We start from the raw sequence: 187,451 nt of genomic DNA, 5'->3' as shown, positions 1-187,451 counted from the left end.
GACTTGCATGTGTTAGGCCTGCCGCCAGCGTTCAATCTGAGCCATGATCAAACTCTTCAATTAAAAGTTCGATTTGCTTAAACACGTTAAGCGGTGCTCAAAGTTTACTTTCGTAATAATTCAACTAAATGAATTACTGCTTGGTCACTCTAAGACTTGATATTTTTTGCCACCGAAGTGGCTGATATCGTCTTGTGAGTGCCCACACAGATTGTCTGATAAATTGTTAAAGAGCAGTGAGTTACGCGCTTTCGCTTGCTAACTCGAGGTGGCGTATATTACGCTTTCCTCATTCAGTGTCAACCGTTTATTTTATCCGGTTGCCGCTGTTTTTAATCTTTCCGACCCGGTCACTTCGTGATGTTGTTCACGTCGTTCCCTGTCGATGGAGCGGCATTATAGGGATCCGAATTTTTTGCACAAGCCTTTTTTTGAATAAAAGGATCGACTGCGTATTTTTCGACCCTTTCGCCGTGATCTCGTCCGATCCGCTGGTTTTGTCACCGTTCTTATCGCCTCTGAATTGGTATTTCCCGCAGCCAGGACTATATTGCCAAGGTTAAAACTCAATTATGAGGTACTTACCTATGTCTCAGGCTTTGCGCCTTTATCAAGGATTAGCGCCAACATTGGGCGAAAGGGTGATGGTGGATCCTTCCAGTGTTGTTATCGGAGATGTCGATCTCGCGGATGATGTCAGTATCTGGCCGCTGGTTGTCATACGCGGTGATGTAAATAGTGTGTCGGTAGGTTGCAGATCGAATGTGCAGGATGGCAGCGTGCTGCATGTGACTCATCAGTCCCGCCAGAATCCTGAAGGGCACCCTCTTATTATTGGCGAAGACGTCACGGTCGGGCATAAAGCAATGCTGCATGGTTGTACGATCGGAAGCCGGGTTCTGGTAGGAATGGGATCCATACTGCTGGATGGAGCGATCATAGAAGATGATGTAATGATTGGCGCAGGAAGTCTGGTTCCCCCAGGAAAGCGGCTCGAAAGCGGCTATCTCTATTTAGGAAGCCCGGTTAAGCAGATCCGCGAACTGACCGCCGATGAACTTGCGGGGCTGACCTACTCTTCAAATAACTATGTCACATGGAAAGATGTCTATCTGGCGAGTAAATAGTTAATGAGCCTGGACAACGTATTCAACAAGGCTGTTCAGGCTCTTTCAGTTATCCCAGTAAATCTTGTTTTAACTGCGCCAGCACAGGCTCTATTTCTGGCATAACACCGTGCCATAAATAGAAAGCATGAGCGGCCTGTCCCACCAGCATTCCCAAACCATCAGCATAATGCGTCACACCGTTGCCTTTGGCCCAGCAAAGAAAAGGTGTCAGACCGGCCTGATAATACATATCGTAAACGCGCGTCTGTGCAGTGAAAACCTGCTCAGAGATTGCCGGGATTTCACCATTAATACCTGATGCCGTCGCATTGATAATCAGATCGAATTTCTCGCTGGCCAGTTCGCTGAACGCAAGAGCCCGGATCTCACCTTTGCTCTCGAATATATGACTGAGATGTTGTGCACGTTCAAAAGTACGGTTGGTAACGACAACGGAGCATCCGTAGGATAAAAGCGGAAGGATCACTCCACGCGCAGCTCCACCAGCGCCTATCAGCAATACCCGATCGCCGGGCTGAATAAGCGCCAGACGTTCCAGATCGCTCAACATTCCTATTCCGTCGGTGTTATCCCCGAGCAATCTTCCGTCTTCAAGTTTTTTGAGAGTATTTACAGCGCCAGACATCGCCGCACGGTCAGTCAGTTCATCTGACTCAGCAAATGCCCGCTCTTTGAAAGGCACAGTAATGTTTGCCCCGTTGGCTCCCTTTTCAAAAAAGGATCGCAGCGTTTCTTCAAAATCTTCATTTGACGCAAGCATCGTTCCATAACTGTGTTCAAGCCCTGTCTGGCTGGCAAACAATGCATGAATACGGGGGGATTTGCTGTGACTGATTGGATTACCGAATACCGCGAAAGATGGCATGACTTTCGTTCCTTAGCCTTGACGAATGAGATCGCCGGTGAGGGCATCCCTGATTTCAGATGGGTTTTCTCTTCCACCCACCTGGCCGTTGAGCACTGGGAAATCCTCACCAAACTGGAGACGGACTTCATCAGCCAATCGGCAAGGTTCCTGACCATTCAGATTCGCGCTGGTAGAAACCAACGGTTTTCCAAATTGCTGGCAGAGCTCTTTAACCCGCGGATGATCGGTTACGCGGACCGCCAGCGACGAGAAGCGCCCTGTCAGCCAGTCAGGCGTTGAGGGTTTTGCAGGCATCACCCAGGTCACCGGTCCAGGCCAAAACGACAAGATATGTTCGAGTTGCTGATGGGTTAATGATGAATCATCAATATAAGGGAGAAGTTGCTGATAGTTATCGGCGATTAAAATCAGCCCTTTATCTTTAGGACGTTTTTTAAGAGCCAAAAGAGACTCAACCGCCTGCTCGCTGTCAGGATCACAACCTAACCCGAATACGGCCTCAGTCGGATAAGCGATAACCTGCTGTTGATGTAATGCTTCAATTACCTTTGCAAGTGAGTTTTCTGCTTCTTTATTCATTTTCTTCGTTATCTTTTATTTCTACGGCTTTGCCGCACAGTTTACTGGCACAAAATAGTTTTATACCCTGCGCCGTTTTCTTTTCCATCAATAAAGGATATTGGCAGTGCACGCACTCGCCGGCAACGGGCTTATTATTGATGGCAAACTGGCAGTCCGGGTAGCGGTCGCAGGCGTGAAAAACCTTACCAAAGCGAGACTTACGCTGCAGCAGATGTCCTTTGCCGCATTGCGGACAACTGAGGCTGGTTTCTTCGGGTTTATCGATGACTTCAATATGGTCGCATTCCGGATACTCGCTGCACCCGATAAACATCCCATAACGTCCCTGGCGAAGCACCAGCGTGGCGCTGCATTTGGGACATAACTGCCCGTCCAGGATTTTCACAATATGTCCGTCGGCCTGTGATTTCAGGGGGCGGATATATTCGCACTGTGGATAGGATGAACAGCTGAGAAAAGGGCCGTGGCGACCACTACGGATCACCAGATCGGCCCCGCATTCCGGACAGGATTCATTTTGCTTTTCAGCAAAAAGTGCTGCTTTTGTCATATGTTACGTTTTACCTGTTATCTCTTAATGCAGATAACCTTCATTAACTTCAAATAACAGCTCTTCCATTTGCTGATATGCACTTTCATATCCGGGAATATTAAAAAGAACCATCAGCACCACCCACTTAAGATCCTCAAGATCGAATTCTTCAGTGTCCAGAGCCATAACACGATCGATTACCATTTCACGGGTATCGAAGTTTAAAACCTTTATCTGTTCCAGGAACAACAAAAAGCCACGACAACTGCTATCTAAACGGCTCGTTTCCTCGTCGGTGTAAACACGTAATGCTGAAGGATCTGAATCCAGCATATAAGATGGGGTTCCACCCTCTTGCATATCCGCAAGTTTTTCAAGCCAATTCAGCGCATTGTGAATATCGGCCCGGTGAAAACCAGCCTCGGTCAAGTCATCCGTTAACCTATCCTCGTCAACATTCATCTCCGCTTCGTTGTGAATGTAAGTTTCAAATAAGTACATTAGTACGTCGAACATGGCTTGCCCTCTTAATTCGGACATAGCCGCCGGATACAGCTGCGATCCATCCTGCTAACTCCAGCTCGAGTAGTTTACCTACCACTTCTGGCACAGGTTGGCCGGCACGTTCGGCGACGACGTCAACAGATGTCACCTCATATTCTACGTTAGCCAACACATCAGCAAATGGCAATTCAACTTCGCATTCTTGTGCACAAATAATCGCCTCTGACGCCTTTGGTGGCTTATCTCGGGGTGCTTTTGACAGTTCGGGGATTCGCAGAGTCGGAAACCAGGTTAAGCCGCTTCCAATATGCTCGGCAATATCATTAGGCTCAGTAACCAGGTAAGCGCCCTGTTGGATAAGCCAGTGAGTTCCTTCTGACGTCGGGCTGCCTAGTGGGCCGGGCAAAGCAAAAACTTCTCGGCCCTGTTCAAGTGCATAACGGGCTGTGATCAACGACCCGCTGCGCAACGTTGCTTCCACAACCAGAACACCCGCGCTGAGACCACTGATAATGCGGTTCCGGCGCGGAAAGTTGGCCGCAAGTGGCGGCGCAGTCACCAGATGCTCAGAAACCAGGGTCCCGCCTTGCTCAAGAATACTGTCGGCTAACATCAAATGACGAGATGGATAACGCTTCATCAGCCCGCTGCCAAGAACGGCGATAGTTTTTCCCTGTGCCTGTAATGTTGCTTTATGACTAATTCCATCAATTCCCATCGCAAGCCCGCTCGTCACGGTAAAACCGCTGCTTACCAGCCCGCCGGCAAAAACCTGTGCATATTGTTCACCGTAATGGGAGTAGTGACGGCTTCCCACCATTGCTATTTGAGGAGATAACAGCAAATCCGGATTACCTTCGACGAACAAAATCAATGGCGGGGACGGAATCTGCGCTAACAAAGGCGGGTAGAGCGCACAGCCAAATGTGACAAGATATCGACTATCCCCTTCCAGCCAGTTTAGCGACGCGGATAGCCATTGCTGATTGATATTCCTGAAATCTTCTATTTGCTCCGCGGTAAGGCCGCACGAGAATAATTCAGAAGGGCCATAATGCCCCTGGCAGAAGAGTGCCCGAATTATGCCTTCGGCATGGGCAGCATCAAGGCGCCTGACGGCTGATAAACGTATCCATACTTCCTGTAATGTCATTATCCTGCCTCTGTTCAATGCCTTTCGACGAAGGATTCAATTGGCAGAGGATGCTGTCAATCGGAGCAGGAAATGTCTAGAATAGAGTCTATATATCTTCAATCAATTGAATAAAGATCCAGAAAAATATGTCCGTATTACAGATATTACATTTCCCAGACGAGCGGCTTCGCATTACTGCAAAACCGGTCAAAGAAGTTAACGCCGAAATTCAGCAGATCGTGGATGATATGTTTGAAACCATGTATGCAGAAGAAGGCATTGGCCTGGCTGCGACTCAGGTAGACATTCATCAACGTATTATCGTTATCGATGTCTCTGAAAATCGCGACGAACGCCTGGTTCTCATCAATCCTGAGCTGCTGGAAAAAAGCGGCGAAACCGGTATTGAAGAAGGCTGCCTGTCGATCCCTGATCAACGTGCGCTGGTGCCGCGCGCTGAGAAAGTGAAAGTCCGCGCTCTGGATCGGGAGGGTAAAACCTTCGAGCTGGAAGCTGATGACTTACTGGCGATTTGCATCCAGCATGAAATGGATCATCTGGTGGGTAAATTATTCGTGGATTACTTGTCACCACTGAAACGTCAGCGTATTCGCCAGAAGATGGAAAAAATGGCCAAGCTGAACGCGCGGGCTGACTAATATTCGAGTAACACAGGACACTGCTTTGCGGATTATATTTGCCGGTACCCCAGACTTCGCAGCGCGTCATCTTGACGCGCTTTTGTCATCAGAACATCAGGTTGTGGGTGTATTTACCCAACCCGACCGCCCGGCCGGCCGTGGTAATAAGCTGACTGCAAGCCCGGTAAAAACGCTGGCACTTGCTCATGATATTCCCGTGTTTCAGCCGAAATCTTTGCGCCCTGAAGAAAACCAGTCACTGGTGTCCGATTTGGAAGCTGATGTGATGGTGGTCGTAGCTTATGGCCTGATTCTCCCTAAAGCTGTGCTGGATATGCCTAAACTGGGCTGCATTAACGTGCACGGTTCCCTGTTGCCACGCTGGCGTGGTGCCGCGCCGATTCAGCGTTCCTTGTGGGCTGGCGATGCTAAAACCGGTATCACTATCATGCAGATGGATGTGGGTCTGGATACCGGCGACATGCTGCATAAAGTGGAATGTGACATTCTTCCAGAAGATACCAGTGCATCCCTGTACAACAAACTGGCTGAGCTCGGCCCGGAAGGTATGCTTGAAACGCTCGGGCTGCTGGCGAACGGCACGGCTCAACCAGAAGTTCAGAACGAAGAACTCGTTACGTACGCTGAAAAGCTGAGCAAAGAGGAGGCACGCTTAGACTGGACGCTTTCCGCAGACCAGCTGGAACGTTGTATACGTGCATTTAATCCGTGGCCTGTCAGTTTCTTTACGATTGACGACCAGCCCGTAAAAGTCTGGTCAGCTGAAAGTTTGCCTGCAAGCCATAGCACCCTGCCCGGCACCATTGTTTCTGCAGATAAAAAGGGGATCCAGGTTGCTACGTCTGACGGCATCCTGAATATCACCCAGTTGCAACCTTCAGGTAAAAAAGCAATGTCCGCACAGGACTTGCTGAACTCTCGTCGTGAATGGTTTATCGAAGGCTCTCGTTTAGCCTGACCCTTCCGACTACGCCCGATATTTCGTCGGGCCTTACCTTTCTGATAATGCTGATCCATTCAGCCATTTGAACAATGAAAACAGCCTATAATCTTCGTAGTATTGCAGCTCAAGCCATCAGTCAGGTTTTAGATAAAGGCCTGTCATTGTCGACGGTCCTTCCCGGTTTGCAGAAAAATATTTCAGAAAAAGATCGCGGATTATTGCAGGAATTATGTTTCGGCACTCTGAGGGTATTGCCTCAGCTCGAATGGTGCCTGCAACAACTCATGGCAAAACCGTTGACGGGAAAGCAACGGACACTGCATTACTTACTGATGGTTGGCCTGTATCAGCTAACTCATACGCGTATTCCCGCTCACGCAGTGTTAGCTGAAACTGTTGATGGCGCTGTGGCACTAAAGCGCCCTCAGCTAAAAGGTCTGATCAACGGCGTTCTCCGGCAGTTCCAGCGTCAGCAGGAAGAATTGCTGCAACGTATGGCCAATAATGACAGCCGCTATCTCCATCCGAGCTGGCTTCTTAATCGTCTTAAGAAAGCCTATCCCGACGCCTGGGAAAGCATTGTTGATGCGAATAATCAAAGGCCGCCTATGTGGCTACGCGTAAACCGCATGCACAATACCCGCGACGATTATCTTCGACTGTTGAATGAAGCGCAGATTGAAGCGGTTCCACATCCTGAATATTCCGATGCACTGCGTCTGATCACGCCTTGTCAGGTCAGTCTGCTCCCAGGATTTTCAGAAGGATGGGTGACGGTTCAGGACGCTTCTGCACAAGGCAGCGTTGATCTGCTGGATCCGCAGGATGGCGAGATGATCCTCGATTTGTGCTGCGCGCCTGGCGGTAAAACGACCCACATACTGGAGGCCGCGCCTAAATCTCATGTGCTGGCTGTGGACGTGGATGAACAACGTCTGAAGCGTGTTCATGAGAATCTGCAGCGTTTAAAACTTAATGCGGAAGTGAAGCAAGGCGATGGACGTGAGCCACAGGCCTGGGCTGGCGAGCGTATCTTTGACCGCATTCTGCTGGATGCACCGTGCTCGGCGACCGGCGTTATCCGCCGGCATCCCGACATAAAGTGGCTACGCAGAGACAGCGATATTACTGAGCTGGCAGGCTTGCAAAAAGAGATCCTGGAAGCCGTCTGGCCACGCCTTAAAAGCAAGGGTGTAATGGTTTACGCAACATGCTCAGTTTTGCCCGAAGAAAATTGCCTGCAAATAGCGGAATTTCTTAAATCTCACCCGGATGCGACGCTAGTTGAGACCGGCACGAGGGAAAAACCAGGCAGACAAAACCTTCCACACGCCGATGACGGCGATGGCTTCTATTACGCTAAACTGATCAAAAGCTGATTGTTTACTATTAATGCTACTTATTCAGGCTGAAATCTTCGAAGCCAAGCAGAGAGTCATATGAAAATAATAATTCTCGGGGCCGGACAGGTTGGTGGAACACTCGCTGAAAATCTGGTGGGTGAAAACAATGACATTACCGTTGTCGATACCAACACCGTCCGGTTACGTCAGCTTCAGGACAAATTTGACCTGCGCGTTGTGCAGGGACATGGCTCTCACCCACGCGTACTCCGCGAAGCCGGAGCTGAAGATGCCGATATGTTGGTGGCGGTGACTAATTCGGACGAAACCAACATGGTGGCATGTCAGATTGCGTATTCGCTTTTCAATACCCCAAACCGCATCGCACGCATTCGCTCCACGGAATATATCCGTGAATCCGAAAAGCTTTTCAGTCCAGAAGCTGTGCCGATTGACCATCTGATTTCGCCTGAGCAACTAGTTACCGATTACATCTACAAATTAATCGAATATCCGGGTGCATTACAGGTTGTGAACTTTGCAGAAGGGAAAGTGAGCATTGCCGCAGTTAAAGCCTATTATGGCGGTCCGCTGGTAGGTAATGCACTCTCTTCAATGCGTGAACACATGCCGCACATCGAAACTCGCGTTGCAGCCATTTTCCGCCAGGACCGCCCGATTCGCCCGCAGGGTTCAACCATTATTGAAGCAGGTGATGAAGTGTTCTTTGTTGCCGCCTCTCAGCACATCCGTGCGGTTATGAGCGAACTTCAACGGCTGGAAAAACCATATAAGCGGATCATGATTGTCGGTGGGGGCAATGTGGGTGCCGGACTGGCACAAAAGCTTGAGAAGAATTACAGCGTAAAACTGATAGAACGCGATCAGCAGCGGGCAGCTGAACTGGCCGAGTTGCTGCAAGACACGATTGTTTTCTACGGCGATGCCTCTGATCAGGAATTGTTAGCAGAAGAACATATTGAACAAGTTGATGTGTTTATTGCGATTACTAATGATGATGAAGCAAACATCATGTCGGCGATGCTTGCAAAACGTATGGGCGCCAAAAAAGCGATGGTTCTCATTCAGCGCAGTGCGTACGTGGATTTGGTGCAAGGCAGCGTGATTGATATTGCGATTTCACCTCAGCAGGCGACGATTTCGGCACTGCTTGGGCACGTCAGAAAAGCAGATATCGTCAGCGTTTCGTCATTACGCCGTGGTGTAGCCGAAGCTATTGAGGCGATTGCACATGGCGATGAGACCACCTCTAAAGTTGTTGGTCGTACGGTAGAGCAAATTAAATTGCCGCCAGGTACGACTATCGGCGCGATCGTCCGTGGGAATGACGTCATCATTGCTAATGGAAATAGCAGAATCCAACAAGGTGATCATGTGGTGATGTTCATTACAGATAAGAAATTTGTCAGGGATGTGGAACGTTTGTTCCAACCTAGCCCGTTCTTCTTATAAATTGATGAATTGCCGAAAATATATGGCGTTAAGCAGGATTCAGTAGAGAACTTTTGTAGCGAAGACGCGACAAATGGTCTTTACTTGGTTGGACACATTTGATGAATTTGCCAAGGAGTATTTTATGAGTTTTATGAAAGAGTTTCGTGAATTTGCCATGCGTGGCAACGTGGTCGACCTTGCCGTCGGTGTAATCATTGGTGCAGCCTTCGGCAAGATAGTGTCATCATTTGTTGCTGATATTATTATGCCACCGCTGGGTTTACTCATTGGTGGAGTCGATTTCAAGCAATTCGCTTTTGTACTCAGAGACGCACAAGGAACGGTACCGGCAGTCGTAATGCATTACGGTGTGTTTATCCAAAATATTTTTGATTTCGTCATTGTTGCTTTGGCAATCTTCTGCGCAATCACTTTGATGAACAAAATGCGCCGTAAACAGGAAGATGTTCCTGCGGCACCACCGAAACCGACTGCGGAAGAAACTTTGCTGGCAGAAATTCGTGATCTGCTTAAAGAGCAGCAAACACCGAGATTGTAACGAAGAAGAAAGTTGCTGTTGCTTTAAGTTTTAGAAGGGCAGTGTTGAATATTCGATTGAACGCTCAACACTGCCCTCCATATAATTCCCTTTTCCATTTTTTTCTTTTCTACGATAACTTCCCTTACCCTTTAGATTCTTTTCAATGCGCTGCTTAAACAGTGGATCATGAAGAAGAGCCTGCAAGGCATTATCCTGAATGGTCCCTTTTTGGTGCTTATACTGAGTCATAACTCCCTCGTTTTTTAGAAATGCAACATGGCTAAATTGCCAGCGCATAATACTGCGTTTAATTTCCAACCGGTAGCTCTTTTCAAAATGCTTGAGCAGATTAGATCACTTTTCCTGCCCCATCTTCAAGCGCTTCTAATATTGAACAACTCTCACTGGTATGCGCAGAACCACAGCAGGCGGCACTCAATCTTTTCAAAGATTCACGCATCCGGGTGAGCTCTTGTAATTTGAGCTCAACCTCAGCCAGACGCTCATCAACAATAGACTTAGATTCCTGACATGTGTGATGAATAGGATCGACCCGAATAGAAAGCAGTTCTTTAATTGCTTCAAGCGTAAACCCGGTAGATTTTGCATACCGAATGAAACGCAACCGTTGTAAGTCGTTTTCATCATATTGACGATAACCGGAGGTAGTCCGTAAACCAGCCGCCATCATTTCCTGTTTTTCATAATAACGAACAGTATCCGTAGAGACCCCTGCCAAAGCAGCTAGCTCACCAATTTTATACATATTCACTCACCTCTAAAATTATCCTTTAGCGCATCTTTGTAGCGCCCATGAAGAAAATCGATATTCATTCCCGCTTGCTGCAAACGCAACTGAAGAATTTTGAGACGCTTTTCAACAGCTGAAAACTGGGGATCATCCCGCGTTAAAACATTAAGTAGATGATCTAATTCGATCGCTTCTTTTCGGTCCTGCAACTCAGGAGGCAAATAACCTGCGTTTTTAAGAATACGATAAGCGGTTCTTAGCTCTTCAGGAATGCCGCTGTCATCATCGAGTATAAGAGGTCGGCCAGCTCCCGGAAGATTATCAAACTCACCATTTTCCCGGGCCTCTTTAATGTGTTTTTCAACCCACTGGTCAATAAGAAACATGATTTTGCCTCAGCCAAACGGTTAGCTTCACAACGTTAAGGCAGCATAGCGCGGATACAAGAGAAATTCAGGATGAATGGTGCCGGAGGTAACGAAATTTAAAGCATCAAAATTTAGACGTAAAAAAACCGGGCAGAGCCCGGCTTTTTCATGCATCTACAGATTATTCAGCAGTTGCTACTTCTGCTTGTGACTCTGCACGATCAACGAGCTCGATGTAAGCCATCGGCGCATTGTCGCCTGCACGGAAACCACACTTCAGAATGCGAGTGTAACCACCGGCACGGCTCGCGAAACGCGGGCCCAGTTCATTAAACAGTTTTGCCACGATCTCGTTATCACGAGTACGGGCGAATGCCAGACGACGATTTGCAACGTTGTCGGTCTTGGCAAGAGTAATCAGCGGCTCAACAACGCGACGCAGCTCTTTCGCTTTCGGCAGGGTCGTCTTGATGATCTCATGACGAACCAAAGAGCCGGCCATGTTACGGAACATAGCCTGTCGGTGGCTGCTGTTACGGTTCAGTTGACGACCACTCTTACGATGGCGCATGACCTTATCCTTCTCAGTAAAACCTTAACCTGTGATCCGGTTACTCGTCAGCAATACTTGCTGGTGGCCAGTTTTCCAGGCGCATGCCCAGAGACAAACCACGGGACGCAAGTACGTCTTTGATCTCAGTAAGAGATTTTTTACCCAGGTTAGGTGTTTTAAGTAACTCAACCTCGGTACGCTGTACCAGATCACCGATGTAGTGGATTGCTTCTGCCTTAAGGCAGTTAGCAGAGCGGACAGTCAATTCCAGATCGTCAACAGGGCGCAGCAGGATTGGATCGAATTCCGGCTTCTCTTCTTTGACTTCCGGTTGACGTACATCACGTAAATCAACGAAAGCTTCAAGTTGTTCAGCAAGAATGGTCGCCGCACGACGGATCGCCTCTTCAGGATCGATCGTACCGTTGGTTTCCATTTCGATAACCAGCTTGTCCAAATCAGTACGCTGTTCTACACGCGCTGCTTCAACATTGTAGGCAATTCGCTCTACAGGGCTGTAGCATGCGTCTACTAACAGACGACCAATTGGGCGCTCATCTTCTTCCGAATGAATTCGGGCAGACGCCGGCACATAACCACGACCGCGCTGAACTTTGATACGCATGCTGATAGCAGCGTTCTCATCGGTCAGGTGGCAGATGACATGTTGCGGCTTGACGATTTCGACATCACCATCATGGGTAATGTCGGCTGCAGTCACAGGGCCAATGCCAGACTTATTCAGGGTAAGAATAACTTCATCTTTCCCTTGAACTCTCACCGCCAGCCCTTTCAGGTTGAGCAGGATCTCCAGGATATCTTCCTGTACGCCTTCTTTGGTGCTGTACTCATGCAGTACACCATCAATCTCAACCTCGGTCACCGCGCAACCCGGCATGGATGAAAGCAGAATACGGCGCAGTGCGTTGCCTAAAGTATGGCCAAAGCCACGTTCTAAAGGCTCAAGGGTCACCTTGGCGTGCGTCGAACTGACTTGCTCGATATCTACCAGGCGCGGTTTTAGAAACTCTGTCACAGAACCCTGCATTGTGTCCTCTCTTTGGTACTAAGCTTTACTTGGAGTAAAGCTCGACGATCAGGTGTTCGTTAATGTCGGAAGACAGATCAGTACGTTCAGGCATACGCTTGAACACACCTTCCATCTTAGCAGCATCAACTTCAAGCCAAGTCGGCTTTTCACGCTGTTCAGCCAACTCCAAAGCGGCCTTCACGCGAGATTGCTTTTTAGCTTTCTCGCGGATGCTGACAACGTCATTCGGAGATACCTGATAAGAAGCGATGTTAACAACGCGACCGTTTACCATGATAGCTTTGTGGCTAACTAACTGGCGCGATTCCGCACGAGTAGCGCCGAAGCCCATACGATAAACAACGTTGTCCAAACGACCTTCAAGCAGTTGCAACAGGTTTGCACCGGTGTTGCCTTTCAGGCGTGCTGCTTCTTTGTAATAGTTACGGAACTGACGCTCCAGAACACCGTAAATACGACGAACTTTTTGCTTTTCACGTAACTGTACACCGTAGTCAGACAAACGCGGTTTACGCGCACCATGCTGACCAGGAGCTTGTTCAATTTTACACTTGGTATCGATCGCGCGAACGCCAGATTTAAGGAATAAATCTGTGCCCTCACGACGGCTAAGCTTGAGCTTAGGACCCAAATATCTTGCCATTTTCTCTCTCCAACAAACCTAAAAAAGCAGCGTTATACGCGGCGCTTTTTCGGCGGACGACAACCGTTATGAGGGATAGGAGTCACATCAGTAATATTAGTGATGCGGAAACCAGCCGCGTTTAATGCGCGGATAGTAGACTCACGACCAGGACCAGGTCCTTTAACCATAACTTCCAGATTCTTGATACCGTATTCTTTCACTGCGTCAGCGCAGCGCTCTGCTGCAACCTGAGCTGCGAACGGAGTGGATTTACGAGAACCACGGAAACCGGAACCACCAGCTGTTGCCCAACCCAAAGCATTACCCTGACGATCGGTAATGGTAACAATGGTGTTGTTGAAAGAAGCATGGATATGAGCCACGCCGTCAGAGACTTGTTTTCTTACACGTTTACGTGTACGAACAGGTGCCTTTGCCATTTATTCAATCACCCCGATTATTTCTTGATCGGTTTACGCGGACCCTTACGGGTACGTGCGTTAGTCTTGGTACGCTGACCGCGTACTGGAAGACCACGACGATGACGCAAACCACGATAAGTCCCAAGGTCCATAAGACGCTTGATGCTCAGGGTGACTTCACGACGCAGATCACCTTCAACAATGAACTTGGCAACTTCGTCACGCAGTTTTTCGATTTGCTCTTCAGACAGCTCACTGATCTTAACATTTTCAGCAATACCGGATGCAGCACAGATAGACTGTGAGCGGGTTTTGCCGATGCCGTAGATCGAAGTTAATGCGATCACGGTATGTTTCTGATCAGGAATGTTAATGCCTGCTATACGGGCCACTATGCACTCCTACTATTTATATACGGCAATACCATTCTGAAAAGCCCGTTTTCAGGATACTCAAATAGTATTGCTGCTTACATACAAAAGATTGGCTGGCTAATCTAGCCAGCTCAACCCAACTTTGCAAGAAAAATATGCGAGATAATCAGCCTTGACGCTGTTTATGCTTCGGTTCTGCGCTGCAGATTACGCGAACGATACCGTTACGCTTAACAATTTTGCAGTTACGACATAATTTCTTGACGGAAGCACGAACTTTCATTTTTACTCTCCGTAACTTCGCAAACGCACCAGATTAGCGGTTATAGCCTTTCAGGTTTGCTTTCTTCAATGCAGACTCGTACTGACTTGACATCATCAGAGTTTGCACTTGAGCCATAAAGTCCATAATGACAACGACTACGATTAGTAGTGAAGTACCACCAAAGTAGAATGGAACTTTCATCGCGTCACGCATGAACTCCGGGATAAGGCAGATGAAAGTAATATACATCGCACCAATTAAGGTTAAGCGAGTCATTACTTTATCGATGTACTTCGCCGTTTGCTCTCCCGGACGAATTCCTGGTACAAATGCACCGGACTTCTTCAGGTTATCTGCTGTCTCACGCGGGTTGAACACCAACGCAGTATAAAAGAAACAGAAGAAGATGATTGCAGTCGCATAGAGTAACACATAAAGCGGTTGTCCAGGCTGCAAATACAGCGAAATCGTAGTCAGCCAGTTCCAACCAGTTCCGCCCCCGAACCATGATGCAATCGTGGCAGGGAACAGAATGATGCTGGAAGCGAAGATTGCTGGGATAACCCCGGCCATATTCACTTTCAACGGTAAGTGCGTGCTCTGTGCTGCATAGACACGACGACCTTGTTGACGCTTGGCGTAGTTAACGACGATACGACGTTGACCACGTTCTACAAACACAACAAAGAAAGTCACTGCAAACACTAAAACTGCAACCAACAGCAACAGGAGGAAGTGCAGGTCGCCTTGCCGAGCTTGTTCGATAGTATGGGCAACTGCTGGCGGAAGACCCGCTACGATACCGGCAAAAATAATGATCGAAATACCGTTACCGATACCTCGTTCAGTAATTTGCTCACCCAGCCACATCAGGAACATTGTCCCGGTAACCAGACTCACAACTGCAGTAAAGTAGAATGCGAAGCCTGGATTCAACACCAGGCCTTGCATACCAGGCATGTTCGGCAAACCGGTAGCAATACCGATAGACTGAAACACTGCCAATACCAGCGTACCGTAGCGGGTATACTGGCTAATCTTACGACGGCCAGCCTCCCCTTCTTTCTTAATTTCCGCTAACGCTGGATGAACCACCGTTAACAACTGGATAATGATCGATGCCGAAATGTACGGCATGATCCCCAGAGCAAAGATTGAAGCACGGCTGAGAGCACCACCAGAGAACATGTTAAACATTTCAATGATAGTGCCTCTTTGCTGCTCGAGCAATTTGGCAAGTACAGTGGCATCAATACCAGGGATCGGAATAAAAGAGCCGATACGGAAAACAATCAGCGCACCGATAACAAACAAAAGTCTGCGCTTCAGTTCGCCTAGTCCACCCTTGGCACTTTGAAAATCTAATCCCGGTTGCTTAGCCATCTGCTACTTATTCCTCAATTTTACCGCCAGCAGCTTCGATAGCAACACGAGCGCCTTTGGTGACACGCAAACCACGCAGAGTTACCGCACGACCAACTTCGCCTGAAAGGATTACTTTCGCGAACTCGATCTGGATACCAACTACGTTAGCGGCTTTCAGCGCGTTCAGGTCGATCACGTCGCCTTCCACCAGAGCCAGTTCAGACAGACGAACTTCTGCCGTGATCATAGCTTTGCGGGAGGTGAAGCCGAATTTCGGCAGACGACGATATAAAGGCATCTGACCACCTTCAAAACCGCGACGTACGCCACCGCCAGAACGTGAGTTCTGACCTTTGTGACCACGACCACCGGTTTTACCCAGGCCAGAACCGATACCACGACCTACACGCCTTGGCGCTTGTTTGGCACCATCAGCCGGAGACAGAGTATTTAAACGCATCTCTTACTCCTCAACCTTAACCATGTAGGAAACCAGGTTGATCATACCGCGTACAGCAGGAGTATCCTCGCGCTCTACGGTGTGACCAATACGACGCAGACCCAGACCAACCAGAGTAGCTTTATGCTTAGGCAGGCGGCCAATAGAACTGCGAGTTTGTGTAACTTTAATAGTCTTTGCCATGGTTAATTACCCCAGAATTTCTTCAACGGATTTACCACGCTTGGCAGCGACCATTTGTGGGGATTTCATATTTGCCAGAGCGTCGATAGTTGCACGAACCACGTTAATCGGGTTTGTAGAACCATAAGCTTTAGCCAATACGTTATGTACCCCTGCAACTTCCAGGACGGCGCGCATTGCACCACCGGCGATGATACCGGTACCTTCGGAAGCCGGCTGCATGAACACACGGGAACCCGTATGAGCACCTTTAACAGGATGCTGCAGGGTGCCGCTATTCAGCGCGACATTCAACATGTTGCGACGGGCTTTTTCCATCGCTTTCTGGATCGCTGCCGGAACTTCGCGTGCTTTGCCGTAGCCAAAACCAACGCGACCGTTACCATCACCAACTACTGTCAGTGCGGTAAAGCTGAAGATACGGCCACCTTTTACGGTTTTAGATACGCGGTTTACCGCGATCAGCTTTTCCTGCAGTTCGCCAGCTTGTTTTTCGATGTGAGCCATCTTAAACCTCTTCCTTAGAACTGAAGGCCAGCTTCACGGGCAGCATCTGCCAGTGCCTGGACTCGACCATGATATTGGAAACCGGAACGGTCAAAGGATACTTTCGTGATCCCTTTTTCCAATGCGCGTTCTGCGATAGCTTTACCTACAGCAGTGGCAGCATCTTTGTTGCCGGTATACTTCAGTTGCTCAGTAATAGTTTTTTCTACAGTAGATGCAGCAACTATGACTTCAGAACCGTTTGGTGCGATGACCTGTGCGTAAATATGACGCGGGGTACGATGTACCACCAGACGAGTCGCACCCAATTCTTTGAGCTTGCGGCGTGCGCGGGTCGCACGACGGATACGAGCAGATTTCTTATCCATAGTGTTACCTTACTTCTTCTTAGCCTCTTTGGTACGCACGACTTCGTCGGCGTAACGGACACCCTTGCCTTTATAAGGCTCAGGACGACGGTAGGCACGTAAATCCGCAGCAACCTGACCGATTACCTGCTTATCAGCGCCTTTCAGCACGATTTCAGTTTGGGTCGGACATTCTGCAGTAATGCCTTCCGGCAGTTGATGATCGACCGGGTGAGAAAAGCCTAAGGCTAAATTCACCACGTTGCCTTTAACAGCAGCACGATAACCAACACCTACCAGTTGAAGCTTTTTAGTGAAGCCGTCGGTAACACCTACAACCATAGAGTTCAACAGTGCACGAGTGGTACCCGCTTGGGCCCAACCATCTACAGCGCCTTCGCGTGGAGCGAAAGTCAGTGTATTTTCTTCCTGTTTTACTACTACAGCGTCATGGATAGTACGTGACAGCTCGCCGTTTTTACCCTTAATCGAAATAACCTGACCGTTGAGTTTAACCTCTACGCCGGCAGGAATGACGACGGGTGCTTTTGCAACACGAGACATTCTTTCCTCCCAATTAAGCTACGTAGCAGATAATCTCGCCACCAAGACCAGCCTGGCGAGCTGCACGATCGGTCATAACACCTTTAGAGGTAGAAATAACAGCAATACCCATACCAGCCATAACTTTAGGCAGCTCATCTTTTTTCTTGTAGATGCGCAGACCTGGACGGCTGATACGTTGAATGCTTTCTACCACTGGGCTTCCCTGGAAGTACTTCAGTACTAATTCCAGTTCAGGTTTGGCGTCGCCTTCGATTTTAAATTCTTCAATGTAGCCTTCTTCCTTCAGCACGTTGGCAATAGCCACTTTCAGCTTGGAGGAAGGCATGGTGACCGCAACTTTGTTCGCGGCTTGACCGTTACGGATACGGGTCAGCATATCCGCGATCGGATCTTGCATGCTCATCTGTCTTTACTCCCGTGATTCAATTGGTGACAATTACCAGCTAGCCTTTTTAAGACCCGGAATTTCACCGCGCATAGCGGCTTCACGGACCTTAATACGGCTCAACCCGAACTTCCGCAGGAAAGCATGCGGACGACCAGTTTGACGGCAGCGGTTACGCTGACGAGACGGGCTGGAATCACGCGGCAGAGACTGCAGCTTAAGAACCGCATCCCAACGATCTTCGTCGGATGAGTTCACACCAGAGATAATAGCTTTCAATTCCTCGCGTTTAGCGCGGTATTTATCAGCCAGTTTTACGCGAACGACTTCGCGTGCTTTCATGGATTGCTTAGCCATTAGTAACCCTGCCTTACTTGCGGAACGGGAAGTTAAAGGCTGTCAGCAATGCACGGCCTTCATCATCGGATTTCGCAGTAGTGGTGATAGTAATATCTAAACCACGAACGCGATCGACTTTATCATAATCGATTTCCGGGAAGATGATCTGTTCACGCACGCCCATGCTGTAGTTACCACGACCATCGAAAGACTTAGCAGACAAGCCGCGGAAGTCACGAATACGTGGAACAGCAATAGAGACCAGACGCTCAAAGAACTCCCACATGCGTTCGCCGCGGAGGGTTACTTTACAGCCGATCGGATAGCCCTGACGGATTTTGAAGCCTGCAACTGATTTGCGTGCTTTGGTGATCAGCGGTTTTTGACCGGAGATTGCTGCCAAGTCAGCTGCTGCGTTATCCAGCAGTTTCTTGTCAGCGATCGCTTCACCAACACCCATGTTCAGGGTGATCTTCTCGACCCGAGGGACTTGCATGACAGAATTGTAACCAAACTCAGCCATGAGTTTTTTTACGACATCGTCTTTGTAGTAATCATGCAGTTTCGCCATCGTACTACTCCAAATTACTTGATAGTTACGCTGTTAGACTTGAAGAAACGTACTTTTTTGCCGTCTTCGAATCTAAAGCCTACACGGTCCGCCTTGCCAGTAGCCGTGTTGAAGAGAGCAACGTTAGAAACCGGAATTGCAGCTTCTTTTTCAACGATGCCACCTGGTTGATTCAGGGCCGGTACAGGCTTCTGATGTTTTTTAACCAGGTTGATACCTTCAACAATGACCTTGCCAGAAGACAGGACATTTTTTACTTTACCGCGCTTACCTTTATCTTTACCGGTAAGCAGGATAACTTCGTCATCACGACGGATTTTCGCTGCCATGGTTCGCTCCTTAGAGTACTTCTGGTGCCAGAGAGATAATTTTCATGAACTTCTCATTACGCAGTTCACGAGTTACCGGCCCAAAAATACGCGTGCCGATTGGCTGCTCGCTGTTATTGTTTAAAATAACGCATGCATTACCATCGAAGCGAATGACAGAACCGTCCGGGCGACGAACACCCTTCTTGGTGCGCACCACTACCGCCTTCAGCACATCGCCTTTCTTCACCTTACCGCGAGGAATTGCTTCCTTGATGGTAATTTTGATGATGTCGCCGACGCCTGCGTAGCGACGGTGCGAGCCACCTAGAACCTTGATACACATTACGCGACGTGCACCGGAGTTGTCGGCCACGGTCAGCATAGTCTGTTCTTGGATCATGTTAGTGCTCCGCTAATGTCAACTACAACTTTAGGACCCAGGATAGGTCGTTAAGAAATCCCCACAATATGAGGGCGCGGCATTATAACACCGGTTCCCGATTATGGGTAGAAAAAATAAACGGCCCACGTACATGAGCCGTTTATCTATTTTTGAGAGGCGCTACTGTATTACAGAATCGCTTTCTCTACAACGCGAACCAAGGTCCAAGACTTAGTCTTAGACAGTGGACGGCATTCGCTGATTTCTACAACGTCGCCGATACCACATTCATTGTTCTCGTCATGTACGTGCAATTTAGTCGTACGCTTGATGAATTTACCGTAGATCGGGTGTTTCACCACACGTTCAATCGCAACAACGATGGATTTTTCCATTTTGTCACTGATTACACGACCCTGCAGAGTACGGATCTTGTCAGTCATTACGCACCCGCCTTTTCAGTCAGTAAAGTCTTCACACGTGCAACATCACGACGCACTTGTTTCAACAGGTGTGTTTGCTGCAACTGGCCACTTGCCGTTTGCATGCGCAGGTTAAACTGCTCACGCAAAAGGTTCAGCAGCTCAGTGTTCAGCTCTTCCACGCTTTTTTCGCGCAGCTCTTGTGCTTTCATTACATCACCGTCTTAGTTACAAAGGTGGTTTTGATAGGCAGTTTGGCTGCTGCCAGCTGGAAGGCTTCACGAGCCAGCTCTTCAGGCACACCGTCCATTTCGTACAGGACTTTACCAGGCTGAATCAAAGCAACCCAATACTCTACGTTGCCTTTACCTTTACCCATACGAACTTCGAGCGGTTTCTCGGTGATCGGTTTGTCCGGGAATACTCGGATCCAGATCTTACCTTGACGCTTAACTGCACGGGTCATCGCACGACGTGCTGCTTCAATTTGACGAGCAGTCAGACGACCACGGCCAACAGCTTTCAGACCGTAAGTGCCGAAGCTCACATCCGTACCTTGCGCAAGACCACGGTTGCGGCCCTTGTGCACCTTACGGAATTTTGTACGCTTTGGTTGTAACATCAGCGACTCTCCTTACTTGCGGCCTTTACGCTGCTGCTTTTTAGGTTGAGCAGCCGGTTCCGGTTGTTCAACTGCAGCCATACCACCCAGGATCTCACCTTTGAAGATCCATACCTTAACGCCGATTACACCATAAGTGGTGTGCGCTTCAGATGTGTTGTAATCGATATCCGCACGCAGAGTATGCAACGGAACACGACCTTCACGGTACCATTCGGTACGCGCGATTTCAGCACCGCCAAGGCGGCCGCTTACTTCAACTTTGATACCTTTAGCGCCAAGACGCATTGCGTTCTGTACAGCACGTTTCATAGCACGACGGAACATAACACGACGTTCCAGCTGTGAAGTGATGCTGTCAGCAACCAATTTTGCGTCCAGTTCCGGTTTACGGACTTCGGCGATGTTAATCTGCGCAGGAACGCCAGCGATATCCGCTACGACCTTACGCAGTTTTTCGACATCTTCACCTTTCTTGCCGATAACGATGCCAGGACGAGCAGTGTGAATAGTCACACGGATGCTCTTCGCTGGACGCTCGATAACGATGCGAGAAACGGAAGCTTTCGCCAGTTCTTTAGTCAAGAATTGGCGAACTTTAAAGTCGCTGTCCAGGTTGTCAGCGAATTCTTTGGTATTCGCATACCAAGTAGAGTTCCAAGGTTTGACAATACCCAGGCGAATACCATTAGGATGTACTTTCTGACCCATTGCTAGTCTCCAGAGTCTCAGCGATCGGACACAACCACAGTGATGTGGCTGGTGCGCTTCAGAATGCGATCTGCACGACCTTTTGCACGAGGCATAATGCGCTTCATGCTTGGGCCTTCGTCTACGAAAATCTTCGTGACTTTCAGATCATCGATGTCAGCGCCATCGTTGTGTTCTGCGTTAGCAATGGCAGACTCCAGTACCTTCTTAACCAGACCAGCAGCTTTCTTGTTGGTGTAGGCCAGAGTTTCCAGAGCTTGCGACACTTTCTTACCGCGAATCAGGTCCGCAACAAGGCGAACCTTCTGAGCAGAAGAACGAGCGTGGCGATGTTTAGCGATAGTTTCCATCTCTTCCTCCTACCTTAGCGCTTTTTAGCTTTTTTATCAGCCGCATGGCCGCGATAAGTACGAGTCGGCGCGAATTCACCCAGTTTGTGACCGACCATTTCATCGGAAACAAATACTGGTACGTGCTGACGACCATTATGGACAGCGATGGTCAAACCGATCATGTTAGGAAAGATCGTTGAACGACGGGACCAAGTGCGCAAAGGCTTCTTGTCACCGCTTTCCACCGCTTTCTCTACCTTCTTCAGCAAGTGCAGGTCAATAAAAGGACCTTTCTTGAGAGAACGTGGCATGGCTTATCCTCTAATTATTTTTTGCTACGGCGACGTACAATGAATTTATCAGTACGCTTGTTGCTACGGGTCTTCTTACCTTTGGTTTGAACGCCCCACGGAGTTACCGGGTGCTTACCAAAGTTACGACCTTCACCACCACCGTGTGGGTGATCGACTGGGTTCATCGCAGTACCGCGAACGGTAGGACGAATACCACGCCAACGTGCAGCACCTGCTTTACCCAGAACACGAAGCATATGTTCAGAGTTACCGACTTCACCTAAGGTGGCGCGGCAATCAACTTGAACTTTACGCATTTCGCCAGAGCGCAGACGCAGAGTTACGTAGGAACCGTCACGAGCAACGATCTGAACGTAGGCACCGGCTGAACGAGCCATCTGGCCGCCTTTACCTGGTTTCATTTCTACGTTGTGAACCGTTGAACCTACTGGGATGTTGCGCATAGGCAGGGCGTTACCTGTCTTGATTGCAGCATCAACGCCAGATTGGATCTGGTCACCCACTTTTAGGCCTTTCGGCGCCAGGATATAACGGCGTTCGCCATCTTTGTACAGAACCAGCGCGATGTTCGCGGAACGGTTCGGATCGTACTCCAGACGCTCAACCACTGCAGCGATACCATCTTTGTTGCGTTTGAAGTCAACCAGACGATAATGCTGTTTGTGGCCACCACCGATATGACGGGTGGTGATACGGCCATTGTTGTTACGGCCACCGCTTTTGCTCAGTTTTTCAAGCAGCGGGGCAAAAGGTTTACCCTTGTGCAGCTCAGGGTTAACCACTTTAACAACGTGGCGACGACCCGGAGATGTAGGTTTACATTTAACAATTGCCATTGTTCTTACTCCTCCGACTTACTCAGCGCCGCTGATGAAGTCCAGATTCTGGCCTTCTTTCAGGGTGACGTAAGCTTTTTTCCAGTCGCTACGACGACCAACACGCTGACCGTGACGTTTAACTTTGCCTTTAACCAGCAAGGTGTTCACATCTTCGACTTCGACTTCAAACAGTTTCGAAACCGCAGCTTTGATTTCTGCTTTAGTCGCGTCTTTGGCAACTTTGAGAACGATGGTGTTGTTCTTTTCCATCGCAGTAGAAGCTTTTTCAGAAACGTGCGGCGCGCGCAGCACTTTCAGCAGACGTTCTTCACGAATCATGCCAGCATCTCCTCAACTTGCTTCACAGCGTCAGCAGTCATAACCACTTTGTCGAAGGCGATCAGGCTTACTGGATCGATACCTGCTACATCGCGAACGTCAACCTTGTACAGGTTACGTGCGGCCAGGAACAGATTCTCGTCGACTTCGCCAGTTACAATCAGCACGTCTTCCAGAGCCATGTCTTTCAGTTTCTGTGCCAGCAGCTTAGTTTTAGGCGCTTCAACAGAGAACGTCTCGACAACGATCAAACGATCTTGACGTACCAGTTCGGACAGGATGCTTTTCAGCGCGCCGCGGTACATCTTTTTATTTACTTTTTGACTGTGGTCCTGTGGCTTGGCAGCGAAGGTTACACCACCGGAACGCCAGATCGGGCTCTTTACAGAACCTGAACGCGCACGGCCAGTACCTTTCTGACGCCAAGGTTTTTTACCGGAACCAGTTACTTCAGCACGGGTCTTCTGAGCACGAGTACCTTGACGGGCACCTGCTGCATAAGCAACAACGACCTGGTGTACCAGCGCTTCATTGAAATCACGCCCGAAGGTAGTTTCGGAAACAGTCAGCGCGCTCTGCGCGTCTTTCACTACTAATTCCATTCCTATCTCCTCGACGTTAAGCCTTAACAGCAGGTTTAACGATCAGGTTGCCACCGGTAGCACCCGGAACAGCACCCTTGACCAGCAGCAGGTTGCGCTCAGCGTCAACACGTACTACGTCCAGGCTTTGAACGGTTACACGCTCGTTACCCAGTTGGCCTGCCATTTTCTTGCCTTTGAACACTTTGCCCGGAGTCTGGTTCTGACCGATAGAACCCGGAACACGGTGAGACAAGGAGTTACCGTGGGTAGCGTCTTGGGTACGGAAATTCCAGCGCTTAACTGTGCCAGCAAAACCTTTACCTTTAGAAGTACCGGTAACATCAACTTTCTTAACGTCTGCGAAAATTTCAACGCTAATGTTTTGACCTGCAGTGAACTCTTCACCTTCTGCAAGGCGGAATTCCCACAGACCGCGGCCAGCTTCAACGCCAGCTTTAGCGAAGTGACCCGCTTCTGGTTTGGTTACACGGTTAGCTTTTTTGCTACCAGTAGTAACCTGCACAGCACGGTAACCATCGTTGTCCAGGTCTTTGACCTGAGTAACGCGGTTTGCTTCAATTTCGATAACGGTTACAGGGATAGAAACGCCATCTTCTGTGAAGATACGAGTCATACCCACTTTCTTACCGACTAAACCAATCATTGTTTCAACCTCTCAATCGCTCAATGACCCTGATTAACCCAGGCTGATCTGCACGTCTACACCAGCAGCCAGATCCAGACGCATCAGAGCATCAACGGTTTTCTCGGTTGGCTCAACGATGTCAACCAGACGCTTGTGAGTGCGAATCTCATACTGATCGCGCGCATCTTTATTGACGTGCGGAGAAATCAGAATGGTAAAGCGCTCTTTGCGGGTCGGCAGCGGGATTGGACCACGAACTTGCGCACCAGTGCGCTTCGCAGTCTCAACGATTTCCGCAGTTGATTGATCGATCAGACGATGATCAAACGCTTTCAGGCGGATACGGATTCTTTGGTTCTGCATGAGACCAGAGCTCCAATTATTTTAAACGTAAATGATTACTCCTCATACCCATTTCGATTGATGGGAGAGTGTAATCGTTCTTAACATAACCCCCATATCGGGAGTATTGTCGACCGACAAGTAAACTTATCAGCCAGCTGATTCTTATCGAATCAGACTTACCAAGATTAGGTAAGCCCGCGCATTATACGTAAACAGGGAGAATAAGCAACAGACATTACCAAATGGAGTGCTTTTATTTTGCACTGCCGTCAACTCGTTCCATCACCCACCTCATCACCTGAGTTTCAGGATCATTTATTGGCGGGCTGTATTACAACTGGGTGAGATATCAACATCCCGTTTCAGTCTTGATTCATAATGAATTCAGTTGGTCATTGCCTCTTCAGGCGCCAATATCATCCGTCATAAAAGATGTTATGACTTTGAATTAGCTAACGGGAGCATTCTTTGTACTATCCAATTTTATATGAAGTCCAGTTTCAGGGAGTCGCCCGCAGTGTAGCTGCTTTCATCGGCTTTTTGGCCGGTATGTTGCTCAATATCGTAGTTACCCGATTTATTCTAAAGTTTGCTTCGATTCCTATGCCCCCGTTCACTCTGCCCGATATATCTTATGCGACAAGCTCTGATGAACCCGATCTATACCTGAAATCTCCATTGCTTAGACAGATGAATTTTCGAAGGGCCAGCCTGTATTACCGGGACCAGCTTTCATACCGATCCCTTTTTGTCACCGGGAGCTGCACGCTCTTGTTTTTAGGTATGTCCTTTCTCTTCGATAATCCTATGGCCTGGCTGATAGTTTGTCTGTTTTCTTGTTTTCTCATCACATTGAGTGTTATCGACGCTTCAACATTCATTTTACCGGATGCCTTAACACAGCCGTTGCTGTGGCTCGGTCTGATGCTGAGTGCACTCGGTCATGGCGTGCCCGTTGAGTCTGCTATTTTCGGCGCAGTTTCAGGCTACCTGTCTCTTTGGTTTCTTTATTGGTGTTTGAGATTTGTGATAAAGAAAGAGGGGATGGGTTTTGGTGATTTTAAACTACTGGCAGCAATAGGCGCCTGGTCAGGCTGGGAAGCATTGCCTGCTGTATGTACACTGGCGGCATTAATCGGAATTTTTTATGCCGTGGTTTGGGGGAGGTTCTTACGACGGGGTAGTTTGATTCCTTTTGGCCCTGCCCTTTCAATATCTGGACTTCTGATTTACATCAGCCAGAGGAGTGACATTGTCTGGCTGATGTAATCGATTCTGCTATTGGGATGCTTCTTTGAGCTGGGACTGGATGTAGTTTTGTAACCCAATACGCCCAATTAATTCGATCTCAGTTTCGAGCCAATCGATATGGTGCTCTTCATCTGCAAGGATGGTGATCATTAAATCCCGGCTGACATAATCATGGACTGAATCAGCGTAAGCAATCCCTTCTCTCAGGTCTTTGGCCCCATCGAGTTCAAGTAATAAATCTGACTTCAGCATCTCCTCAACATCTTCGCCAATATTGAGCTTTCCGAGATCTTGAAGATTTGGGATGCCTTCGAGGAAAAGTATGCGTTCAATGTAAATATCGGCATGTTTCATTTCGTCGATAGACTCATGGTACTCGATACCATTCAGGCGCATTAAGCCCCAGTTTTTGAACATTCGGGCGTGCAGAAAATACTGGTTAATTGCAACCAGCTCATTTCCAAGAAGTTTGTTGAGATGAGCAATGACTTTTTTATCGCCTTTCATAGGTAACTCCTCCGTTCCGGTATCTAAAGCGTAGATCCGACACAGAGTAAGTCAAAAAAAAGGCACACTTTTTAACGAAGTATTTTTACGCGATGTTTTTGAACTCTGGGATTTGTTGTAATTCATCTTCCATTATCTGTCGTGCAGCCCGCACACATTTTCCACACTGAGTTCCTACTGGAACAAAATTTCTGAGCTGCTGGAACGTTTGTGGCTGGTAACGCCTGACGGCCTGTCTGATCGTTTTATCACTGACCGAATTACATAAACACACGTACATATAAACCACACTTCGTCTAAATCTTAGGTTTACTGTAAATGAGAATGGTTATTATTGCAAATCCTGTTTATGCTCTTTATCTCACAAAAATTAGAAAATAAAAAGGGTGCCGAGGCACCCTTTTTTGCTCTTAATTATCAGCGATTAAGCGATAACTTTAGCAACAACACCAGCGCCTACAGTACGGCCGCCTTCACGGATTGCGAAACGCAGACCGTCATCCATCGCGATTGGGTGGATCAAGGTAACAACCATTTTGATGTTGTCGCCTGGCATTACCATTTCAACGCCTTCTGGCAGTTCGATAGTACCGGTCACGTCAGTTGTACGGAAGTAGAACTGTGGACGGTAGCCTTTGAAGAATGGAGTATGACGGCCACCTTCATCTTTGCTCAGAATATAAACTTCAGATTCGAACTGGGTGTGTGGTTTGATTGAGCCTGGTTTTGCCAGAACTTGACCACGTTCGATATCTTCACGTTTGATACCACGCAGCAGAACACCAACGTTCTCGCCTGCACGGCCTTCGTCCAGCAGTTTGCGGAACATTTCAACGCCAGTACAAGTTGATTTCACGGTATCTTTGATACCAACGATTTCAACTTCTTCGCCGACTTTAACGATACCGCGCTCTACACGACCGGTTACAACTGTACCACGACCGGAGATGGAGAATACGTCTTCGATTGGCAGCAGGAATGGCTTGTCAATTGCACGTTCTGGTTCTGGGATGTAAGAATCCAGGAAGCCAGCCAGTTCAATGATTTTTGCTTCGTAGTCTGCATCGCCTTCCAGTGCTTTCAGCGCTGAACCGCGAACAACCGGAGTGTCATCGCCTGGGAAGTCGTACATAGACAGAAGTTCACGAACTTCCATTTCTACCAGTTCCAGCAGCTCTTCGTCATCAACCATGTCACATTTGTTCAGGAACACGATGATGTAAGGAACGCCAACCTGGCGACCCAGCAGGATGTGCTCACGCGTCTGAGGCATAGGGCCGTCAGTTGCAGCAACAACCAGGATCGCGCCGTCCATCTGAGCAGCACCGGTGATCATGTTTTTCACGTAGTCGGCGTGCCCTGGGCAGTCAACGTGCGCGTAGTGACGGCTTGGGGTGTCATATTCAACGTGTGAAGTGTTGATGGTGATACCACGAGCTTTTTCTTCTGGTGCGTTATCGATCTGGTCGAATGCGCGTGCAGAACCGCCGTAGGTTTTAGCCAGAACGGTAGTGATTGCTGCAGTCAGGGTAGTTTTACCGTGGTCAACGTGGCCGATAGTACCAACGTTAACGTGCGGTTTTGTACGTTCAAATTTTTCTTTAGACACGGCTATATTCCTTACTCTTGTGCTCTCCCTTCATAGAGAGAGCACGGGATCATTGTGTTTAAACCAGTGGCTTATTTGCCACGAGCTTCAATAACGGCCAGGGCCACGTTATTTGGCGCATCATCATACTTCAGGAATTCCATGGAGTAAGATGCACGGCCTTTGGTCAGTGAACGCAGCTGAGTTGCATAACCGAACATTTCGGAAAGCGGAACTTCAGCATGAATCACAACGCCAGTAGCGTTAGATTCTTGGCCTTTCAGCATACCACGACGACGGCTAAGGTCACCGATGACGTCACCGGTGTTCTCTTCCGGAGTTTCTACTTCAACCTTCATGATCGGCTCAAGCAGAACTGGTTTCGCTTTCTTAAAGCCATCTTTGAAGGCGATAGAAGCGGCCAGTTTAAACGCCAGCTCGGAGGAGTCGACATCATGGTAAGAACCGAAGTGCAGACGCACGCCCAGATCGACTACCGGATAACCCGCCAGTGGACCAGACTTCAGCTGTTCCTGGATGCCTTTGTCAATCGCGCCGATGAATTCACCAGGAATTACACCGCCTTTGATTTCGTTGACAAACTCGTATCCTTTCGGATTCGTGCCAGGTTCTAATGGGTACATGTCGATCACAACGTGACCATACTGACCACGACCACCAGACTGCTTAGCGTGTTTACCTTCAACATCGGTAACTTTCGCGCGGATAGCTTCACGGTATGCAACCTGCGGCTTACCGACGTTAGCTTCAACGTTAAATTCACGACGCATACGGTCAACCAGGATATCCAGGTGAAGCTCACCCATACCTGCGATGATTGTCTGGCCAGATTCTTCATCAGTCCAAACGCGGAATGATGGGTCTTCTTTTGCCAGACGGCCCAGAGCCAGACCCATTTTTTCCTGGTCAGCTTTGGTTTTTGGTTCTACCGCAACGGAGATTACCGGCTCAGGGAATTCCATGCGTTCCAGGATAATCACATTATCCGGATCACACAGGGTATCACCTGTAGTCACGTCTTTCAGACCGATCGCAGCAGCGATATCGCCCGCACGAACTTCTTTGATTTCTTCACGCTTGTTAGCGTGCATCTGAACGATACGACCCAGACGTTCACGCTGAGATTTCACTGGGTTAAATACAGTGTCACCTGAATTGACGAGACCGGAATAAACACGGAAGAACGTCAAGTTACCCACGAATGGGTCAGTAGCGATTTTGAACGCCAGAGCAGAGAACGGCTCTGAATCGTCAGAATGGCGAACTGCCGGAGTGTCTTTACCGTCGTCCAACAGACCGTTGATAGCTTCAACGTCAGTCGGTGCTGGCAGATACTCAACAACAGCATCCAGCATTGCCTGTACGCCTTTGTTTTTAAACGCAGAACCACAGGTAACCAGGATGATTTCGTTGTTCAGAACGCGCTTACGCAGAGAAGTTTTGATCTCTTCTTCAGTCAGCTCTTCGCCACCAAAGAATTTCTCCATCAGCTCATCAGAGCCTTCAGCTGCGGACTCAACCAGTTTCTGACGCCATTCTTCAGCCAGTTCTTGCATGTTGGCAGGGATTTCTTCGTATTCGAAGGTAACGCCCTGATCAGCTTCGTTCCAGTTGATAGCTTTCATCTTCACCAGGTCAACAACACCGGTGAATTTCTCTTCCGCGCCGATTGCCAATTGCAGTGGCACCGGAGTTGCGCCCAGACGTTTTTCAATCTGGTCAACAACTTTCAGGAAGTTAGCACCCATACGGTCCATTTTGTTAACGAACGCGATACGAGGAACTTTATATTTGTTTGCCTGACGCCATACGGTCTCAGACTGTGGCTGAACACCACCAACAGCACAGTAAACCATTACCGCGCCATCAAGAACACGCATGGAACGTTCAACTTCGATGGTGAAGTCAACGTGCCCTGGGGTGTCGATGATGTTGATGTGGTGTGGTTCGAACTGCTTAGCCATACCTGACCAGAAACAGGTGGTCGCAGCGGACGTGATGGTAATACCACGTTCCTGCTCCTGTTCCATCCAGTCCATGGTGGCTGCGCCATCATGCACTTCACCGATTTTGTGGTTTACACCGGTGTAGAACAGAACACGTTCGGTAGTGGTTGTCTTACCGGCGTCGATGTGAGCACTGATACCAATGTTACGGTAGCGCTCAATGGGTGTTTTACGAGCCATTTGATTCCTCTATAACTAGGACGTTCAAGTTCAGTTAACCCAAGCGGGTTGGCTTCTTGAAGCGCCCGCTTGGTTAGCATAACTACAGCGAAGTGATTACCAGCGGTAGTGGGCGAACGCCTTGTTGGCTTCAGCCATACGGTGAACGTCTTCACGTTTCTTAACTGCAGTACCTTTGTTCTCTGCAGCATCAGAAAGTTCGTTCGCCAGGCGGAGAGCCATGGATTTATCACCGCGTTTACGAGCAGCTTCAACGATCCAACGCATTGCCAGAGCATTACGACGAACCGGACGGACTTCAACTGGAACCTGATAAGTAGAACCACCTACGCGGCGGGACTTAACTTCGACAGTCGGACGAACGTTGTCCAGAGCGACTTCGAAAGCTTCCAGGTGGCCTTTACCGCTACGTTGAGCCAGGGTCTCAAGAGCAGTGTAGACGATTGCTTCTGCAGTAGATTTTTTACCATCTACCATCAGAATGTTTACGAATTTTGCCAGCAGTTCGGATCCGAACTTAGGATCTGGCAGGATTTTACGTTGACCAATGACGCGACGACGTGGCATGGAAATACTCCGTTGTTAATTCAGGATTGTCCAAAACTCTAAGAGTTTATTTTGACAGTAAAGTGAAAATGTTTGGCCTTACTTAACGGAGAACCATTAAGACTTCGGCTTTTTAACGCCGTATTTAGAACGAGATTGCTTACGATCCTTAACGCCTGAACAGTCCAGCGCGCCACGGACGGTGTGATAACGCACACCTGGCAAGTCTTTTACACGACCGCCACGGATCAGGATCACGGAGTGTTCCTGCAGGTTATGACCTTCACCGCCGATGTAGGAGGTAACTTCAAAACCGTTAGTCAAACGCACACGGCAGACTTTACGCAGTGCGGAGTTTGGTTTTTTAGGGGTGGTAGTATATACACGAGTACATACGCCACGTTTCTGCGGGCAAGCTTCCAGCGCTGGAACGTTGCTTTTAGCAACCTTCGTAGAGCGTGGTTTGCGTACCAGCTGATTAATTGTTGCCATTAAAAAGCTCCTGGATTTTGGTTCATAAACTACTTTGTAAACGCGTGATAAATCGCCCCACAAAAAGCATTAGCTAATATGGGGACGCAGAATTTTAGGGCTGACCTAAGAGGGTGTCAAGAAATATACAGCACATCGTTGATTCACCATGCTGTTTGCTGGGTGTGTTTCTCAGTCAGCGCGACGAATCCAGTATAGTCGATCAACGTTATTTTGTGCGAAATTTGACCAACCAATCCTCTGGCCGCCAGATCCTCGCTGAGGACATAGACTGACTGAACATGCTGACTCAGCAGTTCACAGGCTTCACTGTCATGGAGCGCCGCGAGTACTCCATCCTGCATCAGCAAAAGCGCGTCATCCGATGCAATCATCTTAAGAAGCAATGAAAAATCACAATGTTGCGGAGAACTGGAAAGGGTAAAAAGCATGGGATTTCCTGATTTAAAACGTCATCACCACATCGTAACTCGCCAGCCGGTCGCGGATTTCAGCCACAGACAGCGGCTCAACGTCCAGCACCCATTCATGCCCGGCAGATAAACCGCGAGCCTTCAGCGACTCGGTGCAGATAAAGCACTGGTCGACATCATAAAGGGGCAGCACACCGAACGTGGCGATATAATTACGGGCCAGAATTTTTTCAGGCTGCTGTGCAGGCATCAGCTGAAAAACGCCGTCTGCCATAAAAAAGACGCCGATATCTTCGGTAAGCGCTGAGGTGGCAAGCAGCGCATCGAGACCTTCGCGCCCGGCGGAAGAACCATGCGGTCCTTGCGTGAATATAAACGCTACCTTCTTCATTATTGTTCTCTGCAATAGCACATCAGAACTGCACCATACGATCACAGGTCAGCGAAGCTTCAGCAAGGCTGCCCAGGCCGGTCAGATGGAAACCCGGTTGAAGGTTAGTCTGACCGTGCCCCTGATTATGGGCTTCCGTTTCGTCAATCACACCGCGACGCAAAGCCGCAGCAACACAAACATTCAGCGCCACCTGATGATCGGCTGCCATTCTCTGCCAGGATCTCACTAAATCGAATTCATCGGAGGCTGGCGCAGAAAGCAGGTTGCCGTTCAGTACGCCTTCGCGATAGAAAAAAACGCTGTTGAGCTGATGCCCGCTCGCAATGAGCGCCAGTGCGAACTGATAAGCCGCACTGGCTTGCTGAGTTCCATACGCCGGACCGGTTACCAAAAGGCAGTAGCGGAGCTTCAACGTTCGTTCCCCACCAGGTCACCACTTTTAAACTGGCGGATATATAGATATACCGTGTGCTTGGAAATATTCAGACGGTCAGCCACCTGATTAATGGCATCTTTAATATCAAAAATACCTTTTTCATAGAGATTCAGCACAACCTGACGGTTCTTCGCATTGTTAGAAACATTGCGGTCCGCATTCACCTCTTCAATGGTGAATTCCAGCGTCTGAGCGACCAGATCGTCAACCGACGACGCGAAGTTCACCGAAGAAGCGACTTCCTGCGTTTCCGGCGGCATGAAGGTCTGAATGATCTGCGAGAAAGGCACATCAAGATTCATGTTGATGCATAGCAGCCCGATGACACGCTGCTCACGGTTGCGGATGGCGATAGTCACCGACTTCATCAGCACACCGCTTTTAGCACGGGTGAAATAGGCTTTGGAGACATTGCTGTCAGCACCGGTCATGTCATGTAACATGCGCAGCGCGAGATCCGTAATCGGTGAGCCGATTTTGCGGCCGGTATGTTCGCCATTGGCGATGCGAACCGCAGAGCATTTCAGATCTTCCAGTGAATGAAGAACAATTTCGCAGTGCTCACCAATCAGCATAGCAAGCCCGTCCACCACGGCCTCGTATGAAGACAAAATTTCATGGTCGACCTGGCTGAAAGGACGTTGGTCCAGCAAATCCAGATCGCCGGTTTCGCCAGTTATAAGCGAATTAGACATCGAAGCTACCACCCTCTATATCGCGCCTTCCAACGGGAGTCAGAGCGCATTATTCATCGTTCCAGGGTCGTTACTGTATCAAAAGTACAGAAAAAACGGCCTTGCGAGTATATGGATCTGTGACGTTATGCCGGGCAGACAAAAGCGTCAAGTTATCATCATAGAGTAACCGCAATAAAATGAGGGGCTGGTTCAAATAAAAGTTACTGACGAAAAAAAACCGCCGCATTAAGCGACGGTTTCATGCAGCAACTGTGCGGTAGCTTAGTTAGCTTTCGGCGCAGCTTCGGCTTCAGCAGGTTTTTCAGCAGCTTTTGTATCAGCTTTTGGCGCTGCTTTCACGTCCAGCAGTTCAACATCGAACACCAGAGTGGAGTTAGCCGGGATCCCCGGGACGCCAGTTTTGCCGTAAGCCAGTTCTGGTGGGATGACCAGCTTGATTTTGCCGCCTTTCTTGATGTGTTTCAGGCCTTCGGTCCAGCCTGGGATAACACCGTCAAGACGGAAGGACAGTGGCTCGCCACGAGTATAAGAGTTATCGAACTCAGTCCCGTCGGTCAGGGTGCCTTTGTAGTTAACAACAACGGTATCGCTGTCTTTCGGCGCTGCGCCGGTACCTGGTTTCTCTACCTGATACAGCAAACCAGATTCAGTTTTCTTCACGCCTTTTTCTTTGGCGAAATCAGCACGGAATTTGTCGCCTTTGTCAGCGTTAGCTTTAGCGTCCTGCTCCATTTTAGCCTGTGCAGATGCTTTCACACGGCCTTCGAAGGTTTGCAGAGTTTGCTCGATTTCCTGGTCAGACAGTTTGCTTTTGTTTGCAAACGCGTCCTGAACACCGGCGATCAGCTGGTCTTTATCGAGTTTGATGCCCAGTTTTTCTTGTTCTTTCAGTGAATTGTCCATGTAACGGCCCAGAGATGCACCCAGTGCATACGCTGCCTGCTCGTCATCACTTTTGAACTTGGTCTTATCTGTTGCTGCCGGTGCAGCTGCAGCGGCTGGCGCAGGGGCAGCAGCGGCCGGTGCTGTGGCTTCAGCAGCCATAACCTGAGTGGCATTCAGGGCGATCGCCATGGTAGTTGCCAGCAGAGTTACTTTAAACAGTGATTTCATCCATTTCTCCAAGACCAGAAGTGTGTGACCTCTGGTAATAATTACGAAAGTTCGGCGGTTACTATAACTGTCCGTCTCACGACAAAACAATCTCTATACACGCCATTAGCGTCTTATTCCGACCTTTTTTGCATCAATTAGTTTCCTAAAATTATCAGGGCGTACAGATAAAGCGCCGCAGGTCAGGCAATCAGGCGGGTTTACGGGTAGAATCGCCAGTCTACAATACAGAATGAGGTTCCGGTCAGCGCTCAATCTGAGAGGCTTGGGACGCACAATGAGGGAATGATGATGGACTCAAACACCGTTGAACAACGTCTGGAGATGCTGGAAAACAAGCTGGCTTTTCAGGAAATTACTATCGAAGAGCTCAATCTGATCGTCACCCAGCATCAGCTGGAAATGAGCAGATTGCATGATCACCTGCGCCTGCTGACAGACAAGCTTCGCGCCAGTCAGCCGTCAATGATTGCCGATCAGTCGGAAGAAACGCCGCCGCCGCATTATTGATGCTGTTTCCGACGCAACAAAAAGGCGCCCTTCCGGCGCCTTTCGTTTTTATCGCTTTGCAGGCAAAGTGATCAGTGGCAACCACAGCCGCCGTTGCCGCCACAACCGCCTTTTTTACCGTGATCATGGTCGTGGCCGTGGCCACCGCAGCAACCGTCACCGTGTTCATGGTCGTGACCATGATCATGGCCGTGTTCGCCGTGAACGTGGCCGTGAGCCAGTTCTTCTTCAGTCGCTTCGCGGATAGCAACAACTTCAACGTGGAAGTTCAGATCCTGACCCGCCAGCATGTGGTTACCGTCAACCACAACGTGGTCGCCGTCAACTTCAGTGATTTCGACAGGAACCGGGCCCTGATCGGTGTCAGCCAGAAAACGCATGCCAACTTCCAGCTCGTCAACGCCCATGAAGACGTCTTTCGGTACGCGCTGAACCAGGTTTTCGTCGTAGTTTCCGTAAGCGTCGTTTGCGCCTACATGCACATCGAACACATCACCAACAGCATGACCATCAAGTGCAGTTTCCAGACCGGAGATCAGGGAACCATGGCCGTGCAGGTAATCCAACGGTGCGCTCACCGGAGATTCGTCAACCAACACACCGTCTTCTGTACGTACCTGATATGCCACACTGATGACCAGGTCTTTTGCTACTTTCATGATAACTCCTACCGTTGGATACTCAATTTGTTGTCTGCGAACGTTTCGGGAACGATCGCTACTTCGCTTAAGGTTAATTCAGTGACGGCGTCTTTTGGATGAGATCATCCTGAAAAGCACCGCCGGATAAATTTGGCGAAGAGTGTAACGGAAATCCGCGTCTCTGTACTTAACAGCATAAAAAAACGCGAGCGATAACGCTACTTCGGATCGAAAATACCAATCACCTGCTCTTCCGGGCGCAGCTTCTTACTGACCTGCGCGTCGGTCTGCCGCTGGTGGTGTCCGCACTTCACGCACTCCACCACTTCGACCTGATCTTCCTGCCATAAAGCCAGTGTATCCATCGCCTTACATTTCGGACACACCGCACCAGCGATGAAACGTTTACGGGTAGACGCCATGTTAATTCTCCTGAAATTTTCGACATTGCTTCCGGTCATTTTTCATTCAGACGGCACAAAAAATTTTCGTCTGCCGGACTATTCATCATCGTCCCAGCCGTCAAGCTGACGCCGTTCGTTGTGCATTTCGCTCTGGAAGATATCTTCCAGCTCACGCCGCGCTTCTTTCACGCGGGAAATCTGCGCCACGTCGCCGCGGTTTTGCGGCACCAGTTCACGCAGCATCCGCATATCAAGACGGCGGAAATGCTGCTGAGCACGGTAGGCGCTGTGCGGATGCATGCCCAACGTCACCAGCGCCTTTTTCCCTAACTCCAGCGCACTGGAAAACGTCTCGCGGGAGAAGTTCGCCACACCGGCCTGCAACAACTCATGTGCTTCAACACGCCCCCGGGCGCGGGCAAGAATATTCAGATGCGGAAAATGCTGCTGGCAAAGATGCACGATGGTCATCGTATCTTCCGGCTCATCGCAGGTAATCACGATCGACTTCGCTTTTTCCGCGCCAGACGCCCTGAGCAATTCCAGTTCAGTTGCATCGCCGTAATACACTTTGTAGCCATAAGTCCGCATCAGCCCGACGGCGCTGATATCGCGCTCCAGCACGGTAATCCGCATTTTGTTCGCCATAAGCAGACGGCCAATCACCTGCCCGAAACGCCCGAACCCGACAATAATCACCTGCGGTTCATCATCCTGCACAAAGTGTTTTTCATCGCTTTCTTCACCGTCGTTGTAGCGGCGAACCAGAATGCGATCCACCCACTGCATCAGCAGCGGCGTGGTCATCATTGATAACGTCACCACCACCAGCAACAGCGAAAGCTGCGAGGAAGAAATGACTTTCTGCGCCCCCGCAGCCGAGAACAGTACGAAGGCAAACTCCCCGCCCTGACTGAGAACGGCAGAAAACTGCAACCTAACCGACGTCCGCAATCCAAAAATCCGCGAAAGCGCGTAAAGCACAGCGCCTTTGACGGTCACGAGAATAATGACGCCCGCCAGCACCAGCAGAATATGGGTGTAAAGCACGCCGAGATTGAGCGCCATGCCGACGGAAATAAAGAACAGCCCGAGCAGTAAACCCTTAAACGGCTCTATCGCGATTTCCAGTTCGTGCTGATATTCACTTTCGGCCAGTAAAATACCGGCGATGAACGTTCCGAGCGCCATCGAAAAGCCCAGCGTATCCATAAACAGCGCGGAACCGAGGACCACGAGAAGCGCCGCCGCCGTAAAAACTTCGCGGACGCCAGAGGCCACAATCAGCCGGAAGATTGGCCGCAGCAGATAGCGCCCGCCGATCAGCATGCCGCCGAAAGCCAGCACTTTCATGCCGATCATTTCCCAGTTATTGCTGCCTTCAGAACCGCCCGCCAGAATGGGGATCAGCGCCAAAGCAGGGATTACCGCGATATCCTGAAACAGCAGCACGGCAAAACCCAGCTGACCGCCTTCATTACGCGTCATGCCCTTGTCGCGCATCAGCTGCAACGCCATCGCCGTTGATGACATCGCCAGCCCGATGCCGCCGATCACCGCCGCCTGCCAGGAGAATTTCGTCAGCCACAATAAACCGCCGAGCACCAGCGCGGTCAGAATCACCTGCCCGGCGCCGACGCCAAAAATTTGCCGCCGCAGCGCCCACAGTTTTCCCGGATTCAGCTCCAGCCCGATGATAAACATCAGGAACACTACGCCCAGCTCGGAGAAATGCAGAATTTCATCGACGTCGCGGATAAAGCCCAGCCCCCACGGGCCGATGGCGATCCCGGCCAGCAAATAACCGAGCACCGCGCCAATCCCTAAACGCTGGGCAACAGGAACTGCAACCACGGCCGCGAATAAAAACAGCAAGATCGCGGCGGGTAAATTTGAACCGTCCATCAGGCAATCCCTCCGTTCGGCAGCGGGGATTTCAGCCATTCGCCATAAGCTTCGGCGTGGCTTTGCAGCACATCAGGTTTCTGACGGCGCGCCCAGTAAATGATAATCGGCGTCATCCAGTGCATATGGCACATCGCCGACGTCAGCTCGAACGGACGCATAATGTCGGACATCGGGTAACGGTTATATCCGCCCGCTTTATACGCCCCTTCCGGCTCGCCGGTGGTCACAACCGAACGCCAGTATTTTCCGTTCAGCGCATTCCCGCCAGCACCACTGGCAAAACCGCGCGCCAGAACGCGATCCATCCACTCTTTCAGCAGCGCCGGGCAACTGTAGGTATAAAGAGGATGTTGGAAAACAATCACTTTGTGGTCGCGGAGCAATTGCTGCTCGCGATGAATATCAATAAAAAAATCAGGATAGTGAGCGTACAAATCATGCACAGTGACATGTCCGAGCTGCTGGGCTTGTTGCAGTAAAACGCGGTTGGCGACCGAATCGGGTGATTCCGGGTGAGCGTAAAGCAGCAAAACCTTTGGTGGCTGCGACATCAATACCTCCAAAGCGTCGTCAGGGTGCGGTTTTTCCGTTACCATGCTTCGCAAAGACTAAATGGGACGCGATACGTCTTGTTTAAATCATTATCATGACAATTTAACATACTCTCAACACGGCGCTTTATGATTGTTTTCTCCTCCTTACAAATCCGACGCGGCACCAATGTGCTGCTGGACAACGCGTCTGCGACTATCAATCCCGGCCAGAAAGTCGGATTGGTGGGCAAAAATGGCTGCGGTAAATCCACCCTGATTTCCCTGTTAAAAGGTGAAATGAGCGCCGATGCCGGCAACCTGACGTTTCCGTCTAACTGGGCGCTGGCCTGGGTGAATCAGGAAACGCCAGCGCTTGACGAACCGGCGATAGAGTATGTTATCGACGGCGATCGCGAATTTCGTCAGTTAGAATCCGAATTACAGCACGCCAATGAGCGTGATGATGGCCACGCTATCGCCACACTGCACGGCAAGCTCGATGCGATTAATGCCTGGACGATCCCGGCGCGTGCCGCCAGCCTGCTCAGCGGTTTAGGCTTTACCCAGAATCAGTTGCAGCAGCCGGTGAAATCCTTCTCCGGTGGCTGGCGTATGCGCCTGAACCTGGCGCAGGCGCTGATTTGTCGTTCTGATTTACTGCTGCTCGACGAACCGACCAACCACCTGGATTTAGACGCCGTCATCTGGCTGGAAAAATGGCTGAAAGGCTATACCGGGACGCTGGTCCTGATTTCCCATGACCGCGATTTCCTGGATCCGATTGTCGATAAAATCCTGCATATCGAACAGCAATCGCTGAACGAATACACCGGCAACTACTCGTCTTTCGAACGTCAGCGTGCGACCAAACTGTCGCAACAGCAGGCATTGTTTGAAAGTCAGCAGGAAAAAGTGGCGCATCTGCAAAGTTATATCGACCGTTTCCGTGCGCAGGCGACCAAAGCCAAGCAGGCGCAAAGCCGTATCAAAATGCTGGAACGCATGGAACTGATTGCACCGGCACACGTCGACAATCCTTTTCATTTTAGCTTCCGTTCGCCGGAAAGTTTGCCCGATCCGCTGCTGCGTATGGAAAAAGTCAGCGCCGGTTATGGTGACACCACCATTCTGGAGTCGATCAAACTGAATCTGGTGCCGGGATCGCGTATCGGCTTACTGGGCCGTAACGGTGCCGGTAAATCGACGCTGATCAAACTACTGGCCGGTACCATGCCGCCGCTTCAGGGCGATATCGGTCTGGCGAAAGGCGTTAAGCTCGGTTACTTCGCCCAGCATCAGCTGGAGTTTTTACGTGCTGAAGATTCACCGTTGCAACATCTGGTGCGTCTGGCGAACAAAGAAACCGAACAGCAGTTGCGCGATTATCTCGGCGGATTTGGTTTCCACGGCGACAAAGTCACTGATCCGACCGGACGTTTCTCCGGCGGCGAAAAGGCGCGTCTGGTGCTGGCGCTCATCGTCTGGCAGCGCCCTAACCTGCTGCTGCTCGATGAACCGACCAACCACCTGGATCTCGACATGCGGCAGGCGCTGACCGAAGCATTAATCGACTTCGAAGGCGCGATGGTTGTGGTTTCGCATGACCGTCACTTACTGCGTTCGACTACCGACGATTTGTATCTGGTTCACGGCGGCAAAGTGGAACAGTTCGACGGCGATCTGGAGGATTATCAGCAATGGCTGGTGGATATTCAGCGTCAGGAAAGCCAGCAGGATGCACCGGCCAAAGACGGGGGCGTGAACAGCGCGCAGTCGCGTAAAGATCAGAAGCGCCGCGAAGCCGATTTCCGCAACCAGACTCAGCCGCTGCGTAAGCAAATCACCAAACTTGAAGCGCAGATGGAAAAACTCAGCACTGAGCTGGCGACCATTGAAGAGCGTCTGGCCGATTCCGCGATTTATGACAACAGCCGTAAAGTCGAACTGACCGAATGTCTGCAACAGCAGACCAAAGTCAAAGGCGCGCTGGAAGAAACCGAAATGACCTGGCTCGATGCGCAGGAGCAACTGGAAGAAATGTCGAAAGCACTTGATCTCGACTAGTTGTTTTGTAAACCATCATTTATGAAAAAGGAGCCGCGAGGCTCCTTTTTGCATTGCATCTCAGTGCCAGATCAACAATACGCAGGCCGCGGTGAGAATACCCATCGCGATGTTAAAGGTGTACCACGCGCGCTTACTGCGCAGCAGGCGCCCAATCACCGTACCGAATCCGAGCCAGATAATCCCGGAAACCAGATTCACCAGGAACATCCCGAGGCTGATACCGGCAATCGAATGGTTGTATGCCTCGCCCGCCAGACTGAAACTGGCAACCGCGCCAAGTCCCATCAGCCAGGCTTTCGGGTTGAGGAATTGCAACAGCCAGCCCTGATATAAACGGATTGGCTTCGGTGGCGGTGCGCCGGTTTCCAGCGTTTCATAGGCAGACGTGGCAATTTTCCACGCCAGCCACAGCAGATACAGGCTCCCGGCAATTTTGAGGAAAAGGTGTAACGCCGGATAAACCGTAATCAGCCCGCCGACACCGAAGGCCACCAGCAGCAAAATACTTTGCATGCCGAGCATAATGCCCACCATCAGCCAGATTGAGCGGAAAAAACCGAAGTTAGCGCCAGACGTGGTTAACAACATATTGTTCGGGCCTGGGGTGATAGCAGCGACCCATAAAAATCCGAGCATTGAGAAAAATAAACCGAGTTCCATTTAATTTGGGTACTCCGACCCGAAAGATGTGCGATAGCATTGAAGCTAACAGCGTGATATTGATCGCACAAGAGCCTCTTAAGAGAAATTTATTCATCTTATGGTTGAATCCTTTCGTCCCCTGCGCGGGGGCAGTAATCCGCACATCCAGACGCTGTTACCGCGTCTGGTGCGCCGTCATGCAAAGCTCAAACCTCACTGGCAAAGACTGGATACGCCGGACGGCGATTTTCTGGATCTCGCGTGGAGTGAAGATCCGGAAAAGGCGCGGCATAAACCACGCATGATCTTGTTTCACGGGCTGGAAGGCAGTTTTTACAGCCCGTACGCTCACGGATTATTACAGGCGTGGAAAGACAAAGGCTGGCTCGGCGTCGTGATGCATTTTCGCGGATGCAGCGGCGAACCCAATAAACTTCAGCGCATTTATCATTCCGGTGAAACCGAAGATGCCCGCTTTTTCATCCGCTGGCTCAATGAAACTTATGGCGAAGTGCCGACCGGTGCCGTGGGCGTTTCGCTCGGCGGCAATATGCTGGCGTGTTATCTCGGGCAGGAAGGCGAAAATTGCACACTCCAGGCGGCGGTTGTGGTATCTGCACCACTGATGCTGGAGCCTTGCGCCTACCGGCTGGAACAAGGTTCATCAAGGATTTATCAGCGATATTTACTCGACCAGCTCAAAGGTAATGCCTCGCGCAAACTGGCAAAATATCCGGGAACACTGCCCGTCACGCTGTCGCAGTTGAAAGCCATGCGCCGTATCCGTGATTTCGATGATGCCATCACCTCAAAAGCGCACGGTTTTACCGACGCGCTGGATTATTACCGCCGGTGCAGCGGTATGCCGCTGCTGGCGCAGGTCAGAACGCCGTTGCTGATTATCCACGCCAAAGACGATCCGTTTATGACGCCGGACGTCATCCCGAAAGCAGAAGATTTACCGGCTTGCGTGGAATATCAGTTAACAGAACATGGCGGGCATGTCGGCTTTGTTTCCGGCAGCCTGCGACACCCGAAAATGTGGCTGGAACAACGCATTCCGGCCTGGATCGCCCCGTATTTAGAATCAAAGACAAAGGAAGCAATAAAGTGATTATCCCCTGGCAGGAACTGGACGCCGAACTGCTCACCAGTGTGGTGGAGTCTTTCGTATTGCGCGAAGGCACCGATTACGGTGAGCAGGAACGTTCTCTGGAGCAAAAAGTCGATGATGTTAAACGCCAGCTGAAAAGCGGCGAGATTGTGCTGGTCTGGTCAGAATTGCATGAAACGTTAAATATCATGCCCCGGGGCCAGTTCCGCGCCGGGCATGAAGAAATGCCGCAGGACTGGTGATCTCACCCCACTTTCAGCCCAAGCTCACCGGAAATCGCGGCCGCGGTTTCCTTCAGCGGTTTCAGCAGGGCTTCTTCGCCGATCACGCCGAGTTTTGCCGTCGAGAGTGAAATCGAGACGGCGTACGTCACGCGCCGGTGGATATCAAACACAGGCACCGCCAGACAGGATACGCCAAGCTCATTTTCTTCCCTGTCCATCGCCAGGCCCTGTTCGCGGATCTGTGCCAGCTCTTTGTCCATCTCTTTCAGGCTGACAATCGTATTGCGGGTCAGCGGCTGGATCTGTTCGCTGTGACTTTCCCAGTAAGCCGGCACGTAATCCTGATGCCCGTATGCCATGTAGATTTTGCCCATCGCCGAGCAATACAGCGGCATATGCTGGCCAATGTAGGCGCGGGTTCGCAGCATTCCGGTGGTCGGTTCCAGCTTGTAAATCAGAATGGCGTGGTCGTCTTCCCGGCTGGAGAAATTAACGGTTTCGCCAGTCGCGATATTCAGTGCTTCAAGATGGGGCGCGGCGACGTGGATAATATTCAGGGAAGACAGTGACTTCTGGCCGACAGAAATAAATTTGGTGGTTAAGCGATAACTTCCTGCCGCCGGAGCAGGCGTGACATAACCGCAGGATTGCAGCCCCTGAAGTAAACGGTGAACCGTGCTTTTATTCAGTTCCGCCAGTTCAGAAAGATGCGCCAGCGGGCAGCCGTTCGGGTAATTGCTGAGGATTTCGATCAGCTGTAACCCACGGAACAGGCTCTGACTTCCTGCCGGTTTATCTTTGCCCTGTTCGTTCTCTGCGTCTTTCATACCTTGAAGAATTCCCGTTGTGCCGATGGCGTTTCAATCCTGAACCGATGGTATAGCAAACTTCCTTCACACGCGAAATAACTCCTTTTCCCTGCCTGCTTTTTGACTTGCCTAAAATGTGTCCTTCATCACGAACCGGACATGAATTTTTTATCCAACTGATTTTAAAGCGTTTTAAAAATACCCGGATGGATTGTTATCCGTACCGGACAAGAGTAGATTTTTGAAATCATATTCCACATAGTGAAATATAGAGATCTAAAAACAACCAAACATTTAACAATCTCACCGGAGAAAGGTATGAAACTGAGCTTTGAAACGTTGCAAAAGGAGTTCAAAAGGGTGCTTATCGCGCGCCACGTCAAACCTGACGTCGCAGATGAATGCGCCACGATGTTTGCCCAAACCACAGAGTCCGGCGTGTATTCCCACGGCGTAAACCGTTTCCCGCGCTTCATTCAGCAACTGGATCAGGGTGACATTCACCCGGACGCCGTGGCGAAGAAAATCCTGTCGCTGGGCGCCATTGAACAGTGGGATGCGCAGCGCTCAATCGGCAATCTGACGGCGAAAAAAATGATGGATCGCGCCATCTCTCTGGCCTCCGACCACGGCATCGGGCTGGTGGCGTTACGCAATGCCAACCACTGGATGCGCGGCGGAAGTTACGGCTGGCAGGCGGCAGAAAAAGGTTACATCGGGATTTGCTGGACGAACTCCATCGCGGTTATGCCACCGTGGGGCGCAAAAGAATGCCGCATCGGCACGAACCCGCTGATCGTCGCCATCCCCGGCTCGCCGATCACCATGGTGGATATGTCGATGTCGATGTTCTCCTACGGTATGCTGGAAGTGAACCGTCTCGCAGGCCGTGAACTGCCGGTCGACGGCGGCTTCGACGACAACGGCCAGCTGACCCGCGAGCCCGGCGTTATAGAAAAGAACCGGCGCATTTTGCCGATGGGCTACTGGAAAGGTTCCGGTTTATCCATTGTGCTGGACATGATTGCCACTCTGCTTTCCGACGGCGCGTCCGTGGCGGAAGTCACCGAAGACAACTCGGATGAATACGGGATTTCGCAGATTTTCATCGCCATCGAAGTTGACCGCCTGATTGACGGCGCGACCCGCGATGCAAAACTCCGGCGCATTATGGATTACGTCACCACCGCCGAACGCAATAATCCGGACGAAGCCGTGCGCCTGCCGGGCCACGAATTCACCCGCCTGCTGGCAGAAAACCGCCGCAACGGGATCACCGTCGATGACAGCGTTTGGGCGAAAATTCAGGCCTTATAAGGAGCTGGCTCATGATATCCGGACATATCAGCAACCCGTATCCCTGTACGTTTCCCGCAGCGATTGAGAAGGCACTGAATTTTCTACGCACCACGGATTTTCGCGCTCTGGAAACCGGCGTCGTCGAAATTGAAGGCAGGGATATTTATGCGCAGATCCTCGATCTGACGACCAAAGAGAAAACGGAAAATCAGCCCGAAGTTCACCGTCGTTATATTGATATTCAATTTTTAGCCTGGGGCAATGAAATTATTGGTTATGCCGCCGACCGGGGGAATAATCTAATATCTCAGTCATTGCTTGAAGAACGAGACATTATTTTTTATCACGACATGGAAAACGAATCCGAAATTATCATGATACCGGGAACCTACGCCATATTCTTCCCGCAGGATGTTCACCGCCCGGCGTGTATTCATCATACCGTCAGTAATATCCGAAAAATTGTCGTCAAAGTAAAAGTGGATAAACTCGGGTAACCGTCAGGATAAAACAGTTCGGGAAGACAGTTAATTCAATGGGGAAATATCTATGCAAAAGCATGCAGGCTTTATTGTCGGCGCTTATCCTTGCGCGCCCTCTTTTCATCAGCGAAATGAAAATGAAGAAAGCGAATTCTGGCGCAAGCTGGCCGATATTCCGGGGATCCGTGGAATAGAACAACCTTGTCTTGAAACGTTACATCCGTATGGCGATGAATGGTTATTCCGCCATCTGCCTGACGAGTGGGACATCGTGGTGACCGGGGTGATGGAAACCATGCGCAGGCGCGGAACCTTGCCGGGCTTCGGGCTGGCGTCCGAAGACGCTGAACAGCGTCGCGCCTGTGTTGGCTATTACCGCCACATTTTCGAAAAGGTTGAGCAGACCAATACGCGCGTTGGCAGAAACAAAGTGCTGGCCGTGGAGTTGCAGTCCGCGCCGCTGGCTGGCACACAAAATGTCAGTCTTGCCGCGCGCTGTTTTACGGAGTCCCTGAAGGAAATCCTGAGCTGGGACTGGCCGTGCGGGCTGGTTATCGAGCATTGCGATGCGCTGGATAAACCGGCTTCACGCAAAGGTTTTCTGCCGCTGGCGCACGAACTGACGGCGATTGCTGAGGCCAAAGCTTACACCGGGAAAACGGCCGGAGTGTGTATCAACTGGGCGCGTTCCGCCATTGAAGGCCGCAATACGTCCCTGCCGCTGGAACATCTGCAAATCAGCCAGCAGGCCGGTGTTCTTCAGGCGCTGATGTTCTCGGGCACCACCCGCGAAGGTGTTTATGGCGACTGGCAAGATCTGCACGCACCGTTTGCGCCGTTCGCAGGCAGTGAAGCGGAATGTCAGGAAAGCCTGATGACCGTCGATATTGCCGCCGAAATGTTCCGGCACGCACCACCGGAATCCCTGAACTTCTCGGGAATTAAATTACTGGAAATTAATGCCAGCGCCGGCGTGGATCATCGTATTGCTATTTTGCAGGACGGTATTAAGGCCATGAATCTGGCAATCAATAAAAAATAACAATCATAAAATAGCGACATCTTATTTTACACCACATCCCTTTTTTCTGAGGGGAAACCCGCTCGTCTGTTAAACGGGCTCTGTAACTCATTATTAAGGTAATAAGTTATGAATAAGAACTCTGACACTCTGCAAAGCAATCGTTCATTAAAAGAAATACCCAAACAGCGCTGGCTTAGAATTATTCCACCAATCCTGATTGCCTGTATTATCTCTTATATGGACAGGGTAAATATTGCCTTTGCCATGCCGGGCGGAATGGACGCTGAATTAGGCATTACCGCATCAATGGCCGGGCTGGCTGGCGGCATATTCTTCCTCGGGTATTTATTCCTTCAGGTACCAGGCGGGAAAATCGCGGTTCACGGCAGTGGTAAGAAATTCATCGGCTGGTCACTGGTTGCGTGGGTCATTATTTCGATTCTCACCGGCCTGGTCACCAATCAGTATCAGCTGCTCTTCCTGCGCTTCTCGCTGGGCGTTGCAGAAGGCGGCATGCTGCCGGTCGTACTGACGATGATCAGCAACTGGTTCCCCGATGCCGAACGCGGCAGGGCGAACGCGATTGTGATCATGTTCGTGCCCATCGCCGGGATCATCACCGCTCCCCTCTCCGGCTGGATCATCAGCGCACTCGACTGGCGCTGGCTGTTCATCATTGAAGGGTTGCTTTCCGCCGCCGTTCTGGCGATGTGGGTGCTGACCGTTTGTGACCGCCCGCAGGAGGCGCGCTGGATTTCGCCCGAAGAAAAAAACTGGCTGATATCGACGCTGGCCGCCGAACAGAAAGCCATAGCGGGGAAAGAAGTCAGAAACGCCTCGCTCGGCGCGGTGCTGGCCAACCGGACGATGTGGCAGCTTATCGCCCTGAATTTCTTCTATCAGACCGGCATTTACGGCTACACCCTGTGGCTGCCGACCATCCTGAAAGAGCTGACACATTCCACTATGGGCCAGGTCGGCGTCCTCGCGATCCTGCCTTACATCGGCGCCGTGGCGGGCATGCTGCTGTTCTCCTCGCTGTCTGACCGCACCGGCAAACGCAAATTGTACGTGTTCCTGCCCCTCCTCGGCTTTGCAGCCTGCATGTTCCTGTCGGTGATGCTGAAAAACACCGTCTGGCTTTCGTATGCCGCGCTGGTTGGCTGCGGTTTCTTCCTGCAATCCGCCGCCGGTGTTTTCTGGACCATTCCCGCCAAGCTTTTCAGCGCGGAAATGGCCGGTGGCGCACGCGGTGTGATTAACGCGCTGGGCAATCTGGGCGGATTCTGCGGGCCGTATGCCGTCGGTTTGCTCATCACGTTCTACAGCAAAGATGCCGGTGTTTATTGTCTGGCGATCTCGCTCACGCTGGCGGCACTGATGGCATTGCTGTTGCCCGCACGGTGTGACGTTCCGGCGCAATCGGCGAACCAATTACCCGACAGCCGTCCGACAGCAGCCTGAGGAAATACGATGAACGCTTCATCCGGAGAATACTGGTTAGGGATCGACTGCGGCGGCACCTACCTCAAGGCAGGATTGTACGATCACACGGGGCAGGAGTCTGGCGTTTGCCGCCAGTCCCTGCCGGTTCTGAGCGACCATCCCGGCTGGGCCGAGCGTGACATGCCTGCGCTGTGGGCGTCGTGCGTCAGCTGTATTGCCGCGCTGCTGCGCCAGCAAAACGTCAGCGGCAATCAGGTGAAAGGCATCGGCATTTCTGCGCAGGGCAAAGGCTTATTCCTGCTGGATAAAGCCGGAAATCCGCTGGGCCGGGGGATTTTGTCCTCCGACCGCCGCGCCGGTGATGTGGTCAGCGCCTGGCAGCGTGACGGCTTGCATCAGCAAATCTATCCGCTGACCCGTCAGGCGCTGTGGGCCGGGCATCCGGTGTCATTGCTGCGCTGGATAAAACTGCATCAGCCGGAGCGTTATCAGCAAATTGGCACGGTAATGATGGCGCACGATTATCTGCGTTATTGCCTGACCGGCGTGCGCGGTTGCGAAGAAACCAACATCTCCGAATCCAATCTGTACCACATGGCGAATGGCGGTTACGACGCACGGCTGGCTGAAATGTTAGGGATTGCCGATATCAGCGCAGCGCTGCCGCCGGTGGTGGGTTCGGCGGAAATCTGCGGAACCGTGACGCCAGACGTCGCGGCGCTGACCGGATTAACCGCAGGCACGCCGGTGGCTGGCGGATTATTCGATGTGGTCTCTACCGCGCTTTGCGCTGGACTTCACGACGAATTCACCCTGAATGCGGTGATGGGCACGTGGGCGGTCACCAGCGGAATATCAGCGGAAATGGAGGCGCAGGAAAATCATCCGTACGTTTATGGCCGCTACGCTGGCGGCGAAGGCTATCTCATCCACGAAGCCAGCCCGACGTCCTCCGCTAATCTCGAATGGCTCAACCAGCAAACCGGCGGCATGGCGTTTGACGAGATTAACCGCGCCGTCAGCGCCCTGCCGAAAGCCGCAACCGACGTTCTGTTCCTGCCCTTCCTTTATGGCAGCAATCAGGGTGTGGAAATGACCGCCGGATTCTATGGCCTGCAATCACTGCACCATCGCGGCCATTTGTTGCAGGCGGTTTACGAAGGCGTGGTGTTCAGCCATATGACGCACCTTAACCGCATGCTCGAACGCTTTCCGCAGGCGAAAACCCTGCGCGTCACCGGCGGTCCGGCGCGTTCAGAGGTCTGGATGCAGATGCTGGCCGACGTCAGCGGCATGCCGGTGGAACTCCCTCAGATCGAAGAAACCGGCTGTCTGGGCGCGGCGCTGGCGGCGATGGTCGGCACCGGCGTGTATCCCACTTTCGCGCGGGCCCAGCGCCATCTGCATTTTGCCGTGAGGCGCCTGGAACCCGACGTCGGTGCGCAGATGGCCTATCAGAAAAAATCACAACGTTACCAGTTCCTGATCGACGCACTGGGCGGTTTCCACGCCCGATGCGCGGCGGCTGACTCACAGGAAAAAACTCATCATGACTAAACCTCTGCTCCAGCTGGCGCTGGATCATACCGACCTTCCGGCCGCGCTGCGCACCGCGAAGGCGCTGAAAAATCACGTCGACATCATCGAGGCGGGCACCATTTTGTGTCTCTGCGAAGGATTGCAGGCCGTAGAAATGCTGCGTGAACTTTGCCCGTATAAGATTCTGGTGGCCGACCTGAAAGTGGCCGACGCCGGAGAAACACTGGCGCTGGAGGCATTTCAAGCCGGGGCTAACTGGATGACGGTGATTTGCGCCGCACCACTGGCGACGGTTATCAAAGCGCACGACGTGGCGAAAACGTATCAGGGTGAAATCCAGATAGAACTTTTCGGCAACTGGACGATGCAGGATGCGCGCGACTGGCACGCGGCGGGGATCCGTCAGGCGATTTACCACCGCGGACGCGACGCGCAGGCCAGCGGACAAACCTGGGGCCAGCAGGATCTGGATCGCATGAAACAGCTGTCGGATATCGGCCTGCGCCTTTCCGTCACCGGCGGCATCACGCCTGCGGATTTACCACTGTTCCGCGATATCGACGTGCAGGCGTTCATCGCCGGACGCGCGTTATCCGACGCAACGCAACCCGCGCAGGTCGCGCAGGCTTTTCACCAGCAAATCAGCGCAATCTGGGGAGCAACGGCATGAGAAAACATCCGCTGGGCATCTATGAAAAAGCGCTGCCCAAACATCTGAGCTGGCCGGAAAGACTGGCGCTGGCGAAAAGCTGCGGCTTTGATTTTGTTGAAATGTCGGTGGATGAAACCGATGAGCGCCTGTCGCGCCTCGACTGGAGCATCACGCAACGCGTCGCGCTGGTCGAAGCGATGATGGAAATCGGTGTCTCCATTCCGTCGATGTGCCTTTCCGCACACCGCCGTTTTCCGTTCGGCAGCCACGATGAAAGCGTCCGCGAACGTGCACGGGAAGTGATGACCAAAGCCATCAAACTGGCGCGCGACCTAGGGATCCGCACCTTACAGCTGGCCGGTTATGACGTGTATTACGAAGCGTCCGACGCAGGTACCCGCGAACGATTTGCCGAAGGGCTGGCGTGGGCAGTCGAACAGGCCGCCGCCGCGCAGGTCACGCTGGCGGTCGAAATCATGGACACCGAATTCATGAATTCGATAACCAAATGGAAAGCATGGGATGAGCGCCTGAATTCACCGTGGTTCAGCGTGTACCCGGACATCGGCAATCTCAGCGCGTGGGGAAACGACATTCCGTCGGAGCTGGCGCTGGGCATTGACCGCATCGCCGCTATCCACCTGAAAGATACCTACCCGGTCACCGCGACCTCTAAAGGCCAGTTCCGCGATGTGCCGTTCGGCGACGGCTGTGTCGATTTCACCGGCTTTTTCCGCACGCTGGGCGCGCTGAATTATCGCGGCGCATTCCTCATCGAAATGTGGACGGAAACCGCCGCCGAGCCGGTACTGGAAATCATCAAAGCCCGTCAGTGGATTGAAGCCAAAATGCAGGAAGGAGAATTCGCATGTTAGAACAGCTGAAACAGGCCGTACTGGAGGCCAATCTGGCGCTGCCTGCGCATCATCTGGTGACGTTTACCTGGGGCAACGTCAGCGCGGTTGACCGCGAAAAGGGGCGGGTGGTGATCAAACCGTCGGGCGTGGAATATACCGACATGTGCGCCAGCGACATGGTCATCGTCGATCTGCATACCGGCGAGCGCATCGAAGGCGACAAAAATCCGTCGTCGGATACCGCCACGCATCTGGCGCTTTACCGGCAGTTTCCGGAAATCGGCGGCATTGTGCATACGCATTCCCGACACGCGACAATCTGGTCGCAGGCCGGGCTGGATTTACCGGCATGGGGCACCACGCACGCTGATTACTTCTACGGCAATATTCCCTGCACGCGCCGGATGACCGAAGCAGAAATCAACGGCGCGTACGAACTGGAAACCGGCAACGTCATAATCGAAACCTTCCTGGAGCGGGGTCTGGACGCCATGCAGGTTCCGGCGGTTCTGGTGCATTCTCACGGGCCATTCGCCTGGGGGAAAAATGCCACCGACGCCGTGCATAACGCCGTCGTGCTGGAGGAATGCGCCTACATGGGCATATTCTCCCGCCAGCTGACGCCCGCACTTGGCGATATGCAACAGACGCTGATGGACAAGCATTACCTGCGCAAACACGGGAAAAATGCCTATTACGGACAGCTGAAATAACCGGTCGTCGCCTGTCACTTCTCGAATAAATATGGTAACAATAGGCTTAATTATGCGCAGCGATACCGCCAGGTCTTCGACCACAGAAAAGACCGCGGTACGCCTGCCTGCCTCACCTTTATGGAGAACAGCGCATTATGTCAGCCAAACATCCTGTTATTGCAGTGACCGGTTCGAGCGGTGCAGGCACCACCACCACCAGCGTGGCCTTTCGTAAAATATTTCAACAACTTGGCCTGCGTGCCGCGGAGCTGGAAGGGGACAGTTTTCACCATTTCACCCGTCCTGAAATGGATGCGGCGATCCGCAAAGCCCGTGACCTCGGGCGCCACATCAGTTACTTCGGGCCGGAAGCCAATGACTTTGGCCTGCTGGAAAAAAGCTTTATCGAATACGGCAAAACCGGCACAGGCCGTTCGCGCAAATATCTGCATACTTATGATGAAGCCGTTCCCTACAATCAGGTGCCGGGTACCTTTACGCCGTGGCAGGCGCTCCCGGAACCGACCGATATCCTGTTTTACGAAGGCCTGCACGGCGGCGTGGTTGCGGACAAAATTGACGTCGCCGCCCAGGTCGATCTGCTGGTCGGCGTGGTGCCCATCGTTAACCTTGAGTGGATCCAGAAACTGGTGCGCGATACCGGCGAGCGCGGGCATTCCCGTGAGGCGGTGATGGATTCCGTAGTGCGTTCGATGGACGACTACATCAACTACATCACGCCGCAGTTTTCCCGCACGCACATTAACTTCCAGCGCGTGCCGACAATCGACACTTCCAACCCGTTTGCTGCCAAAGCCATTCCGTCACTGGATGAAAGCTTTGTGGTGATCCATTTCCAGGGACTCGATGACATTGATTTCCCGTATCTGCTGGCGATGTTGCAGGGCTCGTTTATCTCGCACATTAAAACACTGGTCGTACCGGGCGGGAAAATGGGACTGGCGATGGAGCTGATTATGGCGCCGCTGGTGCAGCGCCTGATGGAAGGTAAAAAAATCGAGTAACGAACTCAGGCGTCGTTCATCAGCAACTGACGGATAAACCCGACATGCAGTGCGACGCCAATCTGTAACGCCTCTTCATCGAGGCGAAAACGCGGATTATGCACACCGTAAGTCGCGCCAATTTTTTCATTCCCGCTGCCAATAAACAGGAAGCAACCCGGTACTTTTTGCTGATAGGAAGAGAAATCCTCACCACCGAACAGCGGCTGAGTGACTTCGCGCAGCGCCTGTGGCCCCAGCGTTTTTTCGATCACCTGACGCGCAATCGCACAGGCCTCAGGATGGTTATCACCGTTCACATAGCCGCGCGTCCAGCGCAGTTCGTATGTCGCACCGTGCGCCGCCGTAATCCCCGAAATAATCTGTTCCATCAGCAACGGAACCTGCTCGCGCACACTGCTGTGATGGGTGCGCAATGTTCCGGCGAGTTTCACGCGTTCCGGAATGACGTTATAACTCTCCCCGCTCTGGAAGGTGGCGATGGTCAGCACCGGCACCTGAAGCGGATCGATGCGGCGCGCAACGACGTTTTGCAGCGCCGTCACCACTTCCGCGCCAATCACCACCGGATCAATGCACAAATGCGGCATCGAACCGTGTCCGCCTTTGCCGGTAATCGTGATGTCGAAGTTATCGGTGGACGCACAGAACACGCCCTCTTTCAGGCCAACCTCGCCCGTCGGAGAATTCGGCATAACGTGCAGGCCGAAGATTTTCTCCACGCCGTCGAGCACGCCTAAATCCACCAGTTCCTGCGCCCCGCCCGGCGGCAACTCTTCCGCATGCTGGAAGATAAACCGCACCGAGCCGTGCAGCGCGGACTGACATTGCGTCAGCACTTTCGCCGCACCCAATAACATCGAGGTGTGCGCGTCATGGCCACAGGCATGCATGACACCCGGCACCGTCGAACAAAACGGCTCATCGTTTTCTTCCTGAATCGGCAGGGCGTCGATATCCGCCCGCAGCGCATACATCGGCCCCGGATAAGCGCCTTTAAGATCGGCAACCACGCTGTTGGGCGTCAGCCGCGTCAGGGTCAGGCCGCCAAAACTTTCCAGCTGTTCCGCAATGTAATCCGCCGTTTTATGTTCCTGAAATGAGAGCTCAGGATGCGCATGAATATGTCTGCGCCAGCGCAAAACATCCGTTTTGACTTCCGCCAGCATCGCTTCAAAATTAAATGTCATCAGACTTCTCCTCAGTTATGCCATGTCGCGCAACGCTGCGCGCGGTTTCAGGGTCAGCGGCAAAATCGCCAGCCCGGCAACCACCATCGCCAGCGCCAGAAAAACAAATGTCGAAAAATACCCGTGCGTCACGGTGATCAGATAGCCCATCGCAATCGGCGCCACGAATCCGCCGAGCGTTCCGCCGGTATTGATAATCCCCATTGCGGCACCCATCACTTCCGGCGGCAGGCGTTTCATCGGCAGCGTAAACACCGTGACAAATGCCGCCATCAGGAAGATATAGCCGAGGAACAGGAACAGCCCGGCAGTCACCGCCGACCCGGAGGTGTAGACCAGCCAGATGCACAGCGCGCTGAGCAGTGCGCTGCAAAAAATCACTTTCGGCTCTTTGCCCTGCATATAACGGCCGACCAGCCAGCCGGTCGCGAGCGAGGAAATCCAGATCCCCATTCCGCCGGTGGCGACCACCAGCCCGGAAACGTCCAGCGACATTCCGCGCTGTTGAACCAGATATTTAGGCAGCCACGCCATCAGGCCGTAAGACGGAATGTTGATGCAGAAAATCGACACGAACAGCAGCACGACAATCGGATTTTTAAGCAGCTCACGGTAGCCGGTCGCTACGCCGTTACGGGCTTCTGCTTTCGGAGGGTTCGGCACAAAAATGATAATCGCAACGGCAATCGCAAACGCCAGAAGGCCGAGAATAGAGAATGATCCGCGCCAGCCGAGCGTATCGAGTGCGTACACCGCAATCAGCGGCCCGGCTGTCATCGCCAGACCGGCGGATGACAGCAATACGGACTGCGCGAAAGTGCGCTGCCCGACATCAAAATTCGAGACCACCGCTTTGGCGCAGGAACACGGATAACCGGAATGTCCGACGCCGGAGAGAAAGCGAAACGTCACCAGCAAACCGAGGCTGAATCCCAGCAAACCGAAGCAGAGCGCGAACCCGCTGAGCAAAAACAGCGAGATACCAAGTACTTTTTTGTAGCCGAAGCGGTCATTCATCCAGCCAGCGGGGATCTGAAACAGCGAATAGGCCAGGAAGAAAATGCCGGTGATGTAACCCAGCTGCTCTGGTTGCAGGTTAAATTCGCGCTCAATCGGCAGCAGCGCGAACCCCATCACCGTTTTGTCGATATACACCACCGCATAACCGACGAACAGCAGGAAGATCATCAGGGAACGACTTTTCATAGCGGATATCCCTTTTTGTTATCACCGCGTCAGAAGTTCTCACTGTCGGGCGAAAAGTAAAATGCGACATGCATCACGTAATCAACTGAATAACAACGCATTATTTATTCCAAATCTGAAGCTATCAGCTTTACAGGTTTGCCATAAGATGCAATTTTTGGGCGGGTGATGCTTTTTACTGATAGGGCTTTCAAGCGAGGCGACATGCGTTATTTACCGAAATTGCAGCAACTCAAGGTTTTCCAGCAGGTTATCCGCAGCGGCAGTATTCGCGGCGCGGCGCGGGCGATGAATCAGTCGCAGCCCGCGGTCAGCAGAACCTTGCGGGAACTGGAACAAACGCTTGAAACTCAGCTTATCGTGCGCGGCAATCAGGGCATGGCGCTGACGGAAACCGGCCGCGCCTTTGCGCAGCGCATGCAGTTTATTCTCGAAGAACTTGAACGCGCGGCGGATGAGATCCGGCAGATTAATCAGTATTCGCCGGGTTCGGTGGCTATCGGGTTTTCATCACTGCTGGCGCTGACGGTATTTCCGGCCCTCAGTGAAGCGTTCAAAACGCAATTTCCCCAGTCCAAACTGCTGATTAAAGAAGGCCAGCTTTCGACGCTGTTACCGGCGCTGCGTGAAGGGAAACTCGATTTTGCCGTCGGGACCGCCGGGCCGGGTTTTCCGCTGGAGGATTTGGTGCGTGAGCCGCTGTTTAGCGCCCCTTTTGGCGTGATTGCGCGGCAAGGGCATCCGCTGGCAGATGCCACCACGCTCGACGAATTGCAGTGCGCGCGCTGGGTGTTGCCGGAAACGGATATGGGTTACTACCAGCAGATTCAGCTTTCGATGAACGGCTTTAACGCACCAGCCGGGGAAACGCCGGTAAGAACGGATTCGGTAGTGTGCGGGCTGAATATGGTGTTGCAGTCGGATTATCTGACGATTGTGGCGAAGGCCATGCGCGCGCCGTTCGGCTTACAGGACAGGCTTTGCCTGCTCAATATCGATACGCTGCCGGAAGCGGAATATTGCGTGCTCTATTCGCAGAAATCGCCGCTGACGTTTGCCGCGCGGCGATTTCTGGATTTACTGCGAAGTCAGTGCCAGTCGTATCACTGGTCGTGACTTATTCGGCGTTCACTACTTCAAAACTGTGGGTGATTGTCGCGGCTTTGCCCAGCATCAGGGAAACGGAGCAATATTTTTCCGCAGACAGGCTGACTGCGCGTTCCACAATTTTATCCGTCAGGTCTTTGCCGGTGACGATGAAATGCAGGTTGATGTGCGTGAACAGACGCGGTGCTTCCTCGCGGCGCTGAGACGTCAGTTTCACTTCGCAGTCACGCACGTCGTTGCGGCCTTTTTGCAAAATAGACACTACATCAATCGCGCTGCAACCGCCCGCCGACATCAGCAACATTTCCATCGGGCTCGGGGCTTTGTCGCCCGCATTACCATCCATTGTGATCTGATGGCCCGACGCTGACTCACCTAAAAACGTCAGCCCTTCTACCCATTTTACGCGTGCGTGCATGTGCTCTTCTCCCGGTGGATAAATTCGTCAAATTTTCCCCTCAGACTACCCTTTCACCCAAAAACTGGCAACGTAACCCGATCGCCATCATGCTGAAGCGAGACAACAGAAGACAGCATTGCAAACCTGTGTTACAAACAAAGCCGAAACATACTTTCCAGTAAATTGCGGTGACGGTTTTTGCGGTTTAAGAACAGAACCCACGGTGTTAACAGCAATAATCAGGCTGTTTCACTCCGACATCCGCTTGCAGCATTTCTGGGGAGTTATATGCTGAAAGGGCGCTTTTTAAAGTAAGTGCCGTACAGGGAACTCTGAGCCCTGTGATTTTGGGCAGCGATAACAACAGAGGATAATAGCAAATGGTTCTCGGCAAGCCACAAACAGACCCGACTCTCGAATGGTTCCTGTCTCACTGTCATATACATAAGTATCCTTCTAAAAGTACGCTGATTCACCAAGGTGAAAAAGCCGAAACGCTGTACTACATCGTGAAAGGGTCGGTTGCCGTCCTGATTAAAGATGAAGAAGGCAAAGAAATGATACTGTCATACCTTAACCAAGGTGACTTCATCGGCGAGCTGGGACTCTTCGAAGAAGGGCAGGAACGCAGTGCCTGGGTGCGTGCTAAAACTGCCTGCGAAGTGGCTGAAATTTCTTATAAAAAATTCCGCCAGCTGATTCAGGTAAACCCGGATATTCTGATGCGTCTTTCCGCGCAGATGGCAAACCGTCTGCAAGTGACGTCAGAGAAAGTCGGCAACCTTGCCTTCCTCGACGTAACAGGCCGTATCGCGCAAACTTTGCTTAATCTGGCTAAACAGCCTGATGCAATGACCCATCCGGACGGGATGCAAATCAAGATCACCCGTCAGGAAATCGGCCAAATCGTCGGTTGTTCACGTGAAACAGTCGGACGTATTCTCAAAATGCTGGAAGATCAAAGCCTGATCTCCGCACACGGTAAAACGATTGTCGTTTACGGCACACGTTAATCCCTCAGAAATTGGCGCGGCAGCTAACTGTCGCGCCTTTTTTATGGGCTAAGCTTTACGCATGACGCTATGGCGAAGACTGTTCTATCATCCCGAAGTTAACTACGCGCTGCGCCAGACGCTGGTGTTGTGCCTGCCTGTTGGCATTTGCTGGCTTTTTGGCAATCTGCAAATGGGTCTGCTGTTCTCTCTGTGTCCCGCCTGCTGCAATGTCGCGGGTCTGGATACGCCACACAAACGCTTTTTCAAACGTCTGATGGTCGGCGGCACGCTTTTTGCCCTGAGCAGCATTCTGCTGCAAGTGATGCTGGAAAGCTGGCACATTCCCCTGCCGCTCATCATGTTCTCGCTGGCGTTACTGCTGGGCGTGACCGGTGAAATCAGCCCGCTGCATGCGCGTCTGTTGCCCGGTGCGCTGGTGGCGACCATCTTCACGCTGAGCATGGTGGGTCTGCGCCCGATGTGGCAAGCTCCGGCGCTGTTCGCCGCAGGCACCGCCTGGTACGGTATCTTTAACTGGGCGTGGTTTCGTATTTCAAAAGAACAACCGATGCGCGAAACCCTCAGCCAGCTCTATCTGCAACTGGCAGATTACTTCGAGGCGAAATACAGCCTGCTGACGCAACACACCGATCCTGAAACCGCGCTACCGCCACTGCTGGCGCGTCAGCAACAGGTTATCGATCTGATTGCCCTGCTTTATCAGCAACTGCACATGCTGCCGCAACACGGACATCATCATCACCATAAGCGACTGTTCCAGCGTTTTCAGGTCGCACTCGATTTGCAGGAACACATCACGGTGAGCCTGCATCAGCCGGAAGAAGTGCAAAAGCTGGTGGAAGAAAGCCACGCCGAAGCGGTTATACGACGTAATGCGCAGGTGATCTCCGCCCGTCTGCGGGTCATCGCTGATGACATTCTTTATCACCGTTTATCCGGGCGATTTACGATGGCCAACGAACTGGCCGCGCTGGAGAAAATAGCCGCGCGCAATCCGGAGAATCCGGTCGGTCAATTTTGCTATTACCATTTCAGCCGCATTGCGCGTTTATTGCGGACACAACGTCCGCTGTACCGACGCGATCTGATGAACACTCAGCCCCGCTTACCTTTCTGGCCGGCGTTGAAAAGTTATCTTTCCTTTAAATCGGTCGCGCTGCGCAATGCTGCCCGGCTTGGCATCATCCTGGCGATTGGCAGCAGCCTTGGTCTGTTTTTCAATCTGCCCAAGCCCTACTGGATTTTGCTGACCATCATGCTGGTCAGCCAGAACGGCTATAACGCCACGCGCGTACGTATCCAGCACCGTGCGCTGGGGACGCTGGCCGGATTACTGATTGCATCCGGATTGCTGAAGCTGGAATTACCCGAAAGCACCACGTTGCTCTGCATGCTGCTGATTACTTTGTTGTCCTACACGGTTTTACGCAAAAACTACGGGCTGGCAATGGTAGGTATGACAGTGACAGCCGTGTATACCCTGCAACTGCTGGCGATGAATGGCGTACATTTTCTCGTACCACGGCTGATAGATACGCTGATCGGCTGTGCGCTGGCTTTCGGCGGCACCATCTGGTTGTGGCCGCAATGGCAAAGCGGTTTGCTGCGCCAGAATGCGCATCAGGCGCTGGAAACCTATCAGAACGCAATCCGGTTGCTGCTTGAGGAAAATCCGGATGCCGCGAAACTCGCTTACACCCGAATGCAGGTCAATCAGGCGCATAATAAACTGTTCACCTCACTGAATCAGGCAATGCAGGAACCGGGCTTTAACTCGCATTATCTGGCGGATATGCGTCTGTGGGTGACGCACAGTCAGTTTATTGTCGAGCACATCAATGCGATGACTATTCTCGCCCGCGAGCACTACATGCTGCCGGAGAAACTGGCGACGGAGTATTTGCAGACCTGCGAAATCGCGCTGCAAAGCTGTCAGCAGCGGTTGCTTTACGACGGGCCCGGTGGTGAGAACACCTTGTTTAATGCGCCGGAGCTGCATCCGGATATGCCGCTGACCGAAATGGAACGCCACCTGCGGAGGGTGATATCGCATCTGAGTGTGATGCATACTATTTCGTCACTGGCGTGGAAGCAGAGACCACATCATGGGATCTGGTTAACGCGGCGGGCGTGATTTATAACTCCCTCCCCCTGCAAAAGGGAGGGGTGGGGTATTAAGGTCGGCTTAATTGTCTGAGTTGCCCTCAAACCAACACCCCATCCCAGCCTTCCCCTCGTGAAAGGGGAAGGAGCAAAAGTAAAACCTTTCAGCCATTGCAGGATAGAAGTAAAACGTCGATCTCCCCTTCGCAAGGGGGGAGCAGTCAGCCTGTAACTTTTGCCACAGCTTTCTCAAAGCGCCCCATCCCTTCTTCAATATCCGCGAAGTCGATAACCAGTGATGGTGCAAACCGGATCACATTCGGGCCCGCCACCAGCATCATCAACCCGAACTCAGCGGCGGCGGCATGAAACTCTCCGGCGCGGTTTTTGAAGGCATCCGACAGCTCGGCGCCAATCAGCAACCCCTGCCCGCGGAATTCGCTGAAGACAGAATATTTCTGGTTGATGGCATCCAGCGCGCTGATGAATTTCTCGCGGCGTTCATTGATACCGGCCAGCACGTCTGGCGTATTGATAATATCCAGTGCGGCTTCGGCGACGGCACAGGCCAGCGGGTTACCGCCGTAGGTGGTGCCATGTTTGCCCGGTTCCATCACCGATGCAACGTCTTCCGTTGCCAGCATGGCGCTGACAGGGAAACCGCCGCCCAGCGCTTTGGCGGTGGTCAGAATGTCCGGCGTCACGCCGTAATGCATGTAGCTGAACAACTTACCGCTACGCCCCATACCGCTTTGCACTTCATCGAGCACCAGCAGTGCCTGATGTTTGTCGCAAAGTTCACGCAGCCCTTGCAGGAATTCTTTGGTGGCCGGTGTCACCCCGCCTTCGCCCTGAACGGGTTCGACCACAATTGCGCAGGTATGATCGTCGATCACCGCTTTTACCGCGTCCAGATCGTTGAAGGGCACATGTACGATGTCAGCAGGTTTCGGGCCGAAGCCGTCGGAATATTTCGGCTGTCCGCCGACTGAAACAGTAAACAACGTGCGGCCATGGAAAGCGTTATGGAAAGCGATGATCTTACTTTTGTACGGGCTGTGGCGGTGGGAAGCATAATAGCGCGCAAGTTTGAATGCGGCCTCATTAGCTTCAGCGCCGGAGTTGGCAAAAAATACGCGGTCGGCAAAAGTGGCGTCGATCAACTTCTGAGCCAGTCGCAGAGCGGGTTCGTTGGTAAATACGTTACTGACATGCCACAGAGTTTCACCCTGTTCATGCAAGGCTTTAACCAGTGCCGGATGACAATGTCCGAGCGCCGTAACCGCGATACCGCCAGCGAAATCAACGTATTCGGTGCCCTGCTGGTCCCACACGCGGCTGCCTTTGCCCTTCACCGGAATGAATTTCGCAGGTGAATAAACCGGCAAAATCACTTTGTCGAACGTACCCCGATCTACCGCTGATTTTTCTGCCATAACCGTTTTCCCTTACTGAAGTAATATGAAAATATAATCACAAAATATGCATAAAAAATCACGCACAGGCAAACAGAAATCACACCTGATGGGTAAGTAATTTTATCAGCAAGATTAACTGATTAGATTTTAAGGAAATTATCCAGAAGCTGATGCCCCTGTTCACTCAGAATGCTTTCCGGATGAAACTGAACGCCATGCAGCGGTAAGGTTTTGTGCATGATGCCCATAATTTCGTCGCGCTGGCCTTCGCGCTCAGTCCACGCGGTGACGTCAAAGCAATCGGGCAGCGTTTCGGGCGCAATCACCAGGGAATGGTAGCGCGTCACCGTCAGCGGATTATTCAGCCCGGTAAAAACGCTGTTGCCGGTATGGCAGATGGGAGAAGTTTTGCCATGAATGGCCTGGCGGGCGCGGACAATCTTTGCGCCGAATGCCTGCGCCATTGCCTGATGCCCGAGGCAGACGCCGAGAACCGGCAGTTTACCGGCAAAATGGGTGATGGCTTGCAGGGAAATTCCCGCCTGATCGGGCGTACACGGGCCGGGCGAAATCACCAGATGTGACGGGGAAAGCTGTTCGATATCCGCAATCGTCAGTTGATCGTTACGCACCACGCTGACTTTTGCCCCCAGCTCGCAAAAATATTGGTAGAGGTTGTAGGTAAACGAGTCGTAGTTGTCGATCAGCAGCATGGTCAATCCCGGTAAAGTCGAAAAATTTACCGGGTAATTCTACGCATTTTTAACCGCAGGCTTCAGCCTTTTTGTCGATCAAGGTGCGCCGGTCAATGTGCCTCATCGATTTCACTGATCACCTGATTAAAAATCGCCACCAGGTCTGTTTCATCGCCAAAAACCGCCGTTTTGTTGGCGGCCAGCCAGCGCTCACGCCCGACTTTGGCCCACTCAATGTCATAACCGGCGTGGATAACCAGCTGCTCGATGAATATTCTCAGCGCGCGCCCGTTACCTTCCCGGAATGGATGCAACAGGTTCAGGCCGGTGTAATAGTGCGCCAGCCGTTCTGCCAGATTATCGTGCGGCCATCCGACCAGAAACTCTTCTTCTTCGAGTTCCTGCATCAGCGCGTTGCCTTCATTTTCGATGTATTCGAAATGGCAAAACTGCGTATCGTCTTTATAAATATCGATTTCGCGGAACTTGCCCGCCCACGGATAGATGTCCTGGAACAGGGAAAGATGGATAGCGCACAGATGCGGTAAGCCCATGGTGGCCGGGCCGAGCGGCATGGCGGCGGCGCGCAGTGCGGTGAAAGCCAGTTCGGCCTGCAACAGACGATGTTCCTCCCGGATCCCGAGGCTGTTTTTCAGAACGTTGATGCCGGGATAGTAGTAAGGATCGGCACCCGCCACGAGTTTATCGTTCATAGTGCCTCCTCAGCTCGGACAAGCGCTGCGAAATTTGTTCGTTATCCAGCGTGACGGCTTCAACCTGCAAACCATCAAGCAGACTGCTGGCCTGAAAGTTCTCCCGCTGACGTTCGCGAAAGAGTTTTTCCTGCTGTCTGAGGGTCATTTTTTTCGCCATATTTCCTCCCCGGATATGGCCATTCGGGCGCATACCTTGTGAAGGTAAGTATAGACAGAGAAAAAAGGGCACCCGGCTGAGTGCCCCAAACTCGGATTATTCAACAGCGATCGGCTGGCTGATGACGTCAGTTTTATGCTCACCCTGCAACGTTTTCACCCGGTCTTCGAGCTGCTTAACCGCCTGCGCGTCTGGCAACAGCGAGTATTTCAGCTCGAACACGGTGCTCTGGCCGGGTTGCAGTTGTTTCACGCGGCCTTGTTTACGCTCAATCGTCACCGGATAAGCATAGTTGGTGCCCGGTTCAATACCGGTGACATACCCCTGTTTCAGCGTGTCGGTGTTTTTCCACAGCGTCAGCAGCGGAAGCTGATGGGTATCGAACTCGATTGACGCGCCTTTATCACCGGCTTTGTTGACGACGCCCGCGACGGTTTTACCCTGCGCATCCGCCAGCGGCACCATGTTGAAGACCATTTCATCGAAGCCTTTGGTTGGCCCTGCGTAAGTCGGCCAGTCGGTCAGGCCTTTTTTGGCGTAATCGTTGAACGGAGAAATGGATTTTAGTGGTGCAATAAAGCGAGCGCCCTGCTCAAGGATTGGCTGACCAAAGTTGCTGTGATAAATAATCTGGTAGTCGTGCGGATAGTCCGACGAGTTGGTGAGTTCATCGTGAATGGTCCAGGACTGGCTGCCCGGCACGTAGCGCAGCTCAGTCCAGGTTTCCAACCTGGCTTTCTTGAAGGTATCTTCTTTGAGCTGCCCGCGCACGGTGATTTCGTACGGCGCTTTTTCTGCAATCTCCACCACGACTTTCGACGCTGGCGTGTTGCCTGCGCGGCCATGCAGCGTATAAATCATGCCGTCCGCGGTCACCGGATGGCCGGTCCATTCAAAGCCGCAGCGCACCATCATTTCGTTGAAACCTTCCAGCCAGCCTACGCCGTTGCGGCTTTCCAGATTGATGTACGCCGGATTCACCACTTCCTGCACCGGCGAATCCCAGCCCAGCCGGATGTTATCGCCGGTGACATGCAGTAAATCCATGCCGCGCGTCGGGCTCAGGGCGATGGTCAGCCCTTTGCTGGTGATCGTAATGACTTTCGACCCTTCCTGTTTACCGCCGTGCAAAACTTTTTGTTCGATGCTGAAATCTGCACCGGTGATATTCAGCTTTTTGCTGTCAGTTTTCCAGTTTCCCAGTTCAGTACCGGCTTCAGCATCCGTCAGCACGATAGTTTGTGCGGCAGCCTGCCACGAAAAAAGCCCCATGACGATCCCGGTTACGAGTAATTTTTTCACATCCACTCCTTTTTGCTGAATTGATTTAGCCCAAAAGCAATTCAGCCTACAAATCCCGCAGGATGAAAAACGTGACAGTCTTCACCTTGATAGGTTTTGCCGTAAAACCACCCGCCACAACGTGCTCAGGGTGGCAAAAGAAGAATGAAACGGGATTTGTTACAGGAAATAGTGAGAAGTCAGGCAGAGAAAACACACACAAAGCTGACGCGTTTCAGCTTCGTGTGTTGAACAGAAGAGATTACTTTTTACGGCCACCCATAATTGAGCCCAAAACGCCGCGCAGAATCTGTCGCCCTAAATCGCGGGCCATACTTTTGGCGGCAACCTGCACCACGCCGTCGCGTTTGCCGCCACGCGGGCCGGTGCTGCCGAACAGGATTTCATTGAGCCCCCCCATCAGGCCGCCGCCGGATCCGGCTTCCGCCGTGGATTTAGCCGCGCCGCCCGGTTGCGGGGCTGCCACGGTACCGAAGCCCTGTGCGGTGATTTTTTCATACGCGGATTCGCGATCCACGCTGTCTTCGTAGCGGCCATACAACGGCGACTGATTGATGGCTTTATTGCGCTCATCTTCCGCCAGCATGCCCATTTTTGATTCGGGGGCGATGACCATGGCACGCTGCACAATTTCCGGCCGCCCTTTTACGTCGAGGAAAGACACCAGCGCTTCGCCGACGCCCAGCTCGCTAATCACCGCTTCCGCATCGAACGCCGGATTGGCGCGCATGGTCTGCGCCGCGGCTTTTACCGCTTTCTGGTCGCGTGGCGTAAAGGCGCGCAAAGCGTGCTGAACCCGGTTGCCAAGCTGTCCGAGCACGCTGTCAGGAATATCCAGCGGGTTCTGTGTGACAAAGTAAATCCCGACGCCTTTAGAACGGATGAGGCGCACCACCTGTTCGATTTTCGTCAGCAACGCTTCAGGCGCGTCATTGAACAACAGATGCGCTTCATCAAAGAAAAACACCAACTTCGGCTGTTCCGGGTCACCCACTTCCGGCAGATGTTCGAACAGTTCCGCCAGCAGCCAGAGCAGGAAAACAGAATAGAGTTTGGGCTGATTAATCAGCTTATCTGCGGCCAGCAGATTGATGATCCCATGACCGTTTTTATCGGTGCGCATCAGATCGTTGATATCCAGCATCGGCTCGCCGAAGAACTGATTCGCGCCCTGACCTTCCAGCGTCAGCAGGCCGCGCTGAATCGCCCCGATAGACGCCGTGGAAATATTGCCGTACTGCGTCTGGAACTGCTTCGCGTTTTCGCCGGTAAACTGCACCATCGCGCGCAAATCTTTCATGTCGAGCAGCAAAAGTCCGTTGTCGTCGGCAATCTTGAAAACCAGCTGCAACACGCCGCTTTGCACGTCATTCAGATCCAGCAACCGCGCCAGCAATAACGGCCCGAGATCGGAAATCGTGGCGCGGATCGGATGACCTTTTTCACCGAAAATATCCCACGGGATAATGCTGCACGCCTGCGGCTGCCAGTCAGTGACGCCGATATTCTTCAGGCGCGCGGCGAGTTTTTCCGAAGGCACGCCTTCTGCGCCAATCCCCGATAAATCCCCTTTTACATCGGCCAGAAAAACAGGAATGCCGATACGCGAAAACTGTTCTGCCATGCGTTGCAGCGTGACCGTTTTACCTGTGCCGGTCGCGCCAGTTATTAATCCATGCCGGTTCGCCAGAGCAGGCAGGACCACCAGATCCTGAACCGGCTGGCCTTCATTCATGGCTTTGGCAATAAGGCGGGGTTCGCTCATTTCTTTTTCCTTGAAAGTGGGACGCGGTAACGCTCTTTAAAACCTATTAGTCAGGACAAGGGGCGTCAAGAAACACCCAACAAAAAGCCTCCCGAAAGGAGGCTTAGATTCTTTGCAGAAAGGAACCGGAAAGCTGAATGTTATGGCAAGACTTTCGCAGAGAGGATAACAATCGGCGTGGTCGGAACGTTCTGGTATGGCCCGACGTTATCGGTTTTCACGGAAGACATTTTGTCGACCACGTCCATGCCTTTGATGACTTTACCGAAAACGGCATAGCCAAAATCACGCTGACCGTGATCCAGGAAAGCATTGTCTGCCACGTTGATGAAGAACTGGCTGGTCGCGCTGTCTTTATCAGCAGTACGCGCCATAGCAACGGTGCCGCGCAGGTTACGCAGGCCGTTGTCAGCTTCGTTCTTAATCGGTTCTTTGGTCGCTTTCTGCTGCATGTCAGTCGTAAAGCCACCGCCCTGAACCATGAAGCCCGGGATCACGCGATGAAAAATGGTGTTGTTGTAATAGCCGCTCTGCGCGTAATCGACGAAATTCTTCACAGAAACCGGTGCCTTCGCACTGTCGAGTTCCAATTCGATATTCCCTGCTGAAGTGGTCAGCATTACGTGGGTTTGACCGGCGGCGAAAACCGGTGACATTGCAGTCAGGGATAGCAGCGCAGTTAAGGCCACTAAAGTACGTTTAAACATGACGGTTCCTTTCTTCAGAATACAAACAACAGATCCCACTGATTCTAAAGAGGCTTTAGGCTCAGCGCCAGACCTTTACCTTTATTTACGCTTAAAACTAAATTATTCAGATATTTCATAATATTACACGGTATTTATCTTAGCGTTAGCTGTTGAAATCTACCGGATAATCTTTATCAAGATGGATGACCGTTTTTGCCGGTTCGGTTTGCGCGATAAGCCGTCCCTGACGGATGGAATATCGCACCGGCGTCTGACGGCGGACAGCATCAAAACCATTCTGTGCAGGCAGGATCACCAGGTTCGCCGGATTGCCATCTTGCAGCGCGTAATCCGTCAGATTCATTGTTCGCGCGCTGTACGTGGTAATCAGCTTCAGGCCATCGTCAATTTGCTGATATCCCATCAGCTGGCAAACATGCAGCCCCATGTGCAAAACCTGCAACATATTGGCGGTGCCCAGCGGATACCACGGATCAAAAACGTCATCGTGACCGAAGCAGACGTTAATCCCCGCCTCCAGCATTTCTTTCACACGCGTAATACCGCGACGTTTCGGGTAGGTATCAAAGCGCCCTTGCAGATGAATGTTTACCAGCGGATTGGCGACAAAATTGATGCCCGACATTTTCAGCAGACGGAACAGCCGCGAAGTATACGCGCCGTTATATGAGTGCATCGCGGTGGTATGGCTGGCGGTGACGCGCTGGCCCATGTTTTCACGCAGCGCCAGCGCCGCCACGGTTTCCACAAAACGCGATTGTTCATCATCGATTTCATCGCAATGCACGTCGATGAGCCTGTTGTATTTCTGCGCCAGCGCAAAGGTTTTGTGCAGCGACTCCACGCCATATTCGCGGGTAAATTCAAAATGCGGAATCGCGCCGACAACGTCAGCACCCAGTTTCAGCGCCTCTTCCAGCAGGGCTTCGCCGTCGGGATACGACATAATCCCTTCCTGCGGAAACGCCACGATTTGCAGCGTAACCCACGGCGCGACTTCGGCTTTCACTTCCAGCATGGCTTTCAGCGCGGTCAGCGTCGGGTCGGAGACATCAACGTGCGTACGGACGTGCTGAATGCCGTTGGCAATCTGCCATTTCAGCGTCTTCCACGCGCGCTGTTTTACATCCTCATGCGTGAGCACGGCCTTGCGTTCTGCCCAGCGTTCAATGCCTTCAAACAGCGTACCGGACTGGTTCCACGCGGGCTGACCGGCGGTTTGCGTCGTATCAAGGTGAATATGCGGTTCGATAAAAGGCGGGATCGCCAGCCCGCCTTCCGCATCCAGGATGTGATCGCCGTAATCGGCATTATCCAGCTGCGAAACGATATGGCGGATCACACCGTCTTCGATTTCTATCTGCCACAACCCTTCCCGATCAGGCAGACGGACATTTTTAATGGTACGCAAAGGAGTTTTCGTCACGCATTACCTCATCGTTTTAGAAAGACTGCGTCGTCAGTGATTGTAAGGCCAATCTTAGAACAATAGCCTGAAAGTGTTTATAAATCGAAAGGTTACACAAAAACCCAATGAAATCAGCTAAATACCTACTAAGGGGTATATTGGAAGCGGCTTGATTTGTATCAATACCCCCTGTTACGCGCGGGTTATGTTTAGCCTCATAAAATCAAAATTGAGGCAATTATGAGCAAAGTCAGACTCGCGATTATTGGTAACGGCATGGTCGGCCATCGCTTTATCGAGGATTTGCTGGATAAAGCGGAGCCGGATCAGTTCGATATCACGGTATTATGTGAAGAGCCGCGCGTGGCCTATGACCGCGTCCATCTTTCCTCTTACTTTTCACACCATACCGCCGAAGAACTGTCGCTGGTTCGCGAAGGATTTTACGAAAAACACAACGTCAACGTGCTGATTGGCGAACGCGCCATCACGCTGAACCGCAAAGAAAAAGTGATCCACTCCAGTAGCGGCCGCACGGTGTACTACGACAAACTGATTATCGCGACCGGTTCCTACCCGTGGGTACCCCCGATCCTCGGTTCTGACGGCCAGGACTGTTTCGTTTACCGCACCATTGAAGATTTGCACGCCATCGAATCCTGCGCCCGTCGCAGCAAACGCGGTGCCGTCGTCGGCGGCGGTTTGCTCGGGCTGGAAGCGGCGGGTGCCCTGAAAAACCTCGGTGTTGAAACGCATGTGGTTGAATTCGCACCCGGTCTGATGGCGGAACAGCTTGATGTGATGGGCGGCAGCCAGCTGCGCCAGAAAATCGAAAGCATGGGCGTGCAGGTTCACACCGCGAAAAACACCAGACAAATCGTTCAGGGCGGAAGCTCTGCCCGCAAAACCATGGAATTCGCTGACGGCACCGCGCTGGAAGTCGATTTTATCGTGTTCTCTACCGGCATCCGTCCTCAGGACAAACTGGCGCGCCAGTGTGATCTCGAAATTGCACCGCGCGGCGGCATCGTCATTAACGACCAGTGCCAGACCAGCGATCCGGACGTTTACGCCATCGGCGAATGTGCGTCGTGGAATCAGCGTACCTTCGGTCTGGTCGCACCGGGCTACAAAATGGCGCAGGTCACCGCAGACCATCTTCTGGGCCGCGAAAATACCTTCACCGGCGCAGACATGAGCGCCAAGCTGAAACTGCTCGGCGTTGACGTTGCGGGTATCGGCGATGCACACGCACGCACACCGGGCGCCCGCAGCTACGTCTATCTGGATGAAAGCAAAGCGTTATACAAACGTCTGGTCGTCAGCGAAGACAACAAAACGTTGCTCGGCGCGGTTCTGGTCGGCGACACCAGCGATTACGGCAATCTGTTGCAACTGGTGCTTAACAGCATCGAACTGCCGGAAAACCCGGATGCACTTATCCTGCCTGCCCACGCGGGCAGCGGCGGCGCAGTGATCGGCACCGACGCCTTGCCGGAAAGCGCACAAATCTGCTCCTGTTTTGACGTCACCAAAGGCGACATCATCAAAGCGGTTCAGGGCGGCTGCCACACCGTCGCGGCGCTGAAATCCGCAACCAAAGCCGGGACCGGCTGTGGCGGTTGTATTCCGCTGGTCACACAAGTGCTGAACGCTGAGCTGAGCAAACAGGGCATCGAGGTGAATCATCACCTGTGCGAGCACTTTGCGTATTCGCGTCAGGAGCTGTATCACCTGATCCGCGTCGAAGGCATCCGTTCGTTTGACGATCTGCTCAATAAATACGGCAAAGGTTATGGCTGCGAAGTGTGTAAACCGACTGTCGGTTCGCTGCTCGCCTCCTGCTGGAATGATTATGTGCTGAAAGCACAGCACACGCCGCTTCAGGACACCAATGACGTCTTCCTCGCCAACATGCAAAAAGATGGCACGTATTCTGTTATCCCGCGCTCACCGGGCGGCGAAATCACGCCACAAGGCCTGATGGCGATTGGCGAAATTGCAGCGGAATATAACCTCTACACCAAAATTACCGGCTCCCAGCGCATCGGGATGTTCGGCGCGCAGAAAGACGATTTACCGGCTATCTGGCAGAAACTGATTAACGCCGGTTTCGAAACCGGTCAGGCGTATGCGAAAGCGCTGCGCATGGCGAAAACCTGCGTCGGCAGCACCTGGTGTCGCTACGGCGTTGGCGACAGTCTCGGTTTCGGCATCAGTCTGGAAAACCGCTACAAAGGCATCCGCACACCACACAAAATGAAGTTCGGCGTCTCCGGTTGTACCCGTGAATGTTCGGAAGCTCAGGGCAAAGACGTCGGGATTATCGCCACCGAAAACGGCTGGAACCTGTATGTCTGCGGAAACGGCGGTATGAAACCGCGCCACGGCGATCTGCTGGCCGCCGATCTGGATAACGAAACGCTGCTGCGCTATCTCGACCGCTTCATGATGTTCTACATCCGCACTGCCGATAAGCTTCAACGCACCTCGGTCTGGATGGACAACCTCGAAGGCGGCATCGACTATCTGCGCAAAGTGATTATCGATAACAAACTCGGCCTGAACGATCAGCTGGAAGCCGAACTGGCACGTCTGCGTGAATCTGCGGTTTGCGAATGGCAGGAAACGCTGAACGACCCGGCGGCGCAGACCCGCTTCACGCACTTTATCAACAGCGCGCAGCGCGACCCGAACGTCCAGTTCGTGTCAGAACGCGAACAGCACCGTCCGGCGCGCCCGGACGAACGCATTCCGGTGAAAATGATCGCCGACGGGGAGGAAGTATTATGAGCCAGTGGTTAACGCTTTGTTCTGTTGAGCAAATCCTGCCGGGCTGCGGCGTTTGCGCGCTGGCGGGCGATCAGCAAGTTGCGCTGTTCCGTCCTTACGCTGATGAGCAGATTTTCGCGCTGTCGAATATCGATCCCTTCGCAAAATCAAGCGTGCTTTCACGCGGGATTATTGCCGAACATCAGGGCGAATTGTGGGTCGCCAGCCCGCTGAAAAAACAGCATTTTCGCCTGACGGATGGTTTGTGTATGGAAGACGATACGCATTCGATTCCGGCCTTTGAGGTTCGTGTTCAGGGCGGCAGCGTGGAAATCAATACCACCAGCCTTCACGCAGAAACCTGCTAAACTCCGCGCCTTTCACGCCGCCTTCGGGCGGCGTTGTTATCTGCTTTCGGGAACGTCGTCATGGATTATTTGCCCCTCTTTTGTCAGTTAAAAAACAGAGCCTGTCTGCTGGTGGGCGCCGGTGACGTTGCCGAACGCAAAGCCCGTTTGCTGCTGGATGCCGGCGCGAAACTGACGGTCAACGCCCTCACCTTCACGTCGCAATTTGAGATTTGGGCAGACGAAGGCAAAGTCCGCCTGCTGAAAGGCGAATTCTCGCCGCTGCTGGTCGATGAAAAGTGGCTGGTCATTGCCGCGACGGATTCTGATTTAGTGAATCAGGAAGTCAGCGAAGCCGCCGAGCAACGCCGCGTTTTCTGTAACGTGGTGGACGCACCGGAAAGCGCGAGCGTGATCATGCCGTCGATTATCGACCGTTCACCACTGATGATCGCCGTCTCTTCCGGCGGCAATGCGCCGGTTCTGGCGCGCCTGTTACGCGAACGTCTGGAATCCATTTTGCCGCAACATCTGGGCAAACTGGCGCAGGTAGCGGGCGGATTACGCGCACGGGTCAAAGCGCAGTTCAGCGAAATGTCCGACCGCCGCCGCTGGTGGGAAAAGCTGTTTAATCATCATCGTCTGGCGCAATCACTGGCCAATAATGACGACGCGCAAAGCGGGCAATATCTCGAAGAATTATTCAGCGAGCCGGTGGATAAACACGGTGAAGTGATTCTGGTCGGTGCCGGGCCGGGCGATGCCGGTCTGCTGACGCTCAAGGGTTTGCAGCAAATGCAGCTGGCCGACGTGGTGGTTTACGACCGGCTGGTTTCCGACGGCGTGCTGAATCTGGTGCGCCGCGACGCCGAGCGCATTTTCGTCGGCAAGCGCGCCGGGCATCATTGTGTTCCCCAGGAGCGCATCAACGAAATTCTGCTGGAACAGGCGCAAATGGGTAAACGCGTTGTGCGCCTGAAAGGTGGCGATCCGTTTATCTTTGGTCGCGGCGGCGAAGAGCTGGAAGCACTGAAAGCCGCGGGCATCGCGTTTTCCGTTGTGCCAGGCATCACGGCCGCCTCGGGTTGTTCCGCCTACAGCGGCATTCCGCTGACGCACCGCGATCATGCGCAAAGCGTACGGCTAATCACCGGCCACGCCAAACAGGACGGCGCACTCGACTGGGCATGTCTGGCGCAGGGTCAGCAAACGCTGGTGTTTTATATGGGGCTGACGCAGGCGGGCGAGATCCAACGGCGTCTGCTGGAAAACGGTCTGGCAGCACAAACGCCTGTCGCGCTGGTCGAAAACGGCACCAGCCAGCAGCAGCGCGTGGTCACCGGAAACCTGACTGACCTCGAAAATCTGGCTAAACAGGTGCAAAGCCCGAGCCTGATTATCGTCGGCAGCGTGGTCAGCCTGCGCCATAAACTCAACTGGTTTGCCAGCGAAACGCCGCAGTAACACCCCTCCCCGCCCGAAAACTCCATTTATTTTTTTAATCAATTCAGAGAAGTGATATGACTTTCACTTCTCTGCCTTAAATTATAAGAGAATTCTTATAACAGAATAAAATTCCTTAATTTCGGAAATCACTCTCTTAAAACCAAAATATTCACCCCACACAAATGGAATATTCAGAATCTTCAACTTAGACTTTATGTACGCCGACTGTGGCGTAATCTCCCGTGGAGGGTCAAATCATGCGCCATACCATTCATGTTGGTCATGTTAACAAGGTTGCTTTGGCAATCTTAGTCGCCCTGTCACTGGCTGCCTGTAGCGGCAGTGGCGGCGGCGGTTCTTCTCATACGGCAAAAACGTCCACCACCGGCTCGGCAACGACCGGAGACGGGACAACAACAGGCAGTGACGGCACCACGACCGCCGGAAATGGAACCGGAACAGGCACCACAACGACCGGTGACGGAACCACCACCGCAGGTAATGGAACCGGCACCGGAACGGGTACGGGGACAGGCACCGGGACAGGGACAGGGACCGGATCGACATCCACCACACTCACTACCGGCACCATCCTGAGCAGTGCGGGTGGCGCAGTCAGTGGCCTGGGGACACAAGTCAGCAGTATCGCCAGCCAGACACCTATCAGTAATATTCCGGTCGCAGGTTCAGGCGTTGTGACCATTGTTGACAGCGCCGGGAATGCGGTGACGTCCGTGGGCAGCGGTATTCAAAACGGTGTCGGCCAGTTTGGCACCAATCCTAATGCCATCGGCACCACGGTCGCAGGCGTGCCAAAAGCCGTGGCTGATTTAGGCACCGGCGTATCCGGTCTTGGAACATCCATTGCCGCTAACACCGCCGGCACGCCGCTGGGTGGCATAACCGGTGCGACGGGCGGTCTGGTAAATAACGTCGGATCACTGGTCACCACGACCGGTAACGGTCTGGCGCAAAACGTACAGAGCGGCGCGCTTTCCGGCGTCACGACGGCAGCGACGGGCATCGTGACGCCGGTTGTCGCCAATGTACAAACCACCACCCAAGCCGTGGGCGGCGCGACCGGTTTAGGTACGCCTGTTAACGGTTTGCTGAATCAGGTGGGCGGCGCGGTCAGCTCCGTCGGGACACAGGTTTCTACCAGCACACCGGCGCTGGCGGGTCTGGGCACCGCAGTTACAGATACCGGCCAGGCAGTGTCTAAAACCGGTACGCTTCTGGTTCCGGCCAGCAGCACAACGACGACCACCGCCAGTAATTCCAGTGGTATTTCTGCTGGCGCAGGCGCTTCGCTCACACAATCAGGTGGCCTGATTGCGGGCGTCGGGACCACGCTGGGGACGGTCACCGGCGGGCTGGGCCTGAAGGTGAATAAAACACCATAGTACATTGTTGTAAAAAGCCCGCTGTCCGGACATCCGGGGAGCGGGCTTCTCCCTCCGGGTTCCCACATTTGCCTGTGCGTTCAAAGGAATGTTTATGAGAATAAAATCCTGCATAGTGGCGTTACTGGGCTCTGTCGTTGGTTACAGTTCGGCAGACATGTTCCCTACTTTGATTGACCCGAATAACCCGGCCAAACTGGCTCAGCCGATTTCACAGCCTCCGGCTAAAACACAAAAAATCGAACTGCCCGCACAAAAAAACGCCCCCAGCCTGACGCCTCAGACGCTGATAGAGGTGAAGCACATTCAGTTTGTCGGCGGCACGCAATATCCGCTGGATTCTCTGGCTGCGCCTTTCGCTCCTTTTGTCGGCAAGAAAGTGCCGCTGTCGCAGCTACTGGCGGCCGCGGACGGAATTACCCGGCGTTATCATCAGGACGGATTCGTACTCTCTTATGCCTACCTTCCGGCGGATAATTTCAAAGATGGCGTGGTGAAAATCGGGCTGGTCGAAGGGTATATTTCCGGCACGCAGATCCACAGCGATAATCAGCAGGTCGGTCGCTGGCTGAGCAAACTGTCGCAACACATTATGGCGGATAAACTGCTGACGCAGGATACGTTCGAACGCTACACCCTCCTGATGGAGCGCACGCCAGACACCAAAGTGACCGCCTCCGCCAATAATCCGGACAATATCTACGGCGCGACCGTCCTCAATGTACAGGCTTTGCGCCCGCGCAACTGGAACATTCAGACTGCGGTCGATACGCGCAAAGGGGACAGTTCCGCAGTGGTCAACGCCACACTCAGCGGGCTGAGCACTTACGGCGAACAGTTGGGAATTGCGACATTAATTCCGCTGGAAAGCGACACGCGGAAAACCTATGCCGGTCTGAACTATCAGCAATATCTCGGTGACGACGGGCTGCTGATGCAGCTCAAAGGCAGTTATTACCAGCAGAAAGACAAAGACTACAACACCATTTTATCGCTGCCGAACGGCATCAACGTCGGTTCGCAGAATACTCAGACGCAATACAACGGCGGCGTCGTGTTCAGTTATCCGTTAGAGCTGACACGGAAAAAACAGTGGACGATCAGCGGCGGGCTGGATTATCTCGACAAAAAATATGATTACGATTTGCAGGCAAGTCTGGGAAACCAGCGCGTGCGGCTGCCGGAAGTGAATCAGCGCATACGCTACCCGGCGGCAGAAATCACACTGGCCGGTTATCGCGAATATGACCAGTCCTACTGGAGCACGAAATTTAACGTCCGCCAGGGGATCGACGGGCTGGGCGCGACGAATTCCACGCCAAATGCCGATCTGTCGTTTACCCGCTGGAAATTCAACGGCGATGCAGCGTATCTGTTCGACAAAAAATGGCGGCTCAGTACGTCAGTTGAAGGAGACTGGTCAGACAATGATTTGCCGGAGCCGGAACGGGTGAATTTCGGCGCGCTGCATTACGGGCGCGGCTATCCGGACAGCGATGCGCAAGGCGATTACGGCGTCGGCGGCCAGGTGGAGCTGCGCTATATCCACAATCTGGAACAGGGAATCTGGCTGAAAACCATTCAGCCTTACACGGTGATCGACGGTGCGCACACCGAATTCAATCAGGCCGGATTACCGAAACAGAATCTGTCGTCTTATGCGATTGGCGTGATGTTTGGCGATAACCGTCACTACACGTTATCGGTCGAAGCCGCACGGGCCATTGGTGATGTACCGCTCGACAGCCATTCCCGCGACTGGCGCTACAACGCAACGTTTACCTACAACTTCAGCGCCGGTTCTTAACGCGTTCTTCACCCGGAAACCCCAAACAAAAAAGCCACGTCCCGAAAGGCGTGGCTTTTCATTTTCAAACAGACTCAGCGATTAAGGCGCGGTCACAAAACCGATAGCTTCATAGGCTTTTGCCAGCGTCACTTTTGCACGCGCGCGGGCTTTCTCAGCGCCTTCACGCATCACTTCCTGCAGGTAAGCTTCGTCGTTACGGAAACGGTGATAACGTTCCTGCACTTCGGTCAGCATACCGGCAACCGCTTCAGCGACAGCGCCTTTCAGATGACCATACATCTGGCCTCCGAACTGGGCTTCCAGTTCCGGAATCGGTTTGCCGGTCACGCCGGACAGAATATCAAGCAGGTTAGAAACGCCCGGCTTGTTTTTCACGTCATAACGTACGACAGGCGGCTCTTCGGAGTCGGTCATCGCACTTTTGATTTTTTTGGACACCGCTTTCGGATCTTCCAGCAGGCCGATCACGTTTTTACGGTTGTCATCGGACTTGGACATCTTTTTAGTCGGTTCCTGCAACGACATTACGCGCGCGCCGGATTTCGGAATAAACGGCTCAGGCACGGTAAACACATCACCGTACAGGGCATTGAAGCGGCTGGCGATATCGCGGCTCAGCTCCAGATGTTGTTTCTGGTCTTCACCGACCGGCACCTGGTTGGTCTGGTACAGGAGAATATCGGCGGCCATCAGCACCGGGTAATCAAACAGACCCGCGGTGATGCTTTCGCTGTTAGACGTTTCGTAGCGCGCTGATTTGTCTTTGAATTGCGTCATACGACCCAGCTCGCCGAAATAGGTATAACAGTTCAGCGCCCAGCTCAGCTGGGAATGCTCAGGAACATGAGACTGCACAAAGATGGTACTTTTCTTCGGATCAATGCCGACAGCCAGATACAGCGCCAGCGTATCAAGCGTCGCTTTACGCAGCTGAGCGGGATCCTGGCGTACGGTGATCGCATGCAAATCGACGATGCAATAAATGCATTCGTAATCGTCCTGCATATGAACCCATTGACGCAGCGCACCCATGTAGTTGCCAATGGTCAGTTCACCGGAAGGCTGTGCGCCACTAAATACGATGGGTTTACTCATTTTATGCTTCCTGATCTTTTAAAGATGACAGCCCCAGAGTGGGCAAAAGGTCGGCGAAATGATCCAGCACGCGATCGGGTTTCGTCAGCGCGATAGATTCACCGTAGTTATAGCCGTAAGTCATGCCCACACACGGGCAGCCCGCCGCCTGAGCGCACTGAATATCGTTGCGGGAATCGCCAACAAATACCATTTCACTGGCACGCAGACCGAGTTTTCCCAGCATCAGATAGACCGGTGCCGGATGCGGTTTTTTCACCACGACGTCATCGCCGCCAATCACCAGCGAGAAATAGCTGTCGATGCCCAGTGAGGCAAGCAGAGGCGCGATAAACGGCGTAGGTTTGTTGGTGACCAGCCCTAATGGCAGATCCAGAGCCGCCAGCGCAGCCAGCGTTTCTTTCACCTGCGGGTATAAACGGCTGCCTGAAGCGGCGGTATCGGCGTAGTAGTGGTCAAACTTATCGCGCACTTTTTGCAGGAACTCTGGTGACAAATCACCTTCTGCCCAGCGAACCGCGCGTTCAACCATCACGTCGGCACCGTTACCAATCCAGGTGCTCAGGCGCTCAACGCCTGCGGCCGGTAAGCCAAAATCACGCAGCGCCAGATCAATCGCTTCGGAAAGGCCCGGCGCGCTGTCGACCAGCGTGCCGTCTAAATCGAACGCAATGCCGCGTGCAACAAGAGGCTCAGTCATGGGAGACCTTAGCCAGTTCACTGCGCATATGGTCAATCACGGTGCGGTAATCAGGCTGGTTAAAGATGGCGGAACCGGCGACGAACATGTCTGCACCGGCTGCGGCGATTTCGCGGATATTCTCGGCTTTCACGCCGCCATCAATTTCAAGGCGAATGTCGTAACCGCTGTCATCGATAATTTTGCGAACCTGACGCAATTTATCAAGCGTTCCGGGAATGAATGACTGACCGCCAAAGCCCGGGTTGACGGACATCAGCAAGATCACATCAAGTTTATCCAGAACATAATCCAGATAACTCAGGGACGTAGCAGGGTTGAAAACCAGACCGGCTTTACAGCCGTGGCTTTTAATCAGTTGCAGCGAGCGGTCAACGTGCTCGGAGGCTTCAGGGTGGAAAGTGATGTAAGACGCCCCGGCTTCTGCGAAATCCGGGATCAAACGATCGACCGGTTTCACCATCAGATGCACGTCGATAGGCGCCGTGATGCCGTAATTGCGTAATGATTTGAGGACCATCGGCCCCATCGTTAAATTCGGGACGTAATGATTGTCCATCACATCAAAATGGACGACATCTCCGCCAGCTTCCAATGCTTTCGCCGTGTCTTCACCCAGGCGGGCAAAGTCAGCCGATAGAATGGACGGTGCAATCAAAAACTGTTTCATCCGCTTCTCCAAACGATAAGGTTCCCGAAAATCACCGGCTAGCCGGTAATCAGCGATATAACGCTAAAAGTTCATTTACCATGCTGCGTTGAGCCACTTTGCTGCTGATCGTCCGGCGCGCCGAGACGCGGTGCAGCTGTTTCGCCTCTGCATACCATTCCAGCGTCAGCGGTGTTTCATGGTTGGAAATCAGCACCGGCACATTATTCTCATGGGAAAGCTGATACGCCAGCCGCGCCAGATTGCGCTGATCTTCCATACTAAAACTGTTGGTGTGGTACGCCGTAAAATTGGCCGTCGCCGAAAGCGGTGCATAAGGGGGATCACAATACACCACCGAGCCAGACTGCGCTTTCAGCAAAGTGTCCTGATAATGCTCGCAAACAAACACCGCATTGCGGGCTTTTTCCGCAAACCAGTGGAGCTCTTCTTCAGGGAAATACGGCTTTTTATAGCGTCCGAACGGGACATTAAACGCACCACTGAGGTTATAACGACAAAGACCGTTGTAACAATGGCGGTTGAGATAGAGGAAAAGTACCGAACGACGATAAGGATCGCTGCTGGCATTAAACTCAGCCCTCAGTGCGTAAAAACGATCTGATTCATTAAACTCAGGCGTGAAAAGCACACGGGCGTCGCGTACGAATTCTTCGGTACGCATTTTCACGATGTTATAGAGATTGATCAGGTCGCTGTTGATGTCCGCCAGAATATAAGCGTCATACTCGGTATTCAAAAATACCGAACCCGCGCCAACAAAAGGCTCTATCAAACAATCTCCCGCTGGTAGATGACGTCTGATGTCATCAATCAGCGGGTATTTGCCGCCAGCCCACTTCAAAAACGCGCGGTTCTTCTTCATGCCGTCAGTTAGCTACTTATACAATTCACAGCCGCGGATTGTATCCTGTTTTTAGACAGCAAATCGCGTTGAGATCAGATTCATTTTTTCAGGTCTTGCTGTACCTGATGTACAGGTTTGACCCACGGTTTTTTCGCCTGAACTTCCGCAGGCAAGCTGGAAATGGCACGTTTAGCTTCAGCGGAAGAAGCGTAGTTACCACTGACCAGCACAAACCACGGCTTCCCGTCGCGGGCTGTCTGATAAACCAGATAATTTTTCAGGCCCTGCTGTCTTGCGAATGCATTCAACGTGCTGGACTGAGAAGCGCCGCTCAATTGCAGGGTAAAGTGCGAACCCGGAGCAGACTTAATCATCGATGCGCTGCCGGAAGCAACAACAGGGGCTGAGACAGCCGGTGCTGCTGACGGATGTGTCGCAGGAGATTTCGTCGCCTGAGGCTGAGACTTCGCGGTCTGCGACGCCGGTTTGTGTTCAGCCGGTTTCGCGGTATGAGCAGGTTGAGTATTACGCGCAGGTTGTGCAGGGCGTGTATGCGTTGCTGAAGACTGAGAGGCAGCAGGCATCTGAGTCCGCGCCGAACCGTTCACCGTAGCCGGGGCTGTCGGTAAAGAGGTCAGTGACTGGGCTGCGGGTGTCATGCTGCCTTGCGCTACGCCATCCACCTGATTCTGCTGGGAAGATAAAGCATCGCCCATATCGCCTGGCAGATCGACACGCTCTTTCTGCCCGTTATCTGGCAGAGGCTGCGCTTCAGTCGGTGTAGAAGAAACTGGCGGTAAACCAATGCTCTGAGGTTGCTGGCCGTTAGCCGCCTGCGCCGTATTCGCCTGTGCTTGCGCCGAAGGCTGAGCCGGTGCGGCCGCATTGTTGCCCGCAAGGTCGTTGCCCGCAAGATTGATGTCTTTAGGCCCGTTGTTCTGCTGCGCGGATGGGGTAGTCGCTGGCGACTTCATGGCGGAACCAATGCCGACAATCAGTAATATCAGCACCACAATACCAATGCCGATCATCACGTACTGACGATTCACAGGAACCTTTGGAATGGAAGGAGACGGTTTGCGCGCGCGCGGTGGGCGGCGATCGCTGGTGTCTGGTTTGAGATCGTCTTCCGGTGTTAAATCATCCATCTAAAACCTCCAACCCGGCTAAAAACCTGAAACAGGTTTTACGCGGAGCAACTATCCTGACTAAAAAATAAAGCTTTGCTGGGCATTGGTAAAATCGGTCGTTATCTGGCCAAAAGCATGGCCGCAGTCTTAACGGCAATCTTCAATCGAAGCCAGCACCATTTCATGCGATACGCCGGAGCGCACTTCAGACTGACCAATTGCTTTAGGTAAAACCAGACGCAGCTCGCCAGCCAGTACTTTCTTATCACGCATCATGTGCGGCAGATAAGACTGCGCTTCCATGACCTGCGGGCCTGCAACCGGTAATCCCGCGCGGATTAACAACACCTTGACCCGCGCGATGTCCCCCAGGCTAAATTGCCCGAGGCGATGCGCGGTATAACACGCCATCACCATACCTGCCGCGACGGCTTCGCCGTGCAGCCAGTTGCCATAACCCATTTCTGCTTCAATAGCATGGCCATAAGTATGGCCCAGATTCAGTAAGGCGCGCATACCGTTTTCGCGTTCATCGGCAGCCACAACCTCAGCTTTCAGCTCGCAGCAACGACGGATGCAATATGCCAGCGCGTTCATATTCAGCGCCAGTAATGCGTCCATGTTGTCTTCGAGCCAGACAAAGAAATCGGCATCCAAAATAATGCCGTATTTGATAACTTCCGCGAGACCCGATGACATTTCACGGGCAGGCAGCGTTCGCAGACAGTCGAGATCAACCACCACCGACGCAGGTTGATAAAACGCGCCGATCATGTTTTTTCCGAGTGGATGGTTTACCGCCGTTTTACCGCCGACGGAAGAATCAACCTGAGACAGCAATGTGGTTGGCACCTGAATAAAGCGCACACCGCGTTGATAACTGGCAGCAGCGAAGCCGGTCAAATCACCGACTACGCCGCCACCAAGGGCGACAAGCGTGGTATCACGTCCGTGCGGCTTGTCGAGCAGCGCGGAAAACACGTCATTCAGAACAGTCAGGGATTTGTATTGTTCACCATCAGGCAGTATCACCTGATCAACACGAACGCCTGCCTGCTCCAGAACTGAACGGATAGCGTCCAGATAGAGAGGAGCAAGCGTTTCATTGGTCACTATCATGACCTGATCGCCTGCCTTTACCGGCATAAAAGAAGCCGGATCGTGGAACAATCCGGCAGCAATCGTAATGGGGTAGCTACGCTCCCCTAACGTTACGGTAATCCTCTCCATGTCGTGCTTTGTAACCTTTTTAGCTGACACCCTCAGGCAATGACCGGAACCAATAATCAGTTACTTTCCAGCATGTTAATAATCTGGTTAGCAACGACTTTGGCGCTTTGATCATCGGTACGAATAGTGACGTCGGCAATCTCTTCATACAAAGGATTGCGTTCCTTCGCCAGTGCTTCAAGCACTTCACGTGGCGGAGCACTCACTTGTAATAATGGACGTTTTTTGTCGCGTTGTGTACGCGCCAGTTGTTTTTCGATGGTAGTTTCAAGATAGACGACAACGCCACGCGCTGACAAACGGTTACGGGTTTCACGTGATTTAACGGAACCCCCACCAGTTGCCAGAACAATGCCCTGTTTTTCTGTCAGTTCGTTGATCACTTTTTCTTCGCGGTCGCGGAATCCGTCTTCGCCTTCTAAATCAAATACCCAGCCCACATCAGCTCCGGTACGTCGCTCAATTTCGTGATCGGAGTCGAAAAACTCCATATTGAGTTGCTGAGCTAACTGTCGACCAATAGTGCTTTTGCCGGCACCCATAGGCCCAACCAGAAAGATATTGCGTTTCTCTGCCATGTTTTTCGGTATTACTAAGACAATTCGTTGATGATAACCCGCCCCGCCAATCAAATTAGCGGCGGGACCTAAACTGAAACCTCATGAGCGATATAGTGCGAGATCAGAAAAAAATTATCTCAACACTCTTGGTAGTTTGGCAACCGAATAAATCACTTTGCACGCCGCAGGAGGGAAACCGTACGTTTTTATCGGCGTGTCTGTCGTAATAAAAAGATCACGGTGCTCAATTCGGTAACCCTTGTAAGCTAAATCGACCGCAGCGTCAAACTCAGAAGTCTCTCACGACACAAAAAGTTGCATGCGCTCAACGTTATTGTGCAATTTCAGTTAAGTCAGAATACCCGTTTATTGGGTGCGGATTAAGGTCGGAGTGATAAAAATCACCAACTCGCGCCGCTGTTCATTCGTGTACTGGTGTTTAAACAAGGAACCGACGACAGGAATGTCGCCCAGCACCGGCACTTTGGTGTCTGTTTTTTGGTTTTTTCGCTGAAAAATCCCGCCAAGAACAAGGGTCTCCCCATCTCTGACCGTCACCTGGGTTTTAATTTCCTGCTTATCAATTGCCAGCGCTTCGCCTTCGGCCTGTTTGATGCTTCGTCCCGGCATATTTTGGCTGATTTGCAGCGCCAGCTCGATACGCCCGTCGCGAAGAATCTTCGGTGTCACTTCCATGCCGAGTACCGCCTCTTTAAATTCAACCGAAGTACTGCCGCTTGCGCCGCTTGAAACCTGATACGGAATCTCAGTGCCCTGTTTGATGCTGGCGGTTTGCATGTGCGCGGTCAGCAGGCGCGGGCTGGCGATGATATCCACCTTATCTTCCTGCTCAAGCGCCGTGAGTTCCAGATCCAGAATTCGGCCGCTGATGTGCGCCAGATTAAAACCTGCGGCAAACATCGGGTTCTCCACCGGCAGTCCCATATTGAAATTATTGACACGTACCGCTTTGGTGATGGCTTCCTCACCGTTGAACCCCCAGCGAACGCCCAGCTCACGCAGGCTCTCGCTGTTCATCGTGACAATATGCGCAGCCAGCTGCACCTGCTGTAGCGGCAAATCCATCTCCCTGACCCAAGGTTCTGCGACATCCAGCGCTTCGCGGGTATCACGTAATAAAAGTGTGTTGGTGCGGGGATCGGCGGTGGCGCTGCCTTTGGCGGAAAGCAGTGAGCCTTTTTGCGCGTTCAGGCTGAGCGCAACTTCTTTTGCATCGGCATATTTCAACGGCACTGTCAGGCTGATAACGGGGCTTTGCTGCGCCCTTTGATCTGCGGCGTCCTGACGCTGCTGCTGTTGCACAAGCGGATCGATAACCGGTGACACAAGTAAAACATTCCCCTGTAACTGACTGGTGAGATGGCTCATTTGCAAAATGATGTCCAGCGCCTGCTGCCAGGGGACATTTTTCAGCTTCACGCTGATCTGGCTGTCGACACCAGGCGCTATCACCAGATTTAACTCCCGCGTTTCCGCAAGTGCCTGCAATACCATCGCAACCGGAGAGGCCTGGAATTCGAGTGAAACCGGTGGCAGCGTTGCCGCTTTCACCCCACTGAAACAGAGCATTAACCCTGCGAAGAGATAACCGATGCTTTTCATTAATTTCCTTTCCCTGGAGAATTCGTGTTTTTGCCAAGCCAAAGTGTCTGCCGCTGCTCGCCACAACGGGGATCCGCCATGCTGAGCTCAGCATGTGAGCCGTCCAGATTGTCGATGGTCCACGCAGGCGTGCCGAGCTGTGTGCCCGTTTCAACACGTATCCAACGCCCCTCCGGCGAAAGCAGCCAGCCGGAAAGCTGCTCACCGGCATAAGAGACACCGCTTAACCGCCACAAAAGCGGTTGAACGGCGGTTGTGCAGGACGATGAAACGGCCGCAGCGAAAGGATCTCGCTGCGTTACCGCAGTGATTGCATTTTCAGGAAGAGATTCCAGACCCGTCGTTTGTGTCAGTAAAACGGACGCTGTCATTTCACCTCCGGCAGACTGCAAAATCAGTTCACTGAATGCGGGCTGTTCCGGCTGCTGCTGGAGTGCTGACAGAAAATTCATCAGGCCGCTGAAGGATAATTTGAGCTGCAATTCTCCCTGTGGCGCTGCTGACATTTCTGCCGCAGGTTGCCAGCGGATCAGCGTGGCCTGTGCATCTTTTAGCGGCTGCGAAAATTGCTGCTCTAGCGGCAAGCTTTGCTTTTGCTCCGGCGTATTTTCCTTTAGCGAAGGCTCAAGACTGTCCAGCGCCGGAGCGCGTAATAAAGCCACCTGCGCCCGCGAAACCGTCAGTTGCTGCGCGTCGGTTTGCTGCTTTAATTCTGTTTGCTCCAGCCATAAACCCCGGAGCAAAAACTGATAACACATCAGAACGGGCACCAGTGTGCATCCTGCCAGTGCAATAAGACGTTGCCAGCCCGGTTTTTCCATCAGCGGTTCGAGGCGCGCGGAGAATGTCATCATCATGGCAACGCCCCACCAACCGGCGCAGCATTCTGCGGTTGAAAACGGGTTGTCAGCACAAAACTCAGCGCATGCTCAGGTTGTTGCTCAACGTTCGACAGATGAACATCCCTCAGCAACGGGCTGGCGGTCAGCGCTTCGCTGAAGGCCAGAATATCGTGATAAAAACGCCCCTCTCCTTTTAACGTCAGTTGCCCCTGATGCTCTGTCAGCTCGCTCAGCCAGACTTCCGCCGGGATCTGCGCCGACAGCAGCACCAGAAGTTGCAGATCGTTCAGACTGGCCTGTCGGCGCTGCTGGCTCGCGGCACGTTTTTCGGCGATGACTTTGTGCTCAGCCAGCGCCAAGGTCACGCGGCGTTGCTGAACAGACAATTTTTGCGCGCAGGAAGTCAGAGCAGATAAATGCATCTGCAACAGGGTTCGCTCCTGAAGGATAAAAAGCGACAGGCCAAAAACGCCGCACATCACACAGACGGGTACGCAAACGAAAAACCTGAGCCAGTAGCGCAAAAGACGCTGACGGCGCAATTGGCGCCACGGCATGAAGTTAACTTGCAGCATCAGTAATCCGCCTGCCTGAGCGCCAGCCCGACGGCGGGGGCAAATGCACCCGGGTTGGCCGGAAGCGGCGCAGAGAGCTGACCGATGGCACTCAGTGGCGACCAGTTCTGCATCAGTGGTTGCGGTGATTCACCACTGAAAAACACGTCCCGGCTGCACAATGAGGCTGCGCGATATTGAGCACGTACTTTTTCTAACAGGGAGGATTCAGTCTCGATTTCTCCGTGAGAAAACAGGCCAAACTGAAAAGGCAGGCTGTGCGGAGAAGCCCACAGAAAAGCGTCGTCCATCGGATGGACGAGCAACGCATCTCCCGGAAGCCCGGCGGCATGCGCGGCAACGTGCAGCGCACAGGGGGCGAGTTCGATGATATCGGGAAACAGACGCGCCTGGGCCATGCAGGCTATCCACTGCTCAATTTCCTGCTGCCGGGCCGCCGTCACCACAATCTGATTATCACCATGAGGGTCTGCGCGGTAATCCATCACCAGGTGTTCTATGCTCAGCGGGAACTGCTTTGCGGCACTGGCAAAGATAAATGCACTGCGGGCGGGTTCGCGTAAACGGCTGTCCGGCACGGCCAGCCGCTGTTGCATAATCCGTTGTGCCGGAAGACTTATTCGCAACGAAATCAATGCCGGCAGAGTTTTTCGCCAGCACGATAAAATGGCGATTAGCGGCGCGCTCTCATGTAATATCCCCTCCCGCAATGTGAAATCGGGCAAGGGATGTTGCCACCAGTGACGTAATTGCCAGCCATGCCGCCGCCGCTGAACGGCAATCGCACGGGCGAAACCGGCTTGAATATCCAGACCTACCTGCCATGCTTGTAGTCGCATTTTCGTTCAATCTCCATATTGTCAGGTAAATAAAAGAACGTATCCATGTTGCTGGCTTGCCTTTATACTACCGCGCGGTTGTTTATAAACTGCCCAATTGACACTTAATGGGAAATCTCAGGTGAAGTTCGTAAAGTATTTATTGATTCTTGCAGTGTGTTGCATTTTGCTGGGAGCGGCCTCGATCTTCGGTTTGTATAAATATATCGAGCCTCAGCTTCCCGACGTCGCCACGCTTAAAGACGTGCGCTTGCAAACACCGATGCAGGTTTTTAGTGCTGAAGGTGATTTGATCGCCCAGTACGGTGAAAAACGCCGTATCCCACTGAAACTTGACCAAATCCCACCGGAGATGGTGCATGCGTTTATCGCAACAGAAGACAGTCGTTTCTATGAGCATCACGGCGTGGACCCGATCGGTATTTTCCGTGCGGCTTCCGTTGCGCTGGTGTCTGGTCACGCCTCACAGGGCGCGAGTACTATTACTCAGCAGTTAGCCCGTAACTTCTTCCTCAGCCCCGAACGCACGCTGACCCGTAAAATCAAGGAAGCTTTTCTGGCCATCCGTATCGAACAGATGATGTCCAAAGATGAAATCCTTGAGCTGTATCTGAACAAGATCTACCTCGGTTATCGCGCCTATGGCGTCGGTGCCGCAGCGCAGGTTTACTTCGGTAAAAACGTCGACCAACTGACGCTCAGTGAAATGGCGGTGATTGCTGGCCTGCCAAAAGCGCCGTCAACCTTCAACCCGCTTTATTCCCATGACCGTTCTCTGGCACGCCGCAATACCGTGCTGGCACGTATGCTTGATGAGAAATACATCACGCAGGCGCAGTACGATCAGGCACGCGCAGAGCCGCTGGTGGCGAACTATCATGCCCCGCACATTGAATTCTCCGCGCCGTATCTGACTGAAATGGTGCGTCAGGAAATGGTGAAACGTTATGGCGACAACGCCTATAACGACGGTTATATGGTCTACACCACCATCACCAAAAAAACGCAGCTGGCCGCGCAGGAAGCGTTGCGCACCAACGTGATGAACTACGACATGCGCCATGGTTACCGCGGTGCGTCAAATCAGCTGTGGAAAGTCGGCGAGCCCGCGTGGGATGAGAACAAGATTGTTCAGTCTCTGAAAACGCTGCCGGTTTATGGCCCGCTGTTCCCGGCGGTTATCACGGCAACGGATGACGCTCAGGCCACTGCCACGATGTCGAATCGCGCCGTGATCAGCCTGCCATTTAGCGGCATGCGCTGGGCGCGTCCTTACCGCAGTGACACCGCGCAGGGCCCGACGCCGAAACGCGTTTCCGACGTGGTTCAGCCCGGTCAGCAAGTCTGGGTACGTAAAGTGGGTGATGACTGGTGGCTGGCACAGGTTCCTGACGTCAACTCGGCCATTGTTTCCCTGAACTCAACGGACGGTGCGATTGAAGCGCTGGTCGGCGGTTTTGACTTCAACCAGAGCAAATTTAACCGTGCTAATCAGGCGGTGCGTCAGCTCGGTTCAAACATCAAACCGTTCCTGTATACCGCCGCGATGGATAAGGGCCTGACACTGGCAACTATCCTCAACGACATGCCGATTACCCGCTGGGATGCCGGCGCGGGCACGGACTGGCGTCCGAAAAACTCACCGCCTACGTATTACGGCCCGATCCGTTTACGTCAGGGTCTGGGGGAATCCAAGAACGTGGTAATGGTGCGTGCGATGCGTGCGATGGGCGTGGATTACGCGGCAGAATATCTGCAACGTTTCGGCTTCCCGGCGGCGAACATCGTTCATTCCGAATCACTGGCGCTGGGCTCGGCTTCATTCACCCCGCTCCAGGTTGTGCGTGGTTATGCGACGCTGACCAACGGCGGCTTCCTGGTTGATCCGTATTTCATCACCAAAATTGTGGATGAATCCGGTCAGGTGCAGTTTGAAGCGAAACCGAAAATTGCCTGCCGCACCTGTAATATTCCGGTGATTTACGGCGAAACGCAGAAATCTGCCGTGCTGTCGGATGACAATGTTGAAAACGTGGCAACGTCTACGTCGAACAACAATGCTAGTGTACCAACGCCGCAGCTGGAACAGGTTCCGCCGAACTCGCCGCAGGTTGATGCCGCGCAGCAATACGCACCACACGTTATCAGCGCACCACTGTCATTCCTGATCAGCGACGCCCTGAACTCCAACATCTTCGGGGAACCGGGCTGGATGGGGACAGGCTGGCGCGCAGGCCGTGATTTGAAACGTCATGATATCGGCGGCAAAACCGGTACGACCAACAGCTCGAAAGATGCCTGGTTCTCCGGATACGGTGGCCCTGAAGTAGTAACGTCTGTCTGGATTGGTTTTGACGATCATCGCCGTGATTTAGGCCGCACGACGGCTTCCGGCGCGATCCCGGATCAGATTTCAGGCTATGAAGGTGGTGCGAAGAGCGCCCAGCCAGCGTGGGATGATTACATGAAATCCGTGCTGGAAGGCGTACCTGAACAACCGCAGACGCCGCCTCCGGGCATTGTCACGGTGACCATCGATAAGAGCACCGGTAAGTTGTCCGACGGCGGTGGTAACAGCCGTCCGGAATACTTCATCGACGGAACGCAGCCGACGGAACATGCGGTTCATGAGGTCGGGACAACCATTATGGATAATGGTCAGGAACACGAACTGTTCTGATGGCGTGAAAGATAAGTTGTCCGGCATAAACCGCCGGATAATAAAAAGCCGGTCTGCATAATGCACGACCGGCTTTTTTTTTGGATGCAGTTCCCGTTTAGCGCGCGTTACGCGTCAGGAAATCATGCGCGAGGAATAGCGCACTGACGTTACGTGCCTCGCAAAAATCAGGATGTTGCAGCAGTTCCATCATGCGCGAAACCGGCCAGCGGGTTTGCGGCAAAGGTTCCGGCTCATCACCTTCGAGGCTTTGCGGATACAAATCTTTGGCGATGACGATATTCATGCGGCTCGAGAAATACGACGGAGCCATGGTCAGTTTTGCCAGCACATCAAAGTGCCGCGCGCCAAAGCCCACCTCTTCCATCAGTTCGCGGTTCGCCGCTTCAAGCACGCCTTCACCGGCATCAATGAGCCCTTTCGGAAATCCCAGTTCGTAACTTTCGATGCCCACGGCATATTCGTGGATAAGCACCAGTTCATCGTCAATGACCGGGATAATCATCACCGCTTCACGTTCTGAAGGGCGCATGCGCTCATAGACACGCCCGGCGCCGTTGCTGAAAGCCAGTTCGACGGATTCAATGGTGAACAAACGCGAACGGGCAACGGTTTCCACCTTCAGGATTTTCGGTTTTTGCAGGTGTTGTGTCATTTCATCCCCAGCTTATTATTCACCTGACCAGAGGCGTTCTAATGGGTTCGTTTTACGATTAAAAAGCCGCTTGCAGAAGTCATTGTGCGTTAATGCGGGTCAGAATCGCAATATTTACAGAATAACATCCGTGCCTCCGATCCCTTTAGCAAGAATTTTTGTTTAAAAAGCACGCCCGCCCGGTTTAAAAAAGACGCGTTGACTTACCGGTGTCACACTTTTGCTTTAACAAAAACACACCCACATCAAAATAGGATTATACCGATACCCTGAACTTCACAATTGCCGGTATCCTTTACATTGGTGTTTTTGTGCACACCATTCAGGCAAATAATAATAAAATTCCTATCAAAAAGGCCGCTGCGCGCAGAATGTGCATTTCGTTTATGTATAATACTTTCACAGAGTTGACGTAAGTCACCCACGTCTGAACGGGGATCGGATGAGCACAGTAGTCGTGACACTGGTTTTGTTGTGTATCGCAATCATTGCCACAGGGTCTTATTTTTGGCTTGTAATGCGTCGTCGCCAACGCGACGAGTCCGTCGTGCGATTCCCCACACCCAGCCAGCGGAAACTTTCACAGAAAGAGCGCGATGCCGTCGAACGCTATCTTCGTCAGAATGAAGGGCTCGGCCAGACGCCGATTACCCACCGCAATAATCTGATTATCCTGCGCGATAAACTCACGCTGACCACCAAAAGTGAAAACGTATACAGCCTGACGCGGGCGATTACACGTTATGGCGTCGCCAGCGAAGATCCCAACAAGTGGCGTTACTTTCTGGACGCCACTGAAATCCATCTTCCGCCTTTCTGGGAACAATATATTGCCCAGGAAAATCAGGTCGAGCTCATCAAAACCCAAACCATGCCGCTGGTGATCTCGCTCAATGGTCACACGCTGGCCGATCACGTTTACGAAGGCTCCACGCCGGTTTCTGCCGTTATCCCCTCACAACCGCAAAATGCTTCGATTCGTCATGAAGAAAGCGAACATATCGAGTTGGTGAAAGTGCGACGGGAAACGCGGGAAGAGCACGCGCTGACCCGTTCGAACGGCGTGAAAGAAGCGCTGGCTATCTCCGGCGCGCTTCTTCTGTTATTTATCACGCTGCAAAGCCCGGTCATGTTGCTGCCCTGGTTATTGACGCTTACTGCCTGTCTGGTGGCATGGGTCATCTGGCGGCTGGTGTCCGAACGTTTAGGTAAAAACCGTAAGGAAATCCATTGCCTGCGCGGCTTACCTAAACGCTGGGGTCTGTTTGGTGAATCCAAACAGGGCGATATCAGTAACATTTCACTGGGCGCTGTCGATCTGGTTTATCCGCCGCACTGGCAGCCTTATATCGGCCGTGACTTAGGGCAACCGACCGACGTAGAAGTGTATATGAACAGCCAGGTTGTCCGACAGGGAAGCTATCTGTCGCTGCATGAAGAAGTGAAAAAATTTCCGCTCCAGCTTTGGGGTAAAAATCTGGTGCTGGCCACCTGCGCTTTCCTCCTGCTGCTGGTTTTACTGGTTTATGTCCCGCTCGGATTGCCTTTAAAGCTCAGCGTCGCGTGGCTTCAGGGCGCACAAAGCTCTCAGGTCAACAGCGTGCAGGAACTGGAAAAAACCGCATTGCGCGTCGGCGATACCCTGAAAGTTCAGGGAACCGGCATGTGCTATGTGCCGCCGTCCGCCAGCCGGACAGCCTCCGGTTATATGCCTTTTGACTGCTCCGGGATTTACTGGAATACCGCGACGCCGTTGCCGGTTCCGCAGTCCGAAATTATTGATGCCGCTACCGCGTTGCAGACCACGGTCAATAACCAGATGCATCCGGGAGAAAGCCCGGAGCAGAACATCAACCCGCAACTGGCGACTGCCATTGAAAAATCCGGCATGATCCTGCTCGATGATTTCGCGGATATCGTTCTGAAAACCGAAACGCTGTGCGGCAAGAGCAATGACTGTGTGCGTCTGAAAAATGCGCTGGTCAATCTGGGTAACTCCAGTAACTGGAACGCATTAGTCAAACGCGCGAAAGCCGGTTCTTTGCAGGGGATTAATGTCCTGCTGCGCCCGGTCAGCGCGCAGTCGCTGAGTGAGCTGGTTAACAACGCAACGTCTTCGTTCTTCATTCAGGAAACCCGCCGCGCCGCTGACAGCCTGAACAGCCCGCCGCCGGGAGGCTTTTTGATCAGCAATGATGAAGGACACCAGCTTATTGAAATGCCGGTGCCCCCAGCCGGGTTATCCGGAAATCCGGCGCAGGATCAGTGGAAACAGCTGCAACATCTCTCGTCACTGCTGCTGCATACACCGTTCAGCGCGCAGGGCGTGATTACCAGTATCAGCATTGATGCAAACGGCACCCGCCATATTTCACTGCACAGCGAGCCGGATATTTCGACGCTATGGCGCTATCTGGGCACCAGTTTACTGCTGTTCCTGCTCATCGGGATCCTGCTGGTGAATACCCTGCTGTTTGTCCGCCGCTTCGTGAAAGATAAACGCCGTATCGACGACATTCAGCAATATTACAACTCTTGCTTTCACCCCACGCTGATGCCGATGCCGGTCCATAATCCCGGCTGAAAAACACACGGTGGCGCTGCGCCACCGTGAGTGATTATGTTACCCTGACGCCCTTCCCTGCTTTTCATCATTCGTTCCTGCGCCGCCCGATTTGCATCCAGCCGCCAGGACATGGAGTTGTCATGCCCCCTGATTTTGACTGGAACAACATCGACACCGTTTTACTTGATATGGACGGCACGCTGCTGGATCTGGCCTTCGACAGCCAGTTCTGGTTGCAGGATGTGCCGCTGGCGCTCAGCCAGCAACGCGCCATTCCGCTGGAGAATGCGCGCCGGATTATTCATGACGAATACCTCGCCGTTCAGCACACCATGAACTGGTATTGCTTTGATTACTGGAGCGAACGGTTAGATCTTGATATCTACCAGATGACCACTAACATCGGCAAAAACGCACGTTTACGCGACGATACGGTGCCTTTTCTGACCCATTTGCGACAGTCCGGACGCCACACCATTTTGCTGACCAATGCGCATCCGCACAGCCTTTCGGTTAAAATTGAACATACCGGTCTGGATCAGCACCTTGATTTATTACTTTCCACCCACACATTTGGTTATCCGAAGGAAGATCAGCGGTTGTGGTCCGCGGTGCAACAACAGACCGGTTTTAATCCTGAGAGAACATTATTTGTCGACGACGGCGAACCTATCCTGAAAGCGGCAAAAACCTTCGGTATCCGCTATTGTCTGGGTATAGAAAATCCGGATTCCACCCTGGCAAACAAGTCATTTCAGGATTATCCCTCGATTAATGACTTCCGCAGCCTGTTGCCTTCGATTGACCCCGTGGCAGGCCCGGCCAGGTAATACCGGCATGTTCAGGGGAGAAAAATGAAAGTCAAAACGGAAGAAGACGCTAATGCAGTACGTCTCGATAAATGGCTTTGGGCGGCTCGTTTTTATAAGACCCGCGCGCTGGCACGCGAGATGATTGACGGCGGCAAAGTGCATTACAACGGCCAGCGGGGAAAACCCAGCAAGCTGATGGAACTGAATGCCGAAATCACCCTTCGTCAGGGAAATGACACCAAAACGATCATTGTGCTGGGGCTGACGACTCAGCGCCGCAGTGCGGAAGAAGCACAGACGCTTTATCAGGAAACCGACGCGAGCGTCGTCAGCCGGGAGAAAATCTCGGAAGCGCGGAAAATGAATGCGATGCCGCATCCGGACAGACGTCCGGATAAAAAGGAACGCCGCAACCTGATCAAATTTAAATATGGCGATCAAGAGTGATCGCCACTGAGAGAGAAAATTATGTCCAATCATGACCAACTGCACCGTTACCTGTTCAATAACCACGCCGTCCGCGGTGAACTGGTCGCGCTCAATGAAACCTTCCAGCAGATCGTTGCCGGTCACGATTACCCGGCAGAAGTCCGTAATCTTCTGGGCGAAATGCTGGTTGCTACCAGCTTGCTGACTGCCACGCTGAAATTTGACGGCGACATTACCGTTCAGCTGCAAGGTGATGGCCCGCTGAAACTGGCGGTGATCAACGGGAACAACCGACAGGAACTGCGCGGTATTGCGCGCCTGCAAGGTGATATCGCTGAAGGCAGCTCGCTGAAAGAGATGATTGGCAACGGCTACATGGTGATCACCATTTCCCCAAGCGTGGGCGAGCGCTATCAGGGCGTCGTCGGCCTGGAAGGCGAAAATCTGGCGGAGTGTCTGGAAAACTACTTCATGCAGTCCGAACAGCTGCCGACCCGCATTTTTATCCGTACCGGTGAAATTGAAGGCCAGCCAGCCGCAGGCGGCATGCTGTTGCAGGTGCTGCCAGCCGAAGATACTGATCCGGAAGAATTCAGCCATCTTGCTCAGCTGACCACTACGATCAAAGCAGAAGAGCTGTTCACCCTGCCGGCCAACGAAGTGCTTTATCGTCTTTATCATCAGGAAGAAGTCACCCTGTATGAGCCGCAGGACGTTTGTTTCCGCTGCACCTGCTCGCGCGAACGCTGCGCCGGCGCCCTGCTGACGCTGCCTGATGAAGAAATTCTGGAAATGCTGGAAGCTGACGGGAAAATCGAAATGCACTGTGATTATTGCGGATCAGACTACGAGTTTGACGCGATGGATCTGGCTACCCTGAAAGCGGACGGCGACGTTCATCCGGGAAATGATCATATTCATTGATTGTTAACCCACGCTATCTGAGGGACTTTTCACCGAAAAGTCCCTTTTTTATTGCTTATATATAACCAACGTTGCACATATTTCGCGTTTTTCATCACAATTATGGAAAAATATTCACATCTCCCGTTATTCTTTGAGTTCTATCGCGGTTCAAAAGCGATAAATACCTACAATTACAACTAGTTTATCCCTAATGCTTCAGGCTTTGGGGTTTCTAATTCAGGCCAAGGAGCAGGGAAATGCCTACCACTATCGGGGTCACCGCCGAAACACTCGCCCGTTACGGGATCCATCAGAACAGCGAAATCGTCTATAACCCTGATTACGATCTTCTTTTCAAAGAAGAGACAGCGCCCGGTCTGGAAGGCTTTGAACGCGGGCAGGTGACGGAGCTGGGCGCCGTGAATGTCGATACCGGCATTTTTACCGGCCGCTCGCCGAAAGATAAATACATTGTCCGCGATGACACCACCCGTGACACGCTGTGGTGGGCCGATCAGGGCAAAGGAAAGAACGATAATAAACCGCTTTCTCAGGAAATCTGGGCTTCACTGAAATTGCTGGTCACCCATCAGCTTTCAGGAAAACGCCTGTTTATCGTCGACGCATTCTGCGGTGCGAACGCCAATTCCCGACTGAAAGTCCGCTTCATTACGGAAGTGGCCTGGCAGGCGCATTTCGTCAAAAACATGTTTATCCGCCCGACGGACAGTGAACTGGAAGGTTTCGAGCCTGACTTTATCGTGATGAACGGCGCGAAATGCACCAACCCGGACTGGCAGAAACAGGGCCTGAACTCCGAAAACTTCATCGCTTTCAACCTGACCGAACGTATCCAGCTTATCGGCGGATCCTGGTACGGCGGCGAAATGAAGAAAGGCATGTTTGCCGTCATGAACTACCTGCTGCCTTTGCAGGGGATCGCGTCGATGCACTGCTCTGCCAATGTGGGTGAAAAAGGCGATGTGGCCGTCTTCTTTGGCCTTTCCGGCACAGGTAAAACCACGTTATCCACCGATCCAAAACGTAAACTTATTGGTGATGACGAGCATGGCTGGGACGACGACGGCGTCTTCAACTTCGAAGGTGGCTGTTACGCCAAAACCATTAAACTGAGCAAAGAAGCGGAGCCGGAAATCTTTGGTGCCATCAGACGCGATGCGCTTCTGGAAAACGTGGTGGTCAGCGCCGACGGCAAAATCGATTTCGATGACAACAGTAAAACCGAGAATACCCGCGTTTCCTACCCGCTCTATCACATTGAGAACATTGTGAAACCGGTATCGAAAGCCGGGCATGCCAGTAAAGTCATTTTCCTGACGGCTGATGCGTTTGGCGTATTACCGCCAGTTTCTCGGCTGACTGCATCCCAGACGCAATACCATTTCCTCTCCGGCTTTACGGCGAAACTGGCGGGCACCGAGCGTGGCGTCAATGAACCGACGCCAACGTTTTCTGCCTGCTTTGGCGCTGCGTTCCTGATGCTGCATCCGACGCAATATTCCGAAGTGCTGGTAAAACGCATGGAAGCGGCGGGCGCACAGGCCTATCTGGTCAATACCGGCTGGAACGGCACGGGTAAACGTATTTCCCTGAAAAACACCCGCGCCATCATCGATGCGATTCTGAACGGGACTATCGACGACGCCGAAACCTTCACGCTGCCGTTGTTCAATCTGGCAGTGCCAACCGAACTGCCGGGCGTCGACAGCCATATTCTGGATCCGCGTAATACTTACGGCAGCCGCGAGCAGTGGCAGGAAAAAGCCGAGCATCTGGCCCAGCTGTTTATCGATAACTTTGATAAATATACGGACACACCGGCAGGCGCAGCGCTGGTGAGCGCAGGCCCGCACCGTTAAGCGATAATCTCTGCTTTCACAGGCGCGGGCTTCCGCGCCTTTTTTTATTGCATCCCTCCCGGCCACATTCCAGAATGACAGCAATGCTTCCACTGCTCTCACAGGAATTTCACATGGCTACCCTGACTGTCCGCAATCTGGATGACGAAGTGAAGGAATTGCTGCGCATTGCCGCCGCCAAAAAAGGCCATTCAATGGAAGAGGAGGCGCGTTTAATTCTGAAGCAGGCACTGACCAGCACGCCCCCTGATTTTGGCCTCGGCAGCCAGCTCCGCCAGCGTTTTGCCACGCTGAATACAACGCTGCTGGAGCTGCCGCCCAAGTGATTATTCTCAATACCGCCATCATCCTTGAGATAATCAGCCGCAAACCACAGAAGACCGTTCTCCAGTGGCTCGATGCACAGGATGCCATTCAGCTTTACCTGACCAGCCTCACGGTCGCCGAACTTTTTACCTGGGTGGAAAATTTACCCGCAGACGCCCCGAAAACCGCGTTCGCCGATGCGTTGCTCGGCATGCTGAATCAGGATTTTAAGGGTCGCCTGTTGTCATTCGATGCCGCCAGCGCACTGCATTACGTGCGCGTAGCGGCTTTATCAAAACAAGCGCACGTGGCGATGACTGAACGCGAGATGCAACTGGCAGCGATTTGCCTGCAACACCAGGCCAGCCTGGCAACAGACCACCATGACCGGTTTGCGCATACCGGCATTACGCTGGTGAATCCGTGGGATGTGGCGGAGACGCCAAGATGGCGGGAGGAAGCCGCGGAATATTATGTGATGAGTCGGAAAAGTTAAACGCAGGCAGGCGTTTTATCCCGCAATAACCAGGGCTGGCTCCCAAACGGGCCTTTAGGTCAAGACACCGGCCTCAATAGGCGCCTATCGCCGCGCCTCTTCAGAATCACCGGTTCTTTCACTACGCGCTATCGCTCGCTGGCTATGTTTCAGAAACTCCTGCGATTGCCGCGAAATCTTGCCGCTGCGGCAATAACCGAAGTTGCTGAAACAGACTTTGCGAGCGACACCGCGGGTTGTAAAAAGACGCGGAGAGTCAAGAGAGGGGCCGTCCTGGCCCTCTTTTGTCGGTTTCGGCGCAGCGCGTCAAGCGATCACTGCAAGTGAAAAACCGAAACGTCCACTCTTCCAATTTAAGAACCCGTAACGGTTACGGCAGCTTTCTGCAGCATCTCCACCGGTAATGGCAGATACGCCCTGATCCTCAATCCACCGCGGTCACTGCGGCCGATATCCAGAGTCCCGGAATGTGCATCAATAATACGCTGCACAATAGCCAGCCCCAGGCCGGTTCCGCTGGTAGTACGGGCACTTTCGCCACGCACGAAGGGCTGGAACAGATGTTTGAGTTGGTCCGGCTCAATCCCCGGGCCATCATCCTCTACCTGGAACCATGCGCGCTGCAGTTCACGTCCGCTGCTGACTTTGATCCAACCATTCCCGTAACGGGCGGCGTTCACCACCATATTCACTACGGCGCGTTTGATGGACAACGGATGCGCATTCACCAGCAATTCACCGTCGGCCAGATCGGAATCAATTTCACGTTCGTAGCCGCTTTCGGTGGCAATCACTTCACCCAAAATACCGTTGAGATCGGTGATCTCCGCCGGCATCTCCTGCCCGGTGCGCAGATAATCAATGAACTGTTCGATGATGGCGTTGCACTCTTCGATGTCTTTATTTATCGACTCGGCGAGATAACCGTCACCATCACTCATCATTTCTGTTGCTAAGCGGATACGCGTCAGCGGCGTACGCAGGTCATGGCTTACACCGGCCATCAGCAGCGTGCGGTCATCAGCCAGCAACTTCACACCGGCAGCCATCTGGTTAAAGGCACGCGTCACGGAACGCACTTCGGAAGCGCCGTATTCCCGCAATGGCGGCGGAATAATGCCTTTCCCGACCTGCAAAGCTGCATGCTCCAGTTCGACAAGGGGTCGGTTCTGGATGCGGATAAACAGCCACGCACCACCAATGGCCAGCAACATAATCGCCAGCGTATAGCGGAACAGCGGCGAGAAATCGCCCTGATGGATTTCGGTAAGAGGAACGCGTACCCAGATGTCAGGTGACAACCAGGTTTTCAGCCACACAACCGGGGTATTTTTGTTGACCTCAACGCGCACATCCGTCGGGCCACCAAGCTGTTGCGCCATCTGCTGGCTGAGGAATTCGTAGTGCTGCGCCCAGCGCAGACCGCTCTCCTCAGCCGCAGAGTTGGTGTAAAGCGAAATGCCCAGTTCGCGGTAAATCTCGCGACGAAACGCAGGCGGCACGGCCAGCAACGTGCCATCTTCCAGTTGCAGCCGGTCGGTCATCAGCATACGGACTTCATACGCCAGGACTTTATTGAACTGCTGCAAGCTTGGCAGAATGGCAAAGTTCAGCACCACCAGATAGGTCGTCACCAGGCTGACGAACAGCAAGGTGACGATTAATAACAGTGTTCGGGCAAACGAGCTACGCGGTGAAAAGCGTATTCGTCTCATGCCTTACTGCCGTCCGGCACAAATACGTAGCCCAGGCCCCAGACGGTCTGGATATAACGCGGATGCGCCGGATCTTCTTCTACCATGCGACGCAGACGGGAAATCTGCACATCGATAGAACGCTCCATCGCGCTGTATTCGCGTCCACGAGCCAGATTCATCAGCTTGTCACGGGACAGCGGCTCACGCGGATGGCTCACCAGCGCTTTAAGTACGGCGAATTCACCGCTGGTCAGCGGCATAGGCTCATCTTCACGGAACATCTCGCGGGTACCGAGGTTCAGCTTGAACTTACCAAAGGAAATCACGGCTTCTTCCTGAGAAGGCGCGCCCGGCAGCTCGTTCGCCTGACGACGCAGTACCGCACGGATACGGGCCAGCAATTCACGCGGGTTAAACGGCTTAGGAATATAGTCGTCGGCACCAATTTCGAGGCCCACGATACGGTCAACTTCTTCGCCTTTTGCCGTGACCATAATGATCGGCATCGGGTTACTCTGGCTGCGCAGGCGGCGGCAGATAGACAAACCATCTTCGCCAGGCAACATCAAGTCCAGAACCATCAGATGGAATGACTCACGGGTCAGCAAACGGTCCATCTGTTCAGCATTGGCAACGCTACGCACCTGGAAGCCCTGTTCAGTCAGATAACGCTCCAAAAGTGCGCGCAGGCGCATATCGTCATCGACCACCAGAATCTTGTGATTTTCTTGCATGTAACTCTCCCAAAGGCGTGAATGCCTGAAGCTTGTATTGTTAGAAATATCAATCAAAACAGACAGCGTTTATTGGTATATATTCTAGACGAAATTGTAACAATGGATATGGTTTTCCTAATTTATCAACAATATCAGAGCAATCTTCTGCCTCCTGAGTTGGGTTTTCCCTGGGCAAGGCAGAAGTGAATCCCTCCTTCCCTTTTGTCTTATGGTTAAAAACCACCCGATCTGCTTTCTGTATCGAAAAAACGTGAGATTTTAATGAAAGATTTCATTCTTAAAAAGATCTGTAAAAAACGCTATTAATGCTCCCCGGTTTACTTTAAACCGTCTCAAGACCATTGGAATATGATTAAATTATTTGTTTAAAGAGAACATATTAATTGTTTCTTTAGAATATATACACAGCGTATTTATCGTTAAAACAAACAATAAATTAATTGAATTAGAAAGCACTAACGATCATCCATATGAATATAATTGATCGATTTTAAAACAGCGTGTAATTCAACGGAGTAATGCGTACTACCCAATACATAAAACACTTGATAGAATGTTTTTCTGCGTAAATTTGATCAGTAATATTACGCAAATCCTGATAAACTCCGCAGAATAACCTTCAACGTTTTATTTCAGAATGGACGCAACAATGAAAACGACATACAAACTCATGGTAGGTGGGTTACTTCTGGCATTAGCCGGGAATAGCTATGCAATTGATGGGCGAATCAACTTCTCTGGCGCAATTATTAAAACTGCATGTGTTATTAATGGGGGCAATGACGTTGACGTTCCGTTAGGGACATATTCAGCTGCTCAATTTAGGGAGATTGGCGATACCTCCCCAAATATTCCATTCACTCTTCCGCTGGCTAACTGTCCTGTAGCACAAAAAGAGGGTGACCCTCTTCCACATTTCCGCATATGGCTTGAAGCTGAAGCTGTTGATGCAACTCATCCTAACCTTGTGAAATTAGGCAATAGCTTCGGCGATACGATGGCAGATGGTGTAGGTATTCAAATTATGGATGCTAATACTAAAGCTGTTATGCTGCTGAATACATTACCGACGATCACTTACGATATAAAAACAGCAACAATGGATGTCAATTTGCTCGCAAACTATCAGTCTTTCAAAAGTCCGGATGACATCATTCCGGGCCCGGCTGATGCCAGTGTCAACGTCACCCTCGATTATCGTTAATCCGCTATGAAACTGGCAGGCTCAGTCAGTGAGCCTGCCAGATTAATTATTATGAAAAAAATGTAAGGCCTATTCATTACTGGATCGATTAATCACATGCGCAATGCAATCAAACGGCTAATTCAGTTAACTCTTCTATTTTTCCTTTCTATTCAGCTAAGTTATGGTGGTGGGATTCTTGTCGGGCGCACCCGGGTTATTTATGATGCCAATAAAAAAGAAGCTTCATTGCCCCTTAGCAACAAATCGGAAAACAAACCGTTTCTGATTCAGTCATGGATTGATAATGGAGACGGTAAAACACGCGGCCCGTTTGTTGTCACCCCTCCGCTTTTTCGCCTGAACGCCAATGATGAAAACAACCTTCGTATTTCATATACAGGAGGGGAATTACCGCAAGATAAAGAATCCATATTTTATATTAATGTACGCGCTATTCCCTCTACCCCAAAAAATGACACTAACGAATTAAGATTAGTTATTAAGACCAGAATAAAACTTTTTTACCGCCCAGAAAAATTACAGGGAAAGCCTTATGACGCCTACAAGTTGCTGACGTTCGCACGTTCCGGCGGTCAGCTTCTAATCACTAACCCTTCACCTTATTACGTCGTGTTCAGCTACCTGACCGTTGGCAATACCGTATTAAAGGATACAGACATGATTGCCCCTGGAGGCCAACTCAACGTGACACTACCCGCGAATAACACCGGCAATACCGTTGAGTGGAGCGCAATTAATGATTACGGCGGCGATACAACTCCCGAAAAGAGAACGCTCTGATTACTTAACGTTTCACCTGACATTTTAACTGCTTCAGAAATCTCTTCAGGGACTCAGTGACAATGACAATGGATAGTTCTCCGACTGCAAAAAAACTGGGAAACTGCGCCCGCCTGCAACGTCATATCTTCACGTTATTCGTGGGCTGTACTTTCCCGATGACGGCGTTGATTATTGATGCTGCACGGGCAGAGGATGTCTATTTTGACCCGCAACTACTCGAACATAACGGGCAACAGACTGACGACGTGGACCTCTCGATTTTTGCCAAAAGCGATAAGGCCCAGGTGGCAGGTGTTTACAACACTGTTATTTACGTAAACCTTGAGCAGGCACTCCAGCAAGAAATTCGTTATGACCAGATGCCCGATGGCTCATTGTCGCCGGAAATCACCCCCGATTTACTAAGAGCCCTGAACGTCAGGGTGGATGCATTTCCTTCACTGGTCAATCATCAACATGATGCGCCTCTGGCTCCTCTGGCACAGTACATTCCAGCAGCAGCGGCTAAATTCGATTTTAACCGGATGCGGCTTGATGTCAGTATTCCGCAAGCCGCAATGGATCAGAAAGCCAGCGGGTATGTCGATCCCAAAAGATGGGATGACGGTGTTCCCGTTTTATTTTCTAACTATGCCTTTTCAGGGGCTCAGCGAAAAAATAAAAATGGCAGCGATGATTCCAGCCAATACCTGAATATGCAAAACGGAGTAAACCTGGGGCCATGGCGCTTTCGAAATTACAGCACTTACAGCAATAGTGACGGCCAGCCAAGTTGGGATGCCATTTCCACTTATGCTCAGCGTGATATCAAAAGCCTTAAATCCCAGTTCCTGATCGGCGAAAGCTCCACGCCCGGCGATCTGTTCCCCAGCCTGCAATTCACCGGTGTTCAGCTCGCTTCCGATGACAATATGCTGCCGGACAGTCAGAGAGGTTTTGCACCCACGATCCGGGGGATTGCGAACTCTAACGCTGAAGTCACCATCCGTCAGGATGGATATATTATTTATCAAAGCTATGTCGCGCCTGGTGCATTTGAAATTAACGACCTTTATCCGTCTTCTTACAGCGGCGATTTGGAAGTCACAATTACAGAAGCCGACGGAACTGAGCGCAGATTTAATCAGCCTTTTTCAGCCGTACCGGTAATGCAACGTCCGGGACGCCTAAAATACAGCGGCACCGCAGGGCGCTATCGGTCAAATAATAATGGCGACAAAAAGCCGGACTTTGCTCAGGGCACGGCGATTTATGGAGTCTCAAATGAGATCACCACGTATGCCGGTTCGTTATTATCACCAGATTATCTTTCCGGGATGGCGGGGGTCGGATTCAGCTTACTGTCTTTAGGTTCAGTTTCTGTCGATATCACGCAGGCTCAAACTACGCTGGATAACAATCAAAACAGCAGCGGCCAGTCTTATCGTATTCAATATTCTAAAAATATCGAGGCGACTGATACGAACTTCTCCGTCGCCAGTTACCGCTATTCCACCAGTGGTTTCTACGATTTTGATGAAGCGAATCAGTCTCAGGATAACGCAACGCAAGATAGCCATAAGCGCAGCAAATATCAGGTCAGTGTTAATCAGGCGCTGTGGGAAGGCGCAAGTATGTATGCCTCGGCCTACCAGCAGGACTACTGGCGTGATAGCAACAAAGAGAAAAATATTTCCCTCGGAATGAACTCTACCTTTAACGGAATCAGCTATAACCTGTCCTACTCCTACAGCCAGCTTGACGGAGAAGATAACGATCAACAGATAGCGTTGAATATTCGCGTTCCGTTAAGCCGGTGGCTGCCACAAAGCTGGGCAACTTATAATATTACGCACGATAAAGAGGGTGAAACCCGCCAGCAAATCGGACTCAGCGGCACCGCTCTGGACGATCATCGTCTCAGTTACTCACTGCAGCAGAGTCATACCCAGCAGGGAGAAACCGACAGCAGCAATATTAATGCTTCCTATCGTTCATCATACGGCACGCTGAACACCGGTTATTATTACGACAACGATTCGCAGCAAATCAGTTACGGCATTGCCGGTGGCGTCGTTGCCCATGCCCATGGCGTTACGCTATCCCAACCTTTGGGCGATTCTTTTGCCCTGATTGATGCTAATGGGGCAAGTGGTGCAAGAGTACAAAATCTTCCTGGCCTCAGTACAGACTGGCGTGGCTACGCGGTCGTTCCATATCTCACGTCTTATACCGAAAATCGGATCGTTCTCGACACAACGACCCTCCCTGATGAAGTCGATGTGACTAACACATCTGAATTAGTCATTCCCAACAAAGGTGCAATGGTTGTGGCACATTTTGATGCCCACATAGGCGTGCGCGCCTTAATCAAACTGGTACGCAATGACGGCACGACAGTTCCTTTCGGTGCCGTCGCAGTCAGTGAAGATCAATCGCTGGAAAACATCGTAGATGATGGCGGCGTCCTTTATCTCTCTGGAATAAAAACGGGCGAACAGGTGGATTTACATGTGAAGTGGGGTATTGCGGCAAACCAGCAGTGCAAAGCCAGCATAAATTTGAAGTCCGTTGCGTCATCGGTGCAATCCGTCACGGCCTCATGCATTTAAGGATAAAAACATGAACCACAGAAAAAACGTTTTGTTTGCACTGATACTGGGGTTCTCAGGCCTCTATGGATTGTCCGCATTCGCCGGATCGGCAACCTGCGACCCCAGGAATGGCAGTGCGGCAACTTATGAAAATTCTATTCTGCGTGACCTGAGTAGCAATGAGAATGCACGAGGCAGCATTATCACTGAGGCAATGAACAGCAGTCAGGAGAACTACCAAATTAGCTGTAACTGTTCAGCGGCAGATGCATCAGGCGCGAATGGCGTGCTGATAATGTACAGTCTGCAAACCTCGTTGCCGCTAGGTCACACCACTGACTACTTCAAAATCAATGATCATCTTGACGTAATGACCCAAGTCGCCATCCCTAAAAATGGCAATGTTACCGTTCCTACCAGCAAAGCCGTCAGTGACGGGACACATCATTGGGATAAGGAAAACACCGGTATCTGTGCTCAACAAAGCACACAAGATAACCTGAACACCGGTTCGCAGGGCAAAGTAGACCTTTACATTACGACACCTTTTATTGGCGAACTCACTATTCCACGCATTGAAATTGCCCGGGTTTATGCCTCTTCGGCAACGGTAAACACAACGGCTCCCCCGCTGGGATCGCCAGTAGCAGTTTTATATCTCAGCGGAACAATTACGGTGCCACAAAACTGTGAGATCAATCAGGGAGAAATTATCTCCGTCAGGTTTGGCACAATTCAGGCTAGTCGTTTTACTAAGATAAATACGCCACCTGACGGTTTCCGGCCTGTAACTTTTGATATCAAATATGACTGCACAAAAAGCGGGTTACCGGTCATCCCCAACAACGATAAGTTAGAGATGATTCTGGAGGGGCAGGACGTTGAGAATCAATATTACCTGATTGCACGCCGCCGCCCTTCCGATAACAAGGCAGATATTGGGATTGTGGTGCAGGATGCCGGTGGAACCTACATGCCCTTCGCACAAGGCGTTTTACCCATGAATCAGGATGGGTTGGGTAAAGTCACCCTCACCGCATTCCCAATCAATCTGGTGGGCGGTGAACTCGATACCGGCGAATTCGAAGCGACGGCGACGCTAAAAGTCGATATCCGTTAATTAAATCAGGCAGCGTCCCCGCTGCCAGATTTCCTTTCTTAATTCAAAATCTCAATACTGATTAACCGGCTGTCGGCGCGGCCATGATCGTCGACGGCGCGGATTCGATATTGCCCGTTGTTGATGGGCCGCCAGTCGATGGCCGATTTACTGGCGGAACTGCCGAGGTAAATATCATCGACAAACCAGTAGACCGTTTTGCTGTCCGCATCCGTCACCGCGTTAAACGAAATCCTGTCGCGCCCTTGCTGCGATTGCCGCAGGGTGTAGACCGTATTTTTGAGGGGAGACGTAATGCGTGGCGGATTTCCGCTGACCTCCACGCCCTCATCTTTACAGTGGTTCACCGGTGGTTTGCGCTTTGGCAGCCCCGCCTGAGCGAACACATTGGCCAGATCTGACGGCCAGAACTCGAACACTTCCGTGCGGGTTTCGTTTTCTTCATAAGGCGGACACGCGACTTCACCGGTCAGCTTATCCAGCCTGACAGGGCGATAAACCGTATCGACCTTGATCGGTGATTTTCCGGGAATAAACCAGGTTTTGCCTTTTTGCTGGCACCACGGCGTCGGTAAGTCCCCACTGGCGAGACAGATGTCTACCCGTTTTAGCTGTTTCGGGAACGGATGCCGGGGTTCCTGCAAAGCGGGATAGCTGGCATTAATACTGTCGATGATATTGAAGAACAGCGGTGCAGCGGCTTCAGCGCCCACAAAGACGTTGTTGCCTTTGCTGTCGAAATTACCTTCCCAGACCACCAGAACGTACGGCCCGAAAATCCCCACGCTCCAGGCATCTCGGAACCCCCACGAGGTGCCGGTTTTCCAGTAAACCGGCAACGAGGAAGGCTGCTGAGCCAGCGTATCACCGGGGCGACGGTGCTGACGCAGCATGTCCAGCGTCATAAAGCTGGCCTCCTCACTGAGCAATCTGACCGGCGTCGCGACAGCCGGATCGCTCTTTTGCATCCGCAGCGGTTGCAGCACACCACGGTTCGCCAGCAGCGCATACAGTTTTGCCAGTTCCTGCATCGTCACTTCACCGCCGCCCAGCACCAGCGAGAGGCCGTAATGGTTTTCACTGGCCATATCCGCCACACCGGAAAGCCGCAGAAACTGATAAAACGTCGGCTGACGCAGTTGTGAGGCCACGTATACGGCCGGAATATTACGGCTGAAATTCAGGGCGTCGGTCGCCGTCACCGGCCCGAGAAAACGGCGGTCAAAGTTCTCCGGCGCATAAGCCCCGAACGCCGAAGGCACATCTTTCAGAATGGTCATCGGATGCAACACGCCCTGCTCCATTCCCAGCGCGTAAATAAAAGGCTTAAGCGCCGAGCCCGGCGAACGTTTGGCGTTCGTGCCGTTCACCTGCCCCTGAATTTCACGGTTATAATAATCCGCCGATCCCACCAGTGCCCGCACGCCCATGTCGCGGGTATCCAGCAGCAGAGCGGCGGCATTATGGATCCCGCGGCTTTCATTGCGCGTGATAAAGGCGTTGACCTGCCGCTCGATCAACCGCTGTAAACCGGCGTCCAGCGTGGTGTCCACGCGGTTATCGGTCTGAACCATCTGCTGATTTTGCTGGCGAAGCTGTTCGATAAAGTGCGGGGCGATGTACGGCATCTGCTCCGGCTGACGCAGCGCCAGCGGCAGTTTGAACAATGAAATCTGGCTGCTGTCGGTCGCGTAATGCGCCTGCCAGCGGCCAAACAACCGGTTACGCGCCTGCGTCAGTGCCGTGCCCAGCACGCCGGTTTTGGCGTCGATGCGGTAACTGGGAGATTGCGGCAAAACGGCCAGCGTCAGCGCTTCCGGCAATGTCAGGTCTTTCGGGGCTTTGTCGAAATAAATCAGGCTGGCCGCGCCGATGCTTTCAATGTTGCGGCCATAGGGCGCGTAGTTCAGATAGGCTTCGAGGATATCGTGCTTGGAGTAACTCAGTTCCAGCTGGATCGCGCGTAAAACCTGCATGATTTTGCCCGACGGCGTTCGGGTATTGAGATGCCAGTGCATCCGCGCCAGCTGCATGGTGATGGTCGAACCGCCCTGCATTTTTCCGCCCGCCACATAACTGCGCCAGAAACCCCGCATCAGGCTGAACGGATTGAAACCCGGATTGACGTAAAACCAGCGATCTTCGTGCAGCAACAGGCCTTTTACCGCCAGCGGCGAAACCTGTTCCAGCGGCGTCCAGACGCGATAACGATCGTCATTCGCCAGCGTGATGCGCATCAGCGTACCCTGCCGGTCATAATAGACGGATGAAAAAGGTTGCCCCTGAGAAAGCGGCGGATGCGGCCAGAGGCGGCACGCAAGAAGCAGCAGCGCCAGTAAAAAAACCGCCATGGCGATATTTTGCAGAAGGCGTTTGGCTGTTTTGAAAAAAGGAGGAGTGGTATTCATCTTGCTACTCAGCGTCAGTTACGCCCCGCCAAAACAGCGGGGGCGTAGTCTGCGGTCTATTATTTTTTATCAACAGCCGGTTCATCTGCCGGGACGACCACCAGTTTTTGATCACTGACGGACAGCGCCTGAACTTCGCGGTCATACATCGCTTCGCCATACGCCGGTGGGATGATGAAACTGCCGGTGTTGGTGGCTTTGATCTGATACACAAACTCCTGCACATCGGTGCTGGCGCTGCCGTAAATGACCACGCGGTCTTCGCGAATGTCGCTGTAATCCGGTGCCCACGTCGAGCCGGAGGCTGCCAGCGGTGACTGCCAGGATGCAGAAGCTTCTGCATCGCTGCTCTCATCGCTGCTGTCAGATTCCGGTTCCGGTGCCGATTGCTGTACCACTTCAAATCCGCCCGGCAGCAAATCGACAATCGCCAGATTATCCTGCCCTTCTTTCGAATTGGCGCGGATTTTCAGGTGTACGTTGATTTTCTGTCCCAGTGTAATTTGTGTGACCGGTTTACCCTGTTCATCGGTGTAATCACGGGTAATTTCCAGCCCGCGCGAAATGGCTTTCTTCGGCGCGGCGAGGTCAAAACCGGCCTGCGTCACCACGTACCACGCCGGTGCGTCGTTACCATTTTCCACGCGTAATGCTTTCGCATCGGCGGTGAAATTGGCTTTCGCAAACAGCCCCTGAACGCTGGAAATCAACTGAGGTTCAACATTTTTGGTTTTGCTGATCTGCGTGATTTTCAGCGCGTCCGGTGCCGTAGCCTGCGCCGCAACTTCGGCCGAATAACTCTCCAGCGCCAGAATGCTCATCGCCGAAGAATAGGTCGTATAACGCTCCTCTTTCAGCGCTTTAACCATATTTTCCAGTACCTGCGGCGGAATGGCGGAGACTTTTTCCGGGAAGTGGCGCGTGATGAGATACAAACGCGTCGCGTCCTGAACCAGCGGATCAAAGTAACTCTGCGTCCACCAGGCTTTGTCATACGCCTTACTCAGCTGCTTCCACGTAGGCTGCAACAAGGTATTGGCTTCATCATCCATTTTCAGCATGCGATAGGACGAGGCCAGATATAGCGCGCTGAGATCGGTTTTCCAGGTGTCCGGATAGCGTTGTTGCAACGTGTCCTGCACCGACGCCAGCGAACTTGTGGTGATTTCACCCTGACGCGTCAGCAGATAAACTGCCCAGGCACGCAGACGCAGCGAGTACAAATCATCACTCTGACTGGCCGCCAGCTCGCGCAGTGCCGCATTGGCTTCATCGAGCATACCGGCCGGTAATGCAACGCCCGCAACTTTGGCTTCCAGCAGATATTGCACCACGTAAGGTGTGACGAACGGATCAGTTTGCGGCGACGAACGCCACAGGCCAATCGCGCCGCTGTCGTTCTGACGTGAACGCAGGATCGCCAGCATGTCTTTCAGTTTTTTGCTTGTATCCGCCTGACTCAGCGAACCTTTCATTTCCGGATGCTGACCTTCGAGGATCATCGGAATCGAACGGCTGACAATCTGCTCAGAACAGTAATACGGATAATCCGCCAGATACTGTGAAAGCCCGTTGGTCAGCACCAGCGGAGAGTTGGAAACCGCAGCTTTGCGCACCGCATAGGCATCAAACATCTGACGCAGGTTATCGACGTTCTGGCTGCTGCCGCTCATACGCCCCATCACTGACTGCGTGCGGAACGGCATGGCCGGGCGAACCGATGTGCTGATGGTGCGGCGACTGGTTTTATCGGCATACGTTGCTTCAAAGACCAGCGGCGCATCGCCCGGCACGGCTTTGGCGCGCAGACGGAAATTAATCACGCCTTCACGTTTTTCAGCCAGAGACAGGTTCTGATCCGCTTTACCGACCACTTCCAGCTGCGGCGGCACCGCCAGATGCACGGAGATGGCCACGCTCTTGCCGTTCAGTCCTTCGAGGTTATTGCTCACGCCGACGCTGACATCAAACTCATCGCCCGGCGCGACCATTGCGGGCACGTTTGGCGTCATGATGAAGTTATCGCGCACTGTCGCCGAGGTTTGCGCTTTGCCGATTTTGTCCGGTGTGACGGAAATCGCCATCACGCGGATTTTACCGTTGAAGTAATCCGGCACCTGATAATCAAACTGCTTCTCGCCGTTCACTTCGGTAATACCCGACCAGTACGCCACGGGTTTGTCGCGCTTGCGTTTGAACGGATTGACGTTCAGATCCAGCCCTTCACCGCCGTCACCGCCCGGCGCTGCCGCCAGCTGCATCAGCTTGCTGAACTCCGGCAGGATCAGGTCGAGGATTTGCGAACTTTCCACGCCCAGCTCACGTTTGCGGAAGAAATACTCCAGCGGATCTTTCAGGCGATAACGCGCCACCTGCAAAATACCTTCGTCCACGGCAAACAATGCTACCTGCTGCGGGCCATCAGTCATGACGGTCATCGCCAGGTTTTCGCCCGGCTTAATAACTTCCGGCGCATCCACTTCCAGATAGTTCTGGCGCGCTTTGGTGCTGATTTTAAACGGCATCACGCCGTAACTCAGCGGGCTCATAAAGATTTCATTGGAATTCACATCACGCACAAATTGCACGTTGATGTAACCGTTCCCTTCCATGCCCACAGGCACACGAATTTTCTGCACGGAACTGGTGGTATCCGTGTGGAACCACTGCCAGCTGTAAACTTTGTCTTTCTCGATGGTGATCAGCCCGCTGCCGGTATAAGGCGCGTTGATGGAAACCTCGATTTCCTCACCCGGCTGATATTCCGCCTGATTGAGTTTCAGCTTCAGCTCGGCGTTGCGATCCAGCGAACGGCTGAGGTTGGCGTTGCCCGCCACGGTATACGCAATGCGGTTAAGCACTTTGCCCTGCGCGTCTTCTACCACCAGCACGAAATCCCCCGGTTTGTCGGTTGCCAGCGTCAGGTCGTTGCCCTGCGCGGTGAGCGAAAGCGGTTGTTCCGAAAGCTGCACTTCCTTCATTTTCGACTGATATTTATAAACGCCGGAATCCTGCTTAGTCAGAACCGAAATGTATTTCTGTTCAATCAGCGCCACTTTCAGCGCAGGCAGGGCAATTTGTTTCAGGGTCGGATCAACGGCAATCACGTTCAGATGACGAACCGCGCCGCGGTTGATGTACCCCAAATCGCCGTCCGGTTTCACACCAATCAGATAATCGTACGGCGAAACCAGAACCCGCGCGGTCGCAGAGACTGAACGCCCGCCACCGGCCACAAAGGCTTCTGACAGCAGTTGCAGCTGATACGTCGCATCGGCATAAGATTTCAGATCCAGCGGAATATTCGCCGTGCCTTTTTCGTCAGTCGTGCGGTCTTCCAGATTGGTTTCAAACCCGTCGCTGTTCTGGCGATTCTCGTAAAACGCATAGTCCGGGAACGCGTCGAAACTCGGATACATCGGGCGCAGCGTCAGTTTCGACGTCACGCGGCGATCCTGCGCTGGCGTACCAAACAGGTTTTGCACGTCGATATTGGCCTGCAATTCCGTCGGTTTCACCCAGCCCTGGTTACGTTCCGGCGTCAGTTGCAGTTTCACTTTCAACTGGTCCGGCTCGAACTCTTTCACGTTGACTGAGGTGTGGCCCAGCAGCACGGAAGATTCGTTGTCTTTGCCGATCAGGTACAGATAAACGTTCCATTCGCCGGTCGGTGAATTGTCGTTGGTGGTATAACTCAGCTCGTTGAAACCGCTGGCACCAAGCGTCAGCGGAACTGTGCTCATCAGCTTATCGCGAGGGTCATGAATTTCAGCGCGCACGGGAACACCGGCCAGGCCCATACTCCAGTCGGCGGCGCGGGTGATCAGACCGATGTTGAAAGTGTCACCCGGACGATAAACACCACGATCGGAGAACAGATAACTGCTCAGCGTGCGCGGGTCGTTCGGGGTTTCTTCGCCATCCACGTCGAACCGCGAGAAGTCGAGGCCGCGGTCATTATTGCGGTCGGCAGGCAGGAAGGATACGTCGCCCTCTTTTTCGACCAGGAACATCACCGGCTGGCGTTCGCTGGTATAAACATCCAGCGCCGGGAAACGCACATGTCCGTCAGCGCCGGTGGTTTGCGTCAGCAGCGTGACGCCGTTTTTCGCGATAACCGACACTTTGGCGTTGCTGACCGGCGTACCGCTGTGAATTGACTGCACAAATACGTCGCGGGTTTTATCCTGCGAACGCTTGGCAATAATCCCCAGATCGGTAACCACCACAAAGCGGGAATCGCCGACCGGCGCTTCGTCTTCGCTCTGATCGTCATCCTGATACTGATAACCGTCGTCATCGGTCGCAGGTTTTTCTTCTTTCTTCTTCGGATCCCATTCCGACAGCGTCAGCAGGAATACGCCGCGATGCGAACTCGGATCGGTGGACAGATAACGGGAAAGATCGACGCCCTGATAATTCACTTCACCCGGCTTGTCGTTATTTACCGCCGTCTGATATTTGAAATGCTCGGTAAAATACTCGTCATTCAGACGGTTAAATTCCGCTGACGAATATTCACGGCTTTTAAATGACACGATGTGTTGCAGCTGGCTCGGGATTACACGTTTGATATCCAGACGCATTCCCGGCACGTTACGCGCGGCCACGCTGATTTGTTTGTCACCGTTCACCGACAGCAGCGAACCCTGCGACATAAATTGCAGAGACTTTGGATAATCCGGGACTTCAACAATGCGGTAGACTTTTTCCGGCATTTTATAGCCGCCGGAAGACGTCAGCACATTGTCGATCTCCACCAGCATGGCGCGGTGCGCCGGTGCATCGAAGCGGAAACTGAACTGCGGCTGATAGTCGCTTTCGGCTTCGTTCAGCTGAATATTCAGCGGCGTGGATTGCGCCAGCACGTTATTTTCGACGCTGTCCACATTCCAGCTGGCGTAATCGTCCGGGCCGGTTGCGGCGTCTGAATCGTTCGGATCGTGCTGTGGTAACAACCAGACTTTTACCGCGCGGCGGATATCTTTATCTTTCACCGCATCGCTGAACCCGATAATCAGCGCACGCTGACCTTTCGCGCCGTCGGCATCGACTACCTGCGCGCTGGCGTCACTCACGGCCAGGCTGTAAAGCGTTGGCACGGAAACCCAGACGTTACGCGCCTGCGTGATTGCATTTGATGCCACCGACGCCTTCACGCCTTCGCCTATCGTCATGTGAACAGAGCCGCCGTGATCGAGCGATTTCAGCGGTTCGGAATGCACCCAGGCGTTGAGTTTTTTCTGGTCGTAGACCACGGAATAATTGAGTTTGGATTCCGTTTTGGCTTTCCCTTCGCTCAGGCCCAGAGAGATTTGTTTCTCAAAACTGGCCACATCCACCGGCGCATTGAATTTGACGTTGAAAATCGCGCTGCGTTTTTGCGGATCCTGCGGGTCCTGATAATACTCGGCGGTTCCGGACTGATAATCGAACGCAGGCGCTGTGAATTCATAACGCGTGGTCGCCAGTTTGATTTGCGGCGCGAGCAGTACGTCAGGCGTAAAACTCACTTCGTATTTTGTGCCCATCGGCAGCGGATTTTTTGGCGTAAAGACCAGCGTATAACCGCTGATCCATTTCCATTCACCTTCGGTTGCCGGTTTCAGCGAAATGCCTTTTTCGACCACTTTGCCGACATCCGTCAGCGGCGCAGCTGAATTTCTAAAATTAAAAATGGCCTGCTGAGGCGCAATTTTTTGCGCGGCATAATTAATCGCTTCCGGGTTGCTGACCCGCACGCTGGTTTCCTGATACACCATCGGTGCCGGTTCGATCGGCTGCGGACGGTTTAACCACCAGTGCCAGCCGTAAACGCCCGCACCTGCCGCGCACAGCAACACCAGAATAGCCAGACTGATGGCTTTCGGGTGTTTATCGACACCGCTTTCCATGCGCGTAAATCCGCGCTTCAGCCAGCCGGACATTGCCGTCCACCAGACCGGCGCACGCCAGTCGATATTGCCGACAACAGGTTTAAGGACGCGCCCGAGCAGACTTAAAATGAAAGCCATCGCGCGAAGGAGGCCTTTTATCAATGTAAAAGGCAAACGAAGTAAGAATCTGAGTAAATCCATTTGTAACTGTACCCCTAATCCCTATGACCCATAATCTGAAGTGATATTTAAGAAAAATATTTTGAAATTCAGAATATTGCGAAATGTGTTACGGAATATAAAATTCGCAAGAAGCGCGGCGAAGGATAATAACTATCCGACTAAAAAGCCATCATATAAAGCGTAGCAGCCCGACAGTTTTTTCGACCAATTTCTGCACTGTCAGCGGCGCAATTGTGTGAAACAATGGCGAAGGATATTGGAAGATAACTGTGTGGAAGGCGACAGGTAACATGAAGACCAAACTGATTACCCGCGAAGGCTATGACAAGCTCAAAACTGAGCTGGATTTTCTGTGGCGCGAAGAGCGTCCGGAAGTCACCAAAAAGGTGACCTGGGCCGCCAGTCTGGGTGACCGCAGTGAAAATGCCGATTATCAGTACAACAAGAAACGCCTGCGTGAAATCGACCGCCGCATCCGCTATCTGACCAAATGTCTGGAACAGCTGCGCATTGTCGATTATTCGCCACAACAGGACGGCAAAGTGTTCTTTGGCGCGTGGGTGGAAGTGGAAAATGACGACGGCGACATCAAGCGTTTCCGCATCGTCGGTTATGACGAAATCTTTGGCCGTAAAGACTACATTTCTATCGACTCCCCGATGGCGCGCGCGCTGCTGAAAAAGGAAGTCGGTGACAGTCTGGTGGTCACCACGCCGGTCGGCGATGCGACCTGGTACGTCAATGAAATCGACTACGGCAAATAATCAGATAACGCCCAAAACGTGAGGCACATCGTCCCGACGGCTGGCATTTTCAGCCTTCAAATCGTATAACGGTGCCCTGTATTTACGTCACTCACTAACGAAAAACTGATACCAGACCTATGAATGATCAACTGAGCCGCATTATCGCAAGTGAATTGCAGGTTCGCCCGGAGCAGGTTGCTTCCGTGGTGCGTCTGCTGGATGAAGGTAATACCGTGCCCTTTATTGCGCGGTATCGTAAGGAAGTCACCGGTGGGTTGGATGATACCCAGTTGCGTCAGTTAGACACACGTCTGGGATATCTGCGTGAGCTGGAAGACCGCCGCCAGACCATTCTCAAATCCATCGAAGATCAGGGCAAACTCAGCGACGATTTGGCAAAAGCCATTAATACCACGCTGAGCAAAACCGAACTGGAAGACCTGTATCTGCCATTCAAACCGAAGCGCCGCACGCGTGGACAAATCGCTATCGAAACGGGGCTGGAACCGCTGGCCGATCTGCTGTGGAATGAACCGCAGAACGAGCCGGAAACCACCGCCGCTAAATTTGTTGATGCCGAAAAAGGCGTCGCCGATACCAAAGCCGCGCTCGATGGCGCCCGCTACATTCTGATGGAGCGTTTCGCTGAAGATGCGTCACTGCTGGCGAAAGTCCGTGATTACCTGTGGAAAAACGCCCATCTGACCTCCCGCATGGTCGATGGCAAAGAGCAGGAAGGCGCGAAATTTCGCGATTACTTCGATCACCACGAACCGATTTCTCAGGTGCCTTCCCACCGTGCGCTGGCCATGTTCCGCGGCCGCAACGAAGGCGTCTTACAGCTGGCGCTGAATGCCGATCCGCAGCATGACGAACCGCCGAAAGAAAGTTACGCCGAACAAATTATTATCGACCATCTTGGCCTGCGGCTAAACAACGCCCCGGCCGACGTCTGGCGTCGCGCGGTGGTCAACTGGACGTGGCGCATCAAAGTGCTGCTGCACCTCGAAACCGAGCTGATGGGTACCGTGCGTGAACGCGCCGAAGATGAAGCGATTAACGTTTTCGCCCGCAACATGCATGATTTGCTGATGGCCGCACCGGCCGGAATGCGCGCCACCATGGGCCTCGATCCGGGTTTACGTACCGGTGTGAAAGTCGCCGTTGTGGATAACACCGGTAAACTGGTGGATATCGATACCGTTTATCCCCATACCGGTCAGGCAGCGAAAGCGGCACAACAGGTTGCTGCGCTGTGCATCAAACATAATGTCGAACTGGTGGCTATCGGTAACGGTACCGCTTCCCGCGAGACTGAGCGTTTCTTCCTCGAGCTGCAAAAACAGTTCCCGGCGGTAAAAGCGCAGAAAGTGATTGTGAGTGAAGCCGGTGCGTCGGTGTATTCCGCTTCCGAACTGGCGGCGCTGGAATTCCCGGATCTGGATGTTTCCATCCGTGGCGCAGTTTCTATCGCGCGCCGGTTGCAGGATCCGCTGGCGGAACTGGTGAAAATCGACCCGAAATCCATTGGTGTCGGCCAGTATCAGCACGACGTCAGCCAGAGCCTGCTGGCGAAAAAACTCGATACCGTGGTCGAAGACTGCGTGAACGCGGTGGGCGTGGATCTCAATACCGCGTCCGTTCCACTGCTGACCCGCGTGGCCGGTCTGACCCGCATGATGGCGCAGAATATCGTAAACTGGCGCGACGAAAACGGTCAGTTCCGCAACCGTGAACAACTGCTGAAAGTCAGCCGTCTGGGGCCAAAAGCCTTCGAACAGTGCGCGGGCTTCCTGCGTATTAACCACGGCGATAACCCGCTGGACGCTTCAACGGTTCACCCGGAAACCTATCCGGTGGTCGAAAGGATTCTGGCGGCGACGCAGCTGGCGCTGAAAGAGCTGATGGGCGATTCGAATGTGCTGCGCAGCCTGAAAGCCAGCGAATTCACTGACGAGCAGTTCGGCGTGCCGACCGTTACTGACATCATCAAAGAGCTGGAAAAACCGGGGCACGATCCGCGTCCTGAGTTCAAAACCGCGACCTTTGCCGATGGCGTGGAAACCATGAATGACCTGATGCCGGGCATGATCCTTGAAGGCTCGGTCACTAACGTCACCAACTTCGGTGCGTTCGTGGATATCGGCGTTCATCAGGACGGACTGGTACACATTTCTTCACTGGCGAACAAATTCGTCGAAGATCCGCACACCGTGGTGAAAGCCGGCGATATCGTTAAAGTCAAAGTGATGGAAGTTGATTTGCAGCGCAAACGTATCGCGCTGACCATGCGTCTGGACGAACAACCGGGTGAAGCGCCTGCACGCCGTTCTGCCGCGCCAGCGTCAGAGTCACGCGACAATCAGAAACGTCATACACCCAACAAACCGGCGGGCCGCAATGCCGCGCCAGCGGGCAATAATGCGATGGCCGATGCGCTGGCCGCCGCGATGGGTAAAAAACGCTAATTTCTACCTTTTCACCTATCAAACGAAAGCCGCTGATAACCAGCGGCTTTTTTTATGTATCTTTTTTCGACACTTTTTAAACTCAATCCTAATGAATCAATCACTGAGGTAAATCAATAAAACAGATGCCCCACAGGCATAGCATAGCCTCGCGGTGGAGATACCCGTGAAGAGGTCAACCTCTTTTCTTTTGTCTCCACACGCGTACTAATTATGATAACTATTCTCGTTTGTACTTCTTTGCGTATTCAATACGCCGTCAGCCAAAGGCTGGCAATTTCGCACTAGGGACAATTTCTGAGCAATTCTTTTTGCCACAATAATCGCAGTTAAGTGAGATCAACGGGCATGGAAGCGCGGCGTAACATTTGTCACGCGGCCCCCATAAATGCCTGAACGCTTCGCGAGGAACTATGCAACTTCAATCAAAACGTGCTTACAAAATCACCGGCTTTTCTCATGAAATCAGCCCGGCTTATCGTCAGAAACTGCTGTCTCTCGGCATGCTTCCGGGGTCTTTCTTCAACATCATCCGCGTAGCGCCGATGGGCGATCCGGTGCAAATCGAAACTCGCCGCACCAGTCTGGTCGTGCGCAAAAAAGACCTCGACCTGCTCAAGCTTGAGATCCTGGCCTGATTTTTACTGATGAATGCTTTTTGCAAGATTGTTTAGCGCGGCCTCTGAAGGTTTTCCGCGTTTTTTCCCTTTCTCACACGTAGATCTGAACGTATGAAAGCACTGACTATTGGCCTGATTGGAAATCCAAACTCAGGTAAAACGACTCTTTTCAACCAGTTAACCGGTTCACGCCAGCGTGTCGGGAACTGGGCTGGTGTCACCGTCGAACGTAAAGAAGGCCAGTTCGCCACCGCAGATCACCAGATTACGCTGGTCGATTTGCCCGGTACCTATTCGCTGACCACCATTTCCGAACAAACCTCGCTCGATGAGCAAATTGCCTGCCATTACATTCTGAGCGGCGACGCGGATCTGATGATTAACGTCGTGGATGCCTCAAACCTTGAGCGCAATTTATACCTGACACTGCAACTTCTCGAGCTGGGTGTGCCCTGCATCGTCGCACTGAACATGCTCGACATCGCCAAAATCCAGAACATCAATATTGATATCCCGGCGCTGTCTGCACGCCTTGGCTGTCCGGTTATTGCTTTGGTTTCTACCCGCGCCAGTGGTATCAAAGAACTGAAAGCCGCCATCGACGCATTGCCGCAAGTGGTAAAGCTTGAACGCGTGAAATATCATCCGGTGCTGCAACAGGAAGTGGACGTGCTGGCCGCAGAAATGCCGCAGGACATGGCGCTGCAACAGCGTCGCTGGCTGGCTTTGCAAATCCTCGAAGGGGATATTTACAGCCAGACGCACGCAGGTAATGCGCAGGCATTATTGCCGCAGGTGAAAGCCCGTCTGGCGGAGCAAAAGCTGGAAGATCCGGCGCTGCTGATTGCTGACGCGCGCTATCAGAGCATTGCGTCGCTGTGCGCGGACGTCAGTAACTCGCACCTCACCGCGCCCAACAAACTGACGCAGGTGTTGGATCGCGTGATCCTCAACCGTTTCCTCGGTGTACCCATCTTCCTGCTGGTGATGTACCTGATGTTCGTGCTGGCGATTAATATCGGCGGCGCGTTGCAACCGATTTTCGACATCGGCTCCGCAGCAATTTTCATTCAGGGGATGCAATGGGTGGGCTTCACCCTGCACTTCCCGCAGTGGCTGACCATTTTCCTTGCTCAGGGCGTCGGTGGTGGTATCAACACCGTGCTCCCGCTGGTGCCGCAAATCGGCATGATGTATCTGTTCCTTTCCTTCCTTGAAGACTCAGGTTATATGGCCCGCGCAGCGTTTGTGATGGACCGCCTGATGCAGTCGCTTGGCCTGCCGGGTAAATCTTTCGTGCCGCTGATTGTCGGTTTCGGCTGTAACGTGCCGTCCATTATGGGTGCCCGTACGCTGGATGCGCCCCGCGAACGTCTGATCACCGTCATGATGGCGCCGTTTATGTCCTGTGGCGCACGACTGGCGATCTTCGCCGTATTCTCTGCGGCGTTCTTCGGGCAGGACGGCGCGTCCGTCGTCTTCTCACTGTATCTGCTGGGTATTGTCGTCGCCATCCTCACCGGCCTGCTGCTCAAATACACCATCATGCGCGGTGAAGCGTCGCCGTTTGTCATGGAACTGCCGGTGTATCACGTTCCCCATCTGAAAAGTCTGTTACTGCAAACCTGGCAGCGTCTGAAAGGTTTCGTGCTGCGCGCCGGTAAAGTCATTGTGATTGCGAGTATTTTTATCGGCGCACTAAACAGCTTCTCTTTCAGCGGTCGGGCGGTGGATAACATCAATGACTCCGCACTGGCTTCGGTCAGTAAAGTGCTGACGCCGGTGCTGGCACCGATGGGCGTGCACGCCGATAACTGGCAGGCGACGGTTGGCCTGGTGACCGGCGCGATGGCGAAAGAAGTGGTCGTCGGTACGCTCAATACGCTGTACACCGCAGAGCATATCCACAATGAGGAATTCGACGCAGCAAACTTCCATCTGCTCGCTGAACTCGGGGGTGCCGTAGAACAAACGTGGCAGGGCCTGAAAGACACGTTCAGCGTCAGCGTGCTTTCTAACCCGATCGAAGCCAGTAAAGGCGATGGAGAAATGGGCGTCAGTTCGATGGGCGTGATGAGCACAAAATTTGGTACCGCCATTTCGGCTTACAGCTATCTGATTTTCGTGCTGCTGTACGTGCCTTGTGTGTCGGTCATGGGCGCGATTGCCCGCGAAACCAGCCGCAGCTGGATGACGTTCTCAATCTTCTGGGGACTGAACGTGGCGTATTCCCTGGCGACCCTGTTCTATCAGGTGGCTACTTTCAGCAACCATCCGGCGTACAGTTCGGGCGTTATACTTATCGTTTTGCTGTTTAACGCTATCGTTCTTACCTGCCTGCGCAAAGCTCGCAGCCGTGTCAGCGTTCATTTGCAGCCGCGTAATGTTGCGGCCTGTTGCGAACCGGCGACCGGCAACGACTGCCACTAGGAGATACGATGACTACGCTGATTGAGGTTCGTGATTCTCTCGCACTGGCTGGCCGGGCAGATGCCCGCCAGCTTAGCCAGCAACTCAACGCGCCGCGGCCGCTGGTGCAGGCCATGCTCGAACGGTTGGTGGCGATGCGAAAAGCGGAAGTCATCGAAGCCGATGACAGCTGTCTGAGCGGCAGTTGTAAAAGCTGCGCCGACGGCAAAAAATGCCTGACGGTTTCCTATACGCTCATTAATTAAGACACGTCGTCCTCTGACACCGGGCTTTCGCCCTTACTGAATAGTCGCGCTGCGGCTATTCAGTTATCATCGGCATGCCACAACGGCCATCAAAGCGCCGCAGGAGCCTGCATGATCGACAGTGAAATCACCTTCCGTAAACTTGAAATTTTCCTCGCTTACATGGAAAAGCAGAACATCACCCGCGCAGCCGAACAACTCGGCCTGAGCAGCGTCAGTGTGCATCGCGCCCTGCATTCTCTGGAGGAAGGTTTGCGCTGCCCGTTGTTTATCCATCGCGGACGTAATCTGCTGCCGCTGCCCGCCGCCGAAGCGTTACTGGAACATGCCACGCAGGTGATTGAGCAGATGGAACACGGCATTCAGGCCACGCAGCGCGCCGCGGGTTTTGGCGATAAACGTCTGAAAGTCGGCACGCTGTATTCGCTGACGCTTGAAACCATTCCGCGCCTGATCATGGGGCTGAAACTGCGCAGACCGGAGCTTGAACTGGAACTGGTGATGGGCTCTAACAGTGATTTACTGCACAAACTGGAAGACAGTCAGCTGGATGCCATTCTGATTTCGACCAGTGATTCGAGCGTGGATGCCCAGCGCTACGATCAGCTACCGTTGTTTCAGGACGATATTTTCCTCGCCGCCCCTGCCAGCGCAGAACTGGCCTGCGAAGGCACGGCTGATTTGCGCGATTTTAAGCAGAAAAAATTCGTTTCCCTGGCCGAAGGATTCGCCACTTACCACGGCTTTCAGGAAGCCTTTCAGGTCGCCGGTTTTGAGCCGGACATTGTCACACGGGTAAACGATATTTTTTCGATGCTGAGTCTGGTACAGGCGGGTGTTGGCTACACGCTCATTCCCGGCAGAATGAAAGGTGTGTATGAAAATACGGTGAAACTCCTGCCGCTGGCTGAAGCCTATCAGATGCGTCAGACCATTTCGCTGGTCTTCCCGCACAGCCGCGAGCACGATCCTAATCTTCTCGCCCTCGCCGCTGAAAGCCGGATGTACGCGCTAGCGAGCAGAAAGCGCTGACAGACGCTTGTTGTTTTGCGCAATCAACACGACCGGCCAGTGCGTTTGATCCGGATGGGAACTCCAGATGGCAGATTCCGGAATGCTCACGCCGTCATAACGCATTTTCGAACCGTCATAAGGGTAAAATTGCCCTTTCTCTGTATCGAGTATGAAAACCAATAATCCGGCTGAATCCTGAGCAAGACGCTTCCACAGGGCGCGACCCCCGGTGTAATGATCGTTATCACTCATCAATGTAAGATGCTTTTTTACCACCAGCGTTTCATACAACAATGTCGCTAAACGGTAATCGCGCATTCCGGAGTTAACCACCACACCTTCCACCTGAAACGCTTTGTCGTCTTCCCAAAACTGACGCACCTCGAGCATTTCATCGCTATTTTCCCTGCGGGCAAGTTCCAGAGTAGCCACCACATGGTGTCGGTTTTCCCCCCGGTTATCGGTTCTGGTTTGTGCTTCGGCAATGGCGATAAATGGAATTTTTTCATCATAGATGACCAACATATCTATGTTGTTGAAACGTATTTCATCAATGACTTCAAACCGTCTGGCCAGAGTGGCCGGACTGTACGATCTTTCAAGCACGATCATTTGCGAATCCCCGCGAATTAAAACTGGCATGATATCCCTTCGTTCAGAGTGGTTAGACATTAGCACGCTGCGCAATTATCAAACAGCGCAACGCGTTTCACCCCCAACCTATCATGCCTTTAATCAGCGTTCGTTTTCGCGCAGCCGCGCTGCGAGACGTCCCGCAACCTGCATCCCTGACTGGCACAAAGACAGCGCCTCGCCCTGCTCCATCGCGCGTCGGGTGAGGCCAGTCAGCACTGCGCCCGGCGGCATTTCAATCGCCAGCCGCACATCGCGCTGATAAGCCGCAACCATGGCATCACGCCAGTTCACGGTACGCGCCATATTCATCGCCAGATCGTCGGCGATTTTTTCCGGCTGCCAGTACACGCGCCCGGTCGTTCCGCTGAGATAACCGCAGGTCGGGCGGGAAATATGAATCTCTTTAAACGCCTCGACCAGCTTAGCCGCCGGTTCCTCCAGCAGCGCACAATGCGACGGCACGCTGACTGCCAGCTGATGGGTTTTCTGCGCGCCGAGCCCTTTGGCGAGCTGCATAACCTGCGCCATCGCGTCGTCACGACCAGCAATCACCAGCTGCTCTTCGGCATTGATATTGGCGAGATATACCGGGGATTCGGCGCTGTTGACCTGCGCTACCAGCGCTTCAATCTGGTTTTGCTGCAAACCGGTAATGGCGGAAAGGCCAAAGCCCTGCGGATAAGCCTGCTGCATCAGTTCACCGCGCAGAGCGACCAGCCGGACGGCATCCTCAAAACCGAGCGCACCGGCAATCACCGCGGCGGGGAATGCGCCAATCGACAGTCCGCTGCAAAAATCTGCCTCAATACCTTCGGCCTGACACTGCTTCGCCCAGACCACACCGGCAATCAGCAAACACAGTTGTACGGCGCGGGTGGAACGTAAAGCCTCTGCGGTATCGAGCAGCAGAACATCTTCGGCAAGCGCATTGCTGGCCTGTTCAATGAGGGAATGCGTGAGCGAATTATCCGGCAAACGGTGCAACATTTGCGGCACCTGCGGCCCCTGTCCGGGGAAGGTAAATAGGATTTTCATCGTGCTCCTTGCTTCTTTTGGCCGGGTTCAGTCGGCTGACAGTTGCCACGGGTCACGCACCCGTCGCGGGCCTGATGCTGTTTTCAGCATCACCTCGCCACCCCGCAGCCATTCGCTGAGGGCAAATCCACCCTGAGGTGTATTAATCTGGACATCGGCGCGGCAAGGCAGCCGCTGAAGCTGGTCGAAAAAATCAGAGAACCGGGAGGCGTCCACCGGTGTGTCGCAACGCACCAGCAAATCCAGATCGCTGCCGGCGTGCATCACCGGCAGATCACTGACCAGCGCGTAGGCACAGCTGCCGGTCACGCCCCACGGGAAAGGAAGTTTCAGGCTGCTTAACGTGATCAGCGCCTGCACCGGTTGCTGTGAAACAAACGGCGAATGCAGTAAAACGTTAACGTCGCTGACCAGCGATTCGGGCGTGACAACCCGGACCACCGCCGCCGGGTCAACCCAGGCGGCGGCGCGCTGAATACGTGTCATGCCGCGAATACCCACCGGAACAGCACCATCAGCACGCATATCACGACGCACCACCAGCGGCAGCGACGTGCGCCAGCCGGTGTTTACCCACGCGGGTAACGTGTCGTCGTTTTGCAGCGCTGAACGGTCGCTTATCCAGACAAAATCATGGGCACGCGGGTCACACATATTCACTCCTTTATGCTTAGTGAAGCGCGGCTGTCAGGGAAATAAACAGCGGCAATGTCACGATACACAACACGGAACTGATCAGCAGTGAAGCTTCTGCATCCGGAGACTGAACGCCGAAACGGTTGCCGAACACGATACCGAAGAAACCGGCAGACAGCGCAATCATCAGGATTGCGGTCACCGCCACCTGACCACTCAGGCCGAACGCCAGAACCAGACCCCAGGCGATAAACGGCTGAACCAGGTTTTTCGCGACGCAGGACAACAACACCGGACCGTTAATTTTCAGCTTACGGGCTGACAGGATAACACCGGTCAGGAACAGCGCAGACGCGGTCGCTGACAGGCCCAGCGGTTTGATTGATGCCAGGAAGATTTCCGGCATTTTAATGCCAAATGCCGCCAGAATCACACCCAGAAGCGGTGCCCAGACGATCGGTTTCTTCACTGAACGCCACATCAGAACCGGCAACAGTGCCAGAGATGAACCCTGATTTTCGCCGCTCAGACGCGCTTTTTCACGTTCCAGAATCAGCAGGCAGAACGGTGTCATCAGCACGGAACCGCAGGCAATAGAAACCGCGACGGACAGTGAAGTTGACGGCGCGTCGCCCATCACGCTGCTCAGGATCGGCAAACCGAGCGCCGCATAGTTTGGCAGTGCGACGGTCAGCGTCAGGACAGCAGCATCCTGCGGAGATTTCTTGAACACTTTGGTGCACACAAAATAAATCGCCGCATAGGTGATCCACATCGCCAGCACCAGCACCAGAATCAGCGGTGACTGTTCGACAATGCCGGACCACGGCGTTTGTACGGTCGCTGCAAACAACGCAGCGGGTAAAGCAAAATCCATCACAAATATATTCAGTAAAGAGACGTTCTGGTTATCCACCATTTTCGCTTTCCCGGCATAAAAACCGAGGATCATGATGACGAAAATAGGGGCAAGCGCGTGCAATATTACGTAAGTCATAGCGTTTTTCCTGAGGCAAATTGAATGCTCAGTCGGCGCCGGTGCGATGTTTTTTTAAGTATGACAGTCCAGTTGCAGACAACAGCAGATCCTCGCCCTGACCAAAATGTCAGGGCGGAACCCGCAATGCGGCTGCGTCACGCTGTTTGCAGGTGCGTTACCGGTTGAGACTGAAAGTTTTGTTAATGAATTACCATTCCTGACGCATCAGCTGGCGAACGCGCTGCGAACTTGCGCGGTTTTCTGCACCCAGACGGTTGCTGAGGCTAACGCCTTCTTTGCGGGCGTCCTGGATGTTCTGCCAGACAGCGTTTTGTACGCTGGTGATGTCGTCGGGCGTTGCACTGTCCGGGTTTGCGATGTCGAGTAATTGCGACAGCAGCCCCAGAGTGGCGTAGTTTTCGATGTCATAAGCCATCGGCGGGATGGTTGCTGCCAGTTTTTCCAGCGCATCCACAGAGCGTAACGTGATGCGCGCGGCGGATTCTTTCCCCATCGCATGGATCATGACGCCGTTGTTTTTGAAGGCGATCAGCTTGTTGGCCTGATAACCGTGCGCCAGAAACGCACCAGACATCGCTTTACCCACAATCAGACCGACCACCGGATGTCCGGCCAGACGGGCTTTGGCGTAAGCGCCTGCGGCACCGGCCAGCGCCTGATGAATACCAAACGCTTCTTCGCGACGGCCATAAGCCTGACTTGGCACATCAATCACTGCCACGATGGCGCGTTTGGTGTCGGAGTTCTCATCAGCGGCAATGGCGTCGTTAACGACTTTTGCCAGCGTCCAGCCTTCCAGCAGACCGACTTCACCGCCCGCTGCACGCGGATACTGATTATTTTTATCCGGCACGACCGTAATGAAACGGACAGCCTGATCGTTGAGTTTGCCATCGGCGGCTTTCACCGAAGGGCAAAGACCGCTGACCGGAGTAGCCTCTTTGGTCAGTTCGGCAAACCAGTAATCACCCCGGCTGACGACGTTGTTATTGAAAGTGCTCATGCGCGATCCTCCCGGTTAAACAGGGCTTCCGTCACTTCACGGCTGGCCTGCTGCGCGGTGTCAAAACCGGTCAGTTTTGGCAGGTAATAATCATAATTATCAGAACGATGTGTGGCCGGAACGCCTTTTTTGATGAAGCCCAGTACGCTGGATTTCACCTCAGCGAGAGAATCTTTCACCAGCGCATCGACAAAGCCGCTGTGATAGCGCACTTCGCCACCGGTCATGCTCCAGATAAACGGACGGTCGCGGGAATCGTATTCATCGATACCGGCTTCCTGCTCGATAACCTGCGGACCGTTCAGACCCAGACGGGCTTCGCGGGTCACAATCAGATAACTACACAGCGCAGCGGCAATCGACATCCCGCCAAAGCAACCGACGGTACCGGCCACCACGCCAATCACCGGCGTATAGCGGCGTAAATCGACAATTGCAGCGTGAATATCCGCGATCGCCGCCAGCCCCAGGTTGGCTTCCTGTAAACGCACACCGCCGGTTTCGAGCAGCAGAACCGCCTGCGTCGGAATGCCGTTGCGGTTATCTTCTGCGGCCAGTTCCAGCGCAGCGGCCATTTTGGCACCGGACACTTCGCCCATACTGCCGCCCTGGAAACTCCCTTCAATGGCGACCACCACCGCGGGCTGACCGTTAATCTGGCCTTTCGCCACCACCATGCCGTCGTCGGCCTGCGGGACGATGCCCTGCGGTTCCAGCCACGGAGACATCACGCGTTCGAACGGCCCGAGCAGTTCGCGGAAAGTGCCGGCGTCCAGCAATTTGCGGGCGCGCTGACGGGCGCTCAGTTCGATAAAGCTCTGATCAGTATCAGTTGGCATTTTCAGCCTCCTCAAAGACCTGTTCGATACGCAGACGGGCAACCCCTGGTGTGGCGCCAAAATCATTAATGTCCAGACGGCCTGCCGGTAATTCACGCAGGGCGTTCAGACGGTCGAAAAAGTGCTGCCACAGGCTGTGGCTGCCATCGACGGAGGTTGTGACAATAATTTTCAGCTCAGTTGCTGCTTTTGGTTCATACAGCGCTTCTAAATCGCCGGAACCCACCACGCCAGCTTCGGCGCGGCCTGGCAGCGCTTTTGCCGCCGGGTAGTTAAATTCAAAACGTTCCATAACACCTCTTTGTACTGATGTTAGTTAATTCGTATCCGGTTCAGTCAGGCCACGCTCACGCGGTCGAGAAACAGGGTGGCAGCCAGTAAATCGGCGGCACCGCCGGGCGATGCGTTGTCGGCCAGCATCCGCTGTTCGAGATGGCGCAAGCGTTGTTTGCCTGCCATTGTGCTGGTGCCACCGGCTTCCAGTACCGCCCGTGCGCCCTGATGCATGGCTTTGAGCGCCGGCAAACCGCCGCGTGACAGCACGCAGGTATCGGCAAGCGTGGTCATCACCGCCAGTAAGGCATCGACCTGTGCTTCGCTTTCGCCCGCACCGCGTGTCCGGCTGTGATGGAGCTGCGGCAGCGCCCGCTCAATAATGTGCGGAAAACCACTTTGTGCTTCTTCACGGGCACCCGGCACCTGATAACGCTGCACGGCGTGCGAACCTTTACTGAATTTTTTCGGGCTGAAAGCGTCGGGTAACGCCGCAATTTTCGCAGCGCGCTGCGCAATAGTTTGCGGCAGCAAAGCTTCCGGCTGCATGGCGACGGCGCTGACCAGCAACCCCATCGCCCAGATAGCGCCCCGGTGAGTATTCACTCCGCCGGTTTCGGCCATCATCTGTGCTTCACCGGCACGACCTAAACGGCCCACTTCCTGACGCAGGGCGATATCCGCCGGGCGCTGCCAGCTGTGTAAGGCCAGCAAATAGAAAGTGGATGTCAGGCTGCGCGCCGAACGCACCATCAGGTCCAACGTTAAATCCTGATGTGCGCCGGAACTCCGGCTGTCTACCAGCCCCGGTTTCGGGCTAAGCCGCGCTTCGTCGATCAGCGCCTGCGTCGCCGTTTCTGCCAGCCTTTCAGCCAGTTCTTCCGCTGTCAGTACAGCGCCAATCGTTAAAGTTTGCGGCATCGTGATTACCAGCTGCGGAATTTGGCGGGCGGGTTATACAAACCGCCGGACCAGTCGACCAGTTCGCTCACGCTGCCAGCCGCCAGTAAAGAGCGGGTGGCGTCAGTGCGGCGAATTCCCATGTCTTCCGGGAAGACCACCAGTTCCTGACGGCGCAGGTCGGCGACGCGTTTGGCGTCAACGCCCAGACCAATGTCAGTGATACCGGCAACCGCAGCGACCATCGCCCGGCGTTCTTCCAGAGAACGGGCGCGGTACAGATAGGCGATCCCCTCTTCGGTCAGCACGTGCGTCACGTCGTCGCCGTAAATCATCACCGGTGCCAGCGGCATTCCGGATTCTTTACCCACATCGACCGCTTCGAGTTTTTCAACGAATGTCGGTTTACCACCGGCCTGGAAGGTTTCCACCATCTGTACGACCAGTTTTTTACCGCGCGCCATCGGATCCGGCTCTTCAATCATGTCGAGCCAGGCTGGCGTGGAGTGACGACGACCGTGCGGGTCATGGCCCATGTTCGGTGCGCCACCGAAACCGGCCAGACGACCGCGGGTGACGGTGGACGAGTTCGCCAGACCATCGACCTGCAACGTTGAACCGATGAACATATCGACCGCGTACTGGCCTGCCAGCTGGCAGAACGCACGGTTGGAACGCATGGAACCGTCAGAGCCGGTGAAGAATACGTCCGGACGGGCGCGGATATACTCTTCCATCCCGAGTTCGCCACCGAAGCAGTGAACGGTGTCGACCCAGCCGCTTTCAATAGCCGGGATCAGCGTCGGATGCGGGTTAAGCGTCCAGTGTTTACAGATTTTGCCGCGCAGGCCGAGCTGTTCGCCGTAAGTCGGCAGCAGTAGTTCGATAGCCGCGGTGTTAAACCCGATACCGTGGTTCAGCGACTGCACGTTGTGTTTGGCGTAAATGCCTTTGATCGCCATCATCGCCATCAGTACGTGGACCGGTTTAATCAGACGCGGGTCGCGGGTGAAAAGCGGTTCGATGAAGAACGGCTTATCGGCGACGACCACGAAATCGATCCAGTCGCCCGGAATATCAACGCGCGGCAGGTCGGTTTCTTCATCTACCAGTTCGTTGACCTGCGCAATGACGATACCGTTTTTAAAGGCCGCGGCTTCGACCAGCGCTGGCGTATCTTCGGTGCTTGCGCCGGTATAAAGGTTACCTTTGCGGTCTGCTTTAAAGCCGGCGATCAGGGCGATGTTTGGCACCAGATCGACGTAAAGACGAGAATACAGTTCGATGTACGTGTGGATCGCGCCGATTTCCATCTGACCATCTTCAAGCAGTTGCGCGATACGCAGGCTTTGCGGGCCGGAGAAAGCGAAATCGAGCTTGCGGGCGATGCCGCGTTCGAAGAGATCCAGATGTTCAGCACGGCTGACGCTCGGCATGATCATATGTAAGTCATGCAGCTTTTCAGGGTTCACTTTTGCCAGTGAACGGGAAAGAAAGTCAGCTTGTTTTTGGTTGTTACCTTCCATCACCACGCGGTCACCGGAGGCAATCAGCGTTTCAAGGACAGGAATAATTTTATCAGTGGGTAAAACTTTACCCTCGGCCACGGAACGGACACTGTCGATACGCCGTTGTTTTTCGCTGCGGCGGGTGTCCCACACTTTCGTGGTCTGCGGATGTTGCGGCATGCCAAACCTCCCTGGGTTGAGCTTGCTGAAGATTTCCCGACGTGATGAAACAAAGAGGACGGTGGGAAGTTCAGTCAAGTGGCGGTTGCATCACAATTGACCTGTTTAATTAGCGTGTTAAGTGTAGGAAGCGGTGAGATAACCATCAATGAAGGCGGCGGACACTTCGTTACTCTGAGAGTAACGATTGAAGGGAATTCTTTAAAAACAGTTTGATACAAAACAAAGAATGAGAGGTATCCCTCAAAAACAGGTGAAAAAAAGGGATGCGCATGGCATCCCTTTTTTGCAGATAAGAAGATTATTTGAAAACTTCTGCGGTCGCAGTGATTTTCTTTTTCTCCTGCGCGGCGATCACGACGTAGTATTTCCCGCCTTTTTCATCAGCCAGTTTGGACAGCTCATCTTTAGCATCCATTGGCGCAGTGTATTCATTGCTGGTTGTTACCACGCCCAGGCTGGTGTAACCCTTATCTTTAGCTTCTTCTTTGGTGATCATCTCTGCGGCCATTGCGTTCACAGAGAACAAACCTGCCAGAACGGCTGCAATAATAATTTTATTTGATTTCATGACATTACCTCTAAATTGGATGAATAGTTTTGAAAGAAAGCAGTCAAGATATGAACGGCAGGTGAATCTGTGCTGGCACGAACCTTCCTGGTCAACCACCAGATTTCTCCCCAGAGACACAAACGGGCGATGGAAAATTTCCCCCTCTCACCTCCGGCATCTATCGGCTTAAGTATTAGTCACCCTTGGGAATTAGCCAGAATTTTGACAAATATTTTTACATTGGTTTTCAGTCTGCAATCAGAAAGCGTTCGACAATTTCACAAAAAGCATCCGGGTGCGAGATAAAGGGCGCATGGGCTGCTTTTTCAATGATTTCCGAGTGAGAATCAGGCAGTAAAGCATCCAGTAACGGCACGATTTTTCTCGGCACCAGCCCGTCGAGCGCGCCGTAAATACGCAGTACCGGCAAGGTCAGCGTCGTCATTGACTGACGTAAATCGGCTGTACGTAAAATCTCCAGCCCACCGTTGAGCACTTCTGCGGGCGGCATTGGCAGATTCAAAACAATTGATTTCAGCAAACGGGCATCCTGACGGGCGCTGTTGCTGCCGAGGGTCTGCAACGCCAGAAAACGCTCGACCGTACGCTGAAAATCTTCACTAAGCTGATGCTGAAAACCCTGCAACACATCGGGGCGGATACCCGGCCAGTCTTCGTGTGCGGTAAAGCAGGGCGAAGACGCCACGGTAATCAGTTTTTCCACGCGCTGCGGCGCGCTCAGCGCAATCTGGCTGGCGACCAGTCCGCCCAGCGACCAGCCCACCAGCGAAGCCTTTTGCGGCATGGCAGACAGTACCAAATCAGCCATTTCTTCCAGCGTCAGCGCCCCAAAACCTTTACTGCGGCCATAGCCCGGCAGGTCGATCAGGTGCAGACAAAAATGCGGCGCAAGTCGCTCCGCCGTGTAACGCCAGACCCCGGCGTTCAGTCCCCATCCGTGAAGCAGCACAAGATGGCGATCTCCTTCGCCGATTGTCTCCCGGTAAAGCGTATTCATAGCGTATTGTCCGTGTCAGTCTGATTGTTCAATCCATAAAAATGGCACAAGGAACCCGCCGCTATGCTAACAATTGCCAGCCGCTGTTGGCTATGTCAGTGTCCGCTCCATCTGGCGATACAGGGCATTTGCAGTCTGTGCCTCAGACATTTGCCCGCCGCACCGCCCTGCTGCCCGCGCTGTGGATTACCCGGCACCGGAGGTAATCTCGATTGCGGCCGCTGCCTGCTGAAACCGCCGCCGTGGGACGCACTGGTTTTCGCCAGCCCGTATGAACCGCCGGTCAGCGGGCTGGTGCTCCGGCTCAAATTCGCCAACCTACCTGAGCTGGACACCACGCTCGCGCGCCTGTTTCTGCTGCGCTGGCTGCCGCGCTGGCGGTCCGGTAATCTGCCGCGTCCGGATATCCTCCTCAGCGTACCGCTGCATCAGAAACGTTATTTCTCCAGAGGCTACAATCAGAGTGAATTACTCGCCCGGCCGCTGGCCCGCTGGCTGCACTGCGAATATCGCCCGTACGCCCTGAGCCGCGACCGGCGCACCGTGCCGCAGCAAAGCCTGAGCGAGCGGGAAAGAAAGTGGAATCTGCGTAAAGCATTTACCTGCCATGCCGATTTGCGCGGTAAAAACGTGATGCTGCTTGATGATGTGGTGACCACCGGCAGCACGGTGCGGGAAATCAGTAAAATGCTCATTAATCAGGGAGTTGCTTCAGTGCAAATCGCGTGTATCTGCCGGACATTACAGACATGAGCACGTGCTGCTAACACTCTGGCAACGGGAAGGGTGACGGGTAAAAGCAAAGGGCGTATTATAACCAACTAGAGTAGTCAACTATTGAGCGAATGTTATGATCCTTATTACCGATGCTGCCCAAGAGCACTTTGCCAAATTGCTGGCAAGCCAGGAAGAAGGCACCCAAATCCGCGTATTCGTGATCAATCCCGGTACGCCGACCGCAGAATGCGGTGTCTCCTATTGCCCGCCTGACGCCGTAGAAGCGACGGATACCGAACTGAAGTTCGAGAAACTGTCTGCTTTCGTCGATGAATTAAGCGCGCCTTATTTGCAGGATGCGGTGATCGACTTCGTCACCGATCAGTTGGGTTCCCAGCTGACGCTGAAAGCGCCTAACGCTAAAATGCGTAAAGTGTCTGACGATGCGCCTCTGATGGAACGTGTTGAATATCAGTTGCAGTCGCAGATTAACCCGCAGCTGGCCAGCCACGGCGGTCGTGTGTCCCTGATGGAAATCACCGACGACGGCATCGCAGTTCTCCAGTTCGGCGGCGGTTGTAACGGTTGTTCTATGATTGATGTCACCCTGAAAGACGGCATCGAGAAAGAGCTGCTGCAAAACTTCCCGGAACTGAAAGGCGTTCGCGATCTGACCGAACACCAGCGCGGCGAGCACTCTTTCTACTGATTAACCGTTGATCAGACAGAATGTAAAAAGCACCCTTCCGTTGGGTGCTTTTTTTATGGTTGCGGATTAAGAAGTACCTTTGCGTCGGCGGTCCAAATCCGCCAGCAGCAGATTAATGTGCTCATCGCTGAACAACGCTTCCAGCGTGTGCGTCAGTTTTCGCCGCCAGTTGGGATATTCAGTATTCGTGCCGGGCACGTTAACTGGCGTCGACATATCCAGCCAGTCTTCCGGTTGCAGCCCGAGCAGCGCACTGGCGCTGTCAGCCAGATAACGTTGCAGACCGCGGTTAAGCACCGACGTCATCGGCATGCCTGCTGCGGTTTTGCTGGTCGCTTTCGGCACGCATCCTGTCCGGTGCAACGCGTCCAGCAAACCCTGCTTACTGTGCTCGCGCTCCCCGCGCAATTTCTCCAGCACCTGCGGGTCCGGATAAACACCCAGCGACGCACCGAGCGTTAAATCTCCGCCTTCCCAGTAGCCGCGCAACGTCGGCAGATCATGCGTGGTCACTGTCGCCATCGCCTGCGAAACGTAATCTTCCGGCGGTCGATAGACGAAGTGTTTATCGTGCTCGAAATACAGTACTTTGTAGGAATACACGCCGCTGTCGCGCAGGCTGGCGACAATTTCTTTCGGCACGGTCCCCAGATCTTCACCAATCACCATGCACTGGTGCCGCTGACTTTCCAGCGCCAGCACACCGAGTAAATCTTCCAGCGGATAACGGACATACGCGCCATTCCCCGCCTCCTGATCCGCCGGTATCCACCATAAACGCAGTAACCCCATCACGTGATCGATACGCAGCGCCCCGCACTCCGCCATATTCGCGCGCAGCAAATCGATAAATGGCTGATAGGCACGGGCTTTCATTTCATGAGGATCAATGGGTGGAAGCCCCCAGTTTTGCCCCTGCGGCCCCAGAATATCCGGCGGCGCGCCAATCGTCGCATTCAGACAATACAACGACGGATCTGACCAGGTTTCCGCACCACCTTCCGCCACGCCAACCGCCAGATCACGGTATAAACCCAGCGGCATATCCAGCTCCACACTGCGCTGATAACACACAGAAAATTGCGTATGTGCCAGCCATTGCAGCCACTGGTAGAACTCAATTTCACCGGCATAATGCTGGCTGAATTCCGCCACATCCGCCCCTTTGGCGTCACGATAAGCATCGGGCCATACCGGCCAGCCCCACAATCCCAGATCTAAATCCCGCAGATGAACATGCAGCGCATCGAACAGCGCCTGCTGGCGCAAACTTTCGCCGCCCAGCAACACAAAACGACGGAAATCCCGCTTGCGCTGGCTGGCTTCCGGCTGTTCGCCAAAGAGCGGCCACGCCAGTTTCAGCGCATTTAATTTCAACCGCATCACCAGCGGATAATCGACAAACTCGGTGCTGCGCGCCTGCAACAACGCATCTCGCGTCTCGATGGAATGCCACCAGCTTTGCGCCAAATCGCTGGCGATAAATTCTTCCACCGCATTCACGTCGATGTACGCCAGATTCAGCCAGCGGCGTGACGACGGGCTGTACGGGCTGGCGCTGAGAGGATTGGCCGGATACAACGCGTGTATCGGGTTCAGCCCGACGAACGCGCCGCCGCGCTGGCCAACTTCTTCCACCATTTTTTTCAGATCGCCAAAATCGCCGACGCCCCAGTTATTTTCCGACCGCAGCGTGTACAACTGAACCGTCGCACCCCACAGTTTTTTACCTGCCAGCAGCGCGGGCGGCTCATAACAGCGTGGCGGCACAACAATAATCCGGCACGGCCAGATTCTACCGTTTTGCGATAACGTCAGTTGATGGTAACCCGTGGGCAATCCGGCGCTGAGATTCAGAACCTTGCCAACCTCAACGGTTCCTTCGGTCTGGTCGCCGTTTTCAAGCGTGAACTGCCAGCAAAATGCGCCGCAGCCCTCCGGGGTTAGCAGCACTTTTTTGCCTTCCGTAAACACTTTTACCGCAGGCAAAGGCGTTACCTCGGGCACATCTTCCGGATCACGCCCCATGGCCGCCAGCAGCGATGCCCTCGTTTCGTTGGACACCGTTTCTACTTCATCGGACATATTGATAAAGCTGTCTAAAATACCTGCCCGGCGCGCTGCCTCAACAAGTTGCTTATCCTCCATGCCTGCTCCTAACGTTTTGCCTGCCAGATGCGCTGCTGATAATCGCGGATTGAACGGTCTGCGCTGAACATCCCGACGCGCGCGGTGTTAAGCAGCGTGCGGCGCGTCCATTCGTCAGCGTTACGGTACAATTTATCGACCTGTTTTTGCGCTTCGCAATACTGAGCAAAATCCGCCAGAACCAGATAGGGATCGCCGCCATCGAGCAAGCTGTTGAGCATCAGATCGAAAGCCTTTTTATCGCCGTTGGCATAAAAACCGCTGGCCAGTTCGTCGAGAATCGCCTTGAGATGTTTGTCTTTTTTCACCACGGCTTTCGGCTTATAGCCTTTCTTCAGCTCAGCTTTTACTTCATCAACGGTCAGGCCAAAGATGAAAATATTGTCTTCGCCCACCTGCTCGGCAATTTCGACATTCGCGCCGTCCAGCGTGCCGACAGTCAGCGCGCCGTTAAGCGCCAGCTTCATATTGCCGGTGCCCGACGCTTCTTTACCGGCAGTAGAAATCTGCTCGGAGATATCCGCCGCCGGGATCATCAGTTCCGCTACCGACACGCAATAATCCGGGATGAACACGACTTTAATACGATCGGCGACGATCGGATCGTTGTTGATCTTCTCCGCGACCTGATTGATCGCATAGATAATATTTTTGGCGAGGTAATAACCGGGCGCGGCTTTAGCACCGAACAGGAAAACGCGCGGCACAATGTCGAGCTTCGGATTATCGCGGAGCTGCCGGTACAAGGAGAGAATGTGCAGCAGATTCAGATGCTGACGTTTGTACTCGTGCAGGCGTTTTATCTGCACATCGAAAATGGCGTCAGGATTGAGGCGGATCCCCATGCGCTGCCAGACGTATTCCGCCAGCCGCACTTTGTTGTCATGCTTGATTTTGCGGTACTGCTTGCAGAATTTTTTGTCTTTTACGCCGTCTTCCAGACCTTTCAGCAGATCCAGATTATTCACCCAGGAATCCGTTTTCAGGCGTTCATCAATCAGCGCGGAAAGCGCCGGATTACACTGTTTCAGCCAGCGGCGCGGCGTAATGCCATTGGTCACGTTGTGGAATTTTTGCGGCCACAGCTGATGATATTCCGGGAACAAATCTTTCACCACCAGATCCGAATGCAGCGCCGCCACCCCGTTTACCGCAAAACCGGCCACCACGCAGAGATTCGCCATCCTTACCTGTTTGTCGTGATGTACGGCCAGTTTCGCCCAAACCGCTTCATCGCCCGGCCAGGTTTTACTGACCAGTTTTTTGAAGTTGGTGTTGATTTGTTTGATGATTTGGAAATGTCGCGGCAGCAGGCTGCGCACCAGACTTTCGTCCCAGGTTTCCAGCGCTTCCGGCATTAACGTGTGGTTGGTATACGCAAACGTGCGGCTGGTGATGTGCCAGGCATCGTTCCAGCTCAGCTGGTGCTCGTCGAGCAATACGCGCAGCATTTCAGGAATGGCGATGGTCGGGTGCGTATCATTAAGCTGGATGACTTCATAATCCGGCAGCTCGCTGATTTTGCGACCCAGGAAATGATGACGCCGCAGGATATCGGCCACCGAGCAGGCGCACTGAAAATACTGCTGCATCAGGCGCAGGCGTTTACCGGCCTGATGGTTGTCATTCGGATAGAGCACTTTGGTGAGTTTGGCAGCTTCGATGCCCTGCTGTTCCGCTTTCAGGAACTCGCCGTCATTAAACTTCTCCAGATCAAACGGATGCGGATGCGTGGCTTCCCATAAACGCAGCGGCTGCGTAATTCCGTTGCGATACCCCATAACCGGTAAATCCCAGGCTTCGCCGCGCAGCGTAAATTCGGGTTCCCAGCGGGAAACTCCCTGATCGTTCTTTACGATTTTCCCGCCAATGCCAACATTCACCGCCAGCGAACTGTTATGGCGGAACCACGGATATTCACTGCGGTGCCAGTCATCCGGCGACTCTTTTTGTTTGCCATCAACAAAGCGCTGACGGAATAAACCGTACTGATAGTTCAGGCCATAACCGGTGCCCGGTTGCCTGACCGACGCCATCGCATCGAGATAACAGGCCGCCAGACGCCCGAGCCCGCCGTTACCGAGCGCCGGATCGATTTCTTCTTCAAGCAGGTCTGTCAGGTTGATATCAAACTGCTCAAGCGTGCTGGCAATTTTTTCGTACCAGCCGAGATTAATCAGGTTATTACCGGTCAGCCGCCCGACCAGAAACTCCATCGAGATGTAGTTAACGTGGCGGGTGATCTTTTTACTTTTCCTGCTCACGGATTCATTTTGCGGCGGGAGTTGTTCAGCCACGGCGGCGCTAACCGCGTGCCACCATTGATGCCGGGTCATGTCCCTGGCTGAAGTAAGTCCAAATGCTTGCCACTGGCGGGTTAGCGCCGCCAAAAAAACATCCTGCTTGAGCGTGATTTTCGACATAGGGCAGTCTCTTTTCTGTCAGTGGGGACGGAATGTTTCCGTGAGAAAAAGCCTGATTGCGGTAAAAAGTGTGATCCCAATACACTTATGTATAAACCCTATGTCGAAAAAATGCTCACTGCCGTTTGTTTCGAAAACTTTTTAAGGCCATTTTTATTTTTGCCCGTAATAGGCATCCGGCCCGTGTTTTCGGCTGAAATGTTTATGCATAAGGTAATCATCCATCGGGGTCTGGTTGCGCCGGATTGAACCAGTGATCCACGCCATTTTGGCGACTTCTTCCAGCACCACGGCGTTGTGAACCGCCTGTTCCGGCGTGGCTCCCCAGCAGAACGGGCCATGCTGGGCGACCAGAATGCCCGGCATATGCAGCGGATCAATGCCCGTCAGCGCAGCGGCGATCACTTTGCCCGTTTCCAGTTCGTATTCTCCGTTCACTTCATGGCGCGACAAAGGCCGCGTACAGGGGATCTCACCGGCAAAATAATCCGCATGCGTGGTGCCTAACGCGGGGATCGCAACGCCAGCCTGCGCCCACGACGTCGCATGGGTCGAATGGGTGTGCACGATGCCGCCGAGTTCAGGGAAACGGGCGTAAAGTTCAAGATGCGTGGCGGTATCCGATGACGGTCTGTAGCGCCCTTCCACCACTTCACCGCGCAAATTCACGACCACCATATCGGTGGCCTGCATTTTTTCGTATTCCACACCACTCGGTTTGATGACCACCAGCCCGCGCTTGCGGTCGATGCCGCTGACGTTGCCCCACGTAAAGGTCACCAGACCGTACGCAGGCAGCGCCATATTGGCTTCAAATACGCGTTGTTTCAGTGCGTCCGTCATGCCATTTCCTCCATATTCAGCCCGGCCTTCTGCATTTTATCCACCACCCAGGCGCGCGCGTTGCGCACTTCCTGCATCGGATCGGCGGCGGTTTCACTCCACATTTCGATGAGATAAGGCCCGCGATAGCCGCTTTTCTGTAGCGTTTCGAAGCAGCGCTCAAATTCCACGACGCCGCTGCCGAACGGTACATTTTTGAATACGCCCGGCTGCGTATCTTTAACGTGTACCGCGACGATATGTCCGGCACCGCTTGCCAGTTCCATCTGCACGTCGTTGTCCCAGGCGGATAAATTGCCGATGTCCGGATACAGCTGGAACCACGGGTTATTCAGGTAATGCGTATAGCCCAATGCTTTGCTGATTGAATTCATCAGCGGGTAATCCATGATTTCCATCGCCAGCGTGACCTGCGCCCGGCTGGCCATTTCGACCGATTCCTGCAAACCGGCACGGAAACGCTCACGGGTATGATCGTTGGCCTGCTGGTAATAGACGTCATAACCGGCGAGCTGAATGACACGGATGCCTAAATCCTGCGCCAGCACGATGGCTTTACGCATGATTTCCAGCCCCTGATTACGGGTTTCATCGTCTTCAGAGCCCAGCGGAAAACGCCGGTGCGCGCTCAGGCACATCGACGGAATGCGGATGCCCGTGCGCGAAATCGCATCCACTACGTTCAGTCTCTGCCCGCGTGACCAGTCAAGCCGCGCCAGCCGGTGATCGGTTTCATCCACCGACATTTCGACGAAATCAAAACCCAGTTCTTTCGCCAGCGTCAGGCGCATCAGCCAGTCTTCACCCGCAGGCAAAGCTTTTTCATAGATACCGAGTGGAACGGCTTTGTGCATCATGCGATTTTCCTTAACCCCAGAGCTGGCTGATGGATTTTTTGAACTGACGCGCCGCGTCTGCCGGGTCTTTCGCGTCACGGATACTGCGCCCGGCAATGAAAACGTGTACCGGAATGTCTTTGAACAGCGGCAAATCTTCCAGCGCCAGACCGCCGGTGATCGTGACTTTAAAGCCCATATCGGAAAGACGTTTGATCGCCGTAATATCGGCATCGCTCCACGCCACACCGGCAGCCTGTGCGTCACGGCTGCGGTGATAAACCACTTGCCGGATACCTGCGTCATGCCATTCCTGCGCCTGTTCCCACGTCCAGTAACCGGTCAGTTCAATCTGCACGTCACCGCCAAATTCTTTTGCTACTTCCAGCGCACCTTTGGTGGTGTTGATATCGGCGCAGCAAATCACGGTGACCCAGTCGGCGTTGGCTTCAAAACACATGCGCGAGAGAATTTTCCCGGCATCAGCAATTTTGGCATCGGCCAGCACGATTTTCTCCGGATACAGCGCTTTCAGATCACGCACCGCACGCACGCCTTCTGCGACACACAAAATAGTGCCGACTTCGATAATGTCGACTTCGCTGGCGATAAGACGCGTGGTTTTGTAAGCATCGTCCATCGACTGGTTATCCAGCGCCACCTGCAACATCGGTAATGAATGAGACATAATGAATTCCTTCTCTGCTAACGAATTAGTTAACCGCCGTGGCGGAAGTCTGGTCGATCAAATCCAGTACCTGCTGCGCGGTGGTGCAGGCGCGCAGGCGGTCAAAATTGGCTTCATCTTCAAACAGGTTCACCACCTGCATGATGCCGACTTCCTGATGCGCGCTGGCATCCACAGCAGCCAGCGTGATCAAGATATCCACCGGATCGTTATCTTCATGGTTGAACACCAGCGGCTTTTTCAGGGTCACCAGCGCGAAACCGGTTTTGAGTACACCTTCTTCCGGGCGGCCATGCGGCATCGCCAGTCCCGGCGCTATGACGAAATAGGGTCCGAACTTTTTGACGCCATCCAGAATTGCCTGGTAATAACGCGGCTCAACCACACCGGCGTCCACCAGCATATCGACGCCAATTTTGACCGCTTCCTGCCAGGTTTCTGCCTCCGCGTTCAGACAAATCGAGTTATTCTCGGCCAGCGAATCTCGCAGTTTCATTGCACGCTCCTTACTTTTTCAGCGACGTTGGGAAGTGAGCATTAATGACTTCCATCACTTTCGGTCCGAAATCCGCCGCCAAGAGCATGTTGCGTACACCGACGACGTATTTGTTGCCGCTGACGGTGATTTCGTCGGCGACGTGCGTGGACGCGACAATAATGTCCGCGCCGCTCAGCTCAGATTTGTACTCACCGACCGCGCAGCTGTTCATGGTGTGATCCACGCCTTCCTGTATCAGAAACTGCCCGATCTTCATCTTCATGATCATCGAACTGCCTTGCCCGCAACCGCAAACTGCCAGAATTCGTACTGTCATGGGAACCTCGTTAATTAGTGAGTAGTGGACTCATTAAGAGCTTGTTTTTCGGCATCTTCTTCGGCGCGAAGCGTGCGACCGGCGAAGAACATATACAGCACCGCGATTACGGCAATAACGCCCATGAAGGCCATGCCAACGCTAAAGAATCCCTGCATCATTGGCGGTGCCAGAATTGACCAGTCGGCCATGCCCATCCAGGCGCTGAGGCCGGTCAGTTTGATGGCCCAGACGCAGCCGAAGATTTCGATCATCCCCATCACCAGACAAATTTTCAGTGCGGCACGCCAGCCACCGAAGTGGTTCGCGAATACGCCGATGGTGGCGTTGGAGAAGAACATCGGGATAAAACCGGGAATAATCATGATGGAAGAACCCACGCCAAACAGAATGGCGACGGCAATCAGCTGGCCGATGGTGCCCCACATAAAGCCCCAGACCACAGCGTTTGGCGCGAAGCTGTAAATCGCCGCACAGTCGATCGCCAGAACAGCACCAGGAATTAAGCGTTGGGAAATCCCGTTAAAGGCTTCCGTCAGTTCAGCGACGAACATACGCACGCCCTGAATAATGATGAAAATGGCAACCGCAAACATCAGGCCGGTTTGCAGGATGTAAATTGTCCAGTGGGTTTTACCGGCCATTTTCTGCAACGTATCAAGACCGAACGAGCAGAGGATAATGCCGAAGAACACGGTCATCACGATGGCGGTGGAAACGATATTGTCGTGGAAAATATTCAGCCAGCCGGGCAGTTTGAGGTCTTCAACACTGTCCTCTTTCTTACCGAGATACGGTGCGATTTTGTAAGCAATCCATGACGCAAACTGCTGCTGGTGCCCGATAGAAAAACCACTGTTTTCCGTTACGGACTGCGTCGGTTTGTACATCATATTGGAGGTGATCCCCCAGTACAGCGAAACCAAAATCGCCGTCGACCAGATGGTGGTCCACATCGGCCAGCCGATGATATAGAAGAAGACGGCGATCAGACCCGCCTGCTGGAACATGATGTGGCCCGTCAGCATGATGGTGCGGATGCCGGTAATGCGGCGGAAAACCACCATCAGGATGTTCAGTGCGAGCGCGATAAGCACCGCGTAGCCGACCCAGCTGTAGGCATCGCCCATGCGTTCGACCGTTGCCATCATTGAGGCATAGGTATCTGAAATAGCACCGTTAATTCCGTAGACTTCAGAAAGTTTCGCCACCACAGGTTTAAATGTGCCCGTCAAAATTCCGGATCCCGCCTGCAGTAACATAAAACCGATGATGGTTTTGATGGTGCCTTTGATGATAACCGTCGCGCTCTTTCTGAGCAGGATGTAACCGAGCATAGTTACAAGCCCCAGCAATAACGGCGCGTTGGTCATTACCTGATTAAAAAAAACGGTAAAGAGGGTGTAGAGGAATTCCATATAACTCTCCGTCTGACCTTGTTTGATCTCTTCAGCGCAGGACTCTGCACGTAAAAGTGAGGGACAGACGAACTCTAATGCTCACATTGAATCAGATAAAGATTCACAATGATTATTTGTGAGCGGTCTCGCAAGATATCGTCATCCCTCTTTTTCACGCACAAACAGATAAACTCATATTTATTATATTTATCAAATAAATAAATAGATTATTTTATTACCTGCACTTCCTGCTTATTCAGAGAGCCTGTCTTCAGCGTGTCCGAAACCATTCAAAAATCGTCGATTAAAATCATTGTCACGGCAAAATTTCGATGATAAATTCCTCACCATCAAATCATATTTAATCATTAAATGATTTGTTATGATTTAATCATTCAAACCAAACTCACATGAGGGAATACAATGAGCAAAGTAGAAACGATCAGTCGCGAATCCTGGATCCTCAACACTTTCCCGGAATGGGGCACCTGGCTGAATGAAGAAATCGAGCAGGAAAAAGTCGCGCCAGGCACTTTTGCGATGTGGTGGCTGGGCTGCACGGGGATCTGGCTTAAATCTGAGGGCGGCGCGAATATTTGTGTCGATTTCTGGTGTGGCGTGGGCAAGCAAAATCACAGCAGCCCGCTGATGAAAACCGGCCACCAGATGCAACGCATGGCAGGCGTGAAAAAGCTGCAACCAAACCTGCGCACCACGCCCTTCGTGCTGGATCCGTTCGCGATCAGAGAGATCGACGCCGTATTGTCCACCCACGACCACAACGATCATATTGATGTCAACGTCGCGGCAGCCGTGATGCAAAACTGCGCTTCCGATGTGCCGTTTATCGGCCCGCAAACCTGCGTGGATTTGTGGATTAGCTGGGGCGTGCCGAGAGAACGTTGTATCGTGATGACGCCGGGAAAAGTGGTGAAAATCAAAGATGTGGAAATCCACGCGCTGGATTCTTTCGACCGCACCGTTCTGATCACCCTGCCTGCGGACCAGAAAGCGGCTGGCGTTCTGCCGGACATGATGGATCAGCGTGCGGTAAATTATCTGTTCAAAACGCCGGGCGGAAACCTGTATCACAGCGGCGATTCACATTATTCCAACTACTACGCGAAACACGGCAACGAGTACAAAATTGACGTCGCACTCGGCTCCTACGGCGAGAACCCGCGCGGCGTGACCGACAAAATGACCAGCGTCGATATGCTGCGTATGGCAGAATCACTGAATACAAAAGTCGTGATCCCGTTCCACCATGATATCTGGTCGAATTTCCAGGCCGATCCGCAGGAAATCCGTGTGCTGTGGGAGATGAAAAAAGACCGTCTGAAATACGGCTTCAAGCCCTTTATCTGGCAGGTTGGCGGCAAATTCACTTATCCGAATGACAAAGACAATTTTGAATATCACTACCCGCGTGGATTCGAAGATTGCTTTACGACAGACACCGACTTGCCGTTTAAATCCTTCCTCTAAAGCATTGTGAGAAAAGGCGGGGACTATTCTCTCCGCCCTTTCAGAATCAATGTTATTCGCATTACTGCTCGTTTATAATCACGCGGTAATCATCTACTTTCGGATATCCCCGCGGAGACACTATGACAGAGCCACAACGCCACAACGCCATCCTTGATCTTTTGCAGCGTCAGGGTCAGATTTCTGTCGCTGATGTCATTGATCATTTTGATATTTCTCCGGCCACCGCGCGTCGTGATATCACTAAGCTCAACGAGTTGGGGAAATTGCGTAAAGTGCGTAACGGCGCTGAAGCCGTTAACCAGCCTCGCCAGAACTGGACTCCGCTTAATATTCACCAGACCCATAATCTCAACGAAAAAATGCGTATCGCCAAAGCTGCGGCCGAATTGTGCCAGCCGGGTGAAAGCGTGGTGATTAACTGCGGCTCGACAGCGTTTTTGCTGGGGCGCGAGATGTGCGGAAAAGACATTCAGGTGATCACTAACTATCTGCCGCTGGCCAATTACCTGATTGAGCAGGAACACGACAGCGTGGTGATCATGGGTGGTCAGTACAATAAAAGTCAGTCGATTACGCTGGCACCGCAGGATGGCGATGCGAGCCTGTACGCCGGGCACTGGATGTTTACCAGCGGCGCAGGGCTGACCACCGATGGCCTGTATAAAACCGATATGCTGACCGCAATGGCAGAACAGAAGATGCTGAATTACGTCGGAAATCTGGCGGTGCTGGTCGACAGCAGTAAAGTCGGGCAACGGGCAGGTATGCTGTTCAGCCGCACGGAACAAATCAATGTGCTCATCACCGGCAAAGAAGCCGACGGCGAAATTATCGAAAAATTACGCCTCAAAGGTGTGAAGGTGATTCTGGTTTAGCGCTTTTCCCCTGTAGTTTGTCTGGTCTTGATAAGCCAATAATTGGGTAGAATGGCGGAATCATCTTTTAAGAGGCACCTCCGATGGAACAATTTGAAGCAATCAGCGTTGAACAGGCGCATACCCGCCTGAAATCCGGCGAAGCAGTTATGGTCGATATTCGCGACCCGCAAAGTTTTGGCGCAGCACACGCGCCCGGCGCATTCCATCTGAGCAATGAAAGCATGCGCGCCTTTATGGAACAGGCCGATGCCAAAACGCCGGTTCTGGTCATGTGCTATCACGGCATCAGCAGCCGTGGTGCCGCACAATTTCTGATTTCTCAGGGTTTCGAATCGGTGTACAGCGTTGACGGCGGCTTTGAAGCCTGGTCACAAACCTTCCCGCAAGATATCGAAGCCTGATCCCCCTCCCTCCGGCGCAGACTATAGTCTTATAAACCGAGTCTTTATAACCAGGCTATCTGGTTTGCGCCGAAAATGTTCTTAAGCCGAAAAAGCTACCGTTCTCCAGTGTTGATATAATTTCCGCCTACTATCGACAGGATTTCAAGATGAAACAACTGAACAAAACACGTTCTTTGGGTATGCGTACGCTCGCCGTTCATGGTGGCCAGCAGCCGGATGCCCAGACCGGTGCCGTCGCGACACCGATTACCGCCTCTTCCGCGTTCTCCTATCCGGATTTTGACAGCGGCGCACGTCGTTTCAGCGGGGAAGAGCCGGGCTATATGTACAGCCGTTTTGCTAACCCGACGGTGACCGTTTTTGAACAAAAACTGGCCGCGCTGGAAGGCGCAGAAACCTCCGTGGCTTGCGCAAGCGGCATGGCGGCGATCAGCGCAACATTATTTGCCCTGCTGGTGCCGGGGGATGAAATCATTCATGTCGGTACGCTGTACGGCGGGACAGAAGGTGTGGTACGTAATCTTCTGCCACGTTATGGCATCACACCAGTACACGTCGCGAACGTCAGCGAACTGGAAGGCGCATTCACAAAAAACACCAAAGTCGTGCTGGTTGAGACACCGGCAAACCCGGGTCTGGACATTGCCGATCTGGCAGAAATCGCGCGTTTATCCAAAGCAGCTGGCGCAATCAGCGTGGTGGATAACACCTTTGCGACGCCTTACCTGACACGTCCGCTGGCGCTGGGCATCGATATCGTTCTGCACTCGGCGACCAAATACATCAGCGGTCACGGCGATGCGACCGGCGGTGTAGTGGCCGGTTCTGCGGCATTAATTACACCAATCCGCACGCTGAGCCTGAAACAGTTCGGTGGTTGCCTGAGCCCGTTCGAAGCCAGCTTGCTGATCCGCGGGCTGAAAACTTTGCCATTGCGCGTGGAAGCCAGCTCACTGAGCGCACAGGCGGTAGCGGAATTTCTCGACAGTCACAACGCAGTGGAAACGGTATTTTATCCCGGGCTGCCGGAACATCCGGGCCATGCCATCGCAGCGCGTCAGATGAAACTGTTCGGCGGGATTATGGCAATTGAGCTGAAAGGCGGGCTGAACGCCGCACGGACTTTCCTCGATAAGCTGAACATCATCACGCAGGCGGTTTCCCTGGGAGATACCGATTCGCTGGCCTGCCATCCGGCCTCAACCACTCACAGCGCCGTCGCGCCTGAAGTCCGCCGTCAGAGCGGGATTACCGACGGGCTGGTGCGCATCAGTATCGGTATCGAAGACACCGACGACCTGATTGCCGATCTGGAACAGGCGCTGGAAGGGTTGTAAGTTCCCGATATTTGCAGCACCGTCATCCGGCGGTGTTGCAAAAGACTTCGATCCCTATCACATCACTGCAATTTTTCTGTTTCAGCTAATGACGCTGCATCCGTAATTTCCCCTTCCCGCCCCGACTGACGTTATAATCGACTTCCCCCACGCTGGCAGATAAGGTATTGCCCTAAAATGACGGCAACAAATCAAACAATTAGGGAAATCACTTAACGCTATGGTGCGCATTCTTAACCTGAACAACCCTCGCCTCGCTCAGGCTTTTGTCGATTACATGGCGACGCAGGGTTTCACGCTGACGATTAAACACGAAAGTCAGGAAGTCCAGCTCTGGCTGGAAGACGAATCGCGTCTGGAAGAGGCAGAGAAGCAGGTCGCGCTGTTTGTTCGTGACCCGCTGCACCCTCGTTATCAGGCCGCCAGCTGGCAAACCGGCAAGGCGCAGCCGGGTTTGCGGATGTCGCATACCCCCTTTATGAAAACGCTGCGCAGCCGTGCGGGCCCGCTGACGATCGGCATGATTGTGCTGTGTATCGCCGTCTATATTCTTCAGCAAATGGTCGGTTTTGAGCAGGTCATGAACTGGCTGGCTTGGCCGGACAGTTCGCGGTATTTGCAGGTCTGGCGCTGGTTTACACCTGCGCTGATGAATTTTTCCTTATTTTCATTGCTCATCAATCTGGTCTGGTGGTGGTATATGGCCAGCCAGATTGAACAGCATCTTGGCAGCGGAAAATTATTCACCGTCACGCTGATCGCGGCGCTGATCAGCGGCTGGGGCCAGTCGATGGTCAACGGTTCCTGGTTCGGCGGTTTGTCCGGCGTGGTCTACGCTCTGATGGGTTATGTCTGGCTGACCGGCGTGTTGAAACCTGAAAGCCGGTTGTACGTTCCCGGCGGATTACTGGCTATTTCGCTGATCTTCATGTTCATCGGCTATGCCACAGGCGGTGCAGCGGTGGCTAATGCCGCCCACACATTTGGCCTGGGTCTGGGTCTGGTGATGGCATTTGTTGATACGCGCTTACCGCGCAAAAAACGCAAGTAGGGGATTTGGGTGAAACAAACACAACGCCATGACGCGATTATCGAGTTAGTTCGCCAGCAGGGTTATGTCAGCACCGAAGAACTGGTCGATCATTTCGCGGTCAGCCCGCAAACCATCCGGCGCGATCTCAATGACCTGGCCGAGCAGAATAAAATCCACCGCCATCATGGCGGTGCGGCGCTGCCATCGAGTTCGGTCAATGCAGCCTATAACGACCGTAAAGTGATGTGGTCAGAAGCGAAAGCGCGTATTGCTCAACGCGTCGCGGGGCAGATCCCGGACGGTTCAACGCTGTTTATCGATATCGGCACCACGCCGGAAGCGGTAGCGTACGCACTGCTCAATCATAAAGATCTGCGGATTGTAACCAACAACCTGAACGTGGCGACGCTGTTCAGTGCCAAAGACGATTGCCGCCTGTTCCTCGCCGGTGGCGAAGTCCGCGCCCGCGACGGCGGGGTGATGGGGGAAGCGACGCTCGATTTTATCTCCCAGTTCCGCCTCGATTACGGCATTCTCGGCATCAGCGGCATTGATATGGACGGCTCATTGCTCGAATTCGACTATCACGAAGCGCGAACCAAGCGTGCGATTATCGAAAACTCCCGCTGCGTAATGCTGGTGACTGACCATTCCAAGTTTGGCCGTAACGCAATGGTTAACCTAGGTAAAATGGATTTGATTCACTATCTGTTTACCGACAAACAGCCGCCGGAGAGCGTGAAGCAAATCATCGATAAGTACGACGTACACCTCGAGCTTTGCTGATTTCCGGCTCTTTCAGGGAGCGTCGCCCGGGCGCTCCTGCTTTATCTCCCTTCCCCGCTTCTGCTTAAAACGAACAATTTCGAAAAATTCCACGCGTTGTTGCGTTCGGTTTTGTCCCCTGCCCACCGTTTTGCTCGTTACTGACACAAAAATGTTACCTCCATCACGCATAATTGTTTTTATTTGGTTAACTCTTGGCTTGTTTGTCGAATCTCGATTACAATCGTGAGCGAAAACGAACATAAAAGAGCTATTGCGAACATCTGGAGGAAGATGACGTGGAAACCAAAGACTTGATCGTAATTGGTGGCGGTATTAATGGTACCGGCATCGCAGTAGATGCAGCTGGCCGCGGGCTGTCTGTTCTGCTGCTTGAAGCGCAAGACTTGGCCTGCGCGACCTCTTCGGCCAGTTCTAAACTGATCCACGGTGGCCTGCGTTACCTGGAACACTACGAATTCCGTCTGGTCAGCGAAGCGCTGGCTGAACGTGAAGTGCTGTTAAAAATGGCACCGCATATTGCCTTCCCGATGCGTTTCCGTTTACCGCATCAGCCGCATTTGCGTCCGGCCTGGATGATCCGCGCCGGTCTGTTCCTGTACGACCACCTGGGTAAACGTACCAGCCTGCCCGCCAGTAAAGGTCTGAAATTCGGCAGCGAATCGGTACTGAAACCAGAACTGACCAAAGGTTTTGAATACTCAGACTGCTGGGTTGACGATGCGCGCTTAGTCGTCGTCAACGCGCAGGAAGTGGAAGAACGCGGCGGCGAAGTGCGTACCCGCACCCGCGTGACCCGCGCATGGCGTGAAGACGGTTTGTGGATGGTGGAAGCCGAAGATATCGATACCGGCAAAACCTTCACCTGGCGCGCCAAAGGGCTGGTGAATGCGACCGGTCCATGGGTCAAACATTTCTTCGACGACGGCCTGAAACTGAAGTCGCCTTACGGCATCCGTCTGATCAAAGGCAGCCATATTGTGGTGCCACGCGCGCACAATCAGCCGCAGGCGTACATTCTGCAAAACGAAGACCACCGTATTGTGTTCGTGATCCCGTGGATGGATGAGTTCTCGATCATCGGTACCACCGACGTGGAATATCACGGTGATCCGAAAGACGTGAAAATCGATGACAAAGAAGTCGGTTATCTGCTGAAAGTGTATAACGACCACTTTAAAAAGCAGCTGACCACGGAAGATATCGTCTGGACTTACTCCGGTGTACGTCCGCTGTGCGACGATGAGTCAGATTCTCCGCAGGCGGTAACCCGAGATTACACGCTGGATGTTCACGATCAGGATGGCAAAGCGCCGTTGCTTTCGGTGTTTGGCGGTAAGCTGACCACCTACCGTAAACTGGCCGAGCACGCGCTGGAAAAACTGGTGAAGTATTATCCGAAAGCCGGCCCGGCCTGGACGAAAACGGCCGTTCTGCCTGGTGGGAAGCTGAATGGTGACCGCGATACGTACAGCGCGAATCTGCGCAGCCGCTTCAAATGGTTGCCGGAATCACTGGCCCGCCGTTATGCGCGCACCTACGGCAGCCAGACGGAACTGTTCCTGAATGACGCAACCGGCATCGAATCGCTGGGCGAAGATTTCGGTCACGGTTTATATGAAGCCGAGTTGCGTTATCTGGTTGAAAAAGAGTGGGTTTCACAGCTCGATGATGCCATCTGGCGTCGTACCAAACTCGGCATGTGGCTGGATAAAGCGCAGCAACAGCGCGTCGCCGAATGGCTGGAAACGCACAAACAGCAGAAGAAACATTTGTCACTGGCGTCCTGATTTAGTTAGCTCCTCCCCCTGCGAAGGGGGAGGAGCTGAAAATCCTACCTTTATTCGCGCTCTACAATTTCACCGGTTTTATATTCCAGATCTCATCCGCGTATTCCTGAATCGTGCGGTCAGACGAGAAATAGCCCATGTTGGCGATGTTGTGCAGCGTGCGCCGCGTCCACTCTTCCGGCAGTTTATACAGCTCATCGACTTTATCCTGCGTATCGACATAACTGCGGTAATCCGCCAGCACCTGATAATGATCGCCGAGATTGACCAGCGTATCGAACAGATTGGTGTAGCGCTTCGGTTCGGTCGGGCTGAAGACGCCGGTCGCGATTTGCGTCAGTACCTGATGCAGCTCGGCGTCCTGTTCAAAGTAGGTATGCGGGTTGTAGCCTTTTTGTCGCAGTTCTTCGACTTGTGGTGTGGTATTGCCGAAGATGAAGATATTTTCCTCTCCAACGTGTTCGAGCATTTCGACGTTCGCACCGTCCAGCGTGCCAATCGTCAGCGCGCCGTTTAACGCGAATTTCATGTTACTGGTTCCCGATGCTTCGGTACCCGCCAGCGAGATCTGCTCGGAAAGATCGGCCGCCGGAATGATCAGCTGCGCCAGACTGACGCTGTAGTTAGGAATAAACACGATCTTCAGTTTATTGCCGACACGCGGATCGTTGTTGATCACTGACGCGACATCGTTGATCAGCCGGATAATCTGCTTCGCCGCGTAATACGCCGACGCCGCTTTACCGGCAAAAATCACCGTGCGTGGTACCCAGTCAGCGTCCGGTTCTTCAAGAATTCGGTTGTAACGCGTGATGACGTGCAGCACGTTCATCAGCTGACGTTTGTATTCGTGGATACGTTTGATCTGCACGTCGAACAGACTTTTCGGATCCACCACAATATTCAGTTTCTGGGCGATAAAGAGCGCCAGTTTTTTCTTATTATCCAGCTTGGCCTTGCGGATCGCCTGAAGGAAACTCAGATAATCCAGATTTTGCTTCAGCTCCGCCAGCTGGCTGAGATCAGAGCGCCAGGTCTGGCCGATAGCGTCATCGAGCACCGCAGAAAGCGGTTTGTTGGCCAGCGCCAGCCAGCGGCGTGGCGTAACCCCGTTAGTTTTATTGCAGAAACGGTCAGGATAAATGTGCGCAAAGTCCGCAAACAACGACTGCACCATCAGGTCGGAATGCAGCGCAGAAACGCCGTTCACTTTATGGCTGGCAATCACTGCCAGCCACGCCATCCGGACTTTACGGCCGTTACCTTCATCGATAATAGAAACGCGGGACAGCAGACCGTTATCGTTGGGGATCTGTTCCGCGACTTCTTTAAGGAAGTGATCATTAATCTGGAAAATAATCTCAAGATGACGCGGCAGGATCTTGCCGATCATATCCACCGGCCAGGTTTCCAGCGCTTCGCTCATCAGCGTGTGGTTGGTGTACGAAAACACCCGACACACGGTTTCCCACGCGTCTTTCCACTCGAATTTATGCTCGTCAATCAGCAACCGCATCAGCTCAGGAATCGACAGCACCGGGTGCGTGTCGTTGAGGTGAATGGCAATTTTGTCGGCCAGATTATCGTAAGTATGGTGCGTGGTGTAATGGCGGTTGAGGATGTCCTGCACGGTCGCCGACACCAGGAAATATTCCTGGCGCAGACGCAGTTCGCGCCCTGAATAGGTCGAGTCATCGGGATACAGAACCCGCGATACGTTCTCGGAATGGTTTTTATCTTCCACTGCCGCAAAGTAATCACCCTGGTTAAATTTACCCAGATTGATTTCGTTACTGGCCTGCGCACCCCACAACCGGAGCGTGTTGGTGGCGTCGGTATCGTAGCCGGGAATCACCTGATCGTAGGCGCAGGCAATAACTTCTTCGGTTTCCAGCCAGCGGGTTTTCACGCCCTCATGCTGCACGCGACCACCAAAACGCACTTTATAACGGGTGTTGTAGCGCTGGAATTCCCACGGATTACCGTATTCCAGCCAGTAATCCGGTGATTCTTTTTGCTCCCCGTTTACGATGTTTTGCGCGAACATTCCGTATTCATAACGGATGCCGTAACCGCGCCCCGGCAACGCCAGCGTAGCCAGCGAATCGAGGAAACACGCTGCAAGACGCCCCAGACCGCCGTTGCCCAAACCGGGGTCATTCTCTTCGCCGATCAGTTCTTCGAGGTCAAAACCCATTTCATCGAGCGCACTTTTGAGATCGTCATAAATACCCATCGCCAGCAGCGCGTTAGAGAGAGTCCGTCCAATCAAAAACTCCATCGACAGATAATAAACCTGCCGTACGTCCTGTGAGGTTTGCGCCCGGTTGGAGCGCAGCCAGCGTTCCACCATACGATCGCGCACCGCAAACAAGGTGGCATTCAGCCAGTCATGTTGCGTCGCAATGGACGGATCTTTGCCGATGATAAACATCAATTTATAGGCAATAGAATGTTTCAGCGCTTCGACACTGACTGTCGGCGAGTTGTAATTAAACGGTGAAGTCATAACGTTACATTCCCGATCTGGTTAGCTATGTTCAGGGTTCAGGACAACAGACGGTTGTACAGCGTGAGATACTCCTGCGCTGCCACCTTCCAGCCGAAATCAATACCCATGGCGTGTTGCTGGACGTGTCGCCAGTGCTTAGGACGGCTCCACAAAACAAAGGCCCGGCGGATCGCATTTCCCAGCGATTTCCCCGTTGCTTCTTCAAAGACAAAACCACTGGCTGTTCCGTCGGCCAGATTTTCCAGCGCACAATCCACGACCGTATCCGCCAGCCCGCCTGTCCGGCGCACCAGCGGCAACGTGCCGTATTTCAGTCCGTAAAGTTGGGTTAATCCGCACGGCTCAAACCGGCTCGGCACCATGATGACGTCGGCACCGCCGATAATGCGGTGGGAAAAGGCTTCGTGATAACCGAGCTGCACGCCGACCTGCCCCGGATTATCCGCCGCGGCGGCCAGAAACGCCTGTTGCAATACGGCATCGCCTGCACCCAGCAGCGCCAGCTGGCCGCCACGTTCGAGTAAATCGGGCAACGCTTCCAGCACCAGATCCAGCCCTTTCTGGCTGGTCAGACGGCTGACGACGGCAAAAACCAGCCGCGAATCATCCACATCCAGACCCATCGCCCGTTGCAGATAGGCTTTATTGATGGCTTTGGAACGTAAATCGTCGGCGTCATAACGGGCAGAAAGCAGCACGTCATCGCGCGGCTGCCAGATAGCGTCATCAACGCCGTTGAGAATACCGGTCAGACGCCCCTGTATTTCGAGTTCCTGCAACAGGGATTCCATGCCGTAACCAAATTCCGGACGCGTGATTTCTTTGGCGTACGTCGGGCTGACGGTCGTCACGTGATCGGAGTAATACAGCCCGGCTTTCAGGTAAGAAATCTGGCCGTAAAACTCCAGCCCGTGCATCTGGAAGAATTCACGCGGGAGGTAAAGCTCATCGATATGATGCGCGCCAAACAGCCCCTGAAATGCCAGGTTATGTACGGTGAAAACGGTGCGCACCGGCGCGTTGCGGGCGCGGATATACGCCGACGCCAGCCCGGCGTGCCAGTCGTGAGAATGCACAATATTCGGCTGCCAGTGCGGGTCAAAACCCAGCGCCAGTTCGCACGCCATCCAGCTCAGCAAGGCAAAACGCAGATGGTTATCCGGATAAGCGAAAGATGATTGATCGTGATAAGGGCTGCCGGGTCGGTCGTACAAACCGGGCACATCAATGATGTAAATGCCCACGCCGTCAAAGTAGCCCAGTGAAAGGGTGACATGCCCGGCGAAGGTCGCCAGCGTGCCGATGACCTTCGTCTCCCCCAGCCCTTTTTTGATATCGGGGAAAGCCGGAATGAGCACGCGGACGTCAGCGCCTTCCGCAATCTGAGCGGCGGGCAATGCCCCCGCAACATCCGCAAGGCCGCCCGTTTTTAACAGCGGAAACAGCTCGGAACAAACATGTAAAACCTGCATTCGCGCTCCTGATTATCCCGGTCATCCCGGCCTTCACCGGGATGACGAAAAATACTGCTCTCTAACGTGTCTTTATAGTTTCGCCAGCATCGCGCGCGTCACCAGTACAACGCCATCTTCCGAACGGTAAAAACGACGGCTGTCTTCATCGGCATTCTCACCAATCACCATGCCTTCCGGGATCTGGCAGGCGCGGTCAATCACACATTTGCGTAAACGGCAGGAACGACCCACATTCACATCCGGCAAAATAATCGTCGAATCAATATTGCAGAAAGAGTTGATGCGCACCCGCGGGAACAGCACGGAATGCACCACCACCGAGCCTGAAACAATAACGCCACCGGCCACCAGCGAGTTCATGGTCATACCGTGACTGCCCGACCGGTCTTGCACAAATTTGGCGGGCGGCAGCGGTTCCATGTGTGTACGGATGGGCCAGTTGCGGTCATACATATCCAGTTCCGGCGTCACCGATGCCAGATCCAGATTCGCGCGCCAGTAGGCGTCAAGCGTCCCCACATCCCGCCAGTACGGCGGCAATTCGTCGTTTTGCGTCACACAGGACAGGCCAAACGGATGTGCGCGCGCTACCCCCTGACGGGTCAGTTTCGGGATCAGGTCTTTGCCGAAATCATGGCTGGATTCCTCACTCGCCATGTCTTCTTCGAGCATGCGGAAAAGATAGTCTGCATTAAAAATGTAGATGCCCATGCTCGCCAGCGCCATGTCCGGATTGCCCGGCATCGGCGGCGGATCTTTAGGTTTCTCGACGAAACGGGTGATCTGATAATCCTCCGTCACGCCCATCACGCCAAATTCACTGGCTTCGGAAATCGGCACTTCGAGGCAGGCGACGGTACATTCTCCGCCTTTCTGTACGTGGTCGATGAGCATCCGCGAGTAGTCCATTTTATAGATATGATCCCCGGCCAGAATCACGACAAACTCGGCGTTATAGCGACGGATAATATCCAGATTCTGATACACCGCATCGGCGGTGCCTTTGTACCAGTGTTCGGTGCTGTGGCGTTGCTGCGCCGGCAGTAAATCCACAAACTCGTTCATTTCTTCATTGAGGAAAGACCAGCCTCGCTGGATGTGCTGAACCAGCGTATGTGACTGATATTGTGTGATCACGCCGATGCGGCGGATCCCTGAATTCAGGCAATTCGACAGGGCAAAATCAATGATGCGGAATTTCCCGCCAAAGTGAACGGCGGGCTTTGCCCGGGTAGAGGTCAAATCTTTCAGTCTTGAACCCCGTCCCCCGGCCAGAATCAACGCCACGGATTTCAGCGGCAATTGTCGCGCCAGCATGACCGGGTCCCGATTATCTAATGTCGCCATATCTGACTCCTTCGTTTTTATAGTTACCGGCTCTGTGGAGTAAAATCTTGTAGGACACAGAGGGTTTTTGCTGCTGCCCGCCATTGCGAGCCTTCCGTGACGCGCCGGGGTTCCTCATCAAAAAGCACGCTGTTAAACGGCGCAACCGGCTGCCAGTTCCCCGGCGGCAGATGCAGTTCAACCTCATGCAGTGAGGCATTCACGATCAACAACCAGCGCCGCGACAGGCAGATTTGCAGCCATTGCTGCGGCCCCTGCTCCCAGTCGCCGGTACTCATTGGTTGCCCCTGTTGATTCAGCCATTGCACATCTTCGCTGCCTTCCTGCCACCAGCGGTTTTGCGTCAGTGCCGGGATTTTCCGGCGCAACGCAATCAGCGCAGAGGTATAGGCCATCAGGCTTTCATCGGCGTTTTCCCAGTCGAGCCAGGTCAGCGGATTGTCCTGGCAATAGGCGTTGTTGTTTCCCTGCTGGCTGTTGCCCTGCTCGTCACCGGCCAGCAACATCGGCGTGCCCTGTGACATAAACAGCGTCGCCAGCAATGCCCGCTGGCTGAGACGGCGTTGTCGCAATACGTCGGCAGATGCCTCCAGCCCTTCCTCGCCGTGGTTTTGGCTGAAATTTTCGTTATGGCCGTCGCGGTTTTCCTCCCCGTTAGCCTGGTTATGTTTCTGGTTAAAACTCACTAAATCGCGCAGCGTAAAACCGTCGTGCGCAGTCAGCATGTTGATGCTGGCGTAAGGTTCGCGCTGCGCGGGATTGAATGTGTCCGCCGACGCCGCGATACGCCCGGCAAACTGCCCGATGGAGATATCGCCGTGCAGCCAGAACTGGCGCATTTCATCGCGCCAGATGTCGCTCCATTCGGCGAAAGGTGCCGGAAACTTCCCGAGCTGATAGCCGCCGGTGCCGATGTCCCAGGGCTCAGCAATCAGTTTGATGTTTGAAAGGACAGCATCCTGCTTAATCGCCTCGAAAAGCGGCGATTGCGCGGTGAACTCCGGCGTTCTGCCGAGAAGTGTCGCCAGATCAAAACGGAAACCGTCAACGTGACATTCGCGTACCCAGTAATGCAGGCAATCGAGCGTCCAGGCGATCACTTCGTCATTTGTCAGGCGCATCGCGTTGCCGCAGCCGGTCATGTTGTTGTCCGAGCCATCGTCGTTGAGCCAGTACCAGCTGGCATTGTCGATTCCGCGAAACGAAATAAACGGCCCGTCGATATCCAGCTCCGCACTGTGGTTGAATACCACGTCGAGGATCACTTCTATGCCCGCCTGATGCAGCGCTTTCACCGCGGATTTGAATTCGCTCAGCGCCGACACGCCGCCCAGCCCGCTGGCATAACTTTGTTCAACCGCACAAGGCGCCAGCACGTTATAGCCCCAGTAATTGCTCAGGCCGAGACGTTGCAGACGCGGTTCGTCGGCATGATGCTGAACGGGCAATAATTCAATGGCCGTGACACCCAGATGCTGCAAATATTCGAGCATGACCGGATGCGCCAGCCCGGCGTAAGTACCGCGGATGGCTGCCGGAATACGCGGATGCTGGCGCGTTAGCCCGCGCACATGCGCTTCGTAAATCACAGTTTCGCCCCACGGCGTGGCGGGCGGTTTGTCGTCTTCCCAGTCAAACTTACCGGCGACGACCACCGATTTCGGTGCCACCACGGCGCTGTCCTTATCGTCCGGCGAATCGGTGCCGCCGGTGAACCGCGCGTTATCCAGAAGGACACCGTCAATCGCCCGCGCGCTGGGGTCAATCAGCACTTTTTTCGGGTTAAAGCGGTGGCCGTTTTGCGGGTCAAAAGGCCCGTAAACGCGGTAACCGTAACGCAGCCCGGCTTTCGCTTCGGGCAAAAAACCGTGCCACAAATTGCCGGTCCGGCCCGGTAAAGGCAGATGCTGCTCGCTGCCGGTCTCATCAAAAAGACATAACTCCACTTTTTCCGCATGCGCGGAGTACAGGCAAAAATTCACGCCGTTATCTCTGAGATGTGCGCCAAATGGCGCGGCCTGACCGGTTTCGAGCTGTTTCATTACGCCTCTTCTCTTCGCAAATAGACGGTCGCCAGCGGCGGAATGGTGATGCTGATCGAATGCTCACGCTGATGATGGCCGATGTTTTCACTGTAAACGTCACCGCAGTTCCCGACGTTGCTGCCACGGTAGAAGTGCGAATCAGTATTGAGAATTTCGTGATAACGCCCCGGACGGGTGATGCCAATCCGGTAGTGTTCCCGCGGCACCGGCGTAAAGTTGCTGATAACAATCACTTCGCCGCCGTTTTCATCGCGGCGCGCAAAGGCAAAAATGGAGTTCTCATGGTCGTCAACCACCAGCCATTCGAAGCCGCGCGGGTTGTAATCGAGCTCATACAGCGGCGCGTTAGCCTGATAGGTCAGATTTAAATCACGCACCAGATGCTGAACGCCGCTGTGCCAGCCGGCCGGGTCATCCAGCAGATGCCAGTCGAGGCTGGCGTCGAAATTCCACTCACGCCCCTGTGCAAATTCACCGCCCATGAACAGCAATTTTTTGCCCGGATGCGCCCACATGAAACCGTAATACGCGCGCAGGTTGGCGAACTTTTGCCAGGTATCGCCGGGCATTCTGTCGAGCAGGGATTTTTTGCCATGAACCACTTCATCATGCGAAAGCGGCAGAATGAAATTCTCGCTGTAGGCGTAAAGCACGCCGAACGTCATGAGATTGTGGTGGTATTTGCGGTGAACCGGATCCAGCTGCATGTACTGGAGCGAATCGTGCATCCAGCCGAGATTCCATTTGTAATGGAAGCCCAGCCCGTTGGCATCCGGCGGCATGGTGACGCCGGGATAATCCGTCGATTCTTCCGCTAACGTCACCGCGCCACCCAGTTCGCGCCCGATGGTCTGGTTGGTATATTTCAGGAAGGCAATCGCCTCGAGATTTTCGCGGCCACCATAATAGTTCGGGATCCACTCTCCGGCTTTGCGGCTGTAATCACGGTAAATCATGGAGGCCACGGCATCAACGCGAAGGCCGTCAATGCCAAAGCGCTCAATCCAGTAAAAACCATTCCCCGCCAGATAGTTACGTACTTCGTGGCGGCCATAGTTATAAATCAGCGTATTCCAGTCCTGATGATAGCCTTCGCGCGGGTCGGCATATTCATACAGCGCGGTGCCGTCGAACTGCGCCAGTCCGTAGGCATCGCTTGGGAAATGCCCCGGCACCCAGTCGAGGATCACGTTCAGACCAGCGTCGTGCGCGGCATCAACGAAGGCTTTGAAATCCATCGGCGTGCCGAAACGACGGGTCGGCGCGTACATGCCCAGCGGCTGATAACCCCAGCTGCCGTCAAACGGATGTTCGTTAACCGGCATCAGCTCAATGTGCGTAAAGCCCATCCATTTGGCGTAAGACACCAGCTGTTCCGCCAGCTCGCCGTAGCTCAGCCAGAAGTTATCGTCGGTATGACGTCGCCACGAACCCAGATGAACTTCGTACACCGAAACCGGCTGATTCAGCGCGTTGGCTTTCTTTCTGGTTTCTGAAAACGGTACGACGTCCGGGAGTTTTCGCACGCAGGACGCGGTGTCCGGGCGCATCTGGGCTTCAAATGCGTAAGGATCGGCGCGCAGGGTAATATTGCCGCGACAGTCGATAATTTCGAATTTATACAGCTGACCTTCGTGAACGGCCGGAATAAACAGCTCCCAGATGCCGTTTTCACGACGCTGACGCATCGGATGGCGGCGACCGTCCCAGAAATTGAATTCACCGACCACCGAAACGCGTGTCGCGTTCGGTGCCCAGACCGCAAAACTGACGCCATCGACATCGTCGAGCGTTTGCGGATGCGCGCCAAGTTTTTCGTATGGCCGCAGATGTGTCCCCTCCGCCAGCAGCCAGATATCCAGTTCCTGCAACAACGTGCCGAAGCGGTATGGGTCGTCAATCACATGGAGATTCTCGCCCCAGCGCACTTCCAGCTTGTAACGGAAGGCATTTTTACGGCGGGGAATAAGGCCGACAAAAAAACCGCGATCGTCATAACGACGCAGTTCTGCGACCTGTTTACCTTTTTCTACATCAATGACCCAGACCTGATCGGCATCCGGCAACAGCGCACGAACTTCCAGCCCGGCGCTCACGGAATGCATTCCCAAAAGAGAAAAAGGATCAGCGTAATGGCCAGATATAATTTGATTAATGACGTGCTGATCGGGAAGTACAGACATGAATTTCGTCCTATGATTAATTAAATCAATAAATCCAATAAAATCATTCAGGTATTCAATACGAAACGTGATCCCAGTTTGCTCCCCTTTTTCCTGTCACTTTGTGATCTGGCGTGATTTCGTTTTGCCATAAAATGCGCGATGGCGCTTATGTTCACAATTTCCAAATAAGTTTCTGTTTCAGCTTCTCAAAGAGGCAGAGCTCTTCTACTAAGCATAGACAAAGGTTCGGTAAATCAGTGGACAGAAGCCGATGAATTTTTCGCAAAATGAAATTCAGAGGGTTGCGCTGGGAAAATGCGGTTTAACGGTGAAGTGATTGAAGACAGAAATAAAAACGGGACACCGTGCTGGTGTCCCGTTGGGACGAAATCAGGGTAACTATGCCGTTACAGCAAGATGCGCAGCATGCGGCGAAGTGGCTCTGCCGCGCCCCACAGCAACTGGTCACCGACGGTGAACGCAGACAGATATTGCGGGCCCATATTCAGTTTACGCAGACGACCCACCGGCGTATTCATAGTGCCCGTAACTGCCGCTGGCGTCAGTTCACGCATCGACAATTCACGATCATTCGGGATGACACGAACCCAGTCGTTATGCGACGCCAGCATTTGTTCGATTTCTGGAATCGACACGTCTTTTTTGAGTTTGAGCGTGAACGCCTGGCTATGACAACGCAGCGCACCGATACGGACGCACAGGCCATCCACCGGAATGATGCTGGACGTGCCGAGAATTTTGTTGGTTTCCGCCTGGCCTTTCCACTCTTCTTTGGTCTGGCCGTTATCGAGCTGTTTGTCGATCCACGGGATCAGACCGCCCGCCAGCGGAACACCAAAGTTGTCAGTCGGCAGCGTGCCACTGCGGGTCAGCGCCGTCACTTTACGTTCGATATCCAGAATGGCAGAAGCCGGGTTTTCCAGTTCTTTCGCGACGCTATTATGCAGCATGCCCATTTGGGTCAGCAGCTCGCGCATGTGCCGCGCACCGCCGCCGGAAGCGGCCTGATAGGTGGCAACCGACGCCCACTCAATCAGGTCATTGGCGAACAAACCGCCAAGGGACATCAGCATCAGGCTGACAGTACAGTTACCGCCCACAAAGGTTTTGATGCCTTTGTCGATACCCTGATGGATCACCGCGCTGTTGACCGGGTCGAGGATGATTATCGCGTCATCTTCCATTCTCAGAGAGGATGCTGCGTCAATCCAGTAGCCAGACCAACCGATTTCACGCAGCTTCGGGTAGATTTCATTGGTATAATCGCCGCCCTGACAGGTGATGATAATGTCCAGCGCACTCAGTGCGTCCAGATCATAGGCATCCTGCAAGGTACCAGACTGCCCCGTGAAAGAAGGCGCGGCCTGACCGTGCTGAGAGGTGGAGAAGAATACCGGACGGATAGCGTCGAAATCGCGTTCTTCAATCATGCGTTGCATGAGTACAGAACCGACCATTCCACGCCAGCCAACGAAACCTACATTTTTCATAATATCTGTCCTGCCCTGAGGGTGATAACGGCTTAAAAAGCTTAACGCGCGTTTTGCACTACGTTGGCGCCTTTTTATGATGCGCCATGCTCTGTTAACGCGCTGGTCTACCACCTTACAAAATGTACTAAAAGTGGCAAGTGAATTTAATCAATAGTGCCGCCATTAATAGCAGCACAACTTATAACAAGCATTTTTAACCCGAATTTCATCATTCTGAGGTAGTCATGACCGAAATGATTTCAGCAACCATTTTGCTGTTTTTAATTATGGATCCGCTGGGCAACTTACCGATTTTTATGTCGGTGTTAAAACATCTTGATCCGAAACGCCGCCGCGTGGTGCTGATCCGCGAAATGCTGATTGCCCTGATCCTGATGCTGATTTTCCTGTTCGCAGGGGAAAAAATTCTGTCGTTCCTGAATTTGCGCACTGAAACCGTGTCGATTTCCGGCGGCATCATCCTGTTCCTGATTGCCATCAAAATGATTTTCCCGTCGGAAGAGAAAAGCAGCAGCGGTTTACCCGCCGGTGAGGAACCGTTCCTCGTACCGATGGCCATTCCGCTGGTCGCCGGTCCGTCAATTCTCGCCACGCTGATGTTGCTTTCGCATCAGTACCCGAATCAGATGAGCCACTTAACGCTGGCGTTATTTATCGCCTGGGGCATGTCGATGGCTATCCTGCTACTGTCGAACGTTTTCCTGAAACTGCTCGGCGACAAAGGCGTCAGCGCCCTTGAACGTCTGATGGGCCTGATCCTGGTGATGCTTTCGACGCAGATGTTCCTGGATGGGATCAGGGCGTATTTAAAGATTTAGCGGACAGTCGTGACAAAAAGGCGAGCCACACGGCTCGCCTTTTTCGTTTCTGACGAGAAAAACCTCGCGTTGAACTCTTACCCTGTGAGAGTATTATCCGGCCATCTTGAGTCATGGAATGAGTCATATGGAATATCTGGAGTTTATCGAAACCCCGACTTTTAGCCGCAAATGCAAAGAGCTGCTGACTGAGGAGGAATATCGCCAGTTTCAGGTATACCTCACGCATTATCCCGATGCAGGGGCTTTGATCGTCGGGACGGGCGGTTGCAGAAAAGTCCGCTGGGGTAACCATCGTCGGGGGAAAAGTGCAGGTGTGCGGGCGATTTATTATTACCTGTGCGCTGATGGTCAGATTTACATGCTGCTGGTTTATCCCAAGAGTGAGAAAGATTCTCTGACGGAAAGCGAAAAATCGATTTTGAAAAACATTGTACGAAGTCTGTCGTGACACAGGAGATAGACCATGACGAAAGAATTCTTTGAAGAATTGCGACAATCCGCTGAAGAAATGGTCGCGATCCGTAAAGGTGAGATGGCACCTGCGCATATCACGCGTATTTCCATGCCTGAAGTAAAACAAATTCGCACAAAAGCAGGTGTTAAACAGGATGAGTTCGCCCGGCTGCTTGGTGTTTCTCCCTCGCTGGTGCAGGCATGGGAACAACAAAAGCGTTTGCCAAATGGCGCAGCATTGAAGCTGTTGAAAATGCTGGAACTGAATCCGCAAATTATCCAGACGCTTAAAACAATTTAAAATGATGTAAAAAAGGCGAGCCACACGGCTCGCCTTTTTTATGCTCACAATTTGTCGTCAGACAACCATCGACAGCAACAAGCATCCGCCCAGGCCGCAGAGGGAAATAATGGTTTCCAGCACCGACCAGGATTTGAAGGTTTCGACGATGCTCAGGTTGAAGTACTCCTTGAACAGCCAGAAACCCGGATCGTTGACGTGAGAGAAAATAACGCTGCCGGAACCCACAGCGATAACCATCAGTTCAGGGCTGACGCCGGTAGTCGCAATCAACGGAGCCGCGATACCGCCTGCGGTGATCGCCGCAACGGTTGCGGAACCCAGCGCGAGACGTAAAACGGCGGCAATTGACCAGGCCAGCAGGATCGGTGATAAGTTGCTGCCATCCATCAGGGCTGCAATGTATTTCTCAATACCGCTGTCGACCAGAACCTGCTTGAACGCACCGCCACCGCCGATAATTAACAGCATCATCGCGATGATTTTGATGGAATCGGTCACGGTTGCCATGACGTCTTCCATTTTACGGCCACGGTTCAGGCCGAAGGTGAAAATGGCGATCAACACCGCGATAAGCGTTGCCATCACCGGGTCACCGAAGAATTCAGCGTACGCCAGAACCGGATGGCCTTTTGGCAGGACCATTTCGCAAACGGCGCGGAATGCCATCAAAATCACCGGCACCAGAGAAGTCGCGACGCTTACGCCAAAGCTTGGCATCTCTTCTTCAGTAAAGGTTTTCGGGTTGAACAGACCTTCCGGCACCGGTTTATCGATACCTTTCAGGAAGCGCGCAAACACCGGCCCCGCCAGAATTACCGTTGGCACCGCCAGCAGCGAACCGTACAGCAAGGTTTTGCCCATGTCCGCATGGAAAATGGTCGCGATTGCGGTCGGGCCCGGGTGCGGAGGCAGGAAACCGTGAGTCACGGATAACGCCGCCGCCATCGGCACACCGACGTACAACAGTGGCAAACGCGCAGCCGCGGCAACGGTGAAGACCAGCGGCAGCATCAGCACGAAGCCGACTTCATAGAACAGCGCAAAACCGACGATAAAACCGGTCAGCACGATGGCCCACTGAATGTGCTCACGGCCAAATTTTTCGATAAGCGTCGTCGCGATACGTTGCGCGCCGCCGCAATCCGCCAGCATTTTACCGAGCATGGCCCCGAAGCCCATGATCAGCGCCAGGCTGCCCAGCGTTCCGCCTACCCCGTTTTTAATCGACGTAATAACTTTATCGACCGGCATACCCTGCATAATCCCGACCGCCAGGGCGACCAGGATCAGCGCGATAAAGCCGTTCAGCTTAAATCGGATCATAAGTAACAACAGCAGTGCAACGCCCACCGCTACAATAACTATTGGCATATTCTTCCCCTCATGCGGTCACCGTGGCATCGTGGCCAGACAGGTGACGCATTGTTTTTAATTTTCAACATGTTGTAGGAATTAACAGTGCAACGGGTACAGACCGTGACCGCTAAAACAGCAGTGCATTCCTTTGTGATATTAGTCACATCTCCATTTGTTACCGGTATCATGATACCGGTAACATGCTAATATTAGGACTCACTACGCAGTCGAAATGTTCATTTTGGGATAGAGATCATACTTATGGCAGGACAAAGCATCATTCTGATGGGCGTGTCAGGCAGCGGTAAATCCACCGTCGGCGCGGCACTGGCCCGTGAAATTAACGCAAAATTCATCGACGGTGATGATCTTCATCCCCGCGCGAATATTCAAAAGATGGCCAGCGGTACGCCGCTCAATGACGACGATCGTGCGCCATGGTTATTACGTCTGAATGATGCGGCTTACAGCCTGCGCCATAAAAATGAAACCGGCATTATTGTCTGTTCCGCGTTGAAACGCCGCTACCGCGACGCGCTGCGCAAAGACAACGAAGGCATGGTCTTCATCTACATGAAAGGCAGTTTTGACGTGATTGCCGAGCGCCTGAAAGCGCGCGCCGGGCATTTTATGCCGACGGATTTACTGAGAAGCCAGTTCGATGCGCTCGAAGAACCGGGCGAAGATGAGCCGGATGTCTTGCGCGTAAATATCGATCATAAGTTTGAAGGTGTGGTCGATCGCTGCGTAGCGGCCTTGAAAACATTACAGAAGTAAGACTTTCTCCTCCCCCTGCGAAGGGGGAGGAATTTTAAATCAAATACTTCCGCCTGCCGAGATGGTGAACCCTACATCCACCATCCTCGGAAAGACTTCTTCGCCGCGCAATCTTGCCAGCAGGCGTTCGGCTGAAATCTGCCCCATTCTTTCGCGCGGCGTGAGTACGCTGGCGAGCGGTGGCTCCATCGCCTGCCCCATGTTGTGACCATGGAAACCGGCAATCGCCATTTGTGACGGAATACTCAGCCCCTGACGTAAACATTCAAAGAATGCGCCCGCCGCGAGGTCATCGTTGGTGCAGAAAATACTGTCGATTTGCGGCCAGTCTTTTTGCGCCTGACGCAGTAATTCCGCACCGCCGCTGTAGCTGGATGAACGGCTGGTCATCACGCTGTAAGGCTCCAGCCCGGATTCACGCATCGCCTGCTCGTAACCCTGCTGCTTGATGATCGTACGCTCATCCTGACGCGCGCCGAAATACACCACATGCCGATGCCCGTGCGCGATGATCTGCTGCGTCATCTGCCGCGCGGCTTCGAAGTTGTTAAAACCGACCGCCAGATCCACGCACGGCGAGACGCAGTCCATCATCTCAACTACCGGAATACCGGCCACTTCGATCATTTTCAGCGTACGCGCGGTGTGATGGCGTTCGGACAAAATCAGGCCGTCAATATTGTAAGAAAGCAGTGACGTGAGACGCTGTTCTTCGCGCTCCTGGCTGTAGCCGTAGTGCGCCAGCATGGTCTGATAGCCGTGAATATCCGTGACACTCTCGATGCCACGCAGCACTTCGGCGAACACCTGGTTGGTCAGTGACGGCAATAACACGCCAATGGCGCGACTTTTGGCGTTCGAGAGAATATCCGGGGCGCGGTTTGGGATGTAACCCAGTTCATCGAGCGCAGCCGAAATCTTTTCCTGCAAGGCGCTGGAAACTTGTTCGGGATTGCGCAAATAACGGCTGACCGTCATTTTGGTGATGCCCACTTTGTCGGCAACATCCTGGAGTACGGGCCTTTTTTTCTTCACGTTTTTCAATGAACTGGATTAAGGGGATCAGAGCGTAATGGTAGCAAACAATCGCGCAGGCGGATATCCGTTGCTGCGCGACATGAGATGTGGGTCAGAAAGGGATAGAAAGCTGCCCGCGAACCGGTGCGCCCGCGTTCGCTGAAAATTGCCCGGCGAGCAACGCCATGGCGGTTTGTGCCAGCGTTTCCAGCGGATACGTGATGGCCGGAACGGCGGAAATCCCCGGCGGCAACGTGCTGTCGAGGCTGAAGACCATCACGCTGGCGGGCACAGCGCGCCCGTGTTGCGCGAGCTGGCGCAGGGCGTCCTGTGCGCTGGCATCGTCCGGCACCAGCAATGCGTTGAACGGAACGTTTTGCGCCAGCAACTGCGTAAGCGCCTGTTCGCCACTGTGGACCAGCCGCCGGTCGTACGGCAGCAGGAATTTTTCCAGCGCCTGATGATAACCCTGCAAGATTTGCCCGGCGGTTTCGCCGTTTTCTGCATTAATCAGCGCAATCTGCCTGCGTCCTTGCTGCAAAACATACTGGCAGGCTGTTTCGGCGGCAAAGCTGCGGTCAAAGTGAATGCTGCGGTCGGAATCTTCATCCAGACAATCAATAGTAATCACGTTTTCCGGCAATGGCGGCAGTTCAAAGCGCGCGCCGATAACGATCATCGCATCGCATAATCCTCTGCCGATTTCGTTAACTGAATGCGCCAGACCCGCCGCATCCGTGGCGAATCTCAGCAGCAAATATTTCTGGTTTAGCCGTAACTCTTTTTCCAGCGCGTGCAGATAACCGGTGGACTGGTTGATGTTTTCTGCCGCGCAAATCACGCCGATACAGCCGGTGGACTGCGTGGACAGCGACTGCGCAATCACGCTCGGTTTGTATTGCAGCGTTTCCACCGCCTGCATTACGGCCAGGCGGCTTTCCTCTTTGACACCGCGGCTGCCACTCAGGACACGGGACACCGTCGCTTTCGACACCTTCGCCAGCCGCGAAACGTCGTTAATGTTTGCCATGTCTTTCCTTGTGTTAATCGAAACCGTTATTTTCAGATACCGCCGCGAACCATTCGCCGCTTTTCTTCACCGTCCGTTTCTGCGTTTCCAGATCCAGCTGAATGAAACCATACCGGTTTTTATAGGCATTCATCCATGACCAGCAGTCAATAAATGTCCACATATGATAGCCGAGACAGCCGCTGCCTTCCTGCAATGCCCGGTGCAGCCATTTCAGATGTCCGCTGACAAATTCGATACGGTAATCGTCGTCAATCCGTCCGTCTTTTTCGAAGCGCAGTTCATGCTCAACGCCCATGCCGTTTTCAGAAATAAAACAGCGCGGATTGCCGTAGTTTTCACGCAGATTAGTGAGGATATCGTAGATCCCCTGCTCGTAGATTTCCCAGCCACGGTGCGGGTTCATTTTGCGCCCCGGCATGACGTAGTTATCAAAGAACCATTCCGGCATAAACGGACTTTCTGGATTGACCATGCTGTCGCGGCACTGAATGCGGCGCGGCTGGTAATAGTTGATGCCGAGCAAATCCACCACGCCCTGTTGCAGCAGCGCTTTATCACCCGGTTGACAGGCCGGCAGCTGATCGTGTTTTTTCAGCAAATCTACCAGTTCCTGCGGATATTCACCGCGCAGCGCCGGGTCAAGGAAACTGCGGTTAAACATCAGATCCGCAATATTCGCCGCTTTCAGATCTGCCGGGTTTTGCGAGCGCGGGTACGACGGCGTCAGGTTAAGAATGATGCCGATTTCGCCGCCAGGGTTGCGGGCGCGATAGGCTTTCACCGCCAGAGAATGCGCCAGCATGGTGTGGTAAGCCACAGTGGCTGCACGTCTGAAATCCACCACATTCGGATAATGGAAGTCATAAAGATACCCGCCTTCCACCGGCACGACCGGTTCGTTGAACGTAAACCAATGCTTCACGCGATCGCCAAACAGCTCAAAACACGTATCGGCGTATTTGGCGTAAGCCTGAACGACATCACGGTTTTCCCAGCCGCCAATTTCCTGCATCGCCATCGGCATATCGAAGTGGAACAGATTGATAAACGGCTGCACGCCCTGCGCCAGCATTTCGTCGATAACCTGATTATAAAATGTGACCGCTTCCTGATTCACTTCACCGCGTCCGTTGGGGATCAAACGCGCCCAGGAAATCGATGTGCGGAAAGTGTTGTGGTTCAGCTGTTTCAGCAGCGCGATATCTTCGCGCCAGTTTTTATAAAACGTCGATGTGTCCTGCGGGCCGACGTCGTTATGGAAACGCGTCGGTTGCTGCGAATACCAGTGATCCCATACCGTCGCACTTTTACCGTGACTCAGGGTTTCACCTTCCGTCTGCGGCGCAGAACTGGCACTGCCCCACCAGAACTCTTTTGGAAATGCGTATTTCATCGTTATCCTCGCTGTCCGTTGCTTTGCGTTTTAGCTGTTGACCGGTACGGCGTTACCCGCCGTTTGGGCACCGGCCTTTTCCGCTTCCTGTTTGAGTAATGTGCGTTCGTACGCTTTCAGGAACGGGTAATACATCACTGCTGATAACACCATACAGAACAGGCACATAATTACCGGACTGAATGCCCAGTTTGCGGCCCATGACGCACCAATTGGCGCAGGCGTTGTCCAGGGTGTGAGCGACACCACTTGCGCGACCCAGCCGAGTTTGGTGGCGGTATACGCGAAAACGGCGTTGAGCATCGGCACTAAGGTGAACGGCAGGAAAAACACCGGATTCATGATAATCGGCGTACCAAACAGGATCGGTTCGTTGATGTTAAAGAAGCTCGGCACCACGCCCATTTTGCCAATGGTGCGAAGATGCACGGCCTTGCTGCACAACAGTAATATCGCCAGCGGCAGGGTCGAGCCGACGCCGCCAATCAGCAGATAGTGATCCCAGAAACCTTGCAGATAAATGTGCGGCAGCGGTTCGCCTGCCTGTAACGCGGTCTGGTTCAGCGCAAGATTGGTCATCCAGAACGGGTTCATAATGCCGGTGACAATCAGCGCGCCGTGAATACCGGCGAACCACAGCACCTGACAGATAAATACCGAAATCAGAATCGCCGGCAGGGAATCAGACGCAGAAACCAGCGGCGCGAGCAGATGCATAATCGCTTCAGGAATAATCATGCCCGTGGCGGACTGAATAAACAGGTTCAGCGGATGCAGCGTGGCGACAATCACGACGACCGGGATCAGGATTTCAAACGAGCGCGCCACGCCGGTCGGGACTTCTTTTGGCAGGCGGATCGTAATGTTGCGACGTTTGAGCAGCGCATAGACTTCGGCGGCGTAAATCGCCGTCAGGATCGCAGTGAAAATGCCTTCACCGGAGAAGTATTGCGTCGAAATTTGTTTGTCATGGTAGGGCGCAGCGACCAGCAGAAAGGCCATAAACGCCAGCAGTCCGGTCATGATCGGGTCGAGTTTGTAGTGTTTACCGAGACTCGCGCCGATACCGACAGAGATGAAAAAAGTCATCACCCCCATGCTCAGATACCACGGCAGCATCAGCTGTTCGCGGTATTTCAGCGACAAATCCAGCCAGCCACGCGCGAAACCCCAGGTGGTGTCCGGTGAAAATGGCGGAAAAATGAAGACCAGCATAAACGAGCCGATAATCATAAAAGGCAACGCCGCGATAAATCCGTCACGAATGGCGATCACATGCCGCTGCTGACCGACGCTGCCGGCCAGTGGCGTGATATGTTTCTCAATGACGTTGACCATCGCCTGATAAAGGCCACTCATACGCGGCTTCCTTCCTGTGCGATCAGGCCGAAGGCGAAGTCGAGTACGTTGTCGCCGCGCTGCATGCCGTAATCCATCATGTTGATGACTTCGACCGGAATATTGAATTCTGCGGCCCTTTTGGATAAATCAGCCTGCATATAACGCACCTGCGGCCCGAGCAGCACCACCTGATAATCACGGAATTTCTCGTCAAACTCGCTGGCCCCGAACGCATCAATCTGCACGTCTTCACCGCGCTGCGCAGCGACCTCTTTCATTTTGCGAACTAATAAACTGGTCGACATCCCCGCCGAACAACAAAGCATGATTCTTTTCATTTTTGCTTCACTCCCAGATGATTTATGTTCTGCCCGTTTCTCTTGCTGAGGGTATTTGAATCACTTTGGAAACCGGTTTCCATAGAACAGAAACTAATGTGCGAAGGGGGTCAAAAAATTGCCGGTCGATTTGTTGCGGGTGTGAATGCCGTCACGAAGCTGAAAGATTCAGCAATGCAAACGCGGGGAAAAGGACTAAGGGACAAAAACAAAAAAGGCGACCGGAGTCGCCTTTAGCGGAGTGCCAGAAATCATCAGACCGGTGGCAGGTCGAAAAGCAGAATTTCACTGTCTTCATCGGCGTGAACGGACAGCGCCGTTTCATCCCAGATCGCCAGCGCATCGCTCGGCCCGGCTTTCTGGCCATTGATGGACACCGTGCCTTTCACCACCTGGATCCACACGCGGCGTTCAGCCTGAATCTGATAAACAGACTGTTCGTCTTTTTTCAGCGCCCAGCGGGACAATTCCATATCCTGGAAGACTTTCAGCGAACCGTCACGGGCGTCCGGAGAGAGCACCAGCTGGCGGCCCTGCGGCGCGTCAAACATGCGTTGTTCATAACGCGGTTCCAGCCCTTTTTGATTGGGAATAATCCAGATCTGATACAGGTGCAGTTTACGGTCACTGTTGCCGTTGTACTCGGAATGCGTCACACCGGTCCCGGCGCTCATAATCTGGAATTCACCGGCCTGAATCTGCTCTTTATTGCCCATGCTGTCCTGATGTTCCACAGTGCCTTCGAGCACGTAAGTCAGAATTTCCATGTCTTTGTGCGGATGCTTACCAAAACCCTGCCCCGCATCGATGAAATCTTCATTGATCACCCGCAGCGCGGAGAAGCCCATAAAGTTCGCATCGTAGTAATCGGCAAAAGAGAAGGTATGCCAGCTTTCCAGCCAGCCGTGACTTGCGTGACCGCGTTCTTGTGCTTTGCGTAAGTAGATCATGTTCAACTCTCCTCAATGTTTTCTCTAGTCTAGTCAACGGCTGAGAATAAGAAAGCGTAAAAACTTCACCCCTCTGTTCAAAAAATATGAACAAATGCAGATGATTAAATCCAAAGGATTTGTAGAAGACATGAGAAGGATTTGGAAAAGAGAAAAGATGTGTTTTTTTTCGAAATAGTTCGTGTTGTGGGAAGGCGGCAAGAAAGTGAATCCGATGAGCATACATAAGTATGTGATTCGGGTGAGCGCACGCAGCCAACGCATCCACAGCGCGAAATAGGAAAGCAGTTTTTCCGAAATAGTTCGTGTTGTGGGAAGGCGGCAAGAAAGTGAATCCCGATGAGCATACATAAGTATGTGATTCGGGTGAGCGCACGCAGCCAACGCATCCACAGCGCGAAATAGGAAGGAAAAAAAAAGCCAGCACCCGGCTGGCTAAGTAATACTGGAAGCAATGTGAGCAATGTCGTGCATTCATGGGGACCCGTTTGACCTTGGTGTGAGGCCATCCCCGGAACGCATGGCAATAATAATCATTATCATTCGCACTTGTAAAGCATTTTTTTTCACCAAACATTCGATTGACAGTTTTCCTATTCCTGATAAATGTAGAGGATATTCAAACAGTAACCATAAAAAGAGGAGTGTCGCCATGAGCGAAATAGTCATACGTCACGCTGAAGCCGCAGATGCAGAGGCGCTTCAGCACCTATACGCTCAGGTTCCTGTTTACAGCGACACTCTCCAGCTCCCTTATCCGCCCGCCTCGCTATGGGAAGACCGACTGGCAAACTCTGCGCCGGGAAGATTCGCGCTGGTGGCCTGCATTGACGGCAAACTCGTCGGCAATCTCACGCTGATGGTCGAGCAACCGTGGCGGCGACGTCATGTGGCGACCTTCGGGATTGGCGTGGATACCGGCTTTCAGGGGCGTGGTGTGGGCAGCAAGTTGCTTGAAGCGGCGCTGGAACTCTGCGACAAATGGTTGCAGGTGAAACGCGTCGAACTGACGGTGTATGCCGATAACGAGGCCGCCATCGGGCTGTACAAGAAGTATGGTTTTAGCATTGAAGGCCGCAGCCCGTACTACGCCCTGCGCGACGGCGAACTGGTGGATACGCTGCATATGGGGCGCATCCGCGGCGTTTAATCTGTCCTGACAGAGGCGCTGGTTTCGCGCGGTAAACGCCTCAGAACCAGCGCCATCGCAATAAACACCAGCAACGCAGAACCGAGGTAAATCGAATCAATTCCGGCCTGCGCCATCAGCATTCCCGCCAGCGGGCCGGTAATTCCCAGTGACAAATCAAGAAACGCAGAATAGGTCGCCAGCGCGCTGCCCTGATTGTCCTGCGGCAATTTCTTAACCGCCACCACGCCGAGCGCCGGAAAGACCAGCGAGAAGCCTGCGCCCGTCAGGAATGCGCCCCCCATGGCGACCAGCGCCGTCGGTGCGAAAAAGACCAGGATCAGCCCCACGATTTCAACAACGAAGCACGCCAGTGCAACGCGTAAGCCGCCAAAGCGGTTGATACAATTCGGGAACAGCAACCGCATGCCGACAAACGCTGCACTGAAAAATGTCAGCGAGAACGCTGCGCCGGACCAGTTTTTAGCATCGTAAAACAGGGTGATAAACGTGGCGATCACCCCAAAGCCGGTGGAAGCCAGCGCGAGCATCATGCCGTAGGGCAAAATTTTCCCCAGCACCTGGCTGAACGGAATTTGCGTGACGGGTTTCCCCGCGACCGGCGGTTTACGCCACGCCACCAGTAACGCCGTCAGCGCTACCAGAATTATGCACACCGACAACAGCGTCAGGCCGCCTAGGCTGAAAATCCCCACACCGAGCGGCGCGCCAATTGCCATCGCGCCATACGTCACCACCCCGCTCCACGAAATCACCTTGCCGATATGCAGCGAACCGACCACGCCGATGCCCCAGAGCGTCGAACCGGTTCCGGCAAAACTTTGTCCCGCGCCCAGCAGTAAACGCCCGACGCACAACAGCGTCAGGCTGGCCGCCGGTGACGCGTCCATCCATAACGCCAGCAAATAGAACACGCCGCTAAGCAGGCAGCCGCTGAGCCCGAGCATCACCACGCGCTTTGGCCCGACTTTATCGGCGTAACGCCCGGCGTGCGGACGGCTCAGCAGCGTCGCGAAGTATTGCAAGCTGATCACCAGCCCCGCCCAGAACGCGCTGTAACCGAGATGATCGTGGACATACCCAGGCAGAATCGCCAGCGGCAGGCCGATCGTCAGGTAGTTAGCAAAGTTGAAAACCAGAATGGAGAGGATCCGTAATGTGGTTTTTGAAGACGAACTTTCGGGCAAAGCGGGAGCAGGCATGGAAATCGACGTCTCACGAAGAAGGTTCTGGCATGTTGCAAAGCCGTAAATGAGTCTTGGACTTTATTAGCAATAGGTTGTTTTAGCAACAAATTGAAACACCGATTTAAGAGCCCCGGAACCGCTACCTTTCTGGAGAATGGAGAACCCGGCCATTTAGGTTCTGAAGTGTGCACGAATTTCTTAAAACTTAGCGGAAACTATTCTATTCCTTTGTCTGCGTGGAAAGCGTCAGCGGACTTCGATAATGACGAAGAACGTCCGGCTCCCGATCTATTTACCTTGTTATCCGCAATCAGGTTGCGCTTTTTGGCACCGACAGTTTTGAGGAAGACCCGACCTCTGTGACGCTGGGCGTGGATTACACGCCGGTGCCTTTGGTGACGATCGGCGCGGGATATAAACAAGGTAATGCTGACCAGAATGAAGTCACGGCGAATATCAGTTTTGATTACCCCATCGGTACGCCGCTTTCAAAACAGCGGGATGCCTCTGCGGTTGCCGATATGTGCACGCTGGCGGGCAGCCGGATGGATTTTGTCGACCGAAACAACGATATCGTGCTGGAATACCGGCACTATCACCGTCATCGAACATCAATGCCGGTAACAATAACCAGCCAGACACCGATTAATTATCTAAGGATAATTTAGAAGGCGTCGCCTGTCTGGTAAATTAAACAACCCCGTTGCATGTTTTAATATTCCCGAGGGAATTTTTTGAGGATCGCAATAAGCTTGCCGTTCTCAATATTAATATATTCACCCTGCCGTAAATCGGACAAAATTTTCATCACACCGCTACGGGCCAGGTGAGTATGCTCATGAATATAATTAAAAACGCTGGTGCGTAACCGTTGCTCCGGCGGCATCAATTCAAGTTCAAACAGGAAGGCGCAGACAATCTGATACGTTGATTTGCTGATCAGCAAATTGGTCCGGTAGGCCTGAAAGTCACTGAGGTACGTCTGGAAATGCAGGACTTCTTTGAACAACTGATGTTCACTGACAAGTTCCATCGCGCGGGAAAAAGGTAACGTTTCGAGTACCGCCCCTTTTTCACTTCTGAACTGATAAAGGTTATAGCGGAACGGTGAACCCTGCATGCCAAATAGATTTGGCGCAGCGGCTCTGACAAAACGTAAGTTATCGGCAGTACGGTAAATATTCAGCGCGCCGTCTAATACTAAGACTACTTTTGCCTGTTCCTTTACCGGGTTCAGTTCAATAACAGACTCTTTTCCCTTTATCTCAAGAGGGGCGGACGCCGTGCGGAAAGCCGCAATGAGTTTATTAATGGCTTTAGTCGGTTTTGACATAGGGAGCAATAAATCAGGAACAGGTTTTTTGTCCATTTCGAATTCCCTCCCCTGAGTTGTTGATTTTACCTACACACTATAGTCCGGCGCGGGCACTATACGGAAATAATTCAGCGCCGGAAAGGTTCGTTATTCTGTCATTTTACTGACACATCACTGTCACACCGGCTGACTATGGTCAGATGACTTCAACCGGAGGACATCCTATGTTCAGCATGGATACCCTGTTTCAGGATCTCGACCCGCAGCACAAGACCCCTTCCTGGCAACGCCGTCTCCTAAAAGCCCTGTTCCGCGAAAAAGAATTCCACCGCTTTGCCGAACAACATCAGCATCTGAAAGGCATTGATATGGCCGAACAGGTGCTGGAGCATTTTAATATTCGCTGTGAACTGACGGAACGCGACCGGGAACAAATCCCAAGCTACGGGCCGGTAGTTATCGTCGCCAACCATCCGATCGGAACGCTAGACGGGCTGGCATTATTGCACGCAGTGGCGTCTGTACGCCCTGACGTCAAAGTGGTCGCGAACCAGATACTGTCGCTGGTGACGTCGCTCGGCAGCCTGATGATCCCGGTTGATAATATGGGCAATCGCACCCGACGCAATCAGGTCACGCTGATGCAGGAGCATCTGGTGAATCAGGGCGTGCTGATTGTGTTTCCGGCCGGTGAAGTGTCACGCATGAGTTCGAAAGGCGTGCGCGACGGCAAATGGCATACCGGTTTTATCCGCCTTGCTGCCAAAGCCCGTGCGCCGGTAGTTCCGGTGCATATCGGCGGCAGCAACAGCGCGCTGTTTTATCTCAGCTCAATGATTTACCGCCCGCTCAGCACGTTATTGCTGGTTCATGAAATGTTCGGGCAACGCGGTAACAGCCTGACGCTGAAAATCGGCGCGCGCATTCCTTATTCCAGCTGGCACGACGGACAAATGACGGCGGGCGATCTGGCCGCGCGTTTCCGAAAACACGTGTATCGCCTTGGCAGCGGAAAGCCTGAGCTGTTTCATACCGAAACGTCGATTGCCCGCGCAGAAGACCGCGCCGTGCTGAAACATGCGCTGGAAGCCAGTGAAGTGCTGGGCAAAACACCCGACGGCAAAATGATTTATCTCTATCGCCGCCACGGCGAAGATTACGTGCCGATACTGCGCGAATTGGGGCGGTTGCGCGAAATTGCGTTCCGCGCCGTAGGCGAAGGCAGCGGCCGTCGTCGCGATCTCGACGGTTACGATGACGATTATTATCACCTGGTGTTGTGGGATCCGCAGGCGCTGGAAATCGTCGGCGCTTACCGGTTTATCCCGACCGCCGAACAGGTCGCCAGCAAAGGCCTGAACGGCATTTACAGCCAGAGCCTGTTCCAGTACGGCCATCAGATGGACCCGATTCTCGCACAGGGCATTGAACTCGGACGCAGCTTTATTCAGCCAGCGTACTGGGGCAAACGCGGGCTGGATTATTTGTGGCTCGGCATCGGCGCGTATCTGGCGAAATATCCGCAAACGCGTTACCTGTTTGGCCCGGTGTCGATTTCCGGCGGCTTACCGCTGGCCGCACGCGATTTACTGGTCACCTTTTATCGCCTGTATTTCGCGCCCGCGCTGCCGCTGGCGACGTCACGCCGCCCTTATCCGGCATCTTTGCCCGACGTGCTCGCACAGTTTTGCGGTGATGACTATCAGGAAGATTTGCAGCGTCTGAAACGTCTGCTGGCAAACCTCGGTTGCAGTATTCCGGCGCTGTATAAGCAGTATTCAGAACTTTGCGAAACCGGCGGCGTGCAGTTTATTGATTTCGGCAGCGACCCGGAATTCAACCACTGCATCGACGGGCTGGTTCTGGTGGATCTCAGTCAGCTGAAACCGTCTAAGTTTGAACGCTATATTGCGGTGCACCAGGGCTAATTCCTTGTTATGAAACAAAATTCTGACACAAAAAAAGGGCACCCTCTGTATAAACAAGGGCGCCCTTTCTTATTCATCCGGATTACTGTGCTTTATTCACATCCACCACGGTAATGGTGTAGATCACCACTACGTCCGGCCGATTTGCGTCACTGGCGTTTTCAACGGCAACAGGCGGAATGACCACCTGAATCTCACCGCCTTTGCGAATCAGTTTTACGCTGTCGCGCAGAACCGGCGGCATATTCGCCACGCGGAAGACTTGATTAGCATTCTCAACCTGCGGGCCGTCTACGATTGTGCCATCCACCAGTTTGCCCTGATAGCCAACTTCAACCGTATCGGTATCTTTGAGTACGTTGCCCTCGCCTTTGTTTTTAACCAAGTACAGCAAACCTTGTTTGGTCTTTTTCACGCCATCTTGTTTGGCGAAATCAGCGAGGAAGGCTTTATCCGCGGCACTCTTTTTATCCATTTCTGCTTTCGTCAGGACTTTGACCTGTTCATCAAACGCCGTCAGCGTCGTGTGAATGTCCTGATCGCTCATTTTCACCTGATTATTAAAGGTGTCTGCGATCCCGGCCAGCATGATGTCTTTGCTCATGGCGATGTGCAGCGCTTTCTGCTGCTCAATCTGTTCTTCGATGTAACGCGCCATCGCGACACCGCTGGCGTAAGCCCGTTTCTGCTCTTCGCTGTCGAGGCTGAACACAGGTTTTACCGGCGCTTTCGGTTCTTCTTTCGCCGCAGGAACGGTGGCTGCCGATGTCGGTAAAACGGTCAGCGGAGCCGGAATTTCGGTAACAGCGGGGGCGGATTTTTCAGATGCTATCGGAACAGGTTCAGTGGCAATAACAGGTGCCGGTTTCTCAGGCGCTGCCGGAGCAGGTTCAGTGGCAACAAACGGTGCCGGTTTCTCAGGCGCTGCCGGAGCAGCTTCGGCGGCAGCAACAGCAGCCGGTTTTTCAGGTGCCGCCGTTACGGCAGGTTCCGTAGTGACAACCGGCGCGGGATCAGCGGCAACGGCTGCGCCGGACAACATCAGTAAGCCGGCAAGGCAGGCGTTTTTTTTACGAGTCAGGGAGAACATAACAGTCCTTTGCGAAAAGAGAGTCCCCGCAGGGCATGATAATTTTCAGGCAGGTTATATTATTTTCGGAAAAGAAATATCTGATTCGGCGCAAGACTGTCGGAAAGAAACTATAAAACTGTTATGAAACAATCCCCCCTTCTGAATTCTAATATGTAAAAATTTTTATTTACATAAATCAGTCAGATTATTCAGCACGCACACATTCACGAAAACAATATCAATGGCACTTCCCGCGATAATCATCGGCCATCGCCATTCTCAGCAAAAGATCATGACCAATATAATTGCTCCAGTTAAAGGTGTTTTGTAATACCACCACGGCATTCTGATGTTTTTTATCAAAACCAATATAACTGGAATAGCCGCCGATATAGCCGACCTGATACGTAATCGTTTGATGGCTGATGTGATCCGTCACCCACGCGATATTCGCCGCCTCGATAGCTCGCTGGAAATATACTTTTTCCGTGTCGCTGATCGCCATGTTGAGATCACCATTTTTTGAGCCATCTATGTGAGCACGCAGGTACTTAAGCAGGTCGTCCACATTGCTGTACAGGCTGGCGGCGGCCACCATGTTATTGGAGAAATGCCAGTCAGGCACCACTTCGCCGCGCGGGATAAATTTCGGCTGATCGCCCGCATGCCCGATGGCGCGGTAAGGATAGTCTTTCAGGCGCGTCGCATAAAAACTGGTGTTATCCATCTTTAGCGAGCGGAAAATAAAATCATAAGACAGTTGCTGGATGTCTTCGCCGGTTTTCAGTTTGAGAATATACCCCAACAGCGCGTAGCCTAAATTGGAATACTGCGGCTCGCGCTTCTCCGGCTTTTTAAACCCTGACAGATCGTTGACGACGGAATCGCTGTCCAGCTCGTGATAGAAATTGTCGCCGGTGTAGAGATAGCGGAGAAAACTCTCCAGCATGTCTTTATTCATGTTTTGTCGCGGCAGACCGGACGTGTGTGTCGCCAGCTGCAACAGCGTGATGTTTTTCGCATCCTCGCTCAGCGGGATATTTTTCGGCAGCAAATCGGAAAGTTTATCGTCCCAGCGCAACTGGCCTTTATTGACCAGCCCGGCCACCACTTCGCCGGTCACGCCTTTACTCACAGAACCCAGCGCGAACAGGGTTTCCCCGTCGATTCTGTAGCTGTGGGTGGAATTAGTGTAGCCGTAGCCCCAGGTTCTGGCCTCGCCGTTGTTTCTGATAATGCCTATCGCAAGGCCCGCCGCTTTCTCTTTTTTCTGATACTGGCGGACAACGCCATTAACCATCTCATCGAGATCGCCCGAACAGGCCAGCGCCCGCACGGCATCGGTATGCTCTTTCACCTGCATGTCAGATAACGTTCCGCAGGATGTCAGAAACAGGGGGGACAAAATGAAGAAACGGTGAAATCCCCCTGTCATGTGGCTATTTCGCGCCCTTCGGTCGGGAAATCAGGTCCTGCGCGCACGCCCAGGCGGAGCTCCACGCCCACTGGAAATTGTATCCGCCCAGCCAGCCGGTCACATCCACGACTTCGCCGATAAAATACAGACCCGGCACTTTTGCCGCGGCCATGGTTTTGGAGGAAAGTTCGCGCGTATCGACGCCGCCTAGCGTGACTTCCGCCGTGCGGTAACCTTCGGTGCCGTTCGGCTGAACCTGCCAGTTTTGCAATTGCTCAACCAGTTCGGCCTGTTGCGGCACGTTCAGCTGTTTCAGCGTGACGTCCGGCAGTTGCCCGAGCGTTTGCAGACATTCCACCAGACGTTTAGGCAGTTGCATCGCCAGCGTATTTTTCAGGCTCTGGTTCGGGTGTTCCTGCCGCTGTGCATTGAGAAACGCCGCCAGATCGATATCAGGCAGTAAGTTAACGCTCACAAACTCGCCAGGCTGCCAGAAGCTGGAAAGTTGCAGAACCGCCGGGCCGGACATCCCGCGATGCGTAAACAGAATGCTTTCGCGGAACACCGTGCCATCCTGCGCGGTCAGCACAGCGGGCACGGAGACGCCGGAAAGCGTCTGCAAATGGTCGAGCAGCGGCTTGTGCAGCGTAAACGGCACCAGACCGGCGCGGGTCGGTAACACTTTCAGGCCAAACTGTTCGGCCAGACGATAACCGAAAGGCGACGCGCCCAGCCCCGGCATGGAAAGTCCGCCGCTGGCAACCACAAGTGAGTGAGTACTTACAGTTGAGCCATTCACTTTGATAATAAAGCCATCTTCGGTTTTCTGAACGTCTGAAATCTCGCTGCGCAGACGCACATCGACATTCCCCCGTTCACATTCTTTATCCAGCAACGCCACAATTTGTGTCGCTGAATCATCGCAAAAAAGCTGGCCGAGCGTTTTCTCGTGCCAGGCGATGTTGTAGCGGTTGACCAGATCGATGAAATCCCACTGGGTGTAACGCGCCAGCGCGGATTTACAGAAATGCGGGTTTTCTGAAAGATAGGCAGCCGGTTCGGCATACAGATTGGTGAAGTTGCAGCGACCGCCGCCCGACATCAGAATTTTTCGTCCGGTTTTTTTGCCATTATCCAGCAGCAGAACCCGGCAGCCACCCTGTCCGGCCTGCGCTGCACAGAACATGCCTGCCGCACCCGCACCAATGACTACCACATCAACCTGTTCCACTTTTGGCCTCTCTTACCGGAAATTTCAGCTACGTTTTAGACAGGGCTTCCCCCTGTGCAAATGGGCTTTAGCCGCATTGCGACGCGGATTGTAAGGGACAGACGCCCCTGAAACCAGCCAGAGAGGTGGTTTTCTGAACGTCGTAAGTAAATGTTTCAGCACCTAAACGAGGAATAAGATTTTGATATATAAAAAATAAATTGAAACAAAGCCAAATATTGAACTGTTTTTAGTCAAAAAAATGTCATATTTTCCTTTTCCCGTCCCCCTGTTCTCGCAGATAATGCGCGGCGTTCATGACCACTAACTGGCGTAACAATTATGCTGCATCTATTTGCCGGGTTGGATATTCATACCGGTTCGTTATTGATTCTCGCGTTACTGTTTGTTCTGTTCTATGAAGCCATTAACGGTTTCCATGATACGGCCAACGCAGTAGCAACCGTCATATACACCCGGGCAATGCGTTCGCAATTAGCGGTCGTGATGGCAGGGGTATTTAACTTCTTTGGCGTCCTGCTCGGTGGTTTGAGCGTGGCCTATGCCATCGTCCATTTACTTCCAACCGATTTGTTGCTGAATGTAGGTTCCGCGCATGGCCTTGCCATGGTGTTCTCTATGTTACTGGCGGCGATCATCTGGAACCTCGGCACCTGGTATTTTGGTCTGCCGGCGTCCAGCTCCCATACCCTCATTGGCGCTATTATCGGCGTGGGTTTGACTAACGCGCTGATGACCCACACGTCAGTGGTTGATGCGTTAAACATCCCGAAAATGATTGGCATTTTCGCCTCACTGATCGTCTCACCGCTGGTCGGGATGATTATGGCGGGAACCATGATTTTCCTGCTGCGTCGCTACTGGAGCGGGAATAAAAAACACGCCCGTATCCACCTGACGCCGGCAGAACGTGAAAAGAAAGACGGCAAGAAGAAGCCGCCATTCTGGACCCGTATTGGCCTTATTCTGTCCGCAATCGGCGTGAGTTTCTCTCACGGAGCGAACGATGGTCAGAAAGGTATCGGCCTGATCATGCTGGTGTTGATTGGCGTGGCTCCGGCAGGTTTCGTGGTGAACATGAGCGCGACCGGTTACGACATTGCCCGTACCCGCGACGCCGTGACGCACCTCGGCCAGTATTATTCGCAGCATGTTGATGCGGTGCCACACGTTGTGGCGCAGACGCCTCTGGTGCCTGCACCGGACGTCAATATCGCACCAGCCGATGAGACAAAAGTGTTCCATTGCGACAGCAGCCACGCACTTGATGCGATTGGCCGTGCGCAGACACTGCTGACTAATCTTCAGTCTTACAGCGATCTGGCACCGGAAGAACGCAGCCACATGCGCCGCCTGCTAATGTGTGTTTCTGATACTGCCGATAAAGTCGCTAAACTGCCGGAAACTTCCGCGGCGGATAAACGCTTCCTCGGCGAGCTGAAAACCGACATTCTGCAAACTGTCGAATATGCCCCGATTTGGATCATCATCGCGGTCGCGCTGGCGCTGGCGCTGGGTACCATGATTGGCTGGAAGCGCGTTGCGACCACCATCGGTGAGAAGATTGGTAAGAAAGGCATGACCTACGCTCAGGGCCTGTCTGCGCAGATGACGGCAGCGGTGTCTATCGGTGTGGCCAGTTACACCGGTATGCCGGTTTCCACCACGCACGTGTTGTCCTCTGCGGTTGCAGGCACCATGATTGTGGATGGCGGCGGTGTTCAGTCTAAAACCGTGAAAAACATCGCTATGGCGTGGATTTTAACCCTACCCGTGTCGATTGTTCTTTCCGGCGTGTTGTACTGGATTGCGCTGAAGCTTATCTGATAAACCTGCGTGCTCAGGCACGGATGTAAAAAAGGCGGCCTTGTTCTCAGAACCGGTCGCCTTTTTTTATTCCCTTTTTCACACTTTCCTCGCAACGATTTTAGACGTGTCAGTACCAGATCAACATGGCCATCATACTGATAAGAATCAGTCCAACCAGACATGTCGTCAGGACAAACTGGCCGCGTACTCTTTCACACCGGCGGATAAACTCAGGGTCGTGATGTTCAACATAGCGCTGAGCATAAATATAGCGAACCAGTCTTATCTGCTTGCCGGGCTGGCCGTGGGAAGTAAAGAATCCCCCGCCGTCCACGTACTGATACAGCAACGGATCACAGCCCCGCAGCACCACCAGCAACGCGCGCAAAGACGAGTAATAACGCAGCATATTCACCACACACACAAAACATAAAGCCCAAAACAGCGCAACGGGACTGATCATGATTCCCCCTCAAGGCGAACTGACACCGCGCAATGCCGCTCAAAATCTGCCGCACACCCGACGTTTCGCCCTGCCTTTCCGCGATTTCACACCCCCGGGCAACGTTCGCCCGCCCTCTTTTCTTATCACAGAAGAATGCTAAAGCAGGAGAAGCCTGCATTATTGAGTGTAGGAAACGAATCTGTAAGTGTTCATATTATTTGTATCTATAGATTGTCAGATTAGGAAATGGGATCTGTATGCTTGATTTGTCTCACCATTTTGGCGCTATACTGACGTCATGACATTCGCATGATGCTGATATAGCTTTTAACTGACTTATGGAAGGAGTTTTCTTATGGCTTACAAACACATATTGATTGCTGTTGACCTCTCACCTGAGAGCAAAGTTTTAGTCGAGAAAGCGGTTTCCATGGCGCGTCCGTATAACGCCAAGGTGTCCCTGATCCACGTTGATGTGAACTATTCAGACCTCTACACCGGCCTGATTGACGTGAACCTGGGCGACATGCAGAAACGTATTTCCGAAGAAACGCACCACGCGCTGAACGAGCTTTCGCAAAACGCCGGTTACCCGATTTCAGAAACCCTGAGCGGCAGCGGTGATTTAGCCCAGGTGCTGGTCGATGCCATCAACAAATACGGCGTGGATTTAGTGCTGTGCGGCCACCACCAGGATTTCTGGAGCAAGCTGATGTCCTCTGCACGCCAGCTGATCAACACCGTCCATATCGACATGCTGATCGTGCCATTGCGTGACGAGGAAGAAGAAGCGTAAGACGCGACGTCTGCGCGTTGATGAGAAAGAGGTGCCAGTGGCACCTCTTTTTTTATGGGAATTTACAGCGGCGTATAAATATCAAACCGGTGGCTTTTCGTGACAACCGCAGCCTGCGCAGCGATGTCCGCCATCGGTGGCGCATAGTCAGGGCGTTTCACTACAATCCTTTTGGTCGCTAACCTGCGCGCAGGTTCCAGCAGGCCATCGGCATCTTCGTCCGGGCCAACCAGCCCCTGAAACACGCGCATCTCTTTCTTCACCAGTGCACTTTTTTGTTTGTGCGGATACATCGGATCGAGATACACCACTTCAGGCTTTGGCGAAAGCTCAGAGAGCGCGGTCAGGCTTGAAGCATGCAGCAACGTCATGCGTTCACGCAGCCACGGGCCGATTTCCGCATCACGGTAGCCACGCGCCAGCCCGTCGTCGAGCAAAGCCGCCACCACCGGATTGCGTTCCAGCATCCGCACTTTGCAGCCCAGAGAGGCCAGCACAAACGCATCGCGGCCCAGACCGGCGGTGGCATCGACGACATCCGGCAGATAACTGCCTTTGATGCCGACCGCTTTTGCCACCGCCTCACCGCGTCCGCCGCCAAATTTACGACGATGCGCCATCGTGCCGCCGGCGAAATCGACAAAAATGGCACCGAGTTTTGGCTCGTCGCGTTTGCGTAATTCCAGACGCTCAGGCGTCAGCACCAGCGCCATCACGGCATCCGGGTCGGACGTCAGATTCCAGCGCTGCGCCAGAACAGATAAGGCGCCTTCATCGGCGCCTTCTTCACAGAGTAAACACACACTCACAGGCAGAAATTATCCTTTGATACCGTAATGGCGCAGCATAGCATCCAGTTGCGGCTCACGCCCGCGGAAGCGTTTGAACAACTCCATCGGCTCTTCGGAACCGCCGCGCGACAGAATATTATCCAGGAACGACTGCCCGGTTTCGCGGTTAAAAATCCCTTCTTCTTCGAAGCGGGAATAGGCATCAGCAGACAGCACTTCCGCCCACAGATAGCTGTAGTAACCCGCCGCATAACCGCCTGCAAAGATATGGCTGAAGGCGTGCGGGAAGCGTCCCCAGCTTGGTGACGGCACAACCGCAACCTGCTTCTTGATTTCTGCCAGGGTTTGCAGGATTTGCGCGCCTTTTGCCGGGTCATATTCCGCGTGCATGCGGAAATCGAACAGACCGAATTCCAGCTGACGCAGAATAAACAGCGCCGCCTGATAGTTTTTCGCGGCCAGCATTTTATCCAGCATCTCTTTCGGCAGCGGTTCGCCGGTTTCGAAATGCCCGGAGATGAACGCCAGCGCGTCCGGCTCCCAGCACCAGTTTTCCATAAACTGGCTTGGCAGTTCGACGGCGTCCCACGGCACACCGGCAATTCCGGCAACGCCTGGCGTGTCGATGCGGGTCAGCATATGATGCAAACCGTGGCCGAATTCGTGGAACAGCGTGGTAACTTCGTTGTGCGTAAACAGCGCCGGTTTATTGCCGACCGGGCCGTTGAAGTTACAGGTCAGATACGCGACCGGCTTTTGCAGTTTGCCGTCGGCTTTACGCATACTGCCGACGTAATCGTTCATCCAGGCTCCGCCACGCTTGTGTTCGCGGGCATACAGGTCGAGATAGAAACTGCCGCGCAAATCGCCGGATTCATCGAACAAATCGAAGAAGCGCACGTCTTTGTGCCAGGTTTCCACGTCTTTGCGTTCTTTGGCGGTGATGCCGTAAATGCGTTTCACCACTTCGAACAGCCCTTCCAGCGCGCGTTGTTCAGGGAAATACGGACGCAGTTGCTCGTCATTGATGGAGAACAGATGCTGTTTCTGTTTTTCGCCGTAGAACGGCAAATCCCAGGCTTCCATTTCGTCCACGCCAAAATGTTCTTTCGCAAAAGCACGAAGCTGCGCCAGTTCACGTTCGCCTTGCGGGCGGGCACGCGTCGCCAGACCGCTCAGGAAATCAATCACCTGTTTCGGGCTTTCGGCCATTTTGGTGGCCAGCGACATATCCGCGAAGGAATCAAAACCTAACAGCTGAGCCAGCTCGTGACGCAGCGACAAAATCTCTGCCATCACTTCGCTGTTGTCCCATTTACCGGCATTCGGGCCCTGATCGGACGCACGGGTGCCGAACGCGCGGTACATTTCTTCACGCAGCGCACGGTTTTCGCCATAGGTAATCACCGGCAGATAGCTCGGGATATCCAGCGTCAGCAGCCAGCCTTCCTGTTCTTTCGATTCGGCCAGCGCTTTCGCCGCCGCCAGTGCGCTTTCCGGCAGGCCTTTCAGTTCGGCCTCATCGGTAATCAGCTTGCTCCAGCCCATCGTGGCATCGAGCACGTTGTTGCTGTACGTCGAACCCAGCTCAGACAGACGCGCCGAAATTTCGCCGTAGCGTTTCTGTTTTTCGACCGGCAAACCAATGCCGGATAACTCGAAATCACGCAGCGCGTTATCAATCGCTTTTTTCTGCGCAACGGACAGCGTAGTGAAATGCTCGCTGTCTTTTAAATCGCGATAAGCCTGATACAAACCGGCGTGCTGCCCGGTCCAGGTGCTGAATTCAGATAAAATTGGCAGACATTGCTCGTACGCTTCACGCAGTTCCGGGCTGTTTTTGACTGCGTTCAGATGCCCGACCGGCGACCAGATACGGCTCAGACGGTCGTCGCTTTCCGCCAGCGGCTGGCACAGATTTTCCCAGGTATAAGGCGCGCCCTGAGCGACCACGCGTTCAATCGTCTGGCGGCTTTCTTCGATCGCAGATTGCATCGCAGGGACGATATGTTCGGGTTTGATCGCAGAGAAAGGCGGCAGGGAGAACGGTGTTAAGAGCGGATTATTCGACGCATTTTGCTGTTCAGTCATAGGGCCAGTCCTTCGTTAATTCGGGTGGGTTTGATGCGCCTGAGGCGCACCACGCCGTGAATTCGGGTCGTCTTAAAGATGACGTAACTTCTAACATGCGGTCAAGTTGCGGCGAAATCAATGGGCCGGGCAAATTCGTCGGCTCAGAAGAAGTTATTAACCGCATCAATAACTCACATCTCAAACATCACTCTCAATTTGGATCCGCCTCGCATTTTTCATCATGAGTTCTGCCCGTCAGATAAACCTTATTTACAGCAGGGTTAATCATGTTATTTTTCATCTGGCATATGCCAGTTAAGCTCTCTCGAAAAATCACATCATGGACAGAAACGAAAATGAAAAAACTCAAGATTGTCACGCTGGGCGGCGGATCGAGTTACACGCCGGAACTGATTGAAGGTTTTATCCGCCGGTACGATGAATTACCGGTCACCGATTACTATCTGGTGGATATCGACGCGGGCGCGGAGAAGCTGAAAATTGTCGGGGAACTGGCAAAACGCATGGTGAAAAAATCAGGATTACCGATGACGGTTCACCTCACTACCAACCGCAACGAAGCATTGTTTGACGCGGATTTCGTCACCACGCAGTTACGCGTCGGCCAGCAGGAAGCACGCATTCACGATGAAGCCATTCCACTGAAATACGGCGTTCTCGGGCAGGAGACCACCGGTGCGGGCGGCTTTATGAAAGCTCAGCGCACCATCCCCGTCCTGCTGGATTTATGCCGTGATATGGAAAGGCTTTGCCCGGAGGCGTGGTTGATCAACTTCACCAATCCCGCCGGAATTGTCACGGAAGCCATCGAAAAATATTCCCCAATAAAAACGCTGGGCATCTGCAGCGGCGCAAACAACATGATGATGGAGATTGCAGGCGTTTACGGCGTTGAGCGCCGCGACGTTTACGCCAGAGTAATGGGGCTGAACCACCTGATTTTTGCCGATCAGATTGCGGTAAAAAGTCAGGACGTCACCGCCGGATTTATTGAAATGCTGGCGAAAAGCGCGGGCGGCAGCTCGTTAAAAAATGTCCCGGACATTGGCTTACCGCCTGATTTTATCCGTGCGCTCGGCCTGTTTCCGCTCTCGTACCTGAAATACTTTTATCTCAGCCGGGAAATGGTCGAACACAGCCTTCAGGACTGTAAAGCGCACGGTACACGCGGCGAGCAAACCCGAGAAATAGAACGAAAACTCTTTGAAATTTATAAAAATCCTCAGCTTGAGTCCAAACCGAAAGAGCTGGAAAGCCGCGGCGGCGCGTATTACTCGGAAACGGCCTGTTCCATCATCAGCTCAATTTATAACGATAAAAAAGAAATCCACGTCGTGAATACGCCAAACCGGGGCGCAACGCGCGATCTGGACGATGAAAGCGTGGTGGAAACCAACGCCATGATTGACCGTCAGGGCGCGCATCCGCTGGCTTATGGCCGCCTGCCGGTGAAAGTTCGCGGGCTGATCCAGAGCGTTAAAGCGTTTGAAGAACTCACCGTTGAAGCCGCTGTCACCGGCGATTATTCCACCGCATTAATGGCGCTGTCGGTGCATCCGCTGATCCCGTCCGTGGATATTGCCGGGAAAATTCTCGATGAATATCTGGCCGTAAACCGGCCTTTCCTGCCTCAGTATAAATCCGGCAAGGGGGGGAAAATATCATGATGAAGTTTTTAGAATCCCGCGTGGTGCCCTGTCTGGTGAAAGTCGGGGAAAACGTGATTCTGGTCGCCGTCAGAAACGGCATCACGCTGACATTGCCGTTTATTATTTCCGGTAGCGTGTTTTTAATTATCGCCAACCTGCCTATTCCCGGCTGGACGGAATATCTCGGCACTTTTGGTACGGCGCTGAATGTACCGGTTATCGTCACATTCGGCATTATTGGTTTGATCTCCGCAATCGGCATCAGTTACAACCTGGCAAAACATTACAAACTCGACGGGCTGACGTGCAGCGGTATTACCGTCGCCGTTTTTCTGATGGCGCAGCTCGATGATAATTACCTGCTGAACGTCGATAACCTCGGCGCGTCGGGGTTATTTTCCGCCATTATTTTGTCGGTACTGACGGTATATATCATCCGCTTTTTCATTGAGCATAAAATCTATATCCGGCTGCCGGAAAGTGTGCCGCCTGCGGTGTTGCAGTCTTTCGTCAGCGTGATCCCGGCGTTTGTCTGCCTGGCACTGGTCTGGTTCGTCAGGGTGATTTTGCACTTTGATATCAACGCGTTCTTCACGATGATCCTCAGCCCGCTGGTGATTAGCCTGGGGACATTGCCCGGCATGTTAATTCTGGTGTTTCTGATTTCACTGCTTTGGTGTTGCGGAATACACGGCACCAACGTGTTATCGGGTATTACCGCGCCAATCTTCCTGAAATTCATTGTCGAAAATACGCAGGCTTATCTGAGCCATCAGCCGATCCCGCATATCTTTGCCGAAGGATTTTATAACTTCTTCATTTGTACCGGCGGCTCCGGCGCGACCATGGGTTTGGTGCTGGCGATGATGATGTCGAAAAGTCGTTATTATAAATCGCTGGGCCGCATGTCTTTTGCGCCGTCCCTGTTTTGTATTAATGAGCCGGTGATATTCGGCGTGCCGATGGTTTTCAATCCGCTGATGATGTTGCCGTTAATTGTCACGCCGATGTTGTTGTGTACGATGTCTTATTTCCTGATGGAATTTAATATTATTGGCCGCCCGGTATTACAGATCCCCTGGACCATGCCGCCGTTTCTGAATGCCTATTTCGCCACTGGCGGAAATATTCCCGCGGCAATCTGGTCAGGCGTCATGATTATTATTTCGACAATCATTTATTATCCCTTCTTCCGTTTGCTGGAAAAGAAACAACTGGCGGCTGAAACAGCCGAAATCCCGGCAAAAGTGGCACAGGTCAGTGCATAAACCTTCATACAGGGAGTCTATTATCATGACGATAAACAGTGCATTTATAGGATTCGGCAAAAGCGCTACGCGTTATCACTTGCCCTACGTTTTTCAGCGCCGCGACACGTTTCGCGTAAAAACGATTTTCGATGTGACCCGCCGCCCGGCGCTGGAAGCCGAAAGAGAATATCAGGGCATTCATTTCACCGACAGCCTGAACGACATTCTGCTCGATGAAAGCATCCGGCTGGTGACGCTGTGTACGCCGCCGGAAACGCACTACAATTTCGCCCGTCAGTGTCTGGAGCACGGGAAAAACGTCATCGTCGAAAAACCGTTTACCCGCACGCTGGCTGAAGCGCAGGCGTTGTTTGCCCTGGCCGCAGAAAAGGGTCTCACAGTCACGCCATTCCAGAATCGCCGTTTTGACAGCTGTTTTTTAGCCGCTAAAAAAGTGATCGACAGCGGCGTGCTTGGGAAAATTGTCGAGTTCGAAAGCCACTTCGAC

Annotated in this window: 188 protein-coding genes and 1 rRNA gene (1 of these 189 running past the window's edge); 68 read left to right on the top strand and 121 right to left on the bottom strand. The window is 53.0% G+C overall.

Going from position 1 to position 187,451, the window contains the following annotated elements; all coding sequences use genetic code 11:
* Window positions 1–63: ribosomal RNA gene (locus tag GW579_RS19245) — 16S ribosomal RNA — on the bottom strand; the annotation flags it as partial.
* A 524-nt stretch (window positions 64–587) separates the two neighbouring features.
* On the opposite strand from GW579_RS19245, the gene GW579_RS19240 reads away from it, so the two are divergent.
* Complete coding sequence (locus tag GW579_RS19240; RefSeq protein WP_165061161.1) at window positions 588–1,127, top strand: gamma carbonic anhydrase family protein; 540 nt, start codon at window positions 588–590, stop codon at window positions 1,125–1,127.
* Between the two features lie 49 nt (window positions 1,128–1,176).
* Here GW579_RS19240 and aroE read toward each other — a convergent pair whose 3' ends face one another.
* Genes aroE through dprA form a run of 5 tightly spaced genes read right to left on the bottom strand, consistent with a single transcriptional unit; the run spans window position 1,177 to window position 4,769 of the window.
* Window positions 1,177–1,995: a shikimate dehydrogenase gene (gene aroE / locus GW579_RS19235; RefSeq protein WP_165061158.1), complete on the bottom strand. Its 819-nt coding sequence runs from the start codon at window positions 1,993–1,995 to the stop codon at window positions 1,177–1,179.
* Window positions 1,996–2,007: 12 nt separating this feature from the next.
* Entirely contained in the window at window positions 2,008–2,577 is a 570-nt protein-coding gene (gene tsaC / locus GW579_RS19230) for an L-threonylcarbamoyladenylate synthase type 1 TsaC (RefSeq protein ID WP_165061155.1), read from the bottom strand.
* Window positions 2,570–3,130, bottom strand: a complete 561-nt coding sequence (locus GW579_RS19225) for a DNA topoisomerase family protein (RefSeq protein WP_152327221.1) — start codon at window positions 3,128–3,130, stop codon at window positions 2,570–2,572. The genes tsaC and GW579_RS19225 overlap by 8 nt, the downstream gene beginning before the upstream one ends.
* Window positions 3,131–3,154: 24 nt before the next feature.
* The gene (locus GW579_RS19220) at window positions 3,155–3,628 is read right to left on the bottom strand and encodes a DUF494 family protein (protein WP_101080124.1); all 474 of its coding nucleotides are present in this window, start codon (window positions 3,626–3,628) and stop codon (window positions 3,155–3,157) included.
* On the bottom strand, window positions 3,600–4,769 hold the full coding sequence (dprA, locus tag GW579_RS19215; RefSeq protein ID WP_165061152.1) for a DNA-protecting protein DprA: 1,170 nt from the start codon (window positions 4,767–4,769) through the stop codon (window positions 3,600–3,602). The genes GW579_RS19220 and dprA overlap by 29 nt, the downstream gene beginning before the upstream one ends.
* 128 nt (window positions 4,770–4,897) lie before the next feature.
* Between dprA and def the strand changes: the two genes are divergently transcribed.
* The 5 genes from def (at window position 4,898) to mscL (ending at window position 9,713) form a co-directional block, all read left to right on the top strand.
* A complete protein-coding gene (def, locus tag GW579_RS19210) occupies window positions 4,898–5,410 on the top strand; it encodes a peptide deformylase (RefSeq protein ID WP_101080126.1) in 513 nt (170 codons plus the stop codon).
* 1 nt (window position 5,411) lies between these two features.
* The gene (fmt, locus tag GW579_RS19205; RefSeq protein WP_338105861.1) at window positions 5,412–6,371 is read left to right on the top strand and encodes a methionyl-tRNA formyltransferase; all 960 of its coding nucleotides are present in this window, start codon (window positions 5,412–5,414) and stop codon (window positions 6,369–6,371) included.
* 74 nt (window positions 6,372–6,445) lie between these two features.
* Window positions 6,446–7,735, top strand: a complete 1,290-nt coding sequence (gene rsmB, locus GW579_RS19200; RefSeq protein WP_165061146.1) for a 16S rRNA (cytosine(967)-C(5))-methyltransferase RsmB — start codon at window positions 6,446–6,448, stop codon at window positions 7,733–7,735.
* A 60-nt stretch (window positions 7,736–7,795) separates the two neighbouring features.
* Window positions 7,796–9,172, top strand: a complete 1,377-nt coding sequence (gene trkA, locus GW579_RS19195) for a Trk system potassium transporter TrkA (protein WP_165061143.1) — start codon at window positions 7,796–7,798, stop codon at window positions 9,170–9,172.
* A 124-nt stretch (window positions 9,173–9,296) separates the two neighbouring features.
* On the top strand, window positions 9,297–9,713 hold the full coding sequence (mscL, locus tag GW579_RS19190) for a large-conductance mechanosensitive channel protein MscL (protein ID WP_101080130.1): 417 nt from the start codon (window positions 9,297–9,299) through the stop codon (window positions 9,711–9,713).
* Window positions 9,714–9,743: 30 nt separating this feature from the next.
* Here mscL and GW579_RS19185 read toward each other — a convergent pair whose 3' ends face one another.
* The 31 genes from GW579_RS19185 to rpsJ form a co-directional block, all read right to left on the bottom strand.
* Window positions 9,744–9,944: an alternative ribosome-rescue factor A gene (locus GW579_RS19185; protein WP_165061187.1), complete on the bottom strand. Its 201-nt coding sequence runs from the start codon at window positions 9,942–9,944 to the stop codon at window positions 9,744–9,746.
* A gap of 100 nt (window positions 9,945–10,044) precedes the next feature.
* The gene (gene zntR / locus GW579_RS19180) at window positions 10,045–10,461 is read right to left on the bottom strand and encodes a Zn(2+)-responsive transcriptional regulator (protein ID WP_152327225.1); all 417 of its coding nucleotides are present in this window, start codon (window positions 10,459–10,461) and stop codon (window positions 10,045–10,047) included.
* A gap of 2 nt (window positions 10,462–10,463) precedes the next feature.
* Window positions 10,464–10,832 (bottom strand): DnaJ family domain-containing protein, encoded by a 369-nt coding sequence (locus GW579_RS19175; RefSeq protein ID WP_165061140.1) that lies wholly within the window; start codon window positions 10,830–10,832, stop codon window positions 10,464–10,466.
* A 163-nt stretch (window positions 10,833–10,995) separates the two neighbouring features.
* Window positions 10,996–11,385 (bottom strand): 50S ribosomal protein L17, encoded by a 390-nt coding sequence (gene rplQ / locus GW579_RS19170; RefSeq protein ID WP_034793661.1) that lies wholly within the window; start codon window positions 11,383–11,385, stop codon window positions 10,996–10,998.
* A gap of 40 nt (window positions 11,386–11,425) precedes the next feature.
* Entirely contained in the window at window positions 11,426–12,415 is a 990-nt protein-coding gene (locus GW579_RS19165) for a DNA-directed RNA polymerase subunit alpha (protein ID WP_002919219.1), read from the bottom strand.
* Window positions 12,416–12,440: 25 nt separating this feature from the next.
* Window positions 12,441–13,061 carry a 30S ribosomal protein S4 gene (rpsD, locus tag GW579_RS19160; protein ID WP_095923750.1) on the bottom strand — a complete coding sequence of 207 codons (621 nt, stop codon included), beginning with the start codon at window positions 13,059–13,061 and terminating at the stop codon, window positions 12,441–12,443.
* Between the two features lie 32 nt (window positions 13,062–13,093).
* On the bottom strand, window positions 13,094–13,483 hold the full coding sequence (rpsK, locus tag GW579_RS19155) for a 30S ribosomal protein S11 (protein ID WP_004929731.1): 390 nt from the start codon (window positions 13,481–13,483) through the stop codon (window positions 13,094–13,096).
* A 17-nt stretch (window positions 13,484–13,500) separates the two neighbouring features.
* Entirely contained in the window at window positions 13,501–13,857 is a 357-nt protein-coding gene (rpsM, locus tag GW579_RS19150) for a 30S ribosomal protein S13 (RefSeq protein WP_013573704.1), read from the bottom strand.
* A gap of 148 nt (window positions 13,858–14,005) precedes the next feature.
* Window positions 14,006–14,122 carry a 50S ribosomal protein L36 gene (gene rpmJ / locus GW579_RS19145; RefSeq protein ID WP_012768118.1) on the bottom strand — a complete coding sequence of 39 codons (117 nt, stop codon included), beginning with the start codon at window positions 14,120–14,122 and terminating at the stop codon, window positions 14,006–14,008.
* Between the two features lie 33 nt (window positions 14,123–14,155).
* Window positions 14,156–15,487, bottom strand: coding sequence for a preprotein translocase subunit SecY (secY, locus tag GW579_RS19140; protein ID WP_034793668.1), 1,332 nt, complete (start codon window positions 15,485–15,487; stop codon window positions 14,156–14,158).
* Window positions 15,488–15,494: 7 nt separating this feature from the next.
* A complete protein-coding gene (rplO, locus tag GW579_RS19135) occupies window positions 15,495–15,929 on the bottom strand; it encodes a 50S ribosomal protein L15 (protein ID WP_013573702.1) in 435 nt (144 codons plus the stop codon).
* 3 nt (window positions 15,930–15,932) lie between these two features.
* Window positions 15,933–16,112, bottom strand: coding sequence for a 50S ribosomal protein L30 (rpmD, locus tag GW579_RS19130; protein ID WP_101080134.1), 180 nt, complete (start codon window positions 16,110–16,112; stop codon window positions 15,933–15,935).
* A 6-nt stretch (window positions 16,113–16,118) separates the two neighbouring features.
* Window positions 16,119–16,619, bottom strand: coding sequence for a 30S ribosomal protein S5 (rpsE, locus tag GW579_RS19125; protein ID WP_101080135.1), 501 nt, complete (start codon window positions 16,617–16,619; stop codon window positions 16,119–16,121).
* Between the two features lie 14 nt (window positions 16,620–16,633).
* Complete coding sequence (rplR, locus tag GW579_RS19120) at window positions 16,634–16,987, bottom strand: 50S ribosomal protein L18 (RefSeq protein ID WP_013573699.1); 354 nt, start codon at window positions 16,985–16,987, stop codon at window positions 16,634–16,636.
* 9 nt (window positions 16,988–16,996) lie between these two features.
* The gene (gene rplF / locus GW579_RS19115) at window positions 16,997–17,530 is read right to left on the bottom strand and encodes a 50S ribosomal protein L6 (protein WP_013573698.1); all 534 of its coding nucleotides are present in this window, start codon (window positions 17,528–17,530) and stop codon (window positions 16,997–16,999) included.
* A 13-nt stretch (window positions 17,531–17,543) separates the two neighbouring features.
* Window positions 17,544–17,936: a 30S ribosomal protein S8 gene (rpsH, locus tag GW579_RS19110; protein WP_104923581.1), complete on the bottom strand. Its 393-nt coding sequence runs from the start codon at window positions 17,934–17,936 to the stop codon at window positions 17,544–17,546.
* A 33-nt stretch (window positions 17,937–17,969) separates the two neighbouring features.
* Window positions 17,970–18,275 carry a 30S ribosomal protein S14 gene (rpsN, locus tag GW579_RS19105; protein WP_013573696.1) on the bottom strand — a complete coding sequence of 102 codons (306 nt, stop codon included), beginning with the start codon at window positions 18,273–18,275 and terminating at the stop codon, window positions 17,970–17,972.
* Between the two features lie 13 nt (window positions 18,276–18,288).
* Window positions 18,289–18,828: a 50S ribosomal protein L5 gene (gene rplE / locus GW579_RS19100; RefSeq protein WP_013573695.1), complete on the bottom strand. Its 540-nt coding sequence runs from the start codon at window positions 18,826–18,828 to the stop codon at window positions 18,289–18,291.
* A 14-nt stretch (window positions 18,829–18,842) separates the two neighbouring features.
* On the bottom strand, window positions 18,843–19,157 hold the full coding sequence (gene rplX / locus GW579_RS19095) for a 50S ribosomal protein L24 (protein WP_013573694.1): 315 nt from the start codon (window positions 19,155–19,157) through the stop codon (window positions 18,843–18,845).
* Window positions 19,158–19,167: 10 nt separating this feature from the next.
* Entirely contained in the window at window positions 19,168–19,539 is a 372-nt protein-coding gene (rplN, locus tag GW579_RS19090) for a 50S ribosomal protein L14 (RefSeq protein ID WP_008457164.1), read from the bottom strand.
* Between the two features lie 170 nt (window positions 19,540–19,709).
* Window positions 19,710–19,964 carry a 30S ribosomal protein S17 gene (rpsQ, locus tag GW579_RS19085; RefSeq protein ID WP_014333604.1) on the bottom strand — a complete coding sequence of 85 codons (255 nt, stop codon included), beginning with the start codon at window positions 19,962–19,964 and terminating at the stop codon, window positions 19,710–19,712.
* Window positions 19,964–20,155 (bottom strand): 50S ribosomal protein L29, encoded by a 192-nt coding sequence (rpmC, locus tag GW579_RS19080; RefSeq protein WP_013573692.1) that lies wholly within the window; start codon window positions 20,153–20,155, stop codon window positions 19,964–19,966. The genes rpsQ and rpmC overlap by 1 nt, the downstream gene beginning before the upstream one ends.
* Window positions 20,155–20,565 (bottom strand): 50S ribosomal protein L16, encoded by a 411-nt coding sequence (rplP, locus tag GW579_RS19075; protein ID WP_009639183.1) that lies wholly within the window; start codon window positions 20,563–20,565, stop codon window positions 20,155–20,157. Before rplP ends, rpmC begins: the two co-directional genes overlap by 1 nt.
* A 12-nt stretch (window positions 20,566–20,577) precedes the next feature.
* A complete protein-coding gene (gene rpsC / locus GW579_RS19070; protein WP_004956187.1) occupies window positions 20,578–21,276 on the bottom strand; it encodes a 30S ribosomal protein S3 in 699 nt (232 codons plus the stop codon).
* Between the two features lie 17 nt (window positions 21,277–21,293).
* On the bottom strand, window positions 21,294–21,626 hold the full coding sequence (rplV, locus tag GW579_RS19065; RefSeq protein WP_004391423.1) for a 50S ribosomal protein L22: 333 nt from the start codon (window positions 21,624–21,626) through the stop codon (window positions 21,294–21,296).
* A gap of 14 nt (window positions 21,627–21,640) precedes the next feature.
* Complete coding sequence (gene rpsS / locus GW579_RS19060) at window positions 21,641–21,919, bottom strand: 30S ribosomal protein S19 (protein ID WP_004929772.1); 279 nt, start codon at window positions 21,917–21,919, stop codon at window positions 21,641–21,643.
* Window positions 21,920–21,933: 14 nt separating this feature from the next.
* Window positions 21,934–22,758 carry a 50S ribosomal protein L2 gene (rplB, locus tag GW579_RS19055; protein WP_152327227.1) on the bottom strand — a complete coding sequence of 275 codons (825 nt, stop codon included), beginning with the start codon at window positions 22,756–22,758 and terminating at the stop codon, window positions 21,934–21,936.
* Window positions 22,759–22,776: 18 nt separating this feature from the next.
* Window positions 22,777–23,079 carry a 50S ribosomal protein L23 gene (rplW, locus tag GW579_RS19050; RefSeq protein ID WP_013573689.1) on the bottom strand — a complete coding sequence of 101 codons (303 nt, stop codon included), beginning with the start codon at window positions 23,077–23,079 and terminating at the stop codon, window positions 22,777–22,779.
* The gene (gene rplD, locus GW579_RS19045) at window positions 23,076–23,681 is read right to left on the bottom strand and encodes a 50S ribosomal protein L4 (RefSeq protein ID WP_013573688.1); all 606 of its coding nucleotides are present in this window, start codon (window positions 23,679–23,681) and stop codon (window positions 23,076–23,078) included. Before rplD ends, rplW begins: the two co-directional genes overlap by 4 nt.
* A gap of 16 nt (window positions 23,682–23,697) precedes the next feature.
* A complete protein-coding gene (rplC, locus tag GW579_RS19040) occupies window positions 23,698–24,327 on the bottom strand; it encodes a 50S ribosomal protein L3 (protein ID WP_013573687.1) in 630 nt (209 codons plus the stop codon).
* Window positions 24,328–24,360: 33 nt separating this feature from the next.
* Window positions 24,361–24,672: a 30S ribosomal protein S10 gene (rpsJ, locus tag GW579_RS19035; RefSeq protein WP_009639175.1), complete on the bottom strand. Its 312-nt coding sequence runs from the start codon at window positions 24,670–24,672 to the stop codon at window positions 24,361–24,363.
* Between the two features lie 450 nt (window positions 24,673–25,122).
* Between rpsJ and GW579_RS19030 the strand changes: the two genes are divergently transcribed.
* Window positions 25,123–25,923 (top strand): prepilin peptidase, encoded by an 801-nt coding sequence (locus tag GW579_RS19030; protein WP_165061137.1) that lies wholly within the window; start codon window positions 25,123–25,125, stop codon window positions 25,921–25,923.
* 9 nt (window positions 25,924–25,932) lie between these two features.
* Here the strand turns inward: GW579_RS19030 and bfr are convergent, their stop codons facing one another.
* The 11 genes from bfr to fkpA form a co-directional block, all read right to left on the bottom strand.
* Window positions 25,933–26,412 carry a bacterioferritin gene (bfr, locus tag GW579_RS19025; RefSeq protein WP_165061134.1) on the bottom strand — a complete coding sequence of 160 codons (480 nt, stop codon included), beginning with the start codon at window positions 26,410–26,412 and terminating at the stop codon, window positions 25,933–25,935.
* Window positions 26,413–26,497: 85 nt separating this feature from the next.
* Complete coding sequence (gene bfd / locus GW579_RS19020; protein ID WP_056778102.1) at window positions 26,498–26,692, bottom strand: bacterioferritin-associated ferredoxin; 195 nt, start codon at window positions 26,690–26,692, stop codon at window positions 26,498–26,500.
* Between the two features lie 144 nt (window positions 26,693–26,836).
* Window positions 26,837–28,021 (bottom strand): elongation factor Tu, encoded by a 1,185-nt coding sequence (gene tuf, locus GW579_RS19015; protein ID WP_165061132.1) that lies wholly within the window; start codon window positions 28,019–28,021, stop codon window positions 26,837–26,839.
* A gap of 71 nt (window positions 28,022–28,092) precedes the next feature.
* Window positions 28,093–30,207 (bottom strand): elongation factor G, encoded by a 2,115-nt coding sequence (gene fusA / locus GW579_RS19010; RefSeq protein ID WP_152327473.1) that lies wholly within the window; start codon window positions 30,205–30,207, stop codon window positions 28,093–28,095.
* A 96-nt stretch (window positions 30,208–30,303) separates the two neighbouring features.
* On the bottom strand, window positions 30,304–30,774 hold the full coding sequence (rpsG, locus tag GW579_RS19005) for a 30S ribosomal protein S7 (RefSeq protein WP_005969574.1): 471 nt from the start codon (window positions 30,772–30,774) through the stop codon (window positions 30,304–30,306).
* A gap of 96 nt (window positions 30,775–30,870) precedes the next feature.
* A complete protein-coding gene (gene rpsL, locus GW579_RS19000; RefSeq protein ID WP_013573668.1) occupies window positions 30,871–31,245 on the bottom strand; it encodes a 30S ribosomal protein S12 in 375 nt (124 codons plus the stop codon).
* A gap of 143 nt (window positions 31,246–31,388) precedes the next feature.
* Window positions 31,389–31,676 carry a sulfurtransferase complex subunit TusB gene (gene tusB, locus GW579_RS18995; RefSeq protein WP_165061129.1) on the bottom strand — a complete coding sequence of 96 codons (288 nt, stop codon included), beginning with the start codon at window positions 31,674–31,676 and terminating at the stop codon, window positions 31,389–31,391.
* Between the two features lie 13 nt (window positions 31,677–31,689).
* The gene (gene tusC / locus GW579_RS18990) at window positions 31,690–32,049 is read right to left on the bottom strand and encodes a sulfurtransferase complex subunit TusC (protein ID WP_152327475.1); all 360 of its coding nucleotides are present in this window, start codon (window positions 32,047–32,049) and stop codon (window positions 31,690–31,692) included.
* Between the two features lie 22 nt (window positions 32,050–32,071).
* Entirely contained in the window at window positions 32,072–32,464 is a 393-nt protein-coding gene (gene tusD / locus GW579_RS18985) for a sulfurtransferase complex subunit TusD (protein ID WP_165061126.1), read from the bottom strand.
* Window positions 32,461–33,183 carry a helix-turn-helix transcriptional regulator gene (locus GW579_RS18980; RefSeq protein ID WP_165061123.1) on the bottom strand — a complete coding sequence of 241 codons (723 nt, stop codon included), beginning with the start codon at window positions 33,181–33,183 and terminating at the stop codon, window positions 32,461–32,463. Before GW579_RS18980 ends, tusD begins: the two co-directional genes overlap by 4 nt.
* A 264-nt stretch (window positions 33,184–33,447) precedes the next feature.
* Window positions 33,448–34,299 carry an FKBP-type peptidyl-prolyl cis-trans isomerase gene (gene fkpA / locus GW579_RS18975; protein ID WP_165061120.1) on the bottom strand — a complete coding sequence of 284 codons (852 nt, stop codon included), beginning with the start codon at window positions 34,297–34,299 and terminating at the stop codon, window positions 33,448–33,450.
* Window positions 34,300–34,590: 291 nt separating this feature from the next.
* Here fkpA and GW579_RS18970 point away from each other — a divergent pair, with 291 nt between their 5' ends.
* A complete protein-coding gene (locus tag GW579_RS18970) occupies window positions 34,591–34,809 on the top strand; it encodes a protein SlyX (RefSeq protein ID WP_112288598.1) in 219 nt (72 codons plus the stop codon).
* A gap of 71 nt (window positions 34,810–34,880) precedes the next feature.
* On the opposite strand, the gene slyD is transcribed toward GW579_RS18970, so the two are convergent.
* The 4 genes from slyD to kefG all read right to left on the bottom strand — a co-directional run bounded on the left by slyD (window position 34,881) and on the right by kefG (window position 38,313).
* A complete protein-coding gene (gene slyD / locus GW579_RS18965) occupies window positions 34,881–35,468 on the bottom strand; it encodes a peptidylprolyl isomerase (RefSeq protein WP_165061117.1) in 588 nt (195 codons plus the stop codon).
* A gap of 200 nt (window positions 35,469–35,668) precedes the next feature.
* Window positions 35,669–35,872: a YheV family putative zinc ribbon protein gene (locus GW579_RS18960; RefSeq protein WP_104923594.1), complete on the bottom strand. Its 204-nt coding sequence runs from the start codon at window positions 35,870–35,872 to the stop codon at window positions 35,669–35,671.
* Window positions 35,873–35,950: 78 nt separating this feature from the next.
* Window positions 35,951–37,759 (bottom strand): glutathione-regulated potassium-efflux system protein KefB, encoded by a 1,809-nt coding sequence (gene kefB / locus GW579_RS18955; protein ID WP_152327478.1) that lies wholly within the window; start codon window positions 37,757–37,759, stop codon window positions 35,951–35,953.
* On the bottom strand, window positions 37,759–38,313 hold the full coding sequence (gene kefG, locus GW579_RS18950) for a glutathione-regulated potassium-efflux system ancillary protein KefG (protein ID WP_165061115.1): 555 nt from the start codon (window positions 38,311–38,313) through the stop codon (window positions 37,759–37,761). Before kefG ends, kefB begins: the two co-directional genes overlap by 1 nt.
* Before the next feature lie 129 nt (window positions 38,314–38,442).
* Here kefG and GW579_RS18945 point away from each other — a divergent pair, with 129 nt between their 5' ends.
* On the top strand, window positions 38,443–40,359 hold the full coding sequence (locus tag GW579_RS18945) for an ABC transporter ATP-binding protein (RefSeq protein ID WP_152327479.1): 1,917 nt from the start codon (window positions 38,443–38,445) through the stop codon (window positions 40,357–40,359).
* Between the two features lie 60 nt (window positions 40,360–40,419).
* On the opposite strand, the gene GW579_RS18940 is transcribed toward GW579_RS18945, so the two are convergent.
* The gene (locus GW579_RS18940) at window positions 40,420–41,022 is read right to left on the bottom strand and encodes a LysE family translocator (protein WP_152327480.1); all 603 of its coding nucleotides are present in this window, start codon (window positions 41,020–41,022) and stop codon (window positions 40,420–40,422) included.
* A gap of 100 nt (window positions 41,023–41,122) precedes the next feature.
* On the opposite strand from GW579_RS18940, the gene GW579_RS18935 reads away from it, so the two are divergent.
* The gene (locus GW579_RS18935; RefSeq protein WP_165061112.1) at window positions 41,123–42,118 is read left to right on the top strand and encodes a hydrolase; all 996 of its coding nucleotides are present in this window, start codon (window positions 41,123–41,125) and stop codon (window positions 42,116–42,118) included.
* The gene (locus GW579_RS18930) at window positions 42,115–42,360 is read left to right on the top strand and encodes a YheU family protein (protein ID WP_165061109.1); all 246 of its coding nucleotides are present in this window, start codon (window positions 42,115–42,117) and stop codon (window positions 42,358–42,360) included. The genes GW579_RS18935 and GW579_RS18930 overlap by 4 nt, the downstream gene beginning before the upstream one ends.
* 2 nt (window positions 42,361–42,362) lie before the next feature.
* Here GW579_RS18930 and GW579_RS18925 read toward each other — a convergent pair whose 3' ends face one another.
* On the bottom strand, window positions 42,363–43,169 hold the full coding sequence (locus tag GW579_RS18925) for an IclR family transcriptional regulator (RefSeq protein WP_152327483.1): 807 nt from the start codon (window positions 43,167–43,169) through the stop codon (window positions 42,363–42,365).
* Window positions 43,170–43,469: 300 nt separating this feature from the next.
* Between GW579_RS18925 and yiaK the strand changes: the two genes are divergently transcribed.
* The 9 genes from yiaK to GW579_RS18880 all read left to right on the top strand — a co-directional run bounded on the left by yiaK (window position 43,470) and on the right by GW579_RS18880 (window position 52,170).
* Window positions 43,470–44,468 carry a 3-dehydro-L-gulonate 2-dehydrogenase gene (yiaK, locus tag GW579_RS18920; RefSeq protein WP_152327484.1) on the top strand — a complete coding sequence of 333 codons (999 nt, stop codon included), beginning with the start codon at window positions 43,470–43,472 and terminating at the stop codon, window positions 44,466–44,468.
* Window positions 44,469–44,479: 11 nt separating this feature from the next.
* A complete protein-coding gene (locus tag GW579_RS18915; RefSeq protein WP_165061106.1) occupies window positions 44,480–44,947 on the top strand; it encodes a NanQ anomerase/TabA/YiaL family protein in 468 nt (155 codons plus the stop codon).
* Between the two features lie 52 nt (window positions 44,948–44,999).
* Window positions 45,000–45,974, top strand: coding sequence for a DUF4862 family protein (locus tag GW579_RS18910; RefSeq protein ID WP_165061103.1), 975 nt, complete (start codon window positions 45,000–45,002; stop codon window positions 45,972–45,974).
* A gap of 108 nt (window positions 45,975–46,082) precedes the next feature.
* Window positions 46,083–47,420, top strand: coding sequence for an MFS transporter (locus tag GW579_RS18905; RefSeq protein ID WP_165061100.1), 1,338 nt, complete (start codon window positions 46,083–46,085; stop codon window positions 47,418–47,420).
* Between the two features lie 9 nt (window positions 47,421–47,429).
* Window positions 47,430–48,959 carry an FGGY-family carbohydrate kinase gene (locus tag GW579_RS18900; protein ID WP_165061097.1) on the top strand — a complete coding sequence of 510 codons (1,530 nt, stop codon included), beginning with the start codon at window positions 47,430–47,432 and terminating at the stop codon, window positions 48,957–48,959.
* Window positions 48,952–49,611, top strand: coding sequence for a 3-keto-L-gulonate-6-phosphate decarboxylase UlaD (gene ulaD, locus GW579_RS18895; protein WP_165061095.1), 660 nt, complete (start codon window positions 48,952–48,954; stop codon window positions 49,609–49,611). Before GW579_RS18900 ends, ulaD begins: the two co-directional genes overlap by 8 nt.
* Window positions 49,608–50,468, top strand: a complete 861-nt coding sequence (locus GW579_RS18890; protein ID WP_165061092.1) for an L-ribulose-5-phosphate 3-epimerase — start codon at window positions 49,608–49,610, stop codon at window positions 50,466–50,468. The genes ulaD and GW579_RS18890 overlap by 4 nt, the downstream gene beginning before the upstream one ends.
* Window positions 50,462–51,163 (top strand): L-ribulose-5-phosphate 4-epimerase, encoded by a 702-nt coding sequence (gene araD, locus GW579_RS18885; protein ID WP_152327491.1) that lies wholly within the window; start codon window positions 50,462–50,464, stop codon window positions 51,161–51,163. The genes GW579_RS18890 and araD overlap by 7 nt, the downstream gene beginning before the upstream one ends.
* A 137-nt stretch (window positions 51,164–51,300) precedes the next feature.
* Window positions 51,301–52,170 carry a phosphoribulokinase gene (locus GW579_RS18880; protein WP_013573636.1) on the top strand — a complete coding sequence of 290 codons (870 nt, stop codon included), beginning with the start codon at window positions 51,301–51,303 and terminating at the stop codon, window positions 52,168–52,170.
* 5 nt (window positions 52,171–52,175) lie between these two features.
* Here the strand turns inward: GW579_RS18880 and GW579_RS18875 are convergent, their stop codons facing one another.
* Both GW579_RS18875 and GW579_RS18870 read right to left on the bottom strand, forming a co-directional pair.
* Window positions 52,176–53,360, bottom strand: coding sequence for an amidohydrolase (locus GW579_RS18875; protein ID WP_165061089.1), 1,185 nt, complete (start codon window positions 53,358–53,360; stop codon window positions 52,176–52,178).
* A 15-nt stretch (window positions 53,361–53,375) separates the two neighbouring features.
* Complete coding sequence (locus GW579_RS18870) at window positions 53,376–54,566, bottom strand: MFS transporter (RefSeq protein WP_165061086.1); 1,191 nt, start codon at window positions 54,564–54,566, stop codon at window positions 53,376–53,378.
* Window positions 54,567–54,770: 204 nt separating this feature from the next.
* On the opposite strand from GW579_RS18870, the gene GW579_RS18865 reads away from it, so the two are divergent.
* Window positions 54,771–55,682: a LysR substrate-binding domain-containing protein gene (locus GW579_RS18865; protein WP_165061083.1), complete on the top strand. Its 912-nt coding sequence runs from the start codon at window positions 54,771–54,773 to the stop codon at window positions 55,680–55,682.
* A 1-nt stretch (window position 55,683) separates the two neighbouring features.
* Here GW579_RS18865 and GW579_RS18860 read toward each other — a convergent pair whose 3' ends face one another.
* Window positions 55,684–56,091, bottom strand: coding sequence for an OsmC family protein (locus tag GW579_RS18860; protein ID WP_101077441.1), 408 nt, complete (start codon window positions 56,089–56,091; stop codon window positions 55,684–55,686).
* A gap of 362 nt (window positions 56,092–56,453) precedes the next feature.
* Between GW579_RS18860 and crp the strand changes: the two genes are divergently transcribed.
* Entirely contained in the window at window positions 56,454–57,086 is a 633-nt protein-coding gene (crp, locus tag GW579_RS18855) for a cAMP-activated global transcriptional regulator CRP (protein WP_013573634.1), read from the top strand.
* A 61-nt stretch (window positions 57,087–57,147) separates the two neighbouring features.
* Complete coding sequence (locus GW579_RS18850; RefSeq protein WP_165061080.1) at window positions 57,148–59,223, top strand: YccS/YhfK family putative transporter; 2,076 nt, start codon at window positions 57,148–57,150, stop codon at window positions 59,221–59,223.
* 190 nt (window positions 59,224–59,413) lie between these two features.
* Here GW579_RS18850 and argD read toward each other — a convergent pair whose 3' ends face one another.
* From argD to GW579_RS18810, 8 genes are all read right to left on the bottom strand, one after another.
* A complete protein-coding gene (gene argD, locus GW579_RS18845; RefSeq protein WP_165061078.1) occupies window positions 59,414–60,628 on the bottom strand; it encodes a bifunctional acetylornithine/succinyldiaminopimelate transaminase in 1,215 nt (404 codons plus the stop codon).
* A 122-nt stretch (window positions 60,629–60,750) separates the two neighbouring features.
* Window positions 60,751–61,323: an aminodeoxychorismate synthase component II gene (locus GW579_RS18840; RefSeq protein WP_165061060.1), complete on the bottom strand. Its 573-nt coding sequence runs from the start codon at window positions 61,321–61,323 to the stop codon at window positions 60,751–60,753.
* Between the two features lie 92 nt (window positions 61,324–61,415).
* Window positions 61,416–62,018: a putative adenosine monophosphate-protein transferase Fic gene (locus GW579_RS18835; protein WP_152327498.1), complete on the bottom strand. Its 603-nt coding sequence runs from the start codon at window positions 62,016–62,018 to the stop codon at window positions 61,416–61,418.
* Window positions 62,008–62,178 (bottom strand): YhfG family protein, encoded by a 171-nt coding sequence (locus tag GW579_RS18830; protein ID WP_152327499.1) that lies wholly within the window; start codon window positions 62,176–62,178, stop codon window positions 62,008–62,010. Before GW579_RS18830 ends, GW579_RS18835 begins: the two co-directional genes overlap by 11 nt.
* 96 nt (window positions 62,179–62,274) lie before the next feature.
* Window positions 62,275–63,480, bottom strand: a complete 1,206-nt coding sequence (locus tag GW579_RS18825) for a DUF4432 family protein (protein WP_165061057.1) — start codon at window positions 63,478–63,480, stop codon at window positions 62,275–62,277.
* Window positions 63,481–63,721: 241 nt separating this feature from the next.
* A complete protein-coding gene (locus GW579_RS18820) occupies window positions 63,722–65,245 on the bottom strand; it encodes a helicase HerA-like domain-containing protein (RefSeq protein WP_165061054.1) in 1,524 nt (507 codons plus the stop codon).
* Window positions 65,246–65,385: 140 nt separating this feature from the next.
* Window positions 65,386–65,952 carry a peptidylprolyl isomerase A gene (gene ppiA / locus GW579_RS18815; protein ID WP_152327502.1) on the bottom strand — a complete coding sequence of 189 codons (567 nt, stop codon included), beginning with the start codon at window positions 65,950–65,952 and terminating at the stop codon, window positions 65,386–65,388.
* 145 nt (window positions 65,953–66,097) lie between these two features.
* Window positions 66,098–67,381, bottom strand: coding sequence for a cytosine deaminase (locus tag GW579_RS18810; protein ID WP_165061051.1), 1,284 nt, complete (start codon window positions 67,379–67,381; stop codon window positions 66,098–66,100).
* Window positions 67,382–67,603: 222 nt separating this feature from the next.
* Here GW579_RS18810 and nirB point away from each other — a divergent pair, with 222 nt between their 5' ends.
* The 5 genes from nirB (at window position 67,604) to GW579_RS18785 (ending at window position 75,138) form a co-directional block, all read left to right on the top strand.
* A complete protein-coding gene (gene nirB / locus GW579_RS18805; RefSeq protein ID WP_165061048.1) occupies window positions 67,604–70,156 on the top strand; it encodes a nitrite reductase large subunit NirB in 2,553 nt (850 codons plus the stop codon).
* Complete coding sequence (gene nirD, locus GW579_RS18800) at window positions 70,153–70,503, top strand: nitrite reductase small subunit NirD (protein WP_152327505.1); 351 nt, start codon at window positions 70,153–70,155, stop codon at window positions 70,501–70,503. The genes nirB and nirD overlap by 4 nt, the downstream gene beginning before the upstream one ends.
* 60 nt (window positions 70,504–70,563) lie before the next feature.
* Window positions 70,564–71,946, top strand: a complete 1,383-nt coding sequence (gene cysG / locus GW579_RS18795; RefSeq protein ID WP_165061045.1) for a siroheme synthase CysG — start codon at window positions 70,564–70,566, stop codon at window positions 71,944–71,946.
* A gap of 239 nt (window positions 71,947–72,185) precedes the next feature.
* Complete coding sequence (locus GW579_RS18790) at window positions 72,186–73,331, top strand: collagen-like triple helix repeat-containing protein (protein WP_165061043.1); 1,146 nt, start codon at window positions 72,186–72,188, stop codon at window positions 73,329–73,331.
* Window positions 73,332–73,419: 88 nt separating this feature from the next.
* Window positions 73,420–75,138: a ShlB/FhaC/HecB family hemolysin secretion/activation protein gene (locus GW579_RS18785; protein ID WP_420821554.1), complete on the top strand. Its 1,719-nt coding sequence runs from the start codon at window positions 73,420–73,422 to the stop codon at window positions 75,136–75,138.
* Between the two features lie 81 nt (window positions 75,139–75,219).
* On the opposite strand, the gene trpS is transcribed toward GW579_RS18785, so the two are convergent.
* The 11 genes from trpS to pilM all read right to left on the bottom strand — a co-directional run bounded on the left by trpS (window position 75,220) and on the right by pilM (window position 85,252).
* On the bottom strand, window positions 75,220–76,236 hold the full coding sequence (gene trpS / locus GW579_RS18780; RefSeq protein WP_165061038.1) for a tryptophan--tRNA ligase: 1,017 nt from the start codon (window positions 76,234–76,236) through the stop codon (window positions 75,220–75,222).
* Window position 76,237: 1 nt separating this feature from the next.
* A complete protein-coding gene (locus GW579_RS18775) occupies window positions 76,238–76,936 on the bottom strand; it encodes a phosphoglycolate phosphatase (protein ID WP_165061035.1) in 699 nt (232 codons plus the stop codon).
* Entirely contained in the window at window positions 76,929–77,606 is a 678-nt protein-coding gene (gene rpe, locus GW579_RS18770) for a ribulose-phosphate 3-epimerase (RefSeq protein ID WP_152327511.1), read from the bottom strand. Before rpe ends, GW579_RS18775 begins: the two co-directional genes overlap by 8 nt.
* A 49-nt stretch (window positions 77,607–77,655) precedes the next feature.
* On the bottom strand, window positions 77,656–78,471 hold the full coding sequence (gene dam / locus GW579_RS18765; RefSeq protein ID WP_152327512.1) for an adenine-specific DNA-methyltransferase: 816 nt from the start codon (window positions 78,469–78,471) through the stop codon (window positions 77,656–77,658).
* Between the two features lie 80 nt (window positions 78,472–78,551).
* Entirely contained in the window at window positions 78,552–79,601 is a 1,050-nt protein-coding gene (locus GW579_RS18760) for an SPOR domain-containing protein (RefSeq protein ID WP_152327513.1), read from the bottom strand.
* A gap of 129 nt (window positions 79,602–79,730) precedes the next feature.
* Window positions 79,731–80,813 (bottom strand): 3-dehydroquinate synthase, encoded by a 1,083-nt coding sequence (gene aroB / locus GW579_RS18755; RefSeq protein WP_165061032.1) that lies wholly within the window; start codon window positions 80,811–80,813, stop codon window positions 79,731–79,733.
* A 56-nt stretch (window positions 80,814–80,869) separates the two neighbouring features.
* The gene (aroK, locus tag GW579_RS18750) at window positions 80,870–81,391 is read right to left on the bottom strand and encodes a shikimate kinase AroK (protein ID WP_104923635.1); all 522 of its coding nucleotides are present in this window, start codon (window positions 81,389–81,391) and stop codon (window positions 80,870–80,872) included.
* Window positions 81,392–81,739: 348 nt separating this feature from the next.
* Entirely contained in the window at window positions 81,740–82,996 is a 1,257-nt protein-coding gene (gene hofQ, locus GW579_RS18745; RefSeq protein ID WP_165061029.1) for a DNA uptake porin HofQ, read from the bottom strand.
* Window positions 82,996–83,853 carry a DNA utilization family protein gene (locus GW579_RS18740; protein ID WP_165061026.1) on the bottom strand — a complete coding sequence of 286 codons (858 nt, stop codon included), beginning with the start codon at window positions 83,851–83,853 and terminating at the stop codon, window positions 82,996–82,998. Before GW579_RS18740 ends, hofQ begins: the two co-directional genes overlap by 1 nt.
* Window positions 83,850–84,413, bottom strand: coding sequence for a PilN domain-containing protein (locus GW579_RS18735; RefSeq protein ID WP_152327517.1), 564 nt, complete (start codon window positions 84,411–84,413; stop codon window positions 83,850–83,852). Before GW579_RS18735 ends, GW579_RS18740 begins: the two co-directional genes overlap by 4 nt.
* On the bottom strand, window positions 84,413–85,252 hold the full coding sequence (pilM, locus tag GW579_RS18730; RefSeq protein ID WP_152327518.1) for a pilus assembly protein PilM: 840 nt from the start codon (window positions 85,250–85,252) through the stop codon (window positions 84,413–84,415). Before pilM ends, GW579_RS18735 begins: the two co-directional genes overlap by 1 nt.
* A 121-nt stretch (window positions 85,253–85,373) precedes the next feature.
* Here pilM and mrcA point away from each other — a divergent pair, with 121 nt between their 5' ends.
* Window positions 85,374–87,932 carry a peptidoglycan glycosyltransferase/peptidoglycan DD-transpeptidase MrcA gene (gene mrcA / locus GW579_RS18725; RefSeq protein ID WP_152327519.1) on the top strand — a complete coding sequence of 853 codons (2,559 nt, stop codon included), beginning with the start codon at window positions 85,374–85,376 and terminating at the stop codon, window positions 87,930–87,932.
* Between the two features lie 97 nt (window positions 87,933–88,029).
* Here the strand turns inward: mrcA and nudE are convergent, their stop codons facing one another.
* On the bottom strand, window positions 88,030–88,587 hold the full coding sequence (gene nudE / locus GW579_RS18720; RefSeq protein WP_165061023.1) for an ADP compounds hydrolase NudE: 558 nt from the start codon (window positions 88,585–88,587) through the stop codon (window positions 88,030–88,032).
* A 442-nt stretch (window positions 88,588–89,029) separates the two neighbouring features.
* On the opposite strand from nudE, the gene GW579_RS18715 reads away from it, so the two are divergent.
* The 7 genes from GW579_RS18715 to GW579_RS18685 all read left to right on the top strand — a co-directional run bounded on the left by GW579_RS18715 (window position 89,030) and on the right by GW579_RS18685 (window position 95,982).
* Window positions 89,030–91,171, top strand: a complete 2,142-nt coding sequence (locus tag GW579_RS18715) for an intracellular growth attenuator family protein (RefSeq protein ID WP_206738972.1) — start codon at window positions 89,030–89,032, stop codon at window positions 91,169–91,171.
* A 122-nt stretch (window positions 91,172–91,293) separates the two neighbouring features.
* Window positions 91,294–91,983, top strand: coding sequence for a GMP/IMP nucleotidase (gene yrfG / locus GW579_RS18710; protein WP_152327521.1), 690 nt, complete (start codon window positions 91,294–91,296; stop codon window positions 91,981–91,983).
* Between the two features lie 24 nt (window positions 91,984–92,007).
* Window positions 92,008–92,412, top strand: coding sequence for a ribosome-associated heat shock protein Hsp15 (gene hslR / locus GW579_RS18705; RefSeq protein WP_165061020.1), 405 nt, complete (start codon window positions 92,008–92,010; stop codon window positions 92,410–92,412).
* Window positions 92,413–92,433: 21 nt separating this feature from the next.
* Window positions 92,434–93,318: an Hsp33 family molecular chaperone HslO gene (gene hslO, locus GW579_RS18700; protein WP_152327523.1), complete on the top strand. Its 885-nt coding sequence runs from the start codon at window positions 92,434–92,436 to the stop codon at window positions 93,316–93,318.
* A gap of 239 nt (window positions 93,319–93,557) precedes the next feature.
* Window positions 93,558–95,180 carry a phosphoenolpyruvate carboxykinase (ATP) gene (pckA, locus tag GW579_RS18695; RefSeq protein ID WP_165061017.1) on the top strand — a complete coding sequence of 541 codons (1,623 nt, stop codon included), beginning with the start codon at window positions 93,558–93,560 and terminating at the stop codon, window positions 95,178–95,180.
* Window positions 95,181–95,293: 113 nt separating this feature from the next.
* Window positions 95,294–95,506, top strand: coding sequence for a FitA-like ribbon-helix-helix domain-containing protein (locus tag GW579_RS18690; RefSeq protein ID WP_165061014.1), 213 nt, complete (start codon window positions 95,294–95,296; stop codon window positions 95,504–95,506).
* The gene (locus tag GW579_RS18685) at window positions 95,503–95,982 is read left to right on the top strand and encodes a PIN domain-containing protein (RefSeq protein ID WP_165061011.1); all 480 of its coding nucleotides are present in this window, start codon (window positions 95,503–95,505) and stop codon (window positions 95,980–95,982) included. Before GW579_RS18690 ends, GW579_RS18685 begins: the two co-directional genes overlap by 4 nt.
* 353 nt (window positions 95,983–96,335) lie before the next feature.
* Here the strand turns inward: GW579_RS18685 and envZ are convergent, their stop codons facing one another.
* Together envZ and ompR are read right to left on the bottom strand one after the other, a co-directional pair.
* Complete coding sequence (gene envZ, locus GW579_RS18680) at window positions 96,336–97,697, bottom strand: two-component system sensor histidine kinase EnvZ (RefSeq protein WP_165061008.1); 1,362 nt, start codon at window positions 97,695–97,697, stop codon at window positions 96,336–96,338.
* Window positions 97,694–98,413 carry an osmolarity response regulator transcription factor OmpR gene (gene ompR, locus GW579_RS18675; RefSeq protein WP_009635740.1) on the bottom strand — a complete coding sequence of 240 codons (720 nt, stop codon included), beginning with the start codon at window positions 98,411–98,413 and terminating at the stop codon, window positions 97,694–97,696. The genes envZ and ompR overlap by 4 nt, the downstream gene beginning before the upstream one ends.
* Window positions 98,414–99,065: 652 nt before the next feature.
* Here ompR and GW579_RS18670 point away from each other — a divergent pair.
* The 4 genes from GW579_RS18670 (at window position 99,066) to GW579_RS18655 (ending at window position 104,099) form a co-directional block, all read left to right on the top strand.
* Window positions 99,066–99,620 (top strand): fimbrial protein, encoded by a 555-nt coding sequence (locus GW579_RS18670; protein WP_152327528.1) that lies wholly within the window; start codon window positions 99,066–99,068, stop codon window positions 99,618–99,620.
* A 96-nt stretch (window positions 99,621–99,716) separates the two neighbouring features.
* On the top strand, window positions 99,717–100,403 hold the full coding sequence (locus tag GW579_RS18665) for a fimbrial biogenesis chaperone (protein WP_165061006.1): 687 nt from the start codon (window positions 99,717–99,719) through the stop codon (window positions 100,401–100,403).
* 158 nt (window positions 100,404–100,561) lie between these two features.
* Window positions 100,562–102,997: a fimbria/pilus outer membrane usher protein gene (locus tag GW579_RS18660; protein WP_476705505.1), complete on the top strand. Its 2,436-nt coding sequence runs from the start codon at window positions 100,562–100,564 to the stop codon at window positions 102,995–102,997.
* Window positions 102,998–103,007: 10 nt separating this feature from the next.
* A complete protein-coding gene (locus tag GW579_RS18655; RefSeq protein ID WP_165061000.1) occupies window positions 103,008–104,099 on the top strand; it encodes a fimbrial protein in 1,092 nt (363 codons plus the stop codon).
* Window positions 104,100–104,137: 38 nt separating this feature from the next.
* On the opposite strand, the gene pbpC is transcribed toward GW579_RS18655, so the two are convergent.
* Together pbpC and GW579_RS18645 are read right to left on the bottom strand one after the other, a co-directional pair.
* Window positions 104,138–106,507, bottom strand: a complete 2,370-nt coding sequence (gene pbpC / locus GW579_RS18650; protein ID WP_165060997.1) for a penicillin-binding protein 1C — start codon at window positions 106,505–106,507, stop codon at window positions 104,138–104,140.
* 59 nt (window positions 106,508–106,566) lie between these two features.
* Complete coding sequence (locus GW579_RS18645) at window positions 106,567–112,584, bottom strand: alpha-2-macroglobulin family protein (protein ID WP_165060994.1); 6,018 nt, start codon at window positions 112,582–112,584, stop codon at window positions 106,567–106,569.
* 272 nt (window positions 112,585–112,856) lie between these two features.
* On the opposite strand from GW579_RS18645, the gene greB reads away from it, so the two are divergent.
* The 6 genes from greB (at window position 112,857) to GW579_RS18615 (ending at window position 120,107) form a co-directional block, all read left to right on the top strand.
* Window positions 112,857–113,330, top strand: coding sequence for a transcription elongation factor GreB (gene greB / locus GW579_RS18640; protein ID WP_165060991.1), 474 nt, complete (start codon window positions 112,857–112,859; stop codon window positions 113,328–113,330).
* A 119-nt stretch (window positions 113,331–113,449) separates the two neighbouring features.
* Window positions 113,450–115,780 (top strand): Tex family protein, encoded by a 2,331-nt coding sequence (locus tag GW579_RS18635; protein ID WP_165060988.1) that lies wholly within the window; start codon window positions 113,450–113,452, stop codon window positions 115,778–115,780.
* Window positions 115,781–116,193: 413 nt separating this feature from the next.
* Window positions 116,194–116,418, top strand: coding sequence for a ferrous iron transporter A (feoA, locus tag GW579_RS18630; RefSeq protein ID WP_152327536.1), 225 nt, complete (start codon window positions 116,194–116,196; stop codon window positions 116,416–116,418).
* Window positions 116,419–116,511: 93 nt separating this feature from the next.
* Window positions 116,512–118,830, top strand: coding sequence for a Fe(2+) transporter permease subunit FeoB (gene feoB, locus GW579_RS18625; protein ID WP_165060985.1), 2,319 nt, complete (start codon window positions 116,512–116,514; stop codon window positions 118,828–118,830).
* A gap of 8 nt (window positions 118,831–118,838) precedes the next feature.
* Complete coding sequence (locus tag GW579_RS18620) at window positions 118,839–119,075, top strand: FeoC-like transcriptional regulator (RefSeq protein WP_165060982.1); 237 nt, start codon at window positions 118,839–118,841, stop codon at window positions 119,073–119,075.
* A 111-nt stretch (window positions 119,076–119,186) separates the two neighbouring features.
* Entirely contained in the window at window positions 119,187–120,107 is a 921-nt protein-coding gene (locus tag GW579_RS18615; RefSeq protein WP_165060979.1) for a LysR family transcriptional regulator, read from the top strand.
* On the opposite strand, the gene GW579_RS18610 is transcribed toward GW579_RS18615, so the two are convergent.
* From GW579_RS18610 to bioH, 11 genes are all read right to left on the bottom strand, one after another.
* Window positions 120,087–120,731 carry a hypothetical protein gene (locus GW579_RS18610; protein WP_152327540.1) on the bottom strand — a complete coding sequence of 215 codons (645 nt, stop codon included), beginning with the start codon at window positions 120,729–120,731 and terminating at the stop codon, window positions 120,087–120,089. The genes GW579_RS18615 and GW579_RS18610 overlap by 21 nt on opposite strands.
* A 93-nt stretch (window positions 120,732–120,824) precedes the next feature.
* Complete coding sequence (gene mdcH, locus GW579_RS18605) at window positions 120,825–121,760, bottom strand: malonate decarboxylase subunit epsilon (protein WP_165060976.1); 936 nt, start codon at window positions 121,758–121,760, stop codon at window positions 120,825–120,827.
* A gap of 27 nt (window positions 121,761–121,787) precedes the next feature.
* Window positions 121,788–122,414: a malonate decarboxylase holo-ACP synthase gene (locus GW579_RS18600; RefSeq protein WP_165060973.1), complete on the bottom strand. Its 627-nt coding sequence runs from the start codon at window positions 122,412–122,414 to the stop codon at window positions 121,788–121,790.
* A 16-nt stretch (window positions 122,415–122,430) separates the two neighbouring features.
* Complete coding sequence (locus tag GW579_RS18595) at window positions 122,431–123,393, bottom strand: AEC family transporter (protein WP_165060971.1); 963 nt, start codon at window positions 123,391–123,393, stop codon at window positions 122,431–122,433.
* A 190-nt stretch (window positions 123,394–123,583) separates the two neighbouring features.
* Window positions 123,584–124,399, bottom strand: a complete 816-nt coding sequence (gene mdcE / locus GW579_RS18590; protein WP_152327544.1) for a biotin-independent malonate decarboxylase subunit gamma — start codon at window positions 124,397–124,399, stop codon at window positions 123,584–123,586.
* Window positions 124,396–125,238, bottom strand: a complete 843-nt coding sequence (locus GW579_RS18585; RefSeq protein ID WP_152327545.1) for a biotin-independent malonate decarboxylase subunit beta — start codon at window positions 125,236–125,238, stop codon at window positions 124,396–124,398. Before GW579_RS18585 ends, mdcE begins: the two co-directional genes overlap by 4 nt.
* Window positions 125,228–125,530, bottom strand: a complete 303-nt coding sequence (locus tag GW579_RS18580) for a malonate decarboxylase subunit delta (protein WP_165060969.1) — start codon at window positions 125,528–125,530, stop codon at window positions 125,228–125,230. The genes GW579_RS18585 and GW579_RS18580 overlap by 11 nt, the downstream gene beginning before the upstream one ends.
* Window positions 125,531–125,574: 44 nt before the next feature.
* Window positions 125,575–126,432: a triphosphoribosyl-dephospho-CoA synthase gene (locus GW579_RS18575; protein ID WP_165060968.1), complete on the bottom strand. Its 858-nt coding sequence runs from the start codon at window positions 126,430–126,432 to the stop codon at window positions 125,575–125,577.
* A gap of 5 nt (window positions 126,433–126,437) precedes the next feature.
* Complete coding sequence (gene mdcA, locus GW579_RS18570) at window positions 126,438–128,099, bottom strand: malonate decarboxylase subunit alpha (protein WP_165060966.1); 1,662 nt, start codon at window positions 128,097–128,099, stop codon at window positions 126,438–126,440.
* A gap of 301 nt (window positions 128,100–128,400) precedes the next feature.
* A complete protein-coding gene (locus tag GW579_RS18565) occupies window positions 128,401–128,670 on the bottom strand; it encodes a YdgH/BhsA/McbA-like domain containing protein (RefSeq protein WP_112288668.1) in 270 nt (89 codons plus the stop codon).
* A gap of 229 nt (window positions 128,671–128,899) precedes the next feature.
* Window positions 128,900–129,670 carry a pimeloyl-ACP methyl ester esterase BioH gene (gene bioH / locus GW579_RS18560; RefSeq protein WP_165060964.1) on the bottom strand — a complete coding sequence of 257 codons (771 nt, stop codon included), beginning with the start codon at window positions 129,668–129,670 and terminating at the stop codon, window positions 128,900–128,902.
* A 63-nt stretch (window positions 129,671–129,733) separates the two neighbouring features.
* Between bioH and gntX the strand changes: the two genes are divergently transcribed.
* Window positions 129,734–130,423: a DNA utilization protein GntX gene (gntX, locus tag GW579_RS18555; protein ID WP_152327550.1), complete on the top strand. Its 690-nt coding sequence runs from the start codon at window positions 129,734–129,736 to the stop codon at window positions 130,421–130,423.
* Between the two features lie 97 nt (window positions 130,424–130,520).
* Window positions 130,521–131,096: a Fe-S biogenesis protein NfuA gene (gene nfuA / locus GW579_RS18550; protein ID WP_112288671.1), complete on the top strand. Its 576-nt coding sequence runs from the start codon at window positions 130,521–130,523 to the stop codon at window positions 131,094–131,096.
* A 66-nt stretch (window positions 131,097–131,162) separates the two neighbouring features.
* Here nfuA and malQ read toward each other — a convergent pair whose 3' ends face one another.
* From malQ to ulaA, 8 genes are all read right to left on the bottom strand, one after another.
* Entirely contained in the window at window positions 131,163–133,244 is a 2,082-nt protein-coding gene (malQ, locus tag GW579_RS18545) for a 4-alpha-glucanotransferase (protein ID WP_165060962.1), read from the bottom strand.
* A gap of 8 nt (window positions 133,245–133,252) precedes the next feature.
* Window positions 133,253–135,667, bottom strand: a complete 2,415-nt coding sequence (gene malP / locus GW579_RS18540) for a maltodextrin phosphorylase (RefSeq protein ID WP_165060960.1) — start codon at window positions 135,665–135,667, stop codon at window positions 133,253–133,255.
* Between the two features lie 153 nt (window positions 135,668–135,820).
* Window positions 135,821–136,510 carry an L-ribulose-5-phosphate 4-epimerase gene (locus tag GW579_RS18535; protein WP_165060959.1) on the bottom strand — a complete coding sequence of 230 codons (690 nt, stop codon included), beginning with the start codon at window positions 136,508–136,510 and terminating at the stop codon, window positions 135,821–135,823.
* The gene (locus GW579_RS18530; RefSeq protein WP_165060957.1) at window positions 136,507–137,367 is read right to left on the bottom strand and encodes an L-ribulose-5-phosphate 3-epimerase; all 861 of its coding nucleotides are present in this window, start codon (window positions 137,365–137,367) and stop codon (window positions 136,507–136,509) included. Before GW579_RS18530 ends, GW579_RS18535 begins: the two co-directional genes overlap by 4 nt.
* 10 nt (window positions 137,368–137,377) lie before the next feature.
* Entirely contained in the window at window positions 137,378–138,034 is a 657-nt protein-coding gene (locus tag GW579_RS18525) for a 3-keto-L-gulonate-6-phosphate decarboxylase UlaD (protein ID WP_152327555.1), read from the bottom strand.
* Between the two features lie 25 nt (window positions 138,035–138,059).
* Window positions 138,060–138,530 carry a PTS ascorbate transporter subunit IIA gene (ulaC, locus tag GW579_RS18520; protein ID WP_152327556.1) on the bottom strand — a complete coding sequence of 157 codons (471 nt, stop codon included), beginning with the start codon at window positions 138,528–138,530 and terminating at the stop codon, window positions 138,060–138,062.
* A gap of 10 nt (window positions 138,531–138,540) precedes the next feature.
* Window positions 138,541–138,849, bottom strand: a complete 309-nt coding sequence (ulaB, locus tag GW579_RS18515) for a PTS ascorbate transporter subunit IIB (RefSeq protein ID WP_165060955.1) — start codon at window positions 138,847–138,849, stop codon at window positions 138,541–138,543.
* A gap of 14 nt (window positions 138,850–138,863) precedes the next feature.
* Window positions 138,864–140,267 (bottom strand): PTS ascorbate transporter subunit IIC, encoded by a 1,404-nt coding sequence (gene ulaA, locus GW579_RS18510; RefSeq protein ID WP_165060951.1) that lies wholly within the window; start codon window positions 140,265–140,267, stop codon window positions 138,864–138,866.
* Between the two features lie 405 nt (window positions 140,268–140,672).
* Between ulaA and ulaG the strand changes: the two genes are divergently transcribed.
* The 7 genes from ulaG to glpD all read left to right on the top strand — a co-directional run bounded on the left by ulaG (window position 140,673) and on the right by glpD (window position 147,968).
* Window positions 140,673–141,737, top strand: a complete 1,065-nt coding sequence (ulaG, locus tag GW579_RS18505; RefSeq protein ID WP_165060948.1) for an L-ascorbate 6-phosphate lactonase — start codon at window positions 140,673–140,675, stop codon at window positions 141,735–141,737.
* Between the two features lie 122 nt (window positions 141,738–141,859).
* The gene (gene ulaR, locus GW579_RS18500; protein ID WP_104923682.1) at window positions 141,860–142,615 is read left to right on the top strand and encodes an HTH-type transcriptional regulator UlaR; all 756 of its coding nucleotides are present in this window, start codon (window positions 141,860–141,862) and stop codon (window positions 142,613–142,615) included.
* Between the two features lie 83 nt (window positions 142,616–142,698).
* Window positions 142,699–143,019 (top strand): thiosulfate sulfurtransferase GlpE, encoded by a 321-nt coding sequence (gene glpE / locus GW579_RS18495; protein ID WP_104923683.1) that lies wholly within the window; start codon window positions 142,699–142,701, stop codon window positions 143,017–143,019.
* Between the two features lie 149 nt (window positions 143,020–143,168).
* On the top strand, window positions 143,169–144,359 hold the full coding sequence (locus GW579_RS18490; protein ID WP_165060945.1) for a trans-sulfuration enzyme family protein: 1,191 nt from the start codon (window positions 143,169–143,171) through the stop codon (window positions 144,357–144,359).
* Window positions 144,360–144,579: 220 nt separating this feature from the next.
* Window positions 144,580–145,410, top strand: a complete 831-nt coding sequence (gene glpG, locus GW579_RS18485) for a rhomboid family intramembrane serine protease GlpG (RefSeq protein WP_104923687.1) — start codon at window positions 144,580–144,582, stop codon at window positions 145,408–145,410.
* A gap of 9 nt (window positions 145,411–145,419) precedes the next feature.
* A complete protein-coding gene (locus tag GW579_RS18480; RefSeq protein ID WP_104923688.1) occupies window positions 145,420–146,178 on the top strand; it encodes a DeoR/GlpR family transcriptional regulator in 759 nt (252 codons plus the stop codon).
* 278 nt (window positions 146,179–146,456) lie between these two features.
* Window positions 146,457–147,968, top strand: a complete 1,512-nt coding sequence (glpD, locus tag GW579_RS18475) for a glycerol-3-phosphate dehydrogenase (RefSeq protein ID WP_152327560.1) — start codon at window positions 146,457–146,459, stop codon at window positions 147,966–147,968.
* Window positions 147,969–148,029: 61 nt separating this feature from the next.
* On the opposite strand, the gene glgP is transcribed toward glpD, so the two are convergent.
* The 6 genes from glgP to asd form a co-directional block, all read right to left on the bottom strand.
* Window positions 148,030–150,477, bottom strand: a complete 2,448-nt coding sequence (gene glgP, locus GW579_RS18470) for a glycogen phosphorylase (protein ID WP_152327561.1) — start codon at window positions 150,475–150,477, stop codon at window positions 148,030–148,032.
* Window positions 150,478–150,515: 38 nt separating this feature from the next.
* Window positions 150,516–151,952: a glycogen synthase GlgA gene (gene glgA / locus GW579_RS18465; RefSeq protein ID WP_152327562.1), complete on the bottom strand. Its 1,437-nt coding sequence runs from the start codon at window positions 151,950–151,952 to the stop codon at window positions 150,516–150,518.
* Between the two features lie 72 nt (window positions 151,953–152,024).
* On the bottom strand, window positions 152,025–153,302 hold the full coding sequence (glgC, locus tag GW579_RS18460) for a glucose-1-phosphate adenylyltransferase (protein WP_165060942.1): 1,278 nt from the start codon (window positions 153,300–153,302) through the stop codon (window positions 152,025–152,027).
* A gap of 23 nt (window positions 153,303–153,325) precedes the next feature.
* On the bottom strand, window positions 153,326–155,344 hold the full coding sequence (gene glgX, locus GW579_RS18455) for a glycogen debranching protein GlgX (protein ID WP_165060939.1): 2,019 nt from the start codon (window positions 155,342–155,344) through the stop codon (window positions 153,326–153,328).
* Window positions 155,344–157,530 carry a 1,4-alpha-glucan branching enzyme gene (gene glgB / locus GW579_RS18450; protein ID WP_165060936.1) on the bottom strand — a complete coding sequence of 729 codons (2,187 nt, stop codon included), beginning with the start codon at window positions 157,528–157,530 and terminating at the stop codon, window positions 155,344–155,346. The genes glgX and glgB overlap by 1 nt, the downstream gene beginning before the upstream one ends.
* Before the next feature lie 389 nt (window positions 157,531–157,919).
* Entirely contained in the window at window positions 157,920–159,023 is a 1,104-nt protein-coding gene (gene asd / locus GW579_RS18445; RefSeq protein ID WP_120132887.1) for an aspartate-semialdehyde dehydrogenase, read from the bottom strand.
* Between the two features lie 227 nt (window positions 159,024–159,250).
* Here asd and GW579_RS18440 point away from each other — a divergent pair, with 227 nt between their 5' ends.
* The 3 genes from GW579_RS18440 to nadS all read left to right on the top strand — a co-directional run bounded on the left by GW579_RS18440 (window position 159,251) and on the right by nadS (window position 160,601).
* Window positions 159,251–159,844 carry a YhgN family NAAT transporter gene (locus GW579_RS18440; RefSeq protein WP_152327566.1) on the top strand — a complete coding sequence of 198 codons (594 nt, stop codon included), beginning with the start codon at window positions 159,251–159,253 and terminating at the stop codon, window positions 159,842–159,844.
* Between the two features lie 127 nt (window positions 159,845–159,971).
* Window positions 159,972–160,295, top strand: coding sequence for an addiction module toxin RelE (locus tag GW579_RS18435; protein ID WP_152327624.1), 324 nt, complete (start codon window positions 159,972–159,974; stop codon window positions 160,293–160,295).
* A gap of 15 nt (window positions 160,296–160,310) precedes the next feature.
* Complete coding sequence (gene nadS / locus GW579_RS18430) at window positions 160,311–160,601, top strand: NadS family protein (protein WP_129637682.1); 291 nt, start codon at window positions 160,311–160,313, stop codon at window positions 160,599–160,601.
* Window positions 160,602–160,658: 57 nt separating this feature from the next.
* Here the strand turns inward: nadS and gntT are convergent, their stop codons facing one another.
* A complete protein-coding gene (gntT, locus tag GW579_RS18425) occupies window positions 160,659–161,975 on the bottom strand; it encodes a gluconate transporter (protein ID WP_152327567.1) in 1,317 nt (438 codons plus the stop codon).
* A 246-nt stretch (window positions 161,976–162,221) separates the two neighbouring features.
* On the opposite strand from gntT, the gene GW579_RS18420 reads away from it, so the two are divergent.
* A complete protein-coding gene (locus tag GW579_RS18420; RefSeq protein ID WP_152327568.1) occupies window positions 162,222–162,737 on the top strand; it encodes a gluconokinase in 516 nt (171 codons plus the stop codon).
* Window positions 162,738–162,776: 39 nt separating this feature from the next.
* Here the strand turns inward: GW579_RS18420 and gntR are convergent, their stop codons facing one another.
* The 6 genes from gntR to GW579_RS18390 all read right to left on the bottom strand — a co-directional run bounded on the left by gntR (window position 162,777) and on the right by GW579_RS18390 (window position 168,809).
* A complete protein-coding gene (gntR, locus tag GW579_RS18415; protein ID WP_152327569.1) occupies window positions 162,777–163,772 on the bottom strand; it encodes a gluconate operon transcriptional repressor GntR in 996 nt (331 codons plus the stop codon).
* Between the two features lie 94 nt (window positions 163,773–163,866).
* A complete protein-coding gene (locus GW579_RS18410) occupies window positions 163,867–164,784 on the bottom strand; it encodes a LacI family DNA-binding transcriptional regulator (protein ID WP_165060933.1) in 918 nt (305 codons plus the stop codon).
* Between the two features lie 13 nt (window positions 164,785–164,797).
* A complete protein-coding gene (locus GW579_RS18405; RefSeq protein ID WP_165060930.1) occupies window positions 164,798–166,180 on the bottom strand; it encodes a glycoside hydrolase family 1 protein in 1,383 nt (460 codons plus the stop codon).
* A 30-nt stretch (window positions 166,181–166,210) separates the two neighbouring features.
* Entirely contained in the window at window positions 166,211–167,539 is a 1,329-nt protein-coding gene (locus GW579_RS18400; RefSeq protein ID WP_152327572.1) for a PTS sugar transporter subunit IIC, read from the bottom strand.
* A complete protein-coding gene (locus tag GW579_RS18395) occupies window positions 167,536–167,859 on the bottom strand; it encodes a PTS sugar transporter subunit IIB (protein ID WP_152327573.1) in 324 nt (107 codons plus the stop codon). Before GW579_RS18395 ends, GW579_RS18400 begins: the two co-directional genes overlap by 4 nt.
* Before the next feature lie 254 nt (window positions 167,860–168,113).
* On the bottom strand, window positions 168,114–168,809 hold the full coding sequence (locus GW579_RS18390; RefSeq protein ID WP_152327574.1) for a pirin family protein: 696 nt from the start codon (window positions 168,807–168,809) through the stop codon (window positions 168,114–168,116).
* Window positions 168,810–169,461: 652 nt separating this feature from the next.
* On the opposite strand from GW579_RS18390, the gene GW579_RS18385 reads away from it, so the two are divergent.
* Window positions 169,462–169,959, top strand: coding sequence for a GNAT family N-acetyltransferase (locus tag GW579_RS18385; RefSeq protein ID WP_152327576.1), 498 nt, complete (start codon window positions 169,462–169,464; stop codon window positions 169,957–169,959).
* Here the strand turns inward: GW579_RS18385 and GW579_RS18380 are convergent.
* Window positions 169,956–171,161, bottom strand: coding sequence for an MFS transporter (locus GW579_RS18380; RefSeq protein WP_152327577.1), 1,206 nt, complete (start codon window positions 171,159–171,161; stop codon window positions 169,956–169,958). The genes GW579_RS18385 and GW579_RS18380 overlap by 4 nt on opposite strands.
* A gap of 168 nt (window positions 171,162–171,329) precedes the next feature.
* On the opposite strand from GW579_RS18380, the gene GW579_RS23965 reads away from it, so the two are divergent.
* Both GW579_RS23965 and GW579_RS18370 read left to right on the top strand, forming a co-directional pair.
* Entirely contained in the window at window positions 171,330–171,509 is a 180-nt protein-coding gene (locus tag GW579_RS23965; RefSeq protein WP_193333200.1) for an inverse autotransporter beta domain-containing protein, read from the top strand.
* A complete protein-coding gene (locus GW579_RS18370; RefSeq protein ID WP_165061181.1) occupies window positions 171,437–171,814 on the top strand; it encodes an inverse autotransporter beta domain-containing protein in 378 nt (125 codons plus the stop codon). Before GW579_RS23965 ends, GW579_RS18370 begins: the two co-directional genes overlap by 73 nt.
* Window positions 171,815–171,858: 44 nt before the next feature.
* Here GW579_RS18370 and GW579_RS18365 read toward each other — a convergent pair whose 3' ends face one another.
* Window positions 171,859–172,515: a helix-turn-helix domain-containing protein gene (locus GW579_RS18365; RefSeq protein ID WP_152327579.1), complete on the bottom strand. Its 657-nt coding sequence runs from the start codon at window positions 172,513–172,515 to the stop codon at window positions 171,859–171,861.
* A 170-nt stretch (window positions 172,516–172,685) separates the two neighbouring features.
* Between GW579_RS18365 and olsF the strand changes: the two genes are divergently transcribed.
* Window positions 172,686–174,389 carry a bifunctional ornithine lipid synthase OlsF gene (olsF, locus tag GW579_RS18360; RefSeq protein ID WP_165060924.1) on the top strand — a complete coding sequence of 568 codons (1,704 nt, stop codon included), beginning with the start codon at window positions 172,686–172,688 and terminating at the stop codon, window positions 174,387–174,389.
* An 82-nt stretch (window positions 174,390–174,471) separates the two neighbouring features.
* On the opposite strand, the gene GW579_RS18355 is transcribed toward olsF, so the two are convergent.
* The 3 genes from GW579_RS18355 to GW579_RS18345 form a co-directional block, all read right to left on the bottom strand.
* Window positions 174,472–175,479, bottom strand: a complete 1,008-nt coding sequence (locus GW579_RS18355; protein WP_165060921.1) for an FKBP-type peptidyl-prolyl cis-trans isomerase N-terminal domain-containing protein — start codon at window positions 175,477–175,479, stop codon at window positions 174,472–174,474.
* A gap of 220 nt (window positions 175,480–175,699) precedes the next feature.
* Window positions 175,700–176,896, bottom strand: a complete 1,197-nt coding sequence (locus tag GW579_RS18350; protein WP_165060918.1) for a serine hydrolase domain-containing protein — start codon at window positions 176,894–176,896, stop codon at window positions 175,700–175,702.
* Window positions 176,897–176,900: 4 nt separating this feature from the next.
* A complete protein-coding gene (locus tag GW579_RS18345) occupies window positions 176,901–178,109 on the bottom strand; it encodes an aminoacetone oxidase family FAD-binding enzyme (RefSeq protein WP_165060915.1) in 1,209 nt (402 codons plus the stop codon).
* Window positions 178,110–178,430: 321 nt separating this feature from the next.
* On the opposite strand from GW579_RS18345, the gene pitA reads away from it, so the two are divergent.
* The gene (pitA, locus tag GW579_RS18340; RefSeq protein ID WP_152327584.1) at window positions 178,431–179,936 is read left to right on the top strand and encodes an inorganic phosphate transporter PitA; all 1,506 of its coding nucleotides are present in this window, start codon (window positions 178,431–178,433) and stop codon (window positions 179,934–179,936) included.
* A 109-nt stretch (window positions 179,937–180,045) separates the two neighbouring features.
* Here pitA and uspB read toward each other — a convergent pair whose 3' ends face one another.
* Entirely contained in the window at window positions 180,046–180,381 is a 336-nt protein-coding gene (gene uspB, locus GW579_RS18335; protein ID WP_152327585.1) for a universal stress protein UspB, read from the bottom strand.
* 337 nt (window positions 180,382–180,718) lie between these two features.
* Here uspB and uspA point away from each other — a divergent pair, with 337 nt between their 5' ends.
* Window positions 180,719–181,159 carry a universal stress protein UspA gene (uspA, locus tag GW579_RS18330; RefSeq protein ID WP_014333460.1) on the top strand — a complete coding sequence of 147 codons (441 nt, stop codon included), beginning with the start codon at window positions 180,719–180,721 and terminating at the stop codon, window positions 181,157–181,159.
* A 62-nt stretch (window positions 181,160–181,221) separates the two neighbouring features.
* Here uspA and rsmJ read toward each other — a convergent pair whose 3' ends face one another.
* Window positions 181,222–181,968: a 16S rRNA (guanine(1516)-N(2))-methyltransferase RsmJ gene (gene rsmJ / locus GW579_RS18325; RefSeq protein WP_152327586.1), complete on the bottom strand. Its 747-nt coding sequence runs from the start codon at window positions 181,966–181,968 to the stop codon at window positions 181,222–181,224.
* Window positions 181,969–181,977: 9 nt separating this feature from the next.
* Window positions 181,978–184,041 carry an oligopeptidase A gene (prlC, locus tag GW579_RS18320; protein ID WP_165060912.1) on the bottom strand — a complete coding sequence of 688 codons (2,064 nt, stop codon included), beginning with the start codon at window positions 184,039–184,041 and terminating at the stop codon, window positions 181,978–181,980.
* 338 nt (window positions 184,042–184,379) lie between these two features.
* Here prlC and GW579_RS18315 point away from each other — a divergent pair, with 338 nt between their 5' ends.
* The 3 genes in view from GW579_RS18315 to GW579_RS18305 are tightly spaced (at most 25 nt apart) and all read left to right on the top strand, a layout consistent with a single transcriptional unit that may run on beyond the window.
* Complete coding sequence (locus tag GW579_RS18315; RefSeq protein WP_165060909.1) at window positions 184,380–185,711, top strand: 6-phospho-beta-glucosidase; 1,332 nt, start codon at window positions 184,380–184,382, stop codon at window positions 185,709–185,711.
* Entirely contained in the window at window positions 185,708–186,961 is a 1,254-nt protein-coding gene (locus GW579_RS18310; RefSeq protein WP_206738970.1) for a PTS sugar transporter subunit IIC, read from the top strand. Before GW579_RS18315 ends, GW579_RS18310 begins: the two co-directional genes overlap by 4 nt.
* Before the next feature lie 25 nt (window positions 186,962–186,986).
* A protein-coding gene (locus tag GW579_RS18305) for an oxidoreductase (RefSeq protein WP_165060905.1) crosses the window boundary here: on the top strand, window positions 186,987–187,451 show its 5' end (the start). Its footprint extends 573 nt past the window's final position; only the first 465 of its 1,038 coding nucleotides appear in the window; its start codon is at window positions 186,987–186,989; the stop codon falls past the right edge of the window.

The sequence above is a fragment of the Rahnella contaminans genome (genome assembly GCF_011065485.1).
Classification (GTDB): domain Bacteria; phylum Pseudomonadota; class Gammaproteobacteria; order Enterobacterales; family Enterobacteriaceae; genus Rahnella; species Rahnella contaminans.
Note: the sequence above shows the minus strand (reverse complement) of the source record. Positions and strands in the feature narration are given on the sequence as shown.

Bases quoted from the DNA above. Each gene is read 5' to 3' on its own strand.
- pckA (WP_165061017.1), top strand. From the start codon at position 93,558: ATGCCTACCACTATCGGGGTCACCGCCGAAACACTCGCCCGTTACGGG.
- rpe (WP_152327511.1), bottom strand. From the start codon at position 77,606: ATGAAACAGTTTTTGATTGCACCGTCCATTCTATCGGCTGACTTTGCC.
- GW579_RS18850 (WP_165061080.1), top strand. From the start codon at position 57,148: ATGACGCTATGGCGAAGACTGTTCTATCATCCCGAAGTTAACTACGCG.
- argD (WP_165061078.1), bottom strand. From the start codon at position 60,628: ATGGCAGAAAAATCAGCGGTAGATCGGGGTACGTTCGACAAAGTGATT.
- glgC (WP_165060942.1), bottom strand. From the start codon at position 153,302: ATGGCGACATTAGATAATCGGGACCCGGTCATGCTGGCGCGACAATTG.
- GW579_RS18610 (WP_152327540.1), bottom strand. From the start codon at position 120,731: ATGCCAGTTTTAATTCGCGGGGATTCGCAAATGATCGTGCTTGAAAGA.
- GW579_RS18945 (WP_152327479.1), top strand. From the start codon at position 38,443: ATGATTGTTTTCTCCTCCTTACAAATCCGACGCGGCACCAATGTGCTG.
- rplN (WP_008457164.1), bottom strand. From the start codon at position 19,539: ATGATCCAAGAACAGACTATGCTGACCGTGGCCGACAACTCCGGTGCA.
- mdcH (WP_165060976.1), bottom strand. From the start codon at position 121,760: ATGAAAATCCTATTTACCTTCCCCGGACAGGGGCCGCAGGTGCCGCAA.
- rpsD (WP_095923750.1), bottom strand. From the start codon at position 13,061: ATGGCAAGATATTTGGGTCCTAAGCTCAAGCTTAGCCGTCGTGAGGGC.
- tsaC (WP_165061155.1), bottom strand. From the start codon at position 2,577: ATGAATAAAGAAGCAGAAAACTCACTTGCAAAGGTAATTGAAGCATTA.
- dam (WP_152327512.1), bottom strand. From the start codon at position 78,471: ATGAAGAAGAACCGCGCGTTTTTGAAGTGGGCTGGCGGCAAATACCCG.
- trkA (WP_165061143.1), top strand. From the start codon at position 7,796: ATGAAAATAATAATTCTCGGGGCCGGACAGGTTGGTGGAACACTCGCT.
- GW579_RS18905 (WP_165061100.1), top strand. From the start codon at position 46,083: ATGAATAAGAACTCTGACACTCTGCAAAGCAATCGTTCATTAAAAGAA.
- ulaG (WP_165060948.1), top strand. From the start codon at position 140,673: ATGAGCAAAGTAGAAACGATCAGTCGCGAATCCTGGATCCTCAACACT.
- nudE (WP_165061023.1), bottom strand. From the start codon at position 88,587: ATGACACAACACCTGCAAAAACCGAAAATCCTGAAGGTGGAAACCGTT.
- malP (WP_165060960.1), bottom strand. From the start codon at position 135,667: ATGTCGAAAATCACGCTCAAGCAGGATGTTTTTTTGGCGGCGCTAACC.
- trpS (WP_165061038.1), bottom strand. From the start codon at position 76,236: ATGAGTAAACCCATCGTATTTAGTGGCGCACAGCCTTCCGGTGAACTG.
- tusB (WP_165061129.1), bottom strand. From the start codon at position 31,676: ATGCTTTTTACCCTTTCCAGTTCTCCGCAACATTGTGATTTTTCATTG.
- GW579_RS18525 (WP_152327555.1), bottom strand. From the start codon at position 138,034: ATGTCTCATTCATTACCGATGTTGCAGGTGGCGCTGGATAACCAGTCG.
- GW579_RS18310 (WP_206738970.1), top strand. From the start codon at position 185,708: ATGATGAAGTTTTTAGAATCCCGCGTGGTGCCCTGTCTGGTGAAAGTC.
- GW579_RS18940 (WP_152327480.1), bottom strand. From the start codon at position 41,022: ATGGAACTCGGTTTATTTTTCTCAATGCTCGGATTTTTATGGGTCGCT.
- rsmB (WP_165061146.1), top strand. From the start codon at position 6,446: ATGAAAACAGCCTATAATCTTCGTAGTATTGCAGCTCAAGCCATCAGT.
- GW579_RS18635 (WP_165060988.1), top strand. From the start codon at position 113,450: ATGAATGATCAACTGAGCCGCATTATCGCAAGTGAATTGCAGGTTCGC.
- glgB (WP_165060936.1), bottom strand. From the start codon at position 157,530: ATGTCTGTACTTCCCGATCAGCACGTCATTAATCAAATTATATCTGGC.
- dprA (WP_165061152.1), bottom strand. From the start codon at position 4,769: ATGACATTACAGGAAGTATGGATACGTTTATCAGCCGTCAGGCGCCTT.
- rplQ (WP_034793661.1), bottom strand. From the start codon at position 11,385: ATGCGCCATCGTAAGAGTGGTCGTCAACTGAACCGTAACAGCAGCCAC.
- rpsL (WP_013573668.1), bottom strand. From the start codon at position 31,245: ATGGCAACAATTAATCAGCTGGTACGCAAACCACGCTCTACGAAGGTT.
- ulaB (WP_165060955.1), bottom strand. From the start codon at position 138,849: ATGACAGTACGAATTCTGGCAGTTTGCGGTTGCGGGCAAGGCAGTTCG.
- hofQ (WP_165061029.1), bottom strand. From the start codon at position 82,996: ATGAAAAGCATCGGTTATCTCTTCGCAGGGTTAATGCTCTGTTTCAGT.
- rpsK (WP_004929731.1), bottom strand. From the start codon at position 13,483: ATGGCAAAGGCACCTGTTCGTACACGTAAACGTGTAAGAAAACAAGTC.
- GW579_RS18840 (WP_165061060.1), bottom strand. From the start codon at position 61,323: ATGCTGCTGATCGACAACTACGACTCGTTTACCTACAACCTCTACCAA.
- hslO (WP_152327523.1), top strand. From the start codon at position 92,434: ATGTCCAATCATGACCAACTGCACCGTTACCTGTTCAATAACCACGCC.
- GW579_RS18970 (WP_112288598.1), top strand. From the start codon at position 34,591: ATGGACTCAAACACCGTTGAACAACGTCTGGAGATGCTGGAAAACAAG.
- greB (WP_165060991.1), top strand. From the start codon at position 112,857: ATGAAGACCAAACTGATTACCCGCGAAGGCTATGACAAGCTCAAAACT.
- rpsC (WP_004956187.1), bottom strand. From the start codon at position 21,276: ATGGGTCAGAAAGTACATCCTAATGGTATTCGCCTGGGTATTGTCAAA.
- rplP (WP_009639183.1), bottom strand. From the start codon at position 20,565: ATGTTACAACCAAAGCGTACAAAATTCCGTAAGGTGCACAAGGGCCGC.
- GW579_RS19240 (WP_165061161.1), top strand. From the start codon at position 588: ATGTCTCAGGCTTTGCGCCTTTATCAAGGATTAGCGCCAACATTGGGC.
- GW579_RS18440 (WP_152327566.1), top strand. From the start codon at position 159,251: ATGACCGAAATGATTTCAGCAACCATTTTGCTGTTTTTAATTATGGAT.
- GW579_RS18385 (WP_152327576.1), top strand. From the start codon at position 169,462: ATGAGCGAAATAGTCATACGTCACGCTGAAGCCGCAGATGCAGAGGCG.
- prlC (WP_165060912.1), bottom strand. From the start codon at position 184,041: ATGACTGAACAGCAAAATGCGTCGAATAATCCGCTCTTAACACCGTTC.
- araD (WP_152327491.1), top strand. From the start codon at position 50,462: ATGTTAGAACAGCTGAAACAGGCCGTACTGGAGGCCAATCTGGCGCTG.
- GW579_RS18655 (WP_165061000.1), top strand. From the start codon at position 103,008: ATGAACCACAGAAAAAACGTTTTGTTTGCACTGATACTGGGGTTCTCA.
- rpsE (WP_101080135.1), bottom strand. From the start codon at position 16,619: ATGGCTCACATCGAAAAACAAGCTGGCGAACTGCAGGAAAAGCTGATC.
- GW579_RS18925 (WP_152327483.1), bottom strand. From the start codon at position 43,169: ATGAAAGACGCAGAGAACGAACAGGGCAAAGATAAACCGGCAGGAAGT.
- bfd (WP_056778102.1), bottom strand. From the start codon at position 26,692: ATGTACGTGTGTTTATGTAATTCGGTCAGTGATAAAACGATCAGACAG.
- pitA (WP_152327584.1), top strand. From the start codon at position 178,431: ATGCTGCATCTATTTGCCGGGTTGGATATTCATACCGGTTCGTTATTG.
- GW579_RS18435 (WP_152327624.1), top strand. From the start codon at position 159,972: ATGGAATATCTGGAGTTTATCGAAACCCCGACTTTTAGCCGCAAATGC.
- GW579_RS19220 (WP_101080124.1), bottom strand. From the start codon at position 3,628: ATGTTCGACGTACTAATGTACTTATTTGAAACTTACATTCACAACGAA.
- GW579_RS19185 (WP_165061187.1), bottom strand. From the start codon at position 9,944: ATGACTCAGTATAAGCACCAAAAAGGGACCATTCAGGATAATGCCTTG.
- GW579_RS18915 (WP_165061106.1), top strand. From the start codon at position 44,480: ATGATATCCGGACATATCAGCAACCCGTATCCCTGTACGTTTCCCGCA.
- GW579_RS18760 (WP_152327513.1), bottom strand. From the start codon at position 79,601: ATGGATGATTTAACACCGGAAGACGATCTCAAACCAGACACCAGCGAT.
- olsF (WP_165060924.1), top strand. From the start codon at position 172,686: ATGTTCAGCATGGATACCCTGTTTCAGGATCTCGACCCGCAGCACAAG.
- slyD (WP_165061117.1), bottom strand. From the start codon at position 35,468: ATGAAAGTAGCAAAAGACCTGGTCATCAGTGTGGCATATCAGGTACGT.
- kefB (WP_152327478.1), bottom strand. From the start codon at position 37,759: ATGGACGGTTCAAATTTACCCGCCGCGATCTTGCTGTTTTTATTCGCG.
- GW579_RS18575 (WP_165060968.1), bottom strand. From the start codon at position 126,432: ATGCCGCAAACTTTAACGATTGGCGCTGTACTGACAGCGGAAGAACTG.
- nfuA (WP_112288671.1), top strand. From the start codon at position 130,521: ATGATCCTTATTACCGATGCTGCCCAAGAGCACTTTGCCAAATTGCTG.
- fusA (WP_152327473.1), bottom strand. From the start codon at position 30,207: ATGGCTCGTAAAACACCCATTGAGCGCTACCGTAACATTGGTATCAGT.
- pbpC (WP_165060997.1), bottom strand. From the start codon at position 106,507: ATGAATACCACTCCTCCTTTTTTCAAAACAGCCAAACGCCTTCTGCAA.
- tusC (WP_152327475.1), bottom strand. From the start codon at position 32,049: ATGAAGAAGGTAGCGTTTATATTCACGCAAGGACCGCATGGTTCTTCC.
- GW579_RS18820 (WP_165061054.1), bottom strand. From the start codon at position 65,245: ATGAGCGAACCCCGCCTTATTGCCAAAGCCATGAATGAAGGCCAGCCG.
- GW579_RS19175 (WP_165061140.1), bottom strand. From the start codon at position 10,832: ATGTTTCTTATTGACCAGTGGGTTGAAAAACACATTAAAGAGGCCCGG.
- glpG (WP_104923687.1), top strand. From the start codon at position 144,580: ATGGTGCGCATTCTTAACCTGAACAACCCTCGCCTCGCTCAGGCTTTT.
- rplR (WP_013573699.1), bottom strand. From the start codon at position 16,987: ATGGATAAGAAATCTGCTCGTATCCGTCGTGCGACCCGCGCACGCCGC.
- ulaC (WP_152327556.1), bottom strand. From the start codon at position 138,530: ATGAAACTGCGAGATTCGCTGGCCGAGAATAACTCGATTTGTCTGAAC.
- GW579_RS18490 (WP_165060945.1), top strand. From the start codon at position 143,169: ATGAAACAACTGAACAAAACACGTTCTTTGGGTATGCGTACGCTCGCC.
- nadS (WP_129637682.1), top strand. From the start codon at position 160,311: ATGACGAAAGAATTCTTTGAAGAATTGCGACAATCCGCTGAAGAAATG.
- GW579_RS18595 (WP_165060971.1), bottom strand. From the start codon at position 123,393: ATGACTTACGTAATATTGCACGCGCTTGCCCCTATTTTCGTCATCATG.
- GW579_RS18790 (WP_165061043.1), top strand. From the start codon at position 72,186: ATGCGCCATACCATTCATGTTGGTCATGTTAACAAGGTTGCTTTGGCA.
- rplC (WP_013573687.1), bottom strand. From the start codon at position 24,327: ATGATTGGTTTAGTCGGTAAGAAAGTGGGTATGACTCGTATCTTCACA.
- rpsJ (WP_009639175.1), bottom strand. From the start codon at position 24,672: ATGCAGAACCAAAGAATCCGTATCCGCCTGAAAGCGTTTGATCATCGT.
- GW579_RS18880 (WP_013573636.1), top strand. From the start codon at position 51,301: ATGTCAGCCAAACATCCTGTTATTGCAGTGACCGGTTCGAGCGGTGCA.
- cysG (WP_165061045.1), top strand. From the start codon at position 70,564: ATGGATTATTTGCCCCTCTTTTGTCAGTTAAAAAACAGAGCCTGTCTG.
- GW579_RS18600 (WP_165060973.1), bottom strand. From the start codon at position 122,414: ATGTGTGACCCGCGTGCCCATGATTTTGTCTGGATAAGCGACCGTTCA.
- GW579_RS18350 (WP_165060918.1), bottom strand. From the start codon at position 176,896: ATGACAGGGGGATTTCACCGTTTCTTCATTTTGTCCCCCCTGTTTCTG.
- rplV (WP_004391423.1), bottom strand. From the start codon at position 21,626: ATGGAAACTATCGCTAAACATCGCCACGCTCGTTCTTCTGCTCAGAAG.
- gntX (WP_152327550.1), top strand. From the start codon at position 129,734: ATGCTAACAATTGCCAGCCGCTGTTGGCTATGTCAGTGTCCGCTCCAT.
- crp (WP_013573634.1), top strand. From the start codon at position 56,454: ATGGTTCTCGGCAAGCCACAAACAGACCCGACTCTCGAATGGTTCCTG.
- asd (WP_120132887.1), bottom strand. From the start codon at position 159,023: ATGAAAAATGTAGGTTTCGTTGGCTGGCGTGGAATGGTCGGTTCTGTA.
- rpmD (WP_101080134.1), bottom strand. From the start codon at position 16,112: ATGGCAAAGACTATTAAAGTTACACAAACTCGCAGTTCTATTGGCCGC.
- GW579_RS18660 (WP_476705505.1), top strand. From the start codon at position 100,562: ATGACGGCGTTGATTATTGATGCTGCACGGGCAGAGGATGTCTATTTT.
- rpsQ (WP_014333604.1), bottom strand. From the start codon at position 19,964: ATGACTGACAAGATCCGTACTCTGCAGGGTCGTGTAATCAGTGACAAA.
- GW579_RS18890 (WP_165061092.1), top strand. From the start codon at position 49,608: ATGAGAAAACATCCGCTGGGCATCTATGAAAAAGCGCTGCCCAAACAT.
- glgX (WP_165060939.1), bottom strand. From the start codon at position 155,344: ATGAAACAGCTCGAAACCGGTCAGGCCGCGCCATTTGGCGCACATCTC.
- feoA (WP_152327536.1), top strand. From the start codon at position 116,194: ATGCAACTTCAATCAAAACGTGCTTACAAAATCACCGGCTTTTCTCAT.
- bfr (WP_165061134.1), bottom strand. From the start codon at position 26,412: ATGAAAGGCGATAAAAAAGTCATTGCTCATCTCAACAAACTTCTTGGA.
- aroK (WP_104923635.1), bottom strand. From the start codon at position 81,391: ATGGCAGAGAAACGCAATATCTTTCTGGTTGGGCCTATGGGTGCCGGC.
- gntT (WP_152327567.1), bottom strand. From the start codon at position 161,975: ATGCCAATAGTTATTGTAGCGGTGGGCGTTGCACTGCTGTTGTTACTT.
- rpmJ (WP_012768118.1), bottom strand. From the start codon at position 14,122: ATGAAAGTTCGTGCTTCCGTCAAGAAATTATGTCGTAACTGCAAAATT.
- GW579_RS18665 (WP_165061006.1), top strand. From the start codon at position 99,717: ATGCGCAATGCAATCAAACGGCTAATTCAGTTAACTCTTCTATTTTTC.
- rpsG (WP_005969574.1), bottom strand. From the start codon at position 30,774: ATGCCACGTCGTCGCGTCATTGGTCAACGTAAAATCCTGCCAGATCCT.
- GW579_RS18645 (WP_165060994.1), bottom strand. From the start codon at position 112,584: ATGGATTTACTCAGATTCTTACTTCGTTTGCCTTTTACATTGATAAAA.
- GW579_RS19225 (WP_152327221.1), bottom strand. From the start codon at position 3,130: ATGACAAAAGCAGCACTTTTTGCTGAAAAGCAAAATGAATCCTGTCCG.
- ulaA (WP_165060951.1), bottom strand. From the start codon at position 140,267: ATGGAATTCCTCTACACCCTCTTTACCGTTTTTTTTAATCAGGTAATG.
- GW579_RS18690 (WP_165061014.1), top strand. From the start codon at position 95,294: ATGGCTACCCTGACTGTCCGCAATCTGGATGACGAAGTGAAGGAATTG.
- GW579_RS18735 (WP_152327517.1), bottom strand. From the start codon at position 84,413: ATGCTGCAAGTTAACTTCATGCCGTGGCGCCAATTGCGCCGTCAGCGT.
- zntR (WP_152327225.1), bottom strand. From the start codon at position 10,461: ATGTATAAAATTGGTGAGCTAGCTGCTTTGGCAGGGGTCTCTACGGAT.
- ppiA (WP_152327502.1), bottom strand. From the start codon at position 65,952: ATGTTTAAACGTACTTTAGTGGCCTTAACTGCGCTGCTATCCCTGACT.
- rplD (WP_013573688.1), bottom strand. From the start codon at position 23,681: ATGGAATTAGTAGTGAAAGACGCGCAGAGCGCGCTGACTGTTTCCGAA.
- GW579_RS18960 (WP_104923594.1), bottom strand. From the start codon at position 35,872: ATGGCGTCTACCCGTAAACGTTTCATCGCTGGTGCGGTGTGTCCGAAA.
- fkpA (WP_165061120.1), bottom strand. From the start codon at position 34,299: ATGAAATCACTGTTTAAAGTAACTCTGCTGGCAACTACCATGGCGATC.
- GW579_RS18585 (WP_152327545.1), bottom strand. From the start codon at position 125,238: ATGCCAACTGATACTGATCAGAGCTTTATCGAACTGAGCGCCCGTCAG.
- ulaR (WP_104923682.1), top strand. From the start codon at position 141,860: ATGACAGAGCCACAACGCCACAACGCCATCCTTGATCTTTTGCAGCGT.
- GW579_RS18740 (WP_165061026.1), bottom strand. From the start codon at position 83,853: ATGATGATGACATTCTCCGCGCGCCTCGAACCGCTGATGGAAAAACCG.
- GW579_RS18380 (WP_152327577.1), bottom strand. From the start codon at position 171,161: ATGCCTGCTCCCGCTTTGCCCGAAAGTTCGTCTTCAAAAACCACATTA.
- GW579_RS18535 (WP_165060959.1), bottom strand. From the start codon at position 136,510: ATGACGGACGCACTGAAACAACGCGTATTTGAAGCCAATATGGCGCTG.
- GW579_RS18785 (WP_420821554.1), top strand. From the start codon at position 73,420: ATGTTTATGAGAATAAAATCCTGCATAGTGGCGTTACTGGGCTCTGTC.
- GW579_RS18420 (WP_152327568.1), top strand. From the start codon at position 162,222: ATGGCAGGACAAAGCATCATTCTGATGGGCGTGTCAGGCAGCGGTAAA.
- hslR (WP_165061020.1), top strand. From the start codon at position 92,008: ATGAAAGTCAAAACGGAAGAAGACGCTAATGCAGTACGTCTCGATAAA.
- GW579_RS18530 (WP_165060957.1), bottom strand. From the start codon at position 137,367: ATGATGCACAAAGCCGTTCCACTCGGTATCTATGAAAAAGCTTTGCCT.
- GW579_RS18395 (WP_152327573.1), bottom strand. From the start codon at position 167,859: ATGAAAAGAATCATGCTTTGTTGTTCGGCGGGGATGTCGACCAGTTTA.
- GW579_RS18620 (WP_165060982.1), top strand. From the start codon at position 118,839: ATGACTACGCTGATTGAGGTTCGTGATTCTCTCGCACTGGCTGGCCGG.
- malQ (WP_165060962.1), bottom strand. From the start codon at position 133,244: ATGGAGGATAAGCAACTTGTTGAGGCAGCGCGCCGGGCAGGTATTTTA.
- GW579_RS18865 (WP_165061083.1), top strand. From the start codon at position 54,771: ATGCGTTATTTACCGAAATTGCAGCAACTCAAGGTTTTCCAGCAGGTT.
- rpsS (WP_004929772.1), bottom strand. From the start codon at position 21,919: ATGCCACGTTCTCTCAAGAAAGGTCCTTTTATTGACCTGCACTTGCTG.
- GW579_RS18900 (WP_165061097.1), top strand. From the start codon at position 47,430: ATGAACGCTTCATCCGGAGAATACTGGTTAGGGATCGACTGCGGCGGC.
- rpmC (WP_013573692.1), bottom strand. From the start codon at position 20,155: ATGAAAGCACAAGAGCTGCGCGAAAAAAGCGTGGAAGAGCTGAACACT.
- def (WP_101080126.1), top strand. From the start codon at position 4,898: ATGTCCGTATTACAGATATTACATTTCCCAGACGAGCGGCTTCGCATT.
- rplE (WP_013573695.1), bottom strand. From the start codon at position 18,828: ATGGCGAAACTGCATGATTACTACAAAGACGATGTCGTAAAAAAACTC.
- rplB (WP_152327227.1), bottom strand. From the start codon at position 22,758: ATGGCAATTGTTAAATGTAAACCTACATCTCCGGGTCGTCGCCACGTT.
- GW579_RS18775 (WP_165061035.1), bottom strand. From the start codon at position 76,936: ATGACTGAGCCTCTTGTTGCACGCGGCATTGCGTTCGATTTAGACGGC.
- GW579_RS18365 (WP_152327579.1), bottom strand. From the start codon at position 172,515: ATGGACAAAAAACCTGTTCCTGATTTATTGCTCCCTATGTCAAAACCG.
- GW579_RS19165 (WP_002919219.1), bottom strand. From the start codon at position 12,415: ATGCAGGGTTCTGTGACAGAGTTTCTAAAACCGCGCCTGGTAGATATC.
- GW579_RS18615 (WP_165060979.1), top strand. From the start codon at position 119,187: ATGATCGACAGTGAAATCACCTTCCGTAAACTTGAAATTTTCCTCGCT.
- mscL (WP_101080130.1), top strand. From the start codon at position 9,297: ATGAGTTTTATGAAAGAGTTTCGTGAATTTGCCATGCGTGGCAACGTG.
- rpsH (WP_104923581.1), bottom strand. From the start codon at position 17,936: ATGAGCATGCAAGATCCGATCGCGGATATGCTGACCCGTATCCGTAAC.
- GW579_RS18910 (WP_165061103.1), top strand. From the start codon at position 45,000: ATGCAAAAGCATGCAGGCTTTATTGTCGGCGCTTATCCTTGCGCGCCC.
- mdcA (WP_165060966.1), bottom strand. From the start codon at position 128,099: ATGCCGCAACATCCGCAGACCACGAAAGTGTGGGACACCCGCCGCAGC.
- rplF (WP_013573698.1), bottom strand. From the start codon at position 17,530: ATGTCTCGTGTTGCAAAAGCACCCGTCGTCATTCCTGCCGGCGTAGAG.
- GW579_RS18315 (WP_165060909.1), top strand. From the start codon at position 184,380: ATGAAAAAACTCAAGATTGTCACGCTGGGCGGCGGATCGAGTTACACG.
- feoB (WP_165060985.1), top strand. From the start codon at position 116,512: ATGAAAGCACTGACTATTGGCCTGATTGGAAATCCAAACTCAGGTAAA.
- envZ (WP_165061008.1), bottom strand. From the start codon at position 97,697: ATGAGACGAATACGCTTTTCACCGCGTAGCTCGTTTGCCCGAACACTG.
- nirD (WP_152327505.1), top strand. From the start codon at position 70,153: ATGAGCCAGTGGTTAACGCTTTGTTCTGTTGAGCAAATCCTGCCGGGC.
- GW579_RS18400 (WP_152327572.1), bottom strand. From the start codon at position 167,539: ATGAGTGGCCTTTATCAGGCGATGGTCAACGTCATTGAGAAACATATC.
- GW579_RS18980 (WP_165061123.1), bottom strand. From the start codon at position 33,183: ATGTCTAATTCGCTTATAACTGGCGAAACCGGCGATCTGGATTTGCTG.
- aroB (WP_165061032.1), bottom strand. From the start codon at position 80,813: ATGGAGAGGATTACCGTAACGTTAGGGGAGCGTAGCTACCCCATTACG.
- rpsN (WP_013573696.1), bottom strand. From the start codon at position 18,275: ATGGCTAAGCAATCCATGAAAGCACGCGAAGTCGTTCGCGTAAAACTG.
- glgA (WP_152327562.1), bottom strand. From the start codon at position 151,952: ATGCAGGTTTTACATGTTTGTTCCGAGCTGTTTCCGCTGTTAAAAACG.
- GW579_RS18935 (WP_165061112.1), top strand. From the start codon at position 41,123: ATGGTTGAATCCTTTCGTCCCCTGCGCGGGGGCAGTAATCCGCACATC.
- GW579_RS18835 (WP_152327498.1), bottom strand. From the start codon at position 62,018: ATGAACGATAAACTCGTGGCGGGTGCCGATCCTTACTACTATCCCGGC.
- GW579_RS18670 (WP_152327528.1), top strand. From the start codon at position 99,066: ATGAAAACGACATACAAACTCATGGTAGGTGGGTTACTTCTGGCATTA.
- kefG (WP_165061115.1), bottom strand. From the start codon at position 38,313: ATGTCGCAGCCACCAAAGGTTTTGCTGCTTTACGCTCACCCGGAATCA.
- nirB (WP_165061048.1), top strand. From the start codon at position 67,604: ATGAGCAAAGTCAGACTCGCGATTATTGGTAACGGCATGGTCGGCCAT.
- GW579_RS18830 (WP_152327499.1), bottom strand. From the start codon at position 62,178: ATGGCGAAAAAAATGACCCTCAGACAGCAGGAAAAACTCTTTCGCGAA.
- GW579_RS18860 (WP_101077441.1), bottom strand. From the start codon at position 56,091: ATGCACGCACGCGTAAAATGGGTAGAAGGGCTGACGTTTTTAGGTGAG.
- yrfG (WP_152327521.1), top strand. From the start codon at position 91,294: ATGCCCCCTGATTTTGACTGGAACAACATCGACACCGTTTTACTTGAT.
- uspA (WP_014333460.1), top strand. From the start codon at position 180,719: ATGGCTTACAAACACATATTGATTGCTGTTGACCTCTCACCTGAGAGC.
- GW579_RS18565 (WP_112288668.1), bottom strand. From the start codon at position 128,670: ATGAAATCAAATAAAATTATTATTGCAGCCGTTCTGGCAGGTTTGTTC.
- glgP (WP_152327561.1), bottom strand. From the start codon at position 150,477: ATGACTTCACCGTTTAATTACAACTCGCCGACAGTCAGTGTCGAAGCG.
- GW579_RS18870 (WP_165061086.1), bottom strand. From the start codon at position 54,566: ATGAAAAGTCGTTCCCTGATGATCTTCCTGCTGTTCGTCGGTTATGCG.
- uspB (WP_152327585.1), bottom strand. From the start codon at position 180,381: ATGATCAGTCCCGTTGCGCTGTTTTGGGCTTTATGTTTTGTGTGTGTG.
- GW579_RS18875 (WP_165061089.1), bottom strand. From the start codon at position 53,360: ATGACATTTAATTTTGAAGCGATGCTGGCGGAAGTCAAAACGGATGTT.
- GW579_RS18410 (WP_165060933.1), bottom strand. From the start codon at position 164,784: ATGGCAAACATTAACGACGTTTCGCGGCTGGCGAAGGTGTCGAAAGCG.
- GW579_RS18580 (WP_165060969.1), bottom strand. From the start codon at position 125,530: ATGGAACGTTTTGAATTTAACTACCCGGCGGCAAAAGCGCTGCCAGGC.
- rplW (WP_013573689.1), bottom strand. From the start codon at position 23,079: ATGATTCGTGAAGAACGTCTGCTGAAAGTGCTGCGCGCGCCGCACGTT.
- pilM (WP_152327518.1), bottom strand. From the start codon at position 85,252: ATGCGACTACAAGCATGGCAGGTAGGTCTGGATATTCAAGCCGGTTTC.
- secY (WP_034793668.1), bottom strand. From the start codon at position 15,487: ATGGCTAAGCAACCGGGATTAGATTTTCAAAGTGCCAAGGGTGGACTA.
- rplO (WP_013573702.1), bottom strand. From the start codon at position 15,929: ATGCGTTTAAATACTCTGTCTCCGGCTGATGGTGCCAAACAAGCGCCA.
- aroE (WP_165061158.1), bottom strand. From the start codon at position 1,995: ATGCCATCTTTCGCGGTATTCGGTAATCCAATCAGTCACAGCAAATCC.
- GW579_RS18405 (WP_165060930.1), bottom strand. From the start codon at position 166,180: ATGAAATACGCATTTCCAAAAGAGTTCTGGTGGGGCAGTGCCAGTTCT.
- bioH (WP_165060964.1), bottom strand. From the start codon at position 129,670: ATGAATACGCTTTACCGGGAGACAATCGGCGAAGGAGATCGCCATCTT.
- ulaD (WP_165061095.1), top strand. From the start codon at position 48,952: ATGACTAAACCTCTGCTCCAGCTGGCGCTGGATCATACCGACCTTCCG.
- yiaK (WP_152327484.1), top strand. From the start codon at position 43,470: ATGAAACTGAGCTTTGAAACGTTGCAAAAGGAGTTCAAAAGGGTGCTT.
- ompR (WP_009635740.1), bottom strand. From the start codon at position 98,413: ATGCAAGAAAATCACAAGATTCTGGTGGTCGATGACGATATGCGCCTG.
- rplX (WP_013573694.1), bottom strand. From the start codon at position 19,157: ATGGCAGCGAAAATCCGTCGTGATGACGAAGTTATCCTGCTTACCGGT.
- glpE (WP_104923683.1), top strand. From the start codon at position 142,699: ATGGAACAATTTGAAGCAATCAGCGTTGAACAGGCGCATACCCGCCTG.
- GW579_RS18390 (WP_152327574.1), bottom strand. From the start codon at position 168,809: ATGATCTACTTACGCAAAGCACAAGAACGCGGTCACGCAAGTCACGGC.
- mdcE (WP_152327544.1), bottom strand. From the start codon at position 124,399: ATGAGCACTTTCAATAACAACGTCGTCAGCCGGGGTGATTACTGGTTT.
- GW579_RS18715 (WP_206738972.1), top strand. From the start codon at position 89,030: ATGAGCACAGTAGTCGTGACACTGGTTTTGTTGTGTATCGCAATCATT.
- GW579_RS18355 (WP_165060921.1), bottom strand. From the start codon at position 175,479: ATGTTCTCCCTGACTCGTAAAAAAAACGCCTGCCTTGCCGGCTTACTG.